We start from the raw sequence: 230,686 nt of genomic DNA on the forward strand, positions 1-230,686 counted from the left end.
CAGCTTCCTCGGCACCGGCCTCGACGAGCTGCTGACCGCGCACGGGATCACCGAGGTGGTCGTGACCGGGTTCGCCACCGAGATCTGCGTGGACACCACCGCGCGCGCCGCGCTGAGCCACGGATACGACCTGGTGCTGGTGGCGGACGGGCACACCACCTCCGTACGGGGCGCGGACGACACGGAGTACGCCGATCCGGACCGGGCGATCACCCACCACAACGAGATCTTCCGCCACCTCGGCTACCCGGGGCGCTCCCTCCGCGTACAGGACGCCGCGGAAGTCGACTTCGGGCAGCCCGGACCCACCGAGCCCGGTCCCCGACCCCTGCACGCGGAAGCCGGGTCCGCGGCCGCCACCCGGGAGTCGTACGACCTGCTGGCCACCGCGTACGCGGCACGGTTCGGCGCCGAGCTGGACGCCAAGCCACTGGAACGGGCGCTGCTCGCCGGGTTCGCGGAGCTGGTACGGGAGACCGGCGGCGGCCGACCGCTCGCCGACGTGGGGTGCGGCACCGGCCGGGTCACCGGCCACCTGCACGGACTCGGCGCCGACGTGTTCGGGATCGACCTGTCACCCGGAATGCTCGCCGTGGCGCGCGCCGCACACCCCGGCATCCGGTTCGAGGAGGGCTCGATGCTCGCCCTCGACCTGCCGGACGCGTCGCTCGGTGGGCTGCTCGCCTGGTACTCGGTCATCCACCTCACCGACGCCCTGCTCCCGGCCGCCTTCGCCGAGTTCCACCGGGTGCTGGCACCGGGGGCGCACGTACAACTCGGCTTCCAGGTCGGCGACGGGGCACGGCACTACGACGAGGCGTGGGGGCACCCGGTCGCCCTCGACTTCCACCGCCGACGGACGGAGACGATCGCCGCCCTGCTCACCGCGGCGGGCTTCGAGGTCCGGGTACGTACGGTGCGGGAAGCCGACACCGAGGGGGAGCACCCCGAGCCGACCCCGCAGGGATTCGTCCTGGCGCGGAAGCCCGGCGCCGGTGCTGAACGCCGTCAGTCCGCCGGTCGCGCCGGTGACACCGTACGGCTGCCCGCCGCGATCAGCTCCGCCACGGGCCGTCAGGGGACGGGGCCACGGTGATGACGCCTCCGATGATCTCGACACGGTGACCCGGGAGCCGCTCCATGAGCCTGTGCGCACTGTCGAGCAGCGACTCCGGCTCCTCGTCACCGGGGTACCCGACTGCTGCCGCAGACATGGTGTGCCTCCTGGGACGACTGGTGTCGAGAGCATCATCGTAGGACGAAGCGAGGCCCGGCGTCGCGGAGGACGGAGCTCACCCTCCCGAGTGACGCCGTGTACGGCGACGGCCCCGTACGCCCCGGGAAACCAGGGGTGTACGGGGCCGTCGCGCGGGCGCGAGCCGGTGCGGTCGCTGTTACAGCTTCTCGATCACGTAGTCGATGCAGGCGGTGAGGGCCTGGACGTCCGCCGGGTCGATCGCCGGGAACATCGCGACGCGCAGCTGGTTGCGGCCCAGCTTGCGGTACGGCTCGGTGTCGACGATGCCGTTGGCGCGGAGCACCTTGGCGATCGCGGCGGCGTCGATGTCGTCGGAGAAGTCGATCGTGCCGATGACCTGCGAGCGCTTCGCCGGGTCCGTGACGAACGGGGTGGCGTGCTTCGATTCCTCGGCCCAGCCGTAGAGGTTCTGGGAGGAGGTGAGGGTGCGGCCGGTCGCGAAGTCCAGGCCGCCCTGGCCGTTCAGCCACTTCAGCTGCTCATTGAGCAGGAAGAGGGTGGAGAGGGCCGGGGTGTTGTACGTCTGGTTCTTCGTCGAATTGTCGATCGCCGTGGGCAGCGAGAAGAACTCGGGGACGTGGCGGCCGGAGGCGTGGACGCGCGCCGCGCGCTCCAGGGCCGCCGGGGAGAACGCCGCGATCCACAGGCCGCCGTCGGAGGCGAAGGACTTCTGCGGGGCGAAGTAGTAGACGTCCGTCTCGGTGATGTCGACCGGCAGGCCGCCGGCGCCCGAGGTGGCGTCGACCAGGACGAGCGCGCCCTCGTCGGCACCCGCGACACGCTTGATCGGCGCCGCGACACCCGTGGAGGTCTCGTTGTGGGTGAAGGCGTAGACGTCCACGCCCTCCTCCGCCCGCGGCTCCGGGTGGGTGCCGGGCTCGGACGAGATCACCGACGGGTCCGCCAGCCAGGGCGCGAGCTTCGCGGCCTTGGCGAACTTCGAGGAGAACTCACCGAAGTTCAGGTGCTGGGACTTCGTCTCGATGAGACCGTGCGTCGCGACGTCCCAGAACGCGGTGGACCCGCCGTTGCCGAGAACGACCTCGTACCCCTCGGGGAGGGAGAAGAGGCTGCGCACACCGTCGCGCACCTCGCCGACCAGGTTCTTCACCGGGGCCTGGCGATGGGACGTACCGAGGAGGGAGGTGCCGGTGGCGGCCAGCGCGTCGAGCGCCTCCGTCCGCACCTTGGAGGGACCGGCGCCGAAGCGCCCGTCGGCGGGCTTGATGTCAGCGGGAATCTGGATGTCGGCCACGACTCGGAGCGTAGTCCCTCGGCGAGGGGAGATAAGACCCTGTCCGTCCGGTGAGACGGACGCTCCGACCCGTGGACAACAGGACGATCGGTGCGGTAGGCGGACGGGCTCAGCCCAGGGTGACCGGGAGTTCGAAGAGGTCGTTCTGGGTCACGATCGGCTTGTTCCGCAGCTCGGCGGCGGGGACCGCGAGCTCCAGCTCCGGGAAGCGGGCGTACAGCGCGGGGAGCGCGACGGCCGCCTCCAGTCGGGAGAGCGCGGCGCCCGGGCAGATGTGCGGGCCGTGGCCGAAGGAGAGGTGGCGGTTGGGGGAGCGGGTGAGGTCGAACTCCGCCGCCGTCGGGCCCCACTGCTTCTCGTCCAGGCTCAGCGCGTGGAAGGAGACCATCAGGCCCTCGCCCTTCGGCAGCACCCGGTCGCCGATGGTGATGTCCTCGGTGGCGAAGCGGATCAGCACGTGCGAGGTCGGCGACGACCAGCGCAGCGTCTCCTCGATCGCCCCCTCCCAGGTCGCCCCGCCGGAGAGCACCAGTGCGCGCTGCTCGGGGTGGGTCTGGAGGGCGACGACGGTGTTCACGATGAGGCTGATGGTGGTCTCGTGACCGGCGGCGATGATCAGCTTCAGGGTGTTGAGAATCTCGTCGTCGGTGAGCCGGTCGCCGTCCTCGGAGGCGTTCAGCAGCGCCCCGGTCAGGTCGTCGGCCGGGGACTCCTTCTTCTCGTCCAGGATGCGCGAGAAGAGGGCGTGGATGTCCGCCATCATCCCCGGGACCTCGGCCGGCGGCGTCAGGTTGGAGAAGAACCTGTCGAAGAGCTCCTTCATCCGGGGCAGGTCCTCGGTGCCGATGCCCATCAGCTCGCTGATGACGTTCATCGGCAGCGGGTAGGCGAACTCCGCCTTCAGGTCGACCCTCTCCCCCGCCGGGCGCCCGGCGAGCCGGTCCAGCAGCTCGTCGGTGCGGGCCTGGACGGATTCGCGGAGCCGCTCCACCCGGCGCACGGTCAGCGCCTGTGCGACGAGCCCGCGCAGTCGGCGGTGTTCGGCGCCGTCCGAGGTCAGCATGGTCTTCCCGGGGTTGACCAGGCCGATCAGCGGCCAGTCCGGGGCGATCTCGCCGCGCTGCCAGGCGTTCCACACGTCGATGTCCTTCACCAGGCGCGGGTCGGTGAGGACCGCCTTCGCCTCGGCGTGGTGGGTGACGGCGTAGATGTGGACCCCGCCGGGCAGCTCCACGGGGACGAGCGGACCGGCCGCGTGCAGCCGGGCGCTCTCGCCCCTGAGGTCGCCGACGAACAGGTCGAGCACGATGCGCTCGTCGTCGCGCGCGCCGGTCGGTCCGGTGGTCGTCACGGTCACCGCGTGCCTCCAAGGGCGGGAGTGGGAGTGAAGCGGACGGGCAGCTCCGTCAGACCGCGCAGCCACGGCGACGGGCGCCGGGTGAGGTCCTCGGCGGGGACCGAGAGATCGACGTCGGGCAGCCGGTCGAGGATCGCCTCGATCCCCGTACGGGCGATGACCTCGGCGGTCTCCTGGGCGGGGAACGGGCAGCGGTGCTCCCCGTGGCCGAAGGAGAGGAAGGCGTTGTTGCCGCCGGTGAGGGCAGAGCCGTCGGTACGGACCTGGGGGTCGGCGTTGGCGGCGGCGACCCCGAGGACGAGCAGGTCGCCGGCGGCGATGTGCTGCCCGCCGAGGTGGGTGTCGCGGCTGGCCCAGCGGCCGGCGACGTTCTGGGTGGGGGTGTCCTCCCAGAGCACCTCGTTCATCGCCTCGGCGACGCTGTGCCGGCCGCCGGAGAGCGAGGCGGCGAACCGGTCGTCGGTGAGCATCAGCCGCAGCGAGTTGCCGATCCAGTCGGCGGTCGGCTGGTGCCCGGCGGCGAGCATCACCATGAGGTCACGGGCGGTCTCGTCGGCGGTGAACTCGCCGGTGTCGGCGAGCATCCGGGACGGCACGTCGTCGCCGGGGGCGGCGGACCGTTCGGCCACCAGCCGGAACACCGACCCGGCGATGTGCTGCTGGCCGGCGAGCGCGTCCGGCCCGCCGTTGATCATGTCGTTCATCGCCTTGACGAGGGCGGGTCCCGCCTCGTCGGGGAAGCCGTACAGCTTGGCGAGGACCCGGACGGGCAGCAGCATCGCGTAGTCGCCGATGAGGTCGCAGGTGCCGGCGGAGCAGAAGCCGTCGATCAGTTCGTCGGCGAACTCCTCGGTGTACCTGCGCAGTTCGAAGGGGTCGGCGCCCTCCAGCGCGGTACTGATCACCTGCGAGCGGCGGCTGTGGCGCTCACCCACGGTGTAGAGGACCGAGGGCTGGTCCTTGCTGATCATCGGGTGCAGCGGCCAGTCGTCGGCGATGTGCGGCCACTGGTTCCAGATCTGCGAGTCCCGGGTGAACAGCACCGGATCCGTGGTGACCTGGTGCACCTCGCGGTAGCCGAGCACCAGCCAGGCGGGTACGTCGCCCGGCAGCAGGATCGGCGCCACCGGCCCGTGGTCCCGGCGGACCTCCCGGTAGAGCTGGTGCGGTTCGGTGGCGAACCGGGGGCCGGACAGCGGTACGGGACCGAGGTCCGCTGCCGCACCCGTGCCGTGGTCGACGGGGCACGCGTTCACGAGGTGGTCTCCGGGGTTCTGCCGGCCGCCTCGGGAGCGCCCGCGAGCGCCGCCTGGGGAGTCCGGGCGCGGGCGGCGGACAGCGCGTGGAGGTGCTCGACCAGGGTGATGAGGACGTACTTGCTGGACGACCGGTCGCGGGCGTCGCACTCGACCAGTGGCACGTCCGGCGCGAGGTCGAGCGCCTCGCGGATCTGCTGCTCGGTGTGGAGCGGGCCGCCGAAGTCGTTGCACGCCACGATGAAGGGCGTGCCGTGGTGCTCCAAGCGGTCGATGGCGTACCAGGAGTCGGCGAGCCGGCGGGTGTCGACGAGGACGACGGCGCCCAGCGTGCCGGAGAACAGGCGGTCCCACAGGAACCAGAAGCGCTCCTGGCCGGGGGCGCCGAAGAGGTAGAGCACGGAGCGCTCGTCCAGCGTGATGCGGCCGAAGTCGAAGGCGACCGTGGTGGACGTCTTCGTGTGCACGCCGTCCAGGTCGTCGACGTCCTCGCCCGCGCGGGTCATCGTCTCCTCCGTGTTGAGCGGACGGATCTCGCTCACGGAACGGACCATGGTCGTCTTGCCCACGCCGAAGCCACCGACGACGACGATCTTCAGTCCGTTGTCGGCCGTCGCCCGCAGGGCGGCGCGGTCAGAGGTTGCGGAGTCCAACGAGCACCTGTTCCAGGATGTCGGGGTCGGGGAGCCGGTCCGCGACTCGGGCGGTACGGGGGTGGCGGGCGCTGATCCGGCCGGTGTCGAGCAGGTCGCCCAGCATGATCCGGACGATGCCGACGGGCAGGTTCAGCGTCGCGGCGATCTCGACGACCGCGGTGGGCCGCTCGCACATCCGCAGGATCGCGACGTGCTCCGACTGCATGCCGGGAGCCGGCTCGCACTCGGCGACGACGAGCGTCACCAGGTCGAAGGTGTCGGAGTCCGTCCGGCTGCGGCCACCGGTGAGGGTGTACAGCCGGTCCGGGGAGTCGTCACGACCGGGGCGGGGGCGCGGCACCGGGGTCACCGGGCGGGGGTTCCCGCGTCGGCGCCCGGCCCGTCGGGCGCGGCGGACTCCTCACGGGGCGGAGCGACGAGGTGCTCGCCGAGCTGCTCCACCAACTCGCTCATGTTGTGCCCGACGAGGCCGACGTCGGAGTCCTCGGCGGCGACGACCGCCAGGTGTGCGCCCGCGCCCGCCTCGACGATGAAGAGCACTCCGCCGTAGAACTCGGTCATCGCGGACCGTACGCCGCCGGTCCCGTCACCGAACTCGACGGACGCCCCGTGCGAGAGGCTCTGGATGCCCGCGGAGATCGCGGCGAGCTGGTCGGCCTGGTCCACGGAGAGCTCGGGGGTGCGGCAGAGCTTCAGGCCGTCCCGGGAGAGCACCAGCGCGTGGCGGGCGCCCGGGGTGCGTCCGAGCAGGCCCTCCAGCAGCCAGTTCAGCTTCTCGTCGGTGGTCGCGGTCATCGGGTGTTGCCTTCCGGGAGGGGGGCGTTGGCCCGTACTGCCTGGCTGAAGGTGCTGAAGCGTTCGGCCTGCCGCTTCGCGTCGCCGGCCCGGTCGCGGACCTTCTCCGCGTCGGCGGGGGCGGTCTGCGCCGCGCGGGACTCGGCGGCGGCGAAGGTGCGCCCGCGACGGCGCCGGGGCAGTCCGCTCTCGCCGAACTTCGGGAAGGAGCCCGTCGACTCGGCCTCCGACTCGGCGGCGGGGGCGACGGCAGCGGCAGGGGCGGGGGCTTCGGGCTTCGCGGCGGGGGACGGCGGGTCCTGGGGCGCGGGCGCCGGCTCCTCCGCCGAGTCGGCGGCGCTCCCGGCCCCCTCGGCGGCGGCCTCGCCGCCGGCGCGCCCCGCTTCGGCGGCGCCCTCGCGGGGGCCCGCGGCGGAGTGGGTGGGCTCCGGTTCCGGGGTGCGGGTCTTCGGCGCGGCGACGGGCAGCGGTGCGGACGGAGCGCCCACCTGCGTACGGGAGATGAGCTCCTGCGGCAGCATCAGCAGGGCCCCGGTACCGCCGCGCGCGGACGGCCGGAAGGAGACCCGCAGGCCGTGCTTGCGGGCGAGGCGGCCGACGACGGCGAGGCCCAGGCGCGTACCGGAGGGCACCGCGGAGCTCTGGTCGCCGGGGGAGACGGCCTGTTGGGCGCGGCGCAGCTGCACGTCGCTCATGACGAGCCCGCTGTCCTCCACGGTGATCACGACGCCGGCCGGTACCTCTTCGACGTACACGTGCACTTCGGCGGTGGGCGGCGAGAAGTTGGCAGCGTTGTCGAGGAGCTCGGCGAGCGCGTGCATGACGCCCTCGGCCGCGTGGCCGGCGATCGCCACGTCGCTCGTCGAGTGCAGCCGGACGCGGCGGTACCCGCTGATGCGGCCCATCGCGCCGCGCAGGACGGACTCCATCACGATCGGCCTGGCCCACCGCCGTCCGGAGCGCGCACCGGTCAGTACGGCGATGGAGTCGGCGAGCCGGCCCGCCTGGGCGGTGCGGTGGTCCAGGTGGAGGAGGTCGGCGAGGACGGCGTCGTCGGTGTGCCGGCCCTCCATCTCGCGCAGGTCGGCGAGCATGCTGGTGGCGAGCGCCTGCATCCGGCTCGCCGCGTTGGCGCCCGTCGCGAGCGCGGCCGACCGCTCCCGGCCGGCCCGCTCGACGCGGGCGGTGAGGGCGGCCGTCTCGCGGGCGAAGCTCTCCCGGTCGGCCTCGTTCTCGGCGGCGCGCCGCTCGGTCTCGGCGGCCAGCCGCTCCTTGGCCTCGGCCGCCTCGGCGGTGGCCCGGGCGAGCGCGGAGGCCGCCTCCGAGGCGGCGCGGGTGGCTTCGGCACGGGAGGTCGCCTTGATCCGGGCGGCCTCGGCCGTGAAGCGCTGGGCGTCGGCGGCGGCGGACGACACCAGGCGCGTCGTCTCGTCGGTGAACCTGCGGCTGTCGGCCGCCCGCGCCAGGCGCAGCGCCCGTACGGTGCCCAGGGTGTGGGCGGCGAAGGTCACGGCGACGGTCAGCGCGAGGGCCGCGGCGCCCGCCCCCCACGCCAGTGGGGTCCGCACCGAAGCGGGGGCGACGGCGACGGCCCATGCGCACAGCGAGCCGGAGACGACTGCCGACACCAGCGCGGTGAGCGCGGTCGACCGGGTTGAGGGGCGCAATCGAAGTCCTTGGGGCGGACGGCTCGGGCGTACGGCACGGGCGGGGGGAACAGCACGGGCGGCGCTCGCTCGTCGCGCGCGGTGCTGCGGGGTCGGGTGCTGCGGGTCGGGCGCCCCGGGTCGGAGCGCGCGGGTCGGGTGGGGCCGGAACGCGGCGGGCGGAGGTGGCCGGGCATCGGAACGGCCTTCGTCGCGGAGAGTGAGAGGGCCGTAACGACTGGAGCTGTTTGGTCCAGCGCAAGTCGTGTTCACTATAGGAGAATTGACGCTCCTTTTGGGAAGTGTCCGTGGCGTTCTCTGTTCGTTCCGGGTTGTGTATGTGGTTGTGCGGGTGGTGTTGTCCGAAGAGTGCACGCCCTCGCCCGGCATGCTGGTGCCATGGCCGAACCGCACGTCCTCACCCCCGCCCTGGCCCGGGACCTGCGCGCCGAGGTCCGGGGGGAGACCTCCTTCGACGCGACCGCCCGGGCGCTCACCACGATGGACGCCTCCAACTACCGGCGGGTCCCGCTCGGAGTCGTCGCCCCGCGCGACGCCGACGACGTCGCCGCGGCCCTCGCCGTCTGCCGCGCCCACCGGGTGCCCGTCGTCCCGCGCGGTGGCGGCACCTCCATCGCGGGCCAGGCCACCGGCACCGGGATCGTCCTCGACCTCACCCGGCACCTGAACGCGATCGTGGAGCTGGACCCCGGATCCCGGACGGCGGTCGTCCAGCCCGGCGTGGTCCTCGACGACCTGCGGGCCGCCGCCGCCCCGCACGCACTCACCTTCGGCCCCGACCCGTCCACCCACGGCCGCTGCACCCTCGGCGGCATGATCGGCAACAACTCCTGCGGCGCGCACTCCGTCGCCTGGGGCACCACCGCCGACAACGTCCGCTCCCTCACCGTCGCCCGCTACGGCGGCGGCACCCTGCGCCTCGGCCGGGGCTGGGGGAGCCCCGGCGGGGACCGCGCCCCCGCCGGGCTGCGGCAGCTCGTCGACGGCCGGCTCGCCCCGCTGCGCACCGGCTTCCCGGACCTGCCGCGCCGCATCTCCGGTTACGCGCTGGACGCACTGCTCCCGGAACACCCCGGCGGCCCCGACCTCGCCCGCGCCTTCTGCGGCAGCGAGGGCACCCTCGCCGTCGTCACCGAGGCCACCGTCCGGCTGGTCGGGTCGCCGCCCGCCCGCGCCCTCGCCGTCCTCGGCTACCCCGACGAGGCCGCCGCCGCGGAGGCCGCCGCGGGGCTCCTGCCGTACGGCCCGCTCACCGTCGAGGGGATGGCCGCCGACCTCGTCCGTGCCCCCGCCGGGAGCTCCCGGAGCGTCGGCGACCCCGCCGGGCTGCCGCGCGGCGGCGCGTGGCTCTTCGTCGAGACCGGCGGCGCCACCCCGGCCGAGGCCCGGGAGCGGGCGGTCCGGATCGTGCGCGCCGCCGACGCGTTCGACGCGGCCGTCGTCACCGACCCGGCCGGACAGCGGGCCCTGTGGCGCATCCGTGAGGACGCCGCCGGCACCGCCACCCGGATGCCGGACGGCGCCGAGGCGTGGCCCGGCTGGGAGGACTGCGCGGTACCGCCCGCGCGCCTCGGGCCGTACCTGCGCGAGTTCCGCACCCTGCTCGCCGCCCACGGGCTGCGCGGGACGCCGTACGGCCACTTCGGCGACGGCTGCATCCACGTCCGCATCGACTTCGACCTCCTCACCCCGGACGGCATCGCCCGCTTCCGCCGTTTCTCCGAGGACCAGGCACGCCTCGTCGCCGCCCACGGCGGCTCGCTCAGCGGCGAGCACGGCGACGGCCAGGCCCGTGCCGAACTGCTCCCCCTCATGTACGGCGACGAGCTGGTCTCCCTCTTCGGCGCGTACAAGGACCTCTGGGACCCGGACGGCGGGATGAACCCCGGGATGCTGGTCCGCCCCGACCGCCTCGACGCCAACCTCCGCTTCGACGTCCTGCCCCGCCGCCCGGTGGACGTCGCCTTCGGATACCCCGAGGACGGCGGCGACTTCACGGCGGCCGTGCGCCGCTGCGTGGGCGTCGCCAAGTGCCGTACGGCCGCGGCGCCCGGCGCGGGCGTCATGTGCCCCTCCTTCCGCGCCACCGGCGAGGAGGAGCACTCGACGCGCGGCCGGGCCCGGCTGCTGCACGAGATGCTGGCCGGCGAGATCGTCACGGACGGCTGGCGCTCCGAGGAGGTCCGCGACGCCCTCGACCTCTGCCTCTCCTGCAAGGGGTGCCGCAGCGACTGCCCGGTCGGCGTCGACATGGCCACCTACAAGGCGGAGTTCCTCCACCACCACTACCGGGGGCGGCTCCGCCCGGCCGCGCACTACGCGATGGGCTCGCTGCCCCGCTGGCTCCGGCTCGCCGCCCCCGTCGCCCCGCTCCTGAACGCCCTGGCACGCGTCCGCCCTCTCGCGGCCCTCGCCAAACGGCTGGCCGGCATCGCCCCGCAACGGCCGGTCCCCGTGCTCGCGCGGGAGACCTTCACCCGGTGGTGGACACGGCAGCGGGGACGGCCCGGGGCGGCGTCGCGGGCGGATGCCGGTGGGGCGGCCGGTGCGGGTGGAGGTGCAGGTGGGGCGTCCGGTGCGGGTGGAGTTGGCGGTGGGGCGTCCGGTGCGGGGACCGGCGGGGCGGTCGTGCTGTGGCCGGACACCTTCACCACCCACCTCGCGCCGGAGGTGGGCCGCGCGGCGGTGCGTGTCCTGGAGTCCGCCGGACGGACCGTCCACCACCCGGGCCCGGGTCTGTGCTGCGGGCTGACCTACGTCTCCACGGGCCGGCTCGACCGCGCCCGCACGGTCATGCGGCGCACCCTGGACCGGCTGGGCACCTCGCTCGGCCGGCCCCTCGTGGTCCTGGAACCGAGCTGCGCCGCCGCGCTCCGCACCGATCTGCCCGAACTCCTCCACGACGACCCGCGCGCGGCCGAACTCGCCGCCTCCGTGCGGACGTTGGCGGAGTACCTGGAGGAGTTCGCCCCCGACTGGGAGCCGCCCCGGCTGGACCGCGCGGTGGCCGGGCAGACCCACTGCCACCAGCACGCGGTGCTCGGCGACGCGGCTGACCGCCGGGTGCGCGCCCGCGCCGGACTGACCGGTGAGCTGACGGGCGGATGCTGCGGCCTGGCGGGCAACTTCGGCTTCGAGAAGGGCCACTGGGAGGTCTCGGTGGCCTGCGCGGAGGAGCGGTTGCTGCCCGCCGTACGGGCGGCGGTCCCCGGGACGGAGATCCTCGCCGACGGCTTCTCCTGCCGCACCCAGCTGGAGCAGCTGGCGGGCGTACGGGCCCGGCACCTGGCCCAGGTACTGGCGGAAGGGCTGGAGTGAGGGACGGCCCGCAGGGAGGGCCGGAAGGAGTCCTTTACCCCGCGCGGCACCTGGGAGAGGGTGGACGCGGCCCGCCACGGCCGGGCGGGCGGCCGACCCCAGGGGGCACCGCATGACGTACGACATCACCGTGCACGGGACCGTCGCGCCCGGCTTCGAGGGCGTCCGCGACGCCTTCGGGACGGTCCTGGCCGAGGACACCACCGAGCCGGGCTCCCAGCTCTCCGTACGTCTGCGCGGCCGGACCGTGGTGGACCTGTGGGCGGGCGAAGGCCTGGAGGCGACCTCGCTGCTCCCCGTCTTCTCGTCCACCAAGGGGGCGGCGCACCTGGTGGTGGCGCTGCTGGTGCAGGAGGGCACGCTCGTACTGGACCGCACGGTCGCTTCGTACTGGCCCGCGTTCGCCGCCGCCGGCACGGACACGCTGACCCTGCGGGAACTGCTCGCCCACCGCAGCGGGCTGGTCGGCGCCACCCCGCGCTTCACCGACGAGGAGCTGGCCGACGACCGCCTGGTCGCCGAACGGCTCGTGCGGCAGGAACCGTTCTGGAAGCCGGGCACGGCCTACGGCTACCACGCCGTGGTGATCGGCGCGCTGACCGGCGAGGTGGTGCGGCGGGCCACCGGCCGCTCGATCCAGGAGCTGTACGAGGAGCGGGTCAGGGCGCCGCACGGGGTGGAACTCCACCTCGGTCTGCCCGAGGCGCTCGAACCCCGCTTCGTACCGGTACGGCCGATGGCGCCGACCCCGGAGCAGGCGGCGACCCTGACCGCCTTCCCCCCGGACCCGGAGGGCGTGTTCGCCGCCGCGTTCAACCTTCCGACGGATCTGGCCGGCTGGGGAAACCTGCCGGTGGTGCGCGCGCTCGGTTCGGCGTCGGCCGGGGGCGTGGGCTCCGCGCGCGGGCTCGCCCGGATGTACGCGGCGGCCGTGTCCGGGGTGGACGGCGCGGCCCCGCTGCTGACGCCGGCCACCGCCGCCGAGTGCGCGCGCCTCTCCTGGTCCGGGACCGACCTGGTCACCGGCGCGCAGGACGCGTTCGGGCTGGGTTTCCGGCGGACGTCGGGCCAGTACCCCGTGCTGAGCGCAAGCGCGTTCGGCCACTCCGGCGCGGCCGGCTCGCAGGCGTTCGCCGATCCGGAGCTGGGCATCGCGTACGGGTACACCCGCCGCCGGTACGCCTACCCGGGCGGCGAGGCGCCGGAGAACACGCACCTGGTGGAAGCGGTGGTCCGGGCGGCCGGGGGCGCCTGACGGGGGCACGGGCCGCCGTGTTCGCACCGGCGGCCCCGCGCTCACACCGTGAAACGTACGGCTTCCAGCCAGGAGTCGTTGTTCAGGGTGCCGCCGAATATGTAGTTCCCGGAGGCCTGGCCGATCGGCTTGTCACAGGCGAGGCCGCCCCAGCCGGAGCGCACCCGGGCACTCTGGCAGACCGCGCCGTCACCGACGTTGATGACGAAGCCGAGCATGTAGGGATAGTTCCTGGCCGTGCTGCCGATGTAGTTGTCGATCCCGTCGGCCACACCGTTCCAGGGGGTCTTCCACTCGTCATTGTGTACGAAAGCGTTGCCGGCGGTGCCCTTCGTACCGGACACCGCGATGTTGAGGGACTTGATCTTCTTGCCCGTGATGCCGGTCGTACCGCCGTCGCACACCACGCTCTGCCAGCCGCTGCCCTCGACGTAGGCGCGGTAGCAGATGTGCCGGCCCGGCTGCCGGGCCGCGAGGCGCGACACGGTCAGGGCCGCGGTCTCCGGTACGGGTGCGGGGGCGGCCTTGGGAGCGGCCTCGGGAGCGGCGGCCGACGGCTTCGGGGTGGCGGACACCGTCTTCCGCGGGGCGGGCGCGGCCGGGAGCGGGGCCTGGTAGGCCTGCGGGGGAGCGGCGGGCAGCGGCGCCGCCACCGGGGTGGGAGAGACCTTCGGGGTGGGCGACGCCTTCGGGGTGGGCGAGGCCTTCGGGGTGGGGGAGACGACGACGGCCGGGGGCGGCGGGAGGACGCGGGCGGCCGCCGCTTCCTGACTGTCGCCGAGGTCACCGGCGCCGTCGCCCGCCAGTGCGGCGGTGAGTGCGACGGGCGCGGCCACCGCCGCGGCCGTCCAGGCCAGCGTGGTCCAGACACGGCGTCCGGGGGTCATTCCCCGGGGCCCGCGGACCCGGCGGCGGCGGAAGGCGTCGGCGAAGTCCGGCGCGGCCGACGACGGCCGGTCCGGGCAGGTCCCGGGTTCCAGGGGCTGCTTCGAGTGCTCGGACTGCGAGTTCATGGGGTGCTTGGCTCCAGTCGACGGTCGCGGAGCGGGCAGGAGCGGATCGGGTCCCCCGCTGTCGGGGTGTCCGCCGGCCGGGGGTCGGCCCGGGACGCCACCCTAACGCGGGTTTGTCGCCGCGAGTTTCTAGATCTGCAATGTTCTGAGCTTTTACTGAGCATCAACACGCGTCCGAGGACCTAAGTTGACTGAACGTCACCGTGAACAGAAAGAACATGAAAGGGCATTCCCCCGTGCCCTTGATTCTCCGCCCCTGCGGGCGATGTGGAGCGAAACAGTGATCGATGCTCACGGCACATCAGATTCGTCCTCGCGTCCCGCCTCGGCCGAGCGCCACCGGGCGCTGCTCATGAGGTTCGCGAACCGGCTCACCGGGGACCCCTATCGGGCCGAGGACATCGTCCAGGAGACCCTCCTGCGCGCCTGGAACCGGCCGCCGGCCGCCGTGCCGGCCGACGACGACGAGCGGCTGCTCGCCTGGCTGTACACGGTCGCCCGCAACCTGGCCATCGACATGCACCGCCGCGACCGCGCGGTGCCCGTGGGCGCGTTGCCGCAGCAACTGCTGAGCCGCAGCGGGGAGTGCGACCTGGCCGAGCGGGTGGTCGACCGGCACGTGGTGCGCAAGGCGCTGGCCCGGCTGTCGCAGGAACACCGGGAAGTGGTCGTGCGGGTCCACCTCTGCGACCGCCCGAGGGACGAGACCGCCCGGGAGATAGGGATATCCCCGGGAACGGTCAAGTCCCGTACGCACTACGCCCTGCGGGCCCTGCGCAGGGAGCTGGCCGCGTGAACGGCGTCGACCCGATCCGCTGGATCTCCGACCACCGGGACGGCATCATCCGGTGGACCCTCGTGGTGTGCGTGGCCTTCCTGCTCTTCCTCCTGGTCCGGCACTTCGCCATGAAGCTGGGCGGCTGGAAGGCGGCCGGCCGGCGCGTGGTGCGGGAGACCGCCCTCACCGCTGCGGCGTTCGCCTCCCCGGCGCGGGCCTGGCTGCGCTACCGCCGGGTGCTGCGGATCCTGGTACGGCGGCTCCGCTCCCCCGAGAGCTGGCGCGACGCCGAACGGGCCCTCTCCGCGGTGCGGCTCGCGGCCGCGCCCGCCGTGCCGTACGGGGTCCTCGTCGACGACCGGACGGTCACCGTCCTGCTGGCCGGGCGGCACGTCCCCCCGGCGCCCGGACCCTGGGTCGCGGAGGCCGACGCGGACCACCCGCTGCGCTGGACGGCCCTGCGGTCGGAGCTTCCCGCCGTGGTGCCGGAGGCGGGGCTGAACCGGCCGGTCGTGGTCGCGATCGGCGCGCAGGACGCGCCCGCCGGGCGGTGCGCCTTCCTCGACCTGGCGACGGGGCCGCCGACCCTGGCACTGGACGGGGACGAGCGGGCCCGCGCGGCGCTGCTGCCCACCCTCGCCGCACAGCTGGGGCGGCGGCTGCCGCCCGGGCAGACGATCGTGGCCGAGGGCGTGCTGCGCGGGTACCCGGGCGAGCCGGTGCGGGAGGCGTACCGCAGGGCCAGGGAGACCCCGGCCCGGCTGGGCACACCCCCGTTCCTGGCGGCGCGCGAGCTGCCGGACCCGCTCCCGCCCGAGATGGCGGGGCCCCCGGAGGCGGTGCCGGCGTTGCGGGTGCTGGTCCTCGGCTCCGGACGCGGATACGTACGGCGGCTGCACGCCGACCGGTACGGGCAGCTCTCGCTCCCCGGCACGCCGCTGCTGCTGCTGTCGCACGCGCTGCCGCGCGCGGTGTCCCGCACCCTCAAGCGGATCCCGCCGGTGCACCCGCCCGCCCCTTCGGCGGACGGGGTACGGCCGCTCTTCGGGGAAGAGGACGAGGCCGTCCCCGCGGGGCTGCGCGAGGCCGACCCCGACGAGGGAGTGCCGACCGCGGCCCCCGCCGCCCGGGAGAGGCGGCGCGCGGCGCCCAAGACCAGCGAGGCGTCGGCCGGGCCAACCCCCGTTCCGGCCGGCGTCTCGCTGCCCACCCCGCTGCCCGGGCCGCGGGCCACCGCCGGCCCGGAGGCCTCCCCCGCCCCCGGGACCGCGGCCGGCCGGTACCCGGAGGGCGCGCACCCTGCCGCGCCGGCGCCCGTACCCGGCGCGCCGGGGCGCCTGCGGGAGTCCGGCGCCGACGGCCCGGAACCACCCGTCATCTGGGCCGGCTCCGACCCTGACCCGGGAGCCTGGTCCGGGCTGGCCGGCGACCTTGGCGGACCGGAGGCGCTCGACGGGCCGGGCGGTCCGGGACCCCGCGGGCCGGGCGGGGAGCCGGGCGAGGAGCCCGATCCGGATGCCGGGGTGCCCTCCGCCCCGCCCCCACGACACCGCTGAAAGCCACCGCAAGGAGTGCCGTGAGACTCACCCTCTCCACCGTCGACGCCCGGGGCCACCGCGCGGACCACCTGCTGGACCTCCCCGAGGGCGCCGACCTCGCCGCCCTCGGAGAGGCGCTGGGATCCGCCGAGCTGTACCTCGGGAGCAGTCCGCTCCACCCCGACCTCCCCGTGCGGGGCAGCGGACTGCGCGAGGGCTCGGTGGTCGGCCTCGGCGTGCCGGTGCCCTCCCCGGCCGGGGCGTCCGAGGCGTGGCGGCCGCCCGCCTCCGACCCGGCCCTCGTCGAGGTCCAGCACATCGGCGGACCGGGCGCGGGCCGGGTCTGGCGGCTCGGCCCCGGTGACCACGAGGCCGGCACCGACCGCGGCTGCGTCCTCCGCCTCGACGGCGGCGGGGCACCGGCCCGGGCCACCTGGATCACGGTGGGCACCGACGGGCGGGTGACCCTGCGGCTCGCCCCCGACGCGGACGCCGACTGCGGTCTGCGCAGTCTCACCCCGCCCCCGCCGGTCGACCCGACCACCGGCACCCCGCTCACCGCCGAGGAGCCCGCGGGCCCGCAGGACGGCGGCCCCGGCGGTCACACGCCCGAGCCCGCCCCACCCGGGCCCGACGGCCACCCCGTCCCGCCACCGCTGCCGCCCGTCGGGAAGCTGCCGGTGCCGGACGACGGCTCCGTCGAGTGGCCTCCCTACGCCGACCTGTCCCTCGGTGACCACCTGCTGCGCCTGAGCCGGCCGTTCGAGGCGGACGCGGCCGTGAACCGGGCCGCCGACGGCGTGGGCATCGAGTACAACCGGCCGCCGCGGATCGTCCCGCACCTGGACACCGAGTCGATGACCATGCAGGGCCCGCCCGCCGACAACACCAAGCGGCCCTTCCCGTTCCTGATGATGATCTCGCCGCTGATCATGGGCCTGGTCATGATGTTCCTCTTCCGCAGCCTCTACTTCGTCGTCTTCATCCTGCTGACGCCGCTGATGGCCGTCGGCAACTGGGTCTCCGGCCGGCGCACCGGCCGCAAGCAGTACGAGGAGAACCTCCGGATCTACCTGGTCCGCCGCTCCTGGACGGAGCTGGAGATGCGCCAGGCGACGATCGACGAGCGGAAGTTGCGGGCCGACACCTTCCCCGACCCGGCCTCGGTGCTGCTGACCGCCTCCGGGCCCGGCAAGGGACTGTGGCAGCGCCGGCGCCGCGACCCCGACCACCTCACCCTGCGCGTCGGCACCCTGACCCGGCCCTCGCTCAAACGCATCGACGACGGCGCCCGCGACGCCAACCACCGCCAGGTGCACTGGCGGATCGCCGACGCCCCCTTCGGCATCGAACTGGCCGAGCACGGGGTCGTCGGCATCAGCGGTCCCGGCGCCGCCCCGCGCACCCTGGCCGCCTGGGCCGTCGCCCAGGCGGCCGTCCTGCACAGCCCCCGCGACCTGCGGATCGTCGTCCTCACCGACCGCGAGCACGCGGAGGCCTGGAACTGGGTGCGCTGGCTGCCGCACCTGCGCTCCTCCCGCCCCGGTGCCGCCGTCGTCAGCCTCGGCAACGACCCGGAGAGCACCGCGCACCGGGTGAACGAGCTGATCGGCGAGATCCAGAACCGCTCGGACAGCAACACCTCCGCCCTGAGCCGCTCGCTCCAGCGGGAGCCCGACATCATGGTCGTCCTGGACGGCGCACGCCGGCTCCGCGACGTCCCGGGCGTGGTCCACCTGCTCACCGCCGGCCCCGCCGCCCGGGTGTTCAGCCTCTGTGTCGACGAGCGCGAGCGGCTGCTCCCCGAGGAGTGCACGGCCGTGATCACCACCACCGGCAATCGGCTGACCGTCCGTACCTCCGGCGTGCCGGCCGTGGAGGACGTCCGGGCCGACCAGGTCGACGCCGCGTGGTGCGAGGAGGTCGCGCGGGCCCTCGCGCCGCTGCGCGACGTCACCGTCGACAGCGACTCCGGGCTCCCGGAGGACGTCCAGCTGCTGCCGCTGATCGGCCAGGAACCGCCGGACCCGGCCGCCGTCGTCCGGGCGTGGGCCCGCCGGCCCGCCACCAGCTCGTTCGTCGTGGGCTCCGGCTACGACGGGCCGCTCACCATCGACCTGGTCCGCGACGGGCCGCACGGCCTGATCGGCGGCACCACCGGCTCCGGCAAGTCCGAACTGCTCCAGACCATGATCGCCTCGCTGGCGGCCGCCAACCGGCCCGACGAACTCGCCTTCGTCCTCGTCGACTACAAGGGCGGCAGCGCCTTCCGCGAGTGCGACCGGCTGCCGCACACGCTCGGCATGATCACCGACCTGGACGGGCACCTGGTCCGCCGGGCCCTGGCCTCGCTCGACGCCGAGCTCCGGCGCCGCGAGATCCTGCTCAACGAGGTGGAGGCCAAGGACCACACCGAGTACCGGGCCAAGCGGTCCCGGGACCCGAGGCTCCCCGCACTGCCCCGACTGCTCATCATCATCGACGAGTTCGCCACCGTGGTGCGCGAACTCCCCGAGTTCGTCCCCGGCCTGATCAGCCTGGCCCAGCGCGGCCGCTCCCTGGGCCTGCACCTGATCCTCGCCACCCAGCGGCCCGGCGGATCGGTGAGCAACGAGATCCGCGCCAACACCAACCTGCGCATCTCCCTGCGGGTCACCGACCGCTCCGAGAGCCAGGACATCATCGACGCCCCGGACGCCGCCGGCATCTCGGCGAACCATCCGGGCCGGGCCCTGGTCCGGCGCGGTTCGGCCGCCCCGGTGCCCTTCCAGACGGCCTACGTGGGCGCCGAGCGCGGCGGCGCGGCCCCCGACCCGGCGGCCGTCCCGGACCGCCCGCTCCGGCCGGTCCGGAGCTCGGAGCTGACCTGGCAGCGCCTCGGCCGGCCCCCGGCCCTGCCCGACCCCTCGGACGAGGACACCGACGCGATGCCGGGCCCCGGGCCGGAGGAGCTCCCCACCGACCTGAAGGCCCTGGTCGACACGTTGATCGAGGCCACCGAACGGCTGGAGGACTTCACCCGGCAGCCCCGGCCCTGGCTGCCGCCGATGGACGAGCGGATCGCCCTGGAGGAGTTGCCCGCGCCCCCGGAGCCCGCCGAGGGCGAGCTCGCGGCGGTCCCGTACGCACTCCTCGACATCCCCTCGCTCCAGCAGCGGCGCCTCGGCGCCATCCAGTGGTCGGCCTTCGGGCACCTCTACGTCATCGGCGCCCCGCGCTCGGGCCGCACCCAGGTGCTCCGCACCATCGCCGGATCCACCGCCCTGTGCATCGACAGCAGCGACCTGCACATGTACGGGATCGACGCGGCCGGCGGCGGCCTCGCCGCACTGGAGGCCCTGCCGCACTGCGGAGGCGTCGTGTCCCGGCACGACACCGAACGGATGGAGCGGCTGGTCAACCGCCTGGTCGCCGAGCTGACGGTCCGCCAGCGCCTGTTGTCCCAGCACGACTGCGCAGGCATCAACGAGCTGCGCGCCAAGCTGTCGGCGGCCCGGCGCCCCGCGCACCTGGTCCTCTTCATCGACGGCTGGGACGCGCTGAGCCAGCTTCTCGACGACTACGACGGCGGGCGGGTCTACTCCGACGTCGTCCGGCTGCTCCGCGAGGGCGTCGCCGCCGGCATCCACGTCATCGCCACCTCCGAACGCGTCCTCCTCGGCGGCCGTCTGGCCGCGCACAACGACAAGCGCCTCGTGCTCCGGCAGACCGACCCCAGCGACTACAACGTCGTCGGCATGGGCCGGGACCGGGTCCCCTCCCACGTGGCACCCGGCCGCGGCTGGCACGCCCCGGGCGGGATCGAGGCGCAGATCGCACTGCTGCCGACCGTGTCGCCCGAGCGGCCCGACCAGGGCGACGCGCTGCGCGCCATCGGCAAGCAGGCATGGGCGCGGGAGAGCGAAGTACCGCCGCAGAGGCGGCCGTTCAAGATCGGCGAGATGCCCACGCTGATCGGCTTCCAGGAGGCCGTCGACCAGGTCCCCAAGGCCCAACTGCGCCCGCTGTGGGCGCTGATGGGCGTCGGCGGCGACGCCGTCGGACCGATCGGCTACGACTTCCAGGAGGGCGGCGGCTCCTTCGTCGTGGCGGGTCCGCCCCGCACCGGCCGCAGTACCGCGCTCGCCGCGATGGCGGTCTCCCTGCTGCTCGGCGGCACCCGGCTGATCGTGATCACCCCCCGCGAGTCGCAGTTGCGGCGGCTCGCCGCCCACGACCTGGCCCACGTGTTCCGCGAGCCGGACCCCTCGAACGAGGCGCTCACCGAGGCGCTGAAGGCCGTCGCCGGGCAGCCGGTGGTGGTGGTCGTGGACGACGCGGACCTGCTGCTGGCCGCCGACGCCGACCGAACCCTGCGGCAGGTGGCCACGTCCGGGCGGGACCACCTGCAGGGCCTGCTCCTGGCCGGCCTGCCGGAGTCGATGCACTCGATGGGCTGGGTGGGCACCGCCCGCCGGGCCCGGCGCGGGCTGCTCCTCGGCCCCAAGAGCCCCGGCGAGGGCGACATCATCGGGTCCCGCATCTCGGGCGACCAGATCCGTACGCAGCTGGGGGCAGGGCGCGGCTGGACGGCGGGAGAGGGCGGCAGCGCCATCGCCGTGCAGGTGCCGCTGACGGTCCTGGACGCCTGAGGGCCTGCCGGCGGCCCTGACCACGACCTGCGGCGAAGGGCCGGGCCACCCGGCCCGGCCCTCGCCGCAGGTGTCACCCGGGGAGCGTCACTTCTGCGCGGCGGCCTCGGCCTGCGCCTTCTTGATCTCCTCGACGATCTGCGAGTCGGACTGCCCCATCGACTCGGCGATCTTCTTGAAGTTGTCCGCGTACGAGGCGATGTTGGCCGCGGAGGTCTTCATCTGCTTGCTGAACTCGTTGTAGGCGTCCCGCATGACCGGGCTCGCCTTCTCGAAGACCAGGCCGTTCTGGAGCAGACCGCTGACGGTGCCCTCCAGGGAGGTCAGCTCGTTCGAGATGTCGGTGAGCTTGTTGCCCATGGTGGTACAGCCGTTGAAGATCTCGTCGTAATCGAATACGACGTCGTCATTGCCGACAGGCATCCTGACAGCCCCTTCTGTTGAGTGTCCCTGCGTCGTACGAGGTGCGGTGGCAGATCAGTTGCCGCTGCTGTTGACCTTCTCGGCGAGGTCGGCGTCCATGCCCTGGACCGATTCCTTGATCGCCTGGAACTGCTTGGCGTAGCCCTTGATGGACTCCGTCGCCTGCGTCAGGGCGGTGTTGAACTTCTCGTACTGCTGCTGGAGCGCGGGGCTGCTCTTCTCCAGGACGAGGAAGGTGGACAGCAGGCTGTCCACCTCCTTCTTCGCCTCCGTCATCCGGGGCACCAGGGTGACGTCGACGCTGGTGTTGAGCACGCCGGCGACCCGGTCGATCTCGGCGTAGGAAAGGCGGATGTTGGCTACCACGAGTGGTTCTCCTCTGTCGTTCGGAGCATCGGTCGGTGCTTCGGGTGGAAGTGCGGGCGGGATCCGCGGGGCGCGGTCAGCCGCCGTAGTAGGTGTACGAGTAGTCCTCGTCCTCCTCCTCGACGACCTCCTCCCACTCGGCGGTGGGGCCCGAGCGGGTGTACTTCGTGGTCTCGTCGTCCTGGACGACCGTCATCGTCCCGGAGCCGTCGTCGTTGACCACGACCGTCGAGGTGCTGGTCTTGCCGTCGCCGCCGGTGGTGGTCACCGTGTAGTCACGGGTGTCGTACGGCTTGCCGTCGCCGGGCGGGTCGACCATCTTCGGCTCGCCCTGCTCGTAGGTGGTGGACGTGGTGAACGTCTGACCGTTGGTCTTCACGGTGGACGTCTCCGTGATGACGTTGTTGTCCTTGTCGAGGACCAGGTCCACGTCGACCGAGCCCGTCGCCGTCTCGGAGTGGTAGTGGGTCGGCGGGGTGTCCGGCGGCTTGGGCGGTGCCTCACCGGGCTTCAGCGGCGGGTCGTCCGCATCGCGCCACGCCTGGCACCAGCCGGGGGCGTCGTCGGCGTTGCACACCATGCGGATGCTCGCGTCCGGGTTCTCCTCGAAGTACTCGGAGGCGCCGATGCTCTTCAGGAACTCGTCCCAGTCCTTCTTGTCCTGCACCCAGTCGTCGTAGGCCTCCTTCTTGTTCTTCCAGTCCTCGAGACCGAGCGACTTGCCCATGACCCCGGCGCTGCCGCTGATCTGGGAGTCGGCGTCGAAGAAGACGTCGGAGACGCTCTTGAAGAGTTCGGCCAGTTCGTTCAGGCCGTCCTTGGCCTTTCCCTGGCGCCTCTTCGAGAAGGAGTAGAAGTAGTTGAACTCCGTCGACAGATCGGCGCTGCCGAGGATCCTGCGGCGCTCGCTGGCCTTGGCGTCGCCCAGGCTCTTGTACGCGCCCTCGCCGGCGCCCGCTCCCGCCTGGGACGCCAGATCACGGAGCTTCGACTGGACCTCGTGGAGCAACCCGTAGTCGATGGCGAAGTCCGAGGTGATGTCGGCCACGGCCACCTCCTTCCTGCTCGTACCTTGCTTCGACCACGCTCCGGACCCCACTTCGGTTCAACCGGGCCGCAGATTGGACGGCTGCCGCCTTGAACCTGACGGGTGGCCCGTGCGTGGTCGGGATGAGGACACGACGCCGGACGACGGAGGGGGTGGCCGGGCATGGCCCGTCCCACTGACTGGAGCGCGCTGGGACTGTCCGAAGACCCGACCCCGGGTGATCCCGACGAGCTCGACCGGGTGATCGTCTCCCAGTACACGCTGATCGAGCTGGCACGGACCATCGACAGCGGACTCGCGGAGGTCTCCAACAAGGCCTCCGAGGCGTTCAAGGGCAAGACCGCCGACGCTCTGCGGGGCAAGATCGACGGCCGGATCCGGGGCTTCGTCACCACCTTCAAGACCGCCCACGAAGACGTCCGCACCGCCCTGCTCACCTACGTCGGCGTGATGCGCGCCCAACAACGGGTCGCCGACGACGCGCTGTCCGCGGCGGCGGCCCTGCCGGAGGACGACACCGAGGGCCGCGAGGCCCACAAGGCGACGGCGAAGTCCGCCGGGGACACCCTGGAGACCGCGGCCGGCACCGCCGCCACCGCCATCTCGACGGCCGCCGAGTCCATCTCCTCGCCGGTGGACGAGTGCGAGGACCTGTGGAAGGCCCTGACCTGGATCGCGATCATCCTGATCATTCCCGCGATCCTCATCGGCGGCCCGATCGCCCTGCTGGCCTTCGGCCTGAACCTCGCCATCATGATCAAGACGGCGATCGACTTCTCCCGCGGCGACGCCAGCCTGACCGAACTGCTGCTGTCGGTCGTGGGAGTGCTCGCGCCGACCACCAAGGGCCTCAACGTGGGCCAGGCGTGGAAGTCCATCAAAGGATTCGGCGCGCAGGGCATCAAGGGCACCAAGAACCTGGTCCTGGGCGGCCCGAACTCCTTCGGTCTCTTCTCACGGATGAGCCTGGGCCTCGACGACACGTTCAGTGCCACGAGCTCCTGGCTCAAGGGCGGTCTCGGCGACGCGATCAAGTTCAACCGGATCAAGGGGCTGGAGGGCGTCACCCTCCTGGGCGGCGGCTCCGGCAAGGGCTTCCAGTTCTTCCCGCTCGGCGTGCAGCTCGGTGTCATCAACAACATCGGCGCCAAGGGCTTCTTCGGGCTGCACAGCGTGATCGTCGGCCTCAACGGCATCAAGATGGGCGCCGGAGCGATCGCCAACGGCCTCTCCGGCGTCAAGGGTCTGCGGCTGTTCCTGCCGGTGGCCGCCGACGAGATGGGCCAGGGCCTCTTCCTCGCCTTCAAGATCGGCTTCATCGACCGCGGCGTCTTCGGCATGTACAAGTACGGGGCGTTCGTCAACGGTTCCTTCATCGGCGCGGGCAGCAAGGCATCCGGGGTCGGCGCCGGCGTCTCCAACTTCTTCGACGCGGGCAACGGCGCCGGCACGGGCCTGGTCAAGGTGGGGGACTTCCACTTCGCCCCCGGCACCTTCGGCAACATCGGCGGGCCCGGCGGCCTCTCCGCTCCCGGCGGCCTCGTACCGCCCGGCCAGTTCGCCGCACCACCCCCCGGCATCTCCCTGACGATGCCGACCGACCTCTCGGTCCACCTCGGCGAACAGGGCGGCTTCGCCAACCTCGGCCAGATCAACCTGCCCTCCATCGACGCCCGCCTCGCCGATCTCCCCTCCCTCGGCATCACCGGGAGCCAGACGCTGCCCACCCTCGGCGCCGTCACCCGGATCGATCTGCCCGGCGGCCTCGCGGGCCTCCCCAGCCTCGAGAACCTCCCGCAGACGATGCCCGCCCTCGGCCAGGTCAACATCCCCCAGCTCGGCTTCTCGCCGAACCACATGCCGTCGATGACGCTCGACACCCCGTCCGTCAACGGCAACCTCGCGGGCCTCCCCAGCCTCGAAAGCCTCCCGCAGACGACGCCGACCCCCGGCCAGGTCAGCATCCCGCAACTCGGTTTCTCCTCCTCCCCGCTGCCGTCGATGTCGCTGGGCACCCCGTCCGTGGACGGCAACCTCGCCGGACTCGGCCAGGTCACCGTGAACGCCCCCTCGCTGCCCGCGCTCGGGCACATCAACGTGCCCTCCCTGGGCACGGCCGGCGCGGGCCACCTGGGCCTCATCCGCACCGACACGCCCTCGGTCCACGCGCAGATCGTGGACCTCCCGTCGGTGGGCGGCACCGTGGGTTCGCTGGGCCAGGTCCAGCTCGGCAGTGTGAACGTGGCGTCGATCAGCCTGAACGTGCCCCACGTCTCCGCGACGCAGATCAACACCGCGCTGGGCGGCGGCCTCGCCTCGCCCCAGATCAGCCCCGCCTTCGGCGACGCCGTCGGTACGCACACCGACACCCACCTCGGCCAGATCGAGCTGCCGGGAGCCGGCACCGTCCTGGGCCACACCGACCTGCCGAGCGTGAACCTGACCACGGGACACGTGGACACCCCGGCCGTGCACACCGGGCCGCTCAGCACGGACCTGCCCACCAGCCACACCGGGGCCGTGCAGCTGCCGGGGCTCGGTACCAACGACCTGGCGCTGACCGTCCCGCCGCCCACCGCGCACCTGGCCCCCGGCGCCCTGGCGTCCCCGGGCATCAACGGCCGGCTCGTGGACATCCCGGCCGTACTGCCCGGCAACGGCTCGCCGATCAGCACGCCGAACACCTCACCCCTGCTCAACAGCTCGGCACTCACTCCGCCGACCGGCCAGTTCTTCGACAACCTGATCGCGGCGATGAACCGGGAACCACTCGTCGTCTTCATGGCTCCGCACATCACCTACGACTTCCACCACACGTTCACCCACCTCCCCCACATGCCCGCCGGTGTCCAGGTGCAGGTCACCCCCGGCTCGGCCGGACAACTGGTGGACGTCCACGTGACGACCCCGGCCGGCACACCGGGGTCGGTGACCGCCACCCACGTCCCCGTGAACGGCCAGAACGTGCTGCGCGTCGAGCACACCCAGCTGGACGGGACGATCCAGCGCCTCGACTTCGAGCTGAGCGCCGCCAACGACCACCAGCTGCTCGACAGCCGGACCCTCACCCCCGCCGGGCTCGGCGGCGACGGCATCGAGATGGACGACCTCCGGCCGGCCGCCGCAGCGGGCTCCTCCCGGACCGGGGGCGTCGGGACCGGGGGCGTCGGGGGCGCCGGCCCGGTGCTGCCACACCCCACCCCCGTGGTGCACATGGTGCCGGTGCCGGGTCTCACCGGCACCCACGTCACCATCCGGACCGATGCCACCGGCCAGATCGTGAACGCCGAGCCCCTGCCCGCGGGTGCGCCGGTCAGGATCCAGCACCTCGTCGGGGGCGGCCCCGCCGGCGTCGACCTCGTCCGCGTCGAGCGGACCGTCACCCCGGGCGCCGAGATCCGCCGCTGGGACTTCACCGCCGACCACACCGGTAACCGGCTCGTCGCCGACGAGCGCATCTTCCCGCTCAACGACGGCGCCCTGCACGGCGGCGTCATCAGCGTCGACCTCACCGCCGGCGTCCCCACCGTCCGCCACCTGGACAGCACCGGCGCCCCGCTGGCCACCGACGGGCGGCCCATCCAGATCGGCCCGACCTCCCTCAACATCCCCTCCACCGGCGGCTTCCACCTCTACGACCCCACCACCGGCCTGCAGACCCACACCGGTCTCACCCTGGTCGACGCCCACGGCGCCCCCACCCCGCTGCACGTGCTCACCCCGCACACCCCACCCGCCGGCGGGGCCGCGGTGCCGCTCCAGCTCACCGGCGCCGACGGGGCGACCCAGCTCGGCACGGTCACCGTCCCCGCCCACGGGGGCGGCGTGTTCCACGTGCGGCCCGCGCCGGCACCCGGCGCCGCGGCCGTCCCGCACCTCAGCGTCCACCGGGCCGACGGCACCTTCTCGCACCACGCCCTGCCCGTCCCGGCCGTCACCCCGGCCGGGGGAGCGGGCCCGGCTTTCGTCCGCCTCCCGGACGGCGCCGGCGGGCTTCCCTCGCTCGTCCACGCGGACGGTACGGGCGTCGCCGGGGCCACCGTCCACCCGCAGGGCGCGAGCGGTACGCCCGGCTTCCGGATCGAGCAGAACGGTCAGCACCTCGTCGTCAGCCCGGCCGGCCTGCACACCCACGACGCGGTCGCTCTCCGGGGGGCGGACGGCCTGACCACCGGCCAGTTCGTGTTCAGCCCGGTCGCCACCCCCCACGTGCCCCTTCCGCAACTCCACGACCGGGGCGGCGCACCCGGCGCCGCGGTCACGCGGGTGGACGGCACGTACCACGTGGACCTGGGCGGGAACCGGTTCTCCGTCCACGCCCTGACCGGTGCCCACACGCACCAGGCCCTCGCCGTGGGCGGGCTGACCGTCCCGTCGCCCGGCGGCGCCTTCCTGCGGGCCGACCCCGGCGCTGCGGGCGGCTTCCGGCTGGTCCGGGGTGACGGCACCACGGTCCCCGGTGCCACCACGGTCCACCCCCAGGTGGGCGGAGGCTTCCGCATCACCCACAACACCCAGCACGTCGTCGTCGGCCCCACCGGTGTCCACACCCACGACACCGTCGCCCTCCAGGGCCCGGGGACCGGTCAGTACGTGTTCACCCCGGTCGCCACCCCGCACGTGCCCGTCGGACACCCGCACACCGGCAACGGTGCGGTCGACACCACCGTCACCGTCCAGCGGACCGCCGGCGAGTTCCGGCTCACCGACGGCAACCGCACCATCGACGTGTTCAACCCCACGACCGGCGCCCACCTCCGCACCTACGTCCCCGTCAGTGGCGGTACGGCGTTGGACGGCCACTACATCCTGACCCGCCCGGCCGGAACCACCGCCGTCGTGCGCCACGACTTCGGCGACGCCCCGGGCCTGCGGGCCACCCCGCAGCCGGGCCTGGCGGGCGGCGGCTTCCGCCTCGACCAGGGCGACACCCACCTGGTGGTCGACCCCCGGGGCGCCCACACCCACACCGCCGTCGAACTCCGGGGCGCGGGCGCCGCGGGCGGCACCGGGCGGTACGTGTTCCACCCCGTGGCGCCCGCCGGCGCGGCCCCGCACCCGCAGGTCAAGGACGGTACCGGCACCGATCTGCCGGACACCGTCACCGCCCGCCCGGGCGGCGAACTCCAGGTGACCGATGCGGGAGCGGTCCACTTCCACAACGCCGCCGACGGCTCCCTGCGGTTCAGCGTCGTGCGCCTCTCCGACGCGGCGGGCACCCACCTGCCGGAGACCGTGCGGGTGTACGGCGCGGGCGGCATCCGTCTCCTGGACCAGAACCTGACCGTGGTCGACGGGACCGTCGCCACCGTCCGGCCGGGCGGCGGGTTCCGGGTCGAGCGCCCGACCGGTGAGTTCGCCCTGTTCGGCGCGGGAGGCCGTCTGGACTTCCGGGTCGTGCCGGCCGGGGGCGGCGCCCCCCACGCCTTCACCGTCACCCCGACGGGCGGCACCGCCTTCACCGTCGTCCCGCTCGGCGACGCCGTGAAGCTCACCGATGCGAGCCTGTCCCGGTTCGTCGACACCACCACGGGCGGTCTCCGGGTCCTCGACGGCCACCTCACCGTCGTGCCGGGCCACACCGTCGCCGCGGTGACGGCGACCGGCGGCTGGCGGGTCAGCCCGCCGGGCAACCTCCGGCTGGGCGAGTTCACGGAGTACGCCGCCGACGGCACGCTCACCCTCCAGCGGATCAACGTCATCACCCAGCGGGGGATCAAGCGCCACAACCACCTGGAGCTCTACCACGTGGCCACCGGCGGGAACCCGGCCGGCACCTGGAAGCTGATCCGCACCGACCCCGCCGGCGTCCCGATCCCCGGTTCGGGCAGCAAGTGGTTCCAGAACGGCCTGATCACCACCAAAGGCATTCCCCAGGGCCGGATCCACCTCACCACGCACTCCGGCGTCACCGTCTTCGAGGCGCGGCCGCTGCCCGGCGGCAACACCCTGTACTCCTTCCAGTCCAGCGCGAGCGCCGACGTCACCACGTTCTCGTGGGGCAATCAGCGCGGAGAATGGCACGAGATCGACCCACAGGGCACGATCGTGCGCAACGGAGACCGGCACTGGGGCGAGAGCGGCCGCACCTGGTGGGACTCGACCGGCACCAGCGGGGTCGACCGGGTCCTGCACTTCCAGCAACTCCCGGACGGCGGACACGTCCTGGGCACCCTCGACCGCAACGCCTTCACCCAGAGCACGGGCAGCGGCACCTGGTTCCGCTTCGACGCCGACTTCAAGATGATCGCCCAGGGCACCCGCGCCTACGGGCCGGGCATCGGCCGCGGTTTCACCGACACGATGGATCACCCGATCACCGGCCAGAGTGTCGTCGTCCACGAGAAGTTCGGCCGCTTCCAGACCAACACCCACGACGTACGCAGGCTGTTCCAGCGGGAGATGGGCACCGACGGGGTGCCCAAGGACACCTCGGTGTCGCTGTCCGCACCCGGCAAGGAGATCGACAGCATCAGGCAGCTGGAGAACAACGGCGGTTTCCTGGAAGTCAACCGGGTGGCAGAGCAGCGCCCGCCGACCTGGTTCCGCTCCCTCATCAGCAGCGAGTACCGCAACACGGACCTGCGGGCGTTTCCCTGGCTGAGGTCCGACAGCCTCCCGCAGCTCAACGAATGGCGGGTCGTGCCCACGCCCGGCGGCGCCGTCGGCGCGCACGGCATCCGGCTGCTCACCCAGAACGCCGCCATCACCGACATCTCCAGCGCGGGAGAGCTCGTGCGCGAGACCCGCAAGCTGTTCCACGGCAACGACCTGACCGTCGGCAACGTCAAGGTGCCCGACGACCCCGCGGGCGCTCCGGTACACATCCCGAACCAGTACCTGCCCTGGTCGGAGGGGGTGGGCAAGCCGCAGGGCCACCGCACCTACAACAGCGCCGACTTCCAGGCCCACCCCCGGGCCAACGTCACCGTCAACCAGGTCGTCTGGCACGACCGGTTCACCACGGACCTGGGCGACGGCAACTGGTTCAGCCCCAACGCCGCCAAGCAGTGGCACATCGCCCGCACCGGCCTGAACGACGGCACGGTGATCGAGTACCGGCCGATGCCGGCGGTCCGCGCCGACGGCGCGGCGGGCGACGGCGGCGTCGCCTTCCGGCAGAACTTCCACCTGAACCACGGCGACTGGACGCGCTACGACCACCACGGCTTCGTCGTGGGCCGCTCCGACACCTGGCCCGGCATCCAGGGCAGCGCCGACCTGCGCATCACCGCCCACGGCCCGGCCACCGGCAAGATGACCTGGGTCGACGCCAACAACGTCGAGGGCGTCCGTCTCACCGCTCACGGCCGCGACATCAACCGCTACGGCTGGGACCGCGAGTCGTACCAGGACCTCGGCGCCGACGGACGCCTGATCCGTGACCACCGCCTCCTCGCCGACGGCACCACCGTCGACTCCTGGCGCGTCAGCCGCGACGCAGCCGGCAACGAGGTCTGGCACTGGAACAAGATCGACGCACACGGCAACATCCAGGGCTTCGGCACCGGCGCCGGCGACCGGATCCGCCACTGGTTCGACGCCGCGGGCACTCGTCTTTCCGGCTGGGAAGAGAACGCCCGCTGGTCCGACCACCTCGTCACCACCGGCGCCACCGTGAAGATCCAGGAGATCCCCGCCCGGCCCAGCGGCAGCGCCTTCCAGAACACCTTCGGCGACGCCCCCTTCCGCGTCCGCGAGTACGTCGCCAACCCGGGCGACGCCTACAACCGGCACGTGTGGAGGGAGTTCGACGGCGGCACGGTCGTCCGCCAGAAGAAGGAACTGCTCAACGGGAAGTTCCTGGAGAGCGAGAGCTGGCAGAAGCACTGGCGCCTCTACGGGGCGAGCGGCACCAACGTCATCGCCGAACGGTCCGTCTCCGGCTTGGTCTACGAGACCGACACCTTCGGCCGGCTCACCATGGTCGGCCGGGAGACCAACTTCATCGACTGGGCCAACCAGTACCGCGGCTACAACCGCATGTGGAAGGACGCCAACCGCTGGGAGTTCGGCGCCAGCGTCGGCGGCGAGTCCGTCTACCTGCCCTACCTCACCAAGGCGATGCAGCAGATCGCCCTCGACGCGGGACACGAGTTCATCGTCGACTTCGCCGTCAACCTGCTCGTCCTCGGCATCGCCTCCCTGGTCACCAGGGCGAGCTTCACCCCGACCGAACTCGCCAAGGCCGCCTTCACCGCCACCATGAACTCCGCAGTCAAGAGCTTCGTCTCCGGCCTGCACCACATGGTCGGACGCGGCACCCCGTGGAAGAACGGCTGGGGCCACGTCGACTACGGCTACGCCTACCAGCGCCACCCGAGCGACGACGACTGGGGCGGTGAGTGGGCCGGCCACGACAAGGTGACCCGCTGGCGCGGCGGCACCTACGACTATGTCGTCGGCCTCGCCGGCGGCGTTCTGGGCGGAGTCGCCTCCGGAGCCGCTACCGCCTCGGTCTTCGGCGTGAAGACCGCGAGCGGTCAGCTGATCCACCTGGGGGGGAAGGACGCCCTCATGGCCGGTGCGATGAGCGCCGTCGGCGGCACACTCGGCGGCATCTCCGTCGGCGCGGCCCGCAGCATGATCCACCTCAACCTGGCCGGCCGCTGGTACCACCGTGCCGGCATGGTCGACATCTACGTGGCACCGGCCCTCGGCAAGCTCATCGACAAGTCCTTCTCCGCCTTCTTCATGGGCGGGACCGTCCGCGACTGGTTCCAGCCGAGCTGGTACCTGGACGGCGGGCCGGGCGGTCACCCCAACGTCGACTACCTTCCGCAGGGAGCAGGCACATGACCACCACCACCGGTACCCCACCGCTGCGGGTGGGGGCCAAGGGGTGGGGCGGTCACCGCACCATCGCCTCCGCCCTCGCCGCCGCCCCCGCCGGGGCCGTGATCACCATCGCCCCCGGCGTCTACACCGAGTCCCTGCGCCTGGAGCGGCGGGTGGTGCTGGAGCCGGAAGGCGGTACCGGGACCGTGCACCTGCGCTCCCCCGGCGGACCCGTGCTCGACGTCACCGCCCCCGGATGCGAGGTGCACGGGCTCGAACTGCGCGGCAGCGACCCCGCCGAGCCCGCCGTCCGGGTCGCCGACGCGGCGGGACTCACCCTCGCCGAGTGCGACCTGGGCAGGGGCCGGATCGACGTGCTCGGTTCCGGGGACGACACCGGAGCCGCCGCCAACTCCGCCCTCACCTTCGCCGACACCCTGGCGCGGGCGCTGCGCGAACCGGTCGGCGGCGGGGTGCTGCTGGTGCGCGGCAGCCGGCTGCACGACGCCCGGCACGCCGCCGTCCACCTCGAAGGGGACGCCCGGGCCCGGCTGGTGGACACCTCCGTCGACACCGTCGACGGGCTCGGAGTGGCCCTCGGCGGGAGCGCCGTGCTGCTCGGCGAGCGGCTGCGCGTCAGCGCCACCGCCGGCTCCTCGCTGCGTGCCCGCGGCTCCTCCCGGGTGCTGCTGCGCGACACCCGCCTCAGCGGCCCCGGCCGTCACGGCCTGCTCATCGAGGACGAGGCCGAGGGGCTGCTGGAGGACTGCCGGATCAGCGGTTCTGCCCGCGCCGCCGTCCAGGCCGGTGGCGCGGCCACCGTGGGACTCGCCGACTGCCGCCTGGCCGGCGCCGGGACCGACGCGCTGGTCGCGCGGGGCTCGGCGCAGCTCACGGTCCACGGCTGCTGGCTCCTGGACTCGGCCGGCCACGGCATCCTGGTGTCCGGCGAGGCGGTGGTGCTGGCCGGGGACACCCTGATCGCGCGCAGCGGGGCGGCCGCCGTACGCGTCTGCGAGCTGGCCCGGGCGTCCCTGAGCGGCTGCCGGATCGGTGTCAGCGGGGAGCACGCGCTGACCGTCACCGACGCCGCCCACGCCGAACTGGCCGACACCACGCTCTCGGACGCGGCCGTGGCCGGGGTGCACACCGACGGCCGGGCCCGTCTGGAGCTGACCGGCGGCCGCATCGAGCGGGGCGAGACCGGGCTGCGGCTGCGTTCCACCGCCGAGGCGTCGGTACGGGGCACCACCGTGAGCGGCCCGAGCAAGGCGGGCGTGGAGCTCGGACCGCACGCCCGCACCACCCTGGAGGGCGTACGGATCGGATCGACCGGCAGCGCCGGCGTGGTCCTCGCCGCCGGGGCCCGGCTGGTCATGGAGGGGTGCACCATCGAGGCCCCCGGCGGCAGCGGGATGGTCGTCTCCGCCGGTGCCGAGCCCGCGGTGAGCGGCCTGCGGATCGACCGGGCCGCGAAGAACGGCATCCTCTTCGGGCCCGGCGCGGGCGGCACGTTCGCGTACTCCGACCTGACCGGCGGAAACTTCCCCGCTCTGCACATCGGCGCGAACGCCGACCCCCGGTTCACCGGCTGCCGGGTCCTCGACTGCGGCCAGGACGTCGCCCTGGCCGACGAGGCCGCCCCCGTCTTCGAGGACTGCGTCTCGATCCGGGTCAAGAACCCGTTCCTGCCGGGGATCACCGCCGCCGGACCCGCGCCCGGTGCTCCGCCCAGGAAGCCTGCCGCCCCGGACGCGGCCGCGGGGGGAGCGGGCGGCGCCCGTACCGCCCCCGGGGGCACCGCGGCGGCCGGCGGCGGCTTCGCCTCCCTCTCCGACCTCTCCGAACTCGGTGAGCCCGAACCGGAGCCGGAGTCCCTGGAGGAGTTGCTCGCCGAACTGGACGAGCTGGTCGGGCTCGACGGGGTCAAGAGAGACGTCGGCGGCATGGTCAAGCTGATGCAGACCGTACGGCTGCGCCAGCAGGCCGGGCTCCCCGCGCCGCCGCTCAGCCGCCACCTGGTCTTCGCGGGGAACCCCGGCACCGGCAAGACCACCGTGGCCCGCCTCTACGGCAGGCTGCTGAAGGCCCTCGGCCTGCTGGAGCGCGGGCACCTGGTGGAGGTCGATCGCAGCGCCCTGGTCGGCGAGTACGTGGGTCACACCGGCCCGAAGACCACCGAGTCCTTCAACCGCGCCCGCGGCGGCGTCCTCTTCATCGACGAGGCGTACGCGCTGGTGCCGGCCGGGGTCTCCAACGACTTCGGCCTGGAGGCGGTGGCCACCCTGGTCAAGCTGATGGAGGACCACCGCGACGAGGTCGTCGTCATCGCCGCCGGCTACCCCGGCGACATGGAGCGCTTCGTCTCCTCCAACCCGGGCCTCGCCTCCCGCTTCACCCGCAGCCTGGTCTTCGCCGACTACAGCTCCACGCAGCTGGTCCGCATCGTCGAGCACCACGCGCAGCGCCACCGCTACGAACTGAGCGACGGTGCCCGCGGAGCGCTCGGCCGGTACTTCGAGGGTGTGCCGCGCGACGCCCGCTTCGGCAACGGCCGTACCGCCCGCCAGGTCTTCCAGGCCATGACCGAGCGGCAGGCCATGCGGATCACCGAGCTGACCTCCCCGGTCGAGGCCCAGCTGGTGGTCCTCGACGAACAGGACATGCCGGAACTGGTCCCGCCGGCCGCCTGAGGGCGGGGCGGGGCCCGACCGGGCCGGGTGGGGCGGTGGTCAGCCGGCGGGACGGGACGCTCCGCGCCCGACGATCTCGCGGGCGAGCGTGGCGAGCCGGGGCAGCGCGGGGTGCCCGGGGGCGTCGCGGCGGGCGAGCAGGACGGGCAGCGGCGGGGCGTCGGTCAGGGGGACGAACACGACCCCGGAGTGCGGGTGCACGGCGGCGGTGGACGCGGCGGACACGCCCGATCCGCGCCCGGCGGCGATGGCGGTGAGCCAGTCGTCGGTGTTCGCGACGGTCAGCGAGGTCGTGGGGCGGGCGTCGGCGGGCCAGAGCGCGAGGGTGGTCGTCCCGGAGACCGGGTTCAGTACCACCGGGTCGCCGGCCAGCTCGGCGAGGGTCAGTGCGGTGCGGCCGGCGTGCGGGCCGTCCGCCGTCACGGCCGCGACGCGGGTCTCACTGAACAGCACCTCGGTCACCAGCCCCGGGGCGTCCACCGGTCCGCGCAGCAGCGCCGCGTCCACCTCGCCCCGGGTGAGCCCGGCCGTGCGGTCGTCGATGCGCAGCAGTTCCAGCGGAGTCCGCGGATATCGCGCTTGCCACGCGCGCAGCAGCGGCGTGGTGTACGGGCCGAAGGCCGACCAGGCGTGCCCGAGCCGCAAGGGCCGGTGCCGCGAGCGCCCCGTGCCCATCGCGTCGTCGAAGGCGTCGATCGCGGCCGCGGCCCTGTCCCGGAAGGCGACGCCCTCGGGAGTGAGGGCGAGGTGATGGGTGGAGCGGTCGACGAGCCGGGTGCCGAGGCTGTTCTCCAGCGCGGCGAGCGTGCGGGAGACGGCGGGCTGGGTGAGGCCGAGGGCGGCGGCCGCCCGGGTGACGTTGTGCTCGTCGGCGACGGCGAGGAACGCCCGGAGGTGCCTCAGCTCGATCGGCCGGCCGCCCGGGCGGGGCTCCGGGTTCTCCCTGGGGTCCAGGCGCGCGTCGTCCTCACCGGCGTTCATGCGTGCGGAGCATAACGGGAGCACAGAAGGCATTTCACGCGCGGCGCGCCGCTGCCTACGGTGGGCGGGGGAAGGTCAGGCGGACGCGTGGTTCTTCATGATGTACTGCGTGGTGCAGTATGTTGCACGGACAACGTGAAGCGGCCGTCCCGATCCTCCGCACCGACCCCTCGCACCCGCTCCGAAAGGCCCCCTTGCAGTGAACGACCCGCGCAGCGCCGTAGAGCCAGCCGCAGCCGTCACCGTTCCCGAGGCGGTGACCGCCCTGGACGGAGCCCCCGACACGTCCACCGGCGGTGCGCACGGTCCCGGCCCCGAGATGCCGAAGGGACGCGGCGCCATGCTCGTCCCGGTCGCTCTCGTGATCGGCGGGGTGGTCTCGGTCCAGTTCGGCTCGGCCGTCGCCGCACTGCTGATGCCGAGGGCCGGCGCGTTCGGTGTGGTGACACTGCGCCTGCTGGTGGCCGCCGCGGTGCTGCTCGCCGTCTGCCGCCCCCGGGTGCGGGGCCACAGCCGGGCCGACTGGGGGACGGTCGTGGCCTTCGGCGTGGCGATGGGCGCGATGAACAACCTCTTCTACCAGGCGCTCGACCGCATCCCCCTCGGTATCGCGGTCACGCTGGAGGTCCTCGGCCCGCTCGCCCTCTCCGTCATCGCCTCCCGCCGCCTGGTCAACCTCCTGTGGGCGGGGCTCGCCCTGGTCGGGGTGGCCCTGCTCGGCGGCGCGGGCGGCTTCGGCGGCCTCGACCTCCTCGGCGCCGGGCTCGCGGTGGCGGCCGGCGTGATGTGGGCGCTGTACATCGTGTTCAGCGCCCGCACCGGCCGCCGGTTCCCGAAGGCGGACGGCCTGGCCCTCGCCATGGCGGTCGCTGCCGTCCTCTCGCTCCCCCTCGGCATCGCCGAATCGGGTGCCGAGCTGGCGGTGCCGACCACCGTCCTCCTGGGCGCCGCGGTGGCCCTGCTCAGCTCCGTGCTCCCGTACACCCTGGAGCTGATGGCGCTGCGCCGGCTGCCCGCCTCCACCTTCGCGCTGATGATGAGCCTGGAACCGGCCATCGCCTCCCTGGCCGGCTTCCTCGTCCTGGACCAGGCCCTCTCCACCACGGACGCCCTCGCCGTCGCGCTGGTCATCGGCGCGAGCGTCGGAGCGGTACGGGGCCAGGCCGGCGGGGCGGGGAGGAAGAAGCGCCGCGCGGCGTAGCCACTTTGGTGCGGGTCCGGGGCCCGGCCCCGCCGGGGTGTGGTGCACCTCCGGCGGGGCCGGGCCTCCGTCGTTCCACCGCTCGGCACCCCGGCCCGGGACGCCCTGTCGGTGCGGGGTGTGAGGATGCCCGGAGACCGACGGCGGGGAAGTGGGGGAGACGGCGTGCGAGTCCTGCCCGCGTTCGAGCCGACCGGACGCGATCCGGCCGACGACGCCGACCCCGTGATCGTGCGGACCGACTACACGGACGAGGGCGCGTGGCGGGCCGTGGCGGCCGCACTGCGCAGCGCGTGGGACGCGGAGAGCGGGGCGGAGGCGCGGTTCCACCTGATCGACGACCCGCGCTGGGACGGCGCCACCCCCGAGGAGCTCGTACGCGCGGCGCGCGGGGTGGAGAACCTCTCCGCGGTGTTCGTCGCGGACGCCGTCACCCTGCGGTCCTCCTCCCGGCCGCTCCTCGCCCTGGACCTGTGCGCCGACGAGGACGAGGACCTCGACCCCGCGTACTACCAGGAGCTGACCGACAACCCGCCGGCCCGGGAGTTCCGCACGGTGCCCGGCGAGGTCCACACCGTCCAGCTGTGCCTGGCCGTCGGGAACGTGAGCTTCCCGGAGCTTGCCGTCATGGCGTCCCAGGACGCCGAAGGCGTTCTCCGGTCGCCCTGAGGGCGGGGAGGCCTAGAGGGCGGCGAGGAGCGGCCCGCAGCCGCCGCCGGTCGCGGCCCGGGCCGTCATCCCTCCAACCGCAGCGACAGCTCGGAGATCTCCGCTCCCCGCGCGTTCGCGAAGCTCCGTTCCTCGCCGACGACCGTGAAGCCGCACTTCTCCAGGACCCGCACCGAGCCGGTGTTGTCCGCCGCCGCCCGGGCGTGCAAGGGGCGTTCGGAGACCTCGGCGAGCAGCCCCCGCAGCGCCGCGGTCGCGATGCCCCGTCCCCAGTAGAAGCGATCGACGACGTACGTGACCTCCCGCTCGCCCGGCTCGCCGTACACGGCCGCGTGTCCGACCACGTCGCCGTCCGCGAGCACGGTGCGGGTGACGATGCCGGGCGAGGCGAGGATGCGCTCCCAGTGCGCGTCGAAGTGGTCCCGGTCCGTCGGGTCCTCGGCGGTGAAGGCGGCCATCCGGTTCGACTCGGGGTCGCTCATGTGGCGGAAGAACACCGGTAGATCGCTGGGATGCACGGGGCGCAGGGAGACATCGAGGGAAGCCATGGGCCCGACCCTAACCACCGCCGGGGAAGGGAGGGGGCGAGTCGGCCGCGATCGGCGAAGAGCCGTGCGGGGCCCTGGAGTCGTGGAGCCGGGCCGCGCCCTCGCGGCGTGCACCGCCCCTCTCCCGCACGGGTCTCCCGCGCTCCGGCCGGGGGCTCCCCGCAGGACCCGGTGAACCGGGCGGAGAAAATCATGCAAGCACGCTTGCTTGTTTCTCCCTCCGCTGGAATGCTCCGGGGCACCACGCCATGCCCCGAGGGGAGCGCACGTGTCCGATGCCATCGCCGTGATCGACGATCTGCGAGACGAGAGCGAAGAACTCGACGCTCTGGTAGCGGAGTTGAGAGCAGAGGAGTGGGCGACGGCAACCCCCGCGCCCGGCTGGACCCTCGCGCACCAGATCGCCCACCTGACCTGGACCGACGGGGTCGCGGTGACTGCCGCGACGGACCCCGGGGCGTTCAAGGCGGAAGTCGCGCGGGCGCTCGCCGCCCCGGAGACCTTCGTCGACGAGGCGGCCGGTGCCGCGGTCGCCGCCGCCCGGCCCGAGGAACTGCTGCGACGGTGGCGGGCCGGACGGGAACGGCTCCAGCAGGTGTTGCGCGACGCGGCTCCCGGGACGCGCATCCCCTGGTACGGGCCGCCGATGAGCCTCGCCTCGATGGCGACCGCCCGGCTCATGGAGACCTGGGCGCACGGGCAGGACGTGGCCGACGCCCTCGGGGTCGTACGCGCGCCGACGGACCGGCTGCGGCATGTCGCCAGGATCGGCGTACGGGCCCGGGACTACGCGTACTTCGTCCGGGGTGCCACACCACCCGCTCAGGAGTTCCGAGTCGAACTCGGCACCCCTGGCGGCGAAGTGGTCGCCTTCGGGCCCGAGGGCGCGGGGCAGCGGGTGACCGGACCGCTGCTGGACTTCTGCCTCCTGGTCACCCGGCGCGCCCACCGCGACGACCTCGCGCTGCGGGCGGTCGGCGCCGAGGCCGACACCTGGCTGGACATCGCGCAGGCGTTCGCGGGCCTGCCCGGTGCGGGGCGCGCGCCGCGCGGGGGCAGGAGCGAACGAGAACCCGGCCCTTCGAACGCCCCTGGGAGTGACGCCATATGACCATCCCGCCCGCGCAGTCCACGCCCGCGCAGTCCACGCCCGCGCAGTCCACGCCCGCGCAGTCCACGCCCGCGCAGTCCGTGGCCGCCCAGACCCCCGTCGTGCAGCCCGGGACCCTGGCGGGCCCCCCGCCCGCCGCACCGCCGGCCGCCTCACCGGCCGTTTCGATCCCCGTCTCCGTCACCGAGCCCGCCCCGGCCACCACCCGCCCGCTCGATCCGCCCGCGCCCACCCCGCTGCGCATCGGCAACGCCTCCGGCTTCTACGGAGACCGGTTCGACGCGATGCGCGAGATGCTGACCGGCGGCCCGCTCGACGTCCTCACCGGCGACTACCTCGCCGAGCTGACCATGCTCATCCTCGGCCGCAGCCGGCTGAAGGACCCCTCGCGCGGCTACGCCTCCACCTTCCTGCGGCAGCTCGAAGAAGGGCTCGGGCTGGCCGTCGAGCGCGGGGTGAAGATCGTCACCAATGCGGGCGGCCTCAATCCGGCCGGACTCGCCGACTCCGTGCGGGAGTTGGCCGAGAAGCTCGGCATCTCGGTGCGGGTCGCCCATGTGGAGGGCGACGCCCAGCCGGTACCGGAGGGGTTCCTCACCGCCAACGCGTACCTCGGCGGCGCCGGGATCGCCGCCTGCCTGAAGGCGGGCGCGGACATCGTCGTCACCGGCCGGGTCACCGACGCCGCCCTGGTCACCGGCCCCGCAGCCGCCCACTTCGGCTGGGGCCCCGACGACCTGGACGCCCTCGCCGGAGCCGTCGTCGCCGGCCACGTCCTGGAGTGCGGTACGCAGGCCACCGGCGGCAACTACGCCTTCTTCGGCGACCACGACGTGCGCCGCCCCGGCTTCCCGCTCGCCGAGATCCACGCGGACGGCTCGTCCGTCATCACCAAGCACCCCGGCACCGGCGGCGTCGTCGACCTCTCCACCGTCACCGCTCAGCTGCTGTACGAGACCGGGGGCGCCCGTTACGCCGGACCCGACGTGACCGCCCGGCTCGACACCGTCACGCTCGCCCAGGAAGGGCAGGACCGGGTCGGGATCAGCGGGGTACGGGGCGAGGCACCGCCGCCCACGCTGAAGGTCGGGCTCAACCGGCTCGGCGGCTGGCGCAACGAGGTCGTCTTCGTGCTCACCGGACTCGACATCGAGGCCAAGTCCCGCCTGGTGCGCGAGCAGTTCGCCGACGCGCTGGAGCGGTCCGGCAAGGCGCCCGCCGAGGTCCGCTGGGAGCTCGCCCGCACCGATCACCCCGACGCGCCCACCGAGGAGACCGCCAGCGCGCTACTGCGGCTCGTGGTGCGCGACCAGGACGCGGAGTCCGTGGGCCGGGTGGTCTCCGGGGCCGCCGTCGAGCTCGCCCTCGGCAGCTACCCCGGCTTCCACGTCACCGCCCCGCCCGGAAAGGGAGCGCCGTACGGGGTCTTCGAGGCGGTCGCCGTGGCGGCGACCGAGGTCGCGCACACCGCCGTGCTGCCGGACGGGACCCGGCAGGAGGTGCCCGCGCCGGCGGTGACCCTGCTGCTCGACGACGTACCCCCGCCGGCCGAGCTGCCGGCCCCGCTGCCGCCGGAGGTGACGCGGAGCGTGCCGCTCGGGCTGCTCGCCGGGGCGCGCAGCGGCGACAAAGGCGGCGACGCCAACGTCGGCGTGTGGGTGCGCGACGACCACGCCTGGCGCTGGCTGGCCCACGAGCTGACCGTGCAGCGCTTCCAGGAGCTGCTGCCGGAGACGAAGGACCTGGTGGTCGAGCGGCACGTACTGCCCCACCTGCGGGCGGTGAACTTCGTGGTCCGGGGGCTGCTCGGCGAAGGGGTCGCCGCGCAGGCGCGTTTCGACCCGCAGGCCAAGGCGCTGGGGGAGTGGCTGCGCTCCCGCCACCTCGCCGTCCCGGTCTCCCTGCTCGGGCCGGGCTGAGCCGCCGTACGTCGAAACCCCCGGCCCGCACCGCTGAGCACCGCCCGCACCGCAGCACCGGTCCGCTCCACCCACCCCCGTACCGGAGGTCACCGTATGACCGTCCTGCCCACCGGGCTCGACACCACCGGACCCGAATACGCGGCCAACCGCGCCGCCCTGCTCACCAAACTGGACGACCTCGCGACCGAACACGCGAAGGCGCTGGCGGGGGGCGGCGAGAAGTACGTGGAGCGCCACCGGTCGCGCGGGAAGCTGCCCGCCCGGGAGCGGATCGAGCTGCTGATCGACCCGGACACCCCGTTCCTGGAGCTGTCGCCGCTCGCCGGCTGGGGCAGCGACTACACGGTGGGCGCCTCGCTGGTCACCGGGATCGGGGTGGTGGAGGGCGTGGAGTGCCTGATCACCGCCAACGACCCGACCGTACGCGGGGGCGCCTCCAACCCGTGGACGCTGAAGAAGGCGCTGCGGGCCAACGAGATCGCCTTCGCCAACCGCCTGCCCTGCATCAGCCTGGTGGAGTCCGGGGGCGCCGACCTGCCCTCGCAGAAGGAGATCTTCATCCCCGGCGGGGCGCTCTTCCGCGACATCACCCGGCTCTCCGCCGCCGGCATCCCCACCGTGGCGGTGGTGTTCGGCAACTCCACCGCCGGAGGCGCGTACGTCCCCGGCATGTCCGACCACACCGTCATGATCAAGGACCGGTCCAAGGTCTTCCTCGGCGGGCCGCCGCTGGTGAAGATGGCCACCGGTGAGGAGAGCGACGACGAGTCCCTCGGCGGCGCCGGGATGCACGCCCGGACCTCCGGTCTCGCCGACCACTTCGCCGTCGACGAGCACGACGCGCTGCGGCAGGCCCGCCGGATCGTCGCCCGCCTCAACTGGCGCAAGGCGCACCCCGATCCGGGCCCCGCCGAGCCGCCGAAGTACGACGAGGAGGAGCTGCTCGGCATCGTCCCCGGCGACCTCAAGGTGCCGTTCGACCCGCGTGAGGTCATCGCCCGGCTGGTCGACGGCTCGGACTTCGACGCGTTCAAGCCGCTCTACGGCACCAGCCTGGTCACCGGCTGGGCCCGGCTGCACGGCTACCCGGTCGGCATCCTCGCCAACGCGCAGGGCGTCCTCTTCAGCGAGGAGTCCCAGAAGGCCGCGCAGTTCATCCAGCTCGCCAACCAGCGCGACGTCCCGCTCCTCTTCCTGCACAACACCACCGGCTACATGGTCGGCAAGGAGTACGAGCAGGGCGGCATCATCAAGCACGGCGCGATGATGATCAACGCGGTCTCCAACTCGAAGGTCCCCCACCTCTCCGTGCTGATGGGCGCCTCCTACGGGGCCGGCCACTACGGCATGTGCGGCCGCGCCTACGACCCCCGGTTCCTCTTCGCCTGGCCCAGCAGCAAGTCCGCCGTCATGGGCCCGCAGCAGCTCGCGGGCGTGCTCTCCCTCGTGGCCCGCGCCTCGGCCGCGGCGAAGGGCCGCCCCTACGACGACGAGGCCGACGCCGGACTGCGCGCCCTGGTGGAGCAGCAGATCGAGGCCGAATCGCTCCCGGTGTTCCTCTCCGGGCGGCTCTACGACGACGGGGTCATCGACCCCCGCGACACCAGGACCGTCCTCGGGATGTGCCTCTCCGCGATCCACACCGCACCCGTCGAAGGCGCCCGCGGCGGCTTCGGCATCTTCCGGATGTGAGGACTGACGTGATCACCTCCCTGCTCGTCGCCAACCGGGGCGAGATCGCCTGCCGGATCTTCCGCACCTGCCGGGCGCTCGGCATCACCACCGTCGCCGTGTACTCGGACGCGGACGCCGGGGCCCTGCACGTGCGCGAGGCCGACCTCGCCGTACGGCTGCCAGGCGCCGCGCCCGCCGACACCTACCTCCGCGGTGACCTCGTCGTCGCCGCCGCGCTCGCGGCGGGGGCCGACGCGGTCCACCCCGGGTACGGCTTCCTCTCCGAGAACGCCCCCTTCGCCGCAGCCGTCCAGGACGCGGGGCTGCTCTGGGTCGGTCCGCCCGTCAAGGCGATCGAGCAGATGGCGTCGAAGACCCGCGCCAAGGAGCTGATGGCCGCCGCCGACGTGCCGCTGCTCGCCCCCGTCGATCCCTCCACCGCCACCGAGGCGGACCTGCCGCTGCTGCTCAAGGCGGCGGCGGGCGGCGGCGGACGCGGGATGCGGATCGTACGGGACCTGGCGTCGCTCCCCGCCGAGCTGACGGCGGCGACCGCCGAGGCGGTGTCCGCGTTCGGGGACGGCGAGGTGTTCGCCGAGCCCTACGTGGAGCGCGGCCGGCACGTCGAGGTGCAGGTGATGGCCGACGACCACGGCACCGTCTGGGCACTCGGCACCCGCGACTGCTCCCTCCAGCGCCGTCACCAGAAGGTCGTCGAGGAGGCCCCCGCGCCCGGCCTCGGCGAGGAACTGCGCACCCGGCTCCACGACGCCGCCGTCGCCGCCGCACGGGCGGTCGGCTACCGGGGCGCGGGGACCGTGGAGTTCCTGGTCTCCGCCGAGGGACGCCCGTACTTCCTGGAGATGAACACCCGCATCCAGGTCGAACACCCGGTCACGGAGGCGGTGTTCGGTCTCGACCTGGTCGCCCTCCAGCTGCGGACCGCGGAGGGTGAGCCGCTGCCCGCCCCCGGGCCGCCCGCCCCTTCGGGGCACGCCGTGGAGGCCCGGCTCTACGCCGAGGACCCCGCCCACGACTGGCGCCCGCGGACCGGACTCCTGCGGGCGCTCGACCTGCCCGACGAGCCGGGGGTACGGCTGGACACCGGGTACACCGGCGGCGACACCATCGGGGTGCACTACGACCCGATGCTCGCCAAGGTCGTCGCGCACGCCGCCACCCGCCCCGAGGCCGTACGGCTGCTCGCCCGCGTCCTGGAACGCGCCCGTGTGCACGGGCCGGTCACCAACCGCGACCTGCTGGTGCGCTCCCTGCGCCACCCCGACTTCCTCGCCGGCCGCCTCGACACCGGCTTCTACGAACGCCACCTCACCGCCCTCACCCCCGCGCCCGACGAGGCCGCCGTCCGGCGGGCCGCCCTCGCCGCGGCCCTCGCCGACGCGGCGGTCCGCACGAACGCGGGGGCCGCCCCGGTGCCCGCCCGCTTCGGCGCCTGGCGCAACCTCGCCTCGCAGCCCCAGAGCAAGCGCTACCGCGCCGAACCCGACGCCGGCACCTACACGATCGCCTACCGCGCCACCCGCACCGGGCCCGTCCCGCACGATGAGCCGGGCATCCGGGTGGTGGAGGTCCGGCCCGACCGGGTCACCCTCGAACTCGACGGTGTGGTCCGGTGGTTCGACGTCGCCGCGCACGGCGACCAGGTGTACGTGGACACGGCGGACGGCTCCCACACCTTCACCGCGCTGCCCCGCTTCACCGACCCCGCGGCCCGCAGCGAACCCGGCTCCCTGCTCGCCCCCATGCCCGGCACCGTCGTGCGCCTCGCGGAGGGCCTCGCGCCCGGCGCCGCCGTCGAGGCCGGGCAGCCGCTGATCTGGCTGGAGGCGATGAAGATGGAGCACCGCATCCTCGCCCCCGCCACCGGCATCCTCACCGCGCTTCACGCCACGCCGGGCCTCCAGGTGGAGGTGGGCGCCCTGCTCGCCGTCGTACAGGACGCGGCCGCGGTACCCGACCCGGTCGCCGCGCAGGACGCAACCGCCGCACAGGACACGCCCACCGCACAGGACACGCCCCCGCAGGACCCGTCGCACGCCCCCGCCCAGGAGGAACCGCAGCCATGAGCACCGTCCTCGAATCCACCGAGCACCAGGCGCTCCGCGCCTCCGTCGCCGCCCTCGGCACGCGCTACGGGCGCGCGTACATGGCCTCCGTCGTCGCGGAGGGCCGGCACACCGACGAACTCTGGGCCGAGGCCGCCAAGCTCGGCTTCCTCGGCGTGAACCTCCCCGGGGAGTACGGCGGCGGAGGCGCCGGCATGGCGGAACTCTCCATCGTGCTGGAGGAGTTGGGCGCGGCCGGTGCCCCGCTGCTGATGATGGTGGTCTCCCCGGCGATCTGCGGCACGGTGATCTCCCGCTTCGGCACCGAGGCGCAGAAGCGGCAGTGGCTGCCCGGCCTCGCCGACGGCAGCCTCACCATGGCCTTCGGCATCACCGAGCCCGACGCCGGCTCCAACTCGCACCGGATCACCACCACCGCCCGCCGCGACGGTGACGACTGGCTGCTCACCGGCCGCAAGGTCTTCGTCTCCGGTGTCGACATCGCGGAGGCGACGCTCATCGTCGGCCGGACCGAGGACGCCCGGACCGGGAAGCTCAAGCCCTGCCTCTTCATCGTCCCGCGCGACGCGCCCGGCTTCGGCCGCTCGCCGATCGACATGGAGCTCCACGCCCCCGAGAAGCAGTTCGAGCTGGTCCTCGACGACGTACGGCTGCCCGCCGAGGCGCTCGTCGGCGACGAGGACGCGGGCCTCCTCCAGCTCTTCGCCGGGCTCAACCCGGAACGCATCATGACCGCCGCCTTCGGCATCGGCATGGGCCGCTACGCCCTCGCGCAGGCGGTCGAGTACGCCAAGACCCGGCAGGTGTGGAAGACCCCGATCGGCGCCCACCAGGCCATCGCGCACCCGCTCGCCGTCGCCCACGTCGAACTGGAACTGGCCCGGCTGATGATGCAGAAGGCCGCCGCCCTCTACGACGCGGGCGACGACCTCGGCGCCGGCGAGGCCGCCAACATGGCCAAGTACGCGGCGGGCGAGGCCTGCGTGAAGGCCGTCGACCAGGCGGTGCACACCCTCGGCGGGAACGGCCTCACCCGGGAGTACGGCCTCGCCTCACTCATCACCGCGGCCCGCGTCGCCCGGATCGCCCCGGTCAGCCGCGAGATGATCCTGAACTACGTCTCGCACCAGTCGCTCGGCCTGCCCAAGTCGTACTGAGAAGTACCCCGCTCCTCGCCTCTCCGCATCCGCACGCACCCCGCACCCGTACGTACCGCGCGGCGCGCCTCCCTCCACGGGGCGCGCCGCTCCCGCCGCCCGCGCGTCGACAGGGGACCGCCATGGTGTTCCGCAGTGAGTACCCAGACGTCACCATCCTCAGCACACCCATCCACGAAGCGGTCCTCGGCCGGGCCGCCGAGTTCGGGGAGACCGTCGCCCTGATCGACGGTACGAACGGGATGACGCTCACCTACGCCCAACTCGACCACTTCCACCGGCGGATCGCCGCCGCGCTCGCCGAGGCCGGCCTCCGCCAGGGCGACGTCCTGGCCCTCCACAGCCCCAACACCATCGCCTACCCGCCGGTCTTCTACGGGGCGACGCGGGCCGGCGCCTCGGTGACCACGGTCCACCCGCTGGCCACCGCCGAGGAGTTCGCCAAGCAGCTCGCGGACGCCTCGGCGAGCTGGATCGTCACCGTCTCCCCGCTGCTGGACACCGCCCGCCGGGCCGCCGGACTCGCGGGCGGCGTACGGCAGATCTTCGTCTGTGACACCGCCGAGGGGTACACCTCGGTGCTCGACATGCTCGGCTCCACCGCCCCGGAACCGCAGGTGGAGATCGACCCCGACGAGGACGTGGCCGTCCTGCCCTACTCCTCCGGCACCACCGGCGCCCCCAAGGGTGTGATGCTCACCCACCGGTCCGTCGCGACCAACCTGGAGCAGCTCCAGCCCTTCGTCCCGCTGCTGCGGGGCGAGCCGATCCTCGCGGTCCTGCCGTTCTTCCACATCTACGGGCTGACCGCGCTGATGAACGGCCCCCTCCGGCACGGCGCCACCGTCGTCGTGCTGCCCCGCTTCGACCTCGACCAGTTCCTCGCCACGATCGAGAAGCACCGGATCGCCGGCCTGTACGTCGCCCCGCCGATCGTGCTGGCCCTCGCCAAGCACCCGGCCGTCGCCCGGTACGACCTCTCCTCGCTCCGCTACATCGTCTCCGCCGCCGCCCCGCTCGACGCGGACCTGGCCCGCGCCTGCTCCGAGCGGCTCGGGGTGCCGCCGGTCCGCCAGGCGTACGGCATGACGGAGCTCTCCCCGGGCACGCACGTCGTGCCGCTCTCCGAGGAGAACCCGCCGGACGGCACCGTCGGCAAGCTGATCCCCGGCACCGAGATGCGGATCGTGGACCTCGCCGACCCCGGCCAGGACGTGGGGCCCGGCGCCGAGGGCGAAATCCTCATCCGGGGACCCCAGGTGATGAAGGGGTACCTCGGGCGCCCCGACGCCACCGCCGCCATGATCGACGCGGACGGCTGGGTGCACACCGGCGACGTCGGACGCGTCGACGAGGAGGGCTGGCTCTACGTCGTCGACCGGGTCAAGGAGCTGATCAAGTACAAGGGGTACCAGGTCGCCCCCGCCGAATTGGAGGCCCTGCTGCTCGGCCACGAACACCTCGTGGACGCCGCCGTCATCGGCGTGTACGACGACACCGGCAACGAGATCCCCAAGGCCTTCCTGGTCCGCTCACCGGCCGCGGAGGCGCGGAACCTCACGCCCGAGGACGTGATCGCGTACGTCGCCGAGCGCGTCGCCCCGTACAAGAAGGTGCGGCGGGCCGAGTTCGTCGACGCGGTGCCCCGGGCCGTCTCGGGCAAGATCCTGCGCCGCGAACTCCGCGACCGGGAACGCGCCACCGGCACCGACGGGAGTCCCGCATGAGCAGCCTCGCCGCCCCCGTCCGCGACCGGGGCATCACCACACTCACCCTGGACGCCCCCGCCCGCCGCAACGCCCTCTCCGCCGAGCTGGTCGGCGAACTGTCCGGGGCGCTCGACGCCTGCGCGGCCGACACCGCCGTGCGCGCGGTCGTCCTGACCCACACCGGTACCACCTTCTGCGCCGGGGCCGACCTCACCTCCCCGGCCGATCCGCAGGAGTTCGTCGCCCTGCTGCGGAAGATCGTCGCCCTCCCGAAGCCCGTGGTCGGCCGGGTCACCGGCCACGTCCGGGCCGGCGGGCTCGGGCTGCTCGGCGCGTGCGACATCGCGGCCGCGGGCCCCGGGGCGAGCTTCGCGCTCACCGAATCGCGGCTCGGGCTCGCCCCCGCCGTGATCTCCCTGACGCTGCTGCCCCGGCTGGACCGGTCGGCGGCGGCCCGCTACTACCTCACCGGGGAGCGGTTCGACGCGGCCGAGGCCGCCCGCATCTCCCTGATCACCCTCGCCACCGAGGACGAGGTGGACAAGGCGCTCGAACCCGTACTCGACGGACTGCGCAGAGCCTCCCCGCAGGGGCTGATGGCGTCGAAGCAGCTGGTCACGGCTACCGTGCTGGAGAGTTTCGACCAACACGCCGAAGACCTCGTCGCCCTGTCCACCGCGCTCTTCGCCTCCGACGAAGCACGGGAAGGGATGACGGCCTTCCTCGAACGACGGGACCCCGCATGGGTGTGGTGACGCCCCCGAACGACCCGCTCCCGAGCGACCCGCCCTCCAGCGGCACGCCTCAGGTCAAGGCACCCAAGCAGGACCGCAGCCGGGCCACCCGGCAGCGGCTCCTGGAGGCAGCCGTGGCGTGTCTCGCCGCCCACGGCTGGGCCGGCTCCACGGTCTCCGTCGTCGCCGAACGGGCCGGGGTCTCCCGGGGCGCGGCCCAGCACCACTTCCCCACCCGCGAGGACCTGTTCACCGGGGCGGTCGAGTACGTCGCGGAGGAGCGGTCCGCCGCCCTGCGGGCGCTCCCGGTCCAGGGCCGCGCGGAGGTGGTCGCCGCACTCGTCGACCTGTACACCGGGCCGCTCTTCCGCGCCGCGCTCCAGCTCTGGGTGGCCGCCTCCAACGAGCCCCAGCTGCGGCCCCGGGTCACCGAACTCGAAGCCCGGGTCGGCCGGGAGACCCACCACATCGCCGTCGAACTCCTGCGCGCCGACGAGAGCCGCCCGGGGGTGCGCGAGACGGTCCAGGGCCTCCTGGACATGGCCCGGGGGCTCGGCCTCGCCAACCTCCTCACCGACGACACCGCCCGGCGCCGGAAGGTGGTGGCGCAGTGGGCGGCGCTGGTGGACGGCGCGTTGGGGTGAGCGCGGCGGACGGGCACGTCGTCGTCGAGCGGACGGTGGCGGCCGCGCTCGCCCGGGAAAGGCGTGCTCAACGGGGACGGGCGATGTCTCGGGTGCGACGGTGGCCGTCACCGGCGACATCCGGGTCCTGCTCCCGGCCCACGACGCCGCCGACCTCGCCGGGGAGGCGGCCACGGGACCGTGGTCCACGGCGGCGGGATCGTCCACCACGGCTCCACCGCCTCGTTGCTTGCCCGCCCTCACGCCGACGCCGCCGGGCACCGTCGCGGGCCGGGCGGCGGAGGGCGCCTACACCGCCCCGCTCCGCGACAGCGGCGCCAGGGCCTGATCGGCGCCCTCCCCGGAGCACGGAGCCCTCCCCGGAGCACGGAGCCCTCCCCGGAGCACGGAGCCCGGTGCGGGGCCCGGTCGTCAGCCGACGACCGGGGTGATCGAGTCGAACCCCTCGATCTCCCGCGGGTCCCGCGACGCCGGGCCCACGTACTGGGCCGAGGGCCGTACCAGCCGGCCCGTGCGCTTCTGCTCCAGGATGTGCGCCGACCAGCCGGCCGTGCGGGCGCAGGTGAACATCGAGGTGAACATGTGCGCCGGGACCTCCGCGAAGTCCAGCACGATCGCCGCCCAGAACTCCACGTTGGTCGCCAGCACCCGGTCCGGCCGGCGGGCGTGCAGCTCCTCCAGCGCCGCCTTCTCCAGCGCCTGGGCCACCTCGAAGCGGGGCGCGGCCAGTTCGCGGGCGGTGCGCCGCAGCACCCGGGCGCGCGGGTCCTCGGCGCGGTAGACGCGGTGGCCGAAGCCCATCAGCCGCTCGCCCCTGTCGAGTGCCCGCTTCACGTACGCGGTGGCGTCCCCGGTCCGCTCGATCTCCTCGATCATCCCGAGCACCCGCGACGGGGCGCCGCCGTGCAGCGGCCCCGACATCGCGCCGACCGCGCCGGAGAGCGCCGCCGCCACGTCCGCGCCGGTCGAGGCGATGACCCGGGCGGTGAACGTGGAGGCGTTCATGCCGTGTTCGGCCGCGGACGTCCAGTAGGCGTCGACCGCCTTGACGTGCCGCGGGTCCGGCTCGCCGCGCCAGCGGATCATGAACCGCTCGACCACCGACTCCGCCTTGTCGATCTCGCGCTGCGGCACCATCGCGTGCCCCTGCCCGCGCGCCGACTGGGCCACGTACGACAGGGCCATCACGGCCGCCCGCGCGAGGTCGTCGCGGGCCGTCGCCTCGTCGATGTCGAGCAGCGGCTTCAGACCCCACACCGGGGCGAGCATCGCCAGCGCCGACTGCACGTCCACCCGGATGTCACCGGAGTGGACCGGGATGGGGAACGGCTCGGCGGCGGGCAGTCCGGGGTTGAACGCCCCGTCCACCAGCAGTCCCCAGACATTGCCGAAGGACACCTGGCCGACGAGGTTCTCGATGTCGATCCCGCGATACCGGAGCGCCCCGCCCTCCCTGTCCGGTTCGGCGATCTCCGTCTCGAACGCGACGACTCCCTCGAGTCCGGGTACGAATGCGGACATCAGGCGGCTCCCTCTGTGCGGCGGCAAGCGGCTGCGAGCTGTGTCCCCGAAGGCCCTCGGTACGAAGGCCCCCCCGACGGGACCTGACCCCTGATAGTGGCGCCTCCCCCCGGGGCAAGGAAGGGTGATGTCCGGCACAGCACCCGCGTGTCGCGGGGTGACACCCCACGAGCCACCGGGCACGGACCGCTGCGGCAGGATGGCCCCGTGCCCACAGCTGACCCGACACCTCCGTCCGCTCCTCGTCCGGCCGATTCCCCCGCTTCCGATTGCACCATCGATCCGGCGGCCATGCGCGAGCAGTACCGTTCCGAGGCGTTCGCCGAGCGGGATCTCGCCCCGGACCCCATGGAACAGTTCGCCCGCTGGTTCCGGCAGGTCGCCGCCGGGGGCGTCCTGCACGAGCCGAACGCCATGGTCGTCTCCACCGCCGCACCCGACGGCCGCCCGTCCTCCCGCACGGTGCTGCTCAAGGGCTTCGACGCGCGCGGCTTCGTCTTCTACACCAACTACGAGTCCCGCAAGGGCCGCGAGCTGGCCGCCAACCCCCACGTCTCGCTGCTCTTCCCCTGGCACCCGCTCGCCCGCCAGGTCGTCGTCACGGGCATCGCGGAGCGGGTGGGCCGCGAGGAGACCGTCGCGTACTTCCGTACCCGTCCGCACGGCTCGCAGCTCGGCGCGTGGGCGAGCGCGCAGTCCACGGTCATCGGCTCCCGCGAGGAGCTCACCGAACGGTACGGGGAACTCGCCGCCCGCTACCCGGAGGGCGAGAAGGTGCCCGTCCCGCCGCACTGGGGCGGCTTCCGGGTGGCGCCGGAGACGGTGGAGTTCTGGCAGGGGCACGAGAACCGGCTGCACGACCGGCTGCGCTACGTCCGCCGCGCGGAGGCCGGCTGGCGCGTGGAGCGGCTCTGCCCCTGAGGATCCGGCGGGCAGGCGGAAAAGCAGAACCCGCAGGCTCGGGTCCCTCCGTGAGGAGGGGCCGGCCGGATCTACCGGCGAGCCTGCGGGTCGGTGACTGCTCGGGTTTCGGCAGGCAGCCTGCCGAGGTGCACGATGTGCGACGACGGGCCGTCAGCCCGCAGCCACCTCACGAATCCGATGGGACTGCACTTTCGGACCACCTCCTTTCAGCGTGTGCCACCAGCCTAGGAACCGCGTCCTCGTCGCACAACCTATTTATCCGAAGCGGGTGTGCGCCGGGTCACAGTCGAGTTCAATGGGTTGTTGACGTGCGGAAACGCACGCGGACACGCGCACGGCGAGGTCAGCGGTGCGTACAGCGGAGGCGTCACGTTCTGCGGGGGTACGCAATGGGTCCGTCCATGGGCAGCGGCACGGCCGACGCGTCGGACGCCTCGGCCGCCTCGGACACCCCGGCCGGTGTGCCGGCTCCCCGGGCCGGGGAACAGGGCCCCGGTGCGGGCCTCCTCGCCGCGCTCCTCGACGGCATGGACACCGCACTCTTCGCCCTCGACGCCGACGGCACCGTCACCCACTGGAACCGCCGGGCCGAACGCGTCCTCGGCTGGTCCGCCGCCGAGGCCGTCGGCCGGGACGGCTTCGCGGGGTGGGCGGTGCGCGGAGCCGACGCCGACGAGGTGCGCCGGCGGCTGATGGCGATCCAGGACTCCGCGGCCCGCCAGGTCCACGAGTTCGCCCTGGTCCGCAAGGACGGCGGCCGGGTCCTGGTCCGCATGCAGGCCGCCGGGATGCGCGGCCGGGACGGCGGACCCGCCGGGGTCTACTGCGCGTTCAGCGAGGCGCACGCCCAGATCGACCTGGAGCGCTCCATCGCGCTGAGCGAGGCGCTCTTCCAGGACGGCCCCTGGGGCGTGGTCCTGGTCGACGCCGACCTGCGGCCCACCGTCGTCAACGCGCACGCGGCGCGGGCCCTCGGCGGTGGCCGGACCTCCCTGCTCGGGCGGCCCCTCGGCGAGGTCGTCCTCCAGGGCGTCGAGGACCTCGAAGGCGCCTTCCACCACGTGCTCGCCGCCGGGGCGCCCCCCGCGCCCGCCGAGCTCTGGGTGACCCTGCGCAGCCGCGAGGGCGAACGGCAGCGCTGCTGGCGCAGCGGCTTCCTGCGGCTCAGCTCGCCGCTCACCGAGGAGGCGGTCCCCCTCGGGGTCGCCTGGCTGTTCCAGGACGTGACCGAGGCGCGTACCGCCGAGCAGTCCTCGGCCCGGCTGCGGTTCCGCTCCGCCCAGCTGCACCGCGCCGCCCGGGCCGCCGCCGAGTGCGAGGACCCCTGGGAAGCGGCGACGACCACCCTCGACTTCTCCCTGGCGGGCTTCGCCGACCACGCGCTGCTCGACCTGGTGGCGGGGGAGCGGCTGGTCCGTGCGGCGGCCACCCCGGTGGACGCCCCGGGCCCCTGCCTGCGGGTGGCCGGCGGCTCACTGCCGGCCCGGTACGGCCCCGGGCACCCGGCACTCCAGTCGCTGGACCGGATCGCCCCGGTCCGGGTGAGCGGGGGCGCGGCCGGCGGGGGATGGGCGGCCGACCACCACTGGCCCCGGCACACGGCGCACGCCCTGTGCGTGGCACTGCGCAGCCGCGGCCGGAGCATCGGGGTCGTCACCTTCCTGCGGACGGCGGACCGCCCCGCCTTCGAGCGGGAGGACGCCGCCCACGCGGAGAGCGCGGCGGTCCGGGTGGCCTCGGCGGTGGACCTGGCGCTGCTGCTGGAGGGCCGCGCGGCCGGCTGACCCGGGGTGCGGGCGCCGGTCGCGGGCGGCGGGATCAGTGCTGGTAGAAGATCCGGTCCCGGTTCTCCGCGAAGACGCGCCGGTTCCAGTCGTGGCCGCCGTCGACGTTGCCCGAGCGCAGCAGCGGCGGCTCGATGCCGCGGGCGGCCAGCGCCTCGGCGGCGGCGGCCATCGTCGCCTGCATCAGCGCGCTGGTCACGACGGTGGACGCGGGAGCGAACGGGGCGCCGGCCCCCGCGGTGGTCAGCTCCGCGTCGCCCACCGCGATCTTGCTGTCGAGGACGATGTCGCAGTGGTCGAGCAGGAAGCCGCCGGTCGCGGCCCGGGACGAGGTGGCCGCCGCGTACGCCACCGAGGTCACCCCGATCACGGTGATGCCGCGCGCCCGCGCCTCCCGGGCCATCTCGACGGGCAGGGTGTTGCGGCCCGAGAGCGAGATGACCACCAGCAGGTCGCCCTCGCCGGCCGGGCTGGCCGCGAGCACGGTGGTGGCGAGCCCTTCCACCCGTTCCAGCGCCGAGCCCAGGGTGGCGGGCATCACGTCGACCCCGACCGTGCCCGGTACCGCGAGGAGGTTCATCAGAGCGGGGCCGCCCGCGCGGTAGACCACGTCCTGGGCGGCGAGCGAGGAGTGCCCGGCACCGAAGGCGAAGAGCCGGCCGCCCGAGGCGATGGTGTCGGCGACGGCCGCTCCGGCCGCGGCGATGGAGGCGGACTCCTCGTCGCGGACCCGGGCCAGCAGCGCGATGGCCGCGTCGAAGAACTGGCCGGCCAGCTTGCTCTCGCTCATCGGAAAGGCCCTTTCGGAAGGAATCGGCCGGTACCGGTGGGAACGGGGAGGGGGGTGGTGCCCGGTGCCGCGGATCACGTTGCGGTCTGGACCACTGGGCTGTCAAGGGTGGGCAGGCCCGTCCCGCACGCGCCGGTGGCCGAGCCGGCACGGTTGACGGCGCGATGCGTCAGAATTGGACGAGGGCCACAGCACGGCGGCATCACGGCAGCATGGCGTTTCACCGTCACAGTTATGAGGGGCACGAATGTCCGGACTGATCGACACCACGGAGATGTATCTCCGCACCATCCTCGAACTGGAAGAGGAAGGCGTGGTCCCGATGCGCGCCCGTATCGCTGAGCGGCTGGACCAGTCGGGTCCGACGGTCAGTCAGACGGTGGCCCGGATGGAGCGCGACGGTCTGGTCCAGGTCGCCGGGGACCGCCACCTGGAGCTGACCGAGGAGGGACGCCGGCTGGCCACCCGGGTCATGCGCAAGCACCGCCTCGCGGAGTGCCTGCTCGTCGACGTGATCGGCCTGGAGTGGGAGCAGGTGCACGCCGAGGCCTGCCGCTGGGAGCACGTGATGAGCGAGGCCGTGGAGCGGCGGGTGCTGGAGCTGCTGCGCCACCCCACGGAGTCCCCGTACGGCAACCCGATCCCCGGGCTGGAGGAGCTGGGCGAGCCCGCCGAGGCCGACCCGTTCCTGGGGCAGGGCATGGTGAGCCTGGCGGAGCTGGACCCGGGCAGCGACGGCAAGACCGTCGTGATCCGCCGGATCGGCGAGCCCATCCAGACCGACGCCCAGCTGATGTACACGCTCCGGCGCGCGGGGGTCCAGCCGGGCGCCGTCGTCAGTGTGACGGCGGCGGCGGGCGGGGTGCTGGTCGGCTCGGGCGGTGAGGCGGCGGAGCTGGACAGCGTGGTCGCCTCGCACGTCTTCGTCGCCAAGCGCTGACCCCGGCGGCGCCCGTGCCGTACGCCCCCGACCGCGCCGGAGCGCCGCCCACCAGGCGCTTCCTGCACGCCGCGGACCCACCGCACGCACACCACGCCCCGCGCTCCCCGGCGCGGCGGCGCCGGAGGCGGGCGTCACGCAACCCGACCGTGACGCCCGCTTCCTCTTTTCCGTACGGAATCGCAGCGGCCGGGCGCCCCGCGTGCCAGGCTGAAGCCAGGCATATGACCTGAGGTCGCCGGTCCGGGGGGCCGTGCGGCAGGGGAGGGAGCAGGTAATGCGCCCGTCGTACCAGCATGTGCAGCGGTACGCACCCCCCGTGTGCCCGCGCCCGCCCGTACCGGACAGCGCCGGACCGCGAAGGCGGTCGGTCCCGTCGTCCGCGGGACTCCGCACGCGCGCCGTCGCACGCGTCCCCGGCGCGGTCGTGCCGACGGCCCGGGGGAGACCCGCGAGAGAAGACCCCGGCGCCCGTGGGCGCCGGGGTCCGTCCTCCCCGGTGCCGACCCGGAGCCCCGAGCTCCCAGGGTCGTTCCCGCGGACCGTCATCCCCGAGCGGCCCGCTCCCCGCTGAACATCTCCCCAGGTCGGCGGCGGTCAATCATGGAAAGCAGTCACCCGAACGAGCGGTGTTGGACGCCGGATCGCCGTTTTCGAATAAAGGTTCGATAGTGTGAGCGGCGGGGCCACCCGTGACGGAGAACCAGAGGGGATGCCACGACATATGGTGCGGCGCATCGATGTGACGGGCTCGGACGGCGTCCGGCTCGCGGCCTGGGAGTTCGCCGATCCGCCCAAGGGGCGCGCGGACGAGGCGAGTGCGCCGGGGGTCTTACTGCTGCACGGTCTGATGGGCCGGGCCACCCACTGGGCCGCCACGGCCCGCTGGCTCTCCGAGCGGTACCGCCCCGTCGGGCTCGACCAGCGCGGCCACGGCCGCAGCGAGAAGCCCGAAGGCGGGCCGTACACCCGGGACGCCTACGTCGACGACGTGGAGCGCGCGGTCGAGCAGCTCGGCCTGGGCCCGGTGATCCTCGTCGGCCACGCCATGGGCGCCCTCACCGCCTGGCAGTTCGCCGCCAAGCGCCCCGACCTCGTCCGCGCCCTGGTCATCTGCGACATGCGGGCCTCCGCCCCCGGAGCCGCCTCCCAGCGGGAGTGGAGCGGCTGGCTCGACTCCTGGCCGCTGCCCTTCGCGACCCTCGCCGAGGTGCGCAAGTGGTTCGGCGAGGACGACCCGTGGGTGGAGCGCCCCAACCCCGCGCGGGGCGAGTTCTTCGCCGAGGTGATGGCCGAGGGCGACGACGGCTGGCGGCCGGTCTTCTCCCGCCGCCAGATGCTGGAGTCCCGGGCCACCTGGGTCCTCGACGCGCACTGGGAGGAGCTGGCGCAGGTCCGCTGCCCGACCCTGGTGCTGCGCGGGATCGAGGGCCAGCTGGGCCGCGCCGAGGCCCAGGAGATGGTCCGGGTCCTGCCCCAGGGGCAGTACGCCGAGATACCGGACGCCGGACACCTCGCCCACTACGACCGGCCCGACGCCTGGCGGGCGGCGGTCGAACCCTTCCTGGACCAGCTCGCCGGCCCCGCGCCGGAGCACCCGGAGCACGGGAGACCCTGAGGGACCCGCCCGCCCGGTCACCGGGCGGGCGCGGCTGCCTCACCCCTTGCCGACCGCCGCCAGGATCTCCGGCAGCCGGACCGCCGTGCGCGCCGCCGCGAGCCGGAGCCCCGCCCAGGCGACGAAGACGCCGTACACCGCCCCGACCGGCACCACCAGCCAGAGCGAGCCGTGGTCCGAGACGGTCACCACCACCGTCAGCACGATCACCGGCGCGGCCACCACCACCGAGCCCACCATGCCGCCCAGGGCCGACAGCATGGCCAGCCCGCCCTGCCCGGGCGCCACGTTCTTGAAGCCGCCCTCCTGCGGGATCGAGTACGGGAAGAACGCCGACGCCAGCGCCCCCGTCCCGAGCATCCCGCCGAGCAGCGCGAGCGACACCCCGGCGACCCCCGTCAGCGACCCCCAGGCGTCCAGCAGCCCGGCGGTCAACGCGCCCACCAGAAGCGTGTACGGCACGGTGACGACCGCCAGTGCCAGGGCCCGGGCCCGCAGTTCCCCGTACGCGTCGCGGGGCGTGGAGATGGTCTGCGCCACCATCCAGAAGGCGGAGGTGTCCTGCCCGAACTGGTTGAACATCTGCATGCCCAGCAGGGCCGGCGCGAAGCAGGCGAAGTAGACCGATCCGGCGCCCTGGACGGCGTTGATCACCGGTACGATCAGCCCGACCGCCAGCGAGGTGATCCAGGCCCCCTTCGTCTTCGGGTCCCGCAGGACGTACCGCAGGCTCCGGCCCATCACGGTCCGGGTCCGGCCCTCGGGCAGCAGCCGGCCCAACCGGCTCGGCCCGGAGCCGTCGCCCTTCGCGCGCGAGCTCCGCGACGGTTCGGCGGCGGCGATCGTCGACCCGTCCGGCGCCGTCATCAGCTTCGAAAGACCGGCCTGCCACCACCACAGCAGCCCGCCCAACGCCACCGCCGAGACGAGCAGTTGCAGGGCCGCCCGCCCGTGGGCCCCCACCGAGGCGGAGTCGACCGCGCCGATCGCCGAGGCGGCGGGGAGCCAGCGCACCACGTCGGCGGCCGGCTCCAGGGCGGAGAGCCCCCCGGCCTGCCCGATGCGCTGGGCGCCGAAGTTGACGAACTGGATGCCGACCGCGATCACCAGCCCGCTCAGCACCGCGAGGTCGCGGCCCTTGCGCGAGGTCAGCAGCCGGACGTTGGCGGTGGCGACGGACCGCGCCAGCGCCACGCAGATCAGCAGAGCCAGCGGTACGGCCACCACACCGACGGCCACGCCGGCCGCCCCGTGCGCCACCGCCAGCACCGAGCCCACCAGCAGGCAGAGCGCGAACAGCGGACCGATGCCGACCAACGACGCCACCAGCAGGGCCCGCACCAGCGGACGCGGACGCAGCGGCAGCATCACCAGCCGGCTCGGGTCCAGCGTCTCGTCCCCGCTGGGGAAGAAGAGCGGCAGTACCGCCCACCCCAGGGCGAGCACCCCGGTGAGCAGCACCACCAGGGTGGCCGCGTCGCGCCCCTCGCCGCGCAGCAGTACGAGCCCCAGCACCTGCCCCGCCGCGAGCAGCACCACCACCACGAGGGAGACCACGAACGCCGCCCGCCGCCCGCCCGACTGCCGCAGGCCGTTGCGGAGCAACGCCACCTTGAGCCGTGCGAACACGGCGACGAGCCCTTCGGCCCCCGCGCTCCGGACGGCCGGCGCCCGCCCCGCGCGGCGGTCGGCCACGCTCATCGCCCGCCGCCCAGCCAGTCGAGGCCGTCAGCGCCGTCCGCGCCACGCGCCCCCACCAGGTCCAGGAACGCCTGCTGGAGCGAGGGTGCCCCGCCCCGTACCTCGGCGAGCGTGCCCTGCGCCGAGATCCGGCCCGCCGCCATCACCGCCACCCAGTCGCAGAGCGACTCCACCAGCTCCATCACATGACTGGAGAAGACGACGGTCGCCCCCGAGCGGGTGTAACGCTCCAGCACCCCCCGGATCGCCTGCGCGGAGACCGGGTCCACCCCCTCGAACGGCTCGTCCAGGAAGAGCACTTCGGGATTGTGCAGCAGGGCGGCGGCGAGCCCGATCTTCTTCCGCATCCCGGTCGAGTAGTCGACGACGAGCTTGTGCTGGGCGCCGGCCAGGTCCAGCACGTCCAGCAGCTGAGTCGCCCGCTTGTCGGTCTCGGCGCCCGCGATGCCCCGCAAACGGCCGGTGTAGGCGAGCAGTTCACGTCCGGAGAGCCGCTCGAAGAGCCGCAGCCCTTCGGGCAGGACGCCGATCCGCGACTTGACCGCGACCGGGTCGGCCCACACGTCGTGGCCGCCGATCTCGACCGTTCCCCGGTCGGGCCGGAGCAGCCCGGTCACCATGGAGAGGGTGGTCGTCTTGCCCGCGCCGTTCGGCCCCACCAGACCGATGAACCGGCCTGCCGGGAGGTCCAGGTCGACCCCGGAGACGGCCACCTGCCCCCCGAAACGCTTCCACAGCCCGCGCACCCGCACGGCGGGCGGCGCCGGCGGGGCGTCGGCCGCCCCTCCGGTCGGGACGTCTTCGGTTTCTGTCCGGTCCGGCACGGCACGCCCTCTCGGTATCCCCATGGTGGGGACCACCTTACGAAAGGCGCGTCCGGGCGTCCGCCGCTTCGCGCGCACAGGCGTACGACAACGGGCTGACCAGCTCCTCGGCTTCGGGCAGCCAGCGGTTGGCCGTGGTGGGGCGGCGGGCCCACTGGACCGCGCCCCGGCCGCCGATCCGGGTCGGCGGGGCCGCTACGTAGTGGCCCTCGCCCCGGGCGAGGAGGTCGATCGACGCGGCGTTCCAGCCGAGGTGCATCACCAGGTCGGGGATTTTCGCCGCGGCGCCGGGGGCGACGAAGAAGAGCATGCGGCGGTCGGGGGTGCAGGTGGCGGGACCGAGGGTCAGCTCCATGCGTTCCATCCGCGCCAGCGCCAGGAACCCGGCCGACTCCGGTACGTCGATCACGTCGAAGTTCCGGCCGGTCGGCAGCAGGACGGAGGCGTTCGGGTGCTTGGACCACATCCGGCGGGCCGCCGCCCCGCTGCCGGTCGCCTGGCCCGCCCAGTCGGACCGCAGGGCGTGTGCGCCGGGGAGGGCGCAGTGCGCGTCCCCGCAGCAGCACCGCTCGTGCCCGTCCACCGCCTCCAGCCAGCTGCCCGGGAACACGTCCCAGTGGCGTTCCTCCGCGTACCGCACGGCGGCGTCGAGCGGTTGCTCGCCGCGCTGCGGGGGGAGCGGGGCGTTTCCCGTGACTGTGATCGGCTTTTCCACGTCCAGCACAACTCCCGGCATCACGGGGGGTTACGGCCCTACCCGGCCGCGCTGCCGGGGTACCGGCTCCGCACACGGGGCGCATGGGTGCACGGCCGGGGGCGCGTGCGGGGCGGGGCGCCGATGTGCGGGTAGGGAACGCCAGGGCCGTGCGTCGGCCCGGTCGCCGGGCCTGTCCGGAGCCGCGGGACGGGACGCACGGGTCTTTTGCGTGAATGGCCGAAAATCAGCAGCTCTCGTGCTGCTCGTGCCGATTGCAGAGAAATGGGCGCATTGCTTGCGCCGGCGACGGGCAGTGATGCAAACCACCCATCACCGCGTTCCCAGGGGGAGTACATGGCCGCCAGACCACTCGTAGCCCGACAGCCGAACGAACGGCTCCAGACGCTCATCCAGGAGGCGGCGTGTTCCAACGCGGGCCTGGCCCGCCGGGTCAACATGGTCGGCGCGGAGCGGGGACTCGATCTCCGGTACGACAAGACCTCCGTGGCCCGCTGGCTGCGCGGGCAGCAGCCCAGGGGCCGGGCGCCGGGGATCATCGCCGAGGCGATCGGCCGCAAACTCGGCCGCACCGTCACCATCGACGAGATCGGCATGGCCAACGGCAAGAACCTCGCCTCCGGCGTCGGCCTCCAGTTCGCCCCGACCGTGCTCGGCGCCATCGAGCAGGTCTGCGAGCTGTGGCGCAGTGACGTGGGACGCCGGGACCTGCTCTCCGGCTCCACCGTCGCCTCCTCCGCGCTCGTCGAGCCCAGCCGGGACTGGCTGATCACCGGCGCCGACCCCCAGGTCGCCCGCAACGCCGGTGCCCGGGTGGGCCGCTCGGACGTGGACGCGGTGCGTGCGATGACCACCGCGCTGGTCGACCTCGACCACCGTTTCGGCAGTGGCCACGTCCGCCCGGTCCTGGTCCACTACCTCAACAGCGTGGTCTCCGGACTGCTCTCCGGCGCCTACCGCGAGAGCGTCGGACGGGAGCTGTTCGGCGCGGTGGCCCGACTCACCGAATTGGGCGGCTACATGGCGATCGACACCGGCCAACCCGGCCTCGCCCAGCGCTACTACATCCAGGCGCTGCGTCTCGCGCAGGCGGCGGGCGACCGGGCCTACGGCGGCTACGTGCTGGCCGCCTCGATGAGCCACCTCGCCGCACAGCTCGGCAACCCCCGGGAGATCGCGCAGCTGGCCCGCGCCGCCCAGGAGGGCGCGCGCGGTCAGGTGACGCCGCGTGCGGAAGCGATGTTCCTCGCCGCCGAGGCGCGCGGGCACGCGGCCCTGGGCGACGCCACGACCTGTGAGGAGGTGGCCGGGCGGGCGGTGGAGGCGCTGGAGCGCGCCCACCCGGACGCCGGCGACGACCCGTCCTGGATCGCGCACTTCGACGAGGGGTACCTCGCGGACGAACTCGCCCACTGCCACCGCGATCTGGGCCAGGGCGCCGCCGCCGCCCGCCGGGCGGAGGAGGCGCTCGCCGCGCTCCCGGAGACCAGGGCCCGCCGGCGCGGCATCGCGCTGGTGCTCCTCGCCTCGGCCCAGGTCCAGCAGCGCGAGGTCGAACAGGCCTGCGCCACGGGGATGCGGGCGGCGGAGCTGCTGGAGACGGTGCGTTCCAGCCGGGGTGCGGAGTACCTCGACGACCTCCAGCAGCGCCTGCTGCCGTACGGGGAGGAGGCGACGGTCCGCGAGTTCAGCGCACGTCTGGAGCTGCAGGCCGCCTGAGCGGCGGCGCACGGGTGCGCGAGCGCACGGGGGAGCACGCCGTCCGCCTCCCGGTGCGCCGTGCGTCTTCGCCCGCGCGGTCGGCGCCCGCGCGCGTGCGGGGCGCCACCCGTCGCCCGGCCGACGTGGCGGACGTCTCCGCGCGGCGGCCCGTCCCCGGCCGTGGGATCCGCTCCCGGCAGGGGTGGCCCACCGGCCGGCCCGCGCCTGAGCTGGGGGTTCTTCCGTGCGCGGAGGACCGGCGTCCGTGGTCGCCGCGCACCGCGCGGGGCGGTACGCGGCCCCGCGGCAGTGAAGGGACGGTGAGGTGCGCGGATGCGCTTGGCGAAGCCGGGCACTCACCCGATAGCGTGAGCCGACGATTCCGTAGGTTGACACGTAGGAGTCCCGGTGACGCAGAGCGGACAGGGTGACGATCAGCAGCCTCCTGCTGGACGGCCCGCCCACGAAGGGGTCGTGCTGCCCCCGGACGGTGGTGCCCCCTGGAACCCGGCGGCGGACGGCCGGCCGCAGGAGCCCGCCCCCGGCGGCCCTCCGTGGGACGGCCAGGCATGGGGGTCCCAGGCGCCGCAGCAGCAGCACCCGGGCGACCCCGCACAGGGGCAGCAGCCGGGCCCCTACGCACAGCAGGGCGGTTATCCGCAGCAGGACGGCTACCCGCAGCAGGGCGGGTACGCCCAGCCCGATCCGTACCAGCAGGCCCAGCAGACGCAGTACCTCCCGGCGTCCGACGGGTACCGCGGCGGACAGCCGGACGCCTATCAGCAGCAGGGGCAGCAGGTGCCCCCGGCGCAGCCCCAGCCCTACGCCCAGCCGCTGCCGCCGGAGGCCGTACCGGGCCGGGCGCCGGGCGGGGACTCCGACGCCACGCAGTTCATCGCGCCGGTCCCGGCCGCGCGGGACGGCGACGCGACCCAGTACATCCCGCCGGCCACGGCCGCCGCCCCGTACGACATCCGTCCGGGCGCCCCCGAGGACCGGCGGCCCCCCGCCGAGTTCGACAACCTCTTCCGCAACGACGAACCGGCCGGCGCCACCACGCAGATGCCCCGGATCGACCCCGCGCACCAGCAGCCGCCCGCGCACCAGCAGTACGGCCGCCCCCAGGGACCGCCCCAGCCGCACGGCCAGGGCTACCCCGGCGGCCAACTGCCGCCCCAGACGCAGCAGCAGGGGTACGCGCCCGGGTACCAGGGCCCGCAGGGGTACGAGAACCCGCAGGCGGCCTACGACCCCGGTCCCGAGCCGCGCCGCAGGTCCGCGCACATCCCGCTCATCGCCGCCGTGGTGATCGGCTGCGCGGTCGTCGGGCTCGGTGCCGGCGCGCTGCTGAGCGGCGGCGACGAGCCGAAGGACGCCAAGCAGCCGGTGGCGTCGGCCAGTTCGCAGCCGGCCGACTCCTCGGCGCCGCCCGCCGAGGACCCCGCGCAGCCGCAGGCGGTGGAGCTGGACAAGCTCCTCGCCGACAGCAACAGCAGCCGCACGACGGTGATCAACGCCGTGGAGAAGATCAAGGGCTGCAAGGACCTGGACCAGGCGGCCGCCGACCTCACCGGCGCCGCCCAGCAGCGCCGCGACCTGGTGACCCGCCTCAAGGAGGTCGAGGTCGACCGGCTGCCGGACAACGCCGCGCTCACCGCCGCGCTGACCCGCGGCTGGGAGGCGTCCGCCTCGGCCGACGAGCACTACGCGGCCTGGGCACGACAGGCGAAGAACAAGAAGGTCTGCAAGAGCGGTACCGCCGCCGCGACCAACGAGAAGAACAAGGCCGGCCAGAAGAGCGGTGAGGCGACCACCGCGAAGAAGCAGGCCTCCGGCCTGTGGAACACCATCGCCCAGAAGTACGGCCTCACCTCGCGGTCCTACACGGAGCTCTGAGCCTCCGGGGGCCCGGCACCGCCCGGGCCCCCGCGCACGAGAACGGCCGGGAGCCGCGTCCCCCCCGGGGGGGACGCGGCTCCCGGCCGTTCATCCGTTCCGGTTACGCGCCCTCGGCGTCCGACAGGGTCTCCGTGACGTCCGTGAACCCCGTCTTCTGCGACACCAGCCGCCCGTCGCGCACCACTTGGAAGGTGACCCGCCCGTTGACGATCCGGGGGTAGGCGGCCGATCCGAGCATGTCCTGGTAGCGCCAGCGCAGTTCGGGGGTGAGGCCGCCGGTGTCCACCGCCAGCCCGTGGTTCAGCACGGAGGTGGCCGCCGCCGCGTCGACCTCGCCGTCGCCCAGCGCCTCGACGACCGCCTTCAGCACGGTGTACGCGACCCAGGTGGTCTGCACCCCCGCGTCGTGCGGGTCGATGGTGTCGTCCGCGAAGGCGTACTTGCGGACCGCCTCGCGCATCTCGGCCCAGCGGGCGTCCGAGGTCACCGGGTACCACCCGGTGACGAAGGCCCCCTCGAAGGGGCTGTCGCGGCCGCCGGTGCTGTCGATCAGCGGCTGGCTGACGCTGCCGAGCACCGAGGAGATGTCGGCCCCGCCGTCGTTCCCGGGCAGCCGGCGGAACGAGTCGAAGAAGGTCCCCGTCCGGTCGCCGAGGACAGCGGTGACGCACCCGTCCGGCGCCCCGTCGAGCGCCTCGGCCGCTTCGGCGTCGTACGAGGTCGCCGCCACGGGGGCGACCACGTCGGTGGCGGCCGCCCGGTGGCCGAGGGCCAGCCCGGCGTCGAGCAGGGTCGCCATGTCGTCGCCGACGACGGAGTCGGGACGGACCAGCGACACCTTCGCGCAGCCGCCCGCCAACTGCCTGCCGTTGCCCGCCAGCAGCGCCGCCTGGCCGCCGTTGACCGGGTACGAGACGAAGCTCTCGAACTCCTCGTCGGAGGCGCCGTACCCGCCGATGTAGGGGATGCCGGCCGCCTCCAGCGGGGCCATGAAGGTCTGCCCGTGCCGGCTGTAGGAGCCGACCACCGCCGTGACGTCACGGTCGACCGCCTCCCGGGCGCACTTCTCCGCGCCCTCCAGGGAGTCCTCCTCGTCGCAGGTGAGCACCTTCAGCTCGCGCCCGCCGACGCCGCCCTGCGCGTTGACCCACTTCGCGTAGGTGACCGCCGTCGCCGTCACCCCGGCCATCGTCACGGAGTCCGCGTCGTCCGAGGCGCCCGGCGCCCAGGTCATCACCGTGACGGTGCCCCCCGGGCCGCCCTCCGCCCCGGGGAGCGCGCCGCACCCGGAGAGCAGCAGGGATCCGGCCGCCGCAGCTCCCACCAGGAGCCGGCGCGTGCCGAGGGGGCCGAAGGTGCCGAGAAGAGGAGGGGCGTGTCGCCGTCCGGTCATGGACACGAACCTGCCGTCCCCGGGGTAACGGCGCTGTGTGCGAACAGCAACGGCGGGTGGCCGGGTGGTGAATTCCGGGGGGCCGCTCGGACCCGGAGCGGGGGAACGTACGATCGACAACCGTGCAGCAAGGTTCGGAGAACACTTCCCGTCGCGGCCGCCGCTCCTCCACCATGGACGGCATGCCGCTCAACGACATGCCGTGGTGGCGCTGGCGCAGCAACGTGCGCTCGGCGCTGCACATGCTCTCCGACCCCGTCTTCCACCACGAGTGCTGGCTCGCCGGCCGGGAAGGGTACGGCGACGTCACCGACGCCGTCTACCGCCTGGTCGAGGACACCTGGCTCGACAACTGGTCCGCCGAGAAGTACATCGGCACGATCTTCCGCGACCCGGCCGAAGCCGCCGCCGTGGACGCCGCCGTGCTGCGGGTGCTGCGCATCCTGCACCAGGTCGGCGCCGACGCGCCCGTCTCGGCCTATCTGGAGCACCCGGGGTGGCCGGAGGCAGTCCGGGCGACCCGGGAGGCCCACGTGCTGCTCGCGGGGAACGACGGCGACGATCCGGACGCCCCGCCGCGGTCGCTGGACGTCCTGCGCATCATGACCGGATCGGCCTGAGAACGGGCGGATGTGGCACGCTACGGACATGACCGCGCCGCAGCCCGCTTCCCCCGCCTCGGACGCCGCCGACTCCGAGCAGTACGTCCTCATCCTGTCCTGCCCCGACAAACAGGGCATCGTGCACGCCGTGTCGAGTTACCTCTTCATGACCGGGTGCAACATCGAGGACAGCCAGCAGTTCGGCGACCACGACACGGGCCTCTTCTTCATGCGGGTCCACTTCTCGGCGACCTCGCCGGTGTCGGTGGAGAAGCTGCGGGCCAGTTTCGCCGCGATCGGTGACTCCTTCCACATGGAGTGGCAGATCCACCTCGCGTCGGAGCGGATGCGGGTGGTGCTGATGGTCAGCAAGTTCGGCCACTGCCTCAACGACCTGCTCTTCCGGTCCCGGATCGGCGCCCTGCCGGTGGACATCGCCGCCGTCGTCTCCAACCACACCGACTTCGCCGAGCTGGTGGCCTCGTACGCCGTGCCCTTCCGGCACATCCCCGTCACCCGGGACAACAAGGCCGAGGCGGAGGCGGAGCTGCTGGAGCTGGTCCGCGCGGAGAACGTCGAACTCGTCGTCCTCGCCCGCTACATGCAGGTCCTCTCCGACGACCTCTGCAAGGAGCTGAGCGGCCGGATCATCAACATCCACCACTCCTTCCTGCCGAGCTTCAAGGGCGCCCGCCCCTACCACCAGGCCCACGCACGGGGCGTGAAGCTGATCGGTGCCACCGCGCACTACGTGACGGCCGACCTCGACGAGGGCCCGATCATCGAGCAGGAGGTCGAGCGGGTCGGCCACGGCGTCACCCCGGACCAGCTGGTCGCGATCGGCCGCGACGTGGAGTGCCGGGCGCTGGCCCGCGCGGTGAAGTGGCACGGCGAGCGGCGCATCCTGCTCAACGGCCGCCGTACGGTGATCTTCGCCTGACCGCTCCCCCCCGGCCGTCCGCGGGGACGCCGCGTCACATCCGGCTGAGTGAGGCCGCCGCGAAGAGCACGTCGCGGATGGCCTCGCGGTCGCCGACCTGCCCCGCCGCGGCTTCCACCGGCGGCACGCGGCCCGCGACGAGCTCGCAGAACTCCACGCCGTCGAGGGCGATCCGCGCCACCGCGAAGTCGGCGCACCCCACGGCGGCGGGCGAGTCCAGCGGGATGTACCAGTCCCCGCCGCCCCGGCCCTCGACCTCCAGATGGAGCGAGCGCCCCGGCTCGCCCGCCGCGACCAGCTGTCGGGCGGGCGCGGCCAGCCCTGCCCGGCGGCGTACCGCCAGCGCGCCGGGGAGCAGCCGGGCGGCGAGGTCCACCATCCGGTGGAGGTGGACGGCGGCCGGCGGGTCGTACGGATAGTGGACCGCCCGCGCGATGTCCCAGCCGTGCACCCAGCACTCGAAGGCCCGCTCCAGCAGCGCGTCCCGGACCGACAGCGAGAAGTTCCCGTACGGGACGGAGTCGTCGGCCACCCCGTGCTCCGCGAACGAGACCGCACGGAGCAGCCGGTGGCTCTGCTCGCGCCACGGCGTGCGGATGCTCCGGGTCATCGGGCGGTCCGCCCGTGACCAGAGGGAATCGGTGCGCTCGGCGGGCGTACGGGGCGCCTGCCGCCCGCCCGGCGCGGGGTGCGTGCCGAGCGCGTCGGCCACCACGCCGTCGACGGCGAGCAGATGGGCGATGACACCGGCCACCGTCGTCTTGCGGGTCGCGGGTTCCTCGTTCTCGAACCACCTGAGCCGCACCGGGGCGTGCCACTCCGCGTCCCCGAAGTCCCGCAGCAGCGCGTCGAGCCGGGCCGTCTCCGCGTCGTAGGGCGCCGCCCACTCGGGCAACGGCACACCGGCGGGACGCCGTTCCAGGCAGCCCTCGATGACCCGGCTGCGGAGCTTGGGGTCGAGGTCCAGCGAACGGTCGGTGTGCAGCAGCCCCACCGCGTCGCGCAGCCGGGTCGCCTCCTCGCGGCAGGGCGGGCAGACGGTGAGGTGCTCCTCGACGGCCGCGCTCTCCTCCGCCGGACAGGCGGCCAGCGCCCACGCGCCGAGGAGCGACCGGAGCGCGGAGTGCGAGGACTCGGGGACGGGTACCGCCGGCGGCGGCACGACCGGCGGGACGAACGGCACGTGCTCCGGCCGCTTCCGGCGGGGCCGGCGCGCGGGCTCCGGCTCCCGCGCGGGCTCGGGCGCGCCCGGTGCGTCCGGGGACGCCTGCGCGCCGGGCAGGTCCCGGACGTCCGCGAGGTCGGTGAGGTCGGTGAGGTCGGTCAGGTCCGAGGGGAGCACCGGGCGCGGCACGGCGTCGAGGGCCAGGTCGTCCGGGGCGCTGCGGGGGCCCGGTATGCGCCGGGCCGGCCGCACCTCGTCCCCGGCGGAGTCGTTCCCGTCACCCCGGCCGCTCACAGAGCACGTCCGTATCCGGGCGGCGAGAACCCGTCCACCGGAGCCAGATTGGCCGTGGCGAGCAGCTGGAGCCCCAGCCGCAGTCTGCGCCGCGCCTCCATCTCGGTCACCCCGAGGTCGGCGGCGGTCTGCCGGTAGTCGCGGCGCTGGATGTACGCCAGCTCCAGCGCGGCCCGCAGCGGCTCCGGCAGGGTGGCCGCGATGTAGTCGGCGCGGGCCGCGGCGGTCGCCCTGCGCAGCCGTTCGTCCAGGTCCGCGGTGTCGTGCGGGGCGTCGCCGTCCCCGGCCGGACCGCTGTCGCATCCGTCGCGCTCGGCCGAGCGCAGGCGCTCCACGGAACGCCGGTGGGCCAGCCGCGCCACCCACGAACGCATGGATCCCAGCCTGGGGTCGTAGGCGTCCGGGTTCTCCCAGACGTGGGCGAAGACCTCGCGGGTCACGATGTCGGCGGCGGCCTCGTCGTCGAGCATCCGATGGGCCTGGCTGTGGACGAGCGCGGCGAACCGGTCGTAGAGCTCGCCGAGAGCCGCCGCCTCACCGCCTGCCAGCCGTTGCTGCATCCTGCGGTCCCAGCGGGGAGGCGCGCCGTACACCATGAAACCCCCAGCCCTGCGCCCTGCGGTCGGTCCCGAAACGTGCCCCCGTGTCCCACGTGCCTCCCGAATGTAGTCCGCGACCCCGTCCGGACACGAACCTTTGCGCCAACTACCTCGCCACGGGGCCGTGAATGGTAAGGGGTGCCCGCCGACGGGGAGGCGGGCGACGGGCGGCCGGCCCGCATGCGGAGGGGTGCCCGGGCTCCTTTCCGCCGGCGGTCCGGACAAACCCGCGTGCACACCACGGGGTGGTGCGGTGTTTCATGGGGGAGCGAATGGGCAGCCGCGAGGTGGAACGGAAACCTCCGCATCGGCACCGGCACGGCACCGGTCTCGTCGGGAGCCCCGGAACGAGAGGTCCAGTCGCGTGACGCTGAAGGTGGACGAGGCCGAGCAGGGCGACTGGACCGTGCTCCGGATCAACGGCGAGCTCGACCTGGTGACGTCACCCGTCGTCCGTCAGTCCGTGCACGGCGCCGTCGCGGCCGGACGGCACCAGGTCGTCCTCGACCTGACCGAGGTCCTCTTCTGCGACTCCAGCGGTGTCGGCGTGCTGATCGCCTCCCGTCGGCTGATGAAGTCCTGCGGGGGCCGGTTGCGGCTCATCCTGCCTGCCCGGGGCGCCGAGGACGGCTCCCACGTGAACCGGGTGCTCGCCGCGCTGGGGGTGCGCCGCCTCTTCGAGGTCTACCCCGACGCCGACGCCGCCGTCGACGAGTCGGCCTCCCCGCTCCCCGCCTGACGACCCGCCATCCCGCCCGCGCGGTGTGCTTGTCGTACCGCCGTTTCACACGGTCGTCGCGCCGCGGTGACACGTGACGCTCCGGGGCGTCGTACGCTCCCGGCATGGACAGCGCAGAATACGAGCGAAAGATCGCGCACCGCTTCGCCGCCTTCGACCAGGACGGCAGTGGCTACATCGACCGGGTCGACTTCGACGCCGCCGCGGCCCGTCTGCTCGCCGAGTTCGGCACGACGGCCCGGTGCGACAAGGGGCAGGCGCTCTACAGCGGGGCGGAGGCGTTCTGGCAGGGCATGGCCGGGATCGCCGACGTCGACGGTGACCAGCGCGTCACGCGCGAGGAGTTCGTGGGCGGGGCGGTGAAGCGGCTCCGGGACAGCCCCGAACGGCTCGCGGAGATCGCCCGCCCCTTCCTGCGCGCGGCCCTCGACGTCGCCGCCGCGGACGGCGCGCCCTTCCAAGGGGCTTCGCCGGCCTCCGGTACCGCACCGGTCGCCGCGGTGGAGCGGGCCCTGCGGGTGCTCGGCGCGGACGCCGACGTCGCCCGCGTCGCCGCCCGGGTGCTCGACGCCGACCAGGACGGGCAGGTCGCGGAGGACGACGCCGTGGCGGCGCTCGCCGCGTACGTCACGGTGGTCGAGCCGGACGCCTGACGGAGCGCCCGGCGCGGCCCCCGGCCGGCCCGGGTGACGGGGCGTCGGGCGTCCGGCCGGGCGGTCGGCGCGGCGTCCGGCCGGATGTTCCGCCGGGCGCCCGGTACCGCGCTGCCGTCGCCGTGCCGAAGGCGCGGCCGCCCCCCGCGCCCCGTCCGCACGCTCCGGAGTACGCCGGGGCGTGCGGGCGGGCGTGCATTCGCTCATGCGTCCTGCCTCCCTCTTCGCGCAGATGTCCGGCCGAGTCGGAGAAGGGAGCCGGAGGGAAACGTTCCGCCAGAGGCACGGGCCGTCTTCCCCCGCGGTGACGTGCGGTAACGCAGTGCAGTCGGCGCGCTCACCGGCCCGATCACACCACGTGGCCCTTCCGTCACGGCAAGGGGTCGTCGGCGTGCTCGGGTACGCTCCGTGGGATGCGAGTGCTTGTGGAACCGACCAGTCCGGAGGCGGCCCGCGCGGCGGCCGAGGGCCGGGTGCGGTGCCTTGCTCGTACCTCAAGGAGCTGCACCGGGCCGGGCCGGACGTCGACGCCGGGGGCGCGGAGGTCCGCCGCGGCGGCCTCCCGTCGCATGCGCCGCACAGTATGCACCACGCGTACTCCTTCGCGCGTGAATATGCCCGAAGCGCTTGTTGCGGTGACTGTACGTCAACCATGCTGTCGCGCACAGGAATCACGTTCCGTGATCCTGAGGAGGCGCGAGGCGATGTGTCCGCCGGTTCGGATGGTGTGAGCGGTGCAGGTGCTTCAGGTTCAGCTGGAGGTCGGGGCGGATCCCGCGGAGGTGGGCCGGGCCCGCAGATGGGCGCGGTCGCGCCTGGAGGGATCGGGGATAAGGGAGGACGAGCCGCTCGCCGAGACGCTCATCCTGCTCATCTCGGAACTGGTCACCAACGCGGTCGTGCACACGGGCTGTCCGGCCGTGCTGCGGATGCTCTTCGGCCCGGTGGGGCCGACCGGTGCGCCCGGGAAGGGCGACACCGTACGCGTCGAGGTCGCGGACACCAGCGCCCGCCCGCCGAAGCAGCGTCACGCGGAGGGCGACGACACCAACGGCCGGGGCCTGGAGCTGGTCGACGGGCTCGCCGACCGGTGGGGCTGGATGCCGGAGGGCACCGGTAAGCAGATCTGGTGCGAGGTCGACCGGTACGGCCGGGCGGCGGCGCAGGAGCGCGACGAGGCCCCGGCCGCACTGGGTGCCGGGGACCCCCTGCTCGCTTTCACCGATCTCTTCCCCGACCTGACCTGACCGGCCTCTTCGCGGACCGGCCTCTTCGCGGACCGGTCGCTTCCCTGACCGGCCTCTTCCCTGACCGGCCGTGATCCGGGTCCGCCGGTGCTCCCCGGGCCGCTCACCCGCGGGTGCCGGCCGTCGCCCGGAAGGTTCTGCGGTAAGCGGTCGGGGCGACGCCCAGGGCGGCCTGGAAGTGCTGGCGGAGCGAGGCGGCGGAGCCGAACCCGGACTGGCGGGCGATCCGGTCGACGGTGAGACCGGAGGACTCCAGCAGCCGGCGGGCGAGCTCCACCCGCTGCTGGGTGACCCACTGCCCGGGGCTGAGACCGGTCTCCTCGCGGAAGCGGCGGGTGAAGGTCCGGACGCTCATCGACTCGCGCTCCGCCATGTCCCGCAGCTGGATCGGCCCCTCCAGCCGGCCGAGCGCCCACGACCGGGCCGCCGTCGTGGTGGCGAAGAGGGGCTCGGGCACCGGGCGTTGGATGTACTGGCGCTGACCGCCGTCGCGGTGCGGCGGGACGACGGTGCGGCGGGCCACGTCGTTGGCGACGGCGGTCCCGTGGTCACGCCGCACGAGGTGCAGGCAGAGATCGATCCCGGCGGCCACCCCGGCGGAGGTGAGCACGTCCCCGTCGTCGACGAAGAGCACGTCCGGATCGACCCGGACCCTCGGGAAGAGCCGCTGGAAGTGGTCGGCCGACGCCCAGTGGGTGGTGGCGGGCCGGCCGTCCAGCCGGCCGGCGGCGGCCAGGACGTACCCGCCGGTGCAGATGGCGACCAGCCGGGTGCCGGGCCCGATGTGGGCGAAGGCTGCCGCGAGTTCGCCGGTCAGCCGGCCCTCGTCGTACACCGGGCCCAGTTCGTACGAGGCGGGGACCACGACGGTGTCGGCGGTGGAGAGGGTTTCCGGGCCGTTGCGGACCATGACCGAGAAGTCGCCGTCCGTCTCGACCGGTCCGGGCGGCCGGACCGAACAGGTCACCACCTCGTACAGGTTCTCGCCCCGGCCGTGCGGCCCGAGGGCTTGGGCGATCCCGAAAATCCGCTGCGGGATGCCCAGTTCGAAGGGGAGCACCCCGTCCAGCGCGAGCACGACCACGCGGTGCGGCACGACCGCCTCCTCGGCGTTCTGGTAGATCTCTCCGGTGTGACACATCCACAGCCCGGCGAGCGACGTGACGGAGCCGGGCGCGTTCCCCGTACCCGGGCTTTCAGCACCCGGGCTTTCAGCACCCGGGCTTTCCGTACCCGGGCGGTCGCCGCCGCGGCGGCCGTACTGACCGTCGCCGCGGCCCTCTCCGTCCGCGCGCTCGCCGGCGGGGGGTTCGCCAAGTACGCCGGCGACGCGCTCTACACCGTGCTGGTCCACGCCCTGCTGGTGTTCCTCGCCCCGCGCGTGCGTCCTTTGCTCGCCGCCGGAGGAGCACTGGTGTTCAGCTGCGCCGTCGAGTTCGCCCAACTGTCGGACGTCCCGGCGCGTTTGTCGGCGCGCTCGGGGGCGGCCCGGCTGGTGCTCGGTTCCACCTTCAACGCCCCGGACCTGCTGTGGTACGCGGTCGGCGCGGGCGCCGGCTGGTGGGTGCACCGGTGGGCGGGGCGGCGGAGGCCGTCGCGGGCCGTTCAGCCCTTCGCACGGGACCTCTCCTCGGACTCCTGAATCTCCAGGAGCCGCAGCACGTGGGCGGTGGTGCGGCGGCGGGTGCTGCCGGAGACCCAGAGCGCCGCGCCGGTCACGCCGAACGGCACCGCGAGGCCGAGGATGCCCACGAACTCGGGCCACTGGCGCTCGTCCGCGCAGACGTTCCGGCTCCCCGGGGAGTACACCGACGAGATCGGGGCGTCGCACTCCACCTCCCGGGAGCCGGACTCGACACTGGTGGGCACCGTCAGCAGACAGCCCAGCCACACCAGCAGCAGGGCGGCGACGGCCGTCAGGGCCATGCCCCAGGCAGTCAGTCTCGACGCGCGGCGGTCGAACTCCGTGCGGGCTTCCCAGTACATGGGGTCGGTCCTCGTCTCAGGTCGGAGCATGCGGGCCGTGTCACGCACGACCAGCCCGTCGACAGGCGATCGTACGCACATGCGCACGGCCCGTGGCCCGATCCTTGCGACAGGTGTCCCTCAGGCCGCTCGTGCGCGCTCCGCCCCCGCCGCATGCTTCTCCCGTGAAGCAGAGAACCCAGAGCGCCGCCAGGGACGACGACGGGGGCGCGACCCCCGGCCCGGCCGTCACGTCCGCCGCGACAGAGCGTCGTTCGCCCCGGACCCGGCGCCTCCTCCCGATCCACCGCGCCTGGATCGTCGCCGCCGTGGCCTTCGTGACGATCATCGGCGGGGCGGCCTTCAACGCCCTGCCCGGCCTCCTCATCGACCCCCTGCACACGGAGTTCGGCTGGTCCCGGGGCGAGATCGGCCTCGCCGTGTCGATCGACCTCGCGCTGTACGGGATCACCGCACCGTTCGCCGCGGCGCTGATGGACCGGTTCGGGATCCGCCGCATCGTCGCCGGCGCGCTGACCGTGGTGGCCGCCGGTGCGCTGGGCAGCGTCTGGATGACGGCGTCCTGGCAGCTGATGGTCTACTGGGGCCTGCTGGTCGGGCTCGGCACGGGTTCCATGGCGATGTCCTTCTCCGCGACCGTCACCAACCGCTGGTTCGTCACCCGGCACGGCCTGGTCGCCGGCATCCTCACCGCCGCCGGCGCCTCCGGCCAGTTGATCTTCCTGCCGCTCTGCGCCTGGATCGTCAAGGAGCACGGCTGGCGGCCCGCCTCGGTGACCGTCGCCCTCGCCGCGCTGACCGTCGTGCCCCTCGTCTGGTTCCTGCTCCGCGACCATCCCGCCGACGTGGGACTCGCCCCCTACGGCGGTACGTACGCCGACAAGCCCGCTCCCGCGCGGGGCGCCGCGGCCAGGACGCTGCGGGTGCTGTTCGACGCGGCCCGCACCGGACCGTTCTGGCTGCTGGCCGGGGCGTTCGCCATCTGCGGCGCGTCGACCAACGGTCTGATCCGCACGCACTTCGTACCCTCCGCCCACGACCACCACATGCCGATCACGGCCGCCGCCTCGCTGCTCGCCGTGATCGGGGTCTTCGACATCATCGGCACGGTCTTCTCCGGCTGGCTCACCGACCGCTTCGACTCCCGCCGGCTGCTCGCCGTCTACTACGCGCTGCGCGGGGTCTCGCTCCTCTTCCTGCCCCTGCTGATGGCGCCGTCGGTGCACCCGCCGATGGTCTTCTTCATCGTCTTCTACGGTCTGGACTGGGTCGCCACCGTCCCGCCCACGATCGCCCTCTGCCGGGAGCAGTACGGCGACGACAGCGCGATCGTCTTCGGCTGGGTGCTGGCCTCGCACCAGATCGGGGCGGCCGTCGTCGCGTTCCTCGGCGGAGTGGCCCGGGACGCCTTCGGCTCGTACGACGTCGTCTGGTACGCCGCCGGCGCACTGTGCGCGGTGGCCGCACTGATGTCCCTCGTCGTCCGCCGCAAGGCGCTCCCCTCCGGCGTGCAGCCGGTGGCGGCGGCCTGACGTACGGGGACGCGCCCCGGCAACTCCGGTACAGGAAGCGGCGGTCGGCGCGAGAATGGCCCCATGACGGGGTGGCGCGGTGCGAGCAGGACGACGTGGTGGGTGCTGGCCGGGGCCGGGGCGGCGGTGGCGGCCGGACTGCTGGTGTGGGTGACGGCGGCGGACCTGGAGCGTTCCAGTCAGATCGCGGGCGTGCTCGGCACGGTGGTGGGCGTCGTCGCGCTGGGGGTGGCGTGCCGGCAGCTCCGGGGCGGTACTCCCGCCGGACCCGCACCCGCACCCGTACCCGAATCCGTACGGGCGGCCGGCGGTTCCAACGCGGCACGCGGCACCATCCGGGCCGCCTCCGCGCACGACACGGCACCCGGCCCCGCGGTCCCCGGAGGGGCGGAGAGCCCCGGCATCACCGCGACCGGAGGTTCGAACGCGGCCGGCGGCGACATCGACGGCTCGACGGCGCGGCACGGCTCGTGAAGCGCGAGCCGTCGGCCCCGGACACCCCTCCGCCTCCCGGCGTCCTCGCGCACGCGGGTTCCAACGCGGCCGGCCGGGACATCCTCAACTCCGTCGCCCTGCACGTCGCCCACGCCACCCTGCCGCCCCCGGAGGCCTACGGCCCCATCCCGTCCGGTGCCGTGGGCGACGGGCTGGCGAACGTGCCGCGCGGCACCCTCTTCGTGGGCCGGTCCGCCGCCCTCGACGCCCTGGACGCGGCGTTCGAGGAGCCGGGCGGGGTGGTACTGCGGGCGGTGAGCGGACTGGGCGGCGTCGGGAAGTCGGCCCTCGCCGCCCACTGGGCGGCCGAGCACGCCACGGACCGGCTGCGGTGGTGGATCAGCGCCGACAGCGCGGCGGCCGTCGAGACCGGCCTCGCGGGGCTGGCGCGCGCCCTCCAGCCGGGGCTGGCCGGGCTCCCGCAGGAGTTGCAGCGCGAACGCGCGCTCGCCTGGCTCGCGGCCCACGACCACTGGCTGCTGGTGCTCGACAACGTCGACCACCCCGACGACGTACGCCCGCTGCTCGACCGGCTCGGTGGCGGCGGACGGGTCCTGATCACCACCCGCCTCGCCACCGGCTGGCACCGCCTGGCCACCACCGTCCGCCTCGGCGTCTTCGACCCCGCCGAATCCGTCGAGCTGTTCCACCGCGTCCTCACCCAGGACGGCCCGCGCGACACCGAAGGCGCCGCCGAGGTGTGCGAGGAGGTCGGCCACCTGGCGCTCGCGGTCGAGCAGGCCGCCGCGTACTGCCACGAGAACGGCACCACCCCGCGCGCCTACCTCGACATGCTGCGCTCCTGGCCCGCCGAGACGTACGCGACCGGCGCGGAGACCACCGACGCGGACCGCACGGTGGCCCGGGTCTGGCGCGTCACCCTGGACCGTCTCGCCGACACCCCGGTCGCCGGTGACGTGCTGCGGACCCTCGCCTGGTACGCCCCCGACCACATCCCCCGCCTGCTGCTGAACGGGCTCGCCCCGCCGCCCTCGCTCGCCAAGGCGATCGGCCGGCTGGTGGCCCACAGCATGGTCTCGGTCGGGCCGGACGGTGACCTGTCGGTGCACCGCTTGGTGCAGGCACTCGCCCGCACCTCCGACCCGGACGACCGGCACCGCGCGGCGGCCGCCGTCGCGGAGGCCCGGGAGAGAGCGACCGACGGACTCCTGAGAGCCGTGCCGGACGAGGAGAAGCCGGGCACTCCGCGCCTGGGCCGGCAGCTCCTCGTCCACGCCCAGGCGCTGGCCGGGAACAGCCTGCCCGAGGACGATACGGAGGCGATGGCGCAACTGCTGGGCTGGATGGCGAGTCACCAGCTGGAGCAAGAAGCCCTGGGCACTGCCGCTGCCCTCTTCCGCCGGGCGATGACGGCCCTGATCGCGATCGAGGGTGAGAGCCACCCGGATCTGTGGACCATCCGGAGCAACCTCGCGGGCATCCGCATGGACCAGGGAGAGCCGGAGCAGGCGGGCGAGCTCCTCGAAGACGTGCTCGCGGGGATGCGGCGGCTCCTGGGGGAGGACCACCGGCACGTTCTCGGCGTCCGGATCAACCTGGCCAGCGCCGCGTACCGGGCCGGAGACATCGTCCGGGCGGAATCCCTCTTCGACCGCGCCCTCGCCGAGGCGCTCCGGATCGGGGGCGCCGAAGACCCGTACACCCTGGACATCAGATACCGCTTGGCCCAGCTGCACGAGGCACGGGGCGACTACCGGCAGGCGCTGACGCTGCAGAAAGAGGTGCTCGCCGACCGGATGCGCATACTCGGGGACGACCATCTCGACACCCTCTCCTCGCGCGACGCCCTCGCGTACGTCCACGAGCGGAGCGGGAACCCCGTCCTGGCGGTTCCGTTGCTCCGCAGGAACCTGGACGGCCATCTGCGTCTGCTGGGCGAGGACCACACCACGACACTCCGTACCCGGAGCCATCTGGCCGAGGTGTACCGGGCGGTGGGCAACACCGGGCGAGCCCTTCTCCTGCACCGCCAGAACCTCACCGACGCGGAACGCCACCTGGGCCGGGACCACTCGACGACGCTGGTGTACCGCCACCGTCTGGCGGACTTCTACCAGCAGACGCAGAGGCACGACGAGTCGGTCCCGCTGTACGAGCACAACGCCGCCGAGCGCACCCGGTTGAACGGCGAGGACGACCCCGACGCGCTGCGTGCCCGCCACCACCTGGCGGTCGCCCTCGCCGAGGCCGGGGAGCACGAACGCGCGCACGCGCTTCACGAGAAGAGCCTCGCCGACATGACGCGGGTCCTCGGCAAGGAGCACCGCGACACCCTCGTGGCCCGGTTCAGCATCGCGCAGAACCTTCTCGTCTCGGGCAGACCCGAAGTGGCCCTGCGGATGCACGAGCTGATCGCCGCGGACCGCTCCCGCCTCCTCGGCCCGGACCACCCGGACACCCTGTCGTCCCGGAGCCAGGTGGCGATGGCCCTCCTCCTGGTCTTCCGCCCGGCGGAAGGGATCGCCCTGCTGGAACGGACGGTCGCCGACTGCGCTCGGGCGCTCGGAGCGGACCACCCCCAGACCGTGGCGCTGCGGGAGGACCTCGCCGAAGCGATCGAAACCGTCAGCGGGGCGCTCGGGCGATCCGGTGCGCGATCTTCACCGCGTCCCGGGCCATCTCGCGGAACATTCCGCTGATGGGGTTGGAGAACCCGGTGAAGTACAGCCCCGGCGCCTCCTCGGGGGACCTGGCGCCGTGCGCCACCGGCCGCCCCCGCCGGTCCAGCACGCCGAGGTGCCCGACCAGACCTTCCAGGCCCCGCCGGTAGCCGGTCGCCGCGATCACCGCGTCCGGCGTCAGCCGCGTCCCGTCGGTCAGCACCACCGCCGACTTCTCGAACGAGGCGATGGCCGCGACCGGCCGCACCCGCCCCGCCCTCACCGCGTCGATCAGCCCCACGTCCTGCACCGGGATCGCCCCGTCCCTGACCCGTGAGTACAAGCCGGTGTCCGGGCGCGGCAGCCCCTGCGCCGCGAGGTCCGGCACCGCCGCCCTCGCCATCAGCGCGCCCGCCCGGTCGACCAGCCGCACCGGCAGCCGCCGCACCAGGATGCCGGTCGCCTGCGCGGGCCATCCGGCCGTCGACCGCCGCACGATGTGCGGGACCGTGCGCACCGCGATCCGCACCTCGGACGCCCCGCCCTCCACCAGGTCCACGGCGATCTCGGCCCCGGTGTTCCCGATCCCCGCGACGAGCACACTCCGCCCCGCGTACGGCGCCGGGTTCCGGTACCGGGCGGCGTGCACCACATCCCCGCCCCACGACTCCCGGCCGGGCCAGTCGGGCACGTGCGGCGTGTGGTTGAAGCCCGTCGCGACGACGACCGCACGACCCGTGAGCACCCGCCCACCGGTCGCCGAGAGCACCCAGCCGGCCCCGTCCGGCGCCCGGTCGATACGGGAGACCTCGACGCCGGTGATCACTTCCAGCTCGTGGAACGCGGCGTACTTCTCCAGGTACCGCACCACGTCGTCCCGGCCCACCCACCGTCCGAACTTCCGCGGCATCGCCAGCCCCGGCAGCGCCGACCAGCGCCGGGTGGTGTGCAGGTGGAGCCGGTCGTAGTGGCCACGCCACGAGGCGCCGACCTCCGCGGCCTTCTCCAGGACGACGACCCGCACCCCCCGCGCGCGCAGCGCCGCAGCCGCCGCGAGGCCGCCGGGCCCGCCCCCGATCACGTAGACGGGACGGTCCTCCGTACGGTCGATGGAGGCCGGGATCGCGGCGGGGCGAGCGGAACTGCCGTCAGTGGGCGCGGTGTCGGACATGAGCGTCGAGCCTAATCGCGTGCAGCGTGAATGGGTCTCGACGGAGAGGGGATCCCGTTGCGAATCGATCACGGGGCGGGGGCGGTTGAGCCCTCGTCGGTCCTGGTGCAGGGCGGGCCGTCCCGTCCGGCTGGTCCGGGCCAGGATGGCGACGGCGGCCCCGGCGGTCGGAGGGAGTTGCGGAGCCGGGGAGTGGTGCCGTATCCGTCGCTCACACGTCCCCTTCCTCCGCCTCCTCCCACGCCAACTGCGCCCGCACCAACCCGTGCCAAAGCTCCGGGTCCACGTACTCGCCCTCCTCCGGTGCCCCACACCGCCAGCTCAGCGGATACGTATTGCCCTCGGCGGCCGGGACGCCGACCCAGTGGTCCCGGGCGGCCGGTCCGAAACGGGTGGCACCGGGAGGCCAGTCGAACTCCTTGCTGGATCCGGGGGGAATCAGGAAATACGTCCACCGCGCCCCGGCGACCTCGCGCACCACGGGGCCGGGCTCACCCGCAGTGAGCGAGATCAGGTGACGGACGATCGCCTCACCCCGTACGCCCTTCAGTCGCGGATCGCGTCGAAGTGGGTTCCGGTCAGGTGCACTTGGTGTCCGCCACTGGGATCCATGCGGGGAGTCTCTTGCTCGTCGTGGCTACGAGAATCCTGCTGGTCGCCCAGCGTGACCAGCGCGACACGGTCCACATCGGAGCGATGTGGAGGAGAGAGTGGCGGCTGTGGGAACGAGTGGTGGGCCCACGCGGGTGCGCCGGCTCATGGGGGCCTGATCCGGATCCACCGGACACGCGCCGGACTCACACAGAAGGAGTCGGCGGACCGGTTCCTCATCTCCGAATCGTTGATGATGGGCGCCTACGGACGCGCCGAGCGCATCACGTCGTCGGAGTCAGGTGATGAACCCGGCGGAGGGACGCAGTCGTGTGTTCGTGGAGGGCCGAGGCGGCGATGAGTTGATCTCCAAGTCCGAGCAGGCTCAAGTCCGGCCACAGCGACAACGACGGTGGCGCCTGTGCCGAGGTCGCCGCCTGTCCGCACACCGTCCACGTGCGCGACTCCGAGGTGACCGACGGCCCGGTCTTCGCGGTCGCGCCCGACGCCACGAGCGCGTTCGTCACCGGGACCGTCGGCGCCTGACCCGTACCCACCCGGCGTACGTACGTCCTACAGGCCCGGCGCCCCCCACACCGGGAACCACCGGGCCAGCTCCTTCTCCACCCGCAGGTCGTCCCCGAGTGCGGCGCGGACCTGGAGCTCCAGGCCGTTGTCCCGCTTCTCCCCGGCGCCGGTGAGCGGGGCGAACGGGTAGAAGGTGCCGCGCTTGTAGAGGTACACCAGTGCCAGCGAGCGGCCCTCCGGGTCGCGGAAGCCGATCAGCGAGCAGAGCAGGTGCGGGCCGAAGCCGCCGTCCTGGAGCAGTGTGTTCACCGCGTGCAGGTCGTTGACGAGGGCGGCCAGGTCGTCCGGGGGCTGCTGCGCGAGCAGCCAGGTGTAGCCGTACGCGTCCTGGCTGATCGTGACCGGTTCCCCGCCCCGGCCCGTGTCGGCGTCCAGTAGCTCTCGTACGTCGTCCTGGAGGCGGGCGAAGGTGCCGCCCTCCACCCCCGCGAAGCAGACCGAGCCGAGACCGGACGGGGCGAATCCGGTGGCGGCCTGCAGGGTCAGGGCGGCGGACGGTACGGCGAAGAGCTGGTCGAGATCGGGACGGGCCGGCTTGCTCCGGCCGAGGATCGCGTCGAACAGACCCACGGAGGTTCCTCCAGGATGACCGGGACCGGCGGGAATCACAGGACTGCGGGAAGCACGGGACGTCGGGATTCACTGGACGTCGGGGATGCCGGGCCTACGGGCGGGACAGGTCGGCGGAGATGCGGGCCAGCTGGTCGAGGCGCTGCTCCAGCGTCGGGTGCGAGGAGATCAGCCGGCTGAAGCTCTCCTTCGAGGAGAACGCGGGGACGAAGTAGAAGGCGTTGTACGGCTCAGCTTTCCGCAGGTCCTCGGTGGGTATGCGCGCCATCTGCCCGCTGACCTTCGTCAGGGCGGAGGCGAGGGCCGAGGGGCGGCCCGTGAGCAGGGCGGCGGTGCGGTCGGCCGAGAGCTCGCGGTAGCGGGAGAGCAACCGCGTGAGCAGGAAACTCAGTGCGTAGACGACCGCGCTGATCAACGGGATCAGCATGAGGATGACACCCGCCGGGTCGTTGCCCCGGCTGTTGCGGGCGAAGCCGCCCCACAGGGCCACTCGGGTGATGATCCCCGCCAGCACGCCCAGGAACGACGCGATGGTCATGACCGCCACGTCCCGGTGGGCGACGTGCGACATCTCGTGCGCGAGGACACCCTCCAGCTCCTCGGGCTCCAGCCTCCGCAGCAGCCCGGTGGTGGCGCAGACCAGGGCCGTCTTCTCGTTCCGGCCGGTCGCGAAGGCGTTCGGTACGTCACTCCGCGCGATGGCGACCCGGGGTTTCTCCATGTTCGCCAGGGCGCAGATCCGGTCGATCGCCCCGTGCAGCTCCGGAGCCTCCTCGGGCGTGACCACGCGGGCCCCCATCCCGTAGGCGGCGATCCGGTCGCTGAACCAGAACTGCACGACGAACAGCCCGCCGGTGATGATCAGGATCACCGGCCAGGAGCCGCGCAGCACGGCGAGCAGCACCCCGACGAGGACCACGTACAGCAGACCGATGAAGAACATGGTCGACACCATGCGGGTGGTCAGGCCCCGGTCGGGGGCGTAACGGGATCTGGCTCTGGCCATCGGTGCCTCCTGTGCCTCGCCTCGTACGCCTTCCATGGTGCTCCTGCCCGGCGGAAAGGGGCGGGTCCCCGGGGGAGGCGGCGCCGGATAGCGTGATCGGCGACGTGCGGAGACGTCCGGCGGCCGGACGGCGGACACGGACAGGAGAGAGGCGACGATGCCGAAGCCCGAGATCGAACCCCCCGCGGGCGATCCGCCCACCGACCTGCTGATCAGGGACCTCGTGGTCGGGGACGGTGAGGAGGCGAGGCGCGGCCAGGTGGTCTGGGTGCACTACGTCGGGATCACCTTCGCGACGGGCAAGGAGTTCGACTCGTCCTGGGAGCGGGACGAGCCGTTCAAGTTCGCCGTCGGGGGCGGCCGGGCCATCAAGGGGTGGGACCGGGGCGTCGTCGGCATGAGGGTCGGCGGCCGGCGCGAACTCGTCGTCCCCCCGCGCCTCGCCTACGGCAAGCAGTCCCCCTCCTCCCTGATCCCCCCGGGCTCGACCCTCGTCTTCGTGGTGGACCTGGTGCGGGTGGCGTGACACGGGAAGGCGCGTCGTCCGACTGCGGTGTCGTGCCAGGCGCCCGGCCGACGAGACGGGTCGGCGGACAAATTCCGTGAGGACGTGGCCGTGCCCCCGTTAACGTGACGGGACATGGTCAATCTTGGGGGGCCGGATGATCGAGACCGTTTTCCGCAGCGAGGATTTACCGCCGGACGACCGCCTGGAATGGTGGCGGGAGCTGACTTCGCAGGCGCTGTCGCCCACCGTGATAGTCCCCGATCGAGCCGACGACTTCCGGGCGGGCCTCCGTCTCCTGTCACTGGGGGCCACGCAGGTGGCGACCTTGTCCTACCCGGCGTTGCGTTCGCGTCGCACACCCGCGATGATCCGCCGCTCGGACCCGGAGCAGTACCACCTGTGCCTGGCGCTGAAGGGCGGGCAGAGCATCTGCCACGGAGGGCGTGACACGGCGATGCGGGCCGGTGACCTCCTGCTGTACGACAGCTCCCGTCCGTCCGATGCGAGGGTCTTTCCCCCGCCCGGTGAGGCGGTCGAGGGGATCATCGTGAGTGTGCCGCGAGCGGTGTTCCCCCTTCCTCCGGCCAAGGTCGATCGCCTCCTTGCCACCCGCCTCCCCGGCGACCGGGGCACGGGCGCGCTCTTGTCCCACTTCCTCACCCGTATGACCGCCGAGTGCGCCGCTCTCGGGCCGCACGACGCCGTACGCCTGGACGCGGTCACCCTCGATCTGGTCACCGCGTTCCTGGGGCAGCATCTGGACGCGACCGACGCCGTCCCCGCGGAGCACCGTCAGGGCGCCCTGCTGGTCGGCATCCACTCCTTCATCGAGCGGAACCTGGGCGACCCGCAGCTGTCACCAGCCCTGATCGCCGCTGCGCACCACATCTCCGTGCGGTACCTGCACCTGCTCTTCCAACAGCGCGGCGGCAGCACGGTCTCCACCTGGATACGCCGGAGCAGACTCGAACGATGTCGACGGGACCTGCGCGACCCCCTGCTGCGGCACCTGCCTCTCCGCAGCATCGCGGCCCGGTGGGGCTTCCAGCACCCGGCGGAGTTCAGCCGCGTGTTCCGCGCCGTCCACGGGATGCCACCGCGGGACTACCGGCAGCAGGCCCAGCACAGCGCGTAGTGCGCCCCGTGCCAAGACCACTGCGCGGGCCATCAACGACTTCGGCCGCCGCCTCGTGGAAAGTCGTACCCGCAAGCCGAGGGGCGTACATGACGCGCCCGTCCGGGGAGCCCCGCGCAGGCACCCGTCCGGTGTTCCCGGACGGGTGCCGCTGCCCGGGCATCTCCGTACCAGCGGCGAGAGACGGCCCTGGATCCAGGGACGAAGGAGTCACCATGGGAATGCGGCAGATGAAGCGCAAGGCTGGGGCGGTGCTCGTGGCGACCGCGCTCCTGACGGGCGTGTCCGGGTTCGCCGCGGCGAGCTCGGCCCAGGCGGCGGAAGCCGCGACCTGCTGGGGTACGAACGTGACGAACAACTCCAGCCTCGAAACCACGATGAAAGGCACGTACAACCTGAAGGTGGGCGTCGGCACGGTCTGCGGCAACGTCCGCTCCGTGAGTACCGGATCCACCTTCTACGTGTGGTGCGGAGCCATCAACCCGGACTCGGGCGTGCTGTGGTTCTTGGGCAGGGTCAAGGGCGACCCCACCTCCAAGATCGGCTACATGTCCTCCGACAACCTGAACTACGTCAGCGGTACCTGGAGTTACTGCTGAGACGGCACCGCGGCGGGCGGACGACGATGCCGTCCGCCCGCCGCGGTCCGGCGCGGTGCCCGGTGCGCGGAGATCGGTTCGACCGTGACCGGGCGGCGCCGGCCCCGCCCGGCAGGAAGGTCGGCATGCGTACCCGTCGGAGTACGGGGCGGGTTCGCCCGTGTCGGGGTCGAGGCCGGACTCCATGCCTCGCTGTTCCTCGCGCCAGTGGACGAAGTGCGGGGACGAGGCTCGTCAGAGGGACGCGTCACTGAGCCGTGTTCTTCACTTGTGCACGGAAGGTGCCCGGGCCGCCGACTGAGCCCTCTGTGTGAGCACTGCCGGCGTGCGGGCCGTACTCACACAGAGGACCAGTGGCGCCCTGGGGTCTCAGCCGACCAGCAGCGAGGCCTTCAGCTCCCTGATCTCCTTCGAGGAGAGGCCGAGGCCCTTCTTCTCGTAGTTCTCGAACGAACCGAACCGGGCCCCGACCTCGTCGAAGCCGGAGTTCAGGTACTCGGCGCGGACGTCCAGCAGCGGCTTGTACGCGGCGGCCATCCCGGCCGGCATCGCTTCGAGCGCGGCGGCGTTCGCCTCGGCGCGGTAGGTGTTGCTGGCGAGGTAGTCCTGCATCACGGTGGCCCTCGGCACGCCCAGCGCGGTCAGCAGGGCGGCGTTCGCCCAGCCCGTGCGGTCCTTGCCCGCCGAGCAGTGGAAGAGCACCGCGTGCCGGTCGTCGTCGGCCAGACCCGCGAAGACCAGCCGGTAGGCGGCCTTGCCGGTGGCGGAGCTGACCATCGCCTTCTCACCGTCCACCATGTACTGGGCGGACTTCTCGGCCGAGGACAGGTCGATCGCCGTCGTGATGTCGCCGCCGATGACGTCGGCGACCACGTACGTCGCGCCGGCCGGGACGGTGTCCGGGGCGGAGGTGCGCTCACCGGCGGTACGCAGGTCGTAGTCGACCTCGATGCCGAGGCGGCTCAGCTTGGCGACATCGGCGGGGGTGAGGGTGTTCAGCGCCCCGGAGCGGTAGACCTCGCCCATCCTGACCCACTGGCCGGTGCTGGTGCGGTATCCGCCCGCGTCACGGAAGTTGACCGTGCCGGACAACTGGATCTCGCGGTCGGCGAGGCGGAGCGAACCGCCCCGGGCCGGGACGAAGTCGAACCACTGGCGGTCGGCGGCCGGCAGGCCCTTGACGGTCACGGTGGCGTGGCTGCCGCCTCGGGCGACGACCCTGCCGTTCGCCCTGACGACGACCTGCCGGACCCCGGGCGCGGTCCAGGAGAGGGTGTACGAACCGTTGTCGTTCGCGGTGACGGTCGCGGCGGTGAACGGTATCCGCTGGTGGTGCTCCCGCGAGGCGGACGGCTTGCCCTGGGGTGCGGAAGCGTGGTGGGGGGCTGCCGAAGCGGCCGAGGTGCCGGCGCCGACGAGCAGGGCGGCGGCGGCGACGGCCGCGGAGACCCGGGCGCGGTTCATGGTGTTCATGGGGGTGAGCCTGCTTTTGCCGTGCGAGCAGGGGGAGAACCCTGGATGAATTGCCGGCCAAGTCGGGCTGCACCTCTGCTCCGGTGTGCTGCGGGCCCCGCCGCCCCGGCCGCCTCTCCGCCCGTACCCGTGCCCCGTGCCCCGTATCTCGGCCGCGTTCCTCACGGCCAGAGCAGCTCCCGCACCCACCCCGCGCCCTGCCGGCGGTAGCGGAGCCGTACGTGGCGGCGGCGGGCGTCGCCCTGGAAGAACTCGACCTCCTCGGGCCGGACGACGTACCGCCGCCAGCTCGGAACCTCCGCGTCGGGTTCGTCACGAGCCCGCTGCCACGCGGCGTCCGAAGCGCGGGCCAGCTCCCCGGCGTCCGCCAGCACCTCGCTCTGGCGGCCGACCAGGCCCGAGGCGAGCGCACCGGTGGAGCGGGCGTGCAGATCGGCCCGGCTCTCCTCGGCGGAGCCGGGGGCGACGGGGCCCCGTACCCGTACCGAGCGGCCCTGGACCGGCCAGTAGAAGTCGAGGGCGGCGTGCGGGTGGGCGGCGAGCTGGTGGCCCTTGGCGCTGGTCGCGTGGGTCGCGAAACGCCAGCCGCGCTCGTCCGCGTCGTGCAGCATCAGTGTCCGCACGTCCGGACGGCCGTACGCGTCCACCGTCGCCAGCGCCATGGTGTGCGGCTCGGGCTGTCCGGCGGCCACCGCCTCGGCGAACCACGCGTGGAAGAGCGGGACGGGGGCCCCGGGCGCGGTGGCCGGGTCGAAGCCGGGCAGGTCGGTGTCCCACACGCGCTGGGCGTGCAGCAGACGGAGGAAGGTGGTGTGCGCGTCGGTACGGGACGCTTCGTCGTCGCTCATACGGCCAATTCCAGCAGCAGCGGAGGGGACCCGGGTGCACCGACGGCGGGCCACATCGTGCGTGTGGCCCGCCGTCGGTGAGACAGGATGTCGGGCGACCGGGGTCGCCGTGCGCCGCCCGGTGAAGGGGGAGGGGGACCTTCGTCGCGGGCGCCTACTTCGTGGGCTTCTTGCCGGTGACGCCCAGGTGCACCAAGAGGGCCAGGTTCGGGCGGAGTTCGCCGGCCTTGACGCCCGTGCCGGTGGTCAGGGCCTTCTGGTGCGAGGCGACGGCGGCCAGCATGGCGACGAGCGATCCCGCCACCGCCGCCGGATTGACGTCCTTGTCGACCTTGCCCTTGCCCTGCAGTTCCTTCACCGCGTCCGTGAGCGAGTTGGTGAACGAACTGAGGATCTTCACGCGGAGCTTGTTGAACCGCTTGTCGCCCTCGGCCGCACCGAGGTCGATCACGCGGAGAATCGCGTCGTTGCGTCGCCAGAAGTCGAGGAATCCGTCCACCAGTTCCTCGGCCGCCTGCCATCCCGCCCGGCCGACCCACGAGCGACCGGAGGCCAGTTCGCCCAGTCCGGTCCCCTCTTTGGCCAGTTCGTCGGCGACTTCGAGGACGGCGCCTTCCACATCCGGGAAGTACTGGTAGAAAGTCGCGGGTGAAGTCCCCGCCTTCCGTGCGACGTCGATGACTTTGACGTCCCGGTACGGCGAGGATCTGAGCATCTCGCTGAGGCAGTCGAGCAGCTTCTGCCGCGTCGCCTGACCGCGTCGACCGGCCACGCGGCCGTCGACGGTGCGTACTTGTCCTGTCATGCCGTCAGCTTACCGACGGGTGAACGGAGCGCGATTCGGCCGAGTGCAAATGGGGAATTACCCAGCGCGCAGAGGGCGACGGGTGGTATTTCGGCCATCTTTTTTCGAGTGATCCGCACGCGCCCACAGGAACTTCCGGGGCTCTCGCGGCCGGGATCTTCCGGAGGGGTTCCGGGGGCGATTGTCCGGGCGGTAAGTGTTATCAACAGCCTGTGGACAACTTCGGTGGACAACTCTCCCGGTAGTCGAGACGGAGGGGCGGCTTCCTTGGACACCTTTCACCCCAAAAGGAGCGGTCGCCTTACGAGCTGGAGCAGGGAGAACGAAAACGACGGCCATTTCGCGGAGGCGTCGGCAGCCGTTCCTCGGGACCGGTTCGCGTCGCCGTTCCCGCGCATCTTCTGAGCGGGAACGGAGGCGCCGCGACGTGGAGCCGACCCCATCGGCGGGCGGGGGAGAGCGGGCGCCGTTACGTTGGCCGGGAGAGCGTCACGCACACGTGGCGCGCCCGGCCGTGCGGTACGGCCGGTCGCTCCCGGCGAGGGAAGGACCCGGCCAATGGCGGCATTCGCGCACTCCGTTCCCTGCTGGGTGGAGGTGCACCTCTCCGACCTCGAAGCGGGCAAGCGCTTCTACGGCGGGCTCTTCGGCTGGACCTTCCGCGCCGGGGACGGCATGCCCTTCGCCGACGCCTACAGCGAGGGCCGGCTCGTCGCCGCGCTCGCCGCCAAGACGGACGGCCGGATGCCCACCACCTGGGGCGTCCACTTCGCCACCGACGACATCCGGGCGACCGTCCACGCGATCCGTGCGGAGGGCGGGCAGATCATCACCGACCCCGTCCGCGCGGGCCGCGCCGGGATCCTCGCCCAGGCCGTGGACCCCGACGGAGCCGCCTTCTGGCTCTGGCAGGCCGAGGAGCGGCCCGGCTTCGAGAAGCAGAACGAGCCCGGTTCGTACTGCTGGACCGAGCTCTACACCCGGCGCCCCGACCGGGTCGATCCCTTCTACGAGCGCGTCTTCGGCTTCCGCAGCACCGACCTGAACGCCGGCACCGACGCGGGCGGGGAGACCGGACCGGCCGGGAACGGCATCGACTTCCGCATGTGGTCCCCGCCCGGCGCGACCCCCGGCCCCGACACCGCGGTCGGCGGCCGGAGCGTCATCACCGACGCGTTCCCGGAGATGATGCCCAGCCACTTCCTGACGTACTTCGCCGTCGCCGACTGCGACCGCGCCGCCGAACGGGTGACGGAACTGGGCGGTCGTGTCACGGCCGCGCCCTTCGACATCGCGTACGGACGGATGGCGGCGTTCCAGGACGACCAGAGCGCCGCGTTCGCCGTGCTCCAGCCGTCGGAGCCGACGCTGCCGTAGGCGGTGTCGACGGTCCCGGGCCCGGGGCGGGGGCCGGACGGGGGCCGGTCCGGGCGGGGCCGGGCCGGACGGGGCCCGCGCGCCGCTGCGCTGGTGGACCTCGCTGGTGGACCTGTGGACCTGCCGACGGGGACGAGGGCGCCGGACGTGCGGTCGGCTTCGCTGCGCGATCCGGTGCACGTGGACGGGGGAGCCCGAATCACCGCGTGCACCTTCGGGGGACCGGTTCTGGGCGCCTGGACGCCGCCGGAGGCGGAACAGGCGCTCGCGGCACTGCGCGGGACCGCCACGAGCTGAGCCGCGGAGCCGATCGGTCGACGGCCGGCGGGGTCGGGTGGCTGACGGGTTGTCGTCGGCCGGTACGCGGCGCGCGACCCGCCCGTGCGCGGGGCCCGCGACACGTAACACCGGCTCGCACCGGTGCACTTCGCCGTACGCCGTGCTCCACGCACGCCCCGGCCCTCGCCCGTACGGCGGTTGTGCGGGGCCGTTTCCTTACCAGCGGGCCCGATGCCGTCGCCACCTGCGTGGCCGATGACACCCCGATTCGCCCCCGGGTTCGCAACTGGGGGCCGCGCCAGGAAGAATCGGGGTGCGCACCGCCAGGTGGTGCCCGGTGGTGAGACGCTGCACGGGGCGGGAATTCACGGGCCGGGGTCATGGGACCAGGGCCCGTACGGGGAGGTGGCAGGCAAGTGGAGCAGCTGACGCAGCACGACCCGAGACGGATCGGCCCGTTCGAGGTGCTGGGACGGCTCGGAGCCGGCGGCATGGGGCTCGTCTATCTCGCACGCTCGGCGTCGGGCCGGCGGGTGGCGATCAAGACCGTCCGCACCGAGCTCGCCGAGGACCAGCTCTTCCGCGTCCGGTTCACCCGCGAGGTGGAGGCCGCCCGTGCGGTGAGCGGGTTCTACACCGCCGCCGTGGTGGACGCCGACCCGCGCGCCGCCGTGCCGTGGCTGGCCACCGCCTACGTACCGGCCCCCTCGCTCGAAGAGATAGTGAACGAGTGCGGGCCGATGCCCACCCAGGCCGTCCGCTGGCTGGCCGCCGGAATCGCGGAGGCTCTTCAGTCCATCCATGGCGCCGGGCTCGTCCACCGCGACCTGAAGCCGTCCAACGTGCTCGTCGTGGAGGACGGCCCCCGGGTCATCGACTTCGGCATCGCCTCCGGGGTCTCCAACACCCGGCTGACCATGACGAACGTCGCCGTGGGTACCCCCGCCTACATGTCGCCCGAGCAGGCCCGCGACTCGCGCAGCGTCACCGGGGCGAGCGACGTCTTCTCGCTCGGCTCGACCCTCGTCTTCGCGGCCACCGGACACGCCCCCTTCCACGGCGCGAACCCGGTCGAGACCGTCTTCATGCTGCTGCGCGAGGGCCCCGACACCGAGGGCCTGCCGGACGAACTCCGTCCGCTGATCGAGTCCTGCATGCTGATGGACCCGACCCGCCGTCCGAGCCCCGCCGACCTCCAGTCACAGCTCGCCCCGCACCTGTTCGCCTCGGGCAGCGACGACAGCGGCACCGCCTCCGCCTGGCTGCCCGGCCGGGCCACCGCGATGATCGAGCAGCGGCGCGGCGGCGGACGCACCATGGCCCCCGCCCCCGCGCAGCTGGTGGCCCCGCCGCCGCCCCCGCGCCCGCCGGCCGGCGACTGGGACACCAACCGGATGCCCGAGACCGCCCCGATGCCCCCGCCGTCCCACGCGCGGCCCGCGCCGGTGGGACGCGGGCTCGCCGGACCGGCGGCCCCGTCGACCGACGGCGGCCCGGTGCGGCTGATCGGTGCGAAGGTCGCCATCGGGCCCGGGCCGCGCGCCGCCGAGATCCGGGGAGCCGCCGCCGCGCACCCGGCCGCCGCCACCGGCTGGGTCCGCCCGCCCGCCGGGATGGGCGGGGCGCACGCCGCCCCGGCCACCGCCCCCGTGCCGGCGCCGACGACCGCCCCCGAGGCGGCCCCGGCCGCGCCGGACCGCTGGCGCCCCTGGCGGTTCCGCATGTCCAACGATGTCTGGGGCACCCCGGTCGTCGCCGACGGACTGCTCTACGTCACGTCCTTCGAGATCCACGCCCTCGACACCGGCAACGGCCGCCGCCAGTTCAAGACCCGGGACGTCGCCTGGGCGATGGCCGTCGACGACGGGGTCATCCACGCCTCGGACGGACCCTCCCTCTACGCGCTCGACGCGACGAGCGGCACCGAGCGGTGGCGGGTACGTACCGACGCCTGGATCTACTCGCTCAGGGCCGACCGGGGCACCGTCCTGACCGGCACCCGGGGCGGCGGTGTCCAGGCCTGGGACGCCGCCGGCGGCGAACCGCTCTGGGAGATCGACGGCGCACAGACCGACTTCGAGACGGCGGAAGCCGGCCCGGCGCTCCACGACGGCACCGCCTATGTCTGGAAGGACGCCCGGCTGCGCGCGCTCGACGCCCGTACCGGCTCCGAGCGCTGGTCCTACCCGATCGGGGACGCGGCCTCCTGCGGAGGCGTTCCGGTCCGGGTGACACCGGCGCCGGACGGCAACGCGTACGTCGCGGCGGGTACCCGGGTGCTGGCCGTGGACATCGCCTCCGGCCACGTGCGCTGGCACTTCGAGGCCCCCGCCGTCTTCCTCTCGCCGCCCGCCTTCGCGGCCGGCCCGGCGGTGACCGGCGGGGGCGTCTACCTCGCCGACTACCTCGGCACGGTGTACGCGCTCGACGCGGTGAACGGCAAGGACCGCTGGCGCATCGCCACCGAGGCCCGCCACGCCATCGAGCCGGTGCTGGTCGCCGACGGCAACGTGCACGTGGGCAGCGGCAGCGCGCTCTACACCCTGGACGCGGTGACCGGCACCCCCAAGTGGCGTTTCGCGGCCGGCGGCGACGTCGTCGGCAGCCCCGTGGTGGCGGAGGGGCGGGTGCACTTCGGTTCCGCCGACCACGTCCTCTACACCCTGGACGCGGCGGGCGGCACCCTGCGCTGGAAGCTCGCCACCGGCGGTGAGATCACCGGCTCCCCGGTGGCGCGCGACGGAGTCGTCTACGCCTGCAGCAAGGACCGGTGCGTGTACGCGCTGGACGCGCTGAAGGGTACGGGGACGGGGAACAACCGGCCCCGGTAGCCGGGAACCGGGTGTCGGCGACCGTCCTCGCCGCGGCGTCGGGCTCTCAGGGATCCTCGCGGCCGCGGGGGTCGCCCGGTCCTCCGGGACCGTCGGGCTGTTCCGGGCGTCCCGCGCCGTACGGACCGCCCGCGCCGTACGGGCCGTGCGGGCCCCTCGGGCCGTGCGGGCCTTCCGGTCCGGTGTACGGGTGGGGTTCCGGCTCGGGCCACGGTGTCGTCTGCGTGGAAGGGCCCGGTTCCTGGGTGGGCGGCCAGGTGTCCGGGTGCCGGCCGTCGGGCGGGGGATACGGTTCCAGCCGCTCGTCCGGCCGGCGACCGCGACGGCGGCGGCCCGACATCAGCAGCGCTCCGATCAGCTGCAGGAGACCGCCGCCCATCGCCAGCACCACGCCCCATTGGAGCCCGGAGCCGTCGGAGTCCACCGTCAGGCTCCCCGCCGCCTGACCCTGACGGACCATCCACAGCACGGTGAAGCCGAGCACCAGCACTCCGGCGAGCGCGACGACGAGCCGCGACCGGAACGCCACCCCGACGATCGTCAGCACCGCGGCGACGAGGAACGGCAGGAACAGCGAGGCCATCACCCCCGACGGGGTCGCGGTGATGCCTTCGAAGAGGTCCCCGACGCGGTAACCACGCCCGGGGCGGCCGTCGTACCAGTCGCGGAAGGGGCTCAGGACGGCGGCCGCCGCTCCGGCGAGAGCGACGACGGAGCCGAGGACGTTGCGGATCATCATCAGCCTCCCGTGCCGTGCGCGTGCGTACGTACCGGTGCCCGAGGAATGCGCACCTCTCCGTACCGGCAGCACGCGCGCGGACCTGTGCGTGCCGCTCTCGTCCTCGACGCTACGCCCGGCCCTCCGCCTCCGCGAGCGCGGCGTGCCCCGGGACTTCGGCTCCCACCCGGCACACCATGACCCATCTGTGACAGGGTCATGACTCTGCGAGGAGTCCGCGCCGCGATGCTGGAGCGGACACGAGAAGGCCCGAAGGCGCCGCGAGAAGGCGCCCGACGACGAAGACGAGATGCAAGGGGGGCTGCATCATGGTGCGGCAACAGGTGAAAATGGCGGCGGTCCTGGCGGTGGTGGTACTCGCACTCACCGGGTTCTCCACGTCGAGCCACGGCCACGGCGGATCGAGCCACCACTCCGGCGGCGGAGGCGGCTGCTCCAGCTCCAAGAAGAGCAACGGGGACTACGACGCCAACAACAACACCTACGACGACGATGACGATGACTACTATTCGGACTCGTCCACGGCGGATCCGACCACCGACGCCACCACGGAAGCCGCCACCACCGACCCGACCGTCCGCGTCGTCAGGTGCGCCGAACCGGCGAAGGGCTCCAGGAAGGCGGTGACGGTCTCGACGGTCGAGCTCACCCCGACCGGCTCCGGCACCGCGCGGGTGGACCTCACGGTGACCTTCTGGGACTCCGCCGGCAACTCGGTCGACACCGGGACCCGGCAGGTCACCCTCGACGCCGACTCGCCCCTCGACACGCAGGACTTCACGGTTCCGATGGCGCACCCGGCCACGGTCGACGAGGTGTACCGGTGCACCGCCGAAGCGGTCCTCGCCGGCTGACGATCCGTACGGCCGCACGGATCGGGGCCCGCCGCGACACCGTCGCGACGGGCCCCGAGCCCGTACCGGAACCCCCGTACCGGAACCCTCGCGGTGTGCCCGCCGGCCGAGGACGCACGACGGCCGCGGTGGCTCCCCCTCCGCGCCACCGCGGCCGTTCCCCCGTGCCCCGCGGCTCCCCCGAACCCCGGGCCCCCGTTGCGAAAAAAGTCCGTCAGGTGACGGGCTCCGACGTGGCGTGCATGTCGTCGGTCGTCGCCGTACCACCGGTGGCGTGCATGTCCAGCGGCTTCACCGTTCCCGAGGCCGACGCGGAGAGCGTGGCCGGCTCCCCGGCGACCTCGGTGCCGGTGGCGTGCATGTCCTGCGTCGTGAGTCCGGAGTCCTTCTTGGCGTTTGCCATGTTCCGCTCCCTGCGATTCTTCGTGTTGAGTGGGCGAGACGCGTCCGGCTGCTCCCCCGAGACCGCCGGACACGCCTCGTCTGCGCCGCTTGCCCTGATGCCGCGGCCCGCGGGTCACACCGTCCGCCCCCCGGCGCGACGGATCGACTGATAGGAAGAGTGCCGGGCCGCGATAAACGAATGATGAACGACGACCGACGCCGTGTCACGCGGGCATCACTGAGGCGAACCGGTCGAGCAGGGCGCGCACGTCGGCGGCCTCGGGGGAGCCCGACTCGTCGTAGACGGCGAGCGCCTCGCGCCAGCAGACCCGCGCCCGGCCGAACTGGCCGATCCGGACCAGAGCCCGCCCGAGGACCGTCAGGACGTTGGCCTTCCGCCACTCGCCCCCGATCCCGCGCAGCGCGGTGAGCGACTGCTCGGCCTCGGCGGCGGCCTCCACCGCACGCCCGGCGGCGAGATCCACCTCCGCCAGACGGAACAGGGTCATCCCCACCCACAGCCGCTGCCGGCTCTCCCGGAACACCCGCAGGGCCTCCTGCAGACGGTCGGTGGCATCCGCGTACAACTCGCGCTGGGTGAGCGCCATGCCCAGGGCGTAACGGCCGTTGGCGCTCCGCAGCGCGTGCCCCATGCCGTCGTAGATGTCGGTGCCCCGCTGCGCCAGCTCCACCGCGCTGGCGGTGCGGCCGGTCGCCAGATGGATACGGCTGAGGTTGCACAGCGCGCTCGCCTCGCCCGGCCGGTCACCGATCAGCCGGAACGCATCGATGGCCTGCGAGAAGAACGTCTCACCATCGCTGTGACGGCTCTGGTAAAGGGCCATGATCCCGAGGGCGTTCGAGGCCCAGCAGCCCGGCAGCGGATCGAGGGCGGGCTCCACGAGCGCCATGATCCGCGTCGCCTCCTGCTCGGCCTGGTCGAAGCGCCCCGACGCGTGGTGCACGTCCGCGAGGGTGACCAGGGCACGCACCTCCGCCCGCCGGTCGCCGCACGCCCCCGCCGCCTCCAGCACCGCCAGCGCGGTCGCCTCGTACTGCTTCGCGTTGGCACCCGACTCGCCGAGGTCCAGCGCCGCCCAGAGCAGATCGACCGCGCGGCGCAGAGTGTCCGCACCGCAGGACTGGCGCACACAGGCGAGGATCGTGGCCGCCTCCGTGTACAGCCAGTCCAGGGCCGCCTGCCGGTCGGTGAAGACGAGCCCGGCCCGGCCGGCCGGCTCCAGATGGTCCACCAGGCGGTCGCCCGGCCGCTCCAGCGCGTACACGCTCGTGGCCGTCGCCAGGTAGAAGTCGATCAGCCGGGAGAGGGCCCGCGCCCGCTGCTCCGGGGGATGCTCGTCGCGCTCGGCGCACGCACGCGCGTAGAGCCGGACGAGATCGTGGTAGCGGTAGCGCCCCGGCGCCGCCGACTCCAGGAGCGAGGTGTCGACCAGCGACTCCAGGAGATCCTCGGCGACGTGGGGCTCCAGATCGAGGAGCGCCGCCGCAGCCGCGAGGGAGATGTCGGGACCGTCCGCCAGACCCAGCAGACGGAACGCCCGGGCCTGGGCGGGCTCCAACTGGCCGTAACCCAGCTCGAACGTCGCCTTCACCGCCAGATCGCCGGCCCGCAGTTCGTCCAGCCGGCTCCGCTCGTCGGCGAGCTTCGCCGCGAGGACCGACACCGTCCAGGTACGGCGCGAGGCCAGCCGCGAGGCGGCGATACGGATCGCCAGCGGCAGGAACCCGCAGGCCGCCACCACGTCCAGGGCCGCCTCCCGTTCGGCGCTCACCCGCTCCTCGCCGACGATCCGGGTGAAGAGCTGCAGCGCCTCCGCGGGAGACATCACGTCCAGGTCCACCAGGTGCGCGCCGACCAGGTCGATCATGCGCGCCCGGCTCGTCACCAGGGCCGCGCACCCGGCGGTGCCGGGCAGCAACGGCCGCACCTGCGCGGCGTCGTGGGCGTTGTCCAGCAGCACCAGGACCCGGCGGCCGTCGAGCACCGAACGGTAGAGCGCGGCACGCTCGTCGAGCGAGGGCGGAATCACCGACTCCGGCGTGCCCAGCGCCCGCAGGAACGCCCCCAGCACCGTCTCGGGTTCGGCGGCACGGCCCCCCGCACCCTGGAGGTTGACGTACAACTGCCCGTCCGGGAAGTGGTTCCGGGCCTGGTGGGCGACGTGCACGGCGAGCGTGGTCTTGCCGACGCCCCCGATGCCCGCCACCGCGGACACCGCCATCACCGACCCCTCGGCCGTCGCCAGCAGGTTCCCGAGCTCCCGTACGAAGGAGTCGCGGCCGGTGAAGTCCGGGACCGTGGCGGGCAGCTGGGCGGGACGCGGAGCCGTCGCCGGCACGGCCGCGGACCCGCCGACCGGACGCGCCAACTCGTCGTCGGCCCGCAGGATGCGCTGCTGGAGCTGGGAGAGCTCGGGGCACGGATCGACGCCCAACTCCTCGGCGAGGAGCCGCCGGGTGTCCGCGTACACCGCGAGCGCCTCGGACTGCCGGCCGCTGCGGTAGAGCGCCACCATCAGCAACTCCCGCAGCCGCTCCCGCAGAGGGTGCGCGGCGGTCAGCGCGGTGAGCTCGGCGACCGTGTCCGCGTGGTGGCCCAGCTCCAGGTCCAGGTCGAGCCGCGTCTCCGTCAGCTGGAGCCGCCACTCCTCCAGTCGGGTGCGCTGGTTCTCCGCGTACGGCCCCGGTACGGAGGCCAGCGTCTCGCCGTCCCAGTGGGCGAGAGCCGCGGCCACCAACTCCCGCGCCCGCGCCCGGTCACCGGAGCTCCGCGCCTTCTCGGCCGCGCTCACCGACTCCTGCGCGAGATGGACGTCGAGGGCGCGCGAACCCTCGTCGAGACGTATCGCGTACCCGCCGGACTCGCTGACCAGCACGTCCCTGCCGAGCGCCTTGCGGAGCCGGGAGGCGTACGTACGGATCGCCGCCAGGGCCTGCGGCGGTGACTCCTCCCCCCAGATGGCGTCGATCAGCTCGGAGGCGGTCGCGGTACGGCCGTCCCGGAGGAGCAGCGCCGCCAACAGAGCGCGCTGCTGAGGGGATCCGGAGGGGAGCGGGGTCCCGCCGAGCCGCACGCGCACGGGGCCGAGAACGGCGAAGCACAGCTCGGCTCCGGGTACGGAGGGCTGCGCGGCGAGTTGTTCCGGAACGCGCACGCGTGGCCCGTCGTCGCCGTCCATTGATGCCCCCTGTCCTGCTTCGCCGCCCGGTCGTGCTGTGGTCACCGGCACCGGCACCGGCTCCGGGACGGAGGAGAGTACCCCGGTGTGGTTCGGGGTACATCCGGATCGCTCCGCACCGCTGATGCCGCTGTCGACAGTCTGCCTTGTCGCGGGCTGCCCCGTCAGCACTGCGTGATGCTCTGCACAAGGCTTCGACAACGTACGCGGAACCTTGCCCAGGAACGGGGCGGGCGGGGATCGGTGGCCGACGTTCGCCGGGGGGTGGCCGGTAGTCGGTGCTCGGTGGACCGGTGGACCGGTGGACCGGTGGACCGGTGGACCGGTGGACCGGTGTCGCCGGTGTGGCCGGTATGGCGGGTGTGGCCGGTCCGTCCGCGGCGGGTGCGCCGGGAGGGCCGCCGGCCCACGTGGTCTCTCGTGGTGACGCTCCGGGCCCGAGGTACGCGTCATGCGGCGGAGCGTCACACGGAGCCGTCGTTGAGCGGAGCCGTTGCCGTGCGGAGCCGTCGCCACGCCGGCCCGGTATCCACGCCACGACGGCTCCGTATCCACGCCACGCCGGCTCGGTATCCACGGTCGTGCGGTGGCCGGTGCGGAAAGGCAGGAGCCCCGCCTTTTCGCCGAAGCGAAGGGACGGGGCTCCTTGGGTACTGCTTACCGGCCGCGATCGGCCGACCCGGGCAACTAGGCCGGGGTGACGTTCTCAGCCTGCGGGCCCTTCGGACCCTGAGTGACGTCGAAGTTCACGACCTGGTTCTCCTCGAGAGAGCGGAACCCGGACGAGTTGATCGCGGAGTAGTGAACGAAGACATCCGGGCCGCCGCCGTCCTGGGCGATGAAGCCGAAGCCCTTTTCAGCGTTGAACCACTTGACGGTTCCGGTAGCCATAAAGCCCTCCTTGGGCCAAAGGGTTGCCCTGCTCCAGAACCTGCAAAGAAGTCTGAAAACTACAAAAGCCTGCGGGTTACATGCTCCGCAGGCTTTGTACTGCAAGGGAAACCAAACTGCAACTTGCGGGCGAGCCTAGCACGCACTCTCTGGGGAGCGGTAGAGGGAAAGATCACTTCACTCGAATGTTTGATTGGGCGATCCGATAGGTGACCAGCGCGTCGGGAGGCGGCTGCGGAGGGTGTGTGGCGCGGCCTGCCCGGAGGGGGCGCGGAAAGAGCGGTGGTGAGGGGCGTGAAGGGGGAGCGCGACGTGCCGTGAGGAGGGGATGCGGCGCTTGGTGAGGTGAGGTGAGGTGAGGTGAGGTGGGGCGCGGGGGTGCGGCGGGGCAAGTGCGGGGGAGCGGTGGTGTTCCGGGGTACGGATCCGGGCCGCGGGGCCGACGGGGTGGTGCGGCCGGAGGGGCGCTGCCGGAGCGGTGCGGGCGGGGAGCGGTGCGGGCGCCGGTGGTCGCCGGCCCACGGAGTGGGGGCCCTGACGGGGCGCGCTGCGGGTGGGAGAGGACGACGACGCGGGGGCGGACGCCCCGGTGGTGCTGCTCCTGGGCTGCGGGTCTAGCCTCGCGATGTGGACAATTCAACCGTCTCTCCCGTCGAAAGCGGCCATCGCCGCAGCCGGCCCCGCGTCGGCCACATCCAGTTCCTGAACTGCCTTCCCCTCTACTGGGGGCTGGCGCGGACGGGAACCCTGCTCGATCTGGAGCTGTCGAAGGACACCCCGGAGAAGCTCAGCGAGCAGCTGGTCAAGGGCGAGCTGGACATCGGTCCCATCACCCTGGTGGAGTTCCTGCGCAACGCCGATGACCTGGTCGCCTTCCCCGACATCGCGGTCGGCTGCGACGGCCCCGTCATGTCGTGCGTGATCGTGTCGCAGGTGCCCCTGGAGCAGCTCGACCGGGCCCGGGTGGCTCTCGGCTCGACCTCCCGCACCTCCGTCCGGCTGGCTCAGCTCCTGCTCGCCGAGCGCTACGGGGTGCGGCCCGACTACTACACCTGCCCGCCCGACCTCGCGGCGATGATGCAGGAGGCGGACGCCGCCGTGCTGATCGGGGACGCCGCTCTCCGTGCCAACCTGCACGACGCCCCGCGCCTCGGCCTCCAGGTCCACGACCTCGGCGAGATGTGGAAGGAGTGGACCGGGCTGCCGTTCGTCTTCGCCGTCTGGGCCGCCCGCAAGGACTACCTGGCCGCCGAGCCGAACTACGTCGCCAAGGTGCACGAGGCTTTCCTGGCCTCGCGGGACGTATCCCTCGAAGAGGTCACCAAGGTCGCCGAGCAGGCCGCGCGCTGGGAGGCCTTCGACGCGGAGGTGCTGGAGAGGTACTTCACCACCCTCGACTTCCGCTTCGGCCCCGACCAACTGGCGGGCGTGCGGGAGTTCGCCCGGCGGACCGGCGGCACCACCGGCTACCCCACCGACGTACACGTCGAGCTGCTCGGCAGCTGACCCCGCTGCCGGGCCGGACCCCGGCGGCCCTCCGGCCCGGACCCTGCGGCCCGCCAGCCCGGCCGGTCCGCCGGTCCGCCGGACCCGTGGGGTCCGCCCGGAGCGTGCGTCCCCCGGACCGGGCCCTCACCGCCCGGCCCGTCGGCCAGGGCGGTGCTCGCTTCCGGACGCCCGCTCGCCCGGCTGCCCTCCCGCGCCGGCCGTCCGTCCCGGACGGCCGGCGGATGGCGGATGGCGGGCGCTGGGCGGCGGGGCAGGCGGCCAGGAGGGGTGGGCCCTGTGCCCGCGCCCACCTCGGCCGTCCGCGCCCCTGCTCCGGGTCGCGCCCCTGCGGGCCCGCATCGAGGGTGCCTCCAGAACTCCGGCGACTCCGTACCTTCCGTAGGTCCGGAGCCCGCTCGGCCCCGCCCTCGGTCTCTCCGTCCGGCCCTCCTGGCGGCCCGGTGCGCCGGTGATCCATTTCTCCTCCTTCAGGCCCTTCGCGCTCTTCGCACTCTCTCGGCTCTTTCTCTCGCTTGCCGACTTTCGCCTCTCTTCGCGGCTTTCTTCCGGAAAGCCCCCGTCGCCGACTGCCCCCGCTTCTCCGAGGCGGGAGTTCATGCGGCAAAGGCCGGTCGGGCGTCGCCCTATCCCATCGGGGCGACGTACTCCGAGGCGGCGCGCGGGGCGGCGCGGGATCGCGGGACGGAGGGCGGGGGAGATCGAACGGGCGGAAGGTCCGGGTGGCTGTTCCCGGTTCGGCGCGGGAATGGCCGGGGTGCGGTCGGGGCTTTCGGCGCGTAACCCACCGGTAAGCCGATTCCGCTCGACGCCGCTCTCCCCCTATGGCCTTCGCTATCCCTCTCCTTTCCCGGATGAAGCGTGCGGGTCCTCGTCGCGGTGCGCCTCGTTCCCCGGCCTTCTCCTCCCGCTCATGTTTTATCCCCCTGTCGGCCGCCCCTTCGTTCGCTCCCCGGCGCGCGGGGCAGCGCCTGCCAGGGCTTTCCTCGTCGGGGAAGTCGGGATGCGGGGCGGGAGCGGCTTCCGGGACGTACCCGGCCGGGTGGCCGCCGCTGTGGCGGGCCACAACGGCGGAGAAAGTGGAATGGTGCATTCCGTTATCGCCCAGGGGCGCGCTCTTCCGCCCGGGACGACCGATGGAACCCTTTCCTGGGACCGGGTGACGGGCAGCCCTTACGCTTCGGTCCAGGTCCGGTCGCTTCACAGGGGGAGTCACCATGCAGCCGCTGGAAGCCGGCGAACCGCGCACCATCGGCGCCTACCGTCTGCTCGGCAGACTCGGCGCGGGCGGCATGGGGAGGGTCTACCTGGGACGGAGCGCGGGCGGCCGCACGGTGGCGGTGAAAGTGGTGCACCCGCACTTCGCCCTCGACGAGCAGTTCCGGGCCCGGTTCCGACGCGAGGTGGACTCCGCGCGGCGCGTCGGGGCCCGGTGGACCGCCCCGGTCCTGGATGCCGACCCCGACGCACCGGTCCCGTGGGTGGCCACCGGATACGTGGCGGGACCGTCCCTCTCACAGGCGGTGAACCGGCACGGCGCACTGCCCGAATCCGCCGTACGGGCCCTGGGCGGCGGCCTCGCGGAGGCCCTGGCCGGTGTCCACGCGCAGGGCATCGTCCACCGGGACGTGAAGCCCTCCAACGTGCTGCTCGCGCTCGACGGGCCCCGGCTCATCGACTTCGGTATCGCCCGGGCCCTCGGCGCCACCACCTCCCTCACCTCCACCGGGGCCTCCGTGGGGTCGCCCGGCTACATGGCGCCCGAACAGATCGTGGGCGGCGACGTCTCCGGGGCGGCCGACGTGTTCTCGCTCGGCGCGGTCCTGGCCTACGCCGCCACCGGCTCCGCCCCCTTCCCCGGCAACTCCTCCGCCGTACTCCTGTACAAGGTGGTCCACGAGGAACCCGAACTCGGCCACCTCGCAGGCGCGTTGCGGGAGATCGTCGCCGGCTGTCTGGCGAAGGACCCGGCAGCCCGGCCCACCCCGGCCGACGTCGCCCACGCTCTCGCCCCGGGCGGCACGGCGGCGCTGGTGGCGGCCGGCTGGCTGCCCGCCGCGCTCGTCCACGAGGTGAGCCGGGACGCCGTGGCGCTGCTCGACCTCGAACCCCAGGAAGGCCCGCCGCTCTCCGGCCCCGTCCCCTTCAGCAGCCCGTCGCTCGACGCGCGCGCGGCCGACGGCGGTACGCCCGCCGAGCGCGCGGCCGCATCGGACAGCGGGGCCTCCCGGTCCGCGTCGGCGTCCGGGCCGGGGGTCGGGGCGGGGGCGGAGGAGGGCACGGGTCTTCCGTCCTCCGCCGCCCACTCCTCCGGTGCCCTCGGCGTGTTCGGCCCACCGATTCCCCTCCCGGACGACCCGCCCGACCCACACCGCTCGCCGGCGGAGGCGTTCCCCCCGGGGCCCGGGCCGCGGTTCTCCGTCGCCATGAGCGCCGACACCCTGCCCGCGGGCCGGCCCGGCGCACGTCCCGGCCGGAGGGTGAGCTGCACCCTGGCACTGGCCGTCGCCGGTGCGCTGGCCGTCGCGACGGTGTGGTCGGGCACGCTGGGCGACCTGTTGCCCGGAGGCGCCGACCGGGACGCGGGAAAGCGGAACGACAGCGCCGCGTCCCCGCCCTCCGCCTCCCCGGACCCGGGGGCGGGCTCCCCCTCCGCAGGCTCCTCCTCCGGCTCCGGGTCCGGCACTGCGTCCCCGCCGACCCCGGGAGAGGGCGAGACCGGCGACGGCGAAGGGGCAGGCGGCGGCGGTGGAGGCGGGGGCGCCATCGCCGCCCTGCCCAAAGCGTTCGTGGGTACCTGGTCGGGCCCGACCCTCGAACGCTCCGGGGCCTCGCACGGCACCCTCACCGCCGTCTTCACCGAGGGGAAGAAGGGGCAGGACGTCGTCCGGATGATCCAGTCGGTCAGCTACCTCGGCACGAAGATCTCCTGCTCCAGCATCGGGACGCTCTCCTCCAGCACCCAGAAGGTGCTGAAGATCCATGAGCGCCCGGTCGCCGACAGCTCCGCCAGTCTCTTCTGCACCGGCGCCGACGCGGAGCTGAGCTTCACCCTCAACAACGACGGATCGCTGGCCTACCGGTCGTACGAGGAGGCCGCCGGACTTCCGACCGGCACGCTGACCCGGTCCGGCCGCTGAACCCGGAGGGGGCTGGCGTACGCTGATTCGGTCCGTGGATCCGTCGAAACACCGCCGAAAGGTGACAGCCCGGTGACCGAGAAGGCCGACCTCCAGCCCATCCTCGACCGCGCCGCCGAAGGCGGGCGGATCTCCGCGGAGGAGGCGCTCGACCTGTACCGGTCGGCTCCGCTGCACGCGCTCGGAGCAGCGGCCGACGCCGCGCGCCGGCGCCGCTTCGCGGGTACGGAGCACATCGCGACGTACATCATCGAGCGCAACATCAACTACACCAACGTGTGCGTCACCGCGTGCAAGTTCTGCGCCTTCTACGCCGCGCCGAAGGACACCGCCAAGGGCTGGTCCCGCGACCTCGACGAGATCCTGCGCCGCTGCGCGGAGACCGTCGAGCTGGGCGGCACCCAGATCATGTTCCAGGGCGGCCACCACCCGGACTACGGGGTGGAGTACTACGAGGAGCACTTCTCCGCCATCAAGAAGGCGTTCCCGCAGCTGGTGATCCACTCGCTCGGCGCCTCCGAGATCGACCACATGGCCCGCATCTCCAAGGTGTCCGCCGAGGAGGCGATCCAGCGCATCCACGCCGCCGGCCTCGACTCCTTCGCCGGCGCCGGCGCCGAACTCCTGCCGGCCCGCCCGCGCAAGGCCATCGCTCCCCTGAAGGAGTCCGGCGAGCGCTGGCTGGAGATCATGGAGGCGGCGCACAACCTGGGTGTCGAGTCCACCGCCACCATGCTGATGGGTACGGGCGAGACCAACGCCGAGCGCATCGAGCACCTCCGCATGATCCGCGACGTGCAGGACCGTACGGGCGGCTTCCGCGCCTTCATCCCGTACACCTACCAGCCGGAGAACAACCACCTGAAGGGCCGCACGCACGCGACGCTCTTCGAGTACCTCCGCATGATCGCCATCGCGCGCCTCTTCCTCGACAACGTCGCGCACATCCAGGGTTCCTGGCTGACCACCGGCAAGGAGGTCGGCCAGCTGTCGCTGCACTACGGGGCGGACGACCTCGGCTCGATCATGCTGGAGGAGAACGTCGTCTCCTCCGCCGGTGCCAAGCACCGCTCCAACCGCCTGGAGATCATCGACCTGATCCGCAAGGCGGGGCGCGTGCCCGCCCAGCGTGCGACGACGTACGAGCACCTGGTCGTCCACGAGGACCCGGCGCTCGACCCCGTCGACGACCGTGTCGTCTCGCACATCGCGTCCACCGCCATCGAGGGCGGCACCGCTCACCCCGAGCTGAAGCTCCTCAGCGCCAACTGAGGGCTGCCTCTCGCGGCCGGGGCCGGCCCGACGGGTCGGACCCCGGCCGACGCGGCCCGCCCGGCGCGCCCGACAGGGCCGCGCTCGCTCCCGTCCGGTCCCTCCGTCCGTCTCTCTGTGCCCGGTCCCGGGCGAGGTGTCCCCGCGTGCTGACGATCCACGCCGCCGACCTGCTGCTGCCCGGTCCCGGGCGCCGGCCCGTCGTCGGCGGCGCGGTCCTCGTCAGGGACGGGATCCTCGCCGCCGTCGGCCCGTACGACGAACTGACCGCCCAGCACCCGGCCGCCCGGGTCCGCCGTTGGCCCGGGCTGTTGACTCCCGGCCTCGTCCAGCCGCACGGCTCACACCTGCTGGAGCGGGCTTACCACCCCGACCCGCGGGAAGCGGACGAGTTCGGCACCGAACCGCTGACCGGCACCGCCCTCAACGGCGTGGAGATGAGCGACACCCGGTGGGGCGCCAGCGCCCGGCGCGGGGTGCAGCGGATGCTCGCGCACGGCACCGTCGCCATAGGGGGGCCGCTCACGCGACCCGCCGTGACGGACGCCGTACAGCGGTCGGGCATCCGACTTCTCGGACACGCCCCGGCGGCGGAGCCCGGCCCGCCGGCCTCGCTGGACCCGCTCGCACGGCGCCGTACGGTGGCCGAGGCCTTCGCCGCCCCGGCGCTCGACACGGCGAACCGCCCCGCGGACTTCGCGGTGTTCGACGCCCCTGACGACGCGATCCTCCTCGGTGTGGGCGCGGCCTGCTGCGTCGTCACCGTCCTCGGCGGACGGATGGTCCACCGGCGGCGCTGAGGCGAAACCGAATCCGGGCGCCCCCGACCGGAGTCGTTCGTGCGGGAGCAGGCCGGCTTCACGGGTGCGGTGCCGGCCCCCGCGGGCCCGGGCCGGATCGGGGCGAGAGGTTTCCGTCCCCTCCGCTACATCCCCTCCATCGGGTGCGCGGCCACGAACTTCACCGGGCCGGTGATCCGGGAGTCGCGCGCCATGGTGCGCAACTGCTCGACGGTGACGGGCGAAGACCGTCCGTGCACGAGGTCCGGTGCCACGGACAGTTCGACCGACTGGTTCTCGAAGGTGAACTCGACCCGCGCGCCCATCAGGTCCGACGGTCCCACGGGGGCGGTCGTCGCGGTGGCCATGGTGCCGTCCCGCATCACGAACTCGTCGCAGGTGCTGCGCTTCGCGGGCCTCTCCGGACACTTCCTCTGCTCACCGGCCTCGTTCCCCTCCGCGGGACGGATCGAGAAGGTGAGGGGATAGGTGAACTTCCCGGCCTTGAGCTGGTACTGGCTGACGCGCAGGTCCACCGGGTGCACCACCCCCTGGAGGTACAGCATGTCGTCGAGGTCCTTGGCGGCCCCCTGCTGGAACTCCTCCTGCATCCTCCGCTCGGCGGTGGTCAGCTCCGCCATGGAGAACTCCCCGGGCGAGGGCTCCACGTGCACCGGCTCGCGGGGACGGTCGACCTGTTCGGCATCGGCCAGGATGTCCGGATCGACGAGGGCGGCCGGGCTCGGATCCGAGCCCGTGACGGCGGGCGTGGCCGTCCCACCGGCCGACCAGGGGGTCGTCGCGGCGAAGACGCCGAGGGCCATCACGGCGGTGATTCCCGAGCCCAGCGCGATCCGGGTGCGCGCCCGTCGTCTGCGGCCCAGGGCCATGGCTCCGGCCACCAGATCTCCTCTCAGGGGCTCTCGCCCCGCGGCTTCTTCCATGACGGACCTGAGCAGCAGCCCGTCCATCTCCCGCTCGACTTCCGTGGGATCGGTCAGCATGGTCTTCCTCCTCTGGTCTCAGGCGTGATCGGCGTAGACGTGGGCATCGCCGAGGTGGTCCCGCAGCCGGGCGAGGGACCGGGAACACTGGCTCTTCACGGTGGACTCGCTGCACCGCATCAGGGAGGCGACGGTGTCGACACTCAGGTCCTCCCAGTAGCGCAGGACGACCATCGCCCGCGCCCGGGGCGGCAGCTCCGCCAGGGCGGAGAGCAGGGTGACGGTCAGCTCGGGGCTGGTGCCGGCCACCGGCGGATCCAGGGGCACGTGCGCGAGGAAGTCCCGGAGGCGCCTTCTTCGCTCGGCGAGATAGGTGCGCGTCAGCACCGTCCGGGCGTACGCGTGAGGTGACTCGGCCGCCCCCACCCGGCGCCAGTGCTGGAACAACTTGGCCAGCGTCGTCTGTGTGAGGTCCCGGGCGTTCTCCGCGTTGCCGCAGAGGAGGTAGGCGGTCCTGTACAGCCGGCCCTGACTGGCGCGGGCGAACTCCTCGAAACCCTCGGTGGTCATGGGGCCGGTGGCGCTCCGGCCCGGTCCTGTGTTCATCTGCCCCCCGTGCGGCTTTCCGTCTCGCGGTCCTGTCTGTCCCGTCTCCCTTCCCTGAGCGCTCCCGCCGCCGAAAGGTTGAGAGGGAGAGGAGAACTCGTCGTGGTCCTCCCGCCCCTGCCGGGCCGCGGGCCGGACGCGCCGCCCGGGTGACCCCGGTGAGACCTGCCGGAACGGGCTGCTTGAATGGGACGGTGACCCGAGCATCCCTGGAAAAGCAGCCGCACGAAGTCGCCTCGATGTTCGACGACGTGGCGCGACGGTACGACCTGACCAACGACGTGCTCTCCCTCGGACAGGCGCGGCTCTGGCGCAAGGAGGTCGCCAAGGCGGTCGACGCGCGCCCGGGGCAGAAGATCCTGGACCTGGCCGCCGGTACGGCCACCTCCTCGCAGCCCTTCGCCCGCGCCGGCGCCTACGTCGTGCCCTGCGACTTCTCGATCGGCATGCTGAAGGTGGGCAAGGAGCGCCACCCCTGGATGCCCTTCACGGCGGGTGACGGGACGAAGCTCCCGTTCAAGGACGGGACGTTCGACGCGGTCACCATCTCCTTCGGGCTCCGCAACATCCAGGACACCGACGCCGCGCTGAGTGAGCTGTACCGGGTGACCAAGCCCGGTGGCCGAGTGGTGATCTGCGAGTTCTCGCAGCCCACCTGGGCGCCGTTCCGCACGGTGTACCTGGAGTACCTGATGAAGGCGCTGCCGCCGCTGGCCACCGCGGTGAGCAGCAACCCCGACGCGTACGTCTACCTCGCCGAGTCCATCCGCGCCTGGCCCGACCAGGCGGGACTGGCGACCCTGCTGCAGAAGGCCGGCTGGTCGAGCGTCGCCTGGCGCGATCTCACCGGTGGCGTGGTCGCGCTGCACCGGGGCGTACGCGTCTGACGCAGCCCGTCCGGGGCACGTGGCCGCCGCCCGGTTCGGGCGCGCCACGGCCCGGTCGTCCGTGCGGTCGTGCCCCGGACGGCCGCACCGCGCCCCGTCGCGTGCGCGTCGCACCCCCGTCCTGCGCCGGCTCAGGCGTTCAGCGTGATCCGGTAGCAGAGCACCGTCCGCGGTACCCCGGTCGTGATCTCGTACGACTCGGCGCGGCGCATCCCCAGTCGCTCGGCCACCGCGGCGGACCGGTGGTTGCGCGCGTCGATCACCGCGACGACCTCGCGGACACCGGCGGCCCGCAGTCGCTCCAGGGTGGTGCGGGCCGCCGCGGTCGCGTACCCGCGGCCCCAGGCGGCGCGGCCCAGCCGCCAGCCGATCTCGATCTCCCCGACCGGTCCGTACGCCGTGTGCGGCCACGGCTGCGCGCCGGTGAAGCCCAGCACCTCGCCGGCCTCGTCGGTCACCGTCCAGAGGCAGAAGCCGAGTTCGGCGTCGTGCCGCCGCTGGCGCGCGGTCAGCTCCTCGTAGACCGAGAACTCCGCGCGGCGGCCGCCGAGGAACTCCATCACCTCCGGGTCGTCGAAGGCCCGGTACCAGTCCAGGGTGTCCTCGTCCGTGGGCACCCGCAGACGTACGCTCGGGTTCGGGGAAGGCGCGATCGTCATCGGGGAGCCCTTCGGGAAGTTGATCTGCGGGTCCCCATAGACTGCATGGGACCGGTGCCCCGCGGCACGCGATTTCGAGTCTTCGGGAGATCCGACCGTGACCGAGCCCCTCCCCGAACACAGCGCGGACGTGATCGTCGTCGGAGCGGGCCCTGCCGGCTCCACGACCGCCTACTACCTCGCCAAGGCCGGACTCGACGTCCTGCTGCTGGAGAAGACGGCGTTCCCCCGGGAGAAGGTCTGCGGCGACGGTCTCACCCCGCGCGCGACCAAGCAGCTCGTCGCCATGGGCATCGACATCTCCGAAGAGGCCGGCTGGTCGCGGAACAAGGGCCTCCGTATCATCGGCGGCGGCGTCCGGCTCCAGCTCGACTGGCCCGACCTCGCCTCGTACCCGGACTACGGCCTCGTCCGCAAGCGCGACGACTTCGACGAGCAGCTCGCCCGGCAGGCGCAGAAGGCCGGCGCGCGGCTGTACGAACGCGCCAACGTCGGCGCCCCGATCATCGACGAGCGCACCGGCCGCATCACCGGCGTCAACGCCAAGCTCGGCGAGGAGAAGACCCCGGTCACCTTCCACGCCCCGCTCGTCGTCGCCGCCGACGGCAACTCCACCCGGCTCTCCCTCGCCATGGGCCTGCACCGCCGCGAGGACCGCCCGATGGGCGTCGCCGTCCGCACGTACTTCACCTCGCCCCGCCACGACGACGACTACCTCGAGTCCTGGCTGGAGTTGTGGGACCGGCGCGGCCCGCAGGAGCGGCTGCTGCCCGGGTACGGCTGGATCTTCGGCATGGGTGACGGCACGTCCAACGTCGGCCTCGGCATCCTCAACTCCTCGTCCGCCTTCAAGGAGCTGGACTGGCGTGAGGTCCTCAAGGCCTGGTGCGCCTCGATGCCGGCGGACTGGGGCTACACCCCGGAGAACATGACGACGCCCATCCGCGGCGCCGCCCTCCCGATGGCCTTCAACCGCCAGCCGCACTACACCAAGGGCCTGCTGCTCGTCGGCGACGCGGGCGGTCTCGTCAACCCGTTCAACGGCGAGGGCATCGCGTACGCCATGGAGTCCGGCCAGATCGCCGCCGACGTCATCGTGCAGGCCGCCGCCCGCGCGACCCCGGCCCAGCGCGAACTGGCCCTGCACAATTACCCGAAGATCCTGAAGGACACCTACGGCGGCTACTACACGCTGGGCCGCGCCTTCGTGAAGATCATCGGAAACCCGAAGATCATGAAGATCGCCACCCAGCGCGGCCTCACCCACCCGCTGCTGATGAAGTTCACCCTCAAGATGCTGGCCAACCTCACCGACCCGACGGGCGGCGACGCGATGGACCGCATCATCAACGGGCTGTCGAAGGTGGCGCCGAAGGCGTGAGACGGGGGAGCGGGGCCGGGGCACGTACCCGGTCCCGGACCTGCCACCCGCGCGACTCCCCCGACACGACCGAGGAGGGGGAGGAGACGCACACGCACCTCCTCCGCATCTCGGACGTCATGGGCGAGATGCCGGCAGCGATGCGGAAGGATCTCGGCGTCACGGCCTCGCCCGGCCGGTGAGGGGTGCCGCCCTCACTCGTCGGCCTCTCCCCGTGCGTGCGGCTCGTCCTTCCGGTCGGGAGGAAGAGTCGGGACGGGCCGGGCCGGGCCGGGCCGCAGGACCCTGGCCGGCCCCCGTCCGCGCCGTCGAGCCGGAAATCTCGGCAGGACCGGCGTGCTGCGATGAGTTCTCGCCCCTGCGGCGGTCTTTCCTGGAGATACCGCGTCGTACCCATCGAGGGGACGACGGAAGAACGAGGAGCGAGCCCGTGAGCATCGTCATCAGTGAGTTCATCAGCCTCGACGGCGTCGTCCAGGCGCCGGGCGGTCCCGAGGAGGACACGGACGGCGGGTTCGCGCACGGCGGCTGGTCGCACCCCTTCTTCGACGCGGACGTCGTGGGCGGGGCTTTCGACGAGGTGCTGAGCAAGGCGGACGCGCTGCTGTTCGGGCGCCGTACCTGGCAGGCGATGGCCGGGGCGTGGCCGGACCGGGCGGGCGATCCGTTCGCCGACCGGATGAACGCCGTCCCGAAGTACGTCGTGTCGACGACGCTGGGCGACCAGGAGCTGACGTGGGCGAACAGCACGCTGATCCCGGGCACGGAGGCGGTCGGCCGCATCCGTGCCCTGCGCGGGACCACGGGCGGTGACCTGGCGGTCATGGGCAGCCCCACCCTCGTACGGACCCTGCTGGCGGAGGGGCTCGTCGACGAACTGCGGCTGATCGTCATGCCGGTGCTGCTCGGCGGCGGCAAGACGATCTTCCCGGCGGACGGCATGCTGCGCACCCTGGAGCTGGTCTCGACCGTCACCAGTGCGGCGGGCGTGAACGTCTGCACCTACCGGCCCACCGCGACCTCCTGACGCGCGCGACGCGGGACGTGCGCGCGGCGCGGGCGCGCCACGTGCGCGCGGGCCGGCTGACACCTTGCGCCGCGCCCGGTCCGCCGCAGACCATCGCTCCCATGAGAGTCGACGTGCGGTTCGAAGACGGTGCCCTGGTCCTGACGGACGACCCGGCGGAGGAGGGCGTCTACCGTCTGCCACGTGCCGGGGAACCGGTGGACGGAGCCGCCCGCCGCACCCTCACCCTCGCCGAGGCGCTCCACGCGCGCATCCGGCCGGTCGGTACGGCGGAGGCGGTCCTCCGCGAGTGGGCGACCCGGGGGCCGAGGAGCGGCTCACCCTCGGCCCAGGACCCGGCGGCCGCCGTACCCACGCGGGTACGGGCCGGAGCGCTCGTGATCCGCGACGACCGCATCCTCCTCATCCGTCAGACCAAGCGGCGTGAGACCTGGTACGAGATCCCCGGCGGCGGCGTGGAGGCGGGGGAGACCCTGCACCAGGCGGTGGTACGGGAGTTGCGGGAGGAGACCGCCCTGGCCGGCACCGTCCGCGAGGAGGTGGCCCGGGTCTGGAAGGAAGGGACCCGGCAGCACTACTTCGTCGTCCACGCCGAGGGAGAGGTCGGCGCGCACGAGCAGTTGGACAACTACGGAGGCCGGCCCACGTGGATGCCGGTCGCCGACCTGCCCGCGACCGCGCTCTGGCCGCGCCGGCTGAGCTGGCGCATCGCCCACTGGCAGCACACGGGGTGGCCCACCGAGCCGATCGAACTGGCGGACAGCGTCAGGAACTTGGGGAAGCCCTGCACGTGGTAGCCGGTGCGCCGGTCATCGCCCCCCCCTGCTATCGTGCGCCGATGTCAGCGATCAGACAGTTCCAAGTGACCTTCGACTGTGCCGAACCCGCGCGCCTCGCCGGCTTCTGGTGCGAGGTGCTGGGTTACGTCGTACCCCCGGTCCCGACGGGGTTCGCCACGTGGGAGGAGTACCACCACTCGCTGCCGCCCGAGGACCAGGTGGTCTACTTCGCGTGCAGTGATCCCTCGGGCGTGGGCCCGCGCGTGCTCTTCCAGCGGGTTCCCGAGGGGAAAGCCGTCAAGAACCGGCTCCACCTCGACGTCCGGGTCGGTACGGGGCTCGTGGGTGACGAGCGCCTGGCCACGCTCGAAGCCGAATGCGCGCGTCTGCTCGCGCTGGGCGCGGTGCACGTACGGACGCTGCGCGCGGACGGCGAGAACGAGTCCTGCATCGTGATGCAGGACATCGAGGGCAACGAGTTCTGTCTCGACTGAGGAGCCTGGCTGAGGCCGCTCACGGGTGAGCCCTCCGGCCCCGCCGCCGACGGCAGCGGTCCGGCGGCGGGAGCTGATCCCCGGCCCGGCCTCGGCCCGACGCAGGCCCGGCCTCGGCCCGACGCAGGCCCGGCCTCGGCCCGACCCGGGCCCGGTCCGGGTCTGTCCCGGGGGGTATCCCCACCCCGCTCCCTGGGCCCAGCGGCACCGCCGATCGGCGTGCCCACCGGATGTTCCCGGAACAGGACGGGACCGGAGGATGGATCGCATCCGACAGCGATCCAGGACACCGACCTCCGAGGACCACCCATGGCACCCGTACGCCCGCCCCACCGACGTCGTACCCGACGTGCCCTCTCCGCCGTGGCCCTGCTGGCGGTCGCCGCCGGTGTGGTCACCGCCTGCGGGGAGGAGAAGACCGGATCGCCGAAGGCGGCAGCTTCCACCGGGGCATCCACCTCGGCACCGGCGAGCGCGGGCCCGGCGGACGCGTCGACGCTGCACATGATCGACAGCGCCGGCCACCGCGTCGCCTTCCACGTCACGACGGGGCACGGGCCCACCATCGTTCTCGACGCGGGGGGCGGAGAGGACTCCTCGTACTGGAAGGAACTGGTACCGGAGCTCCGGGCCGACACCGGCGCCACGGTCATCACCTATGACCGGGCCGGACTCGGCCGGAGCGAGGCGGTGCCCGGGCCGTGGGACGCGGAGGCCGCCGCCGCCGACCTGAAGAAGGGCCTCACCGACCTGGGCGTCACCCAGGACGTGCTCCTGGTGAGCCACTCCCAGGCGGGCGAGGTCGCGACCTACTTCGCGAAGGAGAACCCGAAGCTGGTCTCCGGCGCCGTGCTCGTCGACGCCAATCTGCCCCCGTTCTTCACGGACCAGGAGATCGCCCGGCTGAGCGCCGCGAACCAGCCGCAGGTCGACGCGGCGAAGAAGGACCCCACCACGCCGGAGAACCGTCAACTGCTGTCGACGGCGGAGAACTTCACCCCGGCGCACCGGGCGTTCCACGAGGCCTCCTGGCCGGCTGCCGTGCCGGCGCGCGTCATCGTGTCGGAGAAGACGCCGTTCGACGGCTCGCCCGAGGACGCCCGGCGCTGGCACGAGGCCGCCGCGACCTTCGCCCAGCAGGCGCCGAACCGGACGCTCGTCACCGCGGAGGGCAGCTCGCACGACGTCCCGAAGGACCGGCCGGAGCTCGTGCTCGCCGAGATCGGGAAGATGGCGGCGGTGCGGGGCTGACCCCGCCGCCGGGGGGCGGTGGGCCGGACGGAGGAGCCGTGGCGGACGGGCGGAGGCTCCGGGGCGCGGGTACGGGTACGGCTGCACGCGGGCGTACGCGGACCGGTAAACCTGTACATCCGACTTCCCCTATAGGGATGAACCAGGACGCATCCTCTCGCCCGGGGGTTCCAGGTCCGATCATGATGAGCCCTGTCTCCGTGACGTCCCTCAGTTCTCGTGTCCACCGGTCCGGCGGGCCGCTGGGGCGTGCGCAGACGGAGGAGCATCACCGTGTCCGGTCAACAGGCGGAACAGAGTGTCGGCGAGTTCTCGATCGGCGGATCGATCCACGCGAGGGCGCCGATCACGGTCCCGCCGCCCCGGCCCGACGAGGAGTGGGACCTCCCCAACGGAATCGCCCACGTCCACTACGGCGAGGGCAACGCCGGTATCCGTCGACCGGTCCTGCTGGCCGACGGGTTCAACCTCGGCCCCTCCGATCTGGAGAGGCTCTTCCGCGGCCTGGACGGCGGCGAGTACGCCCTCCTCACCCATCTCCGGCGCAGCGGCCGGGACGTCGTCCTGATCGGCTTCGGCGAGCGCAGCGCCTCGCTCCTCGACAACGCCAAGACCGTGACCGCCGCCATCCAGCGCACCATCGGCGAGAGGCTGGGGAACACCCCGCTGACCGTGGGCGGCTTCAGCATGGGCGGCATCGTCGCCCGTTACGTCCTCGCCAAGCTGGAGGCCCAGGGCATCGACCACCAGACGGCCCTCTACTTCTCCTACGACAGCCCGCACCGGGGCGCGGTCGTCCCGATCGGTCTCCAGGCCTTCTCCTCCTTCATCCCGTCGGCCAACGGGTTCGCGCAGCAGATGGACAGCCCGGCCGCCCGCGAGATGCTGTGGCGCCACTACGACCCCGAGACGGGGACCGTGGGGGTCGCGCCCGAGCGGGAGAAGTTTCTCGCGGAGCTGCGCCACGTCGGCTTCTGGCCGCAGCGGCCCCGCCTGCTCGCCGTGGCCAACGGCCGGGGCGACGGCCGGGGGCCGGCGGTGCCCCCTGGCCAGGTCGCCCTGGCGAGCGTCGGTGAGCGGGTCTGCCCGGGCACCACCTTCTACACCCAGTCCGAGGGGCACGAGGTCGTCGTCGCCGAGCTGAAGCGGCTCCTCCCCGCGGCGGAGAAGACGGTCACCACCAGTGGCCTCCCGGAGCTGGACGGAGCCCCCGGCGGCACGCTCGCCCCGTACGGCATCCTCGCCGCCGCGCTGGAGGGGTCCGGCGCCGAGGTCGAACTGCACCATGCCGAGGTCTGTTTCGTCCCGACGGTGAGCGCGGTCGCGATCCGCGACATCGACCAGCCGGACGACCTCTACGCGGACGTCGACGGCCTGCCGCCCGGGGAGAGCGACCTCGACGAGTTCCTCTGCTCCTCGCGGACCACCGGGCACACCGAGATCACCGAGCAACTCGGCTCCTGGCTCCTGGACCGCCTCCCGTACTGAACCGCCGCGGCGCTCCGTCCACTCACGTTGCTCCGGCCTGCGGCCGGGCGGGTTCGCACGCGGACCCGCCCCTTCGGGCGTTCGGCGTGGGTGACTCCGGCGGCCGGCTGTCGCGCGGCGCGGGGCCTGTCCCGGTTGCCCGAGCGGGGCGGCGGTGGGCAGCGGTCGAGGCGGAGAGCACTCCGTGCGGAAGAGATTTCCCCGCGTGCGAGGTGCGGTGGTCACCGCCGTGACGGATGTGGCGTCACGCGACCCGGCCATCCGAAAGTGCTTTCAATTCGGGCGCCAGAAAGTCTGGTTCGATCAGGCCGAAGTGATCGAGGCTGGTGACGTCGAACGAGACGCGTGGGGCGTTGGCGCTGTTCCGTCGCAACGCTTCCCGCATTCCGGTGAGGTGTGTCTCGTAGTCGGCGGAGAGCACGACGTTCACCGCGTCCGAGAGGTCGGCCAATCGCGCCAGCCGTCGGCCGAACTGCTCATATCCGGTGGCCTCCCAGTAGTCCAGCATGTCCCGGGCCATTCGCTGTACCTGTGCGAAGTCCTTCGACGCGACCTTCAAGGCGTACGTGCACAGGGAGCGGAATCCATCGAGGCTTCCGGCCAGGCCGACCACGCTCTGGAAGGCCGCTGTCGGATCGTGCTGGTCGGCAGCCGCGAAGATCTTGGAAAGCGTCATCGTGGACTGGTTCACGTTGGGATCGAGCAGGAGGACACCGGCGAGGGGGAGACCGGCGGACCCGGGCGCCGTTGCCCAGTGCTCGGCCAACTGGAGAGCGAGATCCGCGCCCAGGGAGAAGCCGACCAGGGTGATCCGCTTGCCGGGGTTGTCACGGCTGAGTCTGGTGACGAGGTCGGCCACCATCGAGACGTGGCGCTCGACGGGAACGGGTGGCAGAGGGGCGGGGCGGCCGGGTGCGTAACCCGCGAGGCTGACGGCGACGCCGTGCGTGCCGTGGGTCTCCAGGTACTCCTGGTAATCCGTGGCGTCCAGACCCAGCCCATGGAAGAACACATGGATGCCGGGGGAATCAGCGACCCGTTCCACATAGGTCAACTGTCCGAGATTCCGGTGCTTCAGGTGGTCTGACGTAGGGGTCGGCAACACGTATTCGGCCATTCTCTCGAAGTGATGGCGACGGGACGATGTCGAAGACCCAGACGATAGTTCAGTACCCGGCCCGAAGTCGTGAGAATCGTTGCTTTCCCGCCCGGTGGACCGCTTTGTGGCTCATGGCCGCTCTGGACGAGGAGTGGCGTGTCTGGCCTAATGGATTCCCGTGCGAAGGCCCGTCGGGGTGCCGAACGGTCATTCCCTGCGGAAATCAGCTTGATCCACTGATCGCTGGTGGTCCAACAGGGCGAAGGGCGTGCTTCATTGGAAAGTGCGTTGACGGAATCGGAAGCACAGCGGCTCATTTTCGGGCACTCCCTGTCGAAGGACCGGGTGGGGCGCATCGGGGTGGAGCTGGAGTGGCTCGTCCTCCCCACGGACGCACCCGGAAGACGCCTCGGATACCAGGAACTCGCCCGGGTGGTCCCTCGTATGGGGCAGCCTCTGCCGGCGGGAGGGCAGGTCTCCTGCGAACCCGGTGGGCAACTGGAGCTCAGCAGCCTGCCGCAGGACTCGCTGCAGGCGTGCGTCGACGCGGTCGCGGCGGACCTCCTGGTCCTGCGGAGGCGGGGAAGCCAGGCGGGGGTACGACTGCTCGGAGCCGGGCTCGACCACCGGCCCGCGCGGTTCACCGTTCCCCTCCCCCGCTACCAGGCGTTGCGGCACTTCTACGCACAGCGGGGCGGAGAGGGCGACGACCTGCTCTGCAACACCGCCTCCGTCCAGGTCAACGTGGACGCGGGTGACGGATCGGACGGCTGGCGCGGGCGGTCCCGGAGGTGGCTGATCGCCAACACCCTGGGACCGCTGATCATGGCGATGTTCGCCAACTCTCCGGTCAGCGAGACCCACGGTCCGCCCGGCCACGTCGCCGTCTCCGGCCGGCAGCTTCTCCGGTTCCGGGCCGATCGCCTGCGGACCCGCGCGGTGCCGTCCGGCGGCGACCCACGCGGAGTGTGGACCCGCTTCGCCCTCGACGCACGGGTCGTGGCGATCCGCCGGCCGGAGAGCGTCCTCGGCGCACCCGGGTGGGCAACCTGCAACCTGCCGGGAACCGGGGAAGCATGGGAGCCCGCGCCGGACGGCCTGTCCTTCCGGAACTGGCTGCGGGGCGCCGGCCCCCGGGCGGCGGACGTCGACGATCTGTTCCTCCATCTGAAGTCCCTGGTGCCGCCGGTGCGCGCGTGCGGGCATCTCGAACTGCGCATGATCGACGCGCAGAGGGCGGACGACTGGATCGTGCCCGTCGCCGTGGTGGCCGCCCTCATGGACGACGAGGCGACGTCCGACGCCGTCTCCCTCCTCATTCGCGGCCGGGGGACGCCGGCCCGGCGGGAGTGGACGGACGCGGCTCGCCACGGTCTCGCGGCGCCCGGCCTGGCGGATCTCGCCCGAACGGTCATGAAAGCGGCGATCCCAGGGGTGTACCGACTCGGCGCCTCGGGCGAGGTGGCCGGGGCCGTCGAGCGGTTCGCGGACACCTTCACCCTGAGAGGTCTCTCCCCCGCACACCAGCGTGCGCCCGGCCGTCTGGCGGCCACGTGATCCCGGCCCGAAACGAAGGAGCCAGTGCTGTGTTCTCCGCACGCAAGATCTCGCTGCTCAAGGTCTTGGACGACATGGGCAAGCACCAGCAGGGAAACCACGGTTGGTCGCTGTTCCACGAGAGCCTCAGCAGGGTCGCCCGCCACGACCGGTCGCCGGGACTGGACCGGGTGCTGGCGGCCGTCTGGTCGCAGCGGCCGGACATCAGCGACTCCCACGCCGTCACCCTGCTCGGCATCGCCGTACGACAACTCGCGCGGGAGGGCGGCCCTGAGGACGTCTTCCGGGCCGCCGTCCCGGCCGGGCGGAGGGAGGCGGCCCTGGCTCGGGTGCTGGAGGAGAACGCGGCCGAAGTGACGCGTCTGATGGAGAGCCACTCGAACTCGTACACCGGGGCGCGCCGCTTTCTCCTTCCCCAGCTCGTCGTCGGAGCATTCGCCCACGGCCGGGGGATCGAACGTGTGCGTCTGCTGGATCTGGGGACGAGCATCGGAATGCTGTTACGGCAGTTGAACAACCGAGTGATCTACGAGCGCTTCGCCGGCGATCTCCACTGGGATCCGGTATCGCCTCCCTACCGGGAGATCCCCCTCGACTTCCTCTGCGGCGTCGACCGTCCGCCCCTGCCCACCCTGGACTGGGTGCGTACGTGCCACGGACCGTCCGACTACTACGAGCGCCGGTTCGAGGAAGTCCTCTGGTCCATCGATCAGTCGGGAACGGCGGGGGAGCCGCTGATACGGGCGCTCGACATCCTGGACCTGGCCGGCCTGTCGGCATTTCTGAAAGCGCACGACATCAACGTGGTCACTTGCAACTTCGTCCTCTACCAGTACTCCGCGGACGTCAGAAAGCAGATCATCGAAACGGTCACGGAGGCGTTGAAAGCCCCGGGAATGCTGCTGAGCATGGAGCCCAGCCACGAGCTGACACGGATGGGATGCGTGGTCCATGCCTATCGCGCCGGAGGCGAGGGGCCACTGCACCTCGCGGATGTTTCCGACGCCCACTTCATGGGGGAAGTGACGGTCCACGAAGGGCTGGACGAATTGACGGGGGCTGGGTGGCGTGGTGAACCGTAGTTCGGTCCGCATAGAGAGAGCGGCGGAGTTCGCCGGGCGACACAAAATCGCTGTGACGATGGTGGGCGGGGTCACCGGGGCCACTCTCGGCATCTACAGCGACGAGGCGCGGGCGATCATCGGGTGGACGTGGAGCCACGTGATCGCGGGCGGGACACTCGTGGTCCTCGTCGTCGCGGCGGTCTTCTCGCTCGCGTGGTGGGTGCGTGGCCTGGCGGAACGGCGGCGCGAGACCCGCCGCGAAGTGGTGCGCCGCTATTTCGAGATCCACGCGGACGACTTCGAAGAGGACCTTCCCTCGGACACCGCAGTCATCGGAAGGCAGCTCTGGTACATCGAGCGGCGCACGGACTCTCCCGACCTGGTCATCCTGCTGCACGGGCTCGGCCTCGACGCGGACGACTTCCGCCCTTTCATGAACGTGGCCCGCCAGCACACCGTTTCCCTCACCCTGTTCGGACACAACGTGGAGGAGTCCAGGGACGATCGCTACCGGCCCATCGGATTCGCGGCTCATGCGGATCTGGTGAGCGGAGCCATCAACAACCTCCACCGTCAATACCCGAACAAGCGCATCACCCTCGTCGGCTTCTCGGTCGGCTGCGACATGATCTTCCGCCTGGCCGACCTGTGGCGCGACCACCCGGAGCGCCAACCCAAGATAAAGGCGACTCTGCTGCTCGACCCCAACATCAACCATTCGACGATGATCATCTCGGGGAAGGTGGCCCATCTCGACGCGGACCGCCCGCTGGCCGAGTTGAAGCGCATTGCCCAGATTCCGGAGACACTCGTGGAGTTCCAGAACTTCTGCGAGTACCTGCACAAAATCAGCGGGAAAGATCTGAGGCAGGTGCAGCGGCATGCCGCGGACCTCTGGGAGTACTGGGAGCCGGACGGTCAGTACGGTCTCTTCTTCCAGCGGATCGAACGCATCATGGCGATCAGCGACCGGACGCGGGTCTTCTTCTCGCTCCACTTCGAGCAGCGGTTCAACGACATCGTCACGGCCGCCCGCCAGCGAAACATCCGGCAGGTGTTCGACATGCGCAGAGTCGACCACTTCGACTTCTGCCGGGACGCGTTCCTCAAGGAGGAGGTCAGACACCTCGTCAGGGGCGGCTGAGCGCGCGGGGTGCGCTTCCTCCCCCGCACGGGCACGTGTCCGCACGCCCGTGCACCCGGGGCCGTCCCTCCCGAGCGGGGAGGGACGGCCCTGGGCCGTGCCTGACCATGCGCGTCGGCCGCCCGGCGGGAACGGCCGGACACGGCCTGGGCGCGTTCCGCGGCGGTCACACGCTTGTGAATCAGTGAACGTACTCGGCGGGAGCACCCGCACCGAGCACGTGGCGGTCGAGGAGAGGGGCGATCAGAGGATCCGGACCGCGCCCGTCGGCTGGTCGTAGGCGAGGTCGCGCAGCACCGTGCCGGTGCTGGAGTTCTGCGCGCCGACGAACTGGCCGCCGCCCACGTAGATCGCCACGTGGTACGCGCTGCCCGCGCCACCCCAGTACAGGATGTCGCCGGCCTGGAGGTTGCTCAGCGAGACCTGTGTGCCGGCGACCGACTGGTCCTGCGAGACGCGCGGCAGGCTGACGCCGACCGAGGCGTAGGCCGCCTGGACGAGGCCCGAGCAGTCCCACGAGTTCGGGCCGGTGCCGCCGGAGACGTACGCGTCGCCGATCTGTGCCTTGGCGAAGGCGACCACCGCACCGGCGGAGCCGGAGACGCTCGACGACGACGAGGAGGACGCCGACGACGTGGTGGCGGAGAGGGTCGTCGCGGTGGTGGACGAGCCGGAGGAGGTGCTGAGCGTGGTGCGCTCGGCGCTGCGGGAGGCGCGCGCGGTGGCCTCCGCCTCGGCCTTCGCCTTGGCCTCTGCTTCGGCCTTGGCCTTCGCGGCCGCTTCGGCCTTCTTCTCGGCTTCTGCCTTGCGGACGGCTTCGGCCTTGGCCTTCACCGCCGTCTTCGAGGCGCTCTCGGCTGCGGCGTCCTCGGACGCACGGGTCTGGAGGTCGAGGGCGACCTGCTGCGTGGCCTGCACGGAGGCCGCGGCGGCGGTGGAGAGCCCGGCGGTGAGGGTGGGCATCTCGATGGTCTGGGTCACCGGCTCGGCCTGCGCGGGGCCGGCTGCACCTGCGACCGCGATGGTGCTGAGCACGCCACCGGCAACTCCGGCCCGCAACGTCGTCCGGGACGAACGCTGACGGGGCTTCCGGTGGCTGGGTATGTGAACGGTGAGGGACATGGGTACTAGCGCTATCAGGGCTGTAGGGGTCCCATCAAGAAACGTGTGTTGCGACACAGTTACGTCCGGAATCTGAGAATCCGCATGCGGGAGACCCTTATTGACGCCGTAACGGGCAAAATGGACATGCTTCCATAACGCTGTGATCACGGGCTTTTGGCAATTCGTCCGAATTGCCCGTCACTTACCATCCGTTCACCTCCATGGCCAAGGCCACGGGATTCCGCGCGGGTTCCGCGTGACGCAGGTCACGGTGTGCGCTGCCTGTGAAGAGCAACCGTGCGCCCGCGTCCTGCGTAGGCGACGCGAGGCCGGCCGTTCGGCGTCCGCTGCCCTCGGCGGATGCCCGCACCCCCGCCTGACGGTGCCTCGGCGGGCCGTCCCGCACCCTTCGGCCGGGCACTCCCGGCCCCTCCCCCGCACCGGTGCGACCGGCGCTCTTCCGCCCCCGCCCATCCTCTTGCGCCCGCGCGTACCCGCGCCCGTACGCACCCTTCTTCGCCACGCACCCGCGCCCACCCGTCTTCCGCACGCACGCACGCACGCACCCGCGCGCAGGTGCGTCCGCGGGTGCGAGAGGGGGGCGACTCCTCACCTTTCGACCCCCCTGTCGCTCCACCGCTCGCGCGCGGGCCCGCCACTCGGCGCCACTTCCTGCTCGCGGTCCACCCGCTGCCCGTCGCCCCGTACCGGCGCCGGCCGCTCGTGCCTCCGTTCACAGACTCGTGCGACGCCCGCGTCCGGCCCTTCCCCGTCGATGGCGCGACGCCGCCCGGGCCCCTCCGTGCACTCCGTCGGGCGCTCCTGCGGCCTTGGTGTGCCCGGAAGTTCGCGATTGAGGGGCGATGTCCACTTCGCTCCCCGCCATCCTCCTTCCGGGTGGCGGAAAATCCGGTGCATCCCTTTATCACTCGTCCTCGTCCATCGCCAATTTGCTCCCAGGGCGCATCCGTTGATAGTGCGGCGGGGTCCTGACCAGCGGTAACACCGTCGAATGTCACCACTCGTGATCACTTGGCCGCTTCGCGTGCGAACATCTCCGCTCATCCGACTTCATGATCGTTCGTCAGGTGGTGGAGATCACAAAGACGGTGACGTACCCCGTGTCGCAGATCACAGGACGGCGGGCATAGGATGCGGGGCAGTCGGGCTTGTGAACTGCCTCACATGTGCACGATCTTGGTGAGGCGGGGAGCCGGTCGCCCGATGCGGTCCAACGGTCAAGGACGACTGGAAGGAGCGAGGAGCGTGAATGCCTACGCGCCCATCCTCGTGCTCGGCGCCCTCGGGGCAGGGTTTGCGATCTTCTCCGTGGTCATGGCCACGCTTATCGGCCCCAAGCGCTACAACCGGGCAAAGCTCGAAGCGTACGAGTGCGGTATCGAACCCACCCCGACTCCCGCCGGAGGCGGTCGCTTCCCCATCAAGTACTACCTGACGGCGATGCTCTTCATCGTCTTCGACATCGAGATCGTCTTCCTCTATCCCTGGGCCGTCACCTTCGACGCCCTGGGGATGTTCGGGCTCGTGGAGATGTTGCTCTTCGTGCTCACCGTCTTCGTCGCCTACGCGTACGTGTGGCGGCGCGGCGGCCTGGAATGGGACTGAGGGGCTGAGGGGCACACATGGGACTCGAAGAGAAACTGCCGAGTGGCTTCGTACTGACCACTGTCGAGCAGGCCGCCGGATGGGTACGGAAGTCCTCGGTCTTCCCCGCCACCTTCGGACTCGCCTGCTGCGCCATCGAGATGATGACGACCGGAGCCGGGCGGTACGACCTCGCCCGCTTCGGGATGGAGGTCTTCCGCGGGTCGCCGCGCCAGGCGGACCTGATGATCGTCGCGGGACGGGTCAGCCAGAAGATGGCGCCCGTGCTGCGGCAGGTCTACGACCAGATGCCGAATCCCAAGTGGGTCATCTCCATGGGGGTTTGTGCTTCGTCGGGCGGCATGTTCAACAACTACGCCATTGTTCAGGGTGTCGACCACATCGTGCCGGTCGACATCTATCTGCCGGGGTGCCCGCCGCGTCCCGAGATGCTGATGGACGCCATCCTCAAACTCCACCAGAAGATCCAGGGCTCCAAGCTCGGGGTCAACGCGGAGGAGGCCGCCCGCGAGGCGGAGGAGGCGGCCCTCACGGCGCTCCCCCTGATCGAGATGAAGGGGCTCCTGCGGTGAGCGACAACCCGAGCGGCGGCAACGGAGCTGCCGCCAACGGCAGTGACCTCCCCGCCCCCCGCGGGGACGGAGGCGAGGTCATCCGCGTACGGAAGGGGATGTTCGGCGCCGACAACGGCGGCGACACCTCCGGTTACGGCGGACTCGTCCGGACGGTACGGCTGCCGCACGCGAGCCCCCGCCCGTACGGCGGCTGGTTCGACGAGGTGGCCGACGAGCTCGAAGGCGCCCTGGACGAGCAGGGACTCGCCCCGGAGAACGCCATCGAGCGGACCGTGGTCGACCGCGGCGAGCTGACCTTCCACATCGCGCGCGAGCACCTGGTGACCGTCGCCCGCACCCTGCGCGACGACCCGGCGCTCCGCTTCGAGCTCTGCACCGGGGTCAGCGGGGTCCACTTCCTCGGGGACACCGGCCGTGAGCTGCACGCCGTGTACCACCTGCGGTCGCTCACCCACGGCCGGCTGATCCGGCTGGAGGTGTCCGCGCCCGACAGCGACCCGCACGTCCCGTCACTGGTCGCGGTCTACCCGACCAACGACTGGCACGAGCGCGAGGCGTACGACTTCTTCGGGCTCGTCTTCGACGGGCACCCCGCGCTCACCCGGATCATGATGCCGGACGACTGGCAGGGCTTCCCGCAGCGCAAGGACTATCCGCTCGGCGGCATCGCCGTCGAGTACAAGGGCGCCCAGATCCCGGCTCCGGACCAGCGGAGGTCGTACTCCTGATGACCACTTCCCACGCAACGCCCCGCGACACGACCGAGGGGACTGTCTACACAGTCACCGGCGGCGACTGGGACGAGGTCGTCGAGGCGGCCGTGAAGTCCGACGACGAACGCATCATCGTCAACATGGGCCCCCAGCACCCGTCCACCCACGGAGTGCTGCGGCTGATCCTGGAGATCGACGGCGAGACCGTCACCGAGGCCCGCTGCGGCATCGGCTACCTCCACACCGGCATCGAGAAGAACCTCGAGTTCCGGAACTGGACCCAGGGCACCACGTTCGTCACGCGCATGGACTACCTGACGCCGTTCTTCAACGAGACGGCGTACTGTCTCGCCGTCGAGAAGCTCCTCGGCATCGAGGACCAGATCCCGGACCGCGCCACCGTCCTGCGGGTCCTCCTCATGGAGCTGAACCGGATCTCCTCGCACCTCGTGTGCATCGCCACCGGCGGCATGGAACTCGGCTCGACCACGATCATGATCTACGGGTTCCGCGACCGCGAGCTGATCCTCGACCTCTTCGAGCTGATCACCGGGCTCCGGATGAACCACGCGTTCGTCCGCCCCGGCGGCCTCGCCCAGGACCTGCCGCCCGGCGCGGTCGACCAGATCCGCTCCTTCGTCACCACCATGAAGCGGAACCTGCCGGAGTACGACAAGCTCGCCACCGGCAACCCGATCTTCAAGGCGCGCATGGAGGACGTCGGCTACCTCGACCTCACCGGCTGCGTCGCGCTCGGCGCCACCGGGCCGGTGCTCCGGTCCGCCGGCCTCCCGCACGACCTGCGCAAGACCGACCCGTACTGCGGCTACGAGACGTACGACTTCGACGTGCCGACCGCCGACACCTGCGACTCCTACGGGCGTTTCCTCATCCGTCTGGAAGAGATGCGCCAGTCGCTGCGGATCGTCGAACAGTGCCTCGACCGGCTCGCCCCCGGCCCGGTCATGGTCGCCGACAAGAAGATCGCCTGGCCCGCGCAGCTCGCGCTCGGACCGGACGGCCTCGGCAACTCGCTCGACCACATCAAGAAGATCATGGGTACCTCCATGGAGGCCCTGATCCACCACTTCAAGCTGGTGACCGAGGGATTCCGGGTCCCCGCCGGACAGGCGTACGTCGCCGTCGAATCGCCCAAGGGCGAACTCGGCGTGCACGTCGTCTCCGACGGCGGCACCCGCCCCTACCGGGTCCACTTCCGCGACCCGTCCTTCACCAACCTCCAGGCCATGGCGGCGATGTGCGAGGGCGGCCAGGTCGCCGACGTCATCGTCGCCGTCGCGTCCATCGACCCCGTGATGGGAGGTGTCGACCGGTGACCGCCAACCAAGAGGTCAGTCTGGGGATGCCGCAGCTCCCCGCCCCCGCCTACCCCGACGACGTACGGGCCCGGCTCGAAGCGGACGCGCGGGAGGTGATCGCCCGCTACCCCGACAGCCGCTCCGCGCTGCTGCCGCTGCTCCACCTCGTCCAGTCCGAGGAGGGGTACGTCTCCCGTACGGGCATGGCCCTCTGCGCGGAACTCCTCGGGCTCACCACGGCGGAGGTCACGGCGGTCGCGACCTTCTACACGATGTACCGGCGCAAGCCGAGCGGCGACTACCAGGTCGGCGTCTGCACCAACACCCTCTGCGCGGTCATGGGCGGCGACGCCATCTTCGACCGGCTCAAGACGCACCTGGGGATCGGCAACGACGAGACCACCGAGGACGGCAAGGTCACGCTCGAACACATCGAGTGCAACGCGGCCTGCGACTTCGCGCCCGTCGTGATGGTGAACTGGGAGTTCTTCGACAACCAGACCCCCGAGAGCGCGACGGAGCTCGTCGACGACCTCATCGCCGGGCGGACCGTCGAACCCACCCGGGGCGCCCCGCTCTGCTCGTACAAGGAGACCGCGCGCATCCTCGCCGGGTTCCCCGACGAGCGGCCCGGCGCGGTCGCCGCGAGCGGCGGCGCCGGACCCGCGTCGCTGGTCGGACTCCGCCTCGCCAAGGGCGAAGCCGGCCCCGGACACCGGGTCGTCGCCCCGCGAGCCGCCCGGCAGGACGCCTCACGCCGGGACGTACCCCGGGACCAGCCGCACGACCCCTCGCCGTCCGAGCACCTCAGCTCCCACGACGCACCGCAGCAGACCTCGGCCTCCGACCCGGAGAACCCGGCCGGACCCGTAGCCGAGGAGGGGAAGGAATGACCTTGGCCGCCGAGATCGACAGGAACGGGACCAGTCCCGAGAAGCTCCTCGCCCCCGTCCTCTCCGCCCACTGGGACGAGGCGGAACCCTGGACGCTGGAGAGCTACCGGCGCCACGACGGGTACGAAGGGCTCCGCAAGGCCCTCGCCATGTCGCCGGACGAGCTCATCGCGTACGTCAAGGACTCCGGTCTGCGCGGACGCGGCGGCGCCGGCTTCCCCACCGGGATGAAGTGGCAGTTCATCCCGCAGGGCGACGGCAAGCCGCACTACCTCGTCGTCAACGCCGACGAGTCGGAGCCCGGCACCTGCAAGGACATCCCGCTCCTCTTCGCCAACCCGCACAGCCTCATCGAAGGCATCGTGATCGCCTGTTACGCGATCCGCTCCTCGCACGCCTTCATCTACCTGCGCGGCGAGGTCGTCCCCGTCCTGCGACGGCTGCACGAAGCCGTCCGCGAGGCGTACGCGGCCGGTTACCTCGGCAAGGACGCGCTCGGTCCCGGGCTCGACCTGGAACTGACCGTGCACGCGGGCGCCGGGGCGTACATCTGCGGCGAGGAGACGGCGCTGCTGGACTCGCTCGAAGGACGGCGCGGCCAGCCCCGGCTGCGGCCCCCCTTCCCCGCGGTCGCCGGTCTGTACGCCTGCCCCACCGTGGTGAACAACGTGGAGTCCATCGCCTCGGTTCCCGCGATCCTCCAGCGCGGCAAGGACTGGTTCAAGTCGATGGGCAGCGAGAAGTCCCCGGGCTTCACGCTCTACTCGCTCAGCGGCCACGTCACCAGCCCCGGCCAGTACGAGGCCCCGCTCGGCATCACGCTCCGCCAGCTGCTCGACATGAGCGGCGGCATCCGCGCCGGGCACCGTCTCAAGTTCTGGACCCCGGGCGGCTCGTCCACCCCGATGTTCACCGAGGAACACCTCGACGTCCCCCTCGACTACGAGGGCGTCGGCGCCGCCGGCTCCATGCTCGGCACCAAGGCGCTCCAGTGCTTCGACGAGACGACCTGCGTCGTGCGGGCCGTCACCCGGTGGACCGAGTTCTACGCCCACGAGTCCTGCGGCAAGTGCACGCCCTGCCGCGAAGGCACGTACTGGCTGGTCCAGTTGCTCCGCGACATCGAAGCGGGCAAGGGCCGCCCCGGCGACCTCGACAAGCTGGGCGACATCGCCGACAACATCAACGGCAAGTCCTTCTGCGCGCTGGGCGACGGTGCCGCCTCACCGATCTTCTCCTCGCTGAAGTACTTCCGCGACGAGTACGAGCAGCACATCACCGGCAAGGGCTGCCCGTTCGATCCCGCGAAGTCGACCCTCTGGGCCGACGACGAAGACGCCGACGACCAAGACGCTCACCGGGGGGTGAACGCATGACAGTCACCACCAGTGCGCCCTCCGGGGGCGGACAGGCGGCCGTACCGCCCGAGGACCTCGTCACGCTGACCATCGACGGCATCGAGACCAGCGTCCCCAAGGGGACCCTGGTCATCCGCGCCGCCGAGGAACTCGGCATCGAGATCCCGCGCTTCTGCGACCACCCGCTCCTCGACCCGGCCGGCGCCTGCCGCCAGTGCATCGTCGAGGTGGAGGGCCAGCGCAAGCCGATGGCCTCCTGCACCATCACCTGCACCGACGGCATGGTCGTCAAGTCGCAGCTCACCTCGCCCGTCGCCGAGAAGGCCCAGAAGGGTGTGATGGAGCTGCTGCTCATCAACCACCCGCTGGACTGCCCGGTCTGCGACAAGGGCGGCGAGTGTCCGCTGCAGAACCAGGCGATGTCGCACGGCGACGCCGAATCCCGGTTCGAGGGCCGCAAGCGGACGTACGAGAAGCCCGTCCCCATCTCCACCCAGGTCCTGCTCGACCGCGAACGCTGCGTGCTCTGCGCGCGATGCACCCGGTTCTCCAACCAGGTGGCCGGCGACCCGATGATCGAGCTGATCGAGCGCGGCGCGCTCCAGCAGGTCGGCATCGGCGAGGGCGACCCCTTCGAGTCGTACTTCTCCGGCAACACCATCCAGATCTGCCCGGTCGGGGCTCTCACCTCGGCGGCCTACCGCTTCCGGTCGCGCCCCTTCGACCTGGTCTCCTCGCCCTCGGTCTGCGAGCACTGCGCGGGTGGCTGCGCGACCCGCACCGACCACCGGCGCGGCAAGGTCATGCGCCGTCTCGCGGCCAACGACCCCGAGGTCAACGAAGAGTGGCTGTGCGACAAGGGGCGCTTCGGCTTCCGTTACGCCCAGCAGCGCGACCGGCTCACCACCCCGCTGGTCCGCAACGCCGACGGCGTCCTCGAACCGGCCTCCTGGCCGGAGGCGCTCGCGGCCGCCGCCGCGGGACTCGGCGCGGCCCGCGGCAGGGCCGGGGTGCTGACCGGCGGCCGGCTGACCGTCGAGGACGCCTACGCGTACAGCAAGTTCGCACGGGTCGCCCTCGCCACCAACGACATCGACTTCCGGGCCCGGACGCACAGCGGCGAGGAGGCCGACTTCCTGGCCGCCCGGGTCGCCGGGCGCGGTCGCGACCTGGACGGCGACGGGGTCACCTACACCTCGCTGGAGGCCGCCTCGGCGGTCCTGCTCGCCGGGTTCGAGTCCGAGGAGGAGGCGCCCGGCGTCTTCCTGCGGCTGCGCAAGGCCCACCGCAAGCACGGCCAGCGGACCTACGCGCTCGCCCCGCACGCCACCCGCGGGCTGGAGAAGGCGGGCGGCACGCTGCTGCCGGCCGCCCCCGGCACCGAGACCGAGTGGCTGGACGCGCTCGCCGGAGGCGTCGGACTCGACGAGGCCGGTGCGGCCGCCGCCGAGGCGCTGCGCGGTGAGAACTCCGTCATCGTCGTCGGCGAACGGCTCGCCGGGGTCCCCGGCGCGCTGACCGCCGTCCTGCGCACCGCCACCGCCACCGGCGCCGACCTGGTGTGGATCCCGCGCCGGGCCGGGGAACGCGGAGCGCTGGAGGCCGGCGCCCTCCCGACGCTGCTGCCCGGCGGCCGTCCGGCCACCGACCCGAGCGCCCGGCAGGAGGTCGCCGCCCTCTGGGGCATCGCCGAACTCCCCGCCCGCCACGGCCGCGACACCAGTCAGATCCTCGGTGCCGCCGCCACCGGCGAACTCGGTGCCCTGCTCGTCGCGGGCGTCGAACCCCGCGACCTGCCGGACCCGGCCGCAGCACTCACCGCACTGGACGCGGTCGGCTTCCTCGTCTCGCTGGAGCTGCGGCCCAGCGAGGTCACCGACCGCGCGGACGTGGTGCTGCCCGTCGCCGCGGTCGCCGAGAAGTCCGGCACCTTCCTCAACTGGGAAGGCCGCGCCCGGATGTTCGAGGCGGCACTGAAGCCCGAGCAGATGACCCGGACCCTCGCGCCGACCGACGGCCGGGTACTGCACATGCTCGCCGACGCGCTCGACGTCCACCTCGGACTGCCCGACCTCGCCGCCGCCCGCCGAGAGCTCGACCGGCTCGGCGGCTGGAGCGGCGGGTACGCGAGCGCCCCGCGGGAGGTCGGACGCCCGCTGCCCCGGCCCGGCGACGGCGAGGCGATCCTCGCCGGCCACCGCATGCTGCTCGACCTCGGACGCCTCCAGGAGGGCGACGAGGCGCTGGCCGGCACCCGGCACGCCGCCGTCGCCCGGCTCTCGCCCCACACCGCCGCCGAGACCGGGGTGAAGGACGGTGACCTGCTCGCCGTCTCCGGACCGGCCGGCAGCGTCGAACTCCCGCTCCGCATCACCGAGATGCCGGACCGGGTGGTCTGGGTGCCGCTCAACTCCACCGGACGCGGCGTCCCGGCGCAGACCGGCGCCCGCCCCGGCAGCCTGGTCCGCATCGGCGCCGCCACCCCCGCAGCACCCGCCCACTCACCGGAGGTGCGAGCGTGAACAGCCTCGCTCACCTGGCCACGGCGCCCGGCGGCACGCCGCTGGCCGCCGAGGACCTCTCGATGTTCGGCACCGACCCCTGGTGGCTCGTCGTCGTCAAGGCGGTCTTCTGCTTCGCGTTCCTGATGGTGACCGTGCTCTTCGCGATCGTCTGGGAGCGCAAGGTCGTCGCCTGGATGCAGTTGCGCATCGGCCCCAACCGCAACGGCCCCTGGGGGCTGCTCCAGTCGCTCGCCGACGGCGTCAAGCTGATGCTGAAGGAAGACCTGATCGTCAAGCGCGCCGACCGGGTCGTCTACGTCCTCGCGCCGATCGTCGCGGCCGTCCCGGCGTTCATGGCGATCGCCGTGATCCCGTTCGGGCCGTCCGGCAACGAGGTGTCGGTCTTCGGCCACCGCACGACGATGCAACTCACCGACCTGCCGATCGCGATGCTCTACATCCTCGCGGTCGCCTCGGTCGGCATCTACGGCATCGTCCTCGCCGGCTGGTCCTCCGGCTCGACCTACCCGCTCCTCGGCGGGCTCCGGTCCTGTGCCCAGATGATCAGCTACGAGATCGCCATGGGCGCCGCGTTCGCCTCCGTCTTCCTCTACTCCGGGTCGATGTCGACCTCGAAGATCGTGGAGGCGCAGGCGGACCGCTGGTACATCGTCCTGCTGCCGGTCTCGTTCATCATCTACATCGTCACGATGGTCGGCGAGACCAACCGCGCCCCGTTCGACATGCCGGAGTCCGAGGGCGACCTCGTCGGTGGCTTCAACACCGAGTACTCGTCGATCAAGTTCGCGATGTTCATGCTCGCCGAGTACGTGAACATGGTGACGGTCTCCGCGGTCTCCGCGACCCTCTTCCTGGGCGGCTGGCGGGCCCCGTACCCGATCAGCACCTTCTGGGAGGGCGCGAACCACGGCTGGTGGCCGATGCTCTGGTTCGTCGTCAAGGTCCAGCTGCTCCTCTTCTTCTTCATCTGGCTGCGCGGCTCGCTGCCCCGCGTCCGCTACGACCAGCTGATGAAGCTCGGCTGGAAGGTCCTCATCCCGGTCTCCGTGGTGTGGCTGATGATGGTCGCCACCGTGCGCGCCCTGAACAACGAGGGCTACGACTTCTCGAGGATCGTGCTCTACGTCGGGGGCGCCGTGATGGCCGTGCTGCTGATCTCTTTCGTCGCCGACTCCTTCCGCGACCGCAAGGGACGCGAGGCCGCGGCGAAGGCGGGCCCGCCACCCGCGTTCGACCCGATGGCGGGCGGATTCCCCGTACCGCCACTGCCCGGACAGACCCTGCCACCCGTGCCCCGGCGCACCCCGCGCCGCGAGCGGGAGCTCGTTGTCAGTGGCGGGCCCGATACTCAGAGTGACGGAAGCGCGAGTGACGGAAAGGAGGCCGACCGTGTCTGAGGCACCACATCCCTCCCAGGGCCCCGATTCCCCGGGAGACAAGTTCCAGAACCCGGTGGCCGGGTTCGGCGTGACCTTCAAGGCCATGTTCAAGAAGCGGCTCACGGAGCAGTACCCGGAGACGCCGAAGGTGACGGCGCCGCGCTTCCACGGCCGTCACCAGCTCAACCGGCACCCGGACGGCCTGGAGAAGTGCATCGGCTGCGAGCTGTGCGCCTGGGCCTGTCCGGCCGACGCCATCTACGTCGAAGGCGCGGACAACACCGCCGAGGAGCGCTACTCCCCGGGCGAACGGTACGGCCGCGTCTACCAGATCAACTACGCGCGCTGCATTCTCTGCGGTCTCTGCATCGAGGCGTGCCCCACCCGGGCCCTCACGATGACCAACGAGTTCGAGCTCGCCAACACCACCCGCGCCAGCCTCATCTACACCAAGGACGAGCTGCTCGCGGGGCTGGAGGAGGGCATGGTCGACAGCCCGCACGCGATCTTCCCCGGCATGGACGAACAGGACTACTACCGGGGCCTGGTGACCGAGGCCGCTCCCGGCACCGAGCGCCAGCGCGCGGTCTCCAAAGGCGAGAAGCCCGCGGACACCGCCGACGGCGAGGTCCCCGGCTCCGAGGCCGGCGCCGCCGCGTCCCACGAGCACGCGCAGGGCTCTCCCACGCACGGTGCGCACACGCAGAGGGGGGCGGACGCATGAGTGCCCTGGCAGCCGCGGCAGCCACCACCTCGACCGGTGAGGCCGTCCAGTTCTGGATCCTCGCCACGGTCGCCGTGCTCGGCGCCCTCTCCACCGTCCTGATGAAGCGGGCCGTGCACAGCGCGCTCTCGCTTGCCGGGACCATGATCGTGCTGGCGGTCTTCTACCTCGCCAACGGGGCGTACTTCCTCGGCGTCGTGCAGGTCGTCGTCTACACCGGCGCGATCATGATGCTCTTCCTCTTCGTCGTGATGCTCGTCGGTGTCACCGCCGCCGACTCGCTGAAGGAGACCCTGAAGGGCCAGCGCTGGCTGGCCGCCGGATGCGGTCTCGGCTTCGGCGTGCTGCTCATCGCCGGCATCGGCAACGCCTCCCTGAACGGCTTCGCCGGCCTCGGCACCGCCAACGCCGTGCACGGGGGGAACGTCGAAGGGCTCGCCAACCTCATCTTCACCCAGTACGTCTTCGCCTTCGAGATCACCGGCGCCCTCCTCATCACCGCGACGGTCGGAGCGATGGTGCTCACCCACAAGGAGCGCACCGAACGCGCGCTCAACCAGCGGGAGATGTCCGAGGCCCGGGTCCGCTCGAACCACCTGCCGCCGCTGCCCGCCCCCGGTGTCTACGCCCGGCACAACGCCGTGGACATCGCCGGCCTGCTCCCCGACGGCACTCCGTCCGAGCTGACCGTCATGCGCACCCTGCGCGACCGCGGACAGGTACGCGACGTCTCCGAGGAGGCGCTCGCCGACCTGAAGGCACTGGAACAGCGGTCCGGTGAGCGGCTCGGCCGCTCCTCCGCCCTCACCGCCCGGGGAACCGGCAGGCCGTCGGGGCGCCCGGCCGACCGCACCGGACATGCGGAGGACACCCAGTGAATCCCGTCAACTACCTCTACCTGGCAGCCCTGCTGTTCACGATCGGCGCCAGTGGGGTGCTGATCCGGCGGAACGCGATCGTGGTGTTCATGTGCGTGGAGCTGATGCTCAACGCCTGCAACCTCGCCTTCGTCACCTTCTCCCGCATGCACGGCAACCTCGACGGCCAGATCATCGCGTTCTTCACGATGGTCGTCGCCGCCGCGGAAGTCGTCGTCGGGCTGGCGATCATCGTGTCGTTGTTCCGCTCCCGCCACTCGGCCTCGGTCGACGACGCCAGCCTGATGAAGCTGTGAGGGGCTGAATCGTGGAGAACCTGATCGCGCTGCTCATCGCGGCGCCCCTGCTCGGAGCGGCCGTCCTGCTGTGCGGGGGCCGCCGGCTCGACCGGGCCGGACACTGGCTCGGCACCCTGCTCGCCGCCGTGTCGTTCGTGCTCGCCGTGGCGCTCTTCGCCGACATGCTCGGCAAGGGCGCCGAAGAACGCCTGCTGCACCAGAAGCTGTTCAGCTGGATCCCGGTGGAGGGCTTCCAGGCCGACGTCGCCTTCCAGCTCGACCAGCTGTCGATGACCTTCGTCCTGCTGATCACCAGTGTGGGCACCCTGATCCACATCTACTCGATCGGCTACATGGAGCACGACGAACGCCGTCGCCGCTTCTTCGGCTACCTCAACCTCTTCGTCGCGGCGATGCTCATCCTGGTCCTCGCCGACAACTACCTCCTGCTGTACGTCGGGTGGGAGGGCGTCGGCCTCGCCTCGTACCTCCTCATCGGCTTCTGGCAGCACAAGCCCAGCGCGGCGACCGCCGCCAAGAAGGCCTTCCTGGTCAACCGGGTCGGCGACATGGGCCTCTCCATCGCGATCATGCTGATGTTCACCACCTTCGGCACCTTCGCCTTCGGGCCGGTGCTCGAAGCGACCGGCGAGACCGGCGAGGGCAAGCTCACCGCGATCGGCCTGATGCTGCTGCTGGCCGCCTGCGGCAAGTCCGCCCAGGTACCTCTCCAGTCCTGGCTCGGCGACGCGATGGAGGGCCCGACCCCGGTCTCCGCCCTCATCCACGCCGCGACCATGGTCACGGCCGGCGTGTACCTCATCGTCCGCTCCGGTGCCATCTTCGACGCCGCCCCGGACGCGCAGCTCGTCGTCACCGTCGTCGGAGCGGTCACGCTCCTCTTCGGTGCGATCGTCGGTTGTGCCAAGGACGACATCAAGAAGGCCCTGGCCGGCTCGACCATGTCGCAGATCGGCTACATGATCCTCGCCGCGGGCCTCGGCCCCATCGGCTACGTCTTCGCGATCATGCACCTGGTGACCCACGGCTTCTTCAAGGCCGGGCTCTTCCTCGGCGCCGGTTCGGTCATGCACGGCATGAACGACGAGGTGGACATGAGGAAGTTCGGCGGCCTTCGGAGGTACATGCCGGTCACCTTCGTCACCTTCGGCCTCGGCTACCTCGCCATCATCGGCTTCCCCGGCCTCTCCGGGTTCTTCTCCAAGGACAAGATCATCGAGGCGGCCTTCGCCAAGGGCGGTACCGAGGGCTGGATCCTCGGCGCCGTCACCCTGCTGGGCGCCGCGATCACCGCGTTCTACATGACGCGCGTGATGCTGATGACCTTCTTCGGCGAGAAGCGCTGGCAGCCGGATGCCGAGGGCCACGAGCCGCACCCGCACGAGTCCCCGAAGTCGATGACGATCCCCATGATCGTGCTCGCCTTCGGCTCGGTCTTCGCGGGCGGCTTCTTCTCGATCGGCGACCGCTTCCTGCACTGGCTGGAACCGGTCACCGGCCACGACCACGGGGACTCCCCGGTCGGCGCGACCACCGTCACCGGCGCCACCATGGTGGTGCTCGTCATCGGTGTCGCCCTCGCCTGGGCGATGTACGGCCGCAAGGCCGTGCCCGCCGTCGCCCCGCGCGGCTCGCTGCTCACCCGGGCAGCCCGCCGCGACCTCCTCCAGGACGACTTCAACCACGTCGTCCTGGTCCGCGGCGGCGAGCACCTCACCCGCTCCCTGGTCTACGTCGACCACTCGCTGGTCGACGGCGTCGTCAACGGCACGGCCGCCTCGGTCGGCGGGCTCTCCGGCCGGCTGCGGAAACTGCAGAACGGCTACGCCCGCACCTACGCGGTCTCGATGTTCGGCGGTACGGCGGTCCTCATCGCCGCGACCCTGCTGATGAGGGCGGTCTGATCACCATGTCCTTTCCCCTCCTGACAGCGACGGCGGCGCTCCCCGCGATCGGCGCCATCGCCACCGCCGCCGTCCCGGCCCAGCGGCGCACCGCCGCGAAATGGCTCGCGCTGCTCGTCTCGCTGGCCACCCTGGTGCTCGCGGCGGTCGTGTTCGTCCGCTTCGAGCCCGGCGGTGACCGCTACCAGCTCACCGAGTCGCACGCCTGGATCGCCGACTTCGGCGTCCGGTACGAACTCGGCGTGGACGGCATCGGGGTGGCGCTCCTCGCGCTCACCGCGCTGCTCATCCCGTTCGTGATCCTGGCCGGCTGGCACGACGCCGACCCGCTGGAGACGCACTCCTCCCGCTGGCGCCCCACCCAGGGCTTCTTCGCCCTGATCCTGATGGTGGAGGCGATGGTGATCCTCTCCTTCGAGGCCACCGACGTCTTCCTCTTCTACATCCTCTTCGAGGCCATGCTCATCCCGATGTACTTCCTCATCGGCGGCTTCGGGGACCGGGCCCACGCGGGTACCGACGAGAACGCCGCGGCCCAGCGCTCGTACGCCGCCGTGAAGTTCCTCCTCTACAACCTCGTCGGTGGCCTGATCATGCTGGCCGCCGTCATCGGGCTGTACGTCGTCGCGGGGAGCTTCTCCCTCTCCGAGATCGCCGAAGCCCGCGCGAGCGGCTCCCTGGAGATGGCGACCAGCACCGAACGCTGGCTCTTCCTCGGGTTCTTCTTCGCCTTCGCGGTGAAGGCCCCGCTCTGGCCGCTCCACACGTGGCTGCCCAACGCCATGGGCGAGGCGACCGCGCCCGTCGCCGTGCTGATCACCGCGATCGTCGACAAGGTCGGCACCTTCGCGATGCTCCGCTTCTGTCTCCAGCTCTTCCCGGAGGCCAGCAAGTGGGCGACCCCGGTGATCCTCGTCCTCGCGCTGATCTCGATCGTGTACGGCGCGCTCCTCGCGGTGGGCCAGCGCGACATCAAGCGGCTGATCGCCTACGCGTCGATCTCGCACTTCGGCTTCATCATCCTGGGCATCTTCGCGATGACCAGCCAGGGCCAGTCGGGCGCCACGCTCTACATGGTCAACCACGGCATCTCCACCGCCGCGCTGATGCTGGTCGCCGGATTCCTCATCACCCGGCGCGGATCCCGCCTCATCGCGGACTACGGCGGAGTGCAGAAGGTCGCCCCGGTCCTGGCGGGCACCTTCCTCATCGGCGGCCTCGCCACCCTCTCGCTGCCCGGCCTCGCGCCGTTCGTCAGCGAGTTCCTGGTCCTGGTCGGGGTGTTCAGCGCCTACCCGGTGGTGGGGATCATCGCCACCACCGGCATCGTGCTCGCCGCGCTCTACGTCCTGGTCCTCTACCAGCGCACCATGACCGGCCCGGTGAAGGCCACCGTCCAGGGCATGCCCGACCTGCGGGTCCGTGAGCTGGCGGTGGTCGTCCCGCTGATCGCGCTGCTGATCTTCCTGGGCGTCTTCCCGAAGCCGCTCACCGAGATCGTCGACCCGGCGGTGGAGCACACCATGTCCGACGTACAGAAGCAGGACCCCCAGCCCGAGGTGGAGGCCGCCCAGTGAGCGCAACAGCTGTCCACAGCCTGTGGACCGTGGCGGGCGAGGTGACGACGGCCGCCCCGGACGTGAAGTTCACGGCCCCCACCATCGAGTACGCCCAACTCTCGCCCGTCCTCATCGTGCTCGGCGCCGCCGTGATCGGTGTCCTGGCGGAGGCCTTCGTGCCCCGCCGGGCCCGGTACGTCACCCAGGTCGCCCTCACCGTCGTCGCGCTGGCCGCCGCGTTCGCCGCGGTCGTCGGACTCGCGGCCGGCGGGTACGGCACCACCAAGGCCCACATCGCCGCGATGGGCGCCATCGCGGTGGACGGACCGGCGCTCTTCCTCCAGGGCACCATCCTGCTCGCCTCGATGGTCGCGGTCTTCACCTTCGCCGAGCGGCGGCTCGACCCCGCCCCGCACGGCAACCGGGCCGACTCCTTCGTCGCCCAGGCCGGCTCCGTCCCGGGCAGCGACAGCGAGAAGCAGGCGGTCCGGGCCGGGTTCACCACCACCGAGGTCTTCCCGCTCGTCCTCTTCGCCATCGCCGGCATGCTGGTCTTCCCGGCGGCGAACGACCTGCTGACCCTGTTCGTCGCGCTGGAAGTCTTCTCCCTGCCGCTCTACCTCCTCTGCGCCCTCGCCCGCCGCAAGCGGCTGATGTCGCAGGAGGCCGCGGTGAAGTACTTCCTGCTCGGCGCGTTCTCCTCGGCGTTCCTCCTCTTCGGGATCGCCCTCCTCTACGGCTACGCGGGCTCCGTCTCGTACGCCACCATCGCGAGCGTCGTCGACGGCTCGGTCACCGAGATCGACCCCGCCCTCGCCTCCACCATGGGCAACGACGCGCTGCTCCTCATCGGCGGCGCGATGATCCTGACGGGGCTCCTGTTCAAGGTCGGCGCCGTGCCGTTCCACATGTGGACCCCGGACGTCTACCAGGGCGCCCCGACCCCGGTCACCGGCTTCATGGCCGCCGCCACCAAGGTCGCCGCGTTCGGCGCGCTGCTCCGCCTGCTGTACGTCGTGCTCCCCGGCCTCACCTGGGACTGGCGGCCGGTCATGTGGGGCGTCTCCATCGTCACGATGCTGGGCGGGGCGATCGTCGCGATCACCCAGACCGACATCAAGCGGCTGCTCGCCTACTCCTCGATCGCGCACGCCGGGTTCATCCTGGCGGGCGTCATCGCGACCACCCCGGAGGGCATCTCCTCGGTCCTCTTCTACCTCGTCGCCTACTCCTTCGTGACGGTCGGCGCCTTCGCCGTCGTCACCCTGGTGCGCGACGCGGGCGGCGAGGCGACCCACCTGTCGAAGTGGGCCGGGCTCGGCCGGCGCTCCCCGCTGACCGCCGCCGTCTTCGCGGTGTTCCTGCTCGCCTTCGCCGGTATCCCCCTCACCTCCGGCTTCTCCGGCAAGTTCGCCGTCTTCAAGGCGGCGGCCGACGGTGGCGCGGGCGGACTCGTCGTGGTCGGTGTGCTCTCCTCGGCGATCGCCGCGTTCTTCTACATCCGGGTCATCGTGCTGATGTTCTTCAGCGAGCCGAAGGCGGACGGCCCCACGGTCGCCGTCCCGTCCCCGCTGACGATGACCACCATCGGCGTCGGCGTGGCGGTCACCCTGGTGCTCGGCCTCGCCCCGCAGTACTTCCTCGACCTGGCGAGCCAGGCGGGGATCTTCGTGCGGTAGCGGTCCCGGTGGCACAGCCACCGCACCACGGACGCCGGACGGGCTGGAGTCAAGCCCGTCCGGCGTTGTCGTACGGGCCGCCTATGGTGAAGGGGGACGGTCGGACGACGACCGCACGATGCGACGACGGCGGACAGAGCGACGAGCAGGACGGGCGACACCATGGATGTGACCGAGGCCGTGACCGGGGCCACCGGAACCGAAGCCGTGACCGGGGCCGTGACCGCGGCCGCCGCGTCCGGCAGCGGCGTCGGCGACAGCGAGGCGCGGCGGACCCTGCACCGGGTCTTCGGGTACGAGTCCTTCCGGGGCGAACAGGGCGCGATCATCGAGCACGTGGTCGCCGGTGGCGACGCCGTCGTCCTGATGCCCACCGGCGGCGGCAAGTCCCTCTGCTACCAGATCCCCGCCCTGGTCCGCCCCGGCACCGGCGTCGTCGTCTCCCCGCTGATCGCCCTCATGCAGGACCAGGTCGACGCCCTGCGCGCGCTCGGTGTCCGGGCCGGCTTCATCAACTCCACCCAGGACTTCGACGAGCGCCGCTCCATGGAGGCGCAGTACGTCGCCGGCGAGCTCGACATCCTCTACCTCGCGCCCGAGCGGCTGCGCCTGGACGCCACCCTCGCGCTGCTCTCCCGGGGCACCGTCTCCGTCTTCGCGATCGACGAGGCGCACTGCGTCGCCCAGTGGGGCCACGACTTCCGCCCCGACTACCTCACCCTCTCCGTCCTCGGCGAGCGCTGGCCGGACGTCCCCCGCATCGCGCTGACCGCGACCGCCACGGACGCCACGCACCAGGAGATCACCCGCCGTCTGGGCATGCCGGACGCGAAGCACTTCGTCGCCAGCTTCGACCGGCCCAACATCCAGTACCGCATCGTGCCCAAGTCCGACCCGAAGAAGCAGCTGCTCACCTTCCTCACGGACGAGCACACCGGGGACGCGGGCATCGTCTACTGCCTCTCCCGCAACTCCACCGAGAAGACGGCCGAGTACCTCGTCCGCAACGGCATCGAGGCGGTGCCCTACCACGCGGGTCTCGACGCCAGGACCCGCGCGACCCACCAGTCCCGCTTCCTGCGCGAGGAGGGGCTCGTCGTCGTCGCCACGATCGCCTTCGGCATGGGCATCGACAAGCCGGACGTCCGCTTCGTCGCCCACCTCGACCTCCCCAAGTCCGTCGAGGGGTACTACCAGGAGACCGGCCGCGCCGGCCGCGACGGCGCCCCCTCCACCGCGTGGATGGCGTACGGCCTCCAGGACGTCGTCCAGCAGCGCAAGCTGATCCAGGGCGGCGACGGCGACGAGGCACACCGCCGCCGCGCCTCCGCGCACCTGGACTCGATGCTGGCGCTCTGCGAGACCGTCCAGTGCCGCCGTGCGCAGCTCCTCACCTACTTCGGCCAGGAGCCGGCCGAGGCCACCTGCGGCAACTGCGACACCTGCCTGGTCCCGCCGGAGACCTGGGACGGCACCGTCGTCGCGCAGAAGCTGCTCTCCACGGTGGTCCGGCTGAAGCGGGAGCGGAACCAGAAGTTCGGCGCGGGGCAGATCATCGACATCCTGCTGGGACGGAAGACCGCGAAGGTCATCCAGTTCGACCACGACCAGCTCTCCGTCTTCGGCATCGGCGAGGAGCTGGCCGAGGCCGAGTGGCGCGGGGTCGTCCGTCAGCTGCTCGCCCAGGGCCTGCTCGCCGTCGAGGGGGAGTACGGCACCCTGGTCCTCACCGACGCCAGCGCCACGGTCCTCGGCCGTGAGCGCGAGGTACTGCTGCGCAAGGAGCCCAAGCGGGTCACCGAGCGGACGGCCGCCAAGGGCGAGCGCCGTGCCAGGTCGGCTGCCGCCGCCGCTGATCTGCCCGCGTCCGCCGTACCCGTCTTCGAGGCACTGCGCGCCTGGCGCGGGGCGACCGCGAAGGAGCAGGGCGTCCCGGCGTACGTCATCTTCCACGACGCGACCCTCCGCGAGATCGCCACCCTGCACCCGGCCTCCCTGGCGGAACTCGGCGGGATCAGCGGCCTGGGCGAGAAGAAGCTCGCGACGTACGGCGAAGGCGTGCTGGAGGTCCTGGCGGGGCTGGAGGCCCCCGCGGTCGCGGAGAAGGCCCCGGCGGCCGACGCCCCGGCGCCACAGCGGGCGCCCGTGAACGCGGCGGCGGCACCGGCCGACCGGCCCGACGACGCCGAGTTCGGCTGGGACGACGAGGAGCCGCCGGAGTACGAGTGAGCCGGGAGGTCCGGGACGGCCGGGAGGACGGGGGAGCCGGAGCCACCGGGTCGACCCGGACCGGCCGCGCCCATCCCGGCCACCGCTTCCACCCCGCCGCGTCACCCCGCCGCCACGATCCTCCCCGTCACCTCGCCGAGCCCCACCCGGGTCCCGTGCGGTCCCGGCGCCCACGCGGTCATGGTCACCGTGTCGCCGTCCTCCAGGAAGGTACGGCTGCCCCCGGGCAGTTCGAGCGGGTCGCGGCCGTTCCAGGTGAGCTCCAGCAGCGAGCCGCGCTGGTGCGGCTCGGGCCCGCTGACCGTCCCGGAGCCGTAGAGGTCGCCGGTGCGCAGCGAGGCGCCGTTCACCGTCATCTGGGCCAACTGCTGGGCGGCCGTCCAGTACATGGTGGAGAACGGCGGCTCGGCGACGAGCGTCCCGTTGACCGCGACGGAGATCCGCAGGTCGATCCCGCCCGGCTCCTCCTCGTCCGCGTCGTCGAGGTACGGCAGCAGCTCGGCGTCCCGGGCGGGCGGGGCGGTACGGGCGGCGTCCAGGGCCTCCAGGGGGGTCACCCACGCGGAGACGGAGGTGGCGAAGGACTTGCCGAGGAACGGGCCGAGCGGGACGTACTCCCACGCCTGGATGTCCCGCGCGGACCAGTCGTTGAGCAGCTGGACGCCGAAGACGTGCTCGCGGAAGTCGGCCAGCGGCACCGCCGTGCCCTGCGCGGACGGCACACCCACCACGAAGCCGACCTCGGCCTCGATGTCCAGCTTCACCGAGGGTCCGAAGACGGGCGCCGGGTCGGTGGGCGCCTTGCGCTGCCCGGAAGGGCGCACCACGTCGGTCCCGGAGACGACGACCGTGCCGGACCTGCCGTGGTAACCGATCGGCAGGTGTTTCCAGTTGGGCGTCAGTGCGGCACCGTCGGGGCGGAAGATCCGGCCGACGTTGGTGGCGTGGTGCTCGCTCGCGTAGAAGTCGACGTAGTCCGCGACCTCGTACGGCAGGTGGAGCGTCACCGCGTCGAGCGGGTGGAGCAGCGGTTCCAGTTCGGCCCGGTGCGAGGGGACGGTCACCCAGCCGGTGAGCGCCCGCCGCACGTCCCGCCATGCGGTGCGCCCGGCTGCGAGCAGCGGCATCAGGCTGGGCTGCGCGAGCAGCCCGGCGTACGGGGAGCCGAGGGCGCGGGCCGCTGCCCCGGCGTCCAGGACGTGGGAGCCGAGCCGGACCCCCACCCGCCGGGCAGCGGCACCGGCGGGAGCGCCGGGATCGCCAGGGAGGGAGAAGACGCCGTAGGGCAGATTGTGCGGGCCGAAGGGGTCGCCCTCGTCCGTGTCGAGCGGGCTGCTCTGCTCGGGCATGGGTGCTGCCTCGCTTTCCGGTCGCTTGGGGGACACGTTACGTCGGCGCCGCCGTGGGACGGCAGTGCCCCGGAGCGGGCGTTGTGCCCGGTCGGCTCCGACTCATTCCCGTTGGCGGGGTGAAGGCGCTACGGAGGATGACGCGACGTCAACCCGGCGCACCTCCGGAACGGCCCGCGCGCACCCTGGACCGTCCCCGGGGTTCCAGCCGGTCCCACCACGTCGCTTTCCGGCCAGCCCCGCCCGCGCGGGACGAGGGGGCGGCCGGAGTGCGGCGGTGCAGCCCCGGCGGGTGCCGGATCGGGCGGCCCGGTCCCGCACCGCTCCCACCGGCCCGGTACTCCAGCGGCCCCGGGACCAGGCCCCCGGGTGCGGGCCGCGGGAGCCGCGCACGGAGGAGGGTGCCGTCAGGCCGCGGGAGGCGGAGTTCCCCGCGGGGTGATCCGGTACGGGGAGGCCGGTCCGAGGTGCGTGGCGCACCTCGGTGCGGGGCCGGTGACCGGGCGGCGGACGGCCCGTGAGCGGGGCGACAAAACGGCAACTCGTGATCCTATGAGCCGATCCCGAACATACCGGCGGTGGCGGGAAGCCGCCCACGGTGATCCAAAGGGGACCGGATACGCTGGCAGGAGTGAAGACAGCCGACAGATCGACATTCGTGTGATCGTCAGCAGACAGGAGACCCCCTCGTGACCGTCGTCGGGCCGTTCGGGCTGCGCGTGCGGGACCAGGCTCTTGAGGCCCATGTCCAGACCGGCCTGGCCGCTGTCGAGGCCGGGCTTCTCGACGCCACCAAAAGTGATGTCCCCTTCATCACGGAGGCCGCGCAGCACCTGGTCCGGGCCGGGGGCAAACGGTTCCGGCCCCTGCTGGTGATGCTGGCGTCCCAGTTCGGCGACTCCGACGCCCCCGGGGTCGTCCCCTCCGCCGTCGTCGTCGAACTGACGCACCTGGCCACGCTGTACCACGACGACGTGATGGACGAGGCGGAGGTCCGCCGCGGGGTGGACAGCGCCAACGCCCGCTGGGGCAACTCCGTCGCCCTGCTCACCGGCGACTTCCTCTTCGCCCGCGCCTCGCACATCCTCTCCGACCTCGGCCCCGAGGCGGTCCGCATCCAGGCCGAGGCGTTCGAACGGCTCGTCACCGGACAGATCCTGGAGACGGTCGGTCCGCGCGAGGGCCGCGACCCGGTCGACCACTACATGGACGTCCTCAGCGGCAAGACCGGCTCCCTGATGGCCGTCTCGGGACGGTTCGGCGCCCTCATGTCCGGGGCCGACGAGAGGACCGTCGACGTCCTCACCCAGTACGGCGAACGCCTCGGCGTCGCCTTCCAGCTCGCCGACGACGTCCTCGACATCGCCTCCGACTCCCACGAGTCCGGCAAGACCCCCGGCACCGACCTCCGCGAGGGCATCGCCACCCTCCCCGTCCTGCTGCTGCGCGCCCGGGCCGCCGCCGACCGGAAGCCGGACGACCTGGAGCTGGTGGAACTGCTCGACGGCGACCTCGCCGACGACGACCGCCTCGCCGAGGCGCTGCGCCGGCTGCGCGTCCACCCGGCGCTGGAGCAGGCCCGCCGCGACACCGTCCGGTACGCCGAGGACGCCCGGGCCGCCCTCGGCCCGCTGCCCGACTGCTACGCCAAGTCGGCCCTCGCCGAGCTCTGCGACCTCGTGGTGCACCGGGCCGGCTGACGTCCCGTCGGACTCGCCCCGTAGGGGTCGCGGCAGGGGACGGCGTACCTCCGGTGGAGTGACGTCATCCCCGAGCCGTAGGCGGAGTTGATCCCCCGGGCTGACGCGTGGGCTCCCCCGATCCGGTCAGATGGAGAACAACCACTCCTGACCACATCGGGTGAGAAACGCGGCGGGGAGTGGACGAGCGACCGCACTGACGGAAGCCGCCGACCACGGAGGTAGAGCACACATGGCACCCATCGACAGCCCGCAGCCCCACGGCGGACCCGGCCAGGACCCCACCGACGTCTTCGCGGACGACACCACGCGCGCCGGCCGGATGCGACGGAAGGCGTCCCGCACCCTCGTACCGCTCGCGGTGGCGGGTGTGGCCGCCGCGACCATCGGGCTCGTCCCCGCACTCGCCGACAGCGGCGACCCGGACCTGCCGAAGATCACCGCGCAGGAACTCCTCGAGAAGATCGCCGCCTCGGACACGCAGCGGCTCTCCGGCACGGTGAAGATCACCACCGACCTCGGCATCCCCTCGCTCGGCGCCCTGGCCGGCACCTTCGGCCAGGGCGCCGGTGCCGACGGCGCGGCCCCCGAGGACCGGCTGACCGAGCTGGCCTCCGGCACCCACACCCTGCGGGTGGCCGCCGACGGCCCGGACAAACAGCGGCTGACGATCCTCGGGAACTCCTCCGAGTACAGCCTGATCCACAACGGCGACGAGGTCTGGGCCCACGACAGCGGGTCCGACGAGGTGTTCCACGCGACGGACGACGACGACGGCCGGAAGGCCGACGGGGAGGACGGGGAGCGGGAGAAGGGCGGGGACGCCGCGGAGGGCACGCCCCGGCAGTTCGCCGACGAGGCGCTCAAGGCCGTGGGGGACACCACGTCCGTCACCGTCGACGGCACCGTGCGGGTGGCCGGGCGCGACGCGTACCAACTGCTCATCCAGCCCAAGCAGTCCGGTTCCACCGTCGGTTCGATCCGGATCGCGGTGGACGCGGAGGAGGGCGTGCCGCTGCGGTTCACCCTGAGCCCCAGCTCCGGCGGCAAGGCCGCCGTCAACGTCGGGTTCACCAAGGTGGACTTCGGCAAGCCCGCCGCCTCGACGTTCGACTTCACCCCGCCGAAGGGCGCGAAGGTGACCGAGGCCGAGGACGCCGCCCAGGAGGCGGGCGCCGACGGCGGCCTCGCGGACCTGCTGCCCGGCGGACTCGGGGGACTCCCGGGGCTGGAAGGCGCCGAGGGAACCGGGGACACCGACGGCTTCGAGACCGTGGGGAAGGGCTGGACCACGATCGTGCGGGCCGAGGTGCCCGGCGGCGAGGGTCTCGCCTCGGCCGGGGAGAGCTCGTCGCTGCTGGACGCCTTCGGCTCCAAGGCGACGGGGAAGTTCGGCTCCGGCACGGTCTTCAGCACCCGCCTGGTGAACGCGCTCATCACCGATGACGGCAAGGTCTACGTCGGCGCGGTGACGCGGGAGGCCCTCGTGGGGGCGGCCGACGCCGACCGGTAGGGACCGACGAGGGGAGCCGGCCGGTCGGCCGGGGGTTCGGGTGGGGCGGGCCGGTACGGCCCCGGGCCGTCCGCGCCGTCGGCCGGCCGAGCCGTCCCCCGATCGGCTCGTCGCAGCACGAACGGCACGAACGGTGCGAGCAGCGGAGTCGACACGACACGGTACGTTCCGTTTCCGCCTCGCTCATGTTCGACTTTTGGCGACGACCTGTCAACAAGCTGTGGCGAGAGGCGCCCTATGCTCACGGAATGAGCGCATTGCCGAGTTCTGTGCGACGCAGTGAACGGTCCCGACGGGCGATCCTGGAGGCCGCGCTGGAGCTCTGCGTGGAGAAGGGCTACGGGCGGATGACGGTGGAGGCCATCGCCGCCCGCGCCGGAGTCAGCAAGAAGACGATCTACCGCTGGTGGCCGTCGAAGAGCGGCATACTCATGGAGATCTTCACCGACGCCCTCGCCGACGCGGCCCCGTTCACCGACACCGGGGACATCGAGGCGGACCTGCGGATCCACATCGGGCTGGCGGTACGGCTCCTCGGCACGCCCCCGTACGGACCGGCGTACGCGGGCATCCTCTCCGAGGTCCACCACGACATGGATCTCGCCCGGACCCTCGCCGAGCAGGTCGTCGACCCGCGCGTCGACCTGGCGGTCACCCTGCTCGCCCGGGCCCAGGGACGGGGCCAGATCCCGCCGGGCGCCGATCTCCGGCTGATGGTGGAGCTGCTCTACGGGGCCGTCTACTACCGCCACGTCCTGCGCAAGCCGCCCCAGGACGAGGCGACGATCGCCACCCTGGTCGCCCTGGTGCTGCGGGGGGCGGGGGCCGCAGCGAGCACGACGACGACCGCGGGTGCGGGTGCGGGTGCGGGTGTGGCCCCGGCCTGACCGCGGCCGCACGGGTCCGGCCGGTGGTCCGGCCGGACGCCGGGCAGGGGAAGTCCTGCCGTCCGCGCCGCCCGCCGCCCGCGCCGTCCGCCCCGCCCGCCGTCCGCGCCGCCCGCCGTCCGCCGCCCGCCGTCCGCCCCGCAGGGTGGTGACCGGCCCCCGGCGGGGAGGCCGGGGACGGCGGACCCTCAGCCGAAGAGACGTTCCAGCACCACCGCTATGCCGTCCTCGGTGTGCGGGAGCGTGACCTCGTCGGCGGCGGCCTTCAGCTCCGCATGGGCGTTGCCCATCGCCACCCCGTGGCCGACCAGACCGAACATGGGCAGGTCGTTGGGCATGTCGCCGAAGGCGATGGCGTCCGCCGGGTCCAGATCCAGGAGCTCCGCCGCCGCCGCGAGGCCGGTGCCCTTGTGCACGCCGTACGGCGCGAGTTCGACCGTGCCGGGGCCGGCCATGGTGACCGTCGCCAGATCGCCCACGGCGGCCCGCCCGAGCGCGGCGAGTTCGTCGTCGGTCAGCTCGGGATGGCGCACCATCACCTTGATGACGGGTTGCGCCCACAGGTCGTCGCGCCGGGCGACCCGCTGGGCGGGGAGCGTCGGGTGCGGCATCCGGTACCCCGGCTCGATCAGGGTGAGCCCCGCCGGGCCGTCCTGGTCGACGGCGGCGAAGACCTGCCCCGCCTCCGCCTCGATCTTGCCGAGCGCCATGTCGGCCAGCTCGCGGTCGAGGGGGACCGAGCGCAGCATCCGGGCCGACCCGGCGTCGTACACCTGGGTGCCCTGTCCGCAGACGACCGGGCCCCGGTAGTCCAGCTCCGCCAGCAGGGCGCGTATCCCCGGGACCGCACGGCCGGTGACGATCATGTGCCGGGCGCCGGCCGAGGCCGCGCGCCGGAGGGCGGCGCGGGTCCGAGGGCTCACGGAGTCGTCGGGCAGCAACAGGGTGCCGTCCAGGTCCGTGGCGACGAGGGTGTGCGCGGCGCGGGAGTACGCGGACGCGGGTGACGAATGCATGGCTCCAGCGTAGGGAGATCGGCTGCGCACCGGACGGCTCTGACCTGGGGCGACGGTCAGCTTCCCGGCGGGCGGCGGGAGCGGTCGTCCGTACCGGGGGCGGAAAGGCATGATCTCGGGTGATAGGCCCCGGTACGCACCGTGGGGGAAGCGCGTACCGAGGCGGACCGGAATCCCCGGGTCCTGTTCGTGGTGCCGGTCGGACCTCTGTACGAGACGGGTCCGGGGCGGAGCGGGTGCGGCGGAGCCGCCGACGAGGGGGATGCCCCTGGTCTGCCCGGAACGGCGCGCGGGCGAACGGGCCCGGGCCTGCTGAAACGATCCTTCGCCGCCCGTTCGGCCCAGCAGGCGGCCCAGCAGGCGGCTCAGTAGGTGGGCCGGCGGAGCCCGCCCGGGGGGACGCGTCCCGTCGGCACGGGGCAGGGGGGCGGGTCAGCCGCGGGCGAGGGGTGCCTGCGCCCCTCCGCAGAGCAGCGCCAGGTACGCCCGTACCCGTTCCGGGGCCGACGCGGGGGCGACGGTCCCCAGGTGGTGGTCGGGGCGGACCACGACGACCGTGCCCGCCGCACCGGGCTCGTACGCCGCGTGGATCCGGCCCTCGGCGTCGACCACCCCGGCCGCGCCGGCCGGGGCCGCTTCGCCGGGGCCGTACACCCGGTGGACGCGGACGGCGGCGCCGTGGGCCCCGGCCGCCTCGCGGAGGATCGGCTCGCTCTCCGGGCCGAAGCCGAGGAGGGTCGGGTGGGGCTCGGCGAAGAGGTGGTGCAGCCAGGTCGGCGCACCGGTCGCCGCCGACCGGCACGGCGCGTCCGGTGCGCGGTCCCCGGCCCGGGGCCCGCTCTCCGGTGTCCCGCCGGCGAGCGAACTCCACCGGTAACCGGTCGACAGGCCGCTCGCCTCCGGGGCGGACGCCGCGTCCAGACCGCCTCCGGGCCGGCGGATGGCGGCCATCGTCTCCGCCAGACGCTCGGAGGTGAAGTCCAGCGTCCAGGCGGCGACGGGGAGCCGCTCCTCCTCGTACGTGTCGAGCAGCGCCGGAGCCGCGAGGCCGGTCAGCACGTGGGCGAGCTTCCAGCCGAGGTTGAAGGCGTCCTGGATGCCGGTGTTCATGCCCATCCCGCCCGCGATCGGGTGGACGTGCGCGGAGTCCCCGGCGAGCAGCACCCGGCCGTCCCGGAAGCGTTCGGCCATGCGGACGTTGACGCGGTAGGTGGAGAGCAGGGTGGCGCGCCGGAGCGCTTCGCCCGGGAGGCCGGTGTGCCGGGTGAGAAGGCGGCGGAAGCCCTCCTCGGTCGGCGGTCGCGGCACGCCGGCGCCGTCCCGCTCCGGCCCCGCCTGGAACCACCAGCTCGTCCGGGTGCCGGGCACGGGGCAGAGCATGACGGCGCCGGTGGCGTCGAACCACTGGTGCCAGATGCCCCGGTCGAGCGCGTCCTCGTCGATCTCGACGTCACCGCAGACCATCACCTGGTCGGCCTGTGTCTCGCCGGTGAAGGGGATGCCGAGCAGCTTGCGCACCGGGCTGTGCGCGCCGTCGCACCCCACCACGTACCGCGCCGCGACGGACCGGCCGTCGGAGAGGGTGGCCGTCACCTCCGCGCCGTCGCCGTCCTGGTCGAGGCCGACCAGTTCGGTGCCGAGCCCTACCCGGACGCCGTCCTTCGCGAGCCGGTCGCGGAGGATCTCCTCCAGACGCCACTGGGCGATCAGCCGGGGCCAGTCGAAGGCGGTGGCGGGCATCGGGGCGGGGTCGGCGTACGGATCGAAGTCGGAGACCGGGAGGCGGTCCCGGTACTTGCGCATCGGCAGCGGCGGCGCTCCCGAGGCCAGCACCTCGTCCGCCACACCGAGGCTCGCGAGGACCTCCAGCGACCGCGGGTTGGGCCCCTTCGCCCGGGAGCTGCGCGGAGGGGCGGCGGACTTGTCGATGATCCGTACGGCGATGCCCCGGCGCGCGAGGTCGCACGCCAGGGTCAGGCCGGTGGGGCCGGCGCCCACGATCAGCACGTCGGTGGTCATGGCTGCTCCTCGGGCAGGGATGCGGGACGCCCAGGAAAACGCAACCGAGACAAAAAGCAACCGAGTAACTATTTACCGGCTCCGGGCGTCCCGGTGACGTCGGGACACCCGGCGGTGGTGGCCGGCCGGCTTTCCGGGGTCCCCGCAGCTTCCGCGGCGGGCGGGACCGGGACGGCGGCCGCAGGTGCCGCCCCGGCCGTCCTCCCCGCCGCACGGGCCGCCGCGAGCCGCAGGGCGGTCGCCCGGCTGCGCCGTGCGGTGCGCAGCGCGTCCCAGGTCAGCAGCGTCAGCGCCACCCACACCAGGGCGAAGCCGGCCCACCGCTCCGGCGGCATCTCCTCGTGGAAGTACGCGACGCCCAGGGCGAACTGGAAGACCGGAGCCAGGTACTGCAGCAGGCCCAGGGTGGAGAGCGGGACGCGGATCGCCGCCGCCCCGAAGGCGATCAGCGGGACCGCCGTCACCAGGCCGGTCGAGGCGAGCAGCAGCCCGTGCCCGGCGCCCCCGCCGGAGGTGAAGGTGGTCTCCCCGCGGGCGGCGAGCCACATCAGGAAACCGAGGGCGGGCAGGAAGAGGACCGCGGTCTCGGCGGCCAGGGATTCCAGGCCGCCCATGTTGACCTTCTTCTTGGCCAGGCCGTACGTCGCGAAGGAGAACGCCAGCACCAGGGAGACCCACGGGGCCCGGCCGTACCCGATGGCGAGCACGAGGACGGCGGCCACTCCGGTCGCGACGGCGATCCACTGGGCGGGCCGCAGGCGTTCGCCAAGAAGGAGCACGCCCATGGCGATGGTGACCAGCGGGTTGATGAAGTAGCCCAGGGACGCCTCGACGACCCGGCCGTTGTTGACGGCCCAGATGTAGAGGCCCCAGTTGACGGTGATGACCGCCGCCGCGGCGGTGATGAGCGCGAGCTTGCGCGGTTGGCGCAGCAACTCCCCGATCCATGCCCAGCGCTTCAGCACGAGCAGGACGACGCCGACCACGGCCAGCGACCACACCATCCGGTGGGCCAGGATCTCCGCCGCGCCGGACGGTTTGAGCAGGGGCCAGAACAGGGGGACCAGTCCCCACATCCCGTAGGCGCCGATTCCCTGGAGCAGCCCTGCCCGCTGCTCGTTCTTCCCCTCCACGGGGCCTCCCTCACGCGTGTGCCGGCGGTCGCCGACGCCATGAAGGTAGCGCCGGGGCGGGGCGCGTGTCATTGCCGTCTCACCATGACGGTCATGACGCGCGCCCGTGCTCCGGCGTCGGGAGGGGGGGAGGTCAGGCGGCGACGGCCGCTGCGACCGTCTCGGCGAGCGGGGTGGTGGGCCGCCCGATGAGACGGGCGAGGTCACCGCTGGTCCCGGCGAGCAGGCCGCGCCCGATCGCCACGTCCACGTCGACCAGGATCTCGGCGAAGGCCGCCGGCAGGCCGGCGCCGACCAGGATCTCCTGGTGCGCGGAGGCGGGCACCTCGGTGTACACGATCTCCCGGCCGGTGGCCCGGGAGAGCTCGGCCGCGTACTCCGCCAGCGACCAGGCGGTGTCGCCGCTCAGCTCGTACGCGGCGTTCAGGTGGCCCTCGCCGGTCAGTACGGCGGCGGCCGCGGCGGCGAAGTCCGCCCGGGTGGCGGAGGCGATGCGTCCGTCGCCCGCGTTGGAGACCACGGCACCCTGCGCCAGCACCGGGGCGAGGGCGGCCGTGTAGTTCTCGGTGTACCAGCCGTTGCGCAGGAAGGTGTACGGCAGTCCGGAGGCGAGGATCAGCCGCTCGGTCTCCTTGTGCTCCCCGGCCAGCAGGAAGTCGGCCGCCGGGCCGCCCAGCACGCCGGTGTACGCCAGCTGCGCCACGCCCGCTTCCTTCGCCGCGTCGATCACGGCGGTGTGCTGCGCCACGCGCTTGCCGACCTCGCTGCCGGAGATCAGCAGAACCCGGTCACCGGCGCGGAAGACCGCCCCGAACGTCTCCGGCCGGTCGTAGTCGGCGACCCGCAGCTCCACACCGAGTGCGGCGAGCGGGGCGGCCTTCGCCTCGTCACGGACGACCGCGGCGATCCGGTCGGCCGGCACGGTGGTGAGCAACTGCTCGACGACCAGGCGTCCGAGCTGTCCGGTGGCTCCGGTGACGACGATGCTCATGGGGTGGTTCTCCTCAGCGCTGTTCCGGTAGGGACCCATCGACCGATCCACCCGTCCATGGGCGTATCGACCGATTTCCTTCACTCACTCTAGGGTGGGTACTTACTGCGAGGAAGTACCCACTTTGAAGTAAGGTGGTGGGATGAACGCGCCTACGCAGACCCCCGGCCAGTTGGTGGCGGCGGTGGCTCACGGGACGGACGTCAACCGCGCGATGTGCCCGTCACGGCTGGTCCTGGAGCACGTCACCAGCCGCTGGGGCGTGCTGGTCCTGGCGGCCCTGCTGGAACACCCGTACCGCTTCAGCGAACTGCGCCGGGCGATCGAGCACGTCAGCGAGAAGATGCTGGCCCAGACACTGCGGACGCTGGAACGCGACGGTTTCGTGCACCGGGACGCCCAGCCGGTCATCCCGCCCCGGGTGGACTACTCCCTCACCCCGCTCGGCCGCGAGGCCGCTCGGCGGGTGTGGGAGCTGGCCCGCTGGTCCGAGCGCCAGGTGGACGCGGTCGCCGCCGCACGCGAGGCGTACGACGCGCGCGAGGCGTAGACGGCGCCCGGCCGGGGTGGGACGGCCGGCCCCGGCTCCCGGACATCCCGGACGCCGAGACCGCACAACGCCGGAGCCCGGGTCCCGCCGCCGTGGAACGGGCGGCCGGACCCGGGCTCTTCGCCGGGGCGGGGGTGGTCAGCCGACGACCGTCCAGGTGTCCTTCCCCGCGAGGAGCGCCGCCAGATCGCCCTTGCCCCGCTGCTCGACGGCCGCGTCCAACTGCTCCGCCATCAGCGTGTCGTAGACCGGGCGTTCCACGCTGCGGAGCACCCCGATCGGGGTGTGGTGCAGGGTGTCCGGGTCGGCGAGCCGGGAGAGGGCGAAGGCGGTGGTCGGCGAGGCCGCGTGCGCGTCGTGGACCAGGATCCGCGAACGGTTCTCCTCGGTGACCGCGACGACCTGGAGGTCGCCGGAGGCCGGATCGCGGACGACACCCTTGGCGCCGTCCGTGCCGAAGAGGATCGGCTGCCCGTGTTCGAGGCGGATCACCGCCTCCTGGGCCCGCTCCTTGTCCTTGAGGGCCTCGAAGGCGCCGTCGTTGAAGATGTTGCAGTTCTGGTAGATCTCCACCAGGGCGGTCCCCGGGTGGTCGGCCGCCGCCCGCAGCACGCTCGTCAGGTGCTTGCGGTCGGAGTCCACCGTCCGGGCCACGAACGAGGCCTCCGCGCCCAGCGCCAGCGACACCGGGTTGAACGGGGCGTCCAGTGAGCCCATCGGCGTCGACTTGGTGACCTTGCCGATCTCCGAGGTGGGGGAGTACTGCCCCTTCGTCAGTCCGTAGATCCGGTTGTTGAACAACAGGATCTTCAGATTGACGTTCCGCCGCAGGGCGTGGATCAGGTGGTTCCCGCCGATCGACAGGGCGTCGCCGTCACCGGTGACCACCCACACCGACAGATCCCGCCGCGAGGTGGCCAGTCCCGTCGCGATGGACGGGGCCCGGCCGTGGATGGAGTGCATCCCGTACGTGTTCATGTAGTACGGGAAACGGGACGAGCAGCCGATGCCCGAGACGAAGACGATGTTCTCCTTCGCCAGACCCAGCTCCGGCATGAAGCCCTGGACGGCCGCCAGGACGGCGTAGTCGCCGCAGCCGGGGCACCAGCGGACCTCCTGGTCGGACTTGAAGTCCTTCATCGACTGCGGGGCCTCGGCCTTCGGCACCAGGTCGAGGAGGGGGAGGGTGTCAGCCATCGATGGCCTCCTTCAAGGCGGTGGCGAGCTGTTCGGCCTTGAACGGCATGCCGTTGACCTGGGTGTGGGAGCGGGCGTCCACGAGGTACTTCGCCCGGATCAGCGAGGCGAGCTGACCGAGGTTCATCTCCGGCACGACCACCTTGTCGTACCGCCCCAGCACCTCGCCCAGATTGCGCGGGAAGGGGTTGAGGTGACGCAGATGGGCCTGGGCGATCGTCTCCCCGGCCGCTCTCAGCCGGCGTACGGCGGCGGTGATCGGCCCGTACGTCGAACCCCACCCCACCACCAGGGTGGTGGCGCCGGTCGGGTCGTCCACCTCCAGGTCGGGCACCGCGATGTTGTCGATCTTCGCCTGGCGGGTGCGGACCATGAACTCGTGGTTGGCGGGGTCGTACGAGATGTTCCCCGTGCCGTCCTGCTTCTCGATCCCGCCGATCCGGTGCTCCAGGCCCGCTGTGCCGGGCACCGCCCACGGGCGGGCCAGGGTCTCCGGGTCGCGCTTGTACGGCCAGAACACCTCGGTGCCGTCGTCGAGCCGGTGGTTCGGCGTGGTCGTGAAGGTGACCTGGAGGTCGGGCAGCTGCTCGGGGTCGGGGATGCGCCACGGCTCGGAGCCGTTGGCGAGGTAGCCGTCGGAGAGCAGGAACACCGGCGTCCGGTAGGTCAGGGCGATCCGGGCCGCCTCCAGCGCCGCGTCGAAGCAGTCCGCCGGAGTTCTGGGGGCGACGATCGGCACCGGGGCCTCGCCGTTGCGCCCGTACATCGCCTGGAGCAGATCGGCCTGCTCCGTCTTGGTCGGCAGCCCCGTGGACGGGCCGCCGCGCTGGATGTCCACGACCAGCAGCGGCAGTTCCAGCGATACGGCCAGGCCGATGGTCTCCGACTTCAGCGCCACCCCCGGCCCGGACGTGGTCGTCACCCCCAGCGCCCCGCCGAACGCGGCACCCAGCGCCGCCCCGATCCCGGCGATCTCGTCCTCCGCCTGGAAGGTCCGCACACCGAAGTTCTTGTGCTTGGAGAGCTCGTGCAGGATGTCGGAAGCCGGAGTGATCGGGTACGAGCCCAGATAGAGCGGCAGGGCGGCCTGCCGGGCGGCGGCGATCAGCCCGTACGACAGCGCGAGGTTCCCGGAGATGTTGCGGTACGTCCCGGTCGGGAACGCCGAGGAGGCCGGCGCCACCTCGTAGGAGACGGCGAAGTCCTCGGTGGTCTCACCGAAGTTCCACCCGGCGCGGAAGGCGGCGACGTTCGCCTCCGCGATCTGCGGCTTCTTCGCGAACTTCTGCCGCAGGAACGCCTCGGTGTTCTCGGTCGGCCGGTGGTACATCCAGGACAGCAGGCCCAGCGCGAACATGTTCTTGCTCCGCTCGGCCTCCTTGCGGGAGAGGCCGAACTCCTTCAGCGCCTCGATCGTCAGGGTCGTCAGCGGCACCGGGTGGACGTTGAACGCCTCCAGCGAACCGTCCTCCAGCGGAGAGGAGGTGTACCCGACCTTCGCCATCGGCCGCTTCGTGAACTCGTCCGTGTTCACGATCACCTCCGCCCCGCGCGGGACGTCCCCGATGTTGGCCCGCAGGGCCGCCGGGTTCATCGCGACCAGGACGTTCGGGGCGTCGCCCGGCGTGAGGATGTCGTGGTCCGCGAAGTGCAGCTGGAACGACGACACCCCCGGCAGCGTCCCGGCGGGCGCCCGGATCTCGGCGGGGAAGTTCGGCAGGGTCGACAGGTCATTGCCGAACGACGCCGTCTCCGCGGTGAAACGGTCGCCCGTCAACTGCATACCGTCGCCGGAATCCCCGGCGAATCGAATGATGACCCGATCCAGTCGACGGACTTCTTTCGCACCGGCTTCCGCGTGCGTCGCGTGGGGAGCGCGCTGCTCCCCGACGACTGCCTCGTCGGTCACATCGGCCTCGCTACTGACCTGGCTGGTCACTGAACTGGACCTCCCATGGGCGGCGGCTGCGGAACAGCCGGCCCGCCGGCGGTCCCGAGGCCCCCACTACGTCGGTAAGGGGCGCCTTCCTCCGTCGATCATATGGGGGGTGCCGGGACAGGAGGCCGCTTCCTCTTCTTTTCCTTGCGGATTGCAGCCTTCCGTGGCAGGTCGGAGGCCTCATACCGCCTCGTCCTTTCGACGTAGGCCGCATATTCCTCGTCCGGCGAGGATTGATCGGGCCGACACCCGTTCAGGAATGCGGGACGTCCGGAATTCGGAGAGGCGGGGACGGCCGGCCCGTGGAGGGGGACGGCCCCGGCGGACCGGCCCGACCGGTCAGGAGTTCAGATAGGTGAGCACGGCGAGCACCCGCCGGTGGTCCCCGTCGCTCGGGGCGAGCCCCAGCTTGAGGAAGATGTTGCTGACGTGCTTCTCCACCGCCCCGTCGCTCACCACCAGCTGCCGGGCCACCGCGGAGTTCGTCCGGCCCTCCGCCATCAGCCCGAGGACCTCACGCTCGCGGGGCGTCAGCCCGGCCAGCACGTCCTGCTTGCGGCTCCGGCCCAGCAGCTGCGCCACCACCTCCGGGTCGAGCGCCGTCCCGCCCCCGGCCACCCGCACCACGGCGTCCACGAAGTCGCGCACGTCGGCGACCCGGTCCTTCAGCAGATAGCCCACCCCGCGCGTGCTGCCGGCCAGCAGTTCGGTGGCGTACCGCTCCTCGACGTACTGCGACAGCACCAGCACCCCGACGCCCGGGTGGTCCTTCCGCAGCGCCACGGCGGCCCGGACCCCCTCGTCGGTGTGGGTCGGGGGCATCCGTACGTCGGCCACCACCACGTCCGGCAGCTCCTGGCGCCCGTGCAGCTCCGCCAGCAGCGCGAGCAGTGCCTCCGCGTCACCCACCCCCGCGACGACCTCGTGCCCGAGATCGGTGAGCAGCCGGGTCAACCCCTCCCGCAACAGCACCGAATCCTCGGCGATGACCACCCGCACCTTGTTCTCCACGCTGTCGCTTCCCCCACTGCTGTCGACGTCCCGCACCGGTCACCCGGCCGATTCCGTGTCCCAGCATCCCAGCCCGGCGGCGACTTCGGCGGAAGGGGGTCGGAACGGGGCCGGGTCATTCCCGGCGAAGAACCGGAACCCGGAGCGGTGGCGACAGAGCGCACGCACATTCACCTGCCGGTGGGAAAGGGCTGGTGAGCGAGGCGCGGAGGCGTACCGGCGGCGCATTTCCCGCGCGCCGTCGGCGGAGTCCCCGAGGGCGAAGCTCACGGGGCGCGCGGGCCGCGGGTCGGTCTCGCCTTTTCCGGACGGAGCGGAGAGATGAATTCCGGATAGTGACCCGCCGGGGGAGGGGCGAAGAAGACCGCTGCGGAGTATCCGACGACGTGCGCCCATTCGCCTCGTCCCGTCGTCCGGAGAGGCCGAAAGGGCACGCGGGAGGAGACGGGAAGGGCCGTCGAAAGGGCGCGCCCTTTCGACGACGGCATCGGCATCCGCGTCGACGACGGCATCAGTGGCGGAATCGCGGGCGGCGAAGATCTTTCCCCCGTCGGTGCCTCTGGTGCCTCTGGTGTCCCTGGCGGCGGTGGCGTCGGTGGTGCCGACCGTGAGGTGGCGGCAGGTCACTCCCGCCAGGGGAGCCGGGCGGTCACCGTCGTCGGACCGCCCGCCGGAGAGTCCACCGTGAGGCCGCCGTCCATCGCCCGCAGACGTTCGGTGAGCCCGGAGAGTCCGCCGCCCATGGTCACGTCCGCGCCGCCCCGCCCGTCGTCGTCGACCCGGATCACCAGCTGGTCCGGCCGGTCCGGCCGGCCCTTGCCGCTCTGCCGGCCGTCCCGGTCGGCCACCTGGCGGACGGTGACCGAGGCACGGGTGGCGCGGGCGTGCCGGGTGACGTTGCGGAGCAGTTCGGAGACGGTGACGTACGCCAGGTTCTCGATCGCCCGGGCCGGCCGGTGCGGCAGCTCCACGTCGACGGAGACCGGGACGGCGCAGCGGGAGGCGACCGAGGAGAGGGCCGCGTCCAGCCCCCGGTCGGTGAGGACGGCGGGATGGATCTCCCGGGCGAGGTCACGGAGTTCCCGGAGGGCGACCTTCACCTCACCGTGCGCCCCGTCGATGAGCCGCGCCGCCCCCTCGGGATCCTCGGCGAGCCGCTCCTTCGCCAGGCCGAGCTCCATCGCGAGGGCGGCGAGCCGGGCCTGGGCGCCGTCGTGCAGTTCGCGTTCGATCCGGCGCAGGTCGGCCGCCGCGGTGTCCACCACCACGCCCCGGTCCGACTCCAGCTCCACCACGCGGGAGGCGAGCCGGGACGGGCCGAGCAGACCGGCGACCATCACCCGGTCCACCGAGGCCAGCCCTCGGACGACCCACGGCGAGGCGAGGACGAGGAGGAGCCCGATGCCGCTGGTCGCGGTCAGCTCGAAGGGCGAGTCCAGATAGACCCGGTGCGTGGCGTCCCCGTACATCTGGAGGCCGTCGACCCCCACGTACGTCGGGAAGACCCAGGCCCACAGCGGGTAGGTGAACATCGTCCAGGCGGTCGTCCACAGCGTCACCGCGACGGTGAACGCGAAGACCGCCCACGGGAAGTGCAGGAAGCCGTAGAGCAGATGGCGCCAGGAGGCACCGTTCCTGAGCGCCGCGCCGGCCCAGGAGAACACGCCGCCGGTACGCCCCCGTACGGGCTCGGGGTCGGCCACGTCGAGCCCCAGCAGGGCGCGGGCCCGTCGCCGCTCCAGGACGCCGAAGCCCCGGCAGACCGCCAGGCCGGCCGCGAGGACCGGAATCCCGAGGAAGGTGACCATCAGGCCGATGCCCAGCGAGACCGTGGTGATCACCACGGTGAAGAGGACCGCGCTGACGGGGAGGCTCACCACCAGGTGGAGCAGTTCCCGCCAGGTGCGGGCCTCCACCGGCGCGCGGAGCACCGCCGGGAAGAAGTGCTTCTCGCCGGGGCCGCCCCAGGAGCCGCTGCGGCCGCCCGCCTGGTCCCGCGCGTCCGATCCGTATGCCGTGGCCATCGCTGCCGTCCGTTTCCGTTCTCTGGTGAGCCGTCCGCGTCCCGGTGAGCCGCGTCCTCGGTGAGCCGTTCCGCGCGGGGCGTCCGCCGTGGGCAGGCGCCCCGCGCACGGCTCCCGGCCGATACCTCCAGCCTCTTCCGCGGGCGCTCCTCGCACCATGAGGGCGGTCTCCGTATCCGTCGGGGGGTTACCCCCACCCCGGTGCACCGCGCACGCACGGCGGAGGGCCGGGGCGCACGCACGGCGGAGGGCCGGGGCGTGCGCCCCGGCCCTCGAAGATCCGTCCCGCCGTGCCGTCCCTCAGCCCGCGGCGCCGTCGCGCCACGGCAGTTCGGCAGTCACCGTGGTGGGGCCGCCCTCCGGCGACTCGACGACCAGCACGCCGTCCACCGCCCCCAGCCGCTCCGTCAGGCCGGCCAGACCCGTGCCGCCCTCCGTCCGCGCGCCGCCCGTCCCGTCGTCCCGTACCCGCAGCATCAGCCGGTCGCCCTCGCGCCACACGTCCACGGCGGCCGAGCGGGCCCGGCTGTGCTTGCTGACGTTCTGGAGGAGCTCCGAGACGGTGAAGTAGGCGATGCCCTCGATCGCCTGGGCCGGCCGGCCCGGCAGTTCGACGCCCACCGTGACGGGGACCGTGCAGCGCGAGGCGATCGAGGAGAGCGCGGCGTCCAGCCCCCGGTCGGTGAGGACGGCCGGATGGATGCCCCGGGCGAGGTCACGGAGCTCCTGGAGGGCGACCTTCACCTCCCCGTGCGCCTCGTCGACCATCCGGGCGGCGGCCTGCGGATCCTCCGTCAACTTCTCCTTCGCCAGTCCGAGGTCCATGGCGAGCGCCACCAGCCGGGCCTGGGCGCCGTCGTGCAGATCGCGCTCGATCCGGCGCAGGTCGGCCGCCGCCGTGTCCACGACCACGCCCCGGTCCGACTCCAGCTCCGCGATCCGCCGCTCCAGTTCGTCCGAGGGCGCCAGCAGCGCCCGCACCATCGCACGGTCCGCGTTGGTCAGCGCCCGGGTCACGTAGGGGAGTACGGGCCAGAACGTGAAGAAGCCCACCAGCGTCACGGCGAACGTCACCACGCCCCACGGCAGTCGGATGAACGAATAGAGCAGGGTCCGCCACCCCACCCGGTCGCCCAGTCCCGACCACAGCCAGGGGAAGAAGCCCTTCTCGCGGCGGGTCCGCGCCATCGCGCCGGGCTCCTCGACGTGCACCCCGATCAGGACGCGGGCCCGGGCGCGTTCGGCCATGCCCAGGCCGCGCGCGCCCTGGATGCCGAGCGCGAGCAGCGGCAGCCCGATCACCGTGACGGACAGCCCGGCGCCGACGCTGACCAGCACGACCGAGTAGACGAAGCCCACGATGGTGGTCGGCAGATTCGACAGCAGGTGGGCGATCTCCTTCCACGTCCACACGTCGAGGGCGGGGCGCAGTCGGGGTGGCCGGGCGTCGTCCGGCTCGGAGGGGCTCGTCGTCATGCGCCCCACCCTGCCGGTCCGACCCCCGCGCACGCCATGGGGCTCGTGGGTGCGAGGAAGTGGGGATAACCCCACCCCCGGCCCGACGCGACTGCTTACCCAGTCTTTAACAGGGCCTAGACTCCCGTGCGTACAGATCGTCGAAGGGTTCGAGGGAGCGAGGAACGGACGTGGCGGACGTGCCTGAACTGCCGGAACCGACCGTTCTCGCGTCGGATTACTTCCACAGCTACTCGGTGGTCGGACTGCTCGCCCTCGTCGGCGTGCTCTTCGTCGCCGTCGCCTTCGGAGCGGGACGCCTGCTCCGGCCCGTGGTGCCCACGCCCGAGAAGCTCCTCACCTACGAGTGCGGCGTGGACCCGGTGGGGGAGGGGTGGGCGCACACCCAGGTGCGGTACTACGTCTACGCCTTCCTCTACGTGATCTTCGCCGTCGACTCGGTCTTCCTCTTCCCCTGGGCGACCGTCTTCGCGGCACCCGGATTCGGCGCGACCACCCTGGTGGAAATGTTCGTCTTCCTCGGCTTCCTCGCCGTGGGACTGCTCTACGCATGGAAGAAGGGCGTCCTCACATGGGCGTGACGAGCCGGCCGATCCCCGAGCCGCAGCCCGCAGACGGAACGCCGGACCACGCGGCGCACGGAACGGCGGACGGAACTCCGGACGGGACGGCGGCCGCGACGGCCGGTGCGTCCGGCCCGGGGCCGGTGCCGCTGCCGGAGCCCAAGCGGCTCGGCGTGCTCTCCCGCCTCGCGCCCGAACCGATGAAGGTGGTCCTCAACTGGGGGCGCCGCTACAGCCTCTGGGTCTTCAACTTCGGTCTGGCCTGCTGCGCCATCGAGTTCATCGCCGCCTCGATGGCCCGCCACGACTTCATCCGGCTCGGCGTGATCCCGTTCGCTCCCGGCCCGCGCCAGGCCGACCTCATGATCGTGTCCGGCACGGTCACCGACAAGATGGCCCCGGCCGTGAAGCGCCTGTACGAGCAGATGCCCGAGCCGAAGTACGTCATCTCCTTCGGCGCCTGCTCCAACTGCGGTGGTCCGTACTGGGACTCGTACTCCGTCACGAAGGGCGTGGACCAGATCATCCCCGTCGACGTGTACGTCCCCGGGTGCCCGCCCCGGCCGGAGGCCCTGCTCCAGGGCATCCTCAAACTCCAGGAGCGGATCGCCCGCGAGTCCCTGGCGGAGCGGTACACCACGGATCCGGCCGGCCGGCCCTCCACCGCCGCCCTGCGCAGCGGACTCGTCGCCGCACCGGCGGAGCCGACCGGGCCGGGGGAGTCGAAGTGAGTGGCCCCGAAAGCGCCGCGAGCCGGCGGGACGGCGAGAACCCCGAGAACGCTATGAGCGCAGAGAGCCCCGAGAACGCCGCGAGCCTGTTCGACCGGCTGCTGGACGCCGACCCCGACACGGTCGCCCGGACCGTCGCCGGGCTCTTCGGCGAGCGGGCGACCGCCGCGTACGCGTACGAGCTGCTCACCGTCGACGTACCCGCCGACACCTGGACCGCCGCGCTGGAGACCGCGCGCGACCGGCTCGGCTGCACCTACTTCGACTGGCTGAGCGCCGTCGACGAACCCGGCACCGGTTTCCTGGTCGCCGCCCACGTCGCCGCGCTCTCCACCGGTACGGTCCGGCGGCTGCTGGTCCGCACGACCGTCCCGCACGAGGCGGCCGTACTGCCCAGCGCCATCGCCGTCTACGCGGGCGCCGCCTGGCACGAGCGCGAGACCCACGAGATGTTCGGCATCGGCTTCGAGGGCCACCCGCACCTGGTGCCCCTGCTGCTGCCCGAGGGGTTCGAAGGGCACCCGCTGCGCAAGGACTTCGTCCTCGCGGCCCGGGTCGCCAAGGCCTGGCCCGGCGCGAAGGAACCGGGCGAGTCCGAGCACGGCGGGCCCAAGCGGCGCACCATGCTCCCGCCGGGCGTGCCCGACCCCAACGAGTGGGGCCCGCTCAAGGGACAGCTGCCGCCCGCACCGGCCCGCCCCGCACGGGCCACCCGCGCCGGCGCGGGCGCCGCGGAGCGACCCGTACGCCGCGCCCGGAGCGTCACCGAGGGCTCGGCGGGCCGGCGGCCCCCGACCGCACCCCCGACAGGACCGGACACCCCGGCCACCGGCCCGGCGGCGCCGGCGGCGGGCCAGGAAAGCCCGGCCGCACCGGCCGCCGCGACCCCGGCGGAGGGCACACCGCCCGCCCGCCCCGCCCGCAGGTCCCGCAGCGCTTCGGCCGGCTCGGCCAGTCAGCGCACGGAGGGCGCCGCCCCGGACGGTACGCAGACCCCCGCGACGGACCCGGAGGCATCCGGGAGGAGCGGTACGGCAGCGGTCCCCGGCGCCCCGGCGAAGCCGGCTCCCCGGACGACCGGCAGCGCGGACGCCCCGTGGCACCACGCCCGCCCGGCATTCGACGACGGGGCGGGCGCGGGTGTGGCGAAGGGGGCGGCCGAGCCCGAGGCCGATGCCGCACGCGGGGCCGAACCGGACGCCGCACGCGAGCCCGACGCCGCACGCGAGCCCGACGCCGCACGCGAGCCCGATGCCGCACGCGGGGCCGATGCCGCACGCGGGGCCGATGCCGCACGCGGGGCCGAACCGGACGCCGCACGCGAAGCTGAGCCCGAGGCCGCTCGCGAGCCCGAACCGGACGCCCCACGCGAGCCCGAACCCGCGCCAGAGGCCGGGCGGCCCGCAGAACGCGACGCGTCCGCAGACCCCGGGCAACCCGGACCCGAAGTGCCCGCGGAGCCCGCCGGGCCGCCCGACCCCGAGGTGCCGGCGGACCGCGCCGCGCCCGATGACCCCCACCACCGTCCCTCCGGAGGCGATAGCGCGTGAACGACGTACTGGACGTCGCCCTCCGGCTCGTCATCGTCTTCGTCGTCTTCCTGGTCTTCCCGCTCGTCGTCGGCCAGGCCGAGCACAAGGTGATGGCGCACATGCAGGGCCGCCTCGGCCCCATGTACGCGGGCGGGTTCCACGGCTGGGCGCAGCTCGTCGCGGACGGGATCAAGTTCGTGCAGAAGGAGGACGTGGTTCCGGCCGACGCCGACCGCCGCATCTTCCAGCTCGCGCCCGCCGTGGCCCTCCTGCCGTACCTCCTCGTGGTGCTCGCCATCCCCATCGGGCCCGGCGAGGGCGCGGTCGGCCAGGTCATCGACGCGGGGATCTTCTTCGTGCTCGCCGTCATGGGGATCGGTGTTCTGGGCTCGCTGATGGCGGGCTGGGCCTCCGCCAACAAGTTCTCCCTGCTCGGCGGGCTCCGTACCGCCGCCCAGCTCCTCGCCTACGAACTGCCGATGCTGCTCGCCGCGGCCTCGGTGGCGATGGCCGCCGGGACGGTGTCGCTCCCCGGGATCGTCGACGCCTTCGCGTGGTGGTGGCTGCCCTGGCAGATCACCGGCGCGCTGATCTTCTTCGTCGCCGGGCTCGCCGAACTGCAACGTCCGCCCTTCGACATGCCGGTGGCCGACTCGGAGATCATCTTCGGCGCCTACACCGAGTACACCGGGCTGCGCTTCGCGCTCTTCCTGCTCGCCGAGTACGCCGGGATCGTCGTCCTCTGCGGTCTGACCACGGTGCTCTTCCTCGGTGGCTGGCACGGTCCCTTCGGCGCCGACGGACTCGGCTGGCTCTGGACCCTGGTGAAGACGGGGATCCTCGCGTTCGTCGTCATCTGGCTGCGGGTCACCTACCCGCGCCTGCGCGAGGACCAGCTGCAGAAGCTCGCCTGGACCACACTCATCCCGCTCGCCCTCGCGCAGATCGCGCTCACCGGCATCGTGAAGGTGGCGATCAACTAGTGCCTCCGATCCCCGGCTCCGGCCTCGCCAAGGGTCTCGCCGTCACCCTGCGGACCATGACGAAGCGCACGGTCACCGCGCAGTACCCGGACGTCCAGCCCGAACTCCCGCCGCGCTCGCGCGGCGTCATCGGGCTGTTCGAGGAGAACTGCACGGTCTGCATGCTCTGCGCCCGCGAGTGCCCCGACTGGTGCATCTACATCGACTCGCACAAGGAGACGAGCCCGCCCGCCGCCCCCGGCGGACGCGAGCGTTCCCGCAACGTCCTCGACCGTTTCGCCATCGACTTCTCGCTCTGCATGTACTGCGGCATCTGCATCGAGGTCTGCCCCTTCGACGCCCTCTTCTGGTCGCCGGAGTTCGAGTACGCCGAGACGGACATCCGTGACCTCACCCACGAGCGGGACACGCTCCGCGAGTGGATGTGGACCGTGCCGGAGCCGCCCGCACCGGACCCGGGTGCCGAGGAGCCGAAGGAGATCGCCGCCGCCCGCAAGACGGCGGAGAAGCTCGAAACCCAGCTCCGGGCCCAGCCCGACGCCGAGCGCGCCCAGGAGGGTCCCGCATGACGCCCGCCGCCGCGAGCGCCGCGGCCCACCCCGGCTTCCTCTCCCCGTCCGGCATCGAGATCGCCTTCGTGCTGGTCGGCCTCGTCACCCTCGGCGCGGCACTCGTCACGGTCACCACCCGTCAGCTGGTGCACGCCGCGCTCTGGCTCGTCGTCGCCCTCGGCGGCCTCGCGGTCGAGTACCTGCTGCTGACGGCCGAGTTCATCGCCTGGGTGCAGGTACTGATCTACGTCGGCTCCGTCGTGGTCCTCCTCCTCTTCGGCCTGATGCTCACCCGCGCCCCCATCGGCCGCTCGCCGGACGCCGACTCGGAGAACCGCCCGGTCGCGCTCGCCGTGGCCGTCGCCGCCGCGGCGGCCCTCGTCTGGGTCGTCGTGGACGCCTTCCGGACCACCTGGATCGATCTGGACGGGCCCGCCCAGGGCTCCACCGCCGCCACCGGCACCTTCCTCTTCCGGCACTGGGTGCTGCCGTTCGAAGCGCTCTCCGTCCTGCTGCTCGCCGCCCTGGTGGGGGCGATCGTGCTCTCCCGCCGGGACCCGGAGCACCGCTTCGCCCTCCCGGCCGCCCGCCGCACCCCCGGCGGCCGTACGCCGGGGAGCGGCCGCACGCGGACCGGCACCCCCGAGCCCGCCGGTGACCGCGCGCCGACCGGCACGCGCACGCCGACCGCCGCCCGCGCCACCGGACGTACGCGCGCCGGGCACGACTCCGCCGGCGCCCCCTCCGCCAGCCCGACCGCCCCCGGCGCGGGCCACGGACCCGACGCCCCGGAAGAGGGGAAGAGCTGATGCACCTCGCCTATCCCGCCGTGCTCGCCGTCCTCCTCTTCTGCGTCGGCGTCTACGGCGTGCTCGCCCGCCGCAACGCGATCCTGGTCCTGATGTCCGTCGAGCTGATGCTCAACGCCGTCAACCTCAACCTCGTCGCCTTCGACGTCTGGCTCCGCGACACGCTCCACGCCGGCCAGGCGCTCACCCTCTTCACCATCGCCATCGCCGCCGCCGAGATCGGCATCGGCCTCGCGATCGTGCTCGCCGTGTACCGCAACCGCGGCTCCTCCGACGTCGACCGGCTCCGCGACACCGCCGAGACCGACGCCGCCGAGACCCTTCCCGACGAGTGGACCGGCGACGGCGGACCCGTCGGCACGGGCACCGCCGGCAGCCCCGACGAACCGGCCACCGCTCCGGCGGGGACGGCACGGAAGACAGAGGCCACCGCGTGACCACCACGACCCTCGCCGTCCTCGTCCCCCTGCTGCCCTTCCTCGGAGCCGTCGCCGGGCTGCTGCTCGGCCGCACCGCCCCCGGGTTCGTGCGGCCGCTCGCCGTCCTCCCGGTGTTGGCCGCGGCCGTGCTCGCCGTGGTCGTCGCCGCCGACCAGGGCGGCGGCCGGGCGCTAGACGCCTCCACCCGGCTCACCCCCACCGGCTCGGTGCCGATCGACCTCGCGCTGCACCTGGACGGGTTCGCCGTCCTGGCGGCCGTCCTCGTCGGGCTGGTCGCGACCTGCGTGCAGGTCTACTCGTTCGCGTACCTCCGCGACGACCCCCGCTACCCCTCCTACGCGGCCCTCGTCTCCCTCTTCACCTCCGCGATGCTGCTGGTCGTCTACTCCGGCGACCTGATGGTGCTCCTGGTCGGCTGGGAGGTCATGGGCATCTGCTCGTACTTCCTCGTCGGCCACTACTGGGAGACGCCCGAGGCGCGCGCCGCCTCCCTCAAGGCGTTCCTGGTCACCAAGCTCGGCGACGTCCCCTTCCTCATCGGGCTCTTCGCGCTCGCCGCCGACACCGGCACCTTCCGCATCACCGGCGTCCTCGGCGCGGTCGCCGACGGCGGGCTCGACCACCCGACCCTCATCGCGCTGCTGCTCCTCGCCGGGGTGGCGGGAAAGTCCGCGCAGTTCCCGCTGCACACCTGGCTGCCCGACGCGATGGCCGGCCCGACGCCCGTCTCCGCGCTCATCCACGCCGCGACGATGGTCGCCGCCGGCATCTACTTCGTGGCCCGGCTGCTGCCCGTCTTCGCCGCCTCCGGAGCCGCCCTCGTCGTCCTCTCCGTGATGGCCGCCGTCACCATGGTCGGCTCCGGTCTGGCCGCGCTCGCACAGGACGACATCAAACGCGTCCTCGCCTACTCGACCCTCGGTCAGCTCGGCTACATGGCCGGGGCACTGGCCGTCGGCGACCGGGGTGCCGCCGTCTTCCACCTCCTGTCGCACGGCGCCTTCAAGGCCGTCCTCTTCCTCGCCGCAGGCGTCGTCATCCACGCCACCGGCACCAACTCGCTCGCCGCGATGTCCCGCATGGGCGGCCTGACCCGGCGCATCCCCGACGCCTACTGGACGATGACCGTCGCCCTGCTGGCTCTGGCCGCCATCCCGCCGTTCGCCGGCTTCTTCTCCAAGGAGGCCGTCCTCGTCGCCGCCGAGCACACCGCCCTGGGCGAGCGCCACGTCGCCCCGGCCGCCGCCGGCTGGACGATCCTCGTCGCCGGCCTGCTGGCCGCTGTGCTCACCGCCGCGTACGCCACCCGGCTCTGGCTGCTCACCTTCCGGGGCCGCGGCCCCGAGGTGGCCGACCACGGCAAGCAGCCCGTCGCGATGACCTCCGTCCTGTGGGTGCTGGCCGTCCCCACCCTCGGCTTCGGCCTGACGGCCGGGGTGATCGGCGACTGGTTCGACGGACACCGCCTCACCCCCACGCTCACCACCGCCGTCCTCTCCACGGGCGTCGGTCTCGTCGGCGGTCTCGTCACCTACGCCGCCTGGCGCCACACCACCGCACACGCCGCGGGCCATCCCCTCGGTGCCGTCACCGCGCACCCCCGGGCCGAACCCGCCCTCGTCGAGGCCGAGGCCATCAGCGCCCACACCGCCGTCTACGGGGACATCGCGGACGCGGCCGACCCCGCCGACCCCGGCCGCCTGCTGCTCGGCCCCCTGCACCCCGCCGCGGCCGCCGGATTCCACCTGGACGCCCTGTACACGCGGCTGTTCGTACGGCCCGTCCTGGCGGCCGCCCGCCTCGTCCGCTTCCTGGACCGCGAGGTCGTCGACACGTACGTACGCGGCTCCGGCGCCACCGCGCGGCTGCTCGGCACCGCCGTCCGCCGCGCCCAGACCGGCAACGCGCAGACCTACGTCTCCGCCCTGCTCGCCGGGTCCCTCGTCCTGACGATCGCCGTCGTCGTCTATGCCAACGTCAACGCCGGGGCGTGAACCGTGCTCGATATCAGCCCGTCCGTGATGCAGGTCCTCCTGGCGCTGGCCGTCGTCGGCCCGCTGGTGGGCGCCGTCGCCGCCCTGCTGCCCGCCCCGCCCGGACTGAGGGGCCGCGACCCGGACCAGGCCGTGCTCCGCCACGGCGTCACCGTGACCGGCGCCATCCTCCTCGTCACCCTGCTGCTGGCGGCCGGCTTCGACCGCGACCACGCGGCGACGATGCAGGCCACCACCGACATCAGCTGGATCCCGGCGCTGGACGTCCGGGTCCACCTCGGCATCGACGGCATCTCTCTCCCCCTCCTCGTGCTCACCGCGCTGCTGACCTTCCTCTGCGCGGTGTACAGCTACTTCAAGATGCCCGCGGGCCCGTCCCCGAAGGCCTTCGTCGCCCTGATCCTGCTGCTGGAGTCCGGCACGCTGGCGACCTTCGCCGTGCTGGACCTGCTGCTCTTCTTCCTCGCGTTCGAGATGGTCCTCATCCCGATGTACTTCCTCATCGCCCGCTGGGGCGGTGCGGGCAAGCAGGCCGCGGCCTCGAAGTTCGTCCTCTACACGCTGCTCGGCTCCGTCGTCATGCTGCTCGGGCTGCTGCTCGTGGGCCTGCACGCCGGCACCTTCGACATGGTGGCACTCGCCACCGACAACGGCCGGGGCCTCTCCACGTCCGTGCAGGTCATCGCCGTTCTGGCGATCGGGATCGGGCTCGCAGTGAAGACCCCGATGTGGCCGCTGCACAGCTGGCTGCCCGACGCGCACACCGCCGCCCCCACGGCGGGCTCGGTCCTCCTCGCCGGCGTGATGCTGAAGATGGGTACCTACGGGTTCGTCCGGGTGCTCCTCCCGATCGCTCCCGAGGGGATGCGCACCTTCGCGCCGTACCTCGCCGCGCTCGCGGTCGCCGGGATCGTCTACGGCTCGCTCGCCTGCCTCGCCCTCGCCCGCCCGGGCGCGAAGGGCGACCTCAAGCGGCTGATCGCGTACTCCTCGGTCGGCCACATGGGGTTCGTCCTCCTCGGCATCGCCTCCATGACCCCCGCCGGGGTCAATGGCGCGCTCTTCGCCAACATCGCCCACGGCCTCATCACCGGCCTGCTCTTCTTCCTGGTCGGCGCGGTGAAGGACCGGCACGGCACCGCCGACCTCGACACCCTCGCGGGGGCCACCGGCGCGGCCCTCTACGGCCGCGCGCCCCGGCTGGGCGCCCTGCTCGCCTTCGCCGCCGTCGCCTCCCTCGGACTCCCCGGCCTGGCGGGATTCTGGGGCGAGATGCTCACCCTCTTCGGCGCCTTCGACCCGGCCGAAGGGCTCAGCCGTCCCGCCTTCCTGACGTTCACGGCGATCGGCGCCTTCGGAACCCTGCTCACCGCCGCGTACATGCTCGCCGTCGTCCGCCGCGTCTGCATGGGTGAGCCGCCCGCACGGACGGCTCACCCCACCGGGCTCGGCGGCGGACCACACGAGGACGCGCCCCCCGCCGGCAGCCCGGCGGCGGAGCCCACCGCCCCCACCGGGGGCGTGGCGACGGCGGTGGCCCCCGGGACGGCGGCCACCGCGGAGATCGCCGACGTCCGCCCGTACGAGTTCGCCGCCTGGACCCCGCTCGTCGTCCTCACCGTCCTCGCCGGACTCTGGCCCGCCCTCCTCCTCGGGCTCAGCGACCCGGCCGTGCAGAAGCTCCTCGCAGGAGGCAAGTCGTGATCGCGGACCTCGTCACCGCCGCCGGCGCGGCCCCGGGCGGCCCCGGCACGGGCACGGCGGCCGGCGCGCCACTCGCGCAGTCGGCCGCGAGCCTCGTCCAGTCCGTCGACTGGCTCGCCGTCGCACCCCCGCTCGCCGTCGCGGTCCTCGCGCTCGCCGTCCTCGTCGCCGACCTCTTCCTCGCCGAACGCCACAAGCCGCTCCTCGGCTACGCCACCGTGGGCGGGCTCGTCGTCGCCCTCGCCCTGCTGATCCCGCTGCGGGACGGTGACCGGTCCACCTTCTGCGTGGACACCGCCACCCCCGGTGCGGGCCAGGCGTGCAGCTACACCGCCGACCACTTCGCCCTCGTCCTCCAGGCCCTGGTCCTCGGCGGAGCGCTGCTCACCGCGCTGCTCTCGCTCGACGACACCCGCAGGCTGCCGGCCGGGGAGTTCTGGTTCCTGCTGCTCTCCTCGGCCTCCGGCGCGGTGCTGCTGCCGGCCTCCCGCGACCTCATCACCCTCGTCGTCGCCCTGGAAGTCGCCTCGCTCCCCGCCTTCGCCCTCGTCGGCATCAAGCGCGGCGACCGGCGCTCCTCCGAGGCGGCCCTCAAGTTCTTCCTCTCCTCCGTCACCGCGACCGCCGTGATGCTCCTCGGCGTCAGCTTCGTCTACGCGGCGACCGGGACCACCCACCTCACCGGGATCGCCCGCGGACTCGACCAGGTCCCCGGGCGGTTCGCGACCCTCGCCGCGGCGGGAGTCGCCCTGACCCTCGTCGGCTTCGCCTTCAAGACCGCCGCCGCGCCCTTCCACTTCTGGGTCCCCGACACCTACGTCGGTGCCCCGCTGCCCATCGCCGCCTACCTCTCCGTCGTCGGCAAGGCGGTCGGCTTCACGGGCCTGATCCTGGTCACGGTGATCGCCTTCCCGTCCTACGCCGACGTCTGGGGGCCGGCTCTCGCCGTCCTCGCCGCGCTGACCATGACCGTCGGGAACGTCGCCGCCCTGCGCCAGGAGCCCGGCCGCGCCCGCAGCGCCGTACGCCTGCTCGCCTGGTCCTCCGTCGGCCAGGCCGGCTACCTCCTGGTGCCGATCGCCGCGTCCGCCTACGCGGAGGACGTCCGGGTGGGCTCCACCGTCGCGTACGCCCTGATGTACGCCGTCGTGAACCTCGGCGCGTTCGCGGTCGCCGCGCTCGTCGCCCGTACGAGTCCCGGCAACCGGCTGACCGACTACCGCGCCCTCTACGCCCGCCGCCCCCTCACCGCCCTGGCGATGGCCTTCTTCCTGCTCTGCCTGGCCGGTCTGCCGCCGGGCATCGTCGGACTCTTCGCCAAGGTCACCGTCTTCTCGGCGGCCGTCGACGCGGGCCTGGGCTGGCTCGCCGTCGTCATGGCCGTCAACGTGGTGATCGCCCTCGCCTACTACCTCCGGTGGACCGCGCTGCTCTTCCGCGGTGCCGGCGCCCCCGAGGCCGTACCGGCGGCCGTGGCGGCCCCGGCGCCGGCCTCCGCGGACCCGATCACGGGAACGGCCGCGGCCCCCGCGCCCCTGGTCGCGGCGCTCGTCCTCACCGCCGCCGCCGCGCTCGTCCTCTCCGGGGCGCCGCAGATCGTGCTGAGATTCGCCACCGGCACGCTCTTCTGACGGGGCCGGCCCCCCGCCGCACCGCGGCCCCCGCCCTCACCTCACCGGCTTGCTCCGGCGGGCCGGAACAGGGCAGGGTCTTCGGTGCACGCGTCACGCACCGGGCGGGGACGCCGGCGCCACGAGCGGAACGAGGAGACAGCGCAGTGCTGAACGGGTTCAAGGAATTCATCCTGCGGGGCAACGTCGTGTCCATGGCGATCGGCCTCGCCGTGGGAGCGGCCTTCACCGCCGTCGTCACCGGATTCAGCAACGCCTTCATCGTGCCGCTCATCGGTGTCATCACGCGGGGGACGGGGGACTTCAGCAAGGCGTCCTTCAAGGTCGAGGGCGTCGCCTTCCCCTACGGCCTCTTCATCGCCGCGGCGATCGCCTTCCTCATCACCGCCGCCGTCCTCTACTTCTGCGTCGTCGTCCCGATGCAGAAGGTCCAGGACCGCTTCACCGCGAAGAAGGCCGACGAGCCCGCCGACATCAAGGCCGCGCTCCGTGACTGCCCGCGCTGCTACACCGCCATCCCGGCCATCGCCTCCCGCTGCGGACACTGCACCAGCGAGGTCGAGCCCGACCCCGCCGTCCTGGCGCACGCCGAGCGGCTCACCGGGAAGCCCGCGGGGACCGAGAAGCTCCCCGCCCCGCGCTGACGGCCCTTCCCCGCCCCTCCGAAGCCCCGGCACCCCACCCGGCCCACCCGTACGGGCTACCCCGCCCTCCGGCCCGTACAGCCGTGCGGGACCCGCCCCCCGGGGCCGCGCACCAGGGAACTCGCTCGCCCCGCCTGGCGTTGACCAGAACGGGAAGCTCCACTGAGAAGTGGACCCCTATCGAGCAAGGGTTCCCCTGCTGCACCATTTGGAGGGCGTACCGTGCACCGCCGGCACAACGGGCTGAAGACCGCCGTACTCCTCGGCGGTCTCTCCGCCCTGATCATCGTCATCGGCAGCTTCTTCGGACGCACCGGCCTGATCGTCGCGCTCCTCGTGGCGGTCGGCACCAACGCCTACGCGTACTGGAACAGCGACAAGCTCGCGCTGCGGGCGATGCGGGCACGGCCGGTCAGCGAGTTCGAGGCCCCCACGATCTACCGCATCGTGCGCGAGCTCTCGACCGCCGCCCGCCGGCCCATGCCCCGGCTCTACCTCTCGCCCACCCAGGCACCCAACGCCTTCGCCACCGGCCGCAACCCGCGCAACGCCGCCGTCTGCTGCACCGACGGCATCCTCCAGATCCTGGACGAACGCGAACTGCGCGGTGTCCTCGGCCACGAGTTGAGCCACGTCTACAACCGCGACATCCTGATCTCGTCCGTCGCCGGAGCACTCGCCTCGGTCGTGATGTTCCTGGTCAACTTCGCCTGGCTGATCCCGGTCGGCCGCTCCAGCGACGACGAGGGCCCCGGCATCTTCGGCCTGCTCCTCGTGATGATCCTCGGCCCGCTCGCCGCCTCGGTCATCCAGCTCGCCGTGAGCCGCTCCCGCGAGTACGAGGCCGACGCCTCCGGAGCCCAGCTCACGGGGGACCCGCTCGCCCTGGCGAGCGCCCTGCGCAAGCTCGACGCGGGGACCAAGCGGCTCCCGCTCCCGCCCGAGCCGCGCATCGAGACCGCGAGCCACATGATGATCGTGAACCCCTTCCGGCCCGGCCAGGGCGTGTCCAAGATGTTCTCCACGCATCCGCCGATGGCGGAGCGCATCGCCCGACTAGAGAAGATGGCAGGTCATCGACGGTGAAGACGATCCTGAACGTCATATGGCTGGTCCTGTGCGGCTTCTGGATGTGCCTCGGCTACCTCGCCGCCGGCCTCCTCCTCTGCATCACGATCATCGGCATCCCCTTCGGCGTGGCCGCGTTCCGCATCGGCCTGTACGCCCTCTGGCCCTTCGGCTACATGGTCGTCGACCGCCAGGACGCGGGCGGCGCCTCCTGCGTCGGCAACGTCCTCTGGCTGGTCCTCGCCGGCTGGTGGCTGGCCCTCGGGCACATCGTCACCGGCATCGCGCTCTTCGTGACCATCATCGGCATCCCGCTGGCCATCGCGAACTTCAAGCTGATCCCGGTGTCGCTGATGCCGTTCGGCAAGGAGGTCGTCCCCACCGACCAGCCCTTCGCCGCCCGGTAGCCCGCCCGCCCCCGCACCTGGCAGTCCGCCCACGGTCCGCCTCCGCCCCCGCGCCCGGAGGCCGTCCGCCCGGCGGCCCCTCCGCCCGTGTGCCCTGCGGGGCAACCGCTCCCACCACACCGCGCGTCCCTGAATCCACAACCAGGAAAAGGGGTAGGTGGGCCGCATGGGCATCATCGCGTGGATCATTCTCGGGCTCGTCGCCGGAGTCATAGCCAAGGTTCTGCTGCCGGGGCGCGACCCCGGCGGCATCATCATCACGACCCTCATCGGGATCGCCGGAGCCTTCGTCGGAGGCTGGCTCTCCGCGAAGGTCCTCGACCGTCCGATCAACGACGACTTCTTCGACCTCGCCACCTGGGTCGCCGCCATCGCGGGCTCCCTGGTGCTGCTCATCGTCTACCGGTTGCTCTTCGGCAACTCCCGCGAACGCCGCTGACGACGGCGCCGGCCCGCACTCCGCACGCCCGCGCGCGGCGGGCCGACCGGAGCCGCCCGGCTCACCGGTCGTCCAGACCGGTCTCCCGCAGCGTCAGGTTGAGCCGGCCGGCCCGCATCCCCGTCTCCGGGCCGGCCGTCCCCGGATACACCTTCGGCACCCCGTGGAACGCGAAGCGCGACGGTCCTCCGAAGACGAACAGGTCACCGGACTCCAGCTCCACGTCCGTCCAGGGCCGCCCCCGGTCCTGCGTGTTCCCGAACCGGAAGACACAGGTGTCCCCGATGCTCAGCGACACCACGGGGGCCCCGGAGCGCTCCTCGCGGTCCTGGTGCATGCCCATCCGGGCCGTACCGTCGTAGAAGTTCACCAGCCCCGCGTCCGGCGCGTACGCCCGGCCCGCCGCCTCGTCCCCGTACGCCTCCGCCACCGCGGCCCGGCCCAGCTCCGCGAGCCACTCCGGGAACACCGCGACCCGGGCCCCGTTCACGTCGTCAGCGGTCCGCACGTACGCGTACGGCCGCCAGTGCCACCCCAGGCACACCGTCCGCACCGACATCACCCCGCCGCCCGGCAGCTCCGTGTGCCGCAGCGGAACCGGCCCTCGCGCCCACTCCCGGCAGGCCGCCACCAGCTCCCGCTGCCGCTCCACCGACAACCACCCCGGCACGTGCACCGCCCCGGGGGCGACGGTCCGCCGCTCCCTCGGGAAGAGCCCCGCCGACGCCATCAGCCCCGCCCCGGGCCGCCGGCCGCGTCACGGTCCGCACGCTCCGCCGGGGCGACGGCCGGCCCCGTCGCGCGGCCTTCCGCCCAGGCGCCCTCGATCGACAGCAGCCGTTCCTTGCGCGCCGGCCCGCCCGCGTACCCCCGCAGCGATCCGTCCGCGCCGATCACCCGGTGGCACGGCCGCACCACCAGCAGCGGGTTCCGCCCGATCGCGGTCCCCACCGCCCGCACCCCGGCCCCGGCGACACCGACCCGCTGCGCCACCCAGCCGTACGACACCGTGCTGCCGTACGGGATCTCTTCCAGCGCCCGCCAGACACGCCGCTGGAACTCCGTCCCCGCCCCCGGCGCGTACGGCAGCTCGAAACGCGTCAGCCGCCCCGCGAAGTACGCCGCGAGCTGCGCCCGGGCCTCCGCGAAGGCCCCCGGGACCTCCCGCCACCCCGCGAGGACGACCGCCCCGCCCTTCTGCTCCGGTACGGACACCGAGAGCAGTCCCGCGGACGGCTCGTCGCCGACCAGCAGCAGCTCGCCCAGGGGGCTGTCACACCTCGTGTACACCGTGCTCATCGACGGTCATCCCTCTCACGCGCTCCCGGTCCCGTACTCCGAGTCTGCGCCACCGGGACGCCACCGGGCTGGCGGAAATCCGACATCGGGTTTCCGGCGCGGGCATCTGGGGGCCGCTCGTGGCACCGGGGCGGAGAACGCTCACGGCGGTGCCGAGGACGACACCGCCGTGGGAGAACCTCGTCGAGCGGCCGGCGGCACGGCCACCGGCCCGCGCGTCAGCGGTAGTTGACGTACTGCAGGGCGAAGTCGAAGTCCTTGCCCTTGAGCAGCGCCTGCACGGCCTGGAGGTCGTCGCGGCTCTTCGAGCTGACCCGCAGCTCGTCGCCCTGCACCTGCGCCTTGACACCCTTGGGGCCCTCGTCGCGGATGACCTTGGCGACCTTCTTGGCGTTCTCCTGGGAGATGCCTTCCTCGATCGTCGCGAAGATCTTGTACTCCTTGCCGGAGAGCTGGGGCTCGCCCGCGTCCAGCGACTTCAGCGAGATCCCGCGCTTGATCAGCTTCGTCTCGAAGATGTCGAGGATCGCCTTGACGCGCTCCTCGCCGTTCGCCTCCATCAGGATCTTCTCGCCGGACCACGCGATCGACGCGCCGGTGCCCTTGAAGTCGTAGCGCTGGGAGATCTCCTTGGCGGCCTGGTTGAGGGCGTTGTCGACCTCCTGCCGCTCGACCTTCGAGACGATGTCGAAACTGGAGTCGGCCATGGCGTGTGGCTCCTTGCGTCGTAAACGGTCGTAAGCGTGGGGATGCAGGAGAAAGCCTAAAGGCTGACCCGGGGTCCAGCCGCTGATCAATCGAGTGGCGGAGCACCCCTGCGCATCGGGTATCGTTTACGTCGTCGCCAAGGAGCTCACCAGCGGGGTTCCGGAGCGATGTTCGAGGCGGTGTGCCCGAGTGGCCAAAGGGAGCAGACTGTAAATCTGCCGGCTCAGCCTACCCAGGTTCGAACCCTGGCGCCGCCACCGAACGGGAAGCCCCCGTCCACAGTGATGTGGACGGGGGCTTCTCGCATGTCCGCGGCTCGCCGTCCGGATCCCGGGCGTCCCGGGCCCGGAACCGCCGGGCCCGGGTGGCTCCCCGCTCAGTTCCCCGCGACGTTCCTCGTCGCGACCGAGACCGGCACGTTGCCCGAGATCAGCTCCAGGGTCAGGCCCGCCGTGCTCGGGGTGTCGAGCAGCTCCGCGAGGGTCGCCGCCACGTCGTCGCGGGGTACCGGGCCGCGGCCGGTGGAGAGGGAGAGCAGGACCAGGCCGGTGCCGGCGTCGTCGGTGAGCATGCCGGGCCGCAGGATCGTCCAGTCCAGGCCCGCCCGCGCCCGTACGGCGTCGTCCGCCGCGCCCTTCGCCCGCAGGTAAGCGTCGAAGACCTCGTCGCCCGGGTGCGAGGCGTCCGCGCCCATGGAGGAGACCATGAGGTAGCGCCGTACGCCCGCCCGTTCCGCCGCGTCGGCGAGGAGCACCGCGGCGCCCCGGTCCACGGTGTCCTTGCGGTCCGGCCCGCTGTCGGGGCCCGCGCCCGCCGCGAAGACCACGGCGTCGGCGCCGTCGAGCACCTTCGCCACCTCGTCCACGGAGGCCGATTCGAGGTCGAGGACGGCCGCCTCGGCGCCCGCCGCCTCAAGATCCCCCCGTTGCCCCGGATCGCGGACGAGGCCCACCGCCTCGTCCCCGCGTGCGGCGAGCAGGCGCTCCAGCCGCAGTGCGATCTGACCATGTCCACCCGCGATGACAATGCGCATGGTCACGACCGTACGCCGGAGCGGGCCCGCACGCCCGGACCACGGCCGAATGAAGATCAACCCGGCCCCGGCCCCGGCCTGCCCTGGCGCGGCAGCCCGTACGGTTCCGGCAGCTCCGTGTCGCAGTACTCGCGCACCGCGCTGGTCCGGGCGACGATCCGCCCCCGGTGCACCACGATCCGGCTGTACGCGAGCGAGAGCACGCCCGCGAGACCGTCGCCGCGCACCGCGAGCAACTCCGCCGGGAAGCCCGCCTCCACGCGCACCTCGGGCAGCCCCATCGCCAGCCGGGCGGTGGTCGCGACGGCGTCGTACGCGCTCCGGGCGGGCAGCCCGTGCTGCGAGGCCAGGAGGTACGCCGCCTCCAGCGGGTCGCCCCGCCCCACCGGGTTGGCCGTGTCGCGCAGCGCCCCGCTGCCCGCCACGAGCCGAACCCCGGCGGCGCGCAACAGGCGTACCGGCGCGGTGAGTCGGCGCTGCGCGCCCGAGCAGCCGCCCTGCGGCAGGCAGACGACCGTCACGCCGGCCGCCGCGAGCCGCTCCGCGGCCTGCCGCGCGGCCTCCTCCGGCATCCGGGACAGACCGCCGCACGGGCCGAGGGTGACTCCCGACCCCCTCCCCGGCGCCGGTTCCGGCCCCGGCCCCCTCTCCGGCCCCGCCCCCAGCCCGGCCGCCATGGCGGCGAACCGGGCGATCCGGGCGGGGTCGGAGGCGTCCGTGTGCAGGTCCACCGGGAGTCCGTGCTCGGCGGCGACGGAGAGGGCCCGCTCCACGTACCCCTCGGGGTCGGGGTCGAGGTCCGGGCGCCCGCCGATCACGCCCGCACCCATCGCGACGGCGTCCCGGAGCAGGGCCGTCCCGTCCTCGCCCTCCGCTCCGGTGAGACGCCGGGGGACCACGACGGGCGTGAGGTCGGCCAGCCCGCGCAGCGCGTACCGGGCCTGCAGGACCGCCTCCAGCGGCGCGAGGCCGTGGGCGCCGCCGACCCGGACGTGGGTACGCAGCGCGGTCGCACCGTGCCCCAGCTGGAGCAGGGCGGCCTCCGTCGCGCGGCGCCGCAGGTCCTGCGGGCGGTGCGGGTCTCCCTCGCAGTCGGAGGCGGTGAGGGCGGTGTCGCTGTGGGCGTGCGGTTCGGCGGGGGCGGGCAGCAGCAGGAAGCCGCGCAGCTCCACCCGGGTACCCCGGGCGCCGAGGGTGCCGGGGGGCCCGACGGCCTCGATCCGCTCGCCGCCGACCCGTACGTCCACGGTCCGGCCGTCGGCGAGCCGTGCCCCGCAGAGCAGCAGCGGTTCGGGGGAGGCCCCGCGGCCGTCCGCGTCGTCGTCGGGTGGCCTCGGCCGGCTGTCGGGCATCGCGCTCCTGGGGAGGGGTCGTCGGGGCGTCGTGCCCGTCCCCGGCGGCGTACGCTGCGGTAGCCGTACAGCGCCGGGCGGGGGATCGGGTCGCCGCGGGGGCGACCGGACGGAGAGTGGACCGCGGATGCACGGAACGAGGGCTCCGGGGGCCGGCGCGCTCTCCGCGACGGCGGTTCACGCACCCCGGAACCCGTCGGACCCGCCGGAATCCCCGGAACCGCGACCGGAAACGGGATTTCAAGATCGAAGGCGGTCCGAGCCTAGGGCGGAGTCCGACCCGTCCCGTGGAGGAGCGAAATAGTCATACCGGTGAGGTGCGGCGGGACGCCCCGGACAGAGGGGTTGCGTGGGGCGGCCGTGACCTCGCGGCCGGGCGTCGAAGGCCTGATCAGAGGCGTGACGGCCCCACCGGGACAGGGCTCGCAGGGGCCGCGCGGGGGGACGCGGAAACGGATTTGGGGGATCGGCGGGGGACCGTGTAATGTCTTCCTCGCTCGCCCCAATAGCTCAGTCGGTAGAGCGTCTCCATGGTAAGGAGAAGGTCTGCGGTTCGATTCCGCATTGGGGCTCTGGTGATCGGAGAACCCCGCTTCGGCGGGGGGACTCTTTCATCAAAGCGGTGTAGCTCAGTCGGTAGAGCAAGCGGCTCATAATCGCTGTGTCACCGGTTCAAGTCCGGTCACCGCTACAAACGGTAGCCGATTGTGGGGTCGGTCCTTCGATCGGCTACTCTTTTATGCGTTCATCCGTCCATCCGTCCGTCTTAGGAGCACTCACGTGGCTGCCACCGACGTCCGCCCGAAGATCACGCTGGCCTGCGTGGAGTGCAAGGAGCGGAACTACATCACCAAGAAGAACCGGCGTAACAACCCGGACCGTCTTGAGATGAAGAAGCACTGCCCGCGCTGCAACTCGCACACCGCGCACCGCGAAACGCGCTGAAACAGGCTCGTACACGAGGCCGTCCCCACTGGGGGCGGCCTCGTGTCGTTGTACGGGGCCGTGGTTCGCTTCCACCGGCCCCTTTTTCTCTTTCATCAGGAGGTAGCGCGCTCATGGCGCTCGACCAGTCCTTCGTGGGGCGGACCTATCCGCCCACCCCGGCGTACGAGGTCGGCCGGGAGAAGATCCGCGAGTTCGCCGAGGCGGTGGGCGACGCCCATCCGGCGTACGTCGACGCGGAGGCCGCCCGTGCGCTCGGTCACCCCGACGTGATCGCGCCGCCGACCTTTGTCTTCTCCATCACGTTCAAGGCCGCCGGGCAGGTCATCGAGGACCCGCAGCTGGGGCTGGACTACAGCCGGGTCGTGCACGGTGACCAGAAGTTCTCCTACACGCGTCCCGTGCGTGCGGGGGACCGGCTGACGGTCACCTCGACGATCGAGCGGATCAAGTCGATGGCAGGGAACGACATCCTGGACATCCGTGGCGAGGTCCACGACGAGGCCGGCGGACACGTCGTGACGGCCTGGACGAAGCTGGTGGCGCGCGCCGCCGAGGAGGCGTGATGACGGCGAAGGTCGCTTACGAGTCGGTCGAGGTCGGTACGGAGCTGCCGTCCCGCTCCTTCCCGGTCACCCGGGCCTCGCTGGTGCGGTACGCGGGCGCGTCCGGCGACTTCAACCCGATCCACTGGAACGAGAAGTTCGCGGTCGAGGTCGGACTGCCGGACGTCATCGCGCACGGCATGTTCACCATGGCCGAGGCGGTCCGGGTGGTCACGGACTGGGCCGGCGACCCGGGTGCGGTCGTCGAGTACGGCGTCCGCTTCACCAAGCCGGTCGTCGTGCCGAACGACGACAAGGGCGCGCTGATCGAGGTCAGCGGCAAGGTCGCCGCCAAGCTGGACGACCACCTGGTCCGCGTCGACCTGGTCGCCCTCTGCGACGGTCAGAAGGTGCTGGGCATGTCCCGCGCCGTGGTCCGCCTCGCCTGAGGACCTCGCCGTACGGTCCGTGGCCCCGCCCGAGCGGTGGGGGCGCGGACCGTACTCTTGACCCGTGCAGGTACTCCACGACGCTCCCCTCGCCCCCCTGACCACCTTCCGCCTCGGCGGTCCGGCCACCCGGCTCGTCACCGCGACGAGTGACGCCGAGGTGATCGCCACCGTCCGCGAGGCCGACGGGGCGGGCACCCCGCTCCTGGTCATCGGCGGCGGGTCGAACCTGGTCATCGGAGACAAGGGCTTCGACGGGACCGCCCTGCGCATCGCGACCACCGGCTTCGAGCTCGCCGGTACCCGCCTCGAACTCGCGGCCGGCGAGGTCTGGAGCGACGCCGTCGCCCGTACCGTCGGGGCGGGGCTCGCCGGCATCGAGTGCCTCGCCGGGATCCCCGGCTCCGCCGGTGCCACGCCGATCCAGAACGTGGGGGCGTACGGCCAGGAGGTTTCCGCCACCATCAGCGAGGTCGTCGCCTACGACCGGCGCTCCGGCGAGACGGTCACCCTCTCCAACGCCGCGTGCGGGTTCTCCTACCGCCACAGCACCTTCAAGCAGCACCCCGACCGGTACGTCGTCCTGCGCGTCCGCTTCGCCCTCGAGGACGCCGACGGCCTCTCCGCACCCGTGAAGTACCCGGAGACCGCACGCGCCCTCGGGGTCGAGGCCGGCGACCGGGTCCCGGCCGCCACCGTCCGGGAGACGGTCCTCGCCCTCCGCGCCGGCAAGGGCATGGTGCTGGACCCCGCGGACCACGACACCTGGTCCGCCGGCTCCTTCTTCACCAACCCGGTGCTCGACGAGCGGGAGTACGCCGACTTCCTGGCCCGCGCCGAAGAGCGCCTGGGCCCGGACACCACCCCGCCCGCCTACCCGGCGGGAGACGGGCGGACCAAGACCTCGGCGGCCTGGCTGATCGACAAGGCCGGTTTCACCAAGGGGTACGGCAGCGGCCCCGCCCGCATCTCCACCAAGCACACCCTCGCCCTCACCAACCGGGGCGAGGCCACCACCGAGGACCTGCTCGCCCTCGCCCGCGAGGTCGTGGCCGGGGTCCGCGAGGCGTTCGGAGTGACCCTCGTCAACGAGCCGGTGACGGTCGGCGTCAGCCTCTGAGCGCCTCGGCGTCCCGGCGCCCGGGCCCTCGGGCTCAGCTCCTCGGCTCGCCCGCCTCAGGCCCCGGGCCGGCCAGCCAGCCGTCGATCCCGTCCAGCAGCCTGCGACGTACGTCCTCCGGGGCCACCGAGCCGCGCACCGACTGCCGGGCCAGCTCCGCCAACTCCTCGTCGGTGAAGGCGTGGTGCTCGCGCACCAGGTCGTACTGGGCCGCCAGCCGGGCACCGAAGAGCAGCGGGTCGTCCGCGCCGAGCGCCATCGGCACCCCCGCCTCGAACAGCGTCCGCAGCGGCACGTCGCCGGGCTTCTCGTAGACGCCGAGCGCCACGTTGGACGCCGGGCAGACCTCGCAGGTGATCCCGCGCTCGGCCAGCCTGCGCATCAGCCGCGGGTCCTCCGCCGCCCGCACCCCGTGGCCGATCCGGTACGCGTCCAGGTCGTCCAGGCAGTCGCGGACGCTGGACGGGCCGGCCAGCTCGCCGCCGTGCGGGGCCGCGATCAGCCCGCCCTCCCGGGCGATGGCGAACGCGCGGTCGAAGTCCCGGGCCATGCCCCGGCGTTCGTCGTTGGAGAGGCCGAACCCGATGACCCCCCGGTCCGCGTACCGCACGGCCAGCCGGGCCAGCGTGCGGGCGTCCAGCGGGTGTTTCATCCGGTTCGCCGCGATCACCACGCGTATCCCCAGCCCGGTGTCCCGGGAGGCGCTGTCCACGGCGTCCAGGATGATCTCGATCGCCGGGATCAGCCCGCCGAGCAGCGGGGCGTACGAGGTGGGGTCCACCTGGATCTCCAGCCAGCCCGAACCGTCCGCGACGTCCTCCTGCGCGGTCTCCCGCACCAGACGCCGGATGTCCTCGGGCTCCCGGAGGCAGGACCGGGCGATGTCGTAGAGCCGCTGGAAACGGAACCAGCCGCGCTCGTCGGTCGCCCGCAGTTCGGGAGGTTCACCGCCGGTGAGGGCCTCGGGCAGGCGCACGCCGTACTTGTCGGCGAGTTCGAGCAGGGTGGTGGGCCGCATCGACCCGGTGAAGTGCAGGTGCAGGTGGGCTTTGGGCAACAGACGTACATCACGCTCCATTGGAAGATCCTGCCGCACACGCGGCCCGGAGCGGAAGTCGCTTCTCCTTTCGGGGTGGGGGGCGAACAAAGAAGCGCCCCCGGCCCGGGACATGGAGTCCGCGGGCCGGGGGCAGCTTCCCCGGTTCGGGGTGGGGTCAGTCGCGCGCTTCCGCCAGCAGCTTCTGGATCCGCGAGACGCCCTCGACCAGGTCGTCGTCGCCCAGCGCGTACGACAGGCGCAGGTAGCCCGGGGTGCCGAAGGCCTCGCCCGGGACGACGGCGACCTCGGCCTCGTCCAGGATGAGCGCCGCCAGCTCGACCGAGGTGGCCGGGCGCGTGCCCCGGATCTCCTTGCCGAGCAGGCCCTTCACCGAGGGGTACGCGTAGAAAGCGCCCTCGGGCTCCGGGCAGAGGACGCCGTCGATCTCGTTCAGCATCCGCACGATCGTCTTCCGCCGGCGGTCGAAGGCGGTCCGCATCTCGGCGACCGCGTCCAGCGGCCCCGAGACGGCGGCGAGCGCGGCGACCTGGGCGACGTTGGAGACGTTGGAGGTGGCGTGCGACTGGAGGTTGGTCGCCGCCTTGACGATGTCCTTCGGGCCGACGATCCAGCCCACCCGCCACCCCGTCATCGCGTACGTCTTGGCGACGCCGTTGACGACGATGCACTTGTCGCGCAGCTCCGGCAGGAGGGCCGGGAGCGAGGTGAACGTCGCGTCGCCGTAGACGAGGTGCTCGTAGATCTCGTCGGTCAGTACCCACAGTCCGTGCTCGACGGCCCAGCGGCCGATCGCCTCGGCCTCGGCCTCGCCGTAGACCGCGCCGGTCGGGTTCGACGGCGAGACGAAGAGCACGACCTTGGTCCGCTCGGTGCGGGCGGCCTCCAACTGCTCGACCGTGACCTTGTACCCGGTGGTCTCGTCGGCGACGACGTCCACCGGGACCCCGCCCGCCAGCCGGATCGACTCCGGGTAGGTGGTCCAGTACGGAGCGGGCACGATGACCTCGTCGCCCGGGTCGAGGACCGCGGCGAAGGCCTCGTAGATGGCCTGCTTGCCGCCGTTGGTCACCAGGATCTGCGAGATGTCCACCGCGTACCCGGAGTCGCGCAGGGTCTTCTCGGCGATCGCGGCCTTGAGCTCCGGCAGCCCGCCCGCGGGGGTGTAGCGGTGGTACTGGGGGGTGCGGCACGCTTCCACCGCGGCTTCGACGACGTAGTCGGGCGTCGGGAAGTCGGGCTCACCGGCGCCGAACCCGATCACCGGACGGCCGGCGGCCTTGAGGGCCTTCGCCTTGGCGTCGACGGCGAGGGTGGCGGACTCGGAGATCGCACCGACGCGGGCGGAGACGCGGCGGTCGGACGGAGAAGTTGCAGAGCTCATGCCCCCATTGTGGCTGACCTCCACGGGCCCCGGCGCGGGTGTTCCAGCGGGCGGACGGGGCTCCACGCACCCTCGTACCGGCCCTGGCCAGGACCGGAACGGAAGACCGGCGGCCCTCCTGGACACCCCCGTGGACCCCCGTCCGGACGGCCCTCTCCCGATCTGTTCGACGCGGGGCCCATGAACACGTACACTCACCTGTCGTTGGCCTTCACCAGCCGCACCGAAATGACTTCCTGCTCACCAGGAGACATGCGGTAGGTTGGGGAAACCACAAAGGGTCGTAGCTCAATTGGTAGAGCACTGGTCTCCAAAACCAGCGGTTGGGGGTTCAAGTCCCTCCGGCCCTGCTACACACTCCTTCGCCGGGATGTGTGCGCATGTACGTACTTCATTGCACAGCCGTGCGCGGCTCCAACGGGCGCGGCACGGACACGACCCGGAATCAGGTGAGTAGCGTGACGGACGCCGTGGGCTCCATCGACATGCCTGATGCTGAGGATGAAGCGCCCGAGTCCAAGAAGACTCGGAAGGGCGGCAAGCGCGGCAAGAAGGGCCCCTTCGGCCGTCTCGCGCTCTTCTACCGTCAGATCATCGCCGAGCTGCGCAAGGTCGTCTGGCCCACGCGCAAGCAGCTGAGCACGTACACCACCGTGGTGATTGTGTTCGTGGTCGTCATGATTGGTCTGGTTACCGTGATTGACTTCGGATTCCAGCGGGTCATCAAGTACGTCTTCGGCTGATCCCGCGGAGGGCGCCTCACCGGCGCCCCTTTCGCATGTTCCACCCATTTGTATCCAGGAAGAAGCAGCCATCGTGTCTGACCCGAACCTGAACGACGCCGCCGAGTCCGGGACGGACGCCTTCGAGTCCGCCGAGGACCAGCACGACATCGTTGAGGCCTCGGAGTCCGGTTCCTCCGAGGCCTCGGACCAGGTCGAGACCGCTGACGAGTCCGCCGAGGCTGCTGACGAGCCCGCCGCGCAGTCCGAGGACACCGACGGGACGCCCGCCGACGAGTCCGGTGAGGACGCCACGGAGTCCGACGACGACACCGAGTCCGACGACGCCGAGTCCGACGAAGAGGCCGCTCCCGTCGACCCCGTCGCCGCGCTGCGCGAGGAACTCCGCACCCTCCCCGGCGAGTGGTACGTCATCCACACGTACGCCGGGTACGAGAAGCGCGTGAAGGCCAACCTGGAGCAGCGCGCCGTCTCGCTCAACGTCGAGGAGTTCGTCTACCAGGCGGAAGTCCCCGAGGAAGAGATCGTCCAGATCAAGAACGGCGAGCGCAAGAACGTCCGCCAGAACAAGCTCCCCGGTTACGTCCTGGTGCGCATGGACCTGACGAACGAGTCCTGGGGCGTCGTCCGCAACACGCCCGGCGTCACCGGCTTCGTGGGCAACGCCTACGACCCGTATCCGCTGACCCTGGACGAGATCGTCAAGATGCTCGCCCCCGAGGCCGAGGAGAAGGCGGCCCGCGAGGCCGCCGAGGCCGCGGGCAAGCCGGCTCCGGCCCGCAAGGTCGAGGTCCAGGTGCTCGACTTCGAGGTCGGCGACTCGGTCACCGTCACCGACGGCCCGTTCGCGACGCTGCAGGCGACGATCAACGAGATCAACGCCGACTCGAAGAAGGTCAAGGGCCTCGTCGAGATCTTCGGCCGTGAGACCCCGGTCGAGCTCAGCTTCGACCAGATCCAGAAGAACTGACGGCTTTCGCCTCCTTCTGGGCACATGCTTACCAAGCAGGTCAGACGGGCTTCGCAGCCGGTCTGACCTGCTTGGTTTTTGGTCGCGCAGCTATACCCGTTATCGTTGTGCGGTATGCCTCCGTCCGGATGACCGGACTGGCGGCGAAACACTCTCACTAGGACCCGGAGAGAGCAATGCCTCCCAAGAAGAAGAAGATCACGGGGCTCATCAAGCTCCAGATCAACGCCGGTGCGGCCAACCCGGCCCCGCCGGTCGGCCCCGCACTGGGTCAGCACGGCGTCAACATCATGGAGTTCTGCAAGGCCTACAACGCCGCGACCGAGTCGCAGCGTGGCATGGTCGTGCCGGTGGAGATCACGGTCTACGACGACCGCTCCTTCACCTTCATCACCAAGACTCCGCCGGCCGCCAAGCTGATCCTCAAGGCCGCTGGTGTGGACAAGGGCTCCGGCGAGCCGCACAAGACGAAGGTCGCCAAGCTGACGGCTGCCCAGGTCCGCGAGATCGCCACGACGAAGCTCCCCGACCTGAACGCCAACGACCTCGACGCCGCGTCGAAGATCATCGCTGGCACCGCCCGTTCCATGGGCATCACGGTCGAAGGCTGAGTCCAGCCCCCACGGCCCCCAGTGGTAGGACCAGGCGCTGGTCCGCACCACGACTCCACACTCTGAACACACAGGAGCAGCAGTGAAGCGCAGCAAGAACCTCCGCGCTGCGGACGCGAAGATCGACCGGGAGCGCCTCTACGCCCCGCTCGAGGCCGTCCGTCTCGCCAAGGAGACCGCGTCCACCAAGTTCGACGGCACCGTCGAGGTCGCCTTCCGCCTGGGCGTCGACCCTCGCAAGGCCGACCAGATGGTCCGTGGCACCGTGAACCTCCCGCACGGCACCGGCAAGACCGCCCGGGTCCTGGTCTTCGCGACCGGTGACCGTGCTGCGGCCGCGGAAGCCGCGGGCGCCGACATCGTCGGCTCCGACGAGCTCATCGACGAGGTCGCCAAGGGCCGCCTGGACTTCGACGCCGTCGTCGCCACCCCGGACCTCATGGGCAAGGTCGGCCGCCTCGGCCGCGTGCTCGGTCCGCGTGGTCTGATGCCGAACCCGAAGACCGGCACCGTCACGCCCGACGTCGTCAAGGCTGTCAACGACATCAAGGGCGGCAAGATCGAGTTCCGCGTCGACAAGCACTCGAACCTGCACTTCATCATCGGCAAGGTCTCCTTCGACGAGACGAAGCTGGTCGAGAACTACGCCGCCGCGCTGGACGAGATCCTCCGTCTGAAGCCGTCGGCTGCCAAGGGCCGCTACATCAAGAAGGCCGCGCTGGCCACCACGATGGGCCCCGGCATCCCGCTGGACCAGAACCGCACCCGCAACCTCCTCGTCGAGGAGGACCCGGCCTCCCTCTGAGCCCCCGCGCTCACCGGACAGCCGCGTCACGCGTGTGGATGGGCCCTGCAACCTTCTGGTTGCGGGGCCCGTCCTCGTATCCGGGGCCGGTTCGTACGGAACGGGCCGCGCCGGTTGCTGTCAGCCCCCTGTGCGAGGGTGGGGCGACAGTTCGTTCGAGGGTGGGGTTCAGGGATGAAGAGCAGGACACTGCGGCGCGTGTGCGTGTCGGCCGTGACGGTGGCGGCGCTGTCTTCGGTGGCGGCGTGCGGGGGATCGGGCGGGACGAGCGGCTCCGGCAAGAACGGCGACGGGAGCCCGGCCGCGGCCGCGGTCGCCCTGTCTCCCGTCGCCGCGCTCAAGAAGGTGCAGACGAAGAGCGGCAGCGTCCACTCCGCCAAGGTGGAGAGCACCATGGTCATGGGCACCACCATGTCGATGACGATGTCGGGGGCCATGGACTGGTCGGACGGCATGACGGGCGACGTCAGCATCACGTACACCGGCGGCACCATGGGCGAGGCCATGGCGAAGATGGGCGGCGACGGCACCATGCGGGCGCTGTACCTCAAGGACGCCTACTACATGAACATGGGTGACGCCTTCGCGTCCGCCCTCGGGGGCAAGCACTGGCTCCGGTACGCCTACGCCGATCTCGCCGCCCTCACCGGCGCATCCGGCGACGCGGCGCAGAACCAGATCAAGAACAGCACCCCCCAGGAGGGCGTGAAGGCCCTCCTGGCGTCGGGTGACGTGAAGAAGGTCGGTGAGGAGAACATCCGCTCCGTCGCCACCACGCACTACTCCGGCGTCGTCGACGTGGCCGCCCTGACCGCACGGAGCGGCGGCCTCGACGCCGCTCAGCTCCAGGAGCTCAAGGAGCAACTGGACGCGGCCGGTGTGAAGACGGAGAGGGTCGACGTGTGGGTCGACGAGGACGACCTGCTCGTCAAGAAGACCGAGCGGGGAGAGAGCGCCGCCGGCGCGATCGACTCCACCATCTTCTACAGCGATTACGGCACCCCGGTGAGCGTGCGGGCACCCGCTCCCGGGGACACGGCCGACTTCAAGGAGATCGCCGGGCAGGCCGCGAAGACCGCTTCCTGACCCCGTTCGACGCCTTCCATGGCCCGTGGGGCGCGGGTGCAAACCTCCCGCACCCCACGGATCGCGGACGGATTTGCCCCGCGCGGTCCCGGTCGCGTACGCTCCTGAAGAAGCCAAAGACCGCTGGTCGTCGGTGTGCCTTCGTCAGAAGGAGCATCGACCGAAGGTTCCGTACGGACGGACGACCTGCGCAGGTGACTGTGGAACGCTCCCGGACTCGTGCCGGTCGAGCTGCGCCCTGGCACCTGTGCTGGGGCGTTTCGTCTTTCCCGGCCCCTTCTGAGCGGTCCTCATCACCCGGAAGGAGGCCGACGCTCATGGCAAGGCCCGACAAGGCTGCCGCGGTAGCCGAGCTCGCGGAGCAGTTCCGCAGCTCGAACGCCGCCGTGCTGACCGAGTACCGGGGTCTCACCGTGGCCCAGCTCAAGCAGCTGCGCCGTTCGCTCGGTGAGAACGCCCAGTACGCCGTGGTGAAGAACACGCTGACCAAGATCGCGGCCAACGAGGCCGGGATCGACACGCTGGACGACCTGTTCGCAGGTCCGACGGCGGTTGCCTTCGTCACCGGTGACCCGGTGGAGTCGGCGAAGGGTCTTCGTGACTTCGCCAAGGACAACCCCAACCTCATCATCAAGGGCGGTGTCCTTGACGGTAAGGCGCTGTCCGCCGATGAGTTCAAGAAGCTCGCGGACCTCGAGTCCCGCGAGGTTCTGCTCGCCAAGCTGGCAGGTGCCATGAAGGGCAAGCAGTCGCAGACTGCCGCACTCTTCCAGGCGCTCCCCTCGAAGTTCATCCGCACCGCGGAAGCGCTTCGTGCCAAGAAGGAAGAGCAGGGCGGTGCCGGTACGCCGGCGCCCGCCGAGGCTGCCGAGTAACCACTCAGCGGTCCAGCGGGCCCTTCGTACGCCCGCCTACATATACATCCGGCACCTGCCGACTTAGTGGAAGGACGCCATCATGGCGAAGCTGTCCCAGGACGAGCTGCTCGCGCAGTTCGAGACCCTGACCCTCATCGAGCTCTCCGAGTTCGTCAAGGCGTTCGAGGAGAAGTTCGACGTCACGGCCGCCGCCCCGGTCGCCGCTGCCGCCGCCGGTGGCGCTGCCGCCGTCGAGGCCGTCGAGGAGCAGGACGAGTTCGACGTCATCCTCACGGGTGCCGGCGAGAAGAAGATCCAGGTCATCAAGGTCGTGCGTGAGCTGACCTCCCTCGGCCTGAAGGAGGCCAAGGACCTCGTCGACGGCGCCCCGAAGCCCGTCCTCGAGAAGGTCGCCAAGGAGGCCGCGGACAAGGCTGCCGAGTCCCTCAAGGCCGCCGGCGCGTCCGTCGAGGTCAAGTGACTTCACGAGTCTTCTGACTCACCCGTGACGAACCTGCCGTGAGGCGGGTCCGTCGCGAACGCGAAGGGCGATCACCCGACCGGGTGGTCGCCCTTCGGCGTACCCGGGTCGACCGCCTTGCTCTTCCGCCCGCGGGGAGTAGGGTGATCATCGCCGTACGCCTCCTGAGGGCGTCGGTGAGGGCCCAGCAGCCGCCGAGGCGGCTGCTGGGAGCGCACGTGGGCCGGGGGGCCTTGACGAACCGCACGCGGCGCGCAATTCTCAGGACGCGTCTTCATCTCGGTCCGCCTGCGAGGCATGGATCGGGAACGGAGCGGGAAGTAAAGAAGCGCGCGGCACACGCCGTGCGAGGGCTGAAAAGGTGTTGAGAACAGCTGTTGACAGCGACGCGGGTCTCTGAGAACCCCGACTGGACATCAGTGTGCCGTTTGGCTACACTGTCCCTTTGCGCTGCCTGTTAGCTGCCTCCTGCCCGTCACCAGGGGCATGTCCACGCTTGAGCATCGACGACAGATTTCCCAGAGCTGGGATTTCCGTCTTCGTGTCGGCATGGGACCGGTACGCGCGTAGTGAGTCCGAGCCCTCGGAAGGACCCCCTCTTGGCCGCCTCGCGCAACGCCTCGACCGCGAATACGAACCACGGTGCCAGCACCGCCCCGCTGCGCATCTCCTTTGCAAAGATCAAGGAGCCCCTCGAGGTTCCGAACCTCCTCGCGCTGCAGACCGAGAGCTTTGACTGGCTCCTCGGCAACGCCGCCTGGAAGGCTCGCGTCGAGGCTGCTCTGGACAGTGGACAAGACGTCCCCACCAAGTCCGGCCTGGAGGAGATCTTCGAGGAGATCTCGCCGATCGAGGACTTTTCCGGGTCGATGTCGCTCACGTTCCGCGACCACCGATTCGAGCCCCCGAAGAACTCGATCGACGAGTGCAAGGAGCGCGACTTCACCTTCGCCGCCCCGCTCTTCGTCACCGCCGAGTTCACCAACAACGAGACCGGCGAGATCAAGTCGCAGACGGTCTTCATGGGCGACTTCCCGCTCATGACCAACAAGGGCACCTTCGTCATCAACGGCACCGAGCGTGTCGTGGTGTCGCAGCTGGTCCGTTCCCCCGGCGTCTACTTCGATTCCTCGATCGACAAGACGTCCGACAAGGACATCTACTCCGCCAAGATCATCCCCTCCCGGGGTGCCTGGCTGGAGATGGAGATCGACAAGCGCGACATGGTCGGTGTCCGCATCGACCGCAAGCGCAAGCAGTCGGTCACCGTCCTCCTGAAGGCGCTCGGCTGGACCACCGAGCAGATCCTCGAGGAGTTCGGCGAGTACGAGTCGATGCGCGCCACCCTGGAGAAGGACCACACCCAGGGCCAGGACGACGCGCTGCTCGACATCTACCGCAAGCTGCGCCCGGGCGAGCCGCCGACCCGCGAGGCCGCTCAGACGCTGCTCGAGAACCTCTACTTCAACCCGAAACGCTACGACCTCGCGAAGGTCGGCCGCTACAAGGTGAACAAGAAGCTCGGCGCGGACGAGCCGCTCGACGCCGGTGTCCTCACCAGCGACGACATCATCGCCACCATCAAGTACCTGGTGAAGCTGCACGCCGGTGAGCTCGAGACGGTCGGTGAGTCCGGACGTTCGATCGTCGTCGAGACCGACGACATCGACCACTTCGGCAACCGCCGCCTGCGCAACGTCGGCGAGCTCATCCAGAACCAGGTCCGTACGGGTCTCGCCCGTATGGAGCGCGTCGTGCGTGAGCGCATGACGACCCAGGACGTCGAGGCGATCACGCCGCAGACCCTGATCAACATCCGGCCGGTCGTCGCCTCCATCAAGGAGTTCTTCGGCACCAGCCAGCTGTCGCAGTTCATGGACCAGAACAACCCGCTGTCGGGTCTCACCCACAAGCGCCGCCTGTCGGCGCTCGGCCCGGGTGGTCTCTCCCGTGAGCGGGCCGGCTTCGAGGTCCGAGACGTGCACCCGTCCCACTACGGACGCATGTGCCCGATCGAGACCCCTGAAGGCCCGAACATCGGTCTGATCGGTTCGCTCGCCTCGTACGGCCGCGTCAACGCGTTCGGCTTCATCGAGACGCCGTACCGCAAGGTCACCGACGGCCAGGTCACCGACGAGGTCGACTACATCACGGCCGACGAGGAGGACCGCTTCGTCATCGCCCAGGCGAACGCGACCCTCTCCGACGAGCTGCGCTTCACCGAGGCCCGCGTCCTGGTCCGCCGCCGCGGCGGTGAGGTCGACTACGTGCCGCCGGCCGAGGTCGACTACATGGACGTCTCGCCGCGCCAGATGGTGTCCGTCGCCACCGCGATGATCCCGTTCCTGGAGCACGACGACGCCAACCGTGCCCTCATGGGCGCGAACATGATGCGTCAGGCCGTCCCGCTCATCAAGAGCGAGGCGCCGCTCGTCGGCACCGGCATGGAGTACCGCTGCGCCACCGACGCCGGTGACGTGCTGAAGGCCGAGAAGGACGGTGTGGTCCAGGAGGTCTCCGCGGACTACATCACCGTCACGAACGACGACGGCACGTACACCACGTACCGCATCGCCAAGTTCATGCGCTCCAACCAGGGCACCTCGGTCAACCAGAAGGTCGTCGTGTCCGAGGGGGACCGGGTCGTCGCCGACCAGGTGCTCGCCGACGGACCGGCCACCGAGAACGGTGAGATGGCCCTGGGCAAGAACCTGCTCGTGGCGTTCATGCCGTGGGAGGGCCACAACTACGAGGACGCGATCATCCTGTCGCAGCGCCTCGTGCAGGACGACGTCCTCTCCTCGATCCACATCGAGGAGCACGAGGTCGACGCCCGTGACACCAAGCTCGGCCCGGAGGAGATCACCCGGGACATCCCGAACGTCTCCGAAGAGGTCCTCGCCGACCTCGACGAGCGCGGCATCATCCGTATCGGTGCCGAGGTCGTCGCCGGCGACATCCTCGTCGGCAAGGTCACGCCCAAGGGCGAGACCGAGCTGACCCCCGAGGAGCGCCTGCTCCGCGCGATCTTCGGTGAGAAGGCGCGCGAAGTGCGCGACACCTCGCTGAAGGTGCCGCACGGTGAGATCGGCAAGGTCATCGGCGTCCGCGTCTTCGACCGCGAAGAGGGCGACGAGCTGCCGCCGGGCGTGAACCAGCTGGTCCGCGTCTACGTCGCGCAGAAGCGCAAGATCACCGACGGTGACAAGCTCGCCGGCCGTCACGGCAACAAGGGCGTCATCTCGAAGATCCTGCCGATCGAGGACATGCCGTTCCTGGAGGACGGCACCCCGGTCGACATCATCCTCAACCCGCTGGGTGTCCCGTCCCGAATGAACCCGGGACAGGTCCTGGAGATCCACCTCGGCTGGCTCGCCAGCCGCGGCTGGGACGTCTCCGGCCTCGCCGACGACTGGGCCCAGCGGCTCCAGGCCATCGGTGCGGACCAGGTCGCCCCCGGCACCAACGTCGCCACGCCCGTCTTCGACGGTGCGCGCGAGGACGAGATCTCCGGCCTGTTCAACGCCACGATCCCGAACCGCGACGGCGACCGCCTGGTGCAGCCCACCGGAAAGGCCAACCTGTTCGACGGCCGCTCCGGCGAGCCGTTCCCGGAGCCGGTCTCGGTCGGCTACATGTACATCCTCAAGCTGCACCACCTGGTCGACGACAAGCTCCACGCTCGTTCGACCGGCCCGTACTCCATGATCACCCAGCAGCCGCTCGGTGGTAAGGCTCAGTTCGGTGGTCAGCGCTTCGGTGAGATGGAGGTGTGGGCGCTGGAGGCTTATGGCGCCGCGTACGCACTCCAGGAGCTGCTGACGATCAAGTCCGATGACGTGACCGGCCGCGTGAAGGTCTACGAGGCCATCGTCAAGGGCGAGAACATCCCCGAGCCGGGCATCCCCGAGTCCTTCAAGGTGCTCATCAAGGAAATGCAGTCGCTCTGCCTCAACGTGGAGGTGCTGTCCTCGGACGGCATGTCCATCGAGATGCGCGACACGGACGAGGACGTCTTCCGCGCGGCGGAGGAACTCGGTATCGACCTGTCCCGGCGCGAGCCGAGCAGCGTCGAAGAGGTCTGACGGGTAGGCCGGCCGGATCCACGTGATCCGGCCGGCCCTCCCGGGACCCGTTCAGACCATTACTGAAGTGCCCCATCTTTTCGCTTGACGGCGAGGGGCTCGAACCCCCGAAAGAGGGATTGACGACAAGTGCTCGACGTCAACTTCTTCGACGAGCTGCGGATCGGCCTTGCCACCGCGGACGACATCCGGACCTGGTCCCACGGCGAAGTGAAGAAGCCGGAGACCATCAACTACCGCACGCTCAAGCCCGAAAAGGACGGACTCTTCTGCGAGAAGATCTTCGGTCCGACCCGGGACTGGGAGTGCTACTGCGGCAAGTACAAGCGTGTCCGCTTCAAGGGCATCATCTGTGAGCGCTGTGGCGTCGAAGTCACCCGCGCCAAGGTGCGCCGTGAGCGGATGGGCCACATCGAGCTCGCCGCTCCCGTCACCCACATCTGGTACTTCAAGGGCGTCCCGTCGCGCCTCGGATACCTGCTGGACCTCGCGCCGAAGGACCTCGAAAAGGTCATCTACTTCGCCGCGTACATGATCACGTTCGTCGACGAGGAGCGCCGCACGCGCGACCTCCCGTCGCTGGAGGCCCACGTCTCCGTCGAGCGTCAGCAGGTCGAGAACCGTCGCGACTCCGACCTGGAGAACCGCGCCAAGAAGCTCGAGACCGACCTCGGCGAGCTGGAGGCCGAGGGCGCCAAGGCCGACGTGCGCCGCAAGGTGCGCGAGGGCGCCGAGCGCGAGATGAAGCAGCTGCGCGACCGTGCGCAGCGCGAGATCGACCGTCTCGACGAGGTGTGGAGCCGCTTCAAGAACCTCAAGGTCCAGGACCTCGAGGGCGACGAGCTGCTCTACCGCGAGCTGCGTGACCGCTTCGGCACGTACTTCGACGGCTGCATGGGCGCCGCCGCGCTGCAGAAGCGCCTGGAGTCCTTCGACCTCGACGAAGAGGCCGAGCGCCTGCGCGAGATCATCCGCTCCGGCAAGGGCCAGAAGAAGACCCGCGCGCTCAAGCGCCTCAAGGTCGTCTCCGCGTTCCTGCAGACCAGCAACAAGCCCAAGGGCATGGTGCTCGACTGCGTGCCGGTCATCCCGCCGGACCTGCGTCCGATGGTGCAGCTGGACGGTGGCCGCTTCGCGACCTCCGACCTGAACGACCTGTACCGTCGCGTGATCAACCGCAACAACCGCCTGAAGCGCCTTCTCGACCTCGGTGCCCCCGAGATCATCGTGAACAACGAGAAGCGCATGCTCCAGGAGGCCGTCGACGCGCTGTTCGACAACGGCCGTCGTGGCCGCCCGGTCACGGGCCCCGGCAACCGTCCGCTGAAGTCCCTGAGCGACATGCTCAAGGGCAAGCAGGGCCGGTTCCGTCAGAACCTCCTCGGCAAGCGCGTGGACTACTCCGCGCGTTCCGTGATCGTCGTCGGCCCGCAGCTCAAGCTGCACCAGTGCGGTCTGCCGAAGGCCATGGCGCTGGAGCTCTTCAAGCCGTTCGTGATGAAGCGCCTGGTGGACCTGAACCACGCGCAGAACATCAAGTCGGCGAAGCGCATGGTCGAGCGTGGCCGCACCGTCGTGTACGACGTCCTCGAAGAGGTCATCGCCGAGCACCCGGTGCTGCTGAACCGTGCGCCCACCCTGCACCGCCTCGGCATCCAGGCCTTCGAGCCCCAGCTGGTCGAGGGCAAGGCCATCCAGATCCACCCGCTCGTCTGCACCGCGTTCAACGCGGACTTCGACGGTGACCAGATGGCCGTGCACCTGCCGCTCTCCGCGGAGGCGCAGGCCGAGGCCCGCATCCTGATGCTGTCCTCGAACAACATCCTGAAGCCGGCCGACGGTCGCCCCGTCACCATGCCGACCCAGGACATGGTGCTGGGTCTCTTCTTCCTCACCACGGACGAAGAGGGCCGCAACGTCAAGGGCACGGACCGCGCGTTCGGCTCCACGGCCGAGGCCACCATGGCCTTCGACGCCCGCGAGCTGTCGCTGCAGGCGAAGGTCGACATCCGCTTCCCGGTGGGCACCATCCCGCCGCGTGGCTGGGTGCCGCCGGTCGCCGAGGAGGGCGAGCCCGAGTACCAGCCGGGTGACACCTTCCGTCTGCGTACGAGCCTGGGCCGCGCGCTCTTCAACGAGCTGCTGCCCGAGGACTACCCGTTCGTGGACTACTCGGTGGGCAAGAAGCAGCTCTCCGAGATCGTCAACGACCTGGCCGAGCGCTACCCCAAGGTCATCGTGGCGGCGACGCTCGACAACCTGAAGGCGGCCGGTTTCCACTGGGCGACCCGCTCCGGTGTGACCGTCGCGGTCTCCGACATCGTCGTGCCCGAGGCCAAGAAGGCCATCGTGCGCGGCTACGAGGAGCAGGACGAGAAGGTCCAGAAGCAGTACGAGCGCGGTCTGATCACCAAGGACGAGCGCACGCAGGAGCTCATCGCGATCTGGACCAAGGCGACCAACGAGGTCGCCGAGGCGATGAACGCGAACTTCCCCAAGGTGAACCCCATCTTCATGATGGTCGACTCGGGTGCCCGAGGAAACATGATGCAGATGCGCCAGATCGCGGGTATGCGTGGTCTGGTGTCCAACGCCAAGAACGAGACGATCCCGCGTCCCATCAAGGCGTCGTTCCGCGAGGGCCTCACCGTCCTCGAGTACTTCATTTCCACGCACGGTGCCCGTAAGGGTCTGGCCGACACCGCGCTGCGTACCGCCGACTCGGGTTACCTCACCCGTCGTCTGGTGGACGTCTCGCAGGACGTGATCATCCGCGAGGAGGACTGCGGCACCGACCGCGGCCTCAAGCTGAAGATCGCCGTCAAGGGCGAGGACGGTGTCCTGCGCAAGACGGACGACGTCGAGACCTCGGTGTACGCCCGCATGCTGGCCGAGGACGTCGTCATCGACGGCAAGGTCATCGCGCCGGCCAACGTGGACCTCGGTGACGTGCTCATCGACGCCCTCGTCAACGCGGGTGTCGAGGAGGTCAAGACGCGTTCGGTCCTGACCTGTGAGTCCGCGGTCGGCACCTGTGCCTTCTGCTACGGACGCTCGCTCGCCACCGGCAAGCTGGTCGACATCGGTGAGGCGGTCGGCATCATCGCCGCCCAGTCCATCGGTGAGCCCGGTACCCAGCTGACGATGCGTACCTTCCACACCGGTGGTGTGGCCGGTGACGACATCACCCAGGGTCTGCCCCGTGTCGTCGAGCTCTTCGAAGCCCGTACGCCGAAGGGTGTCGCTCCGATCTCCGAGGCCGCTGGCCGCATCCGGATCGAAGAGACCGAGAAGACCAAGAAGATCATCGTCACGCCGGACGACGGCAGCGAAGAGACTCCCTTCCCGATCTCGAAGCGCTCCAAGGTGCTCGTCCGCGAGGGCGACCACGTGGAGGTCGGCCAGAAGCTGACCTTCGGTGCGACCAACCCGCACGACGTGCTGCGCATCCTCGGCCAGCGTGCGGTCCAGGTCCACCTGGTCGGCGAAGTCCAGAAGGTCTACAACTCGCAGGGCGTGTCGATCCACGACAAGCACATCGAGATCATCATCCGGCAGATGCTCCGCCGCGTGACGATCATCGAGTCCGGCGACGCGGAACTCCTGCCGGGCGAGCTCGTCGAGCGCTCGAAGTTCGAGACCGAGAACCGTCGTGTGGTCACCGAGGGCGGTCACCCCGCCTCCGGCCGTCCGCAGCTGATGGGTATCACCAAGGCCTCGCTGGCCACCGAGTCGTGGCTGTCGGCGGCGTCCTTCCAGGAGACGACCAGGGTCCTGACCGACGCGGCGATCAACGCCAAGTCGGACTCCCTGATCGGCCTCAAGGAGAACGTCATCATCGGTAAGCTCATCCCGGCCGGTACGGGCCTCGCCCGCTACCGCAACATCCGGGTCGAGCCGACCGAGGAGGCCAAGGCCGCGATGTACTCGGCCGTCGGCTACGACGACATCGACTACTCGCCGTTCGGCACCGGCTCCGGCCAGGCCGTTCCGCTGGAGGACTACGACTACGGTCCGTACAACCAGTAAGCGAGTCGTCTGATCGCACCGCAGGGCGGTCACCCCGGGAGGGGTGGCCGCCCTGCGGCGTTGTGCGCGGGGTGCACGCCGCGTCGGGCGAGGCCCTGGGCGCCGGGGCCGCGGGCGGCCCGCGCGGTGCTTCGGGGGCCTGTCACCGGGGCCTGCGCGGGGAGGGTGAGGAAACTCATCCCGGGCCGCGGGTGCGCGTCGGCGCCACCTCCTGCGGGAAGCGCCCCACCCCCTGCGGCCAGGGGTTTTCCCGCTCCAGGCGCCGGAGAACGTGCGTGTAAACGCCATGGATCGGGCGTCGCGCCGTCCGCCGGGGGGTGTCCCCGTCCGGGCGACGACGCCCGCGCGTCCGGCCGCGCTCCATTTGTTTTGACCCGAGCCGATGAGGTAGGTACGCTCAAGCCTTGTGCCTGGGGTGTGCCTGGGCTCGGTATGCGTGTCTTCAGCCGCAGGCCGGGTCCGGACAAGGCCACCGCAATCTGCGCCTCATCCGTTGTTTTCCGGCAGAGGCTTGCAGTATTCGACACACCCGACCGCGTGGGTCGGCGATGTTCCAGGTTAGTTTCAACGAACGGCACACAGAAACCGGAGAAGTAGTGCCTACGATCCAGCAGCTGGTCCGGAAGGGCCGGCAGGACAAGGTCGAGAAGAACAAGACGCCCGCGCTCGAGGGCTCGCCCCAGCGCCGCGGCGTCTGCACGCGTGTCTTCACGACCACCCCGAAGAAGCCGAACTCGGCGCTCCGTAAGGTCGCGCGTGTGCGTCTGACCTCCGGCATCGAGGTCACGGCCTACATTCCGGGCGAGGGACACAACCTGCAGGAGCACTCGATCGTGCTCGTGCGTGGTGGCCGTGTGAAGGACCTGCCGGGTGTTCGCTACAAGATCATCCGCGGCTCCCTTGACACCCAGGGTGTCAAGAACCGCAAGCAGGCCCGCAGCCGCTACGGCGCCAAGAAGGAGAAGTAAGAATGCCTCGTAAGGGCCCCGCCCCGAAGCGCCCGGTCATCATCGACCCGGTCTACAGCTCTCCTCTTGTCACGTCGCTGATCAACAAGATCCTGCTCGACGGCAAGCGTTCCACCGCCGAGCGGATCGTCTACGGCGCTATGGAAGGCCTCCGCGAGAAGACCGGCAACGACCCGGTCATCACGCTGAAGCGCGCGCTCGAGAACGTCAAGCCCGCCCTTGAGGTCAAGTCCCGCCGTGTCGGTGGCGCCACCTACCAGGTGCCGATCGAGGTCAAGCCCGGTCGCGCGTCCACCCTCGCCCTGCGCTGGCTCGTCGGTTACTCCCGCGCCCGTCGTGAGAAGACCATGACCGAGCGCCTCATGAACGAGCTGCTCGACGCCTCCAACGGCCTCGGTGCGGCCGTCAAGAAGCGCGAGGACACCCACAAGATGGCCGAGTCCAACAAGGCCTTCGCGCACTACCGCTGGTAGTCGTTACCCACATCGAGACCGAGAGAAGACTGAAGCCTTATGGCTACCACTTCGCTTGACCTGGCCAAGGTCCGCAACATTGGGATCATGGCCCACATCGACGCGGGCAAGACGACCACCACTGAGCGGATCCTGTTCTACACCGGTGTCTCTTACAAGATCGGTGAAGTCCACGACGGCGCTGCCACGATGGACTGGATGGAGCAGGAGCAGGAGCGCGGCATCACGATCACGTCCGCCGCGACGACCTGTCACTGGCCCCTCGAAGATGTCGATCACACGATCAACATCATCGACACCCCCGGCCACGTGGACTTCACCGTCGAGGTGGAGCGTTCGCTCCGCGTCCTCGACGGTGCTGTGACCGTGTTCGACGGCGTTGCCGGCGTCGAGCCCCAGTCCGAGACCGTTTGGCGTCAGGCGGACCGCTACGGCGTGCCGCGCATCTGCTTCGTCAACAAGCTCGACCGGACCGGCGCCGACTTCCTGCGCTGCGTCGACATGATCGTGGACCGCCTCGGCGCCACCCCGATCGTGATGCAGCTGCCGATCGGTGCCGAGGCCGACTTCGAGGGCGTTGTGGACCTGGTCCGCATGAAGGCCCTCGTCTGGACGGCCGAAGCGTCCAAGGGCGAGATGTACGAGGTCGTCGACATCCCGGCCAACCTCCAGGAGCTGGCCGAGGAGTACCGCGGCAAGCTCGTCGAGACCGTCGCCGAGAACGACGACCAGCTGATGGAGCTGTACCTCGAGGGCACCGAGCCCACCGAGGAGCAGCTCTACGCGGCCGTCCGTCGCATCACCATTGCCTCCGGCAAGGGTGGGGACACGACGATCAGCCCGGTGTTCTGCGGCACCGCGTTCAAGAACAAGGGCGTCCAGCCCCTGCTCGACGCGGTCGTCCGTTACCTGCCGTCGCCGATCGACGTCGAGGGCATCGAGGGCCACGCGGTCAACAACGCCGACGAGGTCATCACCCGCAAGCCGTCCGTCGACGAGCCGCTCGCCGCGCTCGCCTTCAAGATCGCGAGCGACCCGCACCTCGGTAAGCTCACCTTCATCCGGGTTTACTCGGGTCGCCTGGAGGCCGGCACCGCGGTGCTGAACTCCGTCAAGGGCAAGAAGGAGCGCATCGGCAAGATCTACCGCATGCACGCGAACAAGCGTGAGGAGATCGAGTCGGTGGGCGCCGGTGACATCGTCGCCGTCATGGGTCTGAAGCAGACCACGACGGGTGAGACGCTGTCCGACGACAAGAACCCGGTGATCCTGGAGTCCATGGACTTCCCGGCACCGGTCATCGAGGTCGCCATCGAGCCCAAGTCCAAGGGTGACCAGGAGAAGCTGGGTGTAGCCATCCAGCGTCTCGCGGAGGAGGACCCCTCCTTCCGTGTTCACTCGGACGAGGAGACCGGCCAGACCATCATCGGTGGTATGGGCGAGCTCCACCTCGACATCCTCGTCGACCGCATGCGTCGCGAGTTCAAGGTCGAGGCGAACGTCGGCAAGCCCCAGGTCGCGTACCGCGAGACGATCCGCAAGACCGTCGAGCGTCATGACTACACCCACAAGAAGCAGACCGGTGGTACCGGTCAGTTCGCCAAGGTGCAGATCGCGATCGAGCCGATCGAGGGCGGCGACGCCAGTTACGAGTTCGTGAACAAGGTCACCGGTGGCCGTATCCCCCGGGAGTACATCCCCTCGGTGGACGCGGGTGCGCAGGAGGCCATGCAGTTCGGCATCCTGGCCGGCTACGAGATGACCGGCGTCCGCGTCATTCTTCTCGACGGTGGCTACCACGAGGTCGACTCCTCGGAGCTCGCGTTCAAGATCGCCGGTTCGCAGGCCTTCAAGGAGGCCGCGCGCAAGGCTTCTCCCGTCATTCTCGAGCCCATGATGGCCGTTGAGGTCACCACGCCCGAGGACTACATGGGTGAGGTCATCGGCGACATCAACTCCCGCCGTGGCCAGATCCAGGCCATGGAGGAGCGCCACGGTGCTCGCATCGTGAAGGGCCTCGTGCCCCTCTCGGAGATGTTCGGCTACGTCGGAGACCTCCGCAGCAAGACTTCGGGTCGCGCAAGCTACTCGATGCAGTTCGACTCCTACGCCGAGGTTCCGCGGAACGTCGCCGAGGAGATCATCGCGAAGGCCAAGGGCGAGTAACTCTCCCGAGCTCACGCTTTAGGCTTGTCACCGGAGCCTGGTGGGCATCGTCGCAGCGCGCGAGCACTGCGGCGGATGCCCCGGGTTCCGGCATCCCAGCAAAGATCACCTGGCGCCGATGAAGCAAGGCGTACAGAACCACTCCCCAGGAGGACCCAGTGGCGAAGGCGAAGTTCGAGCGGACTAAGCCCCACGTCAACATCGGCACCATTGGTCACATCGACCACGGTAAGACGACCCTCACGGCCGCCATTACCAAGGTGCTGCACGACGCGTTCCCCGACCTGAACGAGGCCTCGGCCTTCGACCAGATCGACAAGGCTCCCGAAGAGCGTCAGCGTGGAATCACGATCTCCATCGCGCACGTCGAGTACCAGACGGAGTCGCGTCACTACGCGCACGTCGACTGCCCGGGTCACGCTGACTACATCAAGAACATGATCACGGGTGCCGCGCAGATGGACGGCGCCATCCTCGTGGTCGCCGCCACCGACGGCCCGATGCCGCAGACCAAGGAGCACGTGCTCCTGGCCCGCCAGGTCGGCGTTCCGTACATCGTCGTCGCCCTGAACAAGGCCGACATGGTGGACGACGAGGAGATCCTGGAGCTCGTCGAGCTCGAGGTCCGTGAGCTCCTCTCCGAGTACGAGTTCCCGGGCGACGACCTGCCGGTCGTCAAGGTCTCGGCGCTCAAGGCGCTCGAGGGCGACAAGGAGTGGGGCCAGTCGGTCCTGAACCTGATGGCCGCCGTCGACGAGTCGATCCCGCAGCCCGAGCGCGACGTCGACAAGCCGTTCCTGATGCCGATCGAGGACGTCTTCACGATCACCGGTCGTGGCACCGTCGTCACCGGCCGCATCGAGCGTGGTGTCCTCAAGGTCAACGAGACCGTTGACATCGTGGGCATCAAGCAGGAGAAGACCACCACCACGGTCACCGGCATCGAGATGTTCCGCAAGCTGCTCGACGAGGGCCAGGCCGGTGAGAACGTCGGTCTGCTCCTCCGTGGCATCAAGCGCGAGGACGTCGAGCGCGGCCAGGTCATCATCAAGCCCGGTTCGGTCACGCCGCACACCGAGTTCGAGGCCCAGTCCTACATCCTGTCGAAGGACGAGGGTGGCCGTCACACCCCGTTCTTCAACAACTACCGCCCGCAGTTCTACTTCCGTACCACGGACGTAACGGGCGTCGTGACCCTTCCCGAGGGCACCGAGATGGTCATGCCTGGTGACAACACCATCATGAACGTCGTGCTGATCCAGCCGGTCGCCATGGAAGAGGGCCTGAAGTTCGCCATCCGTGAGGGTGGCCGGACCGTGGGCGCCGGCCAGGTCACCAAGATCATCAAGTAATTGCTTGAGGTCTGACCTGGTTGCTCCTCACTGAGCACCGAGAAGGGCCCCGTCCCACCGCGCGAGCGGTGGGACGGGGCCCTTCTTCTCGTACGGGCCTTCTTCTTGTACGGGCCTTCTTCTTGTACGGGCCTTCTTCTTGTTCGGGGCTTGTTCTTGTACGGGCTGCGTACGGGGCCTTCTTCCCGGGCCGGACCGGGGCGGTGCCGGATCGCCGCCGGGCCGGGGTGCGGCCCGGCGGCGGGGCCGTCAGCGCTGCCGGGCGGCCAGGGCCGCCGCGTTGATCTTCGGAGCCAGCTCCGCGACCGCCCATTCGACGCTGTGCGGGGTCGGTTCCGCGAGGGCCTGGGCCGCGGCGGGGTCCAGGGGGATGTAGCGGCCGTCGGTGACGGCCGGCATCGTCCGGAAGGCGGGGGTCTTCTCCAGGGTGCCGAGCGTGTCGGTCGTGCCGGCGGCGAGGACGACGTCGGTGTCGGCCAGGCCCACGTCGGCGTAGTCGAGATAGGTGCGGGAGGGGAGGCTGGAGTCGGGGAGCTGGGACGTGCGCGCGTCCAGCTTGACCCCGAGCTTGCGCAGGACGCGCGCCGAGGTGTCCTCGCGCGACTTCACCGCGCCGACGCCGTGCGGCATGGGGTTGACCAGCAGGCTGAAGCGGGTGCCGACGATGGCGGGGAAGACCGCGCGGGCGTCCACTGCGGTCTGCTCGGCGGCCGTGATGAGCTGTTCGCCCACGTCCTTGACGCCGAGCGCCTTGGCGATGATGCGGGTGCTCGTCTGCCAGGGGTCCTCGTCGGGGCCCTTGAGGTAGTGCACGACGGGCGCGATGGCGGACAGGGCGTCGTACTCCGGGACGAGAGTGCGGTCCCGGGCGGCCAGGATGACGTCGGGCTTGTACGAGGCGACCTCGGCGACCACGTCGCCGCCGGCCGGGAGCAGGCGCGGCCGCTTCCCGGAGAGGGCGGCCTTCGTCCAGGGCGCGATGCCGCCGGCCACTCCCTCCGCCGCGGGCATGACCACCGGCTCGAAGCCGAGCGAGAGCGCGATGTCGGCACTGGCGCTGTCGAGTGCGACGACCGTCCGCGGCTTCCCCTTGATCTTCGCCACGCCGAGTTTGCCCTCGACCGAGACGGAGGCGGCCGTTCCGTCGGCCGTGCAGGCGGTGGCCAGCAGCAGGGCGGAGGCTATGCCGGCGAGTGCACCGGTCCGGATGCGGGTGTTCATGCTTCTCCTTGACTCGCTCCCCGCGACAGTAGCCTCATTCGTACGCACGTACGTGCGTGGAATGCGTGATTCCGGTCGCCCGGACCACCGGGGGCGCCAGGCGCGGGCGGCGGGAGCCTGCCCATGATCCGGGCGGGGTCATCCCCGTGTTCGAACCCCATCACCCGGTCCGCCCGGCTGCCGTTCCGGCGGGGACTGCCCGTCCCGGCCGTTCCGCAGTTCCGCCGTCTCAGACGGCGACCGCCGCCGACGCGTTGCGGACCGGTCGGCGGACCATGTACACGTCGACCGGGTCCCGGGACTCCTCGACGAAGCCGTGCCGCTCGTACAGCGGCCGCGCGGCGCTCCCCCGAACGACGATCAGCCGGACCTCCGCGCCCGCCTCGTCGGCCCGGGTGAGCAGGGTGCGCAGGACGGCGGTGCCGATGCCGAGGCCCTGGAGGCCGGGGGAGAGGTAGAAGTTCTCCAGCCACCGGCCCTGCTCGGTGGGGCGCAGGGTGACGCTTCCGGCGAAGGCACCGTCGACCTCGATGACCGAGGTGTGCTCCGGTACGAAGGTGTCGCGCAGCCGCTGGCGGACCCGGTGCTCGTCGTACCGGCCGAGCCGCTCCAGGTCCGGCCGCAGGACGACGGCGCGCAGCTCGGCGATGGTCTCGATGTCACCGGGCAGGGCGGGACGCAGGGCCCAGGCGGCGGCGACTGCGGGCAGGGTGCTGTTGTTCATCCGTCAAGTATCTACGCCGCGCAGGAGCGGTACGCGGCGCGGCGGCGGGCCCGGCACGTATGCCGGGCCCGCCGCCGCGAGGGGAGCGCCGTCAGGCGAGGATCTTCTCCTTGGCCCGCTGGAACTCCTCGTCCGAGATGTCGCCGCGTGCCCGGACCTCGGAGAGCTTCGAGATCTGCTCCGCCGGGGTCAGGCCGCCGCTACCGCCGGCCGTCTCGCGGATGTACGTCTCGAACGCGTGCTGCTGGTCCTTGGCGTGCCGGTGTTCGCGGGAGCCCATGCCCCGCCCGCGCGCGATGACGTAGGCGAAGACGCCGATGTACGGCAGGAAGATCACGACGAGGAGCCAGACCGTCTTGGCCAGGCCACCCATGTCGTCGTCGCGGAAGATGTCGGCGATGATCCGGAAGAGGAGCACCAGCCACAGGACCCATATGAAGACCCACATCGCGGTCCAGAACGCTCCGAGGACCGGATAGTCGTAGGCCAGGTAGACGCCGTCGTTCATCGCTCTCTCCTGTCGGAGCTGTAGCAGTGCCACCCCCGGGAGCATCCATCCTGCGTCCGGTCGGGGAAGTCGGCCACGCGAGAGGGGAAGCGGTCGGGCGCGGGCCGGGCGGCTCAGCCCGGCGGGGGCGGGGTCACCGTGCGGTGCACCCGGGCACCGGGCAGCCCGCGGAGGATCTCGGCGCCGATATCGGAGAGGCGCTGCGCGTCGGGCGGTGTGGCGCCGAGCCCGATGGCGTACCGGACGAAGCCCTGGCCGGGTGCCGCGTCCCCGGCGACCGGGCGGGGCCAGGCGCGGGTGTCCGGGGAGCCGGACGCGGCGAGCGCGTCGAGGAGTGTCAGGAGGCGGCCCCGGAAGCGGCCCTCGTCCTCGCCCTCGCCCACGGAGACCAGCGCCCAGGCGGTGTGGCGCGGGTGCGGGAGCGGTGGGGCGCACAGCCGGGCGTACGGGACGGGGTCGGCGTCCGCCACCGACTCCAGCAGCTCCCACCCGCGGTAGAGCTCCTCGGCGATCAGCTCCCGGCCCGCCACCGACACCTGGGTGGTGCAGGAACGTACCGGCGCGGTCGGGGTCAGCACCGTGACGGCGTCGCCGCCCTCGCGGGAGGCCGGGGGAGCGGAGCAGTCGGCGGGATCGGCACCGGAGAGGACCACCGGGCGGTCCCAGTCCCACGCCGCCCACCCCGCGAAGAAGCGCCGCAGCAGCGCCGTGCGGGTCGGCCCTTCCGCCCGGGAGACCTGGTCCGGGTGAGTGGCGGGAGCGGGGTGGGTGGCGGAGGCGGGCTGGGCGGCGCACGCGGACCGGGTGGCGGACGCGGCGGGCCGGGCGGCCGCCTCGCCCGCCGTCCGGGCCGCGAGGAGCGTCCAGGCGAGCCCCGGCAGCCCGCCGAAGGGCGCCGAGTCGAGCCCCCGCGCCCGCGCCCACGCCTTGACGTCGTGGGCGAGGCCGGTGAACGCCCCGCGGTACGCGGCCGTGGCGGCGAGCACCGCCTCCGCGTCGCTCACCGCGCTCAGCGCGACGGCCGCCGCCGCACCCCACTCCTCGCGCCGTCCGACGGCCCGCGCCGGGTCCCGGCCGTCCGCGACCACCGTCACCAGGTCCACCCGCAGGCCGCCGAGGCGGAAACGCAGCCCGGGCACCCTGGCCCCGACCACCTCGCGCACCTCCTCGGCGTCCGGCAGCCGGCGGCCCAGCGCCCGGGCGCCGAGCGGTGCGGGCACCACCGCCACCAGGTCCACGTCCGCGCCGGGCAGCGCGCCGCCCGTCCGGCGCGAGCCGACGAGGTGCACGCGGGCGCCGGGCAGCGCCCGCGCCACCCGGCGCACCAGCTTCTCGGCGGCGACCCCGGCTTCCCCGCCCGCCGATGCCGCCGAGCCCGCCGATGCCGCCGAGCCCGCCGATGCCGCCGAGCCCGCCGATGCCGCCGAGCCCGCCGATGCCGCTGAGCCCGCCGGTGCCGCCGGGGTCTTCCCGGCTCCGGCCTCCCCGGAGCCGCACCCGGAGGTCTTCCCGGTCGGCGAACGTGTCCCGGGCGGGGCCCCGTCGACCGGTACCCACCCGACCCGTACGCCGAAGTGGTCCGAGGCGTAGAGCCCGGTCGCGTCCGGCGCGTCGCCCACCAGCTCCGCCCGCGCTGGGCGCAGCCGTGGCGAGCGGAAGAGCACCCGGTCCAGGCGGGAGGCCCGTCCGGTCAGTGAGCCGACGGCGGCGAGGGGGTTCACCGAGGGGTCGAAGGTCGGGGTGGCGTCGTCGGGCCCGCGGACCTCCGTCCAGGCGTCCGGGAGACCGAGCCGCGCCTGCGGGTTCGGGCCGCCGTCGTTGAAGTCGCCGACCAGCAGGAGGTCGCCTTCGAGACCGGCCAGCCCCGTGGCGAGATCGGCGAGTTCACGGTCGCGGCGGGCCGCACCCTCGGGGGAGTGGTCGCTGCTGAGATGGGTGACCGCGACGGTGACGGGCCCGCCCGCCGTCTCCACGACGACTGCGGCGACCGCCTTGTGCCGGCCCAGCGCGTGCCATCCGGCCTCCCGCACGGGCAGCCGGCTGAGCAGCAGCAGCCCGCAGTCGGCGACGTCGCGCCCGTCCGGGGCGGCGCCGAACGCGTACTCCGCCCGCACCCATCCGGTGCCCGCCAGCAGCTCCAGCAGCGGCGGTTCGACCTCCTGGAGGGCGATGACGTCCGCGTCGGCCTCCCGCAGCGCGTCGAGCAGGAGGGGACGGCGGCGGGCGGTGGCGATGCGCTCGCCGTCGTACCGGTCCCAGAGCGTGTTCCACGTCAGCACACTCAGCCCGCTCGGCCCGCGCCCGGACGGGCCGGGGCGCCCGGCCGCCTGGACCGGCTCCCACGTCCCACCGCCGCCGCACGCGTGCGGCGTCCGGGCCGCGAAGTACGGTGACGGCAGCAGCCGTTCCTCCCGCACCCGGCCCGCCGGCCCCGTGTCCACCCGGTCCACACCGGTGGCGCGGTCCCACACCACCTCGCCGTCCGCCTCGAAGAAGAGCACCCGGTGCCAGGGGACCTCCCCGCCCGGCGTGAAGCGCGGCAGCGGCACCCGCTTCGGCTCCCGGCCGCGCTGCGCGACCCCGATCACGAACCGCGCCGGATCGAAGCGGGCGTCCCACCGGATCCGGTGGTAGATCTCGTCGCTGGTCCGCATCAGACCGCCCTCGCCTCCACCGTGCCGCTCGCACCCAGGTACCACGTCCGGTGCGCCTCGCCCGGGTAGGGCGGGACGTACCGCCGCGCCTGCGCCTCCTGCACCGGGGGCGGTACGGGATGGGTACGGGTGGCGTTCCGCCGGGCCAGCTCCGCCGTGTCCACCAGCGCCGCCACGTGCGTGACGAGCGCGTCCCGCCCGCGGGCGACGCCGTGCACCAGTGAGCGCTGTCCCGGGGTGAGGGAGGTGGCGTCCCAGACGGTGGTCGAGCCGGGCAGCAACGCGCGCTCCAGCCGTTCGACCGCCTCCCGCACCACCTCGGCGTTGGCGCTCTGGTCGGCCCGGTCGCCCCGCGCTTCCCGCAGGTCGTCGAGGGCGATGTAGGTGCTCACCCCGGGCAACGCCCGGGCGTACGTGCTCTTCCCGCTGCCGGACGGTCCGCAGAGCAGCACCAGGCGCGGGAACTCGCCCGACCGCCACCGCCAGGTGGCGGGGACCGCCTCGTCCGCGGTGGTGATCCGGCCCCGCGCGTACGCCTCGCGGGCCTGCGCCCGGCAGCGGTCGGCGGCATCCGGCTCCAGGCCGTCGAACACCTCGCGGAGCCCGGCGGGCTCGCGCACCTCCTCCGCGTGGAGCGCGGACCACGCGACCTGTTCGCGTGCCGCCGGGGTCGGGGCGGTGGCGGCCGCGAGGGCGTGCAGGGCCGGCAGGCCGGCGGCCCAGGACATCCGGGTCAGGCCGGTCCGGCGCTCCTCGTCCGGGTACGGGCGGTGCAGGGAGCGGTGGAGCCCCACCAGATCGGCGACCCGGACGGCCTGCGACATGCCGAGGACCGGGGCGAGCCGGGGCGCGATCCCGGACCGGCGGTCGCGGTGCAGCAGCCCCGCCAGGACGCCGTCCAGCCGTTCGTCGCCGAAGGCGCCGGAGCCCGTGGCGCCGGCGGCCGCGCCCATCGCCACCGCGGTACGGGCGTCGGGAGGGTGCGCGGCCCCGGACGGGGGCGCCGCGTCCTCGGGCGCCGCGTCGTGGGGCACCGGGAGGGCGAGCGCCTCGCCGAGGCCTTCCGCGTCGACGGCGCCCCCGGAGCGGACGTTCCACAGGGCGGCGGACGGGCCCAGCGTGTTCGGCACCACGGCCGCGTGCATCCAGTGGGTGCCCGTCGTGACGTGCCCCGGCCGGACCCACTTGGCGACGGCCCGCCCGAACTCCTCGGCCCCGAACGCTCCGGCCGGGCGCACGACGTACCCCTCCTGGCGCCCGGTGTCGAGGGTGAGTCCGCGCAGCGCCTTCTCCGCCCGGGGGTCGAACGCCCCGCGCCAGAGCACCGGCGGCACCGGGATGCCCAGTTCGCGGAGGAAGGCGGTGGTGCGGTCCCAGCCGAGGCAGCGGTCACCGTCCCAGACGGAGAAGCCGTAGAAGAAGCCGTCCAGCCGGTCGTACGGAATCGAGTGGCGCGCGAACACGTTCTCGCCGCAGATCCGCCACCCCGCCGGGATGCGGGAACCCACCCGCCCCTGGAGGGCCTTGACCCAGCCCCGCGAGGGGTGGTGGACGGAGTCCAGCGAGCGGGCGTGCAGCCCGTCCGCGTAGAGCGTGGTGTTCTCGCCGTCGAGCTTCTCCGTCACGACGACCTCGCGCCCGGCGAGGACCGACAGGTCCACCACCCGCACGTCGTCGGAAGTGGCCCCGGGCGACCAGGGCAGGTGCGGGGTGCGCGGATAGTGCGTACGCATGCTCCTGCCCCCCGGTGGTGACGCTCCGATCGCCACTGTAGGCAGGGGGGCGGCGGGAACTCCACGGATTTTCCGACGGCGGGCGGGCGCGCGGACCGTCCGCCGGCGTAGTGGTGCGCGCGCCCGCCGCCGGTACTTCCGTCATCGCCGGTCCGCGCATTCCGCACACTGCCGCAAGGTAAATCCCTTATGACGACGGCGTGACGGCGGAGCGGTCGAAGCATCCTCTTTTCCGGGCCATTCCCGGGGATCACTCCGTTTCGTCCATGTGCCGGGGGGATTGCTCATTCCCGCGCACGGGTCGGTGGCTCCCCGGGCAATGCGGGCGATTTCCGCTTCGCGGGGCGCCGATTCGGCCGACGGGGCGGAAAAACCGCACAAGACCCGGTGAAAAATTGTGACGCAGTCCACATCCGTCCCGTGGGTCACCGCTGTGACCTGGCATTCGAGTGGAGAGGGGGAGGGTCACATACGCGCCATGGTGACTAAAAATGAGCCCATCGTCACCGGGGGGAAGCCGGAAGGATAGGTATCGTCCTTCTCGTACCTGAGTCTCGGTTCCGAGGGGAAGCGTCATGCCGGAAATTGAACTCGACTACTCCACCACCGTCTCCCGGGAGCTGGTCCATCGCGAGTCCGTGGCCGAGGTCTTCCTGACGGACCACCGTCCGCACGGCAACGGCGTCCGCATCGCGGCCCAACTCCCCCGCACGCACGCCTACTACAGCGACCACACGGTCAGTCCCGCTCTCTACGACCCCCTTTTGCTGATGGAAGTGCTGCGGCAGTGCGGCATCCTCGCCTCCTCGGTCTACCTGGAGGCGCCCGACGACTCGGCCTACGTCTTCGACGCCGCCGCCTTGGACGTGCTGGACTTCGAAGCGCTCCGGATCGGCCCCCGGCCCGGGCGCATGTCGATCGACTTCCGCATCGCCGGGACGAGGAGCCGCAAGGGCCGCGCCTACGGAGCGGTCTACGAGGTGCGCGCCGACATCGACGGCAGGCCGGCCGTCAGCGCCCGGCTGGAGTGCCGGTGGATGCCGCGCCGTACCTGGAAAGCGCTCCGCGAACGCACCCGGTCGGGCCTCGACCTGACTCCGCGGGCGCACCTCACCGGCCTGCGACTGCCCACGTACCTGGTGGGACGGCGCTCGGCCCACAACGTGGTCCTCGCCCAGGCGGAGCGGGACGGTGCGCTGGTCACCGGCCACGTGGTCGTGGACCGTGACCACCCCGGCCTCTTCGATCACGCGCTGGACCACATATCCGGCGCGGTGATGTACGAGGCGTTCCGCCAGACCGCGCTGTACGCGGCGAGCGAGGTGCACGGTCTGGCGCCCCGGGGCCTCGTGACGGAGGAACTGCGCATCGACTTCCTGCAGGTCGCCGAGTTCGAGCCGGCGACGGACTGCCGGGCCGAGGTGCACGCGCTGGAGGAGTCCGGCGTGACCGTGGACCTGGCGCTGGTCCAGGGGGACCGCTCGGTCGCCACCGGCCGGATGCGCCTGAACCGCAGACTCTGCGGCGGCCTCGCCGACCGCGGCCTCCGAATGGCCACCGCGTGAGCGGGCCGGAGCGCGAAGGTGCGGGGCACCCCCGCCGGACGGTCTGGTTCGACTTCGGCGGTGTGCTGTCACCCTCCCTGGACGACCTGTTCCTCGCCTTCGAGAAGAAGACGGGGATCGGCCCCGCGCAGATGGCGGCGGCGCTGGGGGACGTCGGCAGGGAGCTGGGGGTACCGCCCCTCGAACCGGTCGAACTCGGCCGAATGGCGGAGGCGGAGTGGGCGGGCAGGATCTCGTCGGCGCTGCGGAGCCGTTGGCCCGGTCTCGACCAGTCCCTGGCCGACTGGGCGCACTTCGGCCGCCAGTGGTTCGAGGGGGTCGAGGCCAACGTCGCCGTGGCCGGGGCGGCACGGACCCTGCGGGACGAGGGTCTGCGCGTCGCCGTCCTGTCGAACAACGTCAAGGAGTGGGAGCCGTACTGGCGCCCGCTGATCGGGCCCGAGGGCGCGTTCGACCCGGTCGTCGACTCCTGTGTGCACGGGGTGCGCAAGCCGCAGCCCGAGATCTTCACCCTGGCCGAACGCCTGGCGGGAACGGAGGGCCAGGACTGCGTGCTCGTCGACGATCTGGAGGAGAACTGCCGCGCCGCCGAAGCGGCCGGCTGGACGACCGTGCATTTCCGCGAGACGGGACAGGCCCTGCGCGAGCTGAGTGCCGTCACCGGTGTCCGCCTCTGCCCGTTGCCGTAAAGAGCTGCGTGAAAGAGCCCCGTGAAAGAGCTGCGTGAAAGAGCTGCGTGAAAGAGCTGTGAAAGGGACGTGAAAGCGGATCGCCCGGATCTCCTCGCCCGTCTCGTACACGAGGCTTCTGCCGCATTTCCGGAGAATGACACTCCCGTCGCCGCAGTGATCCCGTCGCACCCCTTTCGGTCCCTGCCCGATTTCCCGCCACGCGCCCTCTGCGCGCGTGCACCACTTTTCCCCGCGTCCCGCACGCGTGCGCTCTCCCGGGACGTCTCCCTCGCTTTCACCACCCCGTCCGCCTTCGTTTTCCTGGAGTCCTCGTGACCACATCGACCACCGCACCGACGACGGTGGAAGGCATTCCGCACGTCGATCCGCAACCGACTTTCGTGCCGATGGCCGAACGCAGCGCCGGCGGCATTCCGCAGATCACTCTCCCCAGCGGACACACCGCGCTCCACGTCACTCGCTACGTGGACGTCCACCGGGTGCTCACCGGCCCGCAGTTCGGCCGGACCGTCACCAATGTGGAGGACGGCCCGAGTTTCCTTCCGACGATCATGCCGAAGGAGCTCCTGCTCAACCTCGACGCCCCGGACCACGCGCGCATGCGGGGTTTCGTGAACGCCGACTACAGCGCCGCCGGGGTGGACAAGCTGCGCCCGGTGGTCAGGGAACTGCTGGCCGGGAAAATCGCCCGGCTGAGGGCCGAGGAGAGCCCCGACCTCTTCCGTACCGTGCTGGACACCCTGCCCGCGGAGGTGAACGGGCGGTTCCTCGGCATCCCGGACGAGGACATCGCGTACTACCGTCCGCTGGGCCACACCGTCCAGGTGGCCTCGCACGAGGACGTGCCCGGACTGGTCGCGGACTTCACCGAGCTGTACACCTATCTAGCCGGACTCGTCTCGGGCGCCCGGCCGCGTGCCGAGGGCGGGCTGATCGACCGCTTCGTGGCCGCCCGGGGCTCGGTGGAGCCGCCGCTCGACGACGCCGAGCTGATCGGCATCCTGCTGGGCTCGGTGCTCGGCGCCGACCAGAACATCCTCTCGGTCGCCTCGAAGATCCTGTACGTCCTGCTCTGCCGGCCGGCCCTCTGGCAGCGGCTGGCCCAGGAGCCGGAGGTGGCCGACCGGCTGGTGGACGAGCTCATACGGCTGATCCCGCTGGGCAACATCTCCGCCTTCCCCCGGGTGGCGAGCGAGCGCGTGGAGATCAGCGGGGGCTTCATCGAGGAGGGCGACGTCGTCTATCCCGACGCCTTCCGTGCCAACCGCGACCCGGAGGTCTTCGCGGACCCGCTCACCGTCGACGTCGACCGCACGGGGCGGCGGCACCTGCAGTTCGGTTACGGGATGCACCACTGCATGGGCGCCGCGCTGGCCCGGATGGAGATCGCGGAACTGCTGACCGCCCTGGCGGCGGAGTTCCCCACGCTCACCCTGGACGCCGATCCGGCCACCCTGCCCTGGGACAGCGGCGTGATCCTCCGTCGCCCCACCGCACTTCCGGTGCGGTGGTAGCGCCGGGAGCGCCGGTGGAGAGCTAGGGGCGGAACAGGGGCACGGCAGGGGCACGGCGCTGCCGTGCCCCTGCCGCCTGCCGCCGCCCGGCGCCTGCGGTGCTCGTCGGCCGGGTGGGGTTCCCCGGCCGGGAGAGGCGAGGCCGGGACCGTCAGTGCGCCAGGAGCTCCTGGAGCGGGGGGAGGGGCGCGTTCTGGGTGATCAGCCGGAGCAGTCCCGGGAAACGGGCCTCGATGTCCTCGCGCCGCAACTGGGCGCTGCGGCTGTTCCCGCGGTCCACCTGCTGGACGAGCCCCGCCTCGCGCAGGATGCGGAAGTGGTGGGTCCGGGTGGATTTGGAGACCGGCAGCCCGAAGGAGGTGCACGTGCGTTCGGTGCCCTCCGGCTCACCGGCGAGGGTGGCGATCACCTGCAGGCGCATCGGGTCGGACAGGGCCTTGAGCACTGTCTGGAAGTCGATCTCCTCGCGGTCGGGGTGCCCTTCGGTGTCCGGCATGACGGTTTCCTCCCGTACGGGTCTGGTCGCCGCTCCGCGCGGCACCTCCAAGGTACTGCTTGCGTCGGACCTTACGTCCATGCCAAGGTGAGGTTCGAAAAGCAACGTACCTCCTCGACGGGTGGGCGCGGCGATCCGCAGCCGCCCCTCTCCCTCCCGGCCGTCAGACCTCCCGTACGCCTTTCCTCCCGCAACCGGAGTTCTCCGTGGCATCACCGACCACTGATCCCGCCCGCCCCGCAGTAGGCCCCTCCGCGCCGGAGTCCGCCTCCACCGGTGGTGGACTGACGCTCTTCGCCGTACTGCTCGCGGTCTTCGTCGTCCCCACGTCCATCTCCGGTACGGCGGTCGCGCTGCCCGACATCGGCGCCGACCTCGATGCCGGAGCGGGCCCCCTCCAGTGGGTCGTCAACGCCTTCAACGTGGCGTTCGCCTGCTTCACCCTGGTCTGGGGGGCGCTCGCCGACCTCACCGGCCGCATCCGCGCCTTCGCGATGGGGGCCGCGATCTTCGCCGCCGCCTCGCTGGCCTGCGCCCTGGCCCCCAACGTCTACGTCCTCGACGGGGCCCGCGCACTCGCCGGCCTCGGCGGCGCGGCGATCTTCGCCTGCGGCAGCGCCATTCTGTCGTCCGCCTACGAAGGACCGGCGCGCGCCAAGGCGTTCGCCGTCTTCGGCACCGTCGCTGGCATCGGCGTCGCGCTCGGCCCCACCGTCTCCGGACCGGCCATCGACGCGCTCGGCTGGCGCTGGATCTTCGTCCTCCAGGCCATCGTCCTCGTGGTCGTCCTGGGATGCGTCCCGGCGATCTCCCGCCGCGTCGGCGACGCCCCCACCCGCGCCGGGCGCCTCGACCTGCCCGGCGCCCTCCTCTTCGTCCTGGCCATGGCCGCTCTCACCTACGCCATCGTCCAGGGCTCCGACTGGGGCTGGTCGTCGCCCGGCACCCTGGGGCTGCTGGTCCTCGCGCTGCTGCTGTTCGCCGCCTTCGGCGCACTGGCCCGGCGGACCGCGGCGCCGCTGCTCGACCTGTCGGTGGTCCGCGAGCGACGGTTCCTCGCCTACACCCTCGTACCGGTCGCCGCCTCCTTCGGCTTCGTCACCCAGCTGACCTATCTGCCGTCCTACCTCTCCGCGGTCTCCGGCTACAGCGCCTCGGCGGCCGGCGCCACCATGCTGCTGCTCACCCTCCCGGTCCTCGTGCTGCCCCTGGTGGGGCTCAAGCTGGTCCAGCGCGGCGCCACCCCGCTCGCCGTGGTCTTCGCCTCCCTGGTCTGCCTGATCGTCGGTGACCTGGCGCTGCTCCTCATCGGACCCGGGAGCTCCCTGGCGGCCATGGCGCTGCCGATGCTGATCACCGGCGCCGGCATGGGTCTCTCGGCCGGCCTGGTGGACGGACAGGCCCTCGGGATGGTGGAACCGGCGAAGGCCGGCATGGCCGCCGGCTTCCTCAACACGCTGCGGCTGGGCAGCGAGGCCATCGCGGTCGCGGTGTTCGGCTCGGTCCTCGCCTCACTGACGGTGGGGCACTCCGGCGACGACCCCGTCGGCACCTACAACAGCGCCTTCCACACCCTGCTCTGGGTCATGGCCGCGATCTGCCTGGTCCTCGGCCTGCTGGTCGTCGCCCTGGCCCGCAGCGGCGGGACCCCCGCCGACAAGGGCACCGGCACCGATGGCGATCCGGTCGCCGAGGCCGGCACGGCCACCGGCGCGGACCCGGCCACCGGCGCGGACCCGGCCGTCGGCGCGGACCCGGCCGTCGGCGCCGACCCGGCCGTCCACCGCGCCCGCCCTTCCGCCACCGCTTCCGCCGCGGAGTGAGCGCCGTGACCGCGGACTCCACGGACTTCCCGGCCCGCCCCCAGGTCCAGGTCCTCGTCGTCGGAGGCGGCCCGGTCGGCATGCTGATCGCCGCCGAACTCTCCCACTACGGAGTCCGGGTCGCCGTCGTCGAGCAGAACCCGGTCACCCTGGACATCCCCAAGGCCGGGACCCTGCACGCCCGTACCGCCCAAACACTGCGGCGCCGGGGTTACCTCCCCGGTCCCGGCGCCGCCTCCGCGCTGCTCTCCGAGGAACGGGCCCAGGGCTTCCACTTCGCGGGGCTCCCCGGCCTGACCATCACCGCACCCGCCGTCGAGGGCGAACCCATCGTCGGCCGGGCGCAGAGCGACCTCGAACGCCAATTCGAGTTCCTGGCCGGGCGCCGGGGCGCCGCCGTCCTGCGCGGCTACCGGGCGATCCACCTGCGTACGGACGATGAGGGCGCCGTCCTCACGGTCCGGGAGGACGGCAGCGGCCGCGAGTCCGAGCTCGCGGCCCAGTGGGTGATCGGGGCCGACGGCGCGCGCAGTTCGGTCCGCGCCCTGGCCGGCATCGGCAGCGAGGAACACCTCCCGACGACCCGGGCCGTGCTCGGCCTGGTCACCCTGGACGACCCCGCCCGCGTACCGCCCGGCTGGACGCCGACCGCACGCGGCTGGACCGTCATCGGGCCCAACCCGTTCGGGCCGAGCCGGGTCGCGGCCTTCGACTTCAGCGGGCCGCAGGAGGACCGGCGTACCCCGCTCACCCTCGAAGAACTCCGGCGGACCGTCTCGCACATCGCCGGATTCGACATCCCGATGAGCACCCCGCGCTACCTGGACCGCTTCAGCGACTACTCCCGCCTCGCGCACACCTACCGAAAGGGCCGTGTCCTGCTCGCCGGGGACGCCGCCCATGTGCACTTCCCGGTGGGAGGCCAGGGGCTCAACCTCGGTCTGCAGGACGCCGTCAACCTCTCCTGGAAGCTCGCCCACCACCTCAAGGGCTGGCCCAGCCCCACCCTGCTCGACAGCTACACCGCCGAGCGCCGCCCACCGGCCGCCCGCACCATCGACAACACCCGGGCGCAGCTCGCCCTGATGCAGCCGGGCGGCCAACACGACGCACTGCGGGCGCTGTTCACGGATCTGCTCCGCAACCCGGCGGTCAGCAGGCAGCTCGGCGACATGATCAGCGACCAGGACGTCACCCTGCCCCGGGACCCGGACGGGCACCCGTGGACCGGCATGTTCCTCCCCAACTTCCCGCTGCGGACCGCACGCGGGGAGACCTGTGTCGCCGATCTGCTGCACTCCGGCCGTCTCCAGCTGATCATCCTGTCCGGCGAGACGGAGACCGCCCTGCGCAAGGCCGCGGGGCCGTGGGACGAGGTGCTCGACGTGGTGACGGCTCCGGCCGGGGCCGTCGGGCGGCTGACGGCCGTCCTGGTCCGGCCGGACGGATACATCGCCTGGGCCGACGAAGGCGACGGCTCGGACGACGGCGCTCCCGCACTCGAGGCAGCACTCGATGCCCTCCTGGGACGCCGCGACCCCTCCGCAACACCCTTCATCCCCGGAGACTCACCGTGACCGGAAGCCGCATCACCGCGCTGGGCCACTACCAGCCCTCCCGCGTCCTCACCAATGACGAACTCGCCGCGTCGGTCGACACCACCGACGCGTGGATACGCAGCCGGGTGGGCATCCGCACCCGCCACATCGCGGACGCCGAGGAGACGGTGGACACGATGGCGGCGGCCGCCGCCGAGAAGGCACTGGCCAACGCCGGAAGAGCAGCCGACGACATCGACCTGGTCGTCGTGGCCACCTGCACCGCGGAGAACCGCGCCCCGAACATGGCCGGCCGCGTCGCGGACCGACTGGGCGTGGGCCGTCCGGCGCTGCTGGACGTCAACACCGCCTGCTCCGGCTTCAACCACGCGCTCGCCCTCGCCGACCACGCCATCCGGGCGGGGTCCGCCGGGCGCGCCCTGGTGGTGGCGTCCGAGAAGTTCAGCTCCGCGGTGGACTGGACCGACCGCAGCACCTGCATCCTGGTCGGCGACGGAGCTGCGGCGGCCGTGGTCGAGCCGTCGGAGACCGCGGACATCGGCCCCGTCCTCTGGGGCTCCTTCCCCGACAAGGGGCACGCCGTACGGATCGAAGGGACGCCCCCGCGTTTCGCCCAGGAGGGCCAGGCGGTGTTCCGGTGGGCCACCGGAGAACTCCCCGCCCTCGCTCTGCGCGTCTGCGAGCGAGCCGGAGTGCGCCCCGAGGAACTGGGTGCCGTCGTCCTCCACCAGGCCAATCTGCGGATCATCGAACCCATCGTGGCGAAGCTGGGGGCGGTCAACGCGGTGGTGGCCACCGACGTCACGGTCTCCGGCAACACCTCGGCGGCCAGCGTCCCGCTCGCCTTCTCCAAGCTCCTGGAAGAGGGTTCCGTCCCGTCCGGCGCCCCGACCCTGCTCTTCGGCTTCGGCGCGGGCCTCGCCTACGCGGGACAGGTCGTGCTGGCCCCCTGAGACAGCGCCCCCTCGTCCGGCCGGCAGTCGCGGCAGATGCCCGGTGCGGGGGACCGGAACCCCCGGTCGCAGCTCTCGCAGTTCTGCATGGGGACGACGGCCGGACCCCGGGCGGCCGCCGGACCCCTCGGAGTCGTCGGAGCCGTCGGGCGCCCGCTCCCGGAGGGGAGCGGCGGGGGCACCTGGCTCCTCAGGCGGGCGCCGAGGAACTTCACCGGGTACTTCACCTGCGGGGGCAGGTCGCCGAGCAGGGCCGCGCGCACGTCGTCCGGGCGCACGTCCCGATCCAGCCAGACGACCACGGACGGCGCGAGGAGCCGCACGTGCTCCTCGCTGAGCCTCAGCCGCTCGTCCGCGCCCCGCAGCCCACTGAGCAGTTCGACGGCGATGGCGTGCCGCGCCCGTTCGGCCGCAGTGGGCGCGGCCGGCGCGGTCGGCCGCTGGAGCGAGGCCCGGATGGACGCGGCACTGGGTACGCCGGGGGTGCCGGTTCCGGCAGGCGCGTCCCCCGCCGTGGAGAGGTGAGGTGCCGGGGGAGCGGCGGGCTCCGTCGGCCGGTGGGGGTCGGGCGACGCCGGCGGCCCGGTCGGCGGGGGCGGTGCGTCCGGCTCCGGACGTACGGTCCCGGTCCCGACCGGCGCTTCCCACGCGAGGGCGGGAGGCACGTCTGCGGGCGCTCCCACGGGGGTCCCCGCAGCTGCCGCCGGAGCGAAGGCCGAGGTCGAGGCCGGAGGCGGAGCCGGAGCAGAGGTCGGAACCGGGGCTTGGGCCAGAACCGGGACCGGCACAGGCACCGGCACCGGAGCCGGGGCGATGGCCGGAGCCGTAGTGGCCCCCGGCTCCCACAGCTCCCGCAGCGCCTCCGCCGCCGTGCACATCGCCCGTACCGGCCGTCGCTCGGTGCGCCGTCCGCGGGGGGTACGCGCGGCCCCGCTCCAGGCGGTGGGCGCGGCCCCCGCCCGCTGCTGCGGTACCGCGACGGCGCCCGGCCCGGCGACCGTACGGCCGGAAGACCTCCGCCCGCCGGTGGCTCGCTGCCTGGTCGCCGCCTCGCGCTCGGCGCGGTCCTGCCGGGCGGCGTCGGGGTGGTTGTACGCGATGGTCCGCGTCCTGATCCGGCCCTCGCCGACACGGTCCCGGGGGCGGTCCAGGTACCCGCACCGCTCCAGTTCGCGCATGGCCCGCGCGATGGTCTCGGCGCCTTCCCGGAAGCGCTCCGCGAGCGCCTTGATGCCCACCCGCTTGCCGGGCGGCAGCGACTGGATGTGGACCGAGACGCCGATCGCGACGAGCGACAACTCGGGGTGCTGGGCCAGGTGGTTGCCGACCACCACGAACTCGCTGGTGAGGGGGACGGTCACGTGCGACAGCCCTGCGGGCCGGGTACGGCTGCGGTCAACCACTGTCTGGGCGCGCGGGCGCGCGCTAACCTGCTGGGTATCCATCGGGAAGGGCTTTCTTCCTAGTTGGTCAGGCCCTCGTTCGGGATGCCAGTCCCGGCCGGGGGCCGTCCTATGTCTGGTGAGGGGCGGATGCCCCTGCTGTTGGGGGGAGCATATGCCTGCCAACCGGACCATTAGGGAGCGCAGTTGGTAAAACTCACCCGTCCGGGTGAGTGGCAGCCGAGAGCCCGTTGACCCGCCGCCGACCAGGCGTGCCCAGCGGCCGGGCCCTGCCGGGTGGGGTCGGGTGGGGTTTGGTTCTTTACCCGGTTCTTTAAAGCTGGTGAGTCCCGCGGCGCCCCGTCCCTCCGCGCCAGGACACGGATCGCCAGGACCCGGTCCACCGGGTCCCGGCAGTCACGACCCGGTGACCGACACCTCCGCCCACACCGTCTTCCGGGGGAACGGCCCCTCTTCCACACCCCAGCGCGCAGCCAGTGCCTCCACGAGCACCAGACCCCGCCCCGACTCGCAGTCCGCCGCCGACGCGGAGTCCGCCCCCGACGCCCGTACGCGCGGCAGTCGGTCGCGGCGGGTGTCCGCCACCTCGATACGGAGCGTGTCGCCCGTGAGAGTGAGCCCGAGATGGAAGTCGCGCCCCCGGACGTATCCGTGCACCACCGCGTTGGCCGCCAGCTCCGCGACCACCAGAGCGGCCGCGTCCCGCGGCAGCCCCCACGAACGCAGCTGCTCCGTCGCCAGCAGCCTGGCCAGTCGGGCGGCCCGAGGAGTGGCCGAAAGCTGAAGCGTGAACTTCCCCGAGGTGGCGCGCGGTTGGACGATTTCTTGGTTCATGTCACTCAGCGTGGCCGCAGGTCACTACGCTGGGAAGTGCCGACGCGGGTACGGACGGTGACTGTCCGGTCGGGGGACTCCCCTGTCCAGTCCGTACGGCGCCGCGCATGCCTGAGTGACGGGTCGAGAAGGCGGGGATCTCCGATGCTGGAGGAAGACGGCAGGGACGGTACGGCCGACGGCATGGACGAGCCGGACGTCGGAGACTTCGGCCTGGAGGACGACTCCGGCGCGGTGATCGCCGCCGTCGGCAGGCAGATCCGCCTCTGGCGCGAAGCCGCCGGCCTGCGCGCCGCCGACCTCGGCCGCGCCATCGGCTACGGCGAGAACCAGGTCTACAAGGTCGAAGCCGGCAAGCGCATCCCCAAGCCGGAGTTCCTGGACAGGGCGGACGAAGCCCTGGGCGCGGGCGGCAAGATCGCCGCGATGAAACAGGACGTGGCGGAGGCGAGGTACCCGAAGAAGGTCCGGGATCTGGCGAAGCTGGAAGCGGATGCGGTGGAGATCGGTTCCTACGCCGCAGGGGTGTTCGACGGACTTCTCCAGACCGAGGAGCACAGCCGGGCTCTTTACGGGGAGAGGCTTCCCGCGTTCACCGAGGATGCGATCGACAGGCTCGTGGCTTCTCGGATGGCGCGGCAACGACTGCTCGGACGATCTCCTGCGCCCTTGCTGACGTTCGTCCTCGAAGAGGCCGTGTTGCAGCGTCCCACCGGAGGCAGAATGGTGTTGCGCAGGCAACTGGAACACCTTCTGGAACTCGGCAGGTTGAGGCATGTAGAGGTCCAGGTCATGCCGACGGACACCGAGGAGCACGCGGGACTTGCGGGGTCGCATCGCGTACTCAAGTTGTCGGACGGCTCGTCGGTGGGGCACACCGAGGTACAGCTCACGAGCCGATTGATCACCGATCCCAAAGAGGTTCACATCCTTGAGATGCGGTACGGAATGATCCGGGCGCAAGCGCTCAGTCCTCGCCAATCCCGGGTACTCGTCGAAAAACTGCTGGGAGAGACATGAACATCACGCCCGTGACCGGAGGCTCTTCCGACCTGGAATGGTTCAAGAGCAGTTACAGCACGAACGACGGTCCCTCGTGTGTGGAGGTCGCCAGGGCCGTCTCCGCCGTCCACGTACGGGACTCGAAGAACCTTCGTGGTCCGCAGCTCGGGTTCCGGCCTGCCCCGTGGGCCGCGTTCGTGGGGTTCACGGCCGAGGACTGACAGCCGAGGAGGAGAGATGGGCATGTGGACCTACACCGAAGTCGCGCCTGGCCTGGCGTGGTTCAAGAGCAGCTACAGCACGAACGATGGTCCCGACTGCGTCGAAGTCGCCTCGGCTGCCTCCGCCGTCCACGTCCGGGATTCCAAGAACCTCGCCGGTCCCCGGCTCAACTTCCGGCCCGCATCCTGGATCGCGTTCGTCGGGTACGCGGGGCATTGACCGCGCCGGGACCGCGCACAGGAGCGGGGCGCGCCGTGGGCGCGCCCCGCTCCTCGGGTCAGCAGTACGTCGGGTCGCGGGTCAGTGGTAGGCGTGGGCGACGGCGTGGCCCTTGCCGCGGCCGATCATCCACTTGTTGACCGGAGTGGTGATCAGGAACGCGATGGCCAAACCGCCCAGCAGCGCGCCCCAGAACAGGCCCTCGTCCACGTGGGCGTCCATCGCGCCGGGAACCACGGCGATGATGCCGTTGTCGACGAGTTCCATCACGGCGATCGAGGCGGTGTCGGCGGCCAGCGCGACCTTCACGGCGGTCCTGAAGTCCAGGCCGGCCCGCCGGACCGCGAACAGCGTGAACGAGTAGCCGAAGACGAACGCCAGCACGATCGCCAGGACCATCGTCTGGACATTGCCCCACATCAGGGCCGTGCCGATGGCCATACCGAGGATCTCGCCGATGGCGCAACCGGTCAGGCAGTGCAGCGTCGCCTTCGCCGCCGCTCCCCACGACGCCCCCGCCGCACCGTGGCCGGCGGCGTGCGGGGCATGGGCGCCGTGTCCCGCGCCGTGCGCCCCGTCGGGGGAGTGCGGGCTGTGGTGGTTCGAGCTGTGGGCCATGACGATCGTCCCCTTTCCGTCTCTGCCTGGACCGCGTCCCGCGGCCCCACACGGGTGAACGACATACCCCCCTGGGGTATTCCATAGGGCGGACGGAGCTGTCAGCGGGCCGGCAGGATCTCCACCCCGGTCTCCGCCACGAGCTGTTCGATGACCGCGTTGCCGGGTTCGGCATCGGTGATCAGTCCGGTGACCCTCTCCCAGGGAAGGACGCGGAACTGCGAGGCCGTGCCGATCTTCTCGGAGGACGCGAGGACGTAGGTGTCCGCCGCCCGCGCGGAGAGGGCCCGCTTCATGGCGGCCTCTTCGGCGTCCCCGGTCGTGAGGCCGGCCTCGGGGTGCACGCCGGTGACGCCGAGCAGGCAGAGATCGGCGGAGACGTTCTGGGCCGCCTCGACCGCCGCCGCACCGCAGGTGACCGCCGAGTGCTTGAAGACCCGGCCGCCGAGCAGGAAGAGTTCCGCCCGCGGGTGGTCGAGCAGAGCGGCGGCGATGGTGGGGCTGTGGGTGATCACCGTGCAGGCGAGCTCGGGCGGGAGCGCCCGGGCGACGGCCAGAGCGGTGGTGCCGCCGTCGAGGATCAGCGAGCCGCCCGGCCGCACCAGGCCCGCCGCGACCGAGGCGACCTTCCGCTTCCCCCCGGAGGCGACGCTCTGCCGGGCGGCATAGTCGACCACCGCCGGGGACGCGGGCAGCGCGCCGCCGTAGACCCGCTGGCAGAGACCCTCGGCCGCGAGATCGCGCAGGTCGCGCCGCACGCTGTCCTCGGAGATCCCCAGATCGGCGGCGACGTCCTTGGCGACGATCTTGCCCTCACGGGCGAGCAGCCCGAGTAGATGGTCACGTCGTTCGGCAGCCAGCATGCGCACTCTCTCTCGTTCTTGCACGTTTCTGCATGTATCGTACTCGTCCATGACCCCCGATGCGACCGACACGACCGTTGCGACCGAGACGACCGACACGACCACTGCGACCCACGCGCCCGTTGCGGCGGGCGCGACCGACACCCCCATGCTCATCCTGATCGCCGGTCCCTACCGCTCCGGCACCGACGGAGACCCGCGGGCCATGGCGGCCAACCTCGACCGCCTCGAAGCCGCCGCATGGCCGGTCTTCGCCGCCGGGCACATCCCCGTCATCGGCGAATGGATCGCCCTGCCGGTGCTGCGTTCCGCCGGAGCGGGTCCTACCGACCCCTTGGCGGACGAGGTCCTCTACCCGACCGCCCACCGACTGCTCACCCGCTGCGACGCAGTACTCCGCCTGCCCGGCGAGTCCGCCGGCGCCGACCAGGACGTCGCCACCGCCCGGCGCCGCGGCCTGCCCGTCTACTTCGAGGCGAGCGCCATTCCTCCGCGTACCCCGTGCGAGGCGGTGTGACCACCCGCCCCGGCGTCGACGCCCCCGACCACCGGGGCCGCACCGGACTCGACCGGGCCGGGCGCGACCTGGACCGCAACCCCGGCGTGCTGGTCCGCGACGTCGAACTGACCTCCCGGGGCTGGCACGTCCTGCGCCGCACCACCTTCGACTACCGCCGTCGCGACGGGCGTTGGGAGACCCAGCAGCGCGAGACCTACGACCGCGGCAACGGCGCCGTCGTCCTGCCGTACGACTCCGGGCGGGGGAACGTCCTGCTCACCCGGCAGTTCCGCTACCCGGCGTACGTCAACGGCCACCCCGACGGCATGCTCGTCGAAGCGGCTGCCGGACTGCTCGACGAGGACGACCCGTTCACCGCCGTCCGACGCGAGGCGGCCGAAGAGCTCGGCGTCGTCCTCGGCCCGCTCACCCACGTCCTCGACGCCTACATGAGCCCCGGGTCCGTCACCGAACGGCTCCACTTCTTCGCGGCCCCGTACACGGCAGCAGACCGGACCGGAGCCGGCGGCGGCGTGGAGGAGGAAGGAGAGGACATCGAGGTCCTCGAACTCTCCTTCACCGAGGCCCTCGCCATGACCGGTGACGGGCGCATCGCCGACGGCAAGACCGTCCTCCTCCTGCAATGGGCGGCCCTGCACGGACCCTTCGCCCCTCTCGTCCCTCCCGCGAGAGCCGTGACGCGAGAGCCATGACGCGAGAGCCATGACGCGGGAAGCGTGACGCGGGCCACCGGCAGGGCTCCACCCGCACGGAGGCGCCGAGCGGCCCGGGGTGGACACTGGAGGGCGATGACCCGCCACGACGTACACGCAGAGGGCCCGGACCTGGCAGCCCTGGCCGGGCTCCTCGCCGACCGCACCCGGGCCGGTTTCTGCCTCGCGCTGCTGGACGGCCGGGCGTGGACCGCGACCGAGCTCGCCCGGCATGCCGGGGTGGCCCCTTCGACGGCGACCGAGCACCTGAACCGCCTGGTCGCCGGAGGACTGCTGGCCGAGGAACGGCAGGGCCGTCACCGCTACGTGCGCCTGGCCGACCCCGCCGCGGCGGAGGTGATCGAGAACCTCGCCGCCATGGCTCCCCGCCGCGCCGCACCCCTCGCCGTCTCCCTCCCGGCCGTCAGCCGCAGCCGGGCCCTGGCCCGGGCCCGTACCTGTTACGACCACCTCGCCGGAGCCCTCGGGGTCGCCCTCACCACCGCCATGACCGACCGGGGTCTGCTGGACTGGGCGCACGGGCTCACGCTCACCGCCGCCGGGACCGCCTGGCTGGACGGGCTGGGCATCGCGCTGCCGCCGCCGACCGGCCCGCGGCGGCCACCCGTACGCTCCTGCCTGGACTGGACGGAACGACGCCCGCACCTCGCCGGAGCGGTCGGAGCCGCCCTCTGCCGGCACGCCTTCGACGCGGGGTGGATCACCCGTATCGGCAGCAGCCGGGCAGTCGCCGTGACCGGCACCGGAGCCGACGCCCTCGCGGACCACCTCGGGCTCGTCGGCCTCGTACCCGCCGGGAGCCGGGGCCCGTCGTCACCCGGAACACCTCGTCACGACCTGCCGGACACCGCCTGAGGCCGTCGGCCGCTCCCGCGGTCGCGGTCAGGGGGTGAGACTGAGGGTGCGGGCGACCTCGGAAGCCGCAGCGCCGGTACGGGTCGGCGGCTCGCTGTCGCGCAGAGCGGCGTCCTGGTCCTTGAGTCCGTTGCCGGTGAGGGTGATGACGATCGACTGCCCGGGGGCGACCAGGCCGCGCTCGTGGTGGTCCAGGAGGCCGGCGACACCGGCTGCCGAGGCCGGCTCGACGAAGACGCCGTCGCGGCGGCCCAGCAGACGGTAGGCGGCGAGGATCTGCTCGTCGGTGACGGCGGCGACCAGGCCGCCGGACTCCTCCCGCGCGGTGATCGCGCCCTCCCAGGTGGCGGGGTTGCCGACGCGGATCGCACTGGCCAGGGTCTCGGGCCGGGAGACCGGTTCGCCGTGTACGAGCGGTGCGGCTCCGGCCGCCTGGAACCCCCACATGCGCGGCAGGCGCCGGGCGCGCCCCGCGGAGTGGTAGGTCCGGTACCCCTGCCACGTGGCCGTGACGTTCCCACCGTTGCCGACGGGCAGGCAGTGGATGTCGGGGGCTTCACCGAGCGCGTCCACGATCTCGTAGGCGACGGTGCGCTGACCGGCCAGGCGCAGTTCGTTGCCGACACTGTTGACGAGGGCGACGGGATGGTGGGCGGCGAGCTCCCGCGCGATCCGCAGGCAGGCGTCGAAGGTGCCGTCGACCTCGACGATCCGGGCGCCGTAGCGGATGGCCTGTCCCAGCTTCCCCAGCGCGACCCCTCCGCGCGGCACGAGGACCGCCGCACTCAGGCCTGCCCGCGCCGCGTAGGCGGCGGCGGAGGCGCTGGTGTTCCCCGTCGACGCACAGATGACGAGCTCGGCTCCGTCCTCTGCCGCTCTGCTGAGGGCGACCGTCATCCCCCGGTCCTTGAACGAGCCCGTGGGATTGGCGCCCTCGATCTTGAGCCGGACGTCGCAGGCGGTCAGGCCGGAGAGGTGCGCGGAGCGCAGCAGCGGGGTGTTGCCCTCGTGCAGGGAGACGGTGGGGGTGCGGTCGGTCACCGGCAACCAGCGCCGGTAGTCACTGTCGATCAGTCCGTGCCAGGAGTTCATGGCGGAGAACGTAACAGACGTTTCATCGGACGGGTCAAGAGAGATTGTGTGTAACATTCGGTGTCATGGACCCCGTGGTGGCGCAGCTCGAAGAGATCTATCCCCGGCTCGCTCCCGGAGAGCGGGCGGTGGCCCGACTGCTCCTGGACGACTATCCGTTCGCGGCACTGGGTTCCCTGCGGACCCTGGCGGAGCGGGCCGGGGTGAGCCCGCCGACGGCCTCGCGCCTCGTCGACCGGCTCGGTCACGAGGGCTTCGCCGGATTCCAGGCCGCCGTCCGGACCGGTGCGCAGGAGCGGTCCCGCCTGCGCGAGTTCGCCGCCCAGGGTCTCGACCCGCGAGGAGCGGCGGCCGAGCTCCACCACGGCCTGTCCGAAACGATCGCCGCGTTCCACGCCCCCCTGCTGGAGTCGGCGGCCGGGGCACTCGTCGGGGCGCGAGCGGTCTGGGCGCTGGGCGGTCCCCTCAGCGAACTCGCGGCCGACTACCTGGTCCGTCAGCTCGGGGCGCTGCGGCCCGCCGTCCGCTTCGTCACCGGAAGCGGCCCCGAGCGGGCGCGATCGCTGCTGGAGGTGGCCTCCGGGGACCTCGTCGTCGCCTACGACTTCCGGCGCTACTCGGCGCAGACCGCGGCCTTCGCCCGGGCGGCCGTGGCACGGGGCGCCCGGCTCCTGCTCATCACCGACGCCTGGAGGTCACCCCTGGCGGACCACGCCCACGTCCTCGCCCCGCTTCCCCGCGCCGCCGCCGGGCCCATCGCCCCCCTCACGCACGAGATCGCCGTCACCGAACTCCTGCTCGTCGCCACGGCGGCGAAGCTCAACGCCACCGAGCGACTGGACGAGTTGGACGAACTGACGCGGTCGCTCCAGCCCCCGGCGGAATAGCCCCGCAGGGGCTGCGGAACTGCCGGGGCTGCCGGGCACGGGATCGCGGCCGGCCCGACGGACCGCGGGCCGGCCGCCGGGGATCGCGACGCGTGGCCGGACGGCCGGTCAGCCGGACTGCCACAGCTCGACCCGGTTGCCGTCCGGGTCGGTGACCCGGCCGAAGCGGCCGACGCCCGCCACGTCCTGCGTCTCCTCGGCCACGTCCGCTCCCGCCGCCCGGAGCTGCGCGAGCATCGCGTCCAGGTCCCGGACGCGGAAGTTGAGCATCGTCCGCCGGGCGCGGGAGCCGAAGTAGCCGGTGTCGGCGTCGAACGCGGCGAAGACGAACGCCCCGGCCTCCGGGTGCCACATGCCGTTGTCGTCGAGGTCCAGCCCGAGGCGGTCGCGGTACCAGGCGCCCAGGGCGTCCGGATCGGCGGACCGCACGAAGTAACCGCCCACTCCCCGCACGCGTTCCATGCCGACAGGGTGCCGGCAGGGCGCCGGTTCCGGGACGGAACCGCGGTTCTGGGGGCGGGCACGGGGCCGTCCGGCGGTCGGCCCCCGCGAAGAAGCGCGCCCCCGCACGTGAGGGGCGCCACACCCGGATCCTCCGGACCCGGCCGCACGGAGCCACCCCGCCCCTCCGCGCCCGCGTTTGAGCAATCGCCCGTGGGGGGTAAGATCCTGGGCCGATTGGCCAGGCTCCCACCGCGTGTGGCACACTGGCCAGGTTGCTCGGTTGAGTGTCAATGCTGCGCGCCTCCCGCCGGGAGGACCGGAAGCGAGTCCCACAGTACTCGTCGGCCCTGAATGGGTCGGAAGTACGGGAATCTTCCGGGAAGCGTCAGAGGGGCATAGACCAGGCACCCGGTGGGCGTTCCGCCCCCGACAAGCTCTTCATTGAGCGCAGCGCGGTCCTCGGGCCCGCACCCCCTTGGTTGGGATCTCCTTCGGGAGATTTTCGTAGAGGGGATGCGACACGCCCGACCGCGTGGGTCGGATGCGGAGGTCAGGAGAACCCCCGGGTTCCAGAGCGTTTCGAGAGACAGGACTACTAGTAGCCATGGCGGGACAGAAGATCCGCATCCGGCTCAAGGCCTACGACCACGAGGTCATCGACTCCTCGGCGAAGAAGATCGTCGAGACGGTGACCCGCACTGGTGCGTCGGTCGCGGGCCCGGTGCCGCTGCCCACTGAGAAGAACGTGTACTGCGTCATCAAGTCGCCGCACAAGTACAAGGACTCGCGCGAGCACTTCGAGATGCGCACGCACAAGCGCCTCATCGACATTCTCGACCCCACGCCGAAGACGGTTGACTCGCTGATGCGTCTCGACCTGCCGGCCGGCGTCGACATCGAGATCAAGCTCTGAGGTGACGCGCGAGATGGCTAAGAACATTAAGGGCGTCCTGGGCGAGAAGCTCGGCATGACCCAGGTCTGGGACGAGAACAACCGGGTTGTCCCGGTGACCGTCGTCAAGGCCGGGCCCTGTGTCGTCACCCAGGTCCGCACCAACGACAACGACGGCTACGAGTCGGTCCAGATCGCCTTCGGCGAGATCGACCCGCGCAAGGTGAACAAGCCCCTCAAGGGTCACTTCGCCAAGGCCGACGTGACCCCGCGCCGCCACCTGGTGGAGCTGCGCACCCCGGACGCCAGCGAGTACACGCTGGGCCAGGAGCTCACCGCCGAGGTGTTCGAGTCCGGCGTCAAGGTTGACGTCACGGGCAAGAGCAAGGGCAAGGGCTTCGCCGGTGTCATGAAGCGTCACAACTTCAAGGGCCTCGGCGCCGGTCACGGCGTCCAGCGCAAGCACCGTTCCCCCGGTTCGATCGGTGGCTGTGCCACCCCTGGGCGTGTCTTCAAGGGCATGCGCATGGCCGGTCGTATGGGTAACGAGCGCGTCACCACCCAGAACCTGACCATCCACGCGGTTGACGCGGAGAAGGGTCTGCTCCTCATCAAGGGCGCGGTCCCCGGTCCGAACGGCGGCCTCGTACTGGTCCGTACCGCGGCCAAGGGGGCTTGAGGTAATGAGCACCATTGACATCCTTTCGCCGGCAGGCGACAAGGCCGGTACCGTCGAGCTCCCCGCGGAGATCTTCGACGCGAAGACCAGCGTTCCGCTGATCCACCAGGTCGTTGTCGCACAGCTGGCTGCTGCCCGTCAGGGCACGCACAAGACCAAGCGTCGCGGCGAAGTCCGTGGTGGTGGCCGCAAGCCGTACCGCCAGAAGGGCACCGGCCGCGCCCGCCAGGGTTCGACCCGCGCACCGCAGTTCGCCGGCGGTGGCGTCGTCCACGGCCCGCAGCCGCGTGACTACTCGCAGCGCACCCCGAAGAAGATGAAGGCCGCCGCCCTCCGCGGTGCCCTCTCGGACCGGGCGCGTCACTCCCGCATCCACGTCATCACCGGCGTGGTCGAGGGTGGGATCTCCACCAAGGCCGCCAAGACGCTGTTCGGCAAGATCTCGGAGCGTCCCAACCTGCTCCTGGTCGTCGACCGTGCCGACGAGGCCGCGTGGCTCTCCGCGCGCAACCTGCCCCAGGTGCACATCCTGGACCCGGGCCAGCTCAACACGTACGACGTGATCGTCTCTGACGACGTGGTCTTCACCCAGGCCGCTTTCGAGTCCTTCGTGTCTGGCCCCCAGACCGCTGAGACCGAAGGGAGCGACGCCTGATGAGCGAGGCGACCGTTACCAGCAAGACGTACTCGGACCCGCGCGACATCCTCGTGAAGCCGGTCGTGTCCGAGAAGAGCTACGCGCTGCTCGACGAGAACAAGTACACGTTCATCGTCGCGCCGGGCTCCAACAAGACCCAGATCAAGCAGGCCGTCGAGGCGGTCTTCTCGGTCAAGGTCACCGGCGTCAACACGATCAACCGTCAGGGTAAGCGCAAGCGCACCAAGACCGGTTTCGGCAAGCGCTCGGACACGAAGCGCGCCATCGTGACCCTCGCCGAGGGCGACCGTATCGACATCTTCGGCGGCCCGACCTCCTGACGGAGGTAGGGACGTCCAGGATCCGGAATATTTCCGAGGACTGAGAAAACATGGGTATCCGCAAGTACAAGCCGACGACGCCGGGCCGTCGTGGCTCCAGCGTCGCCGACTTTGTCGAGATCACGCGGTCCACGCCGGAGAAGTCGCTGGTCCGCCCCCTGCACAGCAAGGGCGGCCGTAACAACACCGGTCGTGTGACCGTTCGCCACCAGGGTGGTGGCCACAAGCGCGCCTACCGCGTGATCGACTTCCGTCGTCACGACAAGGACGGCGTGCCGGCCAAGGTCGCGCACATCGAGTACGACCCCAACCGCACCGCGCGCATCGCGCTCCTGCACTACGCGGACGGCGAGAAGCGTTACATCGTCGCCCCGAAGGGCCTGAAGCAGGGCGACCGTGTCGAGAACGGCCCGGCCGCCGACATCAAGCCCGGCAACAACCTGGCGCTGCGCAACATCCCGGTCGGTACGACCATCCACGCCATCGAGCTGCGGCCCGGCGGCGGCGCGAAGTTCGCCCGCTCCGCCGGTGCGTCCGTGCAGCTGCTGGCGAAGGAGGGCACGATGGCCCACCTTCGTATGCCCTCCGGTGAAATCCGGCTGGTCGACGCACGCTGCCGCGCCACCATCGGCGAGGTCGGCAACGCCGAGCAGTCGAACATCAACTGGGGCAAGGCCGGCCGCATGCGCTGGAAGGGCGTTCGCCCGACCGTCCGCGGTGTCGCGATGAACCCGGTTGACCACCCGCACGGTGGTGGTGAAGGCAAGACCTCCGGTGGACGTCACCCGGTCTCGCCGTGGGGTCAGAAGGAGGGTCGTACTCGCTCGCCGAAGAAGGCATCGAGCAAGTACATCGTCCGCCGCCGCAAGACGAACAAGAAGCGCTAGGAGCGGGTTTAGATGCCGCGCAGTCTCAAGAAGGGGCCCTTCGTCGACGGACACCTCATCAAGAAGGTGGACGTACAGAACGAGGCAGGCACCAAGAACGTCATCAAGACCTGGTCCCGTCGCTCGATGATCATCCCGGCCATGCTGGGTCACACCATCGCGGTGCACAACGGCAAGATCCACGTCCCGGTGTTCGTCACCGAGTCGATGGTCGGCCACAAGCTCGGCGAGTTCTCGCCGACTCGCACCTTCCGCGGCCACGTCAAGGACGACCGGAAGTCGAAGCGCCGCTAACGCGGGGTGGAAACGACTATGACTCACACCGAAGGGACAACCATGGAAGCCAGGGCCCAGGCGCGGTACATCCGCGTCACGCCCATGAAGGCCCGCCGAGTGGTGGACCTCATCCGTGGCATGGATGCCACGGAGGCTCAGGCGGTCCTGCGTTTCGCCCCGCAGGCCGCGAGCGTGCCGGTTGGCAAGGTGCTCGACAGCGCCATCGCCAACGCTGCACACAACTACGACCACCCTGACGCCTCTTCGCTGGTCATCAGCGAGGCGTACGTGGACGAGGGCCCGACCCTGAAGCGGTTCCGTCCGCGTGCTCAGGGCCGTGCCTACCGGATCCGTAAGCGGACCAGCCACATCACCGTGGTCGTCAGCAGCAAGGAAGGAACCCGGTAATGGGCCAGAAGGTAAACCCGCACGGGTTCCGGCTCGGCATTACCACGGACTTCAAGTCCCGTTGGTACGCCGACAAGCTGTACAAGGATTACGTCAAGGAAGACGTCGCCATTCGTCGCATGATGACGAAGGGCATGGAGCGCGCCGGCATCTCGAAGGTTGAGATCGAGCGCACCCGCGACCGCGTCCGCGTCGACATCCACACCGCTCGTCCGGGCATCGTCATCGGCCGCCGCGGCGCCGAGGCCGACCGCATCCGCGGCGAGCTGGAGAAGCTGACCGGCAAGCAGGTCCAGCTGAACATCCTCGAGGTCAAGAACCCCGAGGTGGACGCTCAGCTGGTGGCCCAGGCCGTCGCCGAGCAGCTCTCCTCCCGCGTCTCCTTCCGTCGCGCCATGCGTAAGAGCATGCAGAGCTCGATGAAGGCCGGCGCCAAGGGCATCAAGATCCAGTGCGGCGGTCGCCTCGGCGGCGCCGAGATGTCCCGCTCGGAGTTCTACCGCGAGGGCCGCGTGCCCCTGCACACGCTCCGCGCGAACGTCGACTACGGCTTCTTCGAGGCCAAGACGACCTTCGGCCGCATCGGCGTGAAGGTCTGGATCTACAAGGGCGACGTCAAGAACATCGCCGAGGTCCGCGCCGAGAACGCCGCTGCCCGCGCAGGCAACCGCCCGGCCCGTGGCGGCACCGACCGCCCGGCCGGCCGTGGTGGCGCCCGTGGTGGCGAGCGTGGCGGTCGTGGACGCAAGCCGCAGCAGACCGGCTCGGCAGCCGAGGCCCCCAAGGCCGACGCTCCCGCCGCCGCTGCTCCGGCTGCTGAGAGCACCGGAACGGAGGCCTGACCGAAATGCTGATCCCCCGTAGGGTCAAGCACCGCAAGCAGCACCACCCGAAGCGCAGCGGTATGTCCAAGGGTGGCACGCAGGTTGCGTTCGGCGAGTACGGCATCCAGGCGCTGACCCCGGCGTACGTGACGAACCGCCAGATCGAAGCAGCTCGTATCGCGATGACCCGCCACATCAAGCGTGGCGGCAAGGTCTGGATCAACATCTACCCGGACCGCCCCCTGACGAAGAAGCCGGCCGAGACCCGCATGGGTTCCGGTAAGGGTTCTCCCGAGTGGTGGATCGCGAACGTCAAGCCCGGTCGGGTGATGTTCGAGCTGTCCTACCCGAACGAGAAGATTGCTCGTGAGGCGCTTACCCGCGCTGCTCACAAGCTTCCGATGAAGTGCCGGATTGTTCGGCGCGAGGCAGGTGAGTCGTGATGTCGGTCGGTACCAAGGCGTCCGAGCTGCGCGAACTGGGCGACGAGGAGCTCCTCAACAAGCTCCGCGAGGCCAAGGAAGAGCTGTTCAACCTCCGCTTCCAGGCGGCAACTGGTCAGCTCGAGAACCACGGTCGGCTCAAGTCCGTCCGTAAGGACATCGCGCGGATCTACACCCTGATGCGTGAGCGCGAGCTGGGCATCGAAACGGTGGAGAGCGCCTGATGAGCGAGAAGACTGTGACTGAGACCAACACCGACCGCGGCTTCCGCAAGACCCGTGAGGGTCTCGTCGTCAGCGACAAGATGGACAAGACCGTCGTCGTCGCCGTCGAGGACCGCGTGAAGCACGCCCTGTACGGCAAGGTCATCCGCCGTACGAACAAGCTCAAGGCTCACGACGAGCAGAACACTGCCGGCGTCGGCGACCGCGTCATCATCATGGAGACGCGTCCGCTGTCCGCCTCGAAGCG

Annotated in this window: 196 protein-coding genes, 4 tRNA genes and 3 pseudogenes (2 of these 203 cut by a window edge); 134 read left to right on the forward strand and 69 right to left on the reverse strand. The window is 72.2% G+C overall.

The features are described 5' to 3' along the window. Both PZB77_RS18135 and PZB77_RS18140 read left to right on the forward strand, forming a co-directional pair. A pseudogene (locus tag PZB77_RS18135) lies at nucleotides 1–154 on the forward strand (isochorismatase family protein); its annotated part reaches 245 nt to the left of the window's first position; the annotation flags it as partial. 174 nt (nucleotides 155–328) lie between these two features. Further along, complete coding sequence (locus PZB77_RS18140; RefSeq protein WP_275496110.1) at nucleotides 329–1,096, forward strand: class I SAM-dependent methyltransferase; 768 nt, start codon at nucleotides 329–331, stop codon at nucleotides 1,094–1,096. Here the strand turns inward: PZB77_RS18140 and PZB77_RS18145 are convergent. From PZB77_RS18145 to PZB77_RS18180, 8 genes and pseudogenes are all read right to left on the reverse strand, one after another. Continuing rightward, nucleotides 1,068–1,214 (reverse strand): annotated as a pseudogene (locus PZB77_RS18145) (Uma2 family endonuclease); the annotation flags it as partial. The gene PZB77_RS18140 and the pseudogene PZB77_RS18145 overlap by 29 nt on opposite strands. Nucleotides 1,215–1,394: 180 nt before the next feature. Next, a complete protein-coding gene (gene serC, locus PZB77_RS18150; protein WP_275493652.1) occupies nucleotides 1,395–2,513 on the reverse strand; it encodes a phosphoserine transaminase in 1,119 nt (372 codons plus the stop codon). A gap of 109 nt (nucleotides 2,514–2,622) precedes the next feature. Next, entirely contained in the window at nucleotides 2,623–3,870 is a 1,248-nt protein-coding gene (locus PZB77_RS18155; RefSeq protein WP_275493653.1) for a cytochrome P450, read from the reverse strand. Next, a complete protein-coding gene (locus PZB77_RS18160; RefSeq protein ID WP_275493654.1) occupies nucleotides 3,867–5,126 on the reverse strand; it encodes a cytochrome P450 in 1,260 nt (419 codons plus the stop codon). Before PZB77_RS18160 ends, PZB77_RS18155 begins: the two co-directional genes overlap by 4 nt. Next, entirely contained in the window at nucleotides 5,123–5,779 is a 657-nt protein-coding gene (locus tag PZB77_RS18165) for an ATP/GTP-binding protein (protein WP_275493655.1), read from the reverse strand. The genes PZB77_RS18160 and PZB77_RS18165 overlap by 4 nt, the downstream gene beginning before the upstream one ends. After that, nucleotides 5,760–6,131, reverse strand: a complete 372-nt coding sequence (locus tag PZB77_RS18170; RefSeq protein WP_275493656.1) for a DUF742 domain-containing protein — start codon at nucleotides 6,129–6,131, stop codon at nucleotides 5,760–5,762. Before PZB77_RS18170 ends, PZB77_RS18165 begins: the two co-directional genes overlap by 20 nt. Continuing rightward, nucleotides 6,128–6,577 carry a roadblock/LC7 domain-containing protein gene (locus PZB77_RS18175; RefSeq protein ID WP_275493657.1) on the reverse strand — a complete coding sequence of 150 codons (450 nt, stop codon included), beginning with the start codon at nucleotides 6,575–6,577 and terminating at the stop codon, nucleotides 6,128–6,130. Before PZB77_RS18175 ends, PZB77_RS18170 begins: the two co-directional genes overlap by 4 nt. Beyond that, nucleotides 6,574–8,244, reverse strand: a complete 1,671-nt coding sequence (locus PZB77_RS18180; protein ID WP_275493658.1) for a sensor histidine kinase — start codon at nucleotides 8,242–8,244, stop codon at nucleotides 6,574–6,576. Before PZB77_RS18180 ends, PZB77_RS18175 begins: the two co-directional genes overlap by 4 nt. Nucleotides 8,245–8,622: 378 nt before the next feature. On the opposite strand from PZB77_RS18180, the gene PZB77_RS18185 reads away from it, so the two are divergent. Further along, complete coding sequence (locus tag PZB77_RS18185) at nucleotides 8,623–11,562, forward strand: FAD-binding and (Fe-S)-binding domain-containing protein (RefSeq protein WP_275493659.1); 2,940 nt, start codon at nucleotides 8,623–8,625, stop codon at nucleotides 11,560–11,562. 112 nt (nucleotides 11,563–11,674) lie between these two features. After that, nucleotides 11,675–12,817 carry a serine hydrolase domain-containing protein gene (locus tag PZB77_RS18190; protein WP_275493660.1) on the forward strand — a complete coding sequence of 381 codons (1,143 nt, stop codon included), beginning with the start codon at nucleotides 11,675–11,677 and terminating at the stop codon, nucleotides 12,815–12,817. A gap of 41 nt (nucleotides 12,818–12,858) precedes the next feature. On the opposite strand, the gene PZB77_RS18195 is transcribed toward PZB77_RS18190, so the two are convergent. Further along, nucleotides 12,859–13,830 (reverse strand): hypothetical protein, encoded by a 972-nt coding sequence (locus tag PZB77_RS18195; protein WP_275493661.1) that lies wholly within the window; start codon nucleotides 13,828–13,830, stop codon nucleotides 12,859–12,861. 280 nt (nucleotides 13,831–14,110) lie between these two features. Here PZB77_RS18195 and PZB77_RS18200 point away from each other — a divergent pair, with 280 nt between their 5' ends. Genes PZB77_RS18200 through PZB77_RS18210 form a run of 3 tightly spaced genes read left to right on the forward strand, consistent with a single transcriptional unit; the run spans nucleotide 14,111 to nucleotide 20,777 of the window. Beyond that, nucleotides 14,111–14,626: a sigma-70 family RNA polymerase sigma factor gene (locus PZB77_RS18200; protein WP_275493662.1), complete on the forward strand. Its 516-nt coding sequence runs from the start codon at nucleotides 14,111–14,113 to the stop codon at nucleotides 14,624–14,626. Continuing rightward, on the forward strand, nucleotides 14,623–16,164 hold the full coding sequence (locus PZB77_RS18205) for a hypothetical protein (RefSeq protein ID WP_275493663.1): 1,542 nt from the start codon (nucleotides 14,623–14,625) through the stop codon (nucleotides 16,162–16,164). The genes PZB77_RS18200 and PZB77_RS18205 overlap by 4 nt, the downstream gene beginning before the upstream one ends. Before the next feature lie 20 nt (nucleotides 16,165–16,184). Further along, nucleotides 16,185–20,777, forward strand: a complete 4,593-nt coding sequence (locus PZB77_RS18210) for an FtsK/SpoIIIE domain-containing protein (protein WP_275493664.1) — start codon at nucleotides 16,185–16,187, stop codon at nucleotides 20,775–20,777. Between the two features lie 87 nt (nucleotides 20,778–20,864). Here PZB77_RS18210 and PZB77_RS18215 read toward each other — a convergent pair whose 3' ends face one another. The 3 genes from PZB77_RS18215 to PZB77_RS18225 all read right to left on the reverse strand — a co-directional run bounded on the left by PZB77_RS18215 (nucleotide 20,865) and on the right by PZB77_RS18225 (nucleotide 22,614). Further along, nucleotides 20,865–21,200 carry a hypothetical protein gene (locus PZB77_RS18215; protein ID WP_275493665.1) on the reverse strand — a complete coding sequence of 112 codons (336 nt, stop codon included), beginning with the start codon at nucleotides 21,198–21,200 and terminating at the stop codon, nucleotides 20,865–20,867. Nucleotides 21,201–21,254: 54 nt separating this feature from the next. Continuing rightward, nucleotides 21,255–21,566, reverse strand: coding sequence for a hypothetical protein (locus PZB77_RS18220; protein ID WP_275493666.1), 312 nt, complete (start codon nucleotides 21,564–21,566; stop codon nucleotides 21,255–21,257). A 76-nt stretch (nucleotides 21,567–21,642) separates the two neighbouring features. Beyond that, nucleotides 21,643–22,614: a serine/arginine repetitive matrix protein 2 gene (locus PZB77_RS18225; RefSeq protein ID WP_275493667.1), complete on the reverse strand. Its 972-nt coding sequence runs from the start codon at nucleotides 22,612–22,614 to the stop codon at nucleotides 21,643–21,645. A 162-nt stretch (nucleotides 22,615–22,776) separates the two neighbouring features. Here PZB77_RS18225 and PZB77_RS18230 point away from each other — a divergent pair, with 162 nt between their 5' ends. Beyond that, nucleotides 22,777–31,413 carry a hypothetical protein gene (locus tag PZB77_RS18230; protein ID WP_275493668.1) on the forward strand — a complete coding sequence of 2,879 codons (8,637 nt, stop codon included), beginning with the start codon at nucleotides 22,777–22,779 and terminating at the stop codon, nucleotides 31,411–31,413. Continuing rightward, nucleotides 31,410–34,085 (forward strand): right-handed parallel beta-helix repeat-containing protein, encoded by a 2,676-nt coding sequence (locus PZB77_RS18235; RefSeq protein WP_275493669.1) that lies wholly within the window; start codon nucleotides 31,410–31,412, stop codon nucleotides 34,083–34,085. The genes PZB77_RS18230 and PZB77_RS18235 overlap by 4 nt, the downstream gene beginning before the upstream one ends. A gap of 39 nt (nucleotides 34,086–34,124) precedes the next feature. Here PZB77_RS18235 and PZB77_RS18240 read toward each other — a convergent pair whose 3' ends face one another. After that, the gene (locus tag PZB77_RS18240) at nucleotides 34,125–35,066 is read right to left on the reverse strand and encodes a LysR family transcriptional regulator (RefSeq protein WP_275493670.1); all 942 of its coding nucleotides are present in this window, start codon (nucleotides 35,064–35,066) and stop codon (nucleotides 34,125–34,127) included. 199 nt (nucleotides 35,067–35,265) lie between these two features. Here PZB77_RS18240 and PZB77_RS18245 point away from each other — a divergent pair, with 199 nt between their 5' ends. Further along, nucleotides 35,266–36,267, forward strand: coding sequence for an EamA family transporter (locus tag PZB77_RS18245; RefSeq protein ID WP_275493671.1), 1,002 nt, complete (start codon nucleotides 35,266–35,268; stop codon nucleotides 36,265–36,267). Between the two features lie 165 nt (nucleotides 36,268–36,432). Beyond that, on the forward strand, nucleotides 36,433–36,936 hold the full coding sequence (locus tag PZB77_RS18250) for a hypothetical protein (RefSeq protein WP_275493672.1): 504 nt from the start codon (nucleotides 36,433–36,435) through the stop codon (nucleotides 36,934–36,936). Between the two features lie 65 nt (nucleotides 36,937–37,001). Here the strand turns inward: PZB77_RS18250 and PZB77_RS18255 are convergent, their stop codons facing one another. Beyond that, complete coding sequence (locus PZB77_RS18255) at nucleotides 37,002–37,484, reverse strand: GNAT family N-acetyltransferase (protein WP_275493673.1); 483 nt, start codon at nucleotides 37,482–37,484, stop codon at nucleotides 37,002–37,004. Nucleotides 37,485–37,752: 268 nt separating this feature from the next. Here PZB77_RS18255 and PZB77_RS18260 point away from each other — a divergent pair, with 268 nt between their 5' ends. The 9 genes from PZB77_RS18260 to PZB77_RS18300 all read left to right on the forward strand — a co-directional run bounded on the left by PZB77_RS18260 (nucleotide 37,753) and on the right by PZB77_RS18300 (nucleotide 48,850). After that, nucleotides 37,753–38,595 carry a TIGR03084 family metal-binding protein gene (locus tag PZB77_RS18260; RefSeq protein WP_275493674.1) on the forward strand — a complete coding sequence of 281 codons (843 nt, stop codon included), beginning with the start codon at nucleotides 37,753–37,755 and terminating at the stop codon, nucleotides 38,593–38,595. Next, on the forward strand, nucleotides 38,592–40,514 hold the full coding sequence (locus tag PZB77_RS18265) for an acyclic terpene utilization AtuA family protein (RefSeq protein ID WP_275493675.1): 1,923 nt from the start codon (nucleotides 38,592–38,594) through the stop codon (nucleotides 40,512–40,514). The genes PZB77_RS18260 and PZB77_RS18265 overlap by 4 nt, the downstream gene beginning before the upstream one ends. Nucleotides 40,515–40,610: 96 nt before the next feature. Further along, complete coding sequence (locus tag PZB77_RS18270) at nucleotides 40,611–42,209, forward strand: carboxyl transferase domain-containing protein (protein ID WP_275493676.1); 1,599 nt, start codon at nucleotides 40,611–40,613, stop codon at nucleotides 42,207–42,209. Nucleotides 42,210–42,217: 8 nt separating this feature from the next. Then, entirely contained in the window at nucleotides 42,218–44,278 is a 2,061-nt protein-coding gene (locus PZB77_RS18275; protein ID WP_275496111.1) for a biotin carboxylase N-terminal domain-containing protein, read from the forward strand. Further along, on the forward strand, nucleotides 44,275–45,435 hold the full coding sequence (locus PZB77_RS18280; protein WP_275493677.1) for an acyl-CoA dehydrogenase: 1,161 nt from the start codon (nucleotides 44,275–44,277) through the stop codon (nucleotides 45,433–45,435). Before PZB77_RS18275 ends, PZB77_RS18280 begins: the two co-directional genes overlap by 4 nt. 122 nt (nucleotides 45,436–45,557) lie before the next feature. After that, nucleotides 45,558–47,162: an AMP-binding protein gene (locus tag PZB77_RS18285; protein WP_275493678.1), complete on the forward strand. Its 1,605-nt coding sequence runs from the start codon at nucleotides 45,558–45,560 to the stop codon at nucleotides 47,160–47,162. Continuing rightward, nucleotides 47,159–47,899 carry an enoyl-CoA hydratase family protein gene (locus PZB77_RS18290; RefSeq protein WP_275493679.1) on the forward strand — a complete coding sequence of 247 codons (741 nt, stop codon included), beginning with the start codon at nucleotides 47,159–47,161 and terminating at the stop codon, nucleotides 47,897–47,899. Before PZB77_RS18285 ends, PZB77_RS18290 begins: the two co-directional genes overlap by 4 nt. Beyond that, nucleotides 47,887–48,522, forward strand: coding sequence for a TetR/AcrR family transcriptional regulator (locus PZB77_RS18295; RefSeq protein WP_275493680.1), 636 nt, complete (start codon nucleotides 47,887–47,889; stop codon nucleotides 48,520–48,522). The genes PZB77_RS18290 and PZB77_RS18295 overlap by 13 nt, the downstream gene beginning before the upstream one ends. Nucleotides 48,523–48,622: 100 nt before the next feature. Next, nucleotides 48,623–48,850 carry a hypothetical protein gene (locus tag PZB77_RS18300; protein WP_275493681.1) on the forward strand — a complete coding sequence of 76 codons (228 nt, stop codon included), beginning with the start codon at nucleotides 48,623–48,625 and terminating at the stop codon, nucleotides 48,848–48,850. 83 nt (nucleotides 48,851–48,933) lie between these two features. On the opposite strand, the gene PZB77_RS18305 is transcribed toward PZB77_RS18300, so the two are convergent. Beyond that, a complete protein-coding gene (locus PZB77_RS18305) occupies nucleotides 48,934–50,043 on the reverse strand; it encodes a citrate synthase 2 (RefSeq protein WP_275493682.1) in 1,110 nt (369 codons plus the stop codon). A gap of 291 nt (nucleotides 50,044–50,334) precedes the next feature. Here PZB77_RS18305 and pdxH point away from each other — a divergent pair, with 291 nt between their 5' ends. Then, complete coding sequence (gene pdxH / locus PZB77_RS18310) at nucleotides 50,335–50,964, forward strand: pyridoxamine 5'-phosphate oxidase (protein WP_275493683.1); 630 nt, start codon at nucleotides 50,335–50,337, stop codon at nucleotides 50,962–50,964. A 392-nt stretch (nucleotides 50,965–51,356) separates the two neighbouring features. After that, nucleotides 51,357–52,751: a PAS domain-containing protein gene (locus tag PZB77_RS18315; RefSeq protein WP_275493684.1), complete on the forward strand. Its 1,395-nt coding sequence runs from the start codon at nucleotides 51,357–51,359 to the stop codon at nucleotides 52,749–52,751. Between the two features lie 34 nt (nucleotides 52,752–52,785). Here the strand turns inward: PZB77_RS18315 and PZB77_RS18320 are convergent, their stop codons facing one another. Beyond that, nucleotides 52,786–53,541 (reverse strand): sugar isomerase domain-containing protein, encoded by a 756-nt coding sequence (locus tag PZB77_RS18320; protein WP_275493685.1) that lies wholly within the window; start codon nucleotides 53,539–53,541, stop codon nucleotides 52,786–52,788. 247 nt (nucleotides 53,542–53,788) lie between these two features. Between PZB77_RS18320 and PZB77_RS18325 the strand changes: the two genes are divergently transcribed. After that, nucleotides 53,789–54,481, forward strand: a complete 693-nt coding sequence (locus tag PZB77_RS18325; RefSeq protein ID WP_275493686.1) for a metal-dependent transcriptional regulator — start codon at nucleotides 53,789–53,791, stop codon at nucleotides 54,479–54,481. 724 nt (nucleotides 54,482–55,205) lie between these two features. Then, the gene (locus tag PZB77_RS18330; protein WP_275496113.1) at nucleotides 55,206–56,099 is read left to right on the forward strand and encodes an alpha/beta hydrolase; all 894 of its coding nucleotides are present in this window, start codon (nucleotides 55,206–55,208) and stop codon (nucleotides 56,097–56,099) included. Nucleotides 56,100–56,138: 39 nt separating this feature from the next. On the opposite strand, the gene PZB77_RS18335 is transcribed toward PZB77_RS18330, so the two are convergent. Genes PZB77_RS18335 through PZB77_RS18345 form a run of 3 tightly spaced genes read right to left on the reverse strand, consistent with a single transcriptional unit; the run spans nucleotide 56,139 to nucleotide 59,348 of the window. Continuing rightward, complete coding sequence (locus PZB77_RS18335) at nucleotides 56,139–57,800, reverse strand: transporter (protein ID WP_275493687.1); 1,662 nt, start codon at nucleotides 57,798–57,800, stop codon at nucleotides 56,139–56,141. After that, nucleotides 57,797–58,648: an ABC transporter ATP-binding protein gene (locus PZB77_RS18340; protein ID WP_275493688.1), complete on the reverse strand. Its 852-nt coding sequence runs from the start codon at nucleotides 58,646–58,648 to the stop codon at nucleotides 57,797–57,799. The genes PZB77_RS18335 and PZB77_RS18340 overlap by 4 nt, the downstream gene beginning before the upstream one ends. A 13-nt stretch (nucleotides 58,649–58,661) precedes the next feature. Further along, nucleotides 58,662–59,348 carry a bifunctional DNA primase/polymerase gene (locus tag PZB77_RS18345; protein WP_275493689.1) on the reverse strand — a complete coding sequence of 229 codons (687 nt, stop codon included), beginning with the start codon at nucleotides 59,346–59,348 and terminating at the stop codon, nucleotides 58,662–58,664. A 327-nt stretch (nucleotides 59,349–59,675) separates the two neighbouring features. On the opposite strand from PZB77_RS18345, the gene PZB77_RS18350 reads away from it, so the two are divergent. Then, entirely contained in the window at nucleotides 59,676–61,058 is a 1,383-nt protein-coding gene (locus tag PZB77_RS18350) for a transcriptional regulator (protein WP_275493690.1), read from the forward strand. Between the two features lie 390 nt (nucleotides 61,059–61,448). Next, nucleotides 61,449–62,936, forward strand: coding sequence for a hypothetical protein (locus tag PZB77_RS18355; RefSeq protein WP_275493691.1), 1,488 nt, complete (start codon nucleotides 61,449–61,451; stop codon nucleotides 62,934–62,936). A 103-nt stretch (nucleotides 62,937–63,039) separates the two neighbouring features. Here the strand turns inward: PZB77_RS18355 and PZB77_RS18360 are convergent, their stop codons facing one another. Beyond that, the gene (locus PZB77_RS18360; protein ID WP_275493692.1) at nucleotides 63,040–64,332 is read right to left on the reverse strand and encodes an ABC transporter substrate-binding protein; all 1,293 of its coding nucleotides are present in this window, start codon (nucleotides 64,330–64,332) and stop codon (nucleotides 63,040–63,042) included. A gap of 173 nt (nucleotides 64,333–64,505) precedes the next feature. Here PZB77_RS18360 and PZB77_RS18365 point away from each other — a divergent pair, with 173 nt between their 5' ends. Together PZB77_RS18365 and purU are read left to right on the forward strand one after the other, a co-directional pair. Further along, nucleotides 64,506–64,952 (forward strand): hypothetical protein, encoded by a 447-nt coding sequence (locus PZB77_RS18365; protein ID WP_275496114.1) that lies wholly within the window; start codon nucleotides 64,506–64,508, stop codon nucleotides 64,950–64,952. Between the two features lie 28 nt (nucleotides 64,953–64,980). Next, entirely contained in the window at nucleotides 64,981–65,874 is an 894-nt protein-coding gene (gene purU / locus PZB77_RS18370) for a formyltetrahydrofolate deformylase (RefSeq protein ID WP_275493693.1), read from the forward strand. Nucleotides 65,875–65,908: 34 nt separating this feature from the next. Here the strand turns inward: purU and PZB77_RS18375 are convergent, their stop codons facing one another. Beyond that, entirely contained in the window at nucleotides 65,909–67,333 is a 1,425-nt protein-coding gene (locus PZB77_RS18375; RefSeq protein WP_275493694.1) for a maleylpyruvate isomerase N-terminal domain-containing protein, read from the reverse strand. Then, nucleotides 67,330–67,929, reverse strand: a complete 600-nt coding sequence (locus tag PZB77_RS18380) for a sigma-70 family RNA polymerase sigma factor (protein ID WP_275493695.1) — start codon at nucleotides 67,927–67,929, stop codon at nucleotides 67,330–67,332. The genes PZB77_RS18375 and PZB77_RS18380 overlap by 4 nt, the downstream gene beginning before the upstream one ends. A 367-nt stretch (nucleotides 67,930–68,296) precedes the next feature. Here PZB77_RS18380 and PZB77_RS18385 point away from each other — a divergent pair, with 367 nt between their 5' ends. From PZB77_RS18385 to PZB77_RS18395, 3 genes are all read left to right on the forward strand, one after another. Next, nucleotides 68,297–68,671, forward strand: a complete 375-nt coding sequence (locus tag PZB77_RS18385) for an STAS domain-containing protein (protein WP_275493696.1) — start codon at nucleotides 68,297–68,299, stop codon at nucleotides 68,669–68,671. A gap of 104 nt (nucleotides 68,672–68,775) precedes the next feature. Beyond that, nucleotides 68,776–69,324, forward strand: coding sequence for an EF-hand domain-containing protein (locus PZB77_RS18390; RefSeq protein ID WP_275493697.1), 549 nt, complete (start codon nucleotides 68,776–68,778; stop codon nucleotides 69,322–69,324). A gap of 734 nt (nucleotides 69,325–70,058) precedes the next feature. Then, nucleotides 70,059–70,571, forward strand: a complete 513-nt coding sequence (locus PZB77_RS18395) for an ATP-binding protein (protein WP_275493698.1) — start codon at nucleotides 70,059–70,061, stop codon at nucleotides 70,569–70,571. Nucleotides 70,572–70,674: 103 nt separating this feature from the next. Here the strand turns inward: PZB77_RS18395 and PZB77_RS18400 are convergent, their stop codons facing one another. Continuing rightward, nucleotides 70,675–71,667 (reverse strand): helix-turn-helix domain-containing protein, encoded by a 993-nt coding sequence (locus tag PZB77_RS18400; RefSeq protein ID WP_275496115.1) that lies wholly within the window; start codon nucleotides 71,665–71,667, stop codon nucleotides 70,675–70,677. A gap of 165 nt (nucleotides 71,668–71,832) precedes the next feature. Here PZB77_RS18400 and PZB77_RS18405 point away from each other — a divergent pair, with 165 nt between their 5' ends. Further along, the gene (locus PZB77_RS18405) at nucleotides 71,833–72,213 is read left to right on the forward strand and encodes a DUF2809 domain-containing protein (protein ID WP_275496116.1); all 381 of its coding nucleotides are present in this window, start codon (nucleotides 71,833–71,835) and stop codon (nucleotides 72,211–72,213) included. Here PZB77_RS18405 and PZB77_RS18410 read toward each other — a convergent pair. Further along, a complete protein-coding gene (locus tag PZB77_RS18410) occupies nucleotides 72,177–72,557 on the reverse strand; it encodes a hypothetical protein (protein WP_275493699.1) in 381 nt (126 codons plus the stop codon). The two genes, PZB77_RS18405 and PZB77_RS18410, sit on opposite strands and share 37 nt — an antisense overlap. Before the next feature lie 164 nt (nucleotides 72,558–72,721). On the opposite strand from PZB77_RS18410, the gene PZB77_RS18415 reads away from it, so the two are divergent. From PZB77_RS18415 to PZB77_RS18425, 3 genes are all read left to right on the forward strand, one after another. Next, complete coding sequence (locus PZB77_RS18415; protein WP_275493700.1) at nucleotides 72,722–74,089, forward strand: MFS transporter; 1,368 nt, start codon at nucleotides 72,722–72,724, stop codon at nucleotides 74,087–74,089. 63 nt (nucleotides 74,090–74,152) lie between these two features. Continuing rightward, nucleotides 74,153–74,563, forward strand: a complete 411-nt coding sequence (locus PZB77_RS18420; RefSeq protein WP_275493701.1) for a hypothetical protein — start codon at nucleotides 74,153–74,155, stop codon at nucleotides 74,561–74,563. Continuing rightward, the gene (locus PZB77_RS18425) at nucleotides 74,560–77,244 is read left to right on the forward strand and encodes a tetratricopeptide repeat protein (RefSeq protein WP_275493702.1); all 2,685 of its coding nucleotides are present in this window, start codon (nucleotides 74,560–74,562) and stop codon (nucleotides 77,242–77,244) included. The genes PZB77_RS18420 and PZB77_RS18425 overlap by 4 nt, the downstream gene beginning before the upstream one ends. Here PZB77_RS18425 and PZB77_RS18430 read toward each other — a convergent pair. Together PZB77_RS18430 and PZB77_RS18435 are read right to left on the reverse strand one after the other, a co-directional pair. Continuing rightward, complete coding sequence (locus PZB77_RS18430; protein ID WP_275493703.1) at nucleotides 77,171–78,376, reverse strand: NAD(P)/FAD-dependent oxidoreductase; 1,206 nt, start codon at nucleotides 78,374–78,376, stop codon at nucleotides 77,171–77,173. The genes PZB77_RS18425 and PZB77_RS18430 overlap by 74 nt on opposite strands. Nucleotides 78,377–78,587: 211 nt before the next feature. After that, a complete protein-coding gene (locus PZB77_RS18435) occupies nucleotides 78,588–78,857 on the reverse strand; it encodes a hypothetical protein (RefSeq protein WP_275493704.1) in 270 nt (89 codons plus the stop codon). A 500-nt stretch (nucleotides 78,858–79,357) separates the two neighbouring features. Here PZB77_RS18435 and PZB77_RS18440 point away from each other — a divergent pair. Next, nucleotides 79,358–79,513: pseudogene (locus PZB77_RS18440) on the forward strand (DUF397 domain-containing protein); the annotation flags it as partial. A gap of 27 nt (nucleotides 79,514–79,540) precedes the next feature. Here the strand turns inward: PZB77_RS18440 and PZB77_RS18445 are convergent. Both PZB77_RS18445 and htpX (PZB77_RS18450) read right to left on the reverse strand, forming a co-directional pair. After that, on the reverse strand, nucleotides 79,541–80,125 hold the full coding sequence (locus PZB77_RS18445) for a hypothetical protein (protein WP_275493705.1): 585 nt from the start codon (nucleotides 80,123–80,125) through the stop codon (nucleotides 79,541–79,543). A gap of 94 nt (nucleotides 80,126–80,219) precedes the next feature. Further along, on the reverse strand, nucleotides 80,220–81,131 hold the full coding sequence (gene htpX / locus PZB77_RS18450; protein WP_275493706.1) for a zinc metalloprotease HtpX: 912 nt from the start codon (nucleotides 81,129–81,131) through the stop codon (nucleotides 80,220–80,222). A gap of 157 nt (nucleotides 81,132–81,288) precedes the next feature. Between htpX (PZB77_RS18450) and PZB77_RS18455 the strand changes: the two genes are divergently transcribed. The 3 genes from PZB77_RS18455 to PZB77_RS18465 all read left to right on the forward strand — a co-directional run bounded on the left by PZB77_RS18455 (nucleotide 81,289) and on the right by PZB77_RS18465 (nucleotide 83,373). Continuing rightward, nucleotides 81,289–81,657 carry an FKBP-type peptidyl-prolyl cis-trans isomerase gene (locus PZB77_RS18455; RefSeq protein ID WP_275493707.1) on the forward strand — a complete coding sequence of 123 codons (369 nt, stop codon included), beginning with the start codon at nucleotides 81,289–81,291 and terminating at the stop codon, nucleotides 81,655–81,657. 136 nt (nucleotides 81,658–81,793) lie between these two features. Then, complete coding sequence (locus PZB77_RS18460; protein ID WP_275493708.1) at nucleotides 81,794–82,774, forward strand: helix-turn-helix domain-containing protein; 981 nt, start codon at nucleotides 81,794–81,796, stop codon at nucleotides 82,772–82,774. 215 nt (nucleotides 82,775–82,989) lie between these two features. Then, a complete protein-coding gene (locus tag PZB77_RS18465; RefSeq protein ID WP_275493709.1) occupies nucleotides 82,990–83,373 on the forward strand; it encodes a hypothetical protein in 384 nt (127 codons plus the stop codon). A 369-nt stretch (nucleotides 83,374–83,742) separates the two neighbouring features. Here PZB77_RS18465 and PZB77_RS18470 read toward each other — a convergent pair whose 3' ends face one another. From PZB77_RS18470 to PZB77_RS18480, 3 genes are all read right to left on the reverse strand, one after another. Further along, nucleotides 83,743–84,846, reverse strand: coding sequence for a tyrosine-protein phosphatase (locus tag PZB77_RS18470; RefSeq protein ID WP_275493710.1), 1,104 nt, complete (start codon nucleotides 84,844–84,846; stop codon nucleotides 83,743–83,745). A 161-nt stretch (nucleotides 84,847–85,007) separates the two neighbouring features. Beyond that, complete coding sequence (locus PZB77_RS18475) at nucleotides 85,008–85,694, reverse strand: pyridoxal 5'-phosphate synthase (protein ID WP_275493711.1); 687 nt, start codon at nucleotides 85,692–85,694, stop codon at nucleotides 85,008–85,010. 154 nt (nucleotides 85,695–85,848) lie between these two features. Beyond that, nucleotides 85,849–86,499 carry a TetR family transcriptional regulator gene (locus PZB77_RS18480; RefSeq protein ID WP_275493712.1) on the reverse strand — a complete coding sequence of 217 codons (651 nt, stop codon included), beginning with the start codon at nucleotides 86,497–86,499 and terminating at the stop codon, nucleotides 85,849–85,851. Between the two features lie 558 nt (nucleotides 86,500–87,057). Here PZB77_RS18480 and PZB77_RS18485 point away from each other — a divergent pair. Both PZB77_RS18485 and PZB77_RS18490 read left to right on the forward strand, forming a co-directional pair. Further along, nucleotides 87,058–87,876 (forward strand): VOC family protein, encoded by an 819-nt coding sequence (locus PZB77_RS18485; protein ID WP_275493713.1) that lies wholly within the window; start codon nucleotides 87,058–87,060, stop codon nucleotides 87,874–87,876. Nucleotides 87,877–88,571: 695 nt separating this feature from the next. Then, nucleotides 88,572–90,986 carry a PQQ-binding-like beta-propeller repeat protein gene (locus PZB77_RS18490; RefSeq protein WP_275493714.1) on the forward strand — a complete coding sequence of 805 codons (2,415 nt, stop codon included), beginning with the start codon at nucleotides 88,572–88,574 and terminating at the stop codon, nucleotides 90,984–90,986. 46 nt (nucleotides 90,987–91,032) lie between these two features. Here PZB77_RS18490 and PZB77_RS18495 read toward each other — a convergent pair whose 3' ends face one another. Continuing rightward, entirely contained in the window at nucleotides 91,033–91,722 is a 690-nt protein-coding gene (locus PZB77_RS18495) for a hypothetical protein (RefSeq protein ID WP_275496117.1), read from the reverse strand. Nucleotides 91,723–92,033: 311 nt separating this feature from the next. Here PZB77_RS18495 and PZB77_RS18500 point away from each other — a divergent pair, with 311 nt between their 5' ends. Further along, nucleotides 92,034–92,579, forward strand: a complete 546-nt coding sequence (locus PZB77_RS18500) for a hypothetical protein (protein ID WP_275493715.1) — start codon at nucleotides 92,034–92,036, stop codon at nucleotides 92,577–92,579. Nucleotides 92,580–92,793: 214 nt separating this feature from the next. Here PZB77_RS18500 and PZB77_RS18505 read toward each other — a convergent pair whose 3' ends face one another. From PZB77_RS18505 to PZB77_RS18515, 3 genes are all read right to left on the reverse strand, one after another. After that, nucleotides 92,794–92,982, reverse strand: a complete 189-nt coding sequence (locus PZB77_RS18505) for a hypothetical protein (protein ID WP_275493716.1) — start codon at nucleotides 92,980–92,982, stop codon at nucleotides 92,794–92,796. 205 nt (nucleotides 92,983–93,187) lie between these two features. Next, on the reverse strand, nucleotides 93,188–96,163 hold the full coding sequence (locus tag PZB77_RS18510) for an AfsR/SARP family transcriptional regulator (RefSeq protein WP_275493717.1): 2,976 nt from the start codon (nucleotides 96,161–96,163) through the stop codon (nucleotides 93,188–93,190). 687 nt (nucleotides 96,164–96,850) lie between these two features. Continuing rightward, nucleotides 96,851–97,054: a cold-shock protein gene (locus PZB77_RS18515; RefSeq protein WP_132902898.1), complete on the reverse strand. Its 204-nt coding sequence runs from the start codon at nucleotides 97,052–97,054 to the stop codon at nucleotides 96,851–96,853. Nucleotides 97,055–97,681: 627 nt separating this feature from the next. Here PZB77_RS18515 and PZB77_RS18520 point away from each other — a divergent pair. The 4 genes from PZB77_RS18520 to PZB77_RS18535 all read left to right on the forward strand — a co-directional run bounded on the left by PZB77_RS18520 (nucleotide 97,682) and on the right by PZB77_RS18535 (nucleotide 103,772). After that, nucleotides 97,682–98,560: a menaquinone biosynthesis protein gene (locus PZB77_RS18520; RefSeq protein WP_275493718.1), complete on the forward strand. Its 879-nt coding sequence runs from the start codon at nucleotides 97,682–97,684 to the stop codon at nucleotides 98,558–98,560. A 1,217-nt stretch (nucleotides 98,561–99,777) separates the two neighbouring features. Then, on the forward strand, nucleotides 99,778–101,700 hold the full coding sequence (locus tag PZB77_RS18525) for a serine/threonine-protein kinase (RefSeq protein ID WP_275493719.1): 1,923 nt from the start codon (nucleotides 99,778–99,780) through the stop codon (nucleotides 101,698–101,700). A gap of 72 nt (nucleotides 101,701–101,772) precedes the next feature. Beyond that, nucleotides 101,773–102,972, forward strand: a complete 1,200-nt coding sequence (gene mqnC, locus PZB77_RS18530; protein WP_275493720.1) for a cyclic dehypoxanthinyl futalosine synthase — start codon at nucleotides 101,773–101,775, stop codon at nucleotides 102,970–102,972. Between the two features lie 146 nt (nucleotides 102,973–103,118). Continuing rightward, the gene (locus PZB77_RS18535; RefSeq protein ID WP_275493721.1) at nucleotides 103,119–103,772 is read left to right on the forward strand and encodes a hypothetical protein; all 654 of its coding nucleotides are present in this window, start codon (nucleotides 103,119–103,121) and stop codon (nucleotides 103,770–103,772) included. A gap of 125 nt (nucleotides 103,773–103,897) precedes the next feature. On the opposite strand, the gene PZB77_RS18540 is transcribed toward PZB77_RS18535, so the two are convergent. Both PZB77_RS18540 and PZB77_RS18545 read right to left on the reverse strand, forming a co-directional pair. Then, nucleotides 103,898–104,755: a hypothetical protein gene (locus tag PZB77_RS18540; RefSeq protein WP_275493722.1), complete on the reverse strand. Its 858-nt coding sequence runs from the start codon at nucleotides 104,753–104,755 to the stop codon at nucleotides 103,898–103,900. A gap of 18 nt (nucleotides 104,756–104,773) precedes the next feature. Next, nucleotides 104,774–105,301: a SigE family RNA polymerase sigma factor gene (locus PZB77_RS18545; RefSeq protein ID WP_275493723.1), complete on the reverse strand. Its 528-nt coding sequence runs from the start codon at nucleotides 105,299–105,301 to the stop codon at nucleotides 104,774–104,776. A 194-nt stretch (nucleotides 105,302–105,495) separates the two neighbouring features. On the opposite strand from PZB77_RS18545, the gene PZB77_RS18550 reads away from it, so the two are divergent. Further along, entirely contained in the window at nucleotides 105,496–106,188 is a 693-nt protein-coding gene (locus PZB77_RS18550) for a demethylmenaquinone methyltransferase (protein WP_275493724.1), read from the forward strand. A gap of 131 nt (nucleotides 106,189–106,319) precedes the next feature. Here PZB77_RS18550 and PZB77_RS18555 read toward each other — a convergent pair whose 3' ends face one another. Then, entirely contained in the window at nucleotides 106,320–106,847 is a 528-nt protein-coding gene (locus tag PZB77_RS18555; protein ID WP_275493725.1) for a GNAT family N-acetyltransferase, read from the reverse strand. A gap of 97 nt (nucleotides 106,848–106,944) precedes the next feature. Here PZB77_RS18555 and PZB77_RS18560 point away from each other — a divergent pair, with 97 nt between their 5' ends. The 6 genes from PZB77_RS18560 to PZB77_RS18585 all read left to right on the forward strand — a co-directional run bounded on the left by PZB77_RS18560 (nucleotide 106,945) and on the right by PZB77_RS18585 (nucleotide 113,267). After that, the gene (locus PZB77_RS18560; RefSeq protein WP_275493726.1) at nucleotides 106,945–108,228 is read left to right on the forward strand and encodes a geranylgeranyl reductase family protein; all 1,284 of its coding nucleotides are present in this window, start codon (nucleotides 106,945–106,947) and stop codon (nucleotides 108,226–108,228) included. A gap of 430 nt (nucleotides 108,229–108,658) precedes the next feature. Continuing rightward, a complete protein-coding gene (locus tag PZB77_RS18565) occupies nucleotides 108,659–109,255 on the forward strand; it encodes a dihydrofolate reductase family protein (RefSeq protein ID WP_275493727.1) in 597 nt (198 codons plus the stop codon). A gap of 101 nt (nucleotides 109,256–109,356) precedes the next feature. After that, a complete protein-coding gene (locus PZB77_RS18570) occupies nucleotides 109,357–110,052 on the forward strand; it encodes an NUDIX domain-containing protein (protein WP_275493728.1) in 696 nt (231 codons plus the stop codon). Nucleotides 110,053–110,093: 41 nt separating this feature from the next. Beyond that, complete coding sequence (locus PZB77_RS18575) at nucleotides 110,094–110,528, forward strand: VOC family protein (protein ID WP_275493729.1); 435 nt, start codon at nucleotides 110,094–110,096, stop codon at nucleotides 110,526–110,528. Nucleotides 110,529–110,837: 309 nt separating this feature from the next. Beyond that, nucleotides 110,838–111,779: an alpha/beta hydrolase gene (locus PZB77_RS18580; RefSeq protein ID WP_275493730.1), complete on the forward strand. Its 942-nt coding sequence runs from the start codon at nucleotides 110,838–110,840 to the stop codon at nucleotides 111,777–111,779. Between the two features lie 273 nt (nucleotides 111,780–112,052). Further along, nucleotides 112,053–113,267, forward strand: a complete 1,215-nt coding sequence (locus PZB77_RS18585) for a hypothetical protein (RefSeq protein ID WP_275493731.1) — start codon at nucleotides 112,053–112,055, stop codon at nucleotides 113,265–113,267. A 244-nt stretch (nucleotides 113,268–113,511) separates the two neighbouring features. On the opposite strand, the gene PZB77_RS18590 is transcribed toward PZB77_RS18585, so the two are convergent. After that, on the reverse strand, nucleotides 113,512–114,384 hold the full coding sequence (locus PZB77_RS18590) for an alpha/beta hydrolase (RefSeq protein ID WP_275493732.1): 873 nt from the start codon (nucleotides 114,382–114,384) through the stop codon (nucleotides 113,512–113,514). A 270-nt stretch (nucleotides 114,385–114,654) separates the two neighbouring features. On the opposite strand from PZB77_RS18590, the gene PZB77_RS18595 reads away from it, so the two are divergent. Genes PZB77_RS18595 through PZB77_RS18605 form a run of 3 tightly spaced genes read left to right on the forward strand, consistent with a single transcriptional unit; the run spans nucleotide 114,655 to nucleotide 118,131 of the window. Beyond that, nucleotides 114,655–115,923, forward strand: a complete 1,269-nt coding sequence (locus tag PZB77_RS18595; RefSeq protein WP_275493733.1) for a glutamate-cysteine ligase family protein — start codon at nucleotides 114,655–114,657, stop codon at nucleotides 115,921–115,923. A 29-nt stretch (nucleotides 115,924–115,952) separates the two neighbouring features. Then, nucleotides 115,953–117,005, forward strand: coding sequence for a DUF2332 family protein (locus PZB77_RS18600; protein ID WP_275493734.1), 1,053 nt, complete (start codon nucleotides 115,953–115,955; stop codon nucleotides 117,003–117,005). Nucleotides 117,006–117,063: 58 nt separating this feature from the next. After that, on the forward strand, nucleotides 117,064–118,131 hold the full coding sequence (locus tag PZB77_RS18605) for an alpha/beta fold hydrolase (RefSeq protein WP_275496118.1): 1,068 nt from the start codon (nucleotides 117,064–117,066) through the stop codon (nucleotides 118,129–118,131). Nucleotides 118,132–118,374: 243 nt separating this feature from the next. Here the strand turns inward: PZB77_RS18605 and PZB77_RS18610 are convergent, their stop codons facing one another. After that, nucleotides 118,375–119,253 carry a C40 family peptidase gene (locus PZB77_RS18610; protein WP_275493735.1) on the reverse strand — a complete coding sequence of 293 codons (879 nt, stop codon included), beginning with the start codon at nucleotides 119,251–119,253 and terminating at the stop codon, nucleotides 118,375–118,377. A 1,248-nt stretch (nucleotides 119,254–120,501) separates the two neighbouring features. On the opposite strand from PZB77_RS18610, the gene PZB77_RS18615 reads away from it, so the two are divergent. From PZB77_RS18615 to recQ, 15 genes are all read left to right on the forward strand, one after another. After that, nucleotides 120,502–120,861, forward strand: coding sequence for an NADH-quinone oxidoreductase subunit A (locus tag PZB77_RS18615; RefSeq protein WP_266705409.1), 360 nt, complete (start codon nucleotides 120,502–120,504; stop codon nucleotides 120,859–120,861). Nucleotides 120,862–120,878: 17 nt separating this feature from the next. Further along, nucleotides 120,879–121,433, forward strand: coding sequence for an NADH-quinone oxidoreductase subunit B (locus tag PZB77_RS18620; protein ID WP_275493736.1), 555 nt, complete (start codon nucleotides 120,879–120,881; stop codon nucleotides 121,431–121,433). Beyond that, entirely contained in the window at nucleotides 121,430–122,164 is a 735-nt protein-coding gene (locus PZB77_RS18625; RefSeq protein ID WP_275493737.1) for an NADH-quinone oxidoreductase subunit C, read from the forward strand. Before PZB77_RS18620 ends, PZB77_RS18625 begins: the two co-directional genes overlap by 4 nt. After that, nucleotides 122,164–123,486: an NADH-quinone oxidoreductase subunit D gene (locus PZB77_RS18630; RefSeq protein WP_275493738.1), complete on the forward strand. Its 1,323-nt coding sequence runs from the start codon at nucleotides 122,164–122,166 to the stop codon at nucleotides 123,484–123,486. Before PZB77_RS18625 ends, PZB77_RS18630 begins: the two co-directional genes overlap by 1 nt. A gap of 26 nt (nucleotides 123,487–123,512) precedes the next feature. Beyond that, a complete protein-coding gene (nuoE, locus tag PZB77_RS18635) occupies nucleotides 123,513–124,361 on the forward strand; it encodes an NADH-quinone oxidoreductase subunit NuoE (protein WP_275496119.1) in 849 nt (282 codons plus the stop codon). Continuing rightward, entirely contained in the window at nucleotides 124,358–125,737 is a 1,380-nt protein-coding gene (gene nuoF / locus PZB77_RS18640) for an NADH-quinone oxidoreductase subunit NuoF (RefSeq protein ID WP_275493739.1), read from the forward strand. Before nuoE ends, nuoF begins: the two co-directional genes overlap by 4 nt. After that, complete coding sequence (locus PZB77_RS18645; RefSeq protein ID WP_275493740.1) at nucleotides 125,734–128,241, forward strand: NADH-quinone oxidoreductase subunit G; 2,508 nt, start codon at nucleotides 125,734–125,736, stop codon at nucleotides 128,239–128,241. The genes nuoF and PZB77_RS18645 overlap by 4 nt, the downstream gene beginning before the upstream one ends. Beyond that, nucleotides 128,238–129,641: an NADH-quinone oxidoreductase subunit NuoH gene (nuoH, locus tag PZB77_RS18650; RefSeq protein ID WP_275493741.1), complete on the forward strand. Its 1,404-nt coding sequence runs from the start codon at nucleotides 128,238–128,240 to the stop codon at nucleotides 129,639–129,641. The genes PZB77_RS18645 and nuoH overlap by 4 nt, the downstream gene beginning before the upstream one ends. Then, the gene (gene nuoI / locus PZB77_RS18655; RefSeq protein ID WP_275493742.1) at nucleotides 129,634–130,347 is read left to right on the forward strand and encodes an NADH-quinone oxidoreductase subunit NuoI; all 714 of its coding nucleotides are present in this window, start codon (nucleotides 129,634–129,636) and stop codon (nucleotides 130,345–130,347) included. The genes nuoH and nuoI overlap by 8 nt, the downstream gene beginning before the upstream one ends. Further along, nucleotides 130,344–131,225: an NADH-quinone oxidoreductase subunit J gene (locus PZB77_RS18660; RefSeq protein WP_275493743.1), complete on the forward strand. Its 882-nt coding sequence runs from the start codon at nucleotides 130,344–130,346 to the stop codon at nucleotides 131,223–131,225. Before nuoI ends, PZB77_RS18660 begins: the two co-directional genes overlap by 4 nt. Continuing rightward, nucleotides 131,222–131,521, forward strand: a complete 300-nt coding sequence (gene nuoK, locus PZB77_RS18665; protein WP_024493678.1) for an NADH-quinone oxidoreductase subunit NuoK — start codon at nucleotides 131,222–131,224, stop codon at nucleotides 131,519–131,521. Before PZB77_RS18660 ends, nuoK (PZB77_RS18665) begins: the two co-directional genes overlap by 4 nt. Nucleotides 131,522–131,532: 11 nt before the next feature. Beyond that, nucleotides 131,533–133,428, forward strand: coding sequence for an NADH-quinone oxidoreductase subunit L (gene nuoL / locus PZB77_RS18670; protein ID WP_275493744.1), 1,896 nt, complete (start codon nucleotides 131,533–131,535; stop codon nucleotides 133,426–133,428). A gap of 5 nt (nucleotides 133,429–133,433) precedes the next feature. Further along, nucleotides 133,434–135,005: an NADH-quinone oxidoreductase subunit M gene (locus PZB77_RS18675; protein ID WP_275493745.1), complete on the forward strand. Its 1,572-nt coding sequence runs from the start codon at nucleotides 133,434–133,436 to the stop codon at nucleotides 135,003–135,005. Beyond that, complete coding sequence (nuoN, locus tag PZB77_RS18680; protein ID WP_275493746.1) at nucleotides 135,002–136,666, forward strand: NADH-quinone oxidoreductase subunit NuoN; 1,665 nt, start codon at nucleotides 135,002–135,004, stop codon at nucleotides 136,664–136,666. The genes PZB77_RS18675 and nuoN overlap by 4 nt, the downstream gene beginning before the upstream one ends. 162 nt (nucleotides 136,667–136,828) lie before the next feature. Next, the gene (gene recQ, locus PZB77_RS18685) at nucleotides 136,829–138,895 is read left to right on the forward strand and encodes a DNA helicase RecQ (protein ID WP_275493747.1); all 2,067 of its coding nucleotides are present in this window, start codon (nucleotides 136,829–136,831) and stop codon (nucleotides 138,893–138,895) included. Between the two features lie 101 nt (nucleotides 138,896–138,996). Here the strand turns inward: recQ and fahA are convergent, their stop codons facing one another. Next, nucleotides 138,997–140,244 (reverse strand): fumarylacetoacetase, encoded by a 1,248-nt coding sequence (gene fahA / locus PZB77_RS18690; protein ID WP_275493748.1) that lies wholly within the window; start codon nucleotides 140,242–140,244, stop codon nucleotides 138,997–138,999. A 689-nt stretch (nucleotides 140,245–140,933) separates the two neighbouring features. Between fahA and PZB77_RS18695 the strand changes: the two genes are divergently transcribed. The 3 genes from PZB77_RS18695 to PZB77_RS18705 all read left to right on the forward strand — a co-directional run bounded on the left by PZB77_RS18695 (nucleotide 140,934) and on the right by PZB77_RS18705 (nucleotide 144,344). Next, complete coding sequence (locus tag PZB77_RS18695; protein WP_275493749.1) at nucleotides 140,934–141,944, forward strand: polyprenyl synthetase family protein; 1,011 nt, start codon at nucleotides 140,934–140,936, stop codon at nucleotides 141,942–141,944. 322 nt (nucleotides 141,945–142,266) lie between these two features. Continuing rightward, nucleotides 142,267–143,457, forward strand: a complete 1,191-nt coding sequence (locus PZB77_RS18700; RefSeq protein ID WP_275496120.1) for a DUF2092 domain-containing protein — start codon at nucleotides 142,267–142,269, stop codon at nucleotides 143,455–143,457. A gap of 248 nt (nucleotides 143,458–143,705) precedes the next feature. Further along, complete coding sequence (locus PZB77_RS18705; RefSeq protein WP_275493750.1) at nucleotides 143,706–144,344, forward strand: TetR/AcrR family transcriptional regulator; 639 nt, start codon at nucleotides 143,706–143,708, stop codon at nucleotides 144,342–144,344. Nucleotides 144,345–144,532: 188 nt separating this feature from the next. On the opposite strand, the gene PZB77_RS18710 is transcribed toward PZB77_RS18705, so the two are convergent. From PZB77_RS18710 to PZB77_RS18725, 4 genes are all read right to left on the reverse strand, one after another. After that, a complete protein-coding gene (locus PZB77_RS18710; RefSeq protein ID WP_275493751.1) occupies nucleotides 144,533–145,360 on the reverse strand; it encodes an HAD family hydrolase in 828 nt (275 codons plus the stop codon). A gap of 432 nt (nucleotides 145,361–145,792) precedes the next feature. Then, the gene (locus PZB77_RS18715) at nucleotides 145,793–147,379 is read right to left on the reverse strand and encodes an FAD-dependent monooxygenase (RefSeq protein ID WP_275493752.1); all 1,587 of its coding nucleotides are present in this window, start codon (nucleotides 147,377–147,379) and stop codon (nucleotides 145,793–145,795) included. A gap of 68 nt (nucleotides 147,380–147,447) precedes the next feature. Next, nucleotides 147,448–148,512, reverse strand: a complete 1,065-nt coding sequence (gene rarD, locus PZB77_RS18720) for an EamA family transporter RarD (RefSeq protein ID WP_275493753.1) — start codon at nucleotides 148,510–148,512, stop codon at nucleotides 147,448–147,450. 133 nt (nucleotides 148,513–148,645) lie between these two features. Further along, nucleotides 148,646–149,503, reverse strand: coding sequence for an SDR family oxidoreductase (locus PZB77_RS18725; protein ID WP_275493754.1), 858 nt, complete (start codon nucleotides 149,501–149,503; stop codon nucleotides 148,646–148,648). 142 nt (nucleotides 149,504–149,645) lie between these two features. On the opposite strand from PZB77_RS18725, the gene PZB77_RS18730 reads away from it, so the two are divergent. Beyond that, nucleotides 149,646–150,053 (forward strand): helix-turn-helix domain-containing protein, encoded by a 408-nt coding sequence (locus PZB77_RS18730; protein ID WP_275493755.1) that lies wholly within the window; start codon nucleotides 149,646–149,648, stop codon nucleotides 150,051–150,053. Between the two features lie 138 nt (nucleotides 150,054–150,191). On the opposite strand, the gene PZB77_RS18735 is transcribed toward PZB77_RS18730, so the two are convergent. The 5 genes from PZB77_RS18735 to PZB77_RS18755 form a co-directional block, all read right to left on the reverse strand. Next, a complete protein-coding gene (locus PZB77_RS18735; RefSeq protein ID WP_275493756.1) occupies nucleotides 150,192–151,250 on the reverse strand; it encodes a 2-oxoacid:ferredoxin oxidoreductase subunit beta in 1,059 nt (352 codons plus the stop codon). Further along, nucleotides 151,243–153,189: a 2-oxoacid:acceptor oxidoreductase subunit alpha gene (locus PZB77_RS18740; RefSeq protein ID WP_275493757.1), complete on the reverse strand. Its 1,947-nt coding sequence runs from the start codon at nucleotides 153,187–153,189 to the stop codon at nucleotides 151,243–151,245. Before PZB77_RS18740 ends, PZB77_RS18735 begins: the two co-directional genes overlap by 8 nt. Nucleotides 153,190–153,528: 339 nt before the next feature. Beyond that, the gene (locus tag PZB77_RS18745; RefSeq protein ID WP_327270655.1) at nucleotides 153,529–154,188 is read right to left on the reverse strand and encodes a response regulator transcription factor; all 660 of its coding nucleotides are present in this window, start codon (nucleotides 154,186–154,188) and stop codon (nucleotides 153,529–153,531) included. Between the two features lie 635 nt (nucleotides 154,189–154,823). Then, complete coding sequence (locus PZB77_RS18750; RefSeq protein ID WP_275493759.1) at nucleotides 154,824–156,224, reverse strand: sensor histidine kinase; 1,401 nt, start codon at nucleotides 156,222–156,224, stop codon at nucleotides 154,824–154,826. Nucleotides 156,225–156,524: 300 nt separating this feature from the next. Further along, entirely contained in the window at nucleotides 156,525–157,700 is a 1,176-nt protein-coding gene (locus PZB77_RS18755) for a sensor histidine kinase (RefSeq protein ID WP_275493760.1), read from the reverse strand. Nucleotides 157,701–157,879: 179 nt separating this feature from the next. Between PZB77_RS18755 and PZB77_RS18760 the strand changes: the two genes are divergently transcribed. From PZB77_RS18760 to PZB77_RS18825, 14 genes are all read left to right on the forward strand, one after another. Further along, nucleotides 157,880–158,281, forward strand: a complete 402-nt coding sequence (locus PZB77_RS18760; RefSeq protein WP_275496121.1) for an NADH-quinone oxidoreductase subunit A — start codon at nucleotides 157,880–157,882, stop codon at nucleotides 158,279–158,281. Next, nucleotides 158,272–158,994 (forward strand): NADH-quinone oxidoreductase subunit B, encoded by a 723-nt coding sequence (locus tag PZB77_RS18765; RefSeq protein WP_275493761.1) that lies wholly within the window; start codon nucleotides 158,272–158,274, stop codon nucleotides 158,992–158,994. The genes PZB77_RS18760 and PZB77_RS18765 overlap by 10 nt, the downstream gene beginning before the upstream one ends. 53 nt (nucleotides 158,995–159,047) lie before the next feature. Continuing rightward, nucleotides 159,048–160,544 (forward strand): NADH-quinone oxidoreductase subunit C, encoded by a 1,497-nt coding sequence (locus tag PZB77_RS18770; protein WP_275493762.1) that lies wholly within the window; start codon nucleotides 159,048–159,050, stop codon nucleotides 160,542–160,544. Next, the gene (locus PZB77_RS18775; RefSeq protein ID WP_275493763.1) at nucleotides 160,541–161,509 is read left to right on the forward strand and encodes a complex I subunit 1 family protein; all 969 of its coding nucleotides are present in this window, start codon (nucleotides 160,541–160,543) and stop codon (nucleotides 161,507–161,509) included. The genes PZB77_RS18770 and PZB77_RS18775 overlap by 4 nt, the downstream gene beginning before the upstream one ends. After that, nucleotides 161,509–162,078, forward strand: a complete 570-nt coding sequence (locus PZB77_RS18780; protein WP_275493764.1) for an NADH-quinone oxidoreductase subunit I — start codon at nucleotides 161,509–161,511, stop codon at nucleotides 162,076–162,078. Before PZB77_RS18775 ends, PZB77_RS18780 begins: the two co-directional genes overlap by 1 nt. Further along, entirely contained in the window at nucleotides 162,075–162,869 is a 795-nt protein-coding gene (locus PZB77_RS18785; protein WP_275493765.1) for an NADH-quinone oxidoreductase subunit J, read from the forward strand. The genes PZB77_RS18780 and PZB77_RS18785 overlap by 4 nt, the downstream gene beginning before the upstream one ends. After that, entirely contained in the window at nucleotides 162,869–163,306 is a 438-nt protein-coding gene (nuoK, locus tag PZB77_RS18790) for an NADH-quinone oxidoreductase subunit NuoK (protein ID WP_275493766.1), read from the forward strand. Before PZB77_RS18785 ends, nuoK (PZB77_RS18790) begins: the two co-directional genes overlap by 1 nt. Next, on the forward strand, nucleotides 163,303–165,303 hold the full coding sequence (locus tag PZB77_RS18795; protein ID WP_275493767.1) for an NADH-quinone oxidoreductase subunit L: 2,001 nt from the start codon (nucleotides 163,303–163,305) through the stop codon (nucleotides 165,301–165,303). The genes nuoK (PZB77_RS18790) and PZB77_RS18795 overlap by 4 nt, the downstream gene beginning before the upstream one ends. A gap of 27 nt (nucleotides 165,304–165,330) precedes the next feature. Next, the gene (locus PZB77_RS18800; RefSeq protein ID WP_275496123.1) at nucleotides 165,331–167,007 is read left to right on the forward strand and encodes an NADH-quinone oxidoreductase subunit M; all 1,677 of its coding nucleotides are present in this window, start codon (nucleotides 165,331–165,333) and stop codon (nucleotides 167,005–167,007) included. Beyond that, complete coding sequence (locus PZB77_RS18805) at nucleotides 167,004–168,638, forward strand: NADH-quinone oxidoreductase subunit N (RefSeq protein WP_275493768.1); 1,635 nt, start codon at nucleotides 167,004–167,006, stop codon at nucleotides 168,636–168,638. The genes PZB77_RS18800 and PZB77_RS18805 overlap by 4 nt, the downstream gene beginning before the upstream one ends. Nucleotides 168,639–168,784: 146 nt before the next feature. Then, nucleotides 168,785–169,282: a large conductance mechanosensitive channel protein MscL gene (mscL, locus tag PZB77_RS18810; protein ID WP_275493769.1), complete on the forward strand. Its 498-nt coding sequence runs from the start codon at nucleotides 168,785–168,787 to the stop codon at nucleotides 169,280–169,282. Between the two features lie 222 nt (nucleotides 169,283–169,504). Beyond that, nucleotides 169,505–170,368, forward strand: coding sequence for a zinc metalloprotease HtpX (gene htpX / locus PZB77_RS18815; RefSeq protein WP_275493770.1), 864 nt, complete (start codon nucleotides 169,505–169,507; stop codon nucleotides 170,366–170,368). Further along, nucleotides 170,365–170,757 carry a YccF domain-containing protein gene (locus PZB77_RS18820; RefSeq protein ID WP_275493771.1) on the forward strand — a complete coding sequence of 131 codons (393 nt, stop codon included), beginning with the start codon at nucleotides 170,365–170,367 and terminating at the stop codon, nucleotides 170,755–170,757. Before htpX (PZB77_RS18815) ends, PZB77_RS18820 begins: the two co-directional genes overlap by 4 nt. 166 nt (nucleotides 170,758–170,923) lie before the next feature. Beyond that, nucleotides 170,924–171,196, forward strand: a complete 273-nt coding sequence (locus tag PZB77_RS18825; RefSeq protein ID WP_275493772.1) for a GlsB/YeaQ/YmgE family stress response membrane protein — start codon at nucleotides 170,924–170,926, stop codon at nucleotides 171,194–171,196. Between the two features lie 61 nt (nucleotides 171,197–171,257). Here PZB77_RS18825 and PZB77_RS18830 read toward each other — a convergent pair whose 3' ends face one another. From PZB77_RS18830 to PZB77_RS18840, 3 genes are all read right to left on the reverse strand, one after another. Continuing rightward, nucleotides 171,258–171,926 (reverse strand): alpha-ketoglutarate-dependent dioxygenase AlkB, encoded by a 669-nt coding sequence (locus PZB77_RS18830; RefSeq protein ID WP_275493773.1) that lies wholly within the window; start codon nucleotides 171,924–171,926, stop codon nucleotides 171,258–171,260. Beyond that, a complete protein-coding gene (locus PZB77_RS18835) occupies nucleotides 171,926–172,495 on the reverse strand; it encodes a methylated-DNA--[protein]-cysteine S-methyltransferase (protein ID WP_275493774.1) in 570 nt (189 codons plus the stop codon). Before PZB77_RS18835 ends, PZB77_RS18830 begins: the two co-directional genes overlap by 1 nt. A gap of 218 nt (nucleotides 172,496–172,713) precedes the next feature. Further along, on the reverse strand, nucleotides 172,714–173,202 hold the full coding sequence (locus PZB77_RS18840) for a YajQ family cyclic di-GMP-binding protein (protein WP_275493775.1): 489 nt from the start codon (nucleotides 173,200–173,202) through the stop codon (nucleotides 172,714–172,716). Nucleotides 173,203–173,378: 176 nt separating this feature from the next. Here PZB77_RS18840 and PZB77_RS18845 point away from each other — a divergent pair. Next, nucleotides 173,379–173,460, forward strand: a tRNA-Tyr gene (locus tag PZB77_RS18845). Nucleotides 173,461–173,579: 119 nt separating this feature from the next. Here PZB77_RS18845 and PZB77_RS18850 read toward each other — a convergent pair. Continuing rightward, nucleotides 173,580–174,236, reverse strand: coding sequence for an SDR family oxidoreductase (locus PZB77_RS18850; protein WP_275493776.1), 657 nt, complete (start codon nucleotides 174,234–174,236; stop codon nucleotides 173,580–173,582). A gap of 56 nt (nucleotides 174,237–174,292) precedes the next feature. Further along, nucleotides 174,293–175,588 (reverse strand): hydrolase, encoded by a 1,296-nt coding sequence (locus PZB77_RS18855; RefSeq protein WP_275493777.1) that lies wholly within the window; start codon nucleotides 175,586–175,588, stop codon nucleotides 174,293–174,295. 499 nt (nucleotides 175,589–176,087) lie between these two features. Between PZB77_RS18855 and PZB77_RS18860 the strand changes: the two genes are divergently transcribed. From PZB77_RS18860 to PZB77_RS18885, 6 genes are all read left to right on the forward strand, one after another. Beyond that, nucleotides 176,088–176,160, forward strand: a tRNA-Thr gene (locus PZB77_RS18860). 46 nt (nucleotides 176,161–176,206) lie between these two features. Continuing rightward, nucleotides 176,207–176,279: transfer RNA gene (locus PZB77_RS18865), tRNA-Met, on the forward strand. A gap of 89 nt (nucleotides 176,280–176,368) precedes the next feature. Then, nucleotides 176,369–176,533, forward strand: coding sequence for a 50S ribosomal protein L33 (gene rpmG, locus PZB77_RS18870; protein WP_003956487.1), 165 nt, complete (start codon nucleotides 176,369–176,371; stop codon nucleotides 176,531–176,533). Nucleotides 176,534–176,646: 113 nt separating this feature from the next. Beyond that, nucleotides 176,647–177,099, forward strand: a complete 453-nt coding sequence (locus tag PZB77_RS18875; RefSeq protein ID WP_275493781.1) for a MaoC family dehydratase N-terminal domain-containing protein — start codon at nucleotides 176,647–176,649, stop codon at nucleotides 177,097–177,099. Next, entirely contained in the window at nucleotides 177,099–177,527 is a 429-nt protein-coding gene (locus PZB77_RS18880; protein WP_275493782.1) for a MaoC family dehydratase, read from the forward strand. The genes PZB77_RS18875 and PZB77_RS18880 overlap by 1 nt, the downstream gene beginning before the upstream one ends. A gap of 64 nt (nucleotides 177,528–177,591) precedes the next feature. Continuing rightward, nucleotides 177,592–178,647, forward strand: coding sequence for a UDP-N-acetylmuramate dehydrogenase (locus PZB77_RS18885; RefSeq protein WP_275493783.1), 1,056 nt, complete (start codon nucleotides 177,592–177,594; stop codon nucleotides 178,645–178,647). A gap of 34 nt (nucleotides 178,648–178,681) precedes the next feature. Here the strand turns inward: PZB77_RS18885 and PZB77_RS18890 are convergent, their stop codons facing one another. Further along, complete coding sequence (locus tag PZB77_RS18890; protein ID WP_275493784.1) at nucleotides 178,682–179,725, reverse strand: adenosine deaminase; 1,044 nt, start codon at nucleotides 179,723–179,725, stop codon at nucleotides 178,682–178,684. Nucleotides 179,726–179,861: 136 nt separating this feature from the next. Beyond that, nucleotides 179,862–181,088, reverse strand: coding sequence for a pyridoxal phosphate-dependent aminotransferase (locus PZB77_RS18895; protein ID WP_275493785.1), 1,227 nt, complete (start codon nucleotides 181,086–181,088; stop codon nucleotides 179,862–179,864). 277 nt (nucleotides 181,089–181,365) lie between these two features. Here PZB77_RS18895 and PZB77_RS18900 point away from each other — a divergent pair. The 14 genes from PZB77_RS18900 to tuf all read left to right on the forward strand — a co-directional run bounded on the left by PZB77_RS18900 (nucleotide 181,366) and on the right by tuf (nucleotide 199,714). After that, a tRNA-Trp gene (locus PZB77_RS18900) sits at nucleotides 181,366–181,438 on the forward strand. Nucleotides 181,439–181,546: 108 nt separating this feature from the next. Next, the gene (gene secE / locus PZB77_RS18905) at nucleotides 181,547–181,831 is read left to right on the forward strand and encodes a preprotein translocase subunit SecE (RefSeq protein ID WP_266705301.1); all 285 of its coding nucleotides are present in this window, start codon (nucleotides 181,547–181,549) and stop codon (nucleotides 181,829–181,831) included. A 73-nt stretch (nucleotides 181,832–181,904) separates the two neighbouring features. Next, nucleotides 181,905–182,801, forward strand: a complete 897-nt coding sequence (nusG, locus tag PZB77_RS18910) for a transcription termination/antitermination protein NusG (RefSeq protein WP_275493786.1) — start codon at nucleotides 181,905–181,907, stop codon at nucleotides 182,799–182,801. Between the two features lie 176 nt (nucleotides 182,802–182,977). Continuing rightward, nucleotides 182,978–183,412, forward strand: coding sequence for a 50S ribosomal protein L11 (rplK, locus tag PZB77_RS18915; RefSeq protein ID WP_073740413.1), 435 nt, complete (start codon nucleotides 182,978–182,980; stop codon nucleotides 183,410–183,412). 82 nt (nucleotides 183,413–183,494) lie between these two features. Next, nucleotides 183,495–184,217 carry a 50S ribosomal protein L1 gene (gene rplA, locus PZB77_RS18920; protein WP_275493787.1) on the forward strand — a complete coding sequence of 241 codons (723 nt, stop codon included), beginning with the start codon at nucleotides 183,495–183,497 and terminating at the stop codon, nucleotides 184,215–184,217. A 174-nt stretch (nucleotides 184,218–184,391) separates the two neighbouring features. Beyond that, nucleotides 184,392–185,303 carry a hypothetical protein gene (locus tag PZB77_RS18925; protein ID WP_275493788.1) on the forward strand — a complete coding sequence of 304 codons (912 nt, stop codon included), beginning with the start codon at nucleotides 184,392–184,394 and terminating at the stop codon, nucleotides 185,301–185,303. Nucleotides 185,304–185,620: 317 nt separating this feature from the next. After that, nucleotides 185,621–186,178 (forward strand): 50S ribosomal protein L10, encoded by a 558-nt coding sequence (gene rplJ / locus PZB77_RS18930; protein WP_275493789.1) that lies wholly within the window; start codon nucleotides 185,621–185,623, stop codon nucleotides 186,176–186,178. 82 nt (nucleotides 186,179–186,260) lie between these two features. Next, nucleotides 186,261–186,641 (forward strand): 50S ribosomal protein L7/L12, encoded by a 381-nt coding sequence (gene rplL / locus PZB77_RS18935; RefSeq protein ID WP_275493790.1) that lies wholly within the window; start codon nucleotides 186,261–186,263, stop codon nucleotides 186,639–186,641. Between the two features lie 599 nt (nucleotides 186,642–187,240). Beyond that, nucleotides 187,241–190,726, forward strand: coding sequence for a DNA-directed RNA polymerase subunit beta (gene rpoB, locus PZB77_RS18940; protein ID WP_275493792.1), 3,486 nt, complete (start codon nucleotides 187,241–187,243; stop codon nucleotides 190,724–190,726). A 129-nt stretch (nucleotides 190,727–190,855) separates the two neighbouring features. Further along, nucleotides 190,856–194,755, forward strand: a complete 3,900-nt coding sequence (locus PZB77_RS18945) for a DNA-directed RNA polymerase subunit beta' (protein ID WP_275493793.1) — start codon at nucleotides 190,856–190,858, stop codon at nucleotides 194,753–194,755. Between the two features lie 596 nt (nucleotides 194,756–195,351). Continuing rightward, nucleotides 195,352–195,723, forward strand: coding sequence for a 30S ribosomal protein S12 (gene rpsL, locus PZB77_RS18950; protein WP_003948652.1), 372 nt, complete (start codon nucleotides 195,352–195,354; stop codon nucleotides 195,721–195,723). A 2-nt stretch (nucleotides 195,724–195,725) separates the two neighbouring features. After that, entirely contained in the window at nucleotides 195,726–196,196 is a 471-nt protein-coding gene (gene rpsG, locus PZB77_RS18955; protein ID WP_219611728.1) for a 30S ribosomal protein S7, read from the forward strand. Between the two features lie 39 nt (nucleotides 196,197–196,235). Beyond that, on the forward strand, nucleotides 196,236–198,362 hold the full coding sequence (gene fusA, locus PZB77_RS18960; protein WP_275493795.1) for an elongation factor G: 2,127 nt from the start codon (nucleotides 196,236–196,238) through the stop codon (nucleotides 198,360–198,362). Between the two features lie 158 nt (nucleotides 198,363–198,520). Next, nucleotides 198,521–199,714: an elongation factor Tu gene (gene tuf, locus PZB77_RS18965; protein WP_266705279.1), complete on the forward strand. Its 1,194-nt coding sequence runs from the start codon at nucleotides 198,521–198,523 to the stop codon at nucleotides 199,712–199,714. Nucleotides 199,715–199,963: 249 nt separating this feature from the next. Here tuf and PZB77_RS18970 read toward each other — a convergent pair whose 3' ends face one another. The 5 genes from PZB77_RS18970 to PZB77_RS18990 form a co-directional block, all read right to left on the reverse strand. Continuing rightward, nucleotides 199,964–200,935: an ABC transporter substrate-binding protein gene (locus PZB77_RS18970; RefSeq protein WP_275493796.1), complete on the reverse strand. Its 972-nt coding sequence runs from the start codon at nucleotides 200,933–200,935 to the stop codon at nucleotides 199,964–199,966. A 229-nt stretch (nucleotides 200,936–201,164) separates the two neighbouring features. Beyond that, nucleotides 201,165–201,659 carry a GNAT family N-acetyltransferase gene (locus PZB77_RS18975; protein ID WP_275493797.1) on the reverse strand — a complete coding sequence of 165 codons (495 nt, stop codon included), beginning with the start codon at nucleotides 201,657–201,659 and terminating at the stop codon, nucleotides 201,165–201,167. Between the two features lie 91 nt (nucleotides 201,660–201,750). After that, the gene (locus tag PZB77_RS18980) at nucleotides 201,751–202,167 is read right to left on the reverse strand and encodes a PLDc N-terminal domain-containing protein (RefSeq protein WP_275493798.1); all 417 of its coding nucleotides are present in this window, start codon (nucleotides 202,165–202,167) and stop codon (nucleotides 201,751–201,753) included. 113 nt (nucleotides 202,168–202,280) lie between these two features. Then, entirely contained in the window at nucleotides 202,281–204,821 is a 2,541-nt protein-coding gene (locus PZB77_RS18985) for an RNA repair domain-containing protein (protein ID WP_275493799.1), read from the reverse strand. Further along, nucleotides 204,821–206,554 (reverse strand): RNA ligase family protein, encoded by a 1,734-nt coding sequence (locus PZB77_RS18990; protein ID WP_275493800.1) that lies wholly within the window; start codon nucleotides 206,552–206,554, stop codon nucleotides 204,821–204,823. The genes PZB77_RS18985 and PZB77_RS18990 overlap by 1 nt, the downstream gene beginning before the upstream one ends. Nucleotides 206,555–207,129: 575 nt before the next feature. Here PZB77_RS18990 and PZB77_RS18995 point away from each other — a divergent pair. The 3 genes from PZB77_RS18995 (at nucleotide 207,130) to PZB77_RS19005 (ending at nucleotide 210,325) form a co-directional block, all read left to right on the forward strand. Continuing rightward, nucleotides 207,130–208,119, forward strand: a complete 990-nt coding sequence (locus tag PZB77_RS18995; RefSeq protein ID WP_275493801.1) for an AfsA-related hotdog domain-containing protein — start codon at nucleotides 207,130–207,132, stop codon at nucleotides 208,117–208,119. Then, on the forward strand, nucleotides 208,116–208,808 hold the full coding sequence (locus PZB77_RS19000; protein ID WP_275493802.1) for an HAD family phosphatase: 693 nt from the start codon (nucleotides 208,116–208,118) through the stop codon (nucleotides 208,806–208,808). Before PZB77_RS18995 ends, PZB77_RS19000 begins: the two co-directional genes overlap by 4 nt. Before the next feature lie 314 nt (nucleotides 208,809–209,122). Next, a complete protein-coding gene (locus PZB77_RS19005) occupies nucleotides 209,123–210,325 on the forward strand; it encodes a cytochrome P450 (RefSeq protein WP_275493803.1) in 1,203 nt (400 codons plus the stop codon). 151 nt (nucleotides 210,326–210,476) lie between these two features. Here the strand turns inward: PZB77_RS19005 and PZB77_RS19010 are convergent, their stop codons facing one another. Further along, nucleotides 210,477–210,821, reverse strand: coding sequence for an ArsR family transcriptional regulator (locus PZB77_RS19010; RefSeq protein ID WP_275493804.1), 345 nt, complete (start codon nucleotides 210,819–210,821; stop codon nucleotides 210,477–210,479). A 206-nt stretch (nucleotides 210,822–211,027) separates the two neighbouring features. Between PZB77_RS19010 and PZB77_RS19015 the strand changes: the two genes are divergently transcribed. From PZB77_RS19015 to PZB77_RS19025, 3 genes are read left to right on the forward strand one after another with little or no spacing between them, the layout of a single operon-like run. Continuing rightward, complete coding sequence (locus PZB77_RS19015; RefSeq protein ID WP_275493805.1) at nucleotides 211,028–212,644, forward strand: MFS transporter; 1,617 nt, start codon at nucleotides 211,028–211,030, stop codon at nucleotides 212,642–212,644. A 5-nt stretch (nucleotides 212,645–212,649) separates the two neighbouring features. Further along, a complete protein-coding gene (locus tag PZB77_RS19020; RefSeq protein WP_275493806.1) occupies nucleotides 212,650–214,221 on the forward strand; it encodes an FAD-dependent monooxygenase in 1,572 nt (523 codons plus the stop codon). After that, nucleotides 214,218–215,156 carry a beta-ketoacyl-ACP synthase III gene (locus PZB77_RS19025; protein ID WP_275493807.1) on the forward strand — a complete coding sequence of 313 codons (939 nt, stop codon included), beginning with the start codon at nucleotides 214,218–214,220 and terminating at the stop codon, nucleotides 215,154–215,156. Before PZB77_RS19020 ends, PZB77_RS19025 begins: the two co-directional genes overlap by 4 nt. Here PZB77_RS19025 and PZB77_RS19030 read toward each other — a convergent pair. Beyond that, nucleotides 215,126–216,517: a hypothetical protein gene (locus PZB77_RS19030; RefSeq protein WP_275493808.1), complete on the reverse strand. Its 1,392-nt coding sequence runs from the start codon at nucleotides 216,515–216,517 to the stop codon at nucleotides 215,126–215,128. The genes PZB77_RS19025 and PZB77_RS19030 overlap by 31 nt on opposite strands. Nucleotides 216,518–216,955: 438 nt before the next feature. Further along, the gene (locus PZB77_RS19035; RefSeq protein ID WP_275493809.1) at nucleotides 216,956–217,393 is read right to left on the reverse strand and encodes an ATP-binding protein; all 438 of its coding nucleotides are present in this window, start codon (nucleotides 217,391–217,393) and stop codon (nucleotides 216,956–216,958) included. A 183-nt stretch (nucleotides 217,394–217,576) separates the two neighbouring features. Between PZB77_RS19035 and PZB77_RS19040 the strand changes: the two genes are divergently transcribed. From PZB77_RS19040 to PZB77_RS19050, 3 genes are read left to right on the forward strand one after another with little or no spacing between them, the layout of a single operon-like run. Further along, nucleotides 217,577–218,413, forward strand: a complete 837-nt coding sequence (locus PZB77_RS19040; RefSeq protein WP_275496124.1) for a helix-turn-helix transcriptional regulator — start codon at nucleotides 217,577–217,579, stop codon at nucleotides 218,411–218,413. Then, nucleotides 218,410–218,616 (forward strand): DUF397 domain-containing protein, encoded by a 207-nt coding sequence (locus PZB77_RS19045; protein ID WP_275493810.1) that lies wholly within the window; start codon nucleotides 218,410–218,412, stop codon nucleotides 218,614–218,616. The genes PZB77_RS19040 and PZB77_RS19045 overlap by 4 nt, the downstream gene beginning before the upstream one ends. Before the next feature lie 16 nt (nucleotides 218,617–218,632). Then, a complete protein-coding gene (locus PZB77_RS19050) occupies nucleotides 218,633–218,836 on the forward strand; it encodes a DUF397 domain-containing protein (RefSeq protein WP_275493811.1) in 204 nt (67 codons plus the stop codon). An 81-nt stretch (nucleotides 218,837–218,917) separates the two neighbouring features. On the opposite strand, the gene PZB77_RS19055 is transcribed toward PZB77_RS19050, so the two are convergent. Then, a complete protein-coding gene (locus PZB77_RS19055; protein WP_275493812.1) occupies nucleotides 218,918–219,454 on the reverse strand; it encodes a DUF4396 domain-containing protein in 537 nt (178 codons plus the stop codon). Nucleotides 219,455–219,555: 101 nt separating this feature from the next. Next, nucleotides 219,556–220,317, reverse strand: a complete 762-nt coding sequence (locus tag PZB77_RS19060) for a DeoR/GlpR family DNA-binding transcription regulator (RefSeq protein ID WP_275493813.1) — start codon at nucleotides 220,315–220,317, stop codon at nucleotides 219,556–219,558. A gap of 148 nt (nucleotides 220,318–220,465) precedes the next feature. Here PZB77_RS19060 and PZB77_RS19065 point away from each other — a divergent pair, with 148 nt between their 5' ends. The 3 genes from PZB77_RS19065 to PZB77_RS19075 all read left to right on the forward strand — a co-directional run bounded on the left by PZB77_RS19065 (nucleotide 220,466) and on the right by PZB77_RS19075 (nucleotide 222,405). Then, a complete protein-coding gene (locus tag PZB77_RS19065) occupies nucleotides 220,466–220,834 on the forward strand; it encodes a DUF4406 domain-containing protein (protein WP_275496125.1) in 369 nt (122 codons plus the stop codon). Further along, complete coding sequence (locus PZB77_RS19070) at nucleotides 220,831–221,529, forward strand: NUDIX domain-containing protein (protein ID WP_275493814.1); 699 nt, start codon at nucleotides 220,831–220,833, stop codon at nucleotides 221,527–221,529. The genes PZB77_RS19065 and PZB77_RS19070 overlap by 4 nt, the downstream gene beginning before the upstream one ends. A 96-nt stretch (nucleotides 221,530–221,625) precedes the next feature. After that, on the forward strand, nucleotides 221,626–222,405 hold the full coding sequence (locus PZB77_RS19075; RefSeq protein ID WP_275493815.1) for a helix-turn-helix domain-containing protein: 780 nt from the start codon (nucleotides 221,626–221,628) through the stop codon (nucleotides 222,403–222,405). Between the two features lie 27 nt (nucleotides 222,406–222,432). Here the strand turns inward: PZB77_RS19075 and thrC are convergent, their stop codons facing one another. After that, nucleotides 222,433–223,497 (reverse strand): threonine synthase, encoded by a 1,065-nt coding sequence (gene thrC / locus PZB77_RS19080; RefSeq protein ID WP_275493817.1) that lies wholly within the window; start codon nucleotides 223,495–223,497, stop codon nucleotides 222,433–222,435. A gap of 65 nt (nucleotides 223,498–223,562) precedes the next feature. Between thrC and PZB77_RS19085 the strand changes: the two genes are divergently transcribed. Next, entirely contained in the window at nucleotides 223,563–224,384 is an 822-nt protein-coding gene (locus tag PZB77_RS19085; RefSeq protein ID WP_275493818.1) for a MurR/RpiR family transcriptional regulator, read from the forward strand. Nucleotides 224,385–224,492: 108 nt separating this feature from the next. Here the strand turns inward: PZB77_RS19085 and PZB77_RS19090 are convergent, their stop codons facing one another. After that, a complete protein-coding gene (locus PZB77_RS19090; RefSeq protein WP_275493819.1) occupies nucleotides 224,493–224,846 on the reverse strand; it encodes a VOC family protein in 354 nt (117 codons plus the stop codon). 586 nt (nucleotides 224,847–225,432) lie between these two features. On the opposite strand from PZB77_RS19090, the gene rpsJ reads away from it, so the two are divergent. The 11 genes in view from rpsJ to rpsQ are tightly spaced (at most 50 nt apart) and all read left to right on the forward strand, a layout consistent with a single transcriptional unit that may run on beyond the window. Then, the gene (gene rpsJ / locus PZB77_RS19095; protein WP_003948644.1) at nucleotides 225,433–225,741 is read left to right on the forward strand and encodes a 30S ribosomal protein S10; all 309 of its coding nucleotides are present in this window, start codon (nucleotides 225,433–225,435) and stop codon (nucleotides 225,739–225,741) included. 13 nt (nucleotides 225,742–225,754) lie between these two features. Next, nucleotides 225,755–226,399 (forward strand): 50S ribosomal protein L3, encoded by a 645-nt coding sequence (gene rplC, locus PZB77_RS19100; protein WP_275493820.1) that lies wholly within the window; start codon nucleotides 225,755–225,757, stop codon nucleotides 226,397–226,399. Nucleotides 226,400–226,403: 4 nt separating this feature from the next. Continuing rightward, complete coding sequence (gene rplD, locus PZB77_RS19105) at nucleotides 226,404–227,054, forward strand: 50S ribosomal protein L4 (protein ID WP_275493821.1); 651 nt, start codon at nucleotides 226,404–226,406, stop codon at nucleotides 227,052–227,054. Further along, the gene (gene rplW / locus PZB77_RS19110) at nucleotides 227,054–227,377 is read left to right on the forward strand and encodes a 50S ribosomal protein L23 (protein ID WP_275493822.1); all 324 of its coding nucleotides are present in this window, start codon (nucleotides 227,054–227,056) and stop codon (nucleotides 227,375–227,377) included. The genes rplD and rplW overlap by 1 nt, the downstream gene beginning before the upstream one ends. A 50-nt stretch (nucleotides 227,378–227,427) precedes the next feature. Further along, complete coding sequence (gene rplB / locus PZB77_RS19115) at nucleotides 227,428–228,264, forward strand: 50S ribosomal protein L2 (RefSeq protein ID WP_275493824.1); 837 nt, start codon at nucleotides 227,428–227,430, stop codon at nucleotides 228,262–228,264. 12 nt (nucleotides 228,265–228,276) lie between these two features. Continuing rightward, entirely contained in the window at nucleotides 228,277–228,558 is a 282-nt protein-coding gene (gene rpsS, locus PZB77_RS19120) for a 30S ribosomal protein S19 (RefSeq protein ID WP_023539342.1), read from the forward strand. Between the two features lie 42 nt (nucleotides 228,559–228,600). Further along, nucleotides 228,601–228,948, forward strand: coding sequence for a 50S ribosomal protein L22 (gene rplV / locus PZB77_RS19125; protein ID WP_026290933.1), 348 nt, complete (start codon nucleotides 228,601–228,603; stop codon nucleotides 228,946–228,948). Further along, nucleotides 228,948–229,790, forward strand: coding sequence for a 30S ribosomal protein S3 (rpsC, locus tag PZB77_RS19130; RefSeq protein ID WP_275493825.1), 843 nt, complete (start codon nucleotides 228,948–228,950; stop codon nucleotides 229,788–229,790). The genes rplV and rpsC overlap by 1 nt, the downstream gene beginning before the upstream one ends. Nucleotides 229,791–229,795: 5 nt before the next feature. Then, nucleotides 229,796–230,215 carry a 50S ribosomal protein L16 gene (gene rplP, locus PZB77_RS19135; protein ID WP_014047785.1) on the forward strand — a complete coding sequence of 140 codons (420 nt, stop codon included), beginning with the start codon at nucleotides 229,796–229,798 and terminating at the stop codon, nucleotides 230,213–230,215. Continuing rightward, nucleotides 230,215–230,439, forward strand: coding sequence for a 50S ribosomal protein L29 (gene rpmC / locus PZB77_RS19140; protein WP_275493826.1), 225 nt, complete (start codon nucleotides 230,215–230,217; stop codon nucleotides 230,437–230,439). Before rplP ends, rpmC begins: the two co-directional genes overlap by 1 nt. Then, nucleotides 230,439–230,686, forward strand: the 5' portion of a protein-coding gene (gene rpsQ, locus PZB77_RS19145) for a 30S ribosomal protein S17 (protein ID WP_275493827.1). It continues 37 nt past the right edge of the window; only the first 248 of its 285 coding nucleotides appear in the window; it begins with the start codon at nucleotides 230,439–230,441; its stop codon lies beyond the right edge, outside the window. Before rpmC ends, rpsQ begins: the two co-directional genes overlap by 1 nt.

It is taken from the genome of Streptomyces sp. AM 2-1-1 (assembly GCF_029167645.1).
In the GTDB taxonomy this organism is placed as follows: Bacteria; Actinomycetota; Actinomycetes; order Streptomycetales; family Streptomycetaceae; genus Streptomyces.

Coding starts and splice junctions, on each gene's coding strand:
- PZB77_RS18270 (WP_275493676.1), top strand. CDS start 40,611: ATGACCGTCCTGCCCACCGGGCTCGACACCACCGGACCCGAATACGCG.
- PZB77_RS19060 (WP_275493813.1), bottom strand. CDS start 220,317: ATGCTGGCTGCCGAACGACGTGACCATCTACTCGGGCTGCTCGCCCGT.
- rpmC (WP_275493826.1), top strand. CDS start 230,215: ATGTCGGTCGGTACCAAGGCGTCCGAGCTGCGCGAACTGGGCGACGAG.
- PZB77_RS18975 (WP_275493797.1), bottom strand. CDS start 201,659: ATGAACAACAGCACCCTGCCCGCAGTCGCCGCCGCCTGGGCCCTGCGT.
- PZB77_RS18360 (WP_275493692.1), bottom strand. CDS start 64,332: ATGACCGGACGGCGACACGCCCCTCCTCTTCTCGGCACCTTCGGCCCC.
- pdxH (WP_275493683.1), top strand. CDS start 50,335: ATGCGCGAGCAGTACCGTTCCGAGGCGTTCGCCGAGCGGGATCTCGCC.
- PZB77_RS19045 (WP_275493810.1), top strand. CDS start 218,410: ATGAACATCACGCCCGTGACCGGAGGCTCTTCCGACCTGGAATGGTTC.
- PZB77_RS18465 (WP_275493709.1), top strand. CDS start 82,990: ATGGGAATGCGGCAGATGAAGCGCAAGGCTGGGGCGGTGCTCGTGGCG.
- nuoF (WP_275493739.1), top strand. CDS start 124,358: ATGACCTTGGCCGCCGAGATCGACAGGAACGGGACCAGTCCCGAGAAG.
- PZB77_RS18990 (WP_275493800.1), bottom strand. CDS start 206,554: ATGCGTACGCACTATCCGCGCACCCCGCACCTGCCCTGGTCGCCCGGG.
- PZB77_RS18230 (WP_275493668.1), top strand. CDS start 22,777: ATGGCCCGTCCCACTGACTGGAGCGCGCTGGGACTGTCCGAAGACCCG.
- fahA (WP_275493748.1), bottom strand. CDS start 140,244: ATGCCCGAGCAGAGCAGCCCGCTCGACACGGACGAGGGCGACCCCTTC.
- PZB77_RS18505 (WP_275493716.1), bottom strand. CDS start 92,982: ATGGCAAACGCCAAGAAGGACTCCGGACTCACGACGCAGGACATGCAC.
- PZB77_RS18335 (WP_275493687.1), bottom strand. CDS start 57,800: ATGAGCGTGGCCGACCGCCGCGCGGGGCGGGCGCCGGCCGTCCGGAGC.
- PZB77_RS18705 (WP_275493750.1), top strand. CDS start 143,706: ATGAGCGCATTGCCGAGTTCTGTGCGACGCAGTGAACGGTCCCGACGG.
- PZB77_RS19035 (WP_275493809.1), bottom strand. CDS start 217,393: ATGAACCAAGAAATCGTCCAACCGCGCGCCACCTCGGGGAAGTTCACG.
- PZB77_RS18495 (WP_275496117.1), bottom strand. CDS start 91,722: ATGATCCGCAACGTCCTCGGCTCCGTCGTCGCTCTCGCCGGAGCGGCG.
- PZB77_RS18725 (WP_275493754.1), bottom strand. CDS start 149,503: ATGAGCATCGTCGTCACCGGAGCCACCGGACAGCTCGGACGCCTGGTC.
- PZB77_RS18735 (WP_275493756.1), bottom strand. CDS start 151,250: ATGGCTGACACCCTCCCCCTCCTCGACCTGGTGCCGAAGGCCGAGGCC.
- PZB77_RS18365 (WP_275496114.1), top strand. CDS start 64,506: ATGGACGGCATGCCGCTCAACGACATGCCGTGGTGGCGCTGGCGCAGC.
- PZB77_RS18765 (WP_275493761.1), top strand. CDS start 158,272: ATGGGCGTGACGAGCCGGCCGATCCCCGAGCCGCAGCCCGCAGACGGA.
- PZB77_RS18715 (WP_275493752.1), bottom strand. CDS start 147,379: ATGACCACCGACGTGCTGATCGTGGGCGCCGGCCCCACCGGCCTGACC.
- PZB77_RS18875 (WP_275493781.1), top strand. CDS start 176,647: ATGGCGCTCGACCAGTCCTTCGTGGGGCGGACCTATCCGCCCACCCCG.
- PZB77_RS18590 (WP_275493732.1), bottom strand. CDS start 114,384: ATGGCCGAATACGTGTTGCCGACCCCTACGTCAGACCACCTGAAGCAC.
- PZB77_RS18330 (WP_275496113.1), top strand. CDS start 55,206: ATGGTGCGGCGCATCGATGTGACGGGCTCGGACGGCGTCCGGCTCGCG.
- PZB77_RS18295 (WP_275493680.1), top strand. CDS start 47,887: ATGGGTGTGGTGACGCCCCCGAACGACCCGCTCCCGAGCGACCCGCCC.
- PZB77_RS18320 (WP_275493685.1), bottom strand. CDS start 53,541: ATGAGCGAGAGCAAGCTGGCCGGCCAGTTCTTCGACGCGGCCATCGCG.
- PZB77_RS18835 (WP_275493774.1), bottom strand. CDS start 172,495: ATGAGCACGGTGTACACGAGGTGTGACAGCCCCCTGGGCGAGCTGCTG.
- PZB77_RS18855 (WP_275493777.1), bottom strand. CDS start 175,588: ATGCCCGACAGCCGGCCGAGGCCACCCGACGACGACGCGGACGGCCGC.
- PZB77_RS18660 (WP_275493743.1), top strand. CDS start 130,344: ATGAGTGCCCTGGCAGCCGCGGCAGCCACCACCTCGACCGGTGAGGCC.
- PZB77_RS18925 (WP_275493788.1), top strand. CDS start 184,392: ATGAAGAGCAGGACACTGCGGCGCGTGTGCGTGTCGGCCGTGACGGTG.
- PZB77_RS18620 (WP_275493736.1), top strand. CDS start 120,879: ATGGGACTCGAAGAGAAACTGCCGAGTGGCTTCGTACTGACCACTGTC.
- PZB77_RS18430 (WP_275493703.1), bottom strand. CDS start 78,376: ATGTCCGACACCGCGCCCACTGACGGCAGTTCCGCTCGCCCCGCCGCG.
- PZB77_RS18350 (WP_275493690.1), top strand. CDS start 59,676: ATGGCCGCCAGACCACTCGTAGCCCGACAGCCGAACGAACGGCTCCAG.
- PZB77_RS18265 (WP_275493675.1), top strand. CDS start 38,592: ATGACCATCCCGCCCGCGCAGTCCACGCCCGCGCAGTCCACGCCCGCG.
- PZB77_RS18240 (WP_275493670.1), bottom strand. CDS start 35,066: ATGAACGCCGGTGAGGACGACGCGCGCCTGGACCCCAGGGAGAACCCG.
- PZB77_RS18280 (WP_275493677.1), top strand. CDS start 44,275: ATGAGCACCGTCCTCGAATCCACCGAGCACCAGGCGCTCCGCGCCTCC.
- PZB77_RS18190 (WP_275493660.1), top strand. CDS start 11,675: ATGACGTACGACATCACCGTGCACGGGACCGTCGCGCCCGGCTTCGAG.
- PZB77_RS18525 (WP_275493719.1), top strand. CDS start 99,778: ATGCAGCCGCTGGAAGCCGGCGAACCGCGCACCATCGGCGCCTACCGT.
- PZB77_RS19090 (WP_275493819.1), bottom strand. CDS start 224,846: ATGGAACGCGTGCGGGGAGTGGGCGGTTACTTCGTGCGGTCCGCCGAT.
- PZB77_RS18480 (WP_275493712.1), bottom strand. CDS start 86,499: ATGACAGGACAAGTACGCACCGTCGACGGCCGCGTGGCCGGTCGACGC.
- PZB77_RS18770 (WP_275493762.1), top strand. CDS start 159,048: ATGAGCGCAGAGAGCCCCGAGAACGCCGCGAGCCTGTTCGACCGGCTG.
- PZB77_RS18215 (WP_275493665.1), bottom strand. CDS start 21,200: ATGCCTGTCGGCAATGACGACGTCGTATTCGATTACGACGAGATCTTC.
- PZB77_RS18645 (WP_275493740.1), top strand. CDS start 125,734: ATGACAGTCACCACCAGTGCGCCCTCCGGGGGCGGACAGGCGGCCGTA.
- PZB77_RS18510 (WP_275493717.1), bottom strand. CDS start 96,163: ATGGACGGCGACGACGGGCCACGCGTGCGCGTTCCGGAACAACTCGCC.
- rplJ (WP_275493789.1), top strand. CDS start 185,621: ATGGCAAGGCCCGACAAGGCTGCCGCGGTAGCCGAGCTCGCGGAGCAG.
- rpsC (WP_275493825.1), top strand. CDS start 228,948: ATGGGCCAGAAGGTAAACCCGCACGGGTTCCGGCTCGGCATTACCACG.
- PZB77_RS18555 (WP_275493725.1), bottom strand. CDS start 106,847: ATGACGATCGCGCCTTCCCCGAACCCGAGCGTACGTCTGCGGGTGCCC.
- thrC (WP_275493817.1), bottom strand. CDS start 223,497: ATGAACTCCTGGCACGGACTGATCGACAGTGACTACCGGCGCTGGTTG.
- PZB77_RS18890 (WP_275493784.1), bottom strand. CDS start 179,725: ATGGAGCGTGATGTACGTCTGTTGCCCAAAGCCCACCTGCACCTGCAC.
- PZB77_RS18750 (WP_275493759.1), bottom strand. CDS start 156,224: ATGGCCACGGCATACGGATCGGACGCGCGGGACCAGGCGGGCGGCCGC.
- PZB77_RS18830 (WP_275493773.1), bottom strand. CDS start 171,926: ATGGCGTCGGCGGGGCTCTTCCCGAGGGAGCGGCGGACCGTCGCCCCC.
- PZB77_RS18895 (WP_275493785.1), bottom strand. CDS start 181,088: ATGAGCTCTGCAACTTCTCCGTCCGACCGCCGCGTCTCCGCCCGCGTC.
- rplC (WP_275493820.1), top strand. CDS start 225,755: ATGGCTAAGAACATTAAGGGCGTCCTGGGCGAGAAGCTCGGCATGACC.
- PZB77_RS18995 (WP_275493801.1), top strand. CDS start 207,130: ATGCCGGAAATTGAACTCGACTACTCCACCACCGTCTCCCGGGAGCTG.
- PZB77_RS18315 (WP_275493684.1), top strand. CDS start 51,357: ATGGGTCCGTCCATGGGCAGCGGCACGGCCGACGCGTCGGACGCCTCG.
- rplD (WP_275493821.1), top strand. CDS start 226,404: ATGAGCACCATTGACATCCTTTCGCCGGCAGGCGACAAGGCCGGTACC.
- PZB77_RS18970 (WP_275493796.1), bottom strand. CDS start 200,935: ATGAACACCCGCATCCGGACCGGTGCACTCGCCGGCATAGCCTCCGCC.
- PZB77_RS18475 (WP_275493711.1), bottom strand. CDS start 85,694: ATGAGCGACGACGAAGCGTCCCGTACCGACGCGCACACCACCTTCCTC.
- rplK (WP_073740413.1), top strand. CDS start 182,978: ATGCCTCCCAAGAAGAAGAAGATCACGGGGCTCATCAAGCTCCAGATC.
- rpsJ (WP_003948644.1), top strand. CDS start 225,433: ATGGCGGGACAGAAGATCCGCATCCGGCTCAAGGCCTACGACCACGAG.
- PZB77_RS18485 (WP_275493713.1), top strand. CDS start 87,058: ATGGCGGCATTCGCGCACTCCGTTCCCTGCTGGGTGGAGGTGCACCTC.
- PZB77_RS18460 (WP_275493708.1), top strand. CDS start 81,794: ATGATCGAGACCGTTTTCCGCAGCGAGGATTTACCGCCGGACGACCGC.
- rplV (WP_026290933.1), top strand. CDS start 228,601: ATGGAAGCCAGGGCCCAGGCGCGGTACATCCGCGTCACGCCCATGAAG.
- PZB77_RS18730 (WP_275493755.1), top strand. CDS start 149,646: ATGAACGCGCCTACGCAGACCCCCGGCCAGTTGGTGGCGGCGGTGGCT.
- PZB77_RS18340 (WP_275493688.1), bottom strand. CDS start 58,648: ATGGGGATACCGAGAGGGCGTGCCGTGCCGGACCGGACAGAAACCGAA.
- PZB77_RS18755 (WP_275493760.1), bottom strand. CDS start 157,700: ATGACGACGAGCCCCTCCGAGCCGGACGACGCCCGGCCACCCCGACTG.
- PZB77_RS18410 (WP_275493699.1), bottom strand. CDS start 72,557: ATGTACTGGGAAGCCCGCACGGAGTTCGACCGCCGCGCGTCGAGACTG.
- rplW (WP_275493822.1), top strand. CDS start 227,054: ATGAGCGAGGCGACCGTTACCAGCAAGACGTACTCGGACCCGCGCGAC.
- PZB77_RS18630 (WP_275493738.1), top strand. CDS start 122,164: ATGACCACTTCCCACGCAACGCCCCGCGACACGACCGAGGGGACTGTC.
- PZB77_RS18325 (WP_275493686.1), top strand. CDS start 53,789: ATGTCCGGACTGATCGACACCACGGAGATGTATCTCCGCACCATCCTC.
- PZB77_RS18195 (WP_275493661.1), bottom strand. CDS start 13,830: ATGAACTCGCAGTCCGAGCACTCGAAGCAGCCCCTGGAACCCGGGACC.
- PZB77_RS18980 (WP_275493798.1), bottom strand. CDS start 202,167: ATGAACGACGGCGTCTACCTGGCCTACGACTATCCGGTCCTCGGAGCG.
- nuoE (WP_275496119.1), top strand. CDS start 123,513: ATGCCGCAGCTCCCCGCCCCCGCCTACCCCGACGACGTACGGGCCCGG.
- PZB77_RS18985 (WP_275493799.1), bottom strand. CDS start 204,821: ATGCGGACCAGCGACGAGATCTACCACCGGATCCGGTGGGACGCCCGC.
- PZB77_RS18785 (WP_275493765.1), top strand. CDS start 162,075: ATGACGCCCGCCGCCGCGAGCGCCGCGGCCCACCCCGGCTTCCTCTCC.
- PZB77_RS18500 (WP_275493715.1), top strand. CDS start 92,034: ATGGTGCGGCAACAGGTGAAAATGGCGGCGGTCCTGGCGGTGGTGGTA.
- PZB77_RS18605 (WP_275496118.1), top strand. CDS start 117,064: ATGGTGGGCGGGGTCACCGGGGCCACTCTCGGCATCTACAGCGACGAG.
- PZB77_RS19055 (WP_275493812.1), bottom strand. CDS start 219,454: ATGGCCCACAGCTCGAACCACCACAGCCCGCACTCCCCCGACGGGGCG.
- PZB77_RS18710 (WP_275493751.1), bottom strand. CDS start 145,360: ATGCATTCGTCACCCGCGTCCGCGTACTCCCGCGCCGCGCACACCCTC.
- PZB77_RS18255 (WP_275493673.1), bottom strand. CDS start 37,484: ATGGCTTCCCTCGATGTCTCCCTGCGCCCCGTGCATCCCAGCGATCTA.
- PZB77_RS18880 (WP_275493782.1), top strand. CDS start 177,099: ATGACGGCGAAGGTCGCTTACGAGTCGGTCGAGGTCGGTACGGAGCTG.
- PZB77_RS18380 (WP_275493695.1), bottom strand. CDS start 67,929: ATGGTGTACGGCGCGCCTCCCCGCTGGGACCGCAGGATGCAGCAACGG.
- PZB77_RS18290 (WP_275493679.1), top strand. CDS start 47,159: ATGAGCAGCCTCGCCGCCCCCGTCCGCGACCGGGGCATCACCACACTC.
- PZB77_RS18700 (WP_275496120.1), top strand. CDS start 142,267: ATGCGACGGAAGGCGTCCCGCACCCTCGTACCGCTCGCGGTGGCGGGT.
- PZB77_RS18420 (WP_275493701.1), top strand. CDS start 74,153: ATGACGGGGTGGCGCGGTGCGAGCAGGACGACGTGGTGGGTGCTGGCC.
- PZB77_RS18840 (WP_275493775.1), bottom strand. CDS start 173,202: ATGGCCGACTCCAGTTTCGACATCGTCTCGAAGGTCGAGCGGCAGGAG.
- rplP (WP_014047785.1), top strand. CDS start 229,796: ATGCTGATCCCCCGTAGGGTCAAGCACCGCAAGCAGCACCACCCGAAG.
- recQ (WP_275493747.1), top strand. CDS start 136,829: ATGGATGTGACCGAGGCCGTGACCGGGGCCACCGGAACCGAAGCCGTG.
- PZB77_RS18390 (WP_275493697.1), top strand. CDS start 68,776: ATGGACAGCGCAGAATACGAGCGAAAGATCGCGCACCGCTTCGCCGCC.
- PZB77_RS19010 (WP_275493804.1), bottom strand. CDS start 210,821: ATGCCGGACACCGAAGGGCACCCCGACCGCGAGGAGATCGACTTCCAG.
- PZB77_RS18575 (WP_275493729.1), top strand. CDS start 110,094: ATGTCAGCGATCAGACAGTTCCAAGTGACCTTCGACTGTGCCGAACCC.
- PZB77_RS18455 (WP_275493707.1), top strand. CDS start 81,289: ATGCCGAAGCCCGAGATCGAACCCCCCGCGGGCGATCCGCCCACCGAC.
- purU (WP_275493693.1), top strand. CDS start 64,981: ATGACCGCGCCGCAGCCCGCTTCCCCCGCCTCGGACGCCGCCGACTCC.
- PZB77_RS18825 (WP_275493772.1), top strand. CDS start 170,924: ATGGGCATCATCGCGTGGATCATTCTCGGGCTCGTCGCCGGAGTCATA.
- PZB77_RS18580 (WP_275493730.1), top strand. CDS start 110,838: ATGGCACCCGTACGCCCGCCCCACCGACGTCGTACCCGACGTGCCCTC.
- PZB77_RS18540 (WP_275493722.1), bottom strand. CDS start 104,755: ATGCTGACCGATCCCACGGAAGTCGAGCGGGAGATGGACGGGCTGCTG.
- htpX (WP_275493706.1), bottom strand. CDS start 81,131: ATGGCCAGAGCCAGATCCCGTTACGCCCCCGACCGGGGCCTGACCACC.
- PZB77_RS18175 (WP_275493657.1), bottom strand. CDS start 6,577: ATGACCGCGACCACCGACGAGAAGCTGAACTGGCTGCTGGAGGGCCTG.
- rplL (WP_275493790.1), top strand. CDS start 186,261: ATGGCGAAGCTGTCCCAGGACGAGCTGCTCGCGCAGTTCGAGACCCTG.
- PZB77_RS18235 (WP_275493669.1), top strand. CDS start 31,410: ATGACCACCACCACCGGTACCCCACCGCTGCGGGTGGGGGCCAAGGGG.
- PZB77_RS18610 (WP_275493735.1), bottom strand. CDS start 119,253: ATGTCCCTCACCGTTCACATACCCAGCCACCGGAAGCCCCGTCAGCGT.
- PZB77_RS18305 (WP_275493682.1), bottom strand. CDS start 50,043: ATGTCCGCATTCGTACCCGGACTCGAGGGAGTCGTCGCGTTCGAGACG.
- PZB77_RS19065 (WP_275496125.1), top strand. CDS start 220,466: ATGCTCATCCTGATCGCCGGTCCCTACCGCTCCGGCACCGACGGAGAC.
- nuoK (WP_275493766.1), top strand. CDS start 162,869: ATGCACCTCGCCTATCCCGCCGTGCTCGCCGTCCTCCTCTTCTGCGTC.
- rpsG (WP_219611728.1), top strand. CDS start 195,726: ATGCCTCGTAAGGGCCCCGCCCCGAAGCGCCCGGTCATCATCGACCCG.
- PZB77_RS18570 (WP_275493728.1), top strand. CDS start 109,357: ATGAGAGTCGACGTGCGGTTCGAAGACGGTGCCCTGGTCCTGACGGAC.
- rplB (WP_275493824.1), top strand. CDS start 227,428: ATGGGTATCCGCAAGTACAAGCCGACGACGCCGGGCCGTCGTGGCTCC.
- PZB77_RS18545 (WP_275493723.1), bottom strand. CDS start 105,301: ATGAACACAGGACCGGGCCGGAGCGCCACCGGCCCCATGACCACCGAG.
- PZB77_RS19075 (WP_275493815.1), top strand. CDS start 221,626: ATGACCCGCCACGACGTACACGCAGAGGGCCCGGACCTGGCAGCCCTG.
- PZB77_RS18185 (WP_275493659.1), top strand. CDS start 8,623: ATGGCCGAACCGCACGTCCTCACCCCCGCCCTGGCCCGGGACCTGCGC.
- PZB77_RS18470 (WP_275493710.1), bottom strand. CDS start 84,846: ATGAACACCATGAACCGCGCCCGGGTCTCCGCGGCCGTCGCCGCCGCC.
- PZB77_RS19050 (WP_275493811.1), top strand. CDS start 218,633: ATGGGCATGTGGACCTACACCGAAGTCGCGCCTGGCCTGGCGTGGTTC.
- PZB77_RS18515 (WP_132902898.1), bottom strand. CDS start 97,054: ATGGCTACCGGAACCGTCAAGTGGTTCAACGCTGAAAAGGGCTTCGGC.
- PZB77_RS18800 (WP_275496123.1), top strand. CDS start 165,331: ATGCAGGTCCTCCTGGCGCTGGCCGTCGTCGGCCCGCTGGTGGGCGCC.
- fusA (WP_275493795.1), top strand. CDS start 196,236: ATGGCTACCACTTCGCTTGACCTGGCCAAGGTCCGCAACATTGGGATC.
- PZB77_RS18675 (WP_275493745.1), top strand. CDS start 133,434: ATGTCCTTTCCCCTCCTGACAGCGACGGCGGCGCTCCCCGCGATCGGC.
- PZB77_RS18285 (WP_275493678.1), top strand. CDS start 45,558: ATGGTGTTCCGCAGTGAGTACCCAGACGTCACCATCCTCAGCACACCC.
- PZB77_RS19085 (WP_275493818.1), top strand. CDS start 223,563: ATGGACCCCGTGGTGGCGCAGCTCGAAGAGATCTATCCCCGGCTCGCT.
- PZB77_RS19040 (WP_275496124.1), top strand. CDS start 217,577: ATGGACGAGCCGGACGTCGGAGACTTCGGCCTGGAGGACGACTCCGGC.
- PZB77_RS18850 (WP_275493776.1), bottom strand. CDS start 174,236: ATGCGCATTGTCATCGCGGGTGGACATGGTCAGATCGCACTGCGGCTG.
- rpsS (WP_023539342.1), top strand. CDS start 228,277: ATGCCGCGCAGTCTCAAGAAGGGGCCCTTCGTCGACGGACACCTCATC.